Raw genomic sequence first — 230,686 nt, 5'->3', positions numbered from 1 at the left:
GTAAGCGAAACACCGGAAGAGCCTACGAATCAAGAAGAAGAAGAAGAAGAAGAAGAAGAAGAAGAGACACCAAGTAATGATACGCCTGAGGTTATAGAAGAGGAAGAGCCGGATACTCCTATTTCAACGGAAAATCAATCCCCTATTGCTGTAGTAGATGCATCACCTTCTTCAGGTACAGCTCCACTCAAAGTAAATTTCACAGGGAATAATTCCAGTGACGATGAAGAAGTTAAAAATTACGGATGGAACTTTGGGGACGGTTCATCTTCTAATGAAGCTAACCCTTCACACACCTTTGAGAAAGCCGGGACCTTTAAAGTTGTACTTACAGTACAAGATGCACAAGGAAAAATTGATACAGAAGAAACCACAATTACGGTAAAAACCAAAGAAAACAATGCTCCTACTGCTGTCGCTAAAGCTTCGGTAACTTCTGGCGAAGCCCCATTGAAAGTTACTTTTGATGGAAAAGAATCCTCCGATGATATTGGAGTAACTAATTACCTATGGGATTTTAAAGACGGCGACAAGGGAAGCTCGTCCTCTACTTCCCATACGTTTACAAAAGCGGGTACTTATGAGGTAGTGTTGACCGTTAAGGATAAGGATGGATTAGAGAATACAGATACCGTTACTATAACTGTTACCGAAAAAGAAAATAAAGCACCTACTGCCAAAGCTTCCGCAAACACCACAGAAGGAGAGGCTCCTCTGGATATTCAGTTTAAGGGAAGTAACTCTACCGATGACACTGCCGTAAAAAATTATTTTTGGGATTTTAAAGATGGAAGTACATCTACAAGCTCAAACCCTTCCCATTCTTTTACGAAAAAGGGAACTTATAATGTGACACTTACCGTTACTGACGAAGATGGTTTAAAAGATTCCAAAACCATTACAATTACGATTACTGAAATAGAAAACGAAGCCCCGGTGGCTGTAGCCTCCGGTTCCCCATTAACTGGCTACGCCCCCTTAAATGTGCAGTTCAGTTCAAATAACTCAACTGACGATAAAGAGGTAACCGGTTATTTTTGGGATTTCAAGGACGGGTCTACAACCACCAACAAAAATCCATCCCATAGTTTTTCCGAACCAGGCACGTATAAAGTTGAATTATCCGTAAAAGATAAAGAGGGACTTACGCATTTAACGACCGTTGAGGTTAAAGTAAACGAGAGACCTGTAGACAATAGTGGTGGAAATACCGGGGGTGGCGATACAGGTAGTGGGGGTAGTACAGGTGGAGGAAGCACTGGAGGCGGAAGTTCGAGCGGAGGAAGCTCGGGCAATTATCCATCCAATGCAGTGTATGCATCAAGCTTCGGTTTTAAATCCGGTGACGCAACAGCTGCTTTTGAAGCAGCCCTGAATTCTGGCAATTCTTATGTGGTAATTGATAAGCAAAGTAGTGACTGGATAATAAAGCCAACCCGATTTTTTGATTTAACCAATATGACCATTGTATTTGAAGCAGGTGTTACATTACGCGCAAAATCGGGAGCATTTACATCATCAAGTGCTATACTTTTTGAACTTTATAGGCCTAAAAATGTAATTATTGAAGGTAATGGCGCTACCTTTAAAATGAACAAATCAGAATACAACAGTGGTGAATCCCGTCATGCATTGTCAATAAGGCAAGGTAATAATATTACTATTAAAGATTTAACCTTTCGTGATAGTGGCGGTGACGGTATTTATATTGCAGGAGGGAACAGTCTAAATTATTCTAAGGATATAACTATTGACAATGTAATTTGTGATAATAACCGGAGACAAGGAATGTCCATCATTAGTGCACAAAATGTTTATGTTAAAAACTCTACATTTAAAAATACCAGCGGTGCCGATCCTGAATCCGGTGTAGATTTGGAGCCCAATAATTCCGATGAACGATTAGTAAATATAAATTTTTCCAATTGTACATTTTCTAAAAATGATAGTTTTGGTGTCCTAGTGTCCACTGGTAAACTTAATAGTTCCTCCACTCCCATTAGCGTAACTGTTAAAAATTCAGAATTCTCTTATAATGGCGACTCTCCATCAAGTGGCATTGTTAATTCCGAAATAAGATTAAGTCAAGGTATTACCACAAATCCGGTGAAAGGAGAAGTACGATTTGAAAATATATATTTTAATGGAAGTAACAATAGGATTATAATGTACAGAAATGCTGCAGACGCTTATAACGTAATTTTTAAAAATTGTACGGCTAAAAATGTAGCAAAACAAGAAAACAGAGGTGTAATTGAATTACAAGCGTTATCAATTGAAAATACAATAGGAGGAATTACTTTCGACAATTTTAAATTAGAATATACCAATAACGTTCCCTTTTTGCGCATTGAAGCTCCAAGTTCAGGTACTACATTAAAAAATGTCTCAGGAAATTTTATTATTGATGAACCTTACAACAATCCCATTATATACTCCGGAGGATACAAAAAGAGTAAGAATGTTAATGTTAATATAAATTACCAACATATAAACTAATAATAAGCTCTTAGAGAAAATATACTAATTGTTGTTCTTATCTCGCATGCGCATACCACTATCGATCTTATCTATCACCCTAAAATTAACATTCCTGTTATATTGAGGGTCATAGTTTATATATTTGATAATTGTCTTATCTCCTGTTGAATTATTGAGAATTATAGTCCCCGTTATGTCCTTTACATTTTTAAGAGTGTTTAATTTAGACCCTCTTACCAAAAACAAAGGCAAATCTGTAGAATAAGATATATATAGATTGTCAAAAATAAAACCGCCTAGGTCATACGTATTTGTTCGATAATCAGGAACTTCTAAATAAATTGGAGGAAAGCTACCGTCCTTTGATATGTCTTGAGCTACACAATTTTTAAAAATAACTTTATAGGCATCTGGAGTCTTTCTGGTATATAGAAGCCCCCAATCAGAATCTCTTATTAAGCAATTCTCAAAAGTTACTAATCCGCCTACAGGAGAGTATTTATTCGCGCCTATAGTAATCTCAGATGCTACATACCTATTTTCTTTATGATGGTTTCTTTGTATAACACAATTATAAAATGTAATTGAAATGGGTTCTGAATCTGATTGTAATTTATTCAGAGCTAGTAAAATACCAGAATGCCCATTATTACTAAAAACACAATCTTTAAATGCAATTTCGGACAACACGTCATTTTTAGAATTAGGCTCAAAATCAACTCCCGCCTCCGGCAAAGTACCCTTTGTCTTTTCGAAAATGGAATTGGAGACTATTAATTTCTTTGCACTAATTACTGACATTCCTTGCCTTTTGTTATTTGTACTTCGAACCTTTTCTATAGATATACTTTCAGAATATTTCTTTTTTTTAGAACCTGCTATGTAAATACCATCCCCCCCGGAATCTTTTATATGAATTCCGCTCAATGACATATTTGTACAACCAATAAAACTAAAACCATGCCGCCACTCACCGGTCAAATACTCTGATTTATTCATGCAGAAAACATTTTCATCCCCTATTATTTTAATGTTTTTACAATCAACAAATTTAAAAAAAGCGTCTCCCTTTTTTAAAAACGAGCCTGGCATTGCATAAACTTCAACCCCTTTTTCTAAAATAACAACTTTATTGGCTGCATTCTCTATACGATTTGGACCAAAGAACCAAGGAGACCCCTTAATATCAATTATTAAGGTGTCTTTATCAGACTTGAAAAATAAGTTTAACGCACCAGAAGAACTCTCTTTATTTAAATCCGAGAATTTGAGTACCTGTCCAACACCACTTGTTGTAATAAAAATAAAAACCCACAGATAACATTTTATAGAATAATTAGGCAAAATCATTTACATTTTTAGTATTAAACAGAAAATTTATTAGAGTAAGTCACTATATATTTCCCTCCAAAACAAACACTAAGTAAATCTTGCAAAAAAAAAACGTGATTCCCTATTTACAGCCCATTATTTAACAATCTATAGTGTAAATACGCATTTCATCGATTAAATATTGCTATTAGAATGTTATTGGTCGAAAAATAAAATCTTCTTGCAACATAATAATTTACATAAAGTTATTGATATGGACAGTACGATACTGTTTATTTGAATTATTAACCTAGTATTAATTAACCCAAGCTAATTAATACTTTCTGAGCGAGATAGCCCAAATCTCAAAACGACCTACTTATGAAAAAGCTCGCATTTACTAGCGGTATAGTATTTTTATGCTCATTCTCTACACTTTTTACATCGTGTAGTAAAGATTTGGATCTACTGGCAGAATCAGTAGTTGTTGATAATTCATACTCTATTTATAATAATCAACTACTGGTTAACGATTTATATTTGGTAAGCACAAATGAACCAATGGTCCTAGATGTACTTTCGAATGATTCATTAATAAAAGAAGACGAGGCAAACATCACAAAAACATCGGAACCTAAAAATGGTACTGTTACTATAAATGATGATAAAACACTAACTTATATACCTAACACGAACGTTACATTAACCCAAAATGAACAAGATAGTACTTCAAGCTCTGATAGCAAAAATCAAGAATCAGTCGTGCTAGATACAGAGAATACTAGCGAAGATATATCGAAAAATCAAAAAGTAGAAAAAGAAACATTAAGTGATAGTTTCAGCTATACCGTTGAAACTGTAGACAGTGAAGGGAATAAAAAAACAGATGAAGCCATTGTAGAAATTGTATATAATCATGGAGAACTAAAAGCTTTTCCGGGAGCAGAGGGCTTTGGCAAATACGCTAAAGGTGGACGTGGTGGAAAAGTAATCTATGTAACAAATTTGAACGATAGCGGTAATGGTAGTCTACGAGAAGCGATAGAACAATCTGGACCTCGCACGGTTGTTTTTTCGGTCAGCGGATATATCACAATTAATTCGTCTCTAACTATATCTAATGACAATATTACTATAGCAGGGCAAACTGCACCGGGTGACGGAATTACCGTAAGGGTTAACCCAATTAAAGATATGGCTTGTCTAAGGATAAAAGCTGATGATGTAATAATTAGAGGTATGCGCTTTAGACCAGGACCAACAGCTTCTAAAGCTGTCAATGGTGATGCTATGTTAATGACTAGTGGCGAAAGAATAATGATTGATCATTGTTCATTTTCGTGGGCTACAGATGAAATTTTGAATCCGTATGGCACTTCAGAAATAACTTTTCAAAATTGCATATTTTCCGAAGCTTTAATGTATGCAACTCATGCGTATACTACAGACCCCAGCAGCTCGGGTTACTATAGACCGCACAGTATGGGAATGCTAGTTGGCCAGAATTCAAATATGATTACCATATACAACTCAATTTTTGCGCATAATAATCAAAGAAATCCCCTAATTGGTGGAAGTATATCAACTGGAACAGATTTTGAACTGGTAAACAATGTTTACTATAACTGGGGAGACTTTGGCACGTCAATTAGTCCTGATCATTCTTCCTATATTAATTTGATTAATAATTTACATATAGAGGGTCCAAACTCTAGAACTAATCGATATCCAATATTATTAAATGAAGAAGTCAATGTCTTTGCCAAAGGCAATATAAATAAATTCAGACCCAGTAATGACATGCCTGAAATTAATGCATTAGGAGTTAGATCCGCCCCATTCAGCAATAGAGTTGATGCTAAAATTCTTGTAACAGAACCTTTCGACTATCCTCTTGGACAAACCGATTTGTTGGAGCCGGACGTAATACTTACATCTGTAACTGATATGGCCGGTGCATTTACTAAAGATGGTGTTGACCTAAGAATTGTTGAAGACATAAAAAACAAAACAGGAAAACTGATTAATTCTCCAACAGAAGTTGGCGGTTACCCACAACTTAAAGGAGGAACCCCTTATTTAGATACAGATGAAGACGGCTTATCTAATGAATGGGAGATAAAACATAACTTGGACCCTTACAACCCAGAGGATGGAAATGAAGACTATAACCAGGATGGATATACCAATCTAGAAGATTTTCTACACTCCATGACAATAAAGTAAATATTATTTCATTACTATGTATAACTGCTGATGTAATAGAATAAATGCCTAAATTGACATCTTAGTACAAAATTATATTTTGTATTTTCGGCCATTCTTTTGCAAAAAGCTAAAGTCATCTTGTGTGATAATTATGTAAATTGAAGTAGGAATATTGACAAGATAGACTTTAAAATATGGTAGTAAGTAATAATTCTTTATTTATAGTTTCTTGAAGAAGATGTTTTCCTATTTAAAAGGTTTAGCTAGTCAACCTTTGTTTGCAAACCTTATGTCTGTTGGTTTAATGACCTTGGTCGTCAAGGGGTTTGGGTTTTATAAAGATACAATTGTTGCATCAACTTTTGGCTTGTCATCAGTACTATTAGATACTTTTTTCATAGCCATACTAATTCCAAATTTTGTACAGAATGTTTTTGTTGGAGCACTTAAAAATCTTTTCATACCTAACTATCTCGTTGAATTAAAAACTTCTAATCACAAGGGAGAATTTCAGTCAGTTAGTTTTCTGATAATAACAGCTATAGTCATAATACTAACATTAATTTGTATAATATTTGCGGAATTTTATCTTGAACAGGTGTTTACTGGTCACGAGGCCAGTTATTATGAGCTAATCCGTAATCAATTATATATTATACTACCGTGTTTACTCTTCTGGGGCTATAGTTCTTTGTTTGGAGGTTTATTAGAAATTAACGAAAAATTTATCGTATCCTCTTTAACTCCAGTTCTTACCACGATTGTCACTATTATATGTTTATTATATTTTAGAGAGCAACTTGGGGATATGGTAATGGCCTATGGAATGTTCTTGGGTACAATTGTGAGTTTTGGTTATCTTTTATACTTCACTAATCGCTCAAATGCAATATTTTTAAAAAAACCTAAATTAAACGAAAACATTGTAATAATGTTAAAACAACTTCCTGCAAAAATCACTTCTGGTTTTCTTACGGGAATAAATTCTTTTGTAGACAAATTTTTTGCAGCCCAACTTGTAGTTGGTTCAATAACTGCAATTAATTATGGGTTAAAGATTCCAGCCTTTGTTGTGGGTATCCTGATTATAGCTTTAGGTAATGTTTTGCTGCCACATTTCTCAAAATTAATAGCTACTGATTTGGGTAAAGCTTACAATCAATTATTTAAAATTTTAAGAATTGTTTTCATTGGCTCCTTAATAGTGTCAGTAATTTCTATTTTTCTATCAAATCAAATAGTTTCCCTACTTTTTGAACGAAATGAATTTACTGCTTCAGACACTATTATTGTTGCTGATATTCAAAAAATAATGCTCATGTACATACCCTTTTATCTTTGTACGTTAGTTATGGTAAAGTTTTTGACCAGTATCAATCAAAATAGTTTCATGGCCTGGACTTCATTGTGGAATCTTCTATTGAATTTAGTTTTGGATTATATTCTTGTAGAAGAATATAAGGTTTATGGGCTAGTGATGAGTACAACCATTGTGTATATTATTAGTAGTTTCTTTTATTTTACTTATACTTTTAAACAATATAAAAAGTTTAAATTAAGCCTTTAAAACCAAACCCGTTATGAAATTAGATTTTATTATAAGTAATATGTCGGGTGGCGGTGCGCAGAGAGTAATGGCTATTCTTGTTAATCATTTTATCACTATTAATTTTGATGTTAGATTAATAACTTTATATGAGAGTGAAGACTTATATTCTCTTAACCCCAGTATTAAAAGAATTAGATTAATACCTTCTTCTTCAGTCAAAAACAAAAAAATCGGAGCATTTTTAAGCCTGTACAAGTTTTATAAACATCAAGATTCAAAACCTAGCGTTATAATTTCATTTATAACCTTAACTAATCTAATTAGCATTTTAATAGCTCGCATATTTAAGATTAAAATCATTGCATCAGAACATAATAGTCATCTGCAGGTCCAGAGCCCTAAGTATTTAACAAAATTTACTTGGCAATATATATACAGATTTGCAGATTATATCACTGTATTAACTAGTTATGATATCAAATTTTACGAAGACAGAGGAGTTAATGTTGTCATAATGCCCAACCCCTGTACTTTCAAACCTATTAATACAAATAATCATTCTAGAAAAAAAACTATCTTGGCAGTAGGCAGTCTAAATAGATTTCATCATAAAGGATTTGACAACCTACTAAATCTGTTACCTCCTGTGCTCTCTAAGAATTCTGAATGGGACTTAAAGATAATTGGGGAAGGAGATAAGGGACTTAAATATTTAACTAATCTGGCACAGAAAAATAAAATTACACATAAAGTTGAATTTACAGGTTTTAAGAACAATGTTAACGAGTATATGCACTCAGCATCAGTATTTGTATTATCATCGCGTTTTGAAGGACTTCCTATGGTTCTATTAGAAGCCATGTCTCAAGGAATGGCCTGTGTAGCCTATGACTGCAAAACAGGCCCTTCGGATATTATCAAGAATGAGTACAACGGAATTCTTGTTAAAGATCAGAATGAGCATGATATGCAAGAAAAGTTGAACAGTATTATCCAAGACGTAGATAAAAGGACGTCTCTGTCCAATAATGCCATACTTAGCTTGGAAAAATTCTCCGTAGAAGCTGTTGCTGATAGGTGGAAAAAGTTATTCAATTCACTATAATATGAGAGCTGCCATAATCCTTTGCTTTTATTTTCCATTAGTTACGAACCTTCTTAACGTTCAAGCTTTTATCTCAAACTTTTTATCAGCTACTATTGCGCAAATATTTGCTTATGGTAATTTGATGTTGTTAATTATTGGCGTACTAATTATAATAAGACAGACCAAACCTTTCACACCACTTATAAAGCTTTGGTTCGCCTTCTATATTTTTTACTATTCTATAGCATTATTTGCTAACGTGCTCTTGGACACTACACCGCCAATATTAAAAACCTTAGTACCTGTAGTTTACTTCGTTTCATTCTCCTTTCTCCTTAGCATTCCTAGTCAAATTAAAAAAGTTAGCAAAATATTAGCCATTTCATTTTTTGTAAGTTCGGTATTTATAATACTTTTTAATTATTTCAACTTTTCACTAGACCACGATGGGGTCTATGAGTATAAACTGGAACGTGCCGGAGGTCTTTATGGTGATGCTAATAATGCATGCATTGTAGCTATACTTGCATTTATTTTTATTAAAAGTATTATTACAACAAAAACTAATGGGCAAGTAATATTAAAAGTTATAGCATTATTTATTACAAGCTACGCTGTAATAATAACGTTTTCAAAAACTGGCTTCGTAGTTTTCTTATTAATTTTGAGTCTTTTGTACCGTCATTTGTTTACCGTGCAGCGCTTATTATTATCAATCATATTTATACCATTGTTCTTATATGCTGCCATTACTTGGGCTATTTCTTCAGATAATTTATCTAGAATTCAAAAAGAACGGGTTGAAAGTATTGTAAATATAATTACATTAAATACGGATAAGGTTGGTTTATCAGACAGGGATATTCTTTTTAAAAACATGCTGTCTTTTATCCAAGAGAATCCATACATTGGTAATGGAATAAATTTTTCTAATATTATACGTGGGCATAACACAATATTTGGTGTATGGGCAGATGCTGGTATTTTGGTCTTTTTATTGTTCTTATTTCTTATATTTTCTTTCTTTAAAAAAGCAATATTCTCTGAAAATAGTTTAAAATATTTTGGGGTAGCTATTTTGACGACATTAACAATTTTTATGATGACATTACAAACGATTATAAACCAGGGGTATTTAATGGTTCTATTTTCATTACTTAGTTTTATATTTTACAAAACTAAGGGGGATATAAAGAATATCATGTATAATTAATCATTGGGATTTTTTTTAAAATTTCCAATATTATTGTATGATTACCGTTATCGAGTCTTTCATACCATCTAAGAACATTTGCTCTTAAATTAGTTAAATGGAATAGTTCACGAATAATCTTAGTTATTTAAGTTAATGACAATGATACCAAAAGTAATCAAGTCGAAAAACGATCTGAAACAATTTATCCGTCAAGATCAAATTGCTCGAGGAATAAAGACAAATACTCTTGCACAAAAGCTAAAACAATTTATATATACTGATCCAACTTGGAAATTTCAGAAAAAACTCCGTCAGGTTGAATATTACCACAACAAACGAAAAAATCTTTTTCAATGGATATATTATTACTATTTGGAATATAGATATAAAAAACTTTCGATAGCTTTAGGGTTTACAATTCCCAAAAATATTTTCGGTCCTGGTTTGTCAATACCGCATTATGGGTTAATTATAATTAATAGTCGAACGAAAATCGGAAAAAATTGCAGGATTCATTCAGGAGTTAATATCGGAGCATCTGGAGGGGTGCCTAACGCACCAGTAATTGGTGATAATGTTTATATAGGGCCAGGGGCCAAGATATATGGTGATATTCAGATTCCAAACAATACGGTTATAGCCGCTAATGCCTGTGTTAATAAATCATTTTATGAAGAAAATACAATATTAGGAGGCATACCTGCTAAAAAGTTGAAAACAATTGATATTACATCTATACTTAAACACATATAAATTTGCGCATAAAAGTAATCTTTATAATTCCATCATTGCGTTCAGGTGGTGCGGAGAGAGTAATGTCTTTTTTAGCTCAGAATCTGAACAAAGAACAATTTAACCCTATTTTATTAGTTGTCGGGCATAACGAAAATGTTGCTTATGACGTAAAAGATACGAATGTCTTTTTTTTAAAAAAAGATAAAGTCAGTAATGCCATACCTAAAATAATAAGATTTTTTTATGACCAAAAGCCGCAAATAGTAATAAGTGCTATAGCCCATTTAAATATGGCAATGGCCCTAATTTCACCTTTATTTCCAAATACCAAATTTGTGGGCCGAGAAACTATCGTGGCCAGTAAATCTACAAAACAAAAATCCAGAAGTTTAGTTTCTACCATATTATTTAAACTAAAGCCCAAATTATTAGATTGTATTGTTTGTCAATCAAAAGACATGAGGGAAGACCTGCTCAATAATTATAATTACCCAGCGCACAAATTGCACATTATTAATAATCCAGTGACCAGCAAGTTTAGATTAAAAGATTCATTCAATAATAATTCAAAATTTGAACTAATAACTGTAGGAAGACTGACAAAGCAAAAAGGATATTCAAGAATATTAATTGCTTTATCTAAAATAAATGTAGACTTCCATTACACTATTATAGGTAACGGTCCTCTATACGAAGTGGTAATGAATGATATACACAAATACAAATTGGCCGATAAGGTAAAACATATACCTTATACTAATAAGGTAGAGACTTTTTTATCCAAAAGTGATTTATTCTTATCTGGCTCGTACGTTGAAGGTTTTCCAAATGCAATACTGGAAAGTTGCGCTGTTGGAACGCCCGTGTTAGCTTTTGCAGCTGAAGGAGGTATTGACGAAATTATAAAGCCTGGTATAAATGGAGAAATCGCCTTTAATGATAAAGACTTTCTCGAAAAACTTAAATTTTGCATAGCTAAAAAATGGGAGCCTTCAGTTATTCGTGAATCTGTCACAAAACTATATTCAGAAGATATAATCTTATTTAAGTACCAAGAACTATTTCTGAAACTTAAAAATAGCTAGCTCAAATCAACGTTAGGCAATCCAATTCAACATTAGATGTATACCATGAAAGTAATTGATCCATTATTCAAAATATATTCCAAATCCAGATTTTTTCGCAGCTTTACGAACTTCCTTCTTAATGCCGGCCGATATGTCATTCCAGAAGCAACAGTGTTAAAATTTCGTTTTAAAAAGATGTTAGGCTATTCTCTAAATCTTGACTTACCGAAAACTTATAACGAGAAAATACAATGGTTAAAATTAAATGATAGAAGTGAATTACACGTAACTTGTGCGGATAAATTTGCTGTCAGAGAACACATTGAAAAGAAAATAGGATTGAATTATCTCATTCCTCTAATCAATCAAACAAAAAAGGTTGAAGAAATAAATCCTGAAACTTTACCAGACTATCCCGTGATAATTAAAACTACTCATGATAGTGGTGGTGTTTTGATAGTCAGAGATAAACATAAAATTGACTGGACTGATGCTCGGAAAAAATTAACTTCTTTATTGAATTATAAGTATGCAAACATTAAAAGTGAATGGCAGTATGAGAAAATAGAACCAAGACTTGTTGTAGAAAAACTATTAATCAGTGAAGATGGGAAAATTCCATCTGATTATAAATTTCATTGTTTCAATGGTAAAGTCGGTTTTATACAGGTCGATGTCGATAGGGAAACAAATCATAAAAAAAATCTTTATGATATCGACTGGAATCTAATTCCTTGCGAATTTAATTATCCTATTGGCCCCCCTGTAGCTAGACCAACTACGTTAGGTGAGATGATTGAAGTAGCACAAATTCTTTCTAAAGATTTTTTATTCGTTCGGGTCGACCTTTATTCTGTTAAAAATAAGGTTTATTTTGGTGAACTAACGTTCCATCCGGCATCGGGCTTTGGGAAATTTATTCCTGAAGTTTGGGATTTGAATTTTGGCCAAATGCTTAAATTACCCGTTCGTAGTAAATAACGCATTTATAATCTAGTGAAAACTGTATTTAATTAAGCTCTGAAACTAACTCAAAAACATACTTGGCTATTTGTACTCCCTACAGACAGCATACAAGGCTCCGAACATATTGTTAAAAGTATGGCCCTCTACCTTTCACAGAAGGACCAGTCGTGCAGGGTGATTATACTATCAAAAAAAACAAATAAAGGTTGGGCAGAAATGGAGAAAAGGTATGACATTGTCTACCTTCCTTTCAGTTCGTACGCTATAGGGATACTCTGGCTCCTACCCTACCTGTTGATTAAAAACTATAGAGATGTTTCTTATACCTTCTCATCGCAGACTATTATAAACGGTTCTCTAGGATTGGCCAAAAGATTAGGAGTTTTGAAAGCCAAAGTTATTTTAAGGGAGTCCAATTCTATATTTCAACTTTTAACCGGGTATAAACTAAAAGTATATTCTCTTTTTTATACGCTGGGCTACAAGGGTTCTTCATTGGTCATTACGCAAACCGACTACATGAAAAGGCAGCTTGTGGAAGCACTCCCAACTCTTACCAAGAATCTTAACATCAAAACTATTTCGAACCCTTTTAATTTTGATGATATAAACTCCAGAACTGGAAGTATTGCAAAAGAGTTTGATAATAAAAAATTTATTGTCGCTGCCGGAAGGTTGGCCCCTGCAAAAGGTTTTGACATACTCATAGACGCCTTTAGAGAGATAGCAATGGTGTATAGCGATTTAAAATTAATTATTCTTGGAGAGGGTGCGGAAAGAGATAATCTTAATAAAAAAATTGAAGAGTTAGGGTTGAAGGAAAAGGTTCATATGCCGGGTTACGTACAAAACGTATATGTATACTTTAAAAAAGCCGAAGTTTGTGTGTTATCATCTCGTATTGAAGGGTTTCCAAACGTTCTATTACAGATGATGTCTCAGAATACTGCTATAGTTGCAACTTTAAGTGCTGGCGGAATTGAAGATATTCCCAACATCCAAACATGCCCCACAGAAGACATGGAAAAACTAAAAAATAGTATTATAAACGCACTTGAAAGTGATACCACAGCCAATAAACCTATATTTGATTCGTTTTTAAAGTCAAGAACACAGTCTTCATTCTATACGCAAATAATGGAATCTGTTCATTAATTAATTCCTTATACAGGATTTTATGAATTTCAATAAAAACATACTCATCCTCTGCTCCGCTTCCTTTTCTTTAAGCAATTTTAGAGGAGATCTTATAAAGCACCTATTAACTAAAGGCTTTAAGGTATACTGTGGCGGACCAGACTTTGACGATAACACATTAAAAAAGGTTCGCGAATTGGGTGGTATTCCGGTACCGTTCAACTTACAAAGAACCGGGTTAAACCCGCTAAGCGATTATAATACCATTAAGGAACTGAAAACCATAATGGTAACACATAAAATAGACGTACTTTTTCCGTACACCATTAAACCCGTTATCTATGGATCATTTGCTGCCAAGAAACTTGGCATTCCCGTAATTTCCCTAATTACAGGTCTCGGATTTACTTTTAGCAGGGTAACCACGAAGGCTAAAGTTTTGCAATCCGTAACAGAGTTTCTATATAGAAAAGCCTTAAAATCCAACAAAGCCGTTATTTTTCAAAATTCGGACGATCTTGAACTTTTCAAAAATCATAAAATTGTTGCACGAAACCAATCTTTACATGTAGTTAACGGTTCCGGGATCAACCTAGACAAATTTCCCTTTAAACCAAGAAGGCATTCCGCAAGTAGTGCTGTTAAGTTTGTACTTGTAGCCAGGTTAATGAAGGAAAAAGGGGTTGAACTTCTTATGAACGGGGCACGAGAATTAAAACCCCATTATCCTAATTCAGAATTTCATATTATTGGCGAACCTCCTGAAAACAGTAGTTCTGCGGTCTCACAAAAAGAACTTGAAGAACTAGACAGAAATGGGACCATAGTATATCATGGTAAATCCATCAATGTAGCAAAATCTATTTCTGAATTAGACATTTTTGTATTGCCTACTTACTATAGAGAGGGCGTACCCCGCTCTATCCTAGAGGCTTTATCAAGTGGTATGCCCATCATCACCACCATGCAGCCTGGTTGTAAAGAAACTGTTGTTGAGGGCAAAAATGGTTTTTTAATTGCGCCCAAAGAAGAAAAACCGCTTGTTGACGCTATGAAATACTTTTTGGACAACCCAGGGCAAATTGAAATTATGGGTCAAGAAAGCAGAAAATTAGCTGAAAATAAATTTGATGTGAATCTAATTAACAGCCATATTTTTAATATTATTGAAAAACAGCTATAAAAGCTCTAACGGTATTAAAAAAAGTTCTGGTCTTCTGCTTAGCATGAAAGAAAAATCCGAATATCCCCCTACAACCATAAAAACCGTAATTGGTCTATCTGGATCAATGAAAAAGAAAATATTATAGTTAATTTGCCGTAGGAATATTTAACCAGTATGTACAAACATTTTATAAAACGGGTTTTGGACTTTTTTATAGCGCTATTCGGTTTAATGGTAGCCGGTCCAATAATCGTATTTGTCATAGTGTTCTTAGCCGTCTCCAATCAAGGAGACGTTTTCTTTGTTCAAAAAAGACCGGGAAAAAACGAGAAGATTTTTAAAATCTTTAAATTCAAGACTATGAACGACAAAAAAGACGAAAATGGCAACCTTCTTCCTGATGAAGTAAGACTGACACCTATTGGCAGGTTCATTAGAAAAACTTCTCTTGATGAATTACCCCAGTTACTTAATGTTCTAAAAGGTGAAATGAGCCTTATAGGCCCAAGACCATTATTGGTATCCTACCTCCCCCTGTATAATGACATGCAAAAAAAAAGGCATTTAGTAAGACCGGGTATTACCGGTTGGGCCCAAGTAAATGGAAGAAACGCGATTTCTTGGGACAAAAAATTTGAATATGATGTTTGGTACGTTGAAAACCGCTCGTTTTGGTTAGATTTAAAAATTCTTTTTCTAACTATCCAAAAGGTTATCAAGAGTGATGGCATTAGTTCAGATTCAAGCGCAACTATGGAAGTTTTTACAGGAAACAGTAAAGTATGAAGTTAAGTATAATCATCCCCTGCTACAACATGGAACTCTATCTGCCCGAATGTGTAGATAGCCTATTGAAGCAAAGCCTGCTCCCTGAAGAGTATGAAATCATTATTGTAAATGATGAGTCCAAGGACAAAACGCTTGAAATTGCCATGGACTATGCCAAAAGAAATGACCATATAAAGGTCATAGACAAAAAAAATGCTGGGGTTGGGGCCGCTCGTAATTCAGGTTACGACATGGCACAGGGCGAATATATTTATTTTTTGGACCCAGATGATTATGTAGCGGAAAACACTTTGCCAGTGCTGTTAAAATTAGCTTCAGATCATAGTTTGGATATCCTTACATTTAGAACAAAGTCTGTTGTAGAAAAAAAGTATCCCGTTTCCGAAAACTTGGGTAGTAAATTAAACGATCTTACTATTGAAGATGGTATATCTTATTTGGCCCATAGGAAACACCAAAATGAAATCTGGTGGTACCTCATAAAAAGAGAGTTCATAAAAAATACGGGGATCCGTTTTATTGAAGGTAAATGGATGGAAGATGCCATACTCACTGCCGAGCTGTTCTGCCAAGCCAAAAGAATGGCACATACCAATTTAGACGTACATAGATACCGAATTTTACCAACTTCGGCAATGCGCAATAAGAGCCCGGAACATTACAATAAAGTAATTTATGACAACGCCAATGCCGCTCATGTATTTGATAAGTTAATAGCAACTGTTCCCAAGGAGCATGAAAATGCCCAAGCATGCATTAAACGGTTAAAGACCAGACAGCAATCGTTTGTTTTTTTCCTTATGGTTCGTTTAATGAAGTCGGATATATCAGTTTCGGAGATTCCGGCCATGTTATCGGATTTTGAAAAAATAGATGCTTACCCATTAAAAAAATTCATAGGAGAAGATTATCACGGAATAGGCTATTCTTGCTTGGTTTTCGTATTTAATAGAAAACCTTTGATTAATCCATTCATAAAGATGTTCCGATCTTTTTATACCATAACACAATGAACGTTCTCATATCTTCTGCAGGCAGACGCGTTTCTCTTGTCAGAGCTTTTCAAAAGGAACTTAAAAAAATATACCCTAGTGCAAAGGTATTTGCTTCAGATGCCGATCCAACTTTATCCGGAGCCTGCCAAATAGCCGACGGTTATTTTAAAGTACCTTTTGTTACACATCCTGACTATTTTGATGTTCTCATAAAAGAATGTAGAGATAGGAATATTAAGTTATTGATTCCAACGATAGATACAGAATTACTACCGCTGTCTCAGAATAGGCTTCTTTTAGAAAAAAATGGGGTTACTCCTGTAGTGGCTTCATCTGATTTTGTAGGCAAATGCAGGGATAAAAGACAAATTCATAAGTTTTTTGAGGAACATAATGTTGCGGTAGCCAAAGAGTTTTCAAAAGATAATTATGAACTACCCTTATTCATTAAGCCAATAGACGGTAGTCGTAGTGTAGACACTTATCTTATAAAGGAGGAAAAAGATTTGACCTCCTATCATTTTGAAAATGATAAGCTCATGTTCTTGGAGTACCTTGACCATGACTTTTATGATGAATTCACCTGCGATTTATATTATGGAAAAGATAACAAACTAAAATGTGTAGTTCCTCGCAAACGGATTGAAGTTAGAGATGGTGAAGTTTACAAAGCTTTGACCGTTAAGAATCTCTTGGTTGATTACATTAAGAAGAATTTAGCCCATGTTAATGGTGCTGTTGGATGTCTTACAGCTCAATTTTTTGTTCATAATACAGAAGATAAGGTGAGGGCTATAGAAATTAACCCTAGATTTGGTGGTGGCTACCCCCTATCCTATTTATCAGGAGCCAATTATCCAAAATGGATTATTGAGGAATTTACTCAAGGCAAACATATTGAGGAAAACTTTGATTGTTGGGAAAATGATTTGCTTATGATACGATACGATGATGAAATTCTAGTTCATGGATATAAAGGTTGATGAAAAAACAGTTATCGTTTTTGATTTAGACGATACACTCTATAATGAAATTGACTTCCTTAGGTCGGCCTATTGTGCAATTGCCCAAGAATTGGGTTCCAAAGAATGGAAGCCTCTATTTGCACAAATGTTCTCTATGTACAGAAATAAAGAAAACGTATTTGAACATTTAGCAACTACTTATAATATCAAAAAGGAAGCTCTCATAAACCTTTACCGGAATCACAATCCTACTATACAACCATTTTCAGGGGTTCTTCCTTTACTACAATCAATTAAGGATAAGGGAGGAAAATTGGCTATAATTACGGATGGGCGCAGCAAAACCCAAAGAGCGAAGCTTTTAGCGTTAGGTATTGAAACTTACTTTGATAAAATAGTTATTTCTGAAGAGTTGGGCTCGGAAAAACCTGATAAAAACAACTACTTAGAAATAGAAAAAACCTTTGCAAATCATAATTACTGCTATGTAGCGGACAATGTAAGGAAAGATTTTATAGCTCCCAATCATCTAGGATGGAATAGTATAGGACTGATTGACAATGGCTTAAACATTCATAATGATGGCTATCGCTATTTTACCGAAACCCATCTTCCTAAAGTTTTTATAGAGAAAATTGGAGATATCGCCGTAACATAAAGCAATTATCACCTTATTTTTTGAATAAAAGTTAACTATCCTATTTTTTTGAAAATCCTCCTTAAAGCAGTAATTTTATAATACTATTTTACTCATCTTTACACCATGCGAAAATAGGTTTACATTAGACAATTTATAACTGAGTATCAATTAAATACAATCAAATGGCTTCAAGAAAAAGTTATTTGCTAACCAACACCACATCAGTAATCAAAATTTTGCTTTACGGTTAAATTCTATTGAGAAATCTCAACAATGAAATCCAACACTAACCTGAGGTTTAAGATTACTTCTACCTCAAGCATTTAACCTGCATTAATGATTGAAATTGTAACCGAAAGGAATGAATGGAACGATCTCATGAAAATGGTCGACCACTGTGACTTTTACCATACCTACCACTATCATTACCTTTCAAAAAACGAAGACGAGACACCTATTCTAATTCACTATGAAGAAGATGGGGCCAGTATTATTATACCTTTAATGCTAAGAGATATTGAAGGGACATGCTATAAAGATGTAACTTCTGTCTATGGTTATGCCGGACCACTCTGCAGTACCAAGAGCCTTAACTTTGAAAATACCACGTTCAAAATTGAATTACAGAAGCTTTTTATTGAGCAAAAAATAGTTTCCGTTTTTTCTAGACTTCATCCTTATATAGACCATCAAGAAGAGATTCTTGCCAATATTGGAGATATTTCAAGTCCTGGAGAAGTGGTCTATATAGACCTTACCCTTCCCTTGGATATACAGCGCCAACAATACAGTAGTCGCTTAAAGACTTACATCAACAAAAGCAGAAAAGTATGTTCTGTCAGAAAAGGTACTTCCGAGGAGGATATTCGGACTTTTATGGATATCTATTACGAAAACATGCGTAGGGTAAATGCGGATGAAAGTTATTTTTTCAATGACCGTTATTTTTATCAGCTCATGTTAAGTTCATTCTTTAAAACAGAACTTTTACTATGTGTTATAGATGAAACCCAAGAAGTTATAGGTGGCGCCATGTTTATTAAGACCGATGAGATTGTTCAATATCATTTATCCGGCTATAAGGAAGAGTATGTTAACCTTAATGCTATTAAGCTGATTATTGATACTATGCGTATTGATGCTACTGAGGAAAACTACAAATTTTTTAATCTTGGCGGTGGAAAAGGTGTTAAAAGTGATTCTTTATTCGCTTTTAAATCCACTTTTTCCAAAAATCACAGACCGGCTAAATTTTGGAAATGGATTGTAAATCCTAAAGTCTACAAAGACTTGGTTAAAAAGCGGGAAGAGCAGCTATGCGACAGCACAAATGATGGTGAAAGCAATTTTTTTCCAGCATATCGCCAAATGCCCAAATCTAATTAATCTTAATCTGTTTTGATAAAAAATAATCCCTTTCTCTCAGATACCTACGTTTCCGTTTGGTCTAAACACTTTAACCAAAATAAGAAACCACTGAGCTTTGATTGCTTTAAGAATATTGGTTTTTATGGCTCAAGCTACTTGCCTTTATATATTAATTCTGGAAAAACCCTAACTAAGGGTATGGATTACAGCATAGGAAGTACAGATGGTAAGGGTTATAAAAATAAGGTCTTTCTCATTTATGATGTTCCCGCATATTTTAATAATGATATAAGCGTTCCAGCTGACTCAAAACTCAAGTTTCAAAGCTCAAAGCAATATCCTGGTTTTGCAATAAATTTAGAAGAGTACAGCAACTTCAACGAGTATATGCTTGCTACTTTCAGTAAGAGTAGCAGATACAAATTGAATAAATACAAAAAGCGCTTTGAAGCCTGTTTTGATATTACTTATAAAATGTACTTTGGTGAAATCACTAAAGATGAGTATGATGCGGTTTTTGTTTCATTTAAAGAATTACTTACAAAACGCTTTAACGATAAACAAATAACAAATAATAACCTCAATCCTGAAGAATGGCAGTTTTATTATGATGTTGCTTATCCCTTAATTCTGGAAAACAAGGCTTCTTTGTTCGTTATTTATGACGAAAATGCTCCCATTGGAGTTACCTTAAACTACCATTCCGATACCGTACTTTTTGATGCCATTACCGTTTTTGATATTGACTATGCCAAATTCCATTTAGGCTCGGTCACTATCATGAAACTAATTGAATATTGCCTAACTGAAAAAATTAAGATTTTTGATTTCTCAAAAGGATATTTTGATTATAAAACTAGATGGTCCAACAAAACATACGATTTTGAATACCATATTTTTTATGACTCCTCATCCATATTAGCTAAAACATTGGCTCGGGGATTAAAATCCTTTTTTGATTTAAAACAGAAGTTGCGTGAGAAAAATGTAAACGAAAGATTGCATAGACTAACTTATAAGCTTAAGAGCGCGAAAACAGAAGTGTCAACAATGCAGACCGCGTTCAAATTTGAGGCTATTTCTGAAGAGCCGCACCAAAATGATTTAACCGAAATTGATTTAAACGCTGCGGAAAACCATATACTAAAATCATTGGCTTTTGAGTTCTTATATCTTAATGATGAATGTTCAAAAGACTTAAAAGTATATAGAGACAATGCAAAACAGTATTACTTTATAGGCCAAGCAAAAAAAGCAAAGGCAATACCAGTTCAACCATTGTAACTATTGAACAAAAATGATATTAACACAATAAACATTAAATAACAGTGCTGTTTAATTCGCTTGATTTTTTGATTTTTCTTCCAGTGGTCTTTGCACTGTACTGGTTTGTGTTCAAAAAGAGCCTGAAAATTCAAAATTTATTGGTAATTGTAGCCAGTTATGTCTTTTATGGCTGGTGGGATTGGCGTTTTCTTATTTTAATATTTCTTAGCACCGTTCTAGATTTTTTCGTTGGCCAACAAATTTTCAAATATCAGGACAACAAGCAAAAAGCCAAATATTGGTTATGGGTAAGTGTAGCTTTTAACCTAGGACTATTAGGCTTTTTTAAGTATTTCAACTTCTTTGTTGACTCCTTTATAGAGTCTGTAAATGCACTAGGGTATAGTATTAAAAGTGTTTGGACACTCCGTATTATTCTACCTGTAGGGATATCTTTTTACACTTTCCAAACCATGTCCTACTCGTTTGATATTTACTATAAAAAACTGAAACCTACTACCAATTTCGTTTCTTTTGCCGCCTTTGTAGCTTTCTTTCCTCAACTTGTGGCAGGACCAATTGAAAGGGCGTCAAATTTATTGAACCAAATTAATACACGCCGGGTTTTTAGCTACGAACAAGCTACTAGTGGTCTTAAATTAATTCTATGGGGGTTCTTTAAAAAGCTAGTCATAGCCGATTCTCTCGCTCCTATAGTAGACGACATTTTTACCAATTACCCAGATTACCCAGCCTCTACTCTTATCCTTGGGGTGTCGCTTTTTAGTTTTCAGGTATATGGTGATTTTAGCGGTTATACAGATATTGCTATTGGCACCGCAAAACTTTTTGGTGTAGAACTAATGTCTAACTTCAAGTTTCCAAACTTCTCTAGGAACATTGCGGAATACTGGCAAAGATGGCACATTTCATTAAGTACATGGTTCAGGCATTACCTGTACATTCCCATGGGAGGTTCACGGGTAAGCAAACTAAAATCATTACGGAACATTGCGGTTATTTTCCTGGTAAGTGGCCTTTGGCATGGTGCAAATTGGACATTTGTTTTTTGGGGCGGTATTCATGCTCTACTCTACATTCCCGTATTTTTAATGGGAAGAAATCGGGTGTACGCAGATAATGTTATTGCAGAACGTACCTGGTTACCTAGTATTACGGAAATAGGCCAAGTACTTTTAACTTTCTTTCTGGTTACTTTTTCCAGAATATTTTTTAGGTCCCCTTCCCTATCCTCCTCTTTTGATTTCATAAAGCAGATAGGCAATAACTTTCGCTACGAACCCTATATGCACCCTATGGGCTATAGAATGCTGGACTTTTATGTATTGATTGCCCTTTTCACTATTTATGAATATCTGATAAGAAAGGATGAGAGGTCCCCATTTAAATTCAGTTCGCCAGTTGTCCGGTTTTTATTGTATACCCTGGTAGTTTTGAGTATATTATTATTCTATGATGATGGCGTAAACCGTTCGTTTATCTACTTTCAATTTTAGTTGGGATGAAAAAATTTGTTCTAAAAACTATAGTATATATTCTATTGATTCTTCTTGTATTGGAAGTAATTGTTAGGGTATTCCATTTATATACTGAAGACCCACCCCGTTTTATAGACGAATACGGCGTTGAAAAGCGAGTACCTGACCATGACGGCTATGCTGTTACTGGAAATAGAAATCAAAATTTCTCGAAATTCCACATTAATAAAGCCGGTTTTAATTCCTTTAGGGAATTTACCCCATCTACGGATACATATGAAATGGCACTAATTGGAGACTCTTTTATTGAGGGTTTTCATCAAGATTTCACCAACTCTATAGGTAAACAAATAGAAAACCAGACTAATGGCGTACAAGTTTATGAGTATGGATATGCGGGTTATGATTTTGCCAATCAAATGCATCTTGTGTATGCCTATCAAGATGATTTTAAACTTATAGATCAAATTGTTCTATACTTGAATTACGATAACGATTTGGGCCGCGCAGAATATGAGCCAAACAAAGACCGAATAAAAATGTTGTCCTCTACATTATTTAAAATAAGGGACAACATTAAGCTATTGGCCTACGGAAGCAAAATTGGGATTGTAGAACCGCTAAAAAAACTCGCACAACGCGGTGTAGCTTTTAATGAAACCGAAAAAGGGTATCAAACCAACGAGCTAAAAGACAGTGAAGAAGCAAAATTAAAACAAGATCAAGAACGGATTGCCAATTTCAAAAATCTTATAAAACTATATGGTTTTGACAAAAGTAAAACCAGCTTACTTTTGGACAGTAGAAAAACCAGCGAGCGTTTTCTAGCATTTTGTCGTGATAATGACATATGTTATATTGATTTCTCTATTAGTTTTGAAAACTCACAGAAACCCACTACTCTTATCTATGACCATCACTGGAACTCACATGGAAGAGCCTTAATTGCAAAAGAGTTAGCTAACTATCTAGAGAAAGCTAAATCATCCAAGCCTTTACCAAATACGGCAGAGTAAGCATCTGCTAATCACACATGAATTCATTAAACTTTTTCTTTAGCGTATACACAAAAGAGTCCTTGCCCTCTTATTACAAAAGCTTACTGAACCGCTATACACAAGAACTAGTTTTCACCAATTCTAAAGAAGAAAAATTTCAACTGCCAGCTACATCTTTTGTTGTGGAGGATATTCCTAGTTATTTTACGGTAAAAAAAGATGTACTTCCTAAAGAAATAGGGTGTTTTAGTATAAAGCAGTATCCCGGTTTCCTCATTAATTTTGAAAACGTAAAATCGCTCCCGGACTACCTTAATGAGAGGTTCGGAAAAACCAGTCGTTATAAACTACGTCGGGAACAAAAGAAACTGGAACAGTGTTTTGACATTAGGTATCAAATGTATTTTGGTGCTATTGAAAAACCGGAATACGATTTTTTAATGGACGAGTTTTACCGCCTATTGGAGCTACGTTCATTAGAAAAAGGAATCAAAGACAATATTAACCTAGCTACGCAAGACTTTTACAGAGCACATGTTTACCAAATGATCTTAGACAAAAAGGCTTCGTTCTATGTTATCTATAACGGAAAAATGCCAATTGATATTTGTCTTAACTTTCACATGAAAGACGTAATCTTTCAATATATAAGAACCTATGACATTGATTATTCAAAATTCAATACAGGGTATACGGACTTAATGAAACAAATAGAATGGTGTATCTCTAACAAAATAAAACTTATAACTTTTTCCAAAGGCGATTTCTATTGGAAAAGACGTTGGTGCAATACTGTTTACGATTACCAATATGAAATTTTCTTTTTAAAAAAATCATTGATAGGAAGATTAAAAGCTACATCATACTATTTATTGAAAGCCCTGAAGCAATATGTACGCGAAAAAGGATTGATTGAAAAATACCACAATTACCAATCCAAAAGAAAAAACTCTCAGGAATTAAATAGTGAATTGCCCAAAATTAAACACACCAATATACCTTTTCATACGGAAATCAAGAATATTGAATCCATAAATTTTAAGAGTAGCAAATTCGATTTTTTAAGAAGGAATATTTACGATTTTCTTTATGAAAGCGACGAAAAAGAGTCGGAAATTAACGTTTACTCAATTTTAGACCAATCTGATTCTTACTTGGTTATAGGAAAAAACAGCAAAACGGTGCTCTCCAATACTGCATTTTCATCATCTTTTTAAAACAAATTAGAGAAAAAACCGGCTTTTTAAAACCGGTTCTGCCGTTCATCGAATATTTTCTTAATATTTTCTTAAAAAACGTCCAGACACTACACTTCGTCGTATATATTCGCAGTTAAACCCCGTAAACGAGAACATCGTGGCTGAATTAAATAAAAGTTCCCAAAAGTCGACCCTAAAAGTTTGGTTCGCAGAATTGAAAGAAGATATTATTCTTTCTATTTATCATAGATCCCCAATAATTTTTCTTCTATTTATCCGTTAGATCTGTCAATTAGAAGTTAATTAAATTATTTTAACTGATCCCCCTTGATAGACCTGAAGCGTAGAATTTCGCGGTTTCCAAATCGGGAAGTTCTTTTTACAGACTTCTTTGATACACTAGTTCATCGTACTGTACACCCCAACTATGCTTTACGCTTATGGGGCAAATTTATGGTCCGGGAGCTTGGTATGAAACTTTCTTCCGAAAAACTCTTTACAATACGTAACGAATCATTATTGTACCTCGGGAAAAAGCAACACCGGTCTACACTGGAGATAAAATACAAAGAGGTTATTGAAGAAGTCTACAGAAGACTTATCAATTCAGAGAATCTACATGATGTTCCATTCGCTAGATTCAAAAACCTATTTGAAAACGCAGATTATATTGCGGAAATATCCGTTCAGTTTAAAAATGACGAGCTTATTGAAATTCTTTCGTATTATAAACAGAAAGGATATAAAATATATTTACTATCAGACTTTTACCTTTCCAAAAGGGTAATTTTAAGAATACTAGAGCATCATAAAATTGCAGACCTCTTTGATGCTGTATTTATATCAAGTACCGTAGGACTTAGTAAAGAAAAAGGTGGATTATACCCATATGTACTTGATAAGACCAATACAGAAGCTAAATCTGTATTGATGATTGGAGACAATAAAAAAAGTGATGATATAAACGCCTCCAAATATGCTATTGACTCCTTACATTTAAAACATTTTTCGCATAAATTCAGGAACAAACGTAATCTTTTAGGATCTGATAAAAATGATTTTAGAAAGGCCTGTAACCTTATTAAATCAAGATGTTTAAATAGTGAACATAAGTTTAGTGAATATATAATTCATTTCTATTTCTTTACGGAAAGACTCTATATTAATGCCAGAAGAAATGGGACCAAAGACTTATTTTTCCTCGCCAGAGAAGGTCATTTTCTAAAACAATTGTTTGATTGTTATCAAGAAATGAACTTATTTAAATGTGAAGAAAAGATAAACACACATTACCTAAAGGCTTCTAGACAATCTGCCACCCAACTGGCCTTGCGACCTTTGGAAAACGAAGATTTTGAAGAGCTATTAAGGAAGTTTGGAGATATGTCCTTACAGCATTTTCTTGATTGGTTTCCTTTTTCGGACACTACCAAGAACAACATTACCAAAGACATACCCGCCTCTAAGGACGAGACCATAACGGACTTCTTTAAATCGCCCACTATGGAACTTCTTAGAGAAAACGAAGCTTTTCAAATTGCCTACGAGAAAAATAGAAATTTACAGAAAACTGCATTTTTAACGTATCTAAAATCTTTTGGAGCCAATTATGAAAAAGATGGCCTTGCCCTAGTTGATGTTGGTTGGGGAGGAACCATGCAAGAGAGTATTTACAAGTTCCTAAATAAGAAAACACCGGTAACCGGGTACTACTTAGGTTTAAAGGAAATATATAATATAGAAAAGGACACCAAAAGATTTGGTTTGAATTTCTCCATATATCCTAGCCAAGATTTCTATGATGATATCCTAATGGCAAATGGACAACTTTACGAACAATTGTTAGCTGCACCCCATGGCAGTACATTAGCCTATAAGTTTGCAGAAGAAGGAGAGTCCCCAACCGTTGAATACCATGAACCCAATGAGAAAATGGTTTTCGATAAATTTATTTCTCCTATTCAAGATTACATGTACACAGAATTTAAAAATCTGTTTACAGAACTTCGTCCTATAGATTACTCAGAGCAAGTAACCCAGGAGTATATAACGGATATGGCTTTACGAACTGGTATATTCACCAACAGAAAGAAGCTTAATTTCATAAAACAAATTACTAAGGGGTTCTACCAAAACGTAGGCGAAAATAAAGTTGGTCTAGAATACGACCCCAATCAAATAACTATTTCCAAAATAGGTCTTATCAAAACCTTTATAAAATCGCCTGAAAAGGTCTTTAGATACTTGGTAAAGATAAAACCCTTCTTGTACTACAAAGGCTTCTATTGGCTTTCTTGGCCGGTAAATTTATCCTACTACTATATTAAGTTCAACTTTTGGGCCAAGAGAAAATGGCTTAAGAAAGGCTTAATCTCTTAGTAACTAAAATTTAGCAATTATAAATTCTGATCGTCTGTTTATTTGGTGCTTTTCTTCACTACAATGCGTAGTATCATCACATTCATTCAACAAATTGCTTTCACCATAAGCTTCGGCAGAAAGTCTACTAGCTTCAACGCCCTTCTTCAAAAGATAGGCTTTGGTTCTATCTACCCTTCTTTGGGATAACCAGTCATTATATTTTGATGCACCTCTAGAATCCGTATGGGAAGTAATTTTCAATTCCAATTCCGGATGTTTTTCCAGAATAACCGCTAACCCATCCAATACTTTTTTCGATTTTGCATTTAAGTAGGATGAATTCAAGTCAAAGTAAGCAAAACCTAAATCATTAATTTCTGCTTTTATTTTTGCTTTACGTTGGTTCTCTGCCTCTAATTTGGCCTTTTCTGCAGCAGCCAAACGTGCCTCTTCCTTTTCTTTCGCCAAGCGAGCGGCTATTGCAGCCTGTTCTCTTTCCCGTTGCTCAACGGCAGCAAGAGAATCTTTTTCTTTTTGAAGCTTTTGGGCCAATTCTTCCATTAGGGCCAACTTCTCTTCTCCTTTTTTGGACAATCCCTTTTCTATGCCAAATTGATACACTACTCCGGCAGCATGTTGCAAATGATTGGTGGCCTGATCATTATTGGCCGACCACTTTCCTGATGAACTAAAATCCAGTCCAATTCTATCGGAAAACCAAGTTCTAAAGCCTACAACCGCATTATAAGTTCCCCTTGGCTGATTGTTCGCATCTGTATAGCCAGCACCAACACCCAAGTAGGGGTCAAACCAGCCCGTTTGTCCTATAATTTTATTAAGATCATAAGTTAATCTTGCATCCAGCCCATAGTAGTGAGATTCTTCAAGGTTTGTTTCTCCATCAATAAACTTACCTATCTTATATTTATTATAGCTACCAATAGCCTCTACTCCTATTCCACTTTTAAAATATCTGCCTATGCTTACCCTAGATGGATAAGAAAGTACGTTCCACTGCTCGCCAAATGAAAAGAGCTCGTCAAAAACATCACCAGAATCATCCACAATGTTGTAGCCAATGCCAAACATCCATGAGCTCTTTAAAATACTATCTTTTTTGGTAAGTTGAAGTTCTTCTTGTGCCTGTAGCAAATTGACCGAAGCGCATAGCATAGCCACTATATAATACGTATAGGTTTTCATAGCAATTAGATTTGGGTGTTCTAACTACAAAGTAATGACTATCAAACCAATAAGACTACAATACACTTTGAACGGTAACAAAATTCGATGGTCTGCTGGAATTATAATATTCTTAACAGCCCTTAACGTTACTGTTGTAAGAGGATATTTTTCTGTGTAAGTGGTAATTTGTATACGGAGAACGGTGTAATTATAGAAGTTGATGTATCAACGTTACCGGTAATATTTTCAACTTTTAAAACAAGCTGGTCTTCGGTCTCATTTTCAACGAACAACCTAGGTTGAAAGGAGTTTTCCCTCTTTCCAGCACAATAAATAACCAAAACTTCCTTTGAAAAATCTACTTGAGGGACCGGTAACCCTGGTTTCCTTGTTCTGTTAACCGTTGAATAAAACTTCTGCAACGTTTTCATATCCGTAACTACCAAGAATTCTTCTTGGTCCGAACCGCTATAATTATCACTTTCTATAAGTTGCAATCGGGCTTGGGTTAGGGTTTGTAATTCTCCATCATTCTCTGCCCTCTTCTCCTGCACTTTACAGGTTGAAAACAAGACTAAAAAAATTAAGAGAACGGATTTCATACTAACTATACGATTTATCAAATCTTGCCTTATATGCTTTTTCATAAAGGGCTTCGTACAAAGGTAAAACCTTCATTATATCAAAACGCTCAGCAGAAATAACGGCATTTTTCTTGAACGTTTCCAAAGTTGCATCGTCCTTTAAAATACTTATGGCATTCTTAGCCATATCCACAACATCGCCAACATCACTTAAGAAACCGGTAATTCCATGTTCATTAACCTCTGGTATACCTCCAGCATTACTGGAAATAACAGGTACTTTATTTATCATGGCTTCCAGAGCGGCCAATCCAAAACTCTCCGACTCGGATGGCAATAAAAATAAATCGGAAAAACACAGTATCCGGTCTATCTCATTACTATTCCCTAAAAATATCACCCTATCCGAAATTCCTTTTTCCTCACATAACCTTTCGGCATTTGCTTTTTCAGGACCTTCTCCTACCATTACCAATTTGGCCGGAATTTCTTTCTGTACCCGGTCAAAAATCTCAATTACATCAGGAATACGTTTTACCTTTCTAAAGTTACTGATGTGGGTGATAATCCGTTCATCATCCTCTGCCATCAAAGAACGCTGACAGTCCGTAAAAGATGTGCTGTAATTTGATTTATCAATAAAGTTGGGTACAACCTCTATTTCCTTTTTTATATCAAAAATTTCCATGGTGTTTTGTTTCAGGTTTTCTGAAACCGAAGTAACCACATCCGATTTATTGATGCTAAAGGTAACCGCAGGTTTATAGAACGGATGCTTACCAACCAAAGTAATATCCGTACCATGCAGTGTTGTAATCATAGGTACGTATATGCCTTCTTCCTCCAACATCTTTTTTGCCATGTAACCTGCATACGCATGCGGTATTGCATAGTGCACATGAAGAAGGTCTATCTTATGAAGCTTTATAGTATCTACCAATTTACTTGATAAGGCCAGTTCATAAGGCTGATATTTGAATAGAGGATATTCGGGCACATGAACCTCATGAAAATAAATCTTGTTGCCCAAAAGCCCCAAACGAACCGGTTGCTTATAGGTTACAAAATGAACTTCATGACCTCTATTGGCCAAAGCTATACCCAGTTCTGTGGCTACTACACCGCTGCCCCCAAAAGTAGGGTAACAAACTATTGCTATTTTCATTAGTCAAATTTAGCTAAATCTATAAAGTATGTCGGTATAAGTTGTTCTAAATTTTAAACCTGCCTCTAGATTGCACACGAAACGCGCTGTATATCAATTGAGAAATTGATATACAGTGAAGTACAACATGAAAAAAGATTGATTTAATTTAGAATGGCATCATAGATAACCTGCTGAATCCGGGTTCTTAACCCTGATTTTATCAAAAGTGTATTGGATGAAGACGGGTATGTTCTATTGGATAAGAACACATAAACAATCTCTTCCTCAGGATCGGCCCAAGTGTACGTACCCGTAAAACCACTATGCCCAAAACTTTTCCTTGAAACGCATCCACAAGTAGGTCCGCTATCTTTTAGTTGGGGTTTATCAAAACCTACACCCCGTCTCACATTTTCATCACAAAAATAACAGGTATTGAATTTTTTCACGGTACGGGCGTCCAAGAACCTGGTTCCCCCATACATACCGTTCTGCAAGTACATTTGCATAATCTTAGCTACATCTTCCGCATTGCTAAAAAGGCCTGCATGGCCTCCTACACCGCCTTGCATGGCAGCGCCCATATCATGAACATAGCCCTGAACGGTTTCATAGCGGTAATACTTATCTTCTTCAGATGGAACAATCCTATTTTTTGGAAATTTCTCAAGTGGATTATATGCCGTACTTGTTGCACCTATCGGTTGATACAGAAACTTATCTACTTGCTCATCTAACCGTTTCCCGCCTACTTTTTCTGCATATTTTTTCATGACATAATACCCTACATCACTATATCGGTACCGGTTGGATTTTAAATCTTGACGCCCAATCCTATTATAAATTGAATCGTTATAAGCATCGGTCAAATATAACTTGTCCGTTACCTTATACGAAAAACCATCAGTTGGTTCCGTTCTATAGAACTCCTTTGAGGGCTTTCGGTTTTTATCAAGCGTATCTACATAGAAGGCAATCCATGCCGGAAGGCGCCCATAATGGGACAAAGCTTTTAATACGGTAACATTTTTTAATTCCGTATCTGCGTACTCCGGGATTAAATCTTGAAATGTACTATTAAGTTTAATATCTCCCTCTTCTTCCATTTTCATAATCATAGGAAGTGTTCCTAAAATTTTAGTGATGGATGCCAAGTCATAAATACTCTGAGTGGTAATACTATCCTTGGAATCATAGGTAGGCTTTCCAAAACCTTTATTGTAAACAACCTTCCCTTTGCGGGCAATCAAGACCTGAGCCCCGGGAAACATTAACGAATCAATTCCATGCCCTACCAAAGTATCTACTTGGGCCAGTTTAGCGGCATCAAAACCTACTCTTTCCGGGTAACTGTATCCTAACCGTAACAGAGACTTTAACTTCACCTGAGTATTAACAGGAAAATCTTGGTTTGCTGTAACAGGAAGCTTTCCATCCGTAGGAATAGCACCAAAAATCGCTTGAGCGGCCTTACGCTGTGCCAATTCACTATTTTGATAGGCGACCAACACCGCGTCTATACTTTTGAAAGAAGGTACATCTAAGAGCGCATAGGGCTTAGCAAATACAGATAGAATGAGGTTGGAAGTCCTTTCCTCGGCTATCTCCTTCAACCATTGCAGTTCTTTTTTTGAAAATTTATAGGCTTTCCACGGACTTTCATTGCTCTTATGATGACCAATAATCACCAAGTTGTAATCTTTAAGTTTGTTCTTTAGCGTGCCAATATCGCTCGCATTTACCTGAGTAACCTTAGCATACTTGTTCAGTTCTTCAACAAATGGGTCGCTATCCGCATCGCCAAACTTTACATAAGCAATCTTTTTATTCTCCAATTGCTTTATGCCCATTAGGTAAAAGTTGTTCTTTACAACAGTAAGTGCCTTTTCAATAGCCTCTTCATAGACCAAATCATCCGTTCTAGAATTTAAATCCTCATATAAATTCTCTAATTGAATGGGTTTGTAGTCGTTGAGTCCCACTTTGTATTTGGCCATTAGAATTTTCTTTACCGAACTAGCCAATCTTTCTTCGGAAATTTTCCCTTTATTATATGCTTTTGTTAGTTTTTCTTTAGCCTTTGCCACCTCTGTAGGCATTAATAGAATGTCATTCCCGGCCATAAACGCAGCTACTTCAGCATCACCGTCCTTACCGTGGTTGGTTACGCCTTTCATGTTAAGGGCATCGGTAAAAACCAGACCCTCAAAGCACATTTCTTCTTTGAGCAAACCTGAAATAATTTGTTCCGACAGCGAAGAAGGAAGCTCTTTTTTCAGTTCCAAGGCCGGAACTTCTAAATGTGCTACCATTACACTACTTAGGCCCTCATCTATCAACCTTCTAAACGGATATAATTCTACACTATCCAAACGTTCTCTTGTAAAATTGATGATAGGAAGAGCTTTATGTGAATCCGTGGCCGTATCTCCATGCCCCGGAAAGTGCTTTCCACTAGAAAGTACCCCTGCACTTTCCATACCTTTCATAAAGGCAATACCTTTTTCGGCTACATTTTCTCGATCTTCACCAAAAGAACGGTTACCTATTATTGGGTTTTGTGGGTTTGTGTTGATATCTACATCAGGAGCAAAATTAATATGGACACCTAAGCGCTTGGCATGTTGCCCTATTCGCTCACCTACCTTATAAACAATGGTGTTATCCGTAATAGCCCCTAAGGTCATGTTCCAAGGAAAAGCGTAGGTAGAATCCAACCGCATGGCCAAACCCCATTCCGCATCCATACCAACCATAAGGGGTACCTTTGCTACAGATTGAAATTCATTGGTAAGTTTTGCCTGTCTAATTGGACCTCCGGTGGAAAATATAACCCCTCCTATTTGCTGTTCCTTAATGAGGCTTTTTATCTTGTCCGTACTGGATTTTGCCTGGTCCGAAGCTACCATAACCATAAAAAGTTGCCCCAGCTTTTGATCCAAGGTCATTTCATTGTATCGCGCATCTACCCAATTGCTCTGCGCCAAACTATCTTTGGTTACCAAAGGATGTTGCTGGGCACTGACACTCAGAAATACGAAAAAAAGAAAGGAAAAAACAGGAAAAAACCGCATTATAAAATAGATCTATGGCAATAACTAAAAACTAAAAGGAATATTGCATTTCATCCGATATATATAATGAAATCAATACCTCAGAAAATAAAAAAATAGTATTACTACATAAAACGGGAATGCCAACTTTCCGATGCCGGCACCTCCCAATGTTCCTGATATTCCTCTTTGTTGGTAACTAGATTATTGAAAACAATGGTGTTTTTTGAGACGGCTTTTTGCTTTGCCATCTTTTTAAAATCCACAAGAGGCTTGTAGGCAATATGCTCTCCTTGCTTATAGGAAACATTCATCTTATCCAACAGCTCAACATTGTATTTTTTTTCTAAATGTTGAATAAAATGTACAGATGCATCAATAGAACAACCTGATGCCGCTGTAGCACTCTGATCCAAAGCCAATACTATAAATCTCCTATATTTAATTTCGTATCCGGCCTTTAATTGACTGCCATGAGCCGTCCACTCGGTAATGAACGCATCCAACTCTTTCTGAATTTCTTCTAGTTCTGTTTCGGTAAAGCTGCGGCTACCTTGATAAATCCAAATGCGTGAAGCATTGGGTAATGTATTAAATTCTACTAGCATTTTAGTGTTCTAAATTTGGGGTTCTTATTGGGGCATTTATAAGTCTTCGGCAGAAGCCATAAGCTCTGCTATATCCATTACTGCAATGGCTCCTTCTTTCTCTTTATTCTTTACACCATCCGTCATCATAGTATTGCAAAACGGGCACCCGGCGGCAATAATTTCCGGCTGTGTTTCCAATGCCTGTTCGGTTCGCTCTATATTAACGTCCTTATTGCCTTTTTCCGGCTCCTTGAACATTTGGGCACCACCGGCACCACAACATAGTCCTTTTTCCTTACAGCTTTTCATTTCTATAAGCTCTGCATCCAATTTACGGATCAAATCCCGGGGAGCTTCATAAACATTGTTGGCCCTACCTAAATAGCACGGATCATGATAGGTTATACGCTTACCTTTAAATTTTCCACCTTCCAAAGTAATTCTTCCATCTTCAAAAAGCTTTTTCAAGAATTGCGTATGATGAACTACCTCGTAATGACCGCCCAAACCGGGGTATTCATTTTTAATGGTGTTAAAACAATGCGGACAGGCCGTAACTATTTTGTTAATCCCATAGGCATTCATCACCTCTATATTGGTGACTGCCTGCATTTGGAACAAAAATTCGTTTCCCGCTCTTTTTGCCGGGTCTCCGGTACAGCTTTCTTCGGTTCCCAAAACGGCAAAAGAAACATTTGCCTTATTCAACAATTGAACAAATGCTTTGGTTATCTTTTTTGCCCTATCATCAAAACTACCTGCGCAGCCAACCCAAAACAAAACTTCGGGTTTTTGACCTGCAGCAAAAAGCTCTGCCATTGTTGGAACTCTTAATTCGTTCGCCATTCTATAAAATTCAAGTTCTATAAATTATTCTAGTGTCCTTAAAAGACTATACCTATTCTTCTTTAGCCCAATTTAATCGGTCCATTTGGTTAAAAGGCCAAGGAGCGCCATTATTCTCTACGTTACCCATCATATTATTGAGGTCCGTAGGAGCGGCAGATTCCTCCATTACCAAGTATTGACGCATATCCATAATTATAGAAAGCGGATCAATGCTTACCGGGCAAGCTTGTACACATGCATTACAAGTAGTACACGCCCAAAGTTCTTCTCGGGTAATATAACCATCCAAAAGTTGCTTCCCGTCATCAACAAATTGGCCTTTATTGGCATCTATATTTTTGCCTACCTCTTCCAACCTGTCTCTGGTGTCCATCATTATCTTTCTAGGAGACAGCTTTTTTCCGGTCTGGTTGGCAGGACATTCATCCGTACAACGGCCACACTCGGTACACGTGTAAGAGTTTAACAGTTGTACCCAACTCAAATCCATAACATCCGAAGCCCCAAATTTAGCCGGTTCGGCAGACTCTTCTTCGGCTGGAGCGGCAAAAGGGTCGGCAGACGGGTCCATCATCAATTTGACTTCTGCGGTTACCGCATCTAAATTCTTAAACTGTCCTTTAGGCTCTGATTTTCCGTAGTATGTATTAGGAAAAGCTAAAAGTATGTGCAAGTGTTTTGAATAGTACAGATAGTTCAAAAAACAAAGTATACCTATAATGTGTAACCACCATGCCGTGCGTTCAACAAGAATTAATGAACTCACGGACATTCCGTCAAAAAGTGGTGCTATAAACTGACTTACTGGAAACATGCCGGCTTCCGTATAGTGTGCAGCACCCATCTGTTGCAACTGGTAATCAGCACCGTTCATGGTCAAAAAAAGCACCATTAGCACTAATTCTATATAAAGAATAAGGTTACCATCTTTTTTAGGCCAACCGGTCATTTCCGGTTTTAAGAATCTTTTAATCCGGACAATATTTCTACGAATCCAGAAAACGGTTACAGCTACAATAACCAAAAAAGCCAATATTTCAAAAGAACCTATTAAAATATCGTAAACTGTACCGAGTGGGGCAAAAAGACGATGTGTTCCTAAAAGACCGTCCAAAATAATTTCTACAACTTCAATATTTATGATAATGAACCCCACATAGACGATAATATGAAGGAAACCCGCAATAGGACGAACGACCATCTTGGTCTGCCCTAAGGCTATCTTGGCCATATTTTTCCATCTCTGCCCTGTATTATCGGACACATCAACATCTTTACCCAGCTTAATATTTCTGGACAAACGTTTTACATTCCTAGCAAAGAAGCCAATACCGGCTACGAGTACGATTAAAAATAAAATATTGGGTAAGTATTCCATTTATTGTTCAGTTTGTTGAGGGTTGGCCGGGTCTTCTTCAGGAAGTTCATATTCCTTTTGCTTTTTACCAAAAACAGAAACATTTACATATCGTTTCGGGTTTAAACGAAAATCCTGTAACAACAAATCTAATTCTCTAGATGCATTGTTTAAATTATTGTACAATTCTTCGTCCTTCATGAGCTTACCTAATGTACCGTCTCCCTTTTCTATATTGGCCATCAGTTTATTTAAATTGCCCATAGTAGACTCAAGATTTGCCAATGTACGTCCTAAGCCTGCGTTATTCAATGAATCGGACAGTTTAGCAAAATTGGATGTCAATGTTTCAAAATTATCCAAAGATTCGTTCAATCTACTCTCATTACTGCTCAAAATTCTGTTAAGCACTTCGGCACTTTTTTGAAAACTAGCTACGGTACTGTTCAATCCGCTTAAAGTTTCCCTTAAATCTCTTTTGGCCTTATCATCCAGAACTTCGTTTACGTTCATAAGCAAACTATCTGCATTCGTAACCGCGCCTTCTACTTTTTGTTGCAGAGGAGTAAGTTGTTTTTGGACCAATTGTGTAAGCCCCAATTGAATTCTACTTGGTAAAGTATCTCCCGTTTTTGCCATGGGAGCACCATCAAAAACAGGTTTTATCTGAATACCCTTACCTCCTATAATACCTGTGTCATAGAGTTCTGCGGTACTATTTTTAGAAAAATCGAAATCGCTCTTAATAAAAAGTTCCACCGATAAATCTCCGCTTTCATCTTTAAATTTCACACCGGTAACGTTCCCCACCACAAAACCATTTATGGTTACCGGAGTCCCTACCTGCAGGCCTCCAACTTCCTTATAAACAGCATTTAAAGTTTTACCATCTTCAAACAATGGCGACGATTTTAAGTAGCTAAAACCTAAGATGAACAACAGTATACCGCCTATAACGATAATTCCTGTTTTGATTTCCCTGGATAGTTTCAAAAGGATCGATTTTGGGTTAATAAGAGACTTTCATAAAGCTGAAGGTCTCTAACAAAATTAGAAATAAAATATGGAAGGTACTTATTTATTGCTGTGAAACCTACTTGAGGCTATCTTTAAAAGGTATACGCTTACCATCTCTATAGGCCACAATATATGATGTTTTATACCCTTTTAAATCGGCATTGGACTTCAACATTTTTGCTTCCTCTAGCGAACTTGTTTTTCCATAAACATACCTAAACAGGTTTTTATAAGGCTCCTTTTCAACCCGGTTCAACCCATTAAAAGAGGAGGGTCGTAACGGAATATTTTTGGCGCTAGCCATAATTTGAACCTTATAAATAACATTAGATTTAGTTTTGGATGGTGTATCCGGTGCCTTCTGTTCTTTAGGCTCCTCTTTAACCGAAACAGCTTTTTCACCACTTTCTTTGGCCTCATCTATAATCTGAACCGCATTCTTTGTTTTTTCTTCTACTGCAACCTCGGTAGTCTTGGCCACAGACGGCTTATCTTCTATTTTCTTTGTTGCCACTTTTTTCTTAACCGGACTTTCCTTTTTAGCTTTCTCTTCTTTTGCTGGTGCCTTAACAACTTCCGGTTCTGGCACATCTGGAATGGTATTGGGTGTGAAATCCGCTATATTGGCCATCGCATTCTTTTTGTAGGTAAGAATAGCTTCTGCAATTGAAGTGGCCATTTCATTCTGACCTCTACTGGAATTGAGATACGCACCTTCTTCTTTATTGGTCAAAAAACCTGTTTCTACCAATACACTTGGCATTACGGTCTGGTGTAAAACAATAAACCCGGCTTGTTTTACCTTTCTATCGGTACGTTTTAATTTATTGGAAAAATTATCTTGGATAGCTTTTGCCAAAGCAATGCTCTGATCCAAAAACTCTTCCTGCATAATGGTAAGACCTATAACCGATTCTGGAGAATTTATATCATAATCCGCATACTTGGCTTTATAATTGTCCTCTAGATAGATAACGGAATTCTCTTTCTTTGCAATCTCAAAATTCTGTTTATTGGCATGCAACCCCAAAACAAAGGTGCCGGCACCGTGTGCATTGGATGTATGGGAATCGCAATGTACGGAAACAAAAAGGTCGGCATTGGCTTTGTTGGCTATTTGCCCTCGTTCATAAAGGTCTACAAATGTATCGTCATCCCTCGTGTAGATTACCTTTATATCCGGATTCTTCTCCAATTCCTTACCCGCCTTCAATACAATATTCAGTGCTATTTTCTTCTCTAAATAGCCGTTTCCAAGGTTGCCGGGATCATGACCACCATGACCTGCATCCAACACCACAACAAACTTATCATTATCGTTATCTTGGGCATTATTTTTGTGAAAAGAAGATAATAATAGTGTTAAAAAAACAATAGGAAATAAAAGAAACCGTCGTACGCGCATGTTCTCACTATGTTTATAAGCCTTCATTATGGTTAAATTTATGGTAACACCCTGTATGGGGAACGAAAAATATATGTAAGTTTGGACTCCGAAAATAAAGCCAAACGGTTACAAAAATAGGATATATAGCCTTGCAATCAAACAAACATCTTTTTCTTTTACTGGCATTGCTATTTGTTGGCACTTTCTCCTCACTTGCACAAGAAGATGGTATTATACCATTACCCATTAAGGCAGAAAAGGATACAATTATTGCGCCACTTTTTCCCGACCCGGCTAAAAAGGACAGTATTTCAGGGGACTCCACCGCTTTAAAAAGAAAAAATGGAAAGGACCCTCTTCTTCTAGATAAAATTAAATACAAGGCCAAGGATTACGTTAAACTTAGCCAAAAGGACCAAAAGATATACCTCTACAACGAAGCGGAAATCTATTATCAAGATACCGAGTTAAAGGCGGGTATCATTATAATGGACTATATAAAGAACGAGGTATATGCCGGCCGGATCAAAGATTCCCTGGGTAACTACACCCAACTCCCCTATTTTAAACAGGGAGACAATGAGGTAAGACCGGATAGTATCCGCTTTAATTTTGACACCCAAAAAGCACTTATCTGGAATTCCAGAACCGAACAACAAGCAGGTCTTGGACAATTGGGAAGTGATGCCATGAAGGTATATGCCGAAATCACAAAAAAAGAAAATGATTCAGTTTACTTTTTACATGAAGGAAAACTCACGACATCAACCGATACGGTAAATCCAGATTATTACATCCGTATTAGAAAGGCGAAGTTTGTCCCTAAAAAGAAGGTTATTGCCGGTTTCAGTAATCTTTACATAGCAGATGTTCCCACGCCCGTGGCATTGCCATTTGCCTATTTCCCCTTAACAGTTGGCCGGTCTGCAGGTTTAATGATGCCTACATTCGGTAACGATCCGGACAGAGGTTACTTTTTACAGAACGGAGGGTATTATGTTCCTTTCTCCGATTATGCGGATATTACCCTTACGGGAGATTTCTATACTAACGGAAGCTATGGTTTTAGAACACAGAGTGTGTATACCAAACGCTATCGCTATCGTGGTAACGTAAACTTTAGGTATGAAAATCTTGTAACCAGCCAAAAAGGGTTTGACGATTACAGCAATAGCAAGGTCTGGAACATTCAAATATCCCACTCCCAGGATACCAAAGCCAGTCCTAATTCACGTTTCTCGGCATCCGTAAACTTAGGAAGTAGTTCTTATTACCAGAACTCTTTAAACCAGGTTAACTTGCCTTTGACACAGAACAATAACCTGTCATCATCTATCTCATATTCAAAGACATTTCCGGCCTATCCGTCCGTAAACATGAGCCTTACGGCCAGCCATTCGCAAAATACGAGTCCTACGGCCCGGGCCAATCCTGATCAAGACAACATACAAATGACATTGCCTACTTTTCAGGCCAGTATGGAACGTATATTTCCATTTGCAAAAAAGGACGGTATAAAAAAAGGCGTAATACAGAATATTAATTTTCAATATGATGTAAACGCTCGTAACTCTCTTACTACCAATGATGAGGATTTTCTAAAAGCGGCCATGTTCGATAATGCCAAAGTGGGTGCCAGACACAGAATCCCCATCAGCACCAACTTTAAAGTTGCCAAATTTTTTAGCGTTACTATGGGTGGTAGCTATGAAGACGTATGGACCCTGGAAACGTTTACCCAGCGGTACGAACTTGGTGAGGACGGCGCCATTGGCTCCGTAGTACGGGATACGATTTCCGGTTTTGACCGCTACAACAAATACAATATGAGTGCCAGCGTTGGAACTACCGTTTACGGTACTTTTAATTTTGGGGAAGACAAAAAAATTCAAGCACTTAGGCATGTTATGAGACCTTCGTTAAGTTACGGCTACTCCCCTTCCTTTGACCAGTTTTATGACGAATACCTCAATAATGATACTGGCGAAGTTGTACAGTACAGCCGTTTTGAGGGTACCTTAAACGGAGCTCCAAGCTTAGGGAAAAGTAATAGTCTTAGTTTTTCTTTGGCCAACACCTTGGAAGCTAAAGTGAGGGACAAGGATTCAACAGCCACCGAACCTAAAAAAGTTCCTATTCTTAGCAATTTTAATATTTCTACCGGATATAATTTTGAATCGGATTCCTTAAAACTAAGCCCACTTAGAATTAACGGTGGAACAAACATTCTAGACAATAAAATGTCCATTAACTTTTCCGCTGGGTTGGACCCCTACGCCATAGACAACAATGGCCGAAGAATAGAAAAGTTTAATATTGATAATGGAGGCAGCCTTTTTAGACTTACCCAGGCCAATCTTAATATTGGGTACTCTATAGACAGTGAAACCTTTTTTGGAAAAAAGGAGGATGAAGAAGAAGAGGACGAAGATGAAGCCGGGGCGTACGATTATGTAGCACAAAGCGGTGGTAGGGATGACGACCTCTTTGGAAGGGCGGATAATTTTGATGACCGCCGTGGTGGGGACGATTACGACAGAGACGAAGATGAAGATATTGACAACCCGCGCTACGGGACAAAAATACCCTGGAATTTCAGGTTAGCTTATTCGGCCAGTTATTTCAATTCGGCCCGCCAGAACGAGTTTAGTAGCCACTCTCTAATGTTTTCAGGAGATATAGAACTTTCTCCCCGCTGGAAGGTTGGTGGCTCCAGTGGTTATGATTTCAAAAATAAAGGCTTCACCTTGACTCAATTGCGTTTTGAACGAGATCTTAAAAGTTTTAGAATGAACTTTAACTGGACTCCATTTGGCCAATACTCCAGATGGTATTTCTTTATCGGTATAAAAAGTTCTATTCTTAGTGATTTGAAATGGGAAAACCGAAGTCAGCGTTAAGAAGCTAAATTCTTCACCGTTTCTTATTTATATTTGCTACCGTTGATGGCTTTGAGCCCAACCTTTTCCTTTTAAACCAAAATACATCATCATGAAAAAAATAATAAACACCACTAACGCCCCGGCCCCAATAGGACCTTACAATCAAGCAATTCTAAGCGGAGATACCCTATACGTTTCGGGACAAATACCCATTGACCCTGCCACAGGAGAGCTTGTTCAAGGAGATATTAAAAGAGAGGCTCGCCAATCTATGGAAAACTTAAAAGCGATACTTACGGAAGCTGATATGACTTTTGAAAACGTGGTGAAGAGTTCTATTTTCCTTACGGACATGAATCAATTTTCAGAAGTAAACGAAGTTTACGGTTCCTATTTTGATAGTGAAACCGCTCCAGCCAGAGAAACCGTTGAAGTAGCCAATTTGCCCAAATTCGTAAATGTTGAAATTTCTGTGATAGCAGTGCGATAAAACAAAACGGCCTTGGTTGTTAACCAAGGCCGTTTTGTTTTCTTTATACAGATTGTTACAAGGTTTCCTTATGGAACTCCATAAGACCTTCAATTGGTCGTTGTCTAATAACACCAACAATCAAATCATTACGTTCCAATACAGTTACCAGCTCATCTCTTAGGTAATGAGCAATACTCCCCACAAAGTTAATTGGCACCTTTGTAGCCAACTCAAACTGCATGATATAGTTGTTTACGAACTGCTGAAAACCTTTATCAATTACTCCTTTGCAATAAGGGTGATTTTTATTCTCAACTAAAAAGCGGGCAAACGTGGCCAAATATGTATTTGGGTTAGGCTGCTTGTACAGGTTTTCCTTTATTACATCAGCATCCAAATCATATTCCTTGGCAAATCTGATTCCTAAATCTTGCGGCATTTTGTGGAAATAGTAATCCCTTATCAACTTTCTTCCAAAAAAGTTACCACTACCATCATCCATAGGGATATAGCCTAACGAAGTTACTTTCTGGAACAACTGATGCCCATCATAATAGCTGCAATTAGAACCCGTTCCCAGAATACAGACTATACCTTGATGACCAATTTTTGTTGTAGAGAAAATAGCTGCGTAGGTATCTTCTTTAACATCGGCCTTTGCATTTGGAAAAAACTCTTTAAAGATTTCCCTAAGGAAACTCTTCATACGCTCCGTTCCACATCCTGCGCCATAGAAATGCAATCTAGAAACCTTATCCCTGTTTTTAGAAAGCTCAAAATTATTGGCCAGTCTATCTTCTATTACTTCTCTTGTTAATACCTCTGGGCTCAACCCTAACGTTTGGGTCAAAAACAACTGATTTCCCTTTTCGTCCAAGGCAATCCAGTCCGATTTTGTGGCCCCACTATCTACAATTAAAATCATAATGTTCTTTTAAAAAAATAATCCTGAAAATAAGCAAATTTTTGCCCACTCTCAGGATTACCATTAGTAATATTCAAAAAAATTACAAACTAGCAACGTGCTGAGCTAAATCTACCATTTTGTTAGAAAAACCAGCTTCGTTATCGTACCAGCAAATTAATTTGAAGAACTTAGAGTTTAATTCAATACCGGCGCCGGCATCAAAAATACTTGTACGTTTATCACTTACGAAATCCTGAGAAACAAGAGCCTCTTCAGTATATCCTAGAACACCTTTCAACTCACCTTCAGAAGCTGCTTTAAAAGCTTTTTTGATTTCTTCGTAAGAAGTTTCCTTTTCAAGACGAACCGTTAAATCTACTACAGAAACATCTGCAGTTGGAACTCTAAAGGCCATACCAGTAAGTTTTCCTTCTAATGCAGGAATAACTTTAGTTACCGCTTTAGCAGCACCAGTAGACGCAGGAATAATATTCAACATAGCACTTCTACCACCTCTCCAGTCTTTTCTAGAAGGACCATCAACAGTCATTTGTGTTGCAGTAGTAGCGTGAACTGTAGTCATCAAAGCCTCTTCAATACCAAAGTTATCGTTCAATACTTTGGCCATAGGAGCTAAACAGTTAGTAGTACAAGATGCATTGGACACAATAGTGTTTGAAGCTTTCACTTCTTTATGGTTAACACCCATTACGAACATTGGCGCATCTTTAGACGGAGCAGAGATAACTACTTTTTTAGCACCACCATCAATATGATATTGTGCAGTTTCCAAAGTTGTAAAAATACCGGTACATTCAGCAACTATTTCAGCACCAACTGCATCCCACTTAATACTTTTAGGATCACGCTCTGCTGTAATTCTTACAGTTTTACCGTTGACGATCAAGTTACCATCTTGAACATCAACAGTACCTTCGAACTTACCGTGTACGGAATCATACTTTAAAAGGTAGGCCAAGTGCTCAACATCCAACAAATCATTGATGGCAACCACATCTACGCCTTCTCTTCTTACAGTTTCTCTAAAGACCAATCTTCCGATACGGCCAAATCCGTTAATTCCTATTTTTAAATCTGACATGTTCTATTGTTTTGAATTTAATTATGTTGTCATTATTTCTGAAACCCTAATAAGCTCCTTATCTATTTTAGTATGACCCTTAATAGCCTTACTGATAGGAGTTAATATAATTTTGTTGTTCTGGATACCCACCATAAAATTGGTCTGGCCTTCCAACAAACTTTCTACCGCCTTTACACCCATTCTACTGGCCAGCACCCTGTCATAACAAGATGGTGCACCACCACGTTGCATGTGTCCTAATACGGATACCCTTACATCATATATAGGTAAATGCTCCTCTACATATTCCTTAAGCTCAAAGACACTTTTTCCTATTTTATCACCTTCGGCAACAACAACGATACTAGAAGATTTTCCGGATTTTTTGCTGCGCTTTAACGATTCTAACAAACGCTCAAGACCACGATTAGCTTCTGGAATAAGAATTTCTTCCGCTCCTGCGCCAACTCCAGTGTTTAAAGCAATATGCCCAACATCCCTACCCATAACTTCTACAAAGAAAAGTCGGTTATGAGAACTGGCTGTATCCCTAATTTTATCGATTACTTCTACTACAGTATTCATAGCCGTATCAAAGCCAACCGTATTGGAAGTACCGAATATGTCATTATCTATTGTTCCGGGAATACCTATTACAGGAAAATGATATTCTTGGTTGAATACCATGGCACCGGTAAAACTACCGTCTCCACCTATAACTACAAATGCATCAATACCTTCTGCCTGCAGTTGCTCATAAGCTTTTTTCCTTCCTTCTGGCGTTCTAAAGTCGTCACAACGTGCAGATTTAAGAATGGTACCACCCTTATTTATAATGTTGTTAACGCTTCTTGCGTCCATTGGCTTAAAATCCCCCTCTATCATGCCCTGATATCCTCTGTAGATACCTACGCAATCTACTTTCATATAGGCACATGTTCTAACAACTGAGCGTATTGCTGCGTTCATGCCGGGGGAATCTCCGCCAGAAGTTAAAACACCTATTTTTTTTATTTCTGAAGCCATTAAAAAAAACTAAGTCGCAAAACTAACAAACTTATTTGAATTCCAACTGTCTTATCCTTCTAATTTAACGTCATGATAACTTAGCTCACATTTTCTTAGTTTTTTCTTTAAATTATAACAAACTTACACTTTAAAACCCCTGTATATTGAGAATGCCGTAAAATGAGGTTTTCCTCCAAACTATAACGTTTTCGAGAATTTTTAGTGATTTCACTGCCGTAAAATAACCCATCTGCAGTTGAAGTTAATGGGCGAAATTTTTCACATAAACGGTTTTATTTTAGCCGTTTATCCTTGGGGTAAAATTTTATTAAACTATCCTTACCCATTACCGAACTAGGGAATTGATCCGGTTTCGGAATTTTCTTTTTTGGTTCTTCCTTCTTTAAAATATTTTTGAAAAGCTCTCTAAAACTATTAAAATCCACCTCATAGGATATACCCACGCCCTGAGTATATCCTAATCTATCAGCCAGATATTCCTGTATTTCATTTTCCCTATTAAAAAACTTGGCACTAAGCGTACCTTCTTCGTTCAGTAGCAACTGAATTTCAAAATTACCGGCCACAACAGTTTCCGTAGTACCCCCAACTGGAACCCCAACTTTTCCATTAAAAAGCAAACGGTCACTTATTTGTGTAGATACCGTAACCCCTATTCTATTTTCGGTTTGATAATCTGCACTCCTGTCCAGAATACCTTGCTCATAGGACAGCCCCAAATTAAATTTATCATTATCACCCAAAACTTGGTTTAAAAGACCTGATGCAGATTGCAACAAATTACCGGTTACCGCTTGCTGGTCTATACCCGTTTGATCATTTACAAATGAACCTTGGGCCAACAAAAACAATGCATTTCTTTCCTCTACCGTGGGATCCTGTAAACGATACTCCAGCTCTGACTGCACTATAGAGTTAGTTCCCGGAAAATCTATATTAAATTCAATATCTGGACTCTCAAGGTCATCTGTTAGCTTAATAACAACCTCGGTTGCTATACGACGGGTATAACCAGGGTTATCCAATAAAGGAGCTGGATTGGCATTTAAAGCATATACAGCTTCAAGGTCCAAAGTAGCTTTTAATGGTTCGCGATCCCACACAATGGTTCCACCAGGTTTCACCTGAAAAGTCTTGTTGATGACCCCTCCAAATTTATAATTGTACTCTCCTTCCACTACAACAAAATCGCCATACATTTCAAAAGCACCCCTAGTATTGATACGGATCAACAAAATCCCTACTCCACTTCCCTTTAAGGAGCTTCCCGTCTTGGTATCGGTTACGATCTCTACCTCGGCATCTGGGGTAACATCTAAATCAAAAGTAAGTTCCAATCCCTGAAATTCATCAAGAACACGTTCTTCCTCTACATGGTTCAACTTGTTTTTTTCAACAAAATTGATAAATGAATAATCTCCAATAGACGCCACATCACTCAACGGAATCTTTAACGAGGTGCCCCTAGCGGTTTTACCTTCAACTTTTATATTCAATGCCTTTGTAGGCCCAAAAATTCTACCCTTACCATCTAAATAACCGGTTCCGTAGTATAAAACCTCCTCTTCAAAATCTGTGTTTAAAATTAAAAGGCGGTCATTCTTTGTATCAACATTTAAATCTAAAAGCCAATTATCAAAAAAGGAATGACTGATCGTGCCATCTAATGTAGCTTTCGTTTTTTTGTCTACATCGGTAATTCTGATCTGGTCAAAATCAAAAGTTTGTTTATCCAGATTCACCCTAGAATTGGCCGCAAAATCATAATCTACGTTTAAATAAGGTATTCCCAGTCCAGCCTTATCCAATGTAAGCGTTCCGCTGAATTCCGGATTATCCACAGGCCCCTGTATACGCGCATTACCACTAACAAAACCTCGGATATGACTAATAATATCCTCTCCCAAGGGTGCAAAGGGCTCTAAATCAAACTTATCCAAACTCACCAATAAATTGGCCTTGGGCATATCTTCTTTGTTATTGATATTACCTACCACGCTGAGTTTTTCAATGCCTTTGTTCGTAATTTGCGAATTTACCGCGAACTCCGTTAAATCTTTGTTCCCAACAATACCCACGGTTAAATCGCCCAAACGCATATCGTTAATGGAAAAATCCTCTACAGCAAGGTTAGAAGATGGCAAGTAGATATTGTCTTTTTGTAGAATATTGAGGGTCCCGTTAACTTCACCCTGCAGCTTTAAACTGTCTATTGCAGGGGTGATTTTATTAAGCGAAACGATTTTAAATTGAAGTTGTAAGTCCTTGTAAGTGGAATCTGCCAACTGCCCTTTAAGCCTAATTTGCTCTTGAGCACTATTGTTCATTACAATCTCCCGAATATCAATACTATCCAACGTACGGTTGATGACTACCTTATTCTTATTGTCGCCATCCTTGTTAAGAATCCATTTGTTCCCCTTAAAATTAACATCTGAAGTTTTAAGACCTATAACGGATTTATTATCCTTATTAAACGTGTGGTAAAAATTGAGATTATAACTATCATTTAGATCACTACCGCCTTTAAATTCCGTTCTAAAGAACAGCGTATCTTTTAAAGTAGTGTTGATTAAATTGAAGTCCTTTACATCATAATAGTTCGTAGAAAGATCGCTTACAGAGATATACGTATTAAATAGCGGGTTCTTGTTATCTATTTTAACATCAATATTATCCGCTTCATTACCGAAAGCAACTATACTAGGCGATTTAAAAGTGAGTTTAAAATCTCCCTCATCTGCTACTATATTTCCTTTTATAAATGTATTAGGGTCAAATTTCACTTCTGGAAAAAAGACATCTACAATTTTATTGTAAATCTTGAAGTTAAAAGCAAGCGTTTGCCCATCCGAAATATTAAAAGGCCTATAATTGGTATAGATGCTACCCAGGGAATTCTGAACCAATCGCCCAAGCTCGGCAACTTTAAAACGCCCTTTCATATACCCGGTTATAATATCCGGTGAATTGATATCTATAACCCTATCACCATTGGCCTCAAAAGTGGAAGACACCTTAAAATCTTCAAAATAATAAGTATCGTTCTTATTCTGAAAAATGGTTTTTGTAAACTTAATGTCGCCCACCAGATTATCCAAAGTGTTTCCGGTGACATCCATATTCACGTTGCCCTTAAATATAGAAATGCTGTCCTTAATGAAATTCAACTTGTTCAAATCTGCATAGTCCACAGACGCAATAAAGTTGAAATCATTTCGGTTTTCACCAAAATCTGCAAGTCCTTTAAAACTGAATTTGACATTCTCATCATTACTCAACAAGGTACCATCAAACAACTGCTCTTTTAGTATTCCCGAAACTTTAAGATTATTATACTCGTAATTATTGAACTCTACGGAGTACACTTCACCTATCACCTCTGTATTCAAGGTTTCCTGCACAAAGCCTTTCCCTTCTACATTAAAATCCAGAGAGGTTTTACCCAGCTTTTTATTCTCGGCAAAATCGCCCAGATCAAAGTCTATTAGCGACACAAAACCTTTATACGTAGCATTATCTATATTATTTATTTCCGAAAGCTCAAGATCGGCATAACTACTACCAATAGCGGTATTCAGATTTACCTTGGCATCTATGGAATTTTCAGTGATAACCGCATCACCACGTATGGTAAACTGTCCCAATTTTTGAAACGAAGACGGTAAGGATTTACCCAAAATATTTGGCATTAGCGCCCGTAACTCATAATAACTAGAAGTTACGTTTTTCATATCTGCACGCATAATGAAAGGCATTTTCCGCACAAATAAATTCTTAAAGTTAAAATCACCCCTAATGCCCGTGTTATCAGATTGCAAGAAAAGCTCGTTGGCGTTCAAATCATTAAGAACACCATTTATTTTAGATGAAAAATTAACCTCCTTGCCTCTCCCGAACTGATCATAAAGCAAATTTATTTCATCAAAAGCCACGGCAGACTCAGTAAACTCCGCAGTAAGATTCACCTTGTTCAGAAAATCGGCAAAATCCTTACGCTCATAATCAAAAACCAAATCGCCCTTTAAATGCGAGCCTACCGTCTGTATCCGCAATGAATCAAAACGCATCTGTTGCTTGGTATATTTAAACTCGGTAGACATTTGTTTTACATCAATACCTCTTTGACTATTAAATGCCATGGTATTTATTTTAGCAGAAACTTCTGGACCTAAAATCTGAAAATCCGTGGCGCCAATATTGAGCTCCTCAAAATCCAACAATAGTTCGTTTTCAAAATTCTCATCTATTAGTTTAAATGTACTGTTCTGAATATCAACATTGGAAGAAGAGAAAAAGAACGGGTCCGTTCCCGGTTTACGTGGTTTTCCGTCATCAAACTTGTCAATGAATACCTCAAGATTAGTATTCCTGTTATCTAAATAGGTTTTTAGCTTAAAATCCAGCTCATCTATTTTAATATCCCCAAATTCCAATTTACCCTTGCTTAAATTACGCATGCTAAGGATGGAAGTAGTGAGCTGGTTTACGTAAAAAAGTGTGTCTTTTTGATAATCTTCAATATACACACCTTCTAAGTTGGTGTCCCATGTAATTAAGGAAATACGGAGCTTATCAATATTTATACTGGTACCAAAGTCCTTGTTAATGGTATCTGTGGCATACTTAGCAAAACTTGTCTGAACAAAAGGCAACGAGAGGATGACCGTACCCAAAATACAGATCAGCACGAGTACCATCATGGTTCTAATCAGTATTTTTCTAAGTTTTTTGATAGGTCTTTATGTTTTACCTTTGCGATGTCAACTTTTATTCCAAACTCGGTGAAAAACGAAACTATTTATATTCTTGCTATTGAATCTTCTTGCGACGACACTTCCGCTGCTGTTTTAAGCAATAAAAAAGTGCTCAGTAATGTAACGGCCACTCAAAAGATTCACGAGGAATACGGCGGTGTTGTACCTGAACTTGCCTCACGGGCTCACCAACAAAACATTGTTCCGGTAGTACACCAAGCTTTGAATAAAGCAAATATCGACAAAAAACTAGTATCTGCCATAGCTTTTACACGCGGCCCCGGATTGATGGGTTCACTTCTTGTTGGAACCTCCTTTGCCAAGTCTCTTTCATTAGGTCTTAATGTGCCCCTAATTGAGGTAAACCACATGCAAGCACACATCTTGGCGCACTTTATTGAAGGCCAACCAGATGGCACTCCGGAGTTTCCGTTTTTAGCCATGACCATTAGTGGCGGACACACGCAAATTGTTCTTGTAAGAGACCATTTTGACATGGAAATACTAGGCGAAACCCTAGATGACGCAGTGGGTGAAGCTTTTGATAAAAGCGCTAAAATTTTAGGTCTGCCCTACCCCGGAGGCCCATTAGTTGATAAATATGCACAAGAGGGAAACCCTAAGGCGTTTCCTTTTCCAAAACCTAAAGTAGACGGCCTTAATTTTAGTTTTAGCGGATTAAAAACGAGCATTCTATATTTCATACAAAGAGAAACGGCCCAAAACCCCAATTTTGTTGAAGAAAATCTAAAGGATATTTGTGCCTCTATCCAAAAAACAATCATTAACATTTTGATGGATAAGCTAAAAAAAGCTGTGGAACAGACCGGTATTACGCAAATTGCCATTGGAGGTGGCGTTAGTGCCAATTCCGGAATAAGAAACGCACTTAAAATGGCCGAAAAAAATAGAGGATGGAAAACCTTTATACCAAAGTTTGAGTATTGTACGGATAACGCAGCAATGATCGGTATTGTAGGTCACCTAAAGTACAAACAAAATGTATTTGCAAAACAGGATGTTTCCGCCAAGGCGCGTTACGTTATTTCCGGTAAGTAAATAACAGTGTTCATTTTTTCTTGTGCCCAAGCACAACCTAAGCCTCTAAAATTGTTTATACATTTGTCCTATGCAATTATTTTACAACCCCGATTTAGACAAGAGCATTACACAGTTTACCTTCTCTCAAGAAGAGAGTAGGCACATTGTTAAAGTATTGCGTAAAAAGGAAGGGGACCTACTACATATTACAAATGGAAAGGGTTATATTTTTAAGTCCGAAATACTTCTTGCAGACCAAAAACGATGCAAAGCGCAAATAGTATCTACACAAAAAAAACACCCAAAAGCACATTGGCTACACATGGTTGTAGCCCCCACTAAAAACAACGACCGTCTGGAATGGTTTCTGGAAAAAGCCACAGAAATAGGTATAAGTGAGATTACCCCCATATTTTGCGATAGGTCGGAGCGAAAAGTCATTAAAAAAGAGCGCTTGGAAAAAGTGATACAATCTGCCATGAAACAAAGCTTGCGCGCTTACCTACCCAAGCTTAACGATGCTATTTCTTATAAAGATTTTATGGCAAAGGAGCTTAACGGACTCTTATTTATTGCACATTGCGAAGAGGAAGAAAAAGTTGATTTAAAACGAAGAGTTGCCCCAGACAAGGATGTTACCATACTCATAGGACCGGAAGGGGATTTTTCGCAAAACGAAATAGACATGGCGTATGAAAAAGGGTTTCTTCCCGTTTCCTTGGGGGAATACCGCCTTCGTACCGAAACGGCCGCGATTGTGGCCTGTACTACCGTGAACATGATTAACAACGGGTAAAAAGAACATCACTAATTGAATAATTCGGTTTTAGCAGCAGCAGTGATATCGTAATCCGTTGTCTCCATTACAACAATAAGACTCAATTTTTCTCCATTTTCAACCACATCCGGGATTGTTATCGTAGCTTTACCATTTGTTTCATGTATTTCAATATTCTTTTCCCCAACTACTATGTTACTGTTTTTTAATGTTCTATTTCGGTTTTCACCACGCTTCACCACTGTAGTTCGTTCATCCAAGACCAATATGGCCCGTAAATTTTTACCCGTAACATCTCCACCTAACTCATAATTGAACGAAACAGAACTACCCCTTCTTTCAACTAGACTCAAGACTACCATATTTTCCGTATCTATCGCTCCATAGTGCTTTATGGTCGCATTCATTTTACCTGAGTTAGACCCTACAAAATGAGCCTTACCATTCACCACTACCTGAGGTGTATAATTACTTCTACTCTTTAATTTGATATTATACTTACGTTGCTTATCCGTATAATCCGATTTACTGAACGGGTCTTTCCAACCAATATAATTCCAATAATCAACATGATATGAAAGTGCGTAAACCGAATTACCATATTCTCTTTTCACCTGTTGCAACAATACATCTGCCGGTGGGCAACTAGAACAACCTTGTGATGTAAAAAGTTCCAAAACCACTATGGGGTCATGCCCCTCAAAAGCTTCAAAAGCCTCTAGTTTTCTGGTCTTTACATCGATATTAAAAGCCATTGTAACACATCCTACCAAAACAATACACATAAGTGCAATTCTTTTCCCCACCATAATTCATACATTTGAGTTATTGTTATTTAGTTCGCCCTAAGATGAAACAACTTACATACTGCATTATAATCTTATCTCTTATGACCACCCACCTTACGGCACAAGAAGTAGCCATTCTTAAGTATAACGGAGGCGGAGATTGGTATGCCAACCCTACAGCTTTACCTAATCTTATTAAGTTCTGCAATGAAAATGTTGGCACTTTAATGAACGAAAAGCCAGAAACCGTAGAAATAAGCAGCAGTACTATTTTCCAGTACCCTTTTCTACATATGACCGGTCACGGCAATGTTGTTTTTTCGGACGAGGAAGCCCAAAATTTAAGAACTTATCTTTTTTCAGGTGGATTTTTACATATTGATGACAACTACGGAATGGCCCCTTATCTGAAAAAAGCACTTGAAAAAGCCTTCCCTAATACCGTTTTGGAAGAATTGGGCAGCGACCATCCTATTTTTAATGAATTTTATAAGTTTCCAGAAGGTTTGCCAAAAATTCACGAACACGACGGTAAACGCCCACAGGCATTAGGTTTGTTTCATGAAAACAGACTTGTACTATTGTTTACCACCGAAAGTGATCTAGGGGATGGCTGGGAAGACCCATCAGTACATAATGACCCCGAAGAAATAAGAACAAAAGCATTACAAATGGGTGCCAATATTGTGCTCTATGCTTTTAAAAACTAACATAGCCACATAAATAGACCAAAAATGACCGCAAGAACCATTAGTCAAGGAATTCTACGCTCAGTAGGGATAATAGTAGGCGTAGTCCTACTCCTTTATTTTCTTTGGAAGATACAGTCCGTAATTGCCTATTTGGCCATAGCCGCCGTCATTGCCCTGATAGGCAGACCAATAGTCCTCTTTTTAAGAAGAAAATTAAAACTACCAAACACCGTGTCCGTTATCATCACAATGATTTTTATGGTAAGCGTGCTGGCAGGTATTATAGCACTTTTCGTTCCCCTGTTGACGGAACAAGGCAAAAACCTCTCGTTGTTGGACATTAACCAGCTAGAACAAAACTTAAATTCACTGCATCAGCAAATTGTGGACTTCATTGGAACCGCGCCTAACGTTGTTGACGAAATTATTGAAGAAACAGATTTTGAAAAAACCATTGTTGATAGTTTAAATGTAGGCTTTATACCCAATTTTCTCAACTCGTTTTTAGACGTACTTAGCACGGCTAGCATTGGACTGTTCTCTGTTTTATTTATTTCTTTTTTCTTCTTAAAAGACAGCAATCTTTTTCAACGTGGAATTTTAGCTTTCGTCAACCAAAATAATGAAGGCAAAACCATAAATTCCATCGATAAAATCAATAATCTTTTATCTAGATATTTTGTAGGTCTGTTACTTCAAATTTTCATCCTGTTCGTAATTTACACCATAACTCTTTTAATCGTAGGCATAGAAAACGCCATTGTAATTGCCTTTCTTTGCGCCTTGTTTAATATCATTCCTTACGTGGGTCCTATCATTGGAGGAGTGATTATGGTTGTGCTTACAATGACCAGCAATTTAGGCATGGATTTTAGCTCCGTAATCCTACCAAAAGCAGGGTATGTTTTAATAGGATTATTGATAGGTCAATTAGTCGATAATTTCTTTTCACAACCCTTGATATTTTCGAATAGCGTAAAGTCGCATCCACTAGAAATTTTCTTGGTAATTATTATTGCCGGTCTGCTCTTTGGAGTAGTAGGAATGATTGTAGCAGTGCCCGGATATACTGCAATAAAGGTCATTTTAAAGGAGTTTTTATCCGAAAACAAGCTAGTTAAATCACTTACAAAAAGTTTATAGTTATAGTTTGAATAAAAATATTTTAAATACTGGTGTACAAGAATTTATAAAAAATAAATTAAACACTGACATCATGTCAGTGTTGCTTAAAAAGCCTATTTTTGAAGAAATTTCCAATCGCGAACTTGCTGAACAACTTGAGTCTAAGAAAAAGTGCGAAAAAAAATTACCTACCTGGTTTTCTTCTGCTAATATTTACTACCCGAACAAACTAAATATTGAGCAAACTTCTTCCGAAGTTACAGCCAAGTACAAAGCGGATTTGGTCAGTGGAAAATCACTTGTAGACGTCACCGGAGGGCTAGGTGTGGACAGTTACTTTTTTAGCCAAAACTTAGACCAAGTTCACCATTGTGAATTAGATGAAAATCTATCTGAAATTGCAACCCATAATTTTAATATTCTAAACATAAATAATGTAATAACCCATGCGGAAAATGGATTGGATTTTTTGGAAAAATTAAAATTCCCTGTAGATTGGGTTTACATAGACCCATCCCGAAGAGGTGATTTAAAGCAGCGCGTTTTCCTATTATCGGATTGCTTGCCCAACGTGGTAGAAAACTTGGATCTGTTATTTTCAAAATCCGAAAATATCCTCATAAAAACAGCTCCACTTTTAGATATTTCCGCAGGAATAAATGAGCTTGATTATATAAAGGAAATTCATGTAATTGCTCTAGATAATGATGTAAAGGAACTATTATGGGTTTTAAAAAAAGGATACCAAGGTAGCATCACAGTTAAAACAACAAATAAAACCGCAAAACAAGACCAAGGCTTCGATTTTGAACTTCCCGCGGAAAAAGATGCTATTTCCGAATTCTCAGAACCTCTCACCTATTTATATGAACCCAATGCGGCTATTCTCAAGTCAGGCGCATTCAAAATCATTGGCCAAGCAACACAACTAAAGAAACTCCATACTAACACCCATTTATACACCTCTGATAGCCTGATTGGTTTCCCAGGACGAAGATTTAAAATTGAAAGCATTTTTCCCTACAATAAATCGGCTTTGAAAAAAGCGGATATAAAGAATGCAAACATAACCACACGGAACTTTCCTGAAAGCGTAGCTACCATTAGAAAGAAGATGAAAATTAAAGATGGCGGTCAGATTTATCTGTTTCTCACCAAAAACCTACTCGAAAACGTTGTAGTTCTACGCTGCAAAAAGGTTTAATTTTAACATTTTTGTTTGTTTATTCGCTTTATTTGTAATATTTTTCTTTCAATATTTGGTTAATTTTTAAAACATATGAAGCATGGGTGCCAAATGTAAATATTTCATAAATGACACTATATCAGCACTAAACAAAATTTCAAAAGCTCTAAATATTTAGTAATTGCAACATTTGTGTTATTGAAATAGGGTGAATTCGCCAAAAATAACTTGCGCCCTATTTTTAACATATCCATATTATCATTACATTTATTTTTTGTTTTTCTTAACTTAAGGCTAGGAAAATAAGAATTTAATAAACTAACAAACAACACTCACATTATGAACCAAAAACGAAGTTACAATTCGTTAAAGCCCAAGGGGAAAATCTCAACTCTTGGAATTGGGCTTTTCTCGATGATGATTTGCGCTGGGTCACAAATCACCTATGCAAAATCAACCAATGACCCTAAACTTGAGGTCAAGGACATTTTTCAAACAACCATATCCGGTACTGTTTTAGACAGTGGAGGAATTCCTCTTCCGGGTGCAAACGTGGTAGTTAAAGGAACTACGAACGGAACACAAACCGATTTTGACGGTAATTTTACTTTAGAGGTAGAAAGCGACGCAACTCTAGTAATAAGTTATTTAGGGTTTGTTACTAAGGAAGTAGCTGTTGATGGACAGTCTACGGTGAATGTAACGCTGGCTGAAGATGCCGCAGCATTAGATGAGGTTATAGTAACTGGTTACCAAACCGAAACAAAACGTGAAACAACCGCTGCCGTTTCTATAGTTAAAGCAGAAGAGTTGGCCGCTATTCCATCTGGAAATGTTGAACAGCAACTACAAGGTAGAGTCGCTGGTGTTACCGTTATTACTAATGGACAACCGGGAACTACTAGCCAGATTAGAATTCGTGGTTTTGGCGCTTTTGGAGGTAATGAGCCTCTCTATGTTGTAGATGGATTACCCGTAAACAACACTGAATTCTTAAACCCTGACGACATTGAGACAACAACTGTTCTAAAAGATGCTGCTGCAGCTTCCATATATGGAGCAAGAGCGGCGAACGGCGTTGTTGTTTACACTACCAAGCAAGGTAAACGTGGGAAAAGAAAAACAGAAATGACGGTTAACATTTCCAGTGGTGTAACCGACCCCAATGTTGGAGGTGCACTAGAAATATTAAGTCCACAAGATCAAGCAAGGTATACGCACATTGCGTATGAGAATGATGCTTCCGTAAGTGGCGACCCTGTTGATTACAGACACCCACAATATGGTTCTAATGCAACTCCTACCCTGCCCGATTATCTTTACGCAGATGGAGTAAGCGGTGCATCTGCTAGCCAGGTTAACCTAGCTCAGATTCAGCAGAATTATGAAAATGATCCTGACAATACGTTTTTAATCAAGCCAAATTTAGCAGGTACCAACTGGTATAAAGAAATTACTAGAATTGCTCCTATTAGTAGGTTTTCTGTAGGGTTTGATGGCGGTACGGATAACGGACGTTTTTATACAGGTATATCGGGACAAAACCAATCAGGTATTTTACTTGAGAATGAATTTGTACGGTATACGGCCCGTTTCAATTCTGAATGGGATATAGCGCCATGGTTAAGCATAGGTGAAAATTTCCAAGTTACTTACCGTTCCGTAACGGGAGGTTTTGGCGGTCAAGGTGGTATTGGTGGTGCAGATGATGAGTCTGTGATTCTTTCAGCAATTCGTATGCCCTCAATAATTCCAGTTTATGACGAGTTTGGAAGCTTTGCTAGTACAAAAGCCGCTGGGTTTGGTAATGCACGTAACCCTGTTCGGGTTCTAAAAAATGATGATGGTGATGACAAAGCCTATGGTATTGGAGGAACAGGAAACATCTATGTCCTATTAAAACCCATTGACGGTCTCACTATAAGGTCAAGCCTTGGCGGAACCTATTCGAATTCCTATTACAACACATATTCCTATAAATATTTAGGAGACTCTGAACCTCAAGCAAGTAATGGATATAGTGAAGGAAGTAACTACTTCTTTAATTGGACCTTTACCAATACAGCAAGCTATGATAAATTATTTGGAGACCACCGTGTTAAAGCTCTGGCTGGTATTGAAGCGCTTAATACGGGTAAAGGAAGATCCATTAATGGGTCTGGTATAAATCCATTCTCTACCGATCTTGATTTTCAAAGTTTAAGTGTTGTTCAAAGCCCTGTAGTAAATAGTAATCAATTTAAAGGCGTAAACTTTTATTCTTTGTTTGGTAAGTTGGATTATAATTACAATGAAAAATATTATATCACTGGTGTTCTTCGTCGTGATGGATCTTCTCGTTTTGGAGAAAACAACCGTTATGGCGTTTTCCCTGCGGTATCCGGGGCATGGAGGGTGATTGCAGAATCATTCATGCAAAACCAAGATGTTGTAAGCGACTTGAAGTTCAGAGCCGGTTGGGGACAGATGGGTAACTCCAATAACGTTGATCCAAACAACCAGTATTCACTTTATGCTTCAGATAGAACCAGTACATTTTATCAAACTAATGGACAAGCATCTGGTACTGATGAGGGTTTTGCCGCTAGTAGAATTGGGAATCCTGATGCAAAATGGGAAACCAGTACTACATTAAATGTTGGTTTTGACGCCAGTTTTTTCAATAATAGACTGGAGTTTATTTTTGATTGGTGGAAGAAAGATACAGAAGACCTTCTTTATCAATTACCATTACCAGGTGTTACTGGAAATTACGCATCTGCACCATCAGTAAACATAGCCAACATGTCCAATAGAGGTGTTGACTTTGAAATTATAGGTAGAGGTAACTTTACAGATGATTTTTCTTTTGAAGCAAGAGTAACCGGAGCTTTCTTGAAGAATGAAATAGAGGCACTAGCTCCAGGAATTGATTTTTTCGATGGACCTTCCGTTAGAGATATCGTTGCTACAAGAAATGCAGTAGGTCATTCACTTTCCTCTTTTTATGGTTACAATGTAACCGGATATTTTAACAGCCAAGCTGAACTTGATGCAAGTGTAGATGTTGTGCGTGATGACGCCGGTGTTCCTATTCTAAATCAAAATGGTGAGACTACAGTCGCTTTGGACGCTGACGGCGAGCCTCTTCCTGCTCAAGATGGACAAGGTTTAGGTCGTTTTAAATACGAAGATGTAAACGGAGATGGTAGAATAACTGCAGATGACCGTAAATTTTTGGGTAGTCCTGTACCTGATTTCACTGGTGGTTTAACTCTTAATTTTAAATACAAGAAACTAGAGTTTGAAACCTACTGGTACACATCTATTGGTAATGAAATCTGGAACCAAACCAAATGGTATACTGATTTTTATGGCGTATTTGAAGGTTCTGCAAAAGGACCAGCTGCTTTTAATTCATGGACTCCAGAGTTAGGTAATAACGCTCAGGTACCAAGATGGGAAAGTGCTTCTAATTTCAGTACTAACACTGTGGGTAACTCCTGGTATGTAGAAGATGGTAGCTATCTTAGACTACAAAGACTCTCTTTCTCTTACGATTTTAGAGGTCTACTTACAGATAAATTGGGATTAACAAAATTAAATATTGGACTTTCTGCCAATAATATTTGGACTTATACTAACTACAGCGGTATTGATCCAGGTGTTGGCGGTGGTGCCGATACTAACTTCGGTATTGACATAGGTAACTACCCAGTTGGCCCTCAGTACATGATTAATTTTGAAATTGGAATTTAAATCGTTCGCAATAAAGATTGCAATGGTTATCTATTACAAATAGTATTTAAAAAAATAAGATGAAAACAAATAAGAATTCAAAAAAGCTGACTATAATTATGGTCGCACTGCTCACCTTAGGCGTGTCCTGTAGTGATGAGTTTTTGGAAATAGCCCCTACAGGTTCCTTAGCTGATGCTCAAGTAAGTACAAGCGAAGGAATTGACGGTCTTTTAATTGGTGCATATTCTATGATTAATGGAAACCTAGGTGGTAATCGTGGATCGACACCTAATCACTGGCTAGTGGGGTCAGTATTGGGCGGTGATGCAAATAAAGGTACCGACCCTGGAGATGGTGCTTCGTTAGCTACGTTCCAAAGGTTTCAAGCAGATGCCACTTTTTCGGAAGTAAACGGCTTATGGACGGCACGTTACGAAGGTATTAGTAGATGTAATACCGTACTGCGTACAGTTTCTGCGAATAGCGAATCACTCCCTGCCGAAAAAGTAAGTAGCGTTAGTGCACAAGCTAGAATGTTACGCGGTCACTTTTATTTTGACCTAAAGAAGAACTTTAATAATATTGTTGTTTTTGATGAAACTGTAGAACCCACAGAAGTAGTTTTAATTCCTAATGATGGTGATGCTTGGGCAATGATTGAAGCAGATTTTCAATATGCTTACGATAACCTTCCCGAGACTACTAGTGCCGGTAGAGTAAACAAATGGGCTGCAGCGGCATACATGGGTAAGGCTAAATTGTATCAAAAGAAATATGCCGAAGCTAAGACATGGTTTGATGATGTAATTGACAATGGTGTGGCTTGGAATGGTGAAAAATATGCCTTGCTTGATGATTATGCCAAAGTGTTTAATGCTGAGTACGACAATCATGTTGAAGCCATTATGGATGTTGAATCCTCTAATGAAACAGGAAGTGTAAGAAATGCAAACTGGTTTGATGATTTAAACTATCCTTACTTAACCGGTAGTGAAGGTCCTGGAGATTGCTGTGGATTTTTTCAACCAAGCTTTGAATTAGCCAATTCATTTAGAACTAGCCCAGACGGCCTTCCTTTATTGGATAAATCATATAATGACCCTGCAAATGCGGTAAAAAATGATATGGGTATTGCTTCGGCAGATGATTTTACTCCAGATGCTGGTCCATTAGATCCAAGAATCGACTTTTCTATCGGCAGAAGAGATATTCCTTATTTAGGATGGAAACCCCACCCTGGACAAGCTTGGATAAGGGTTCAAGCCTATGGAGGACCATATTCTCCCAAGAAATTTGTCTATTATGCAAATCAGGAAGGTACACTTACCGATGCTAGTTCTTGGACCCGTGGATATGCAACTATGAACTACCCAATTATACGTTTTGCAGATGTGTTGCTAATGGCAGCAGAGGCAGAAATAGAGGCAGGTACACTTGAGAGAGCTAGAACCTTAGTAAATATGGTTCGGGCGAGAGCTGCAAACTCTGAATTTTGGATTAAAAATGAAGACGGAACAGATGCCGCCAATTACGTAATTGAAGAATATCCTGCTGCTCAATTTGCCACAAAAGAATCTGCAACAGAAGCAGTACGTTTTGAAAGAAAGATTGAACTATCAGGTGAAGGTCATCGTTTCTTTGATTTAGTTCGTTGGGGAGTTGCGGCTGATGAGATTAATGACTACCTTAACTATGAGGTGCAATTTCTACAGTCAGCTTATTCCGGAGCCAGATTTACTGCAGGCAAAGATGAATATAGAGCTATTCCTCAAACACAATTAGATTTACAACCAGGCGTGTTAAAACAAAATCCTGGGTACTAATACTTAAGTTACATACTAATAAAAGCTGCTCTTACGAGCAGCTTTTTTTGCTTATTTTAGAACCTTCTTACATATTTGCAACGTACCATATCCTATGTGTCAAATGAAATCAAATAATTCTTTCCAAGGAACATTTACGCTTCTCTTATCTATTGTATTAATAGTATTTACAAGTTGTTCCAAAAAAACACCTACAACAAGATTTGTAAACGTACACCCAAGCAAATCCAACCTGGTATTTAGCAATACCCTTGTTGAAAATGATTCTATAAACATCATGGACAACGAATTTGTTTATAACGGGGCTGGAGTTGCACTAGGAGACTTAAACTGTGATGGTCTTGATGATATTTTCTTTGCGGGAAACCAAGTTGAAAACAAATTGTTCCTTAATAAGGGAAACCTCAAATTTGAAGATGTAACCAAAGCTTCCAATATAACAAAAAACGATTCACTAGAGTGGTCATCGGGGGTATCTATAGTCGACATAAATGCAGATGGCAAACTAGACATATACGTATGTAATACATTCAGAAAAAAAGATAACAGAAGAAAGAACTTACTATATATCAATACAGGGAATTCAAAAGACGGCATTCCTTCATTTAAAGAAATAGCAGAAGAATATGGTCTTGCAGACGATACTTACTCATCTCATGCCCAGTTTTTTGATTATGACAATGATGGAGACCTTGACCTATTTATTGGAGTAAACAGGATTGAAGGTATTGACCCCAGTGATTTTAGACCTATTGAAGATGATGGCTCTTCTATGAGTAAAGACCGCCTCTATGAAAACATATGGGATTCTACCCTTAATAAGCAACGCTATAGAGATATTTCTGAACAAGCTGGCATTAAATTTCACGGATATAGTCACAGTACTTTAATCCATGATTTTAACGGAGATAATTGGCCGGATATTTATGTAGCAAACGATTTTCTAAGTAGTGACCTTATATATATTAACAATCAGAACGGCACATTCAGTAATAAAGCACGGGAAATATTCAAGCATTTTAGCTTCTCTTCCATGGGTAGTGATGCGGCTGACATCAATAACAATGGAAATCTTGAATTTTTCACTACGGAAATGCAGCCCTATTACAACAAAAGAAAAAAATTATTTCAAGGCCCCAGCAATTATCAAAAAGAGATATTCATAAAAAAATATGACTACGAAAAACAATATGCCCGCAACACACTCCAAACTCAGTTAGGAAATAACCCAAAAACAGGTTTACCCATATACGGTGATGTTTCCATGCTTACGGAAACCAAAGAAACGGACTGGAGCTGGGCCCCTCTTTTTGGTGATTATGATAATGATGGGCTACAAGACCTCTTTATCACCAACGGATTCCCTAAAGATGTTACTGATCGAGATTTTGGTGATTTTAGGATTGCCGCCAGCAAACTTCTGAATAAGGAAAAACTGATAGCTGCAATACCTGAAATTAAGATTCCTAATTTCATGTTCAAAAACAATGGAGATTTCAAATTTGTAAATAGTACCGAAAATTGGGGTTTAAACCTACCTACATACTCTAGCGGTGCGGCTTACGGTGATCTTGATAATGATGGAGATTTGGATTTAGTGGTCAACAATATCAATGACAACGCAATGCTCCTTGAAAACAAATCTAATGAGTTTAATGAACCTCAGCATTTTATCCGAATAAAATTGAGCGGAAAGAAAAACAATCCTAATGCCATAGGTTCTTATGTGGAAATTTTTTCGAATTCCATGCACCAAAAGAAATCTTTGTTATCGGGACGAGGATATTTATCACAACCGGAATTCACGCTCCATTTTGGCCTAGGAAATAATAAAAAAATAGACAGTCTGATTATAAATTGGCCAGACGGGCAACAACAAGTGGTTAAAACCAATGCCATAGATTCAGTTCTCGCTATCTCATATAGTCCTAAAGCAGGATCATTCTCCACTTTAAATACGAAAAAATCGAGGCCGATTTTCAAGAATGCTGCCAAAATGTATGACTTAGAGCATTTTTCTGAAGATTACGATTTTATTGATTTCAATTTTCAAAGTACGCTTCCTCATAAATTTTCTCAATATGGCCCTTCTCTCGCAGTTGGGGATATAAATGGCGATGGTTTAGACGATATGTTTGTTGCTTCTAGTAGAGGTTTTAAAGAAAAGTGGTTTGTTCAAAAACCCGACCAAACCTTTGAACAAAACGAAGTAGCCTATAAAACTTCAGAAAAACTAGAAGAGGAAGATGCTGGAACATTACTTTTTGACGCAGACAATGATGGAGATTTAGACTTGTTCATTGCACGTGGTTGCGGCCAATACCCTAGCGGTCATGAATATTATCAAGATATTTTAATGGTCAATGATGGAAAAGGAAATTTTACTCAATCCAATATAGACCTTCCTGTAATGAAAACGAACTCATCTGCAGTTAAAGCTGCCGATTTTGATCGTGATGGAGATTTAGACCTTTTCATAGGAAGTAGGGTTTTGCCTTTCTCCTACCCTAAAACAGATCGCTCATATATTCTAAGAAATGATAGCACTAAAGACCGGATTAAATTTACCGATGTCACTACCCTTGTTTCCAAAAATCTAGAATACCCCGGTTTAATTAGCGATGCCATTTGGACCGATTTTAACGGAGACTTTTGGCCAGACCTTATTATAGCCGGAGAATGGGCCCAGTTACGCTTTTTCAAAAACGAAAATGGTAAGCTATTAGAAGTTACAGAGAACACAGGCTTATCTAAATATTCTGGGTGGTGGAATAGTATATCTTCCTCAGATTTGGACAATGACGGAGACATAGATTACATTGTTGGAAATGTTGGCGAGAATATAAATTTTAAAGGTTCGCTAGAAGAACCTGTGCGCATATACGCTAAAGACCTTGATCAAAATGGTTCCATAGACCCCCTTATATCCTTTTATTTAAGAGACAGTATTGGTGTTAAAAAGGAATATTTATACCATCCTTGGCAGGATGTAACAAAGCAATATGTTGGTATTAGAAAAATGTTCAATTCTTATGGGGAATTTGGGGAATCGACCCTACCTGAAATGTTCTCTAACGGACTTTTAGATGATGCCAAAGTAGATTCTTTGACTTATATGAAAAGTTCATGGATAGAGAATTTAGGAAACGGACAATTTAAAATGCGACAATTGCCCGTGGAGGCTCAATTTGCTCCAGTTTATGGTATTCTGCCACAAGACTTTAATGAAGATGGCCTAACGGATATTCTATTAATTGGTAATGATTACGGCATGGAAGTGCAACAAGGGCCAGCTGATGCATTCGCCGGTCTCGCCCTAAAAAATATAGGGAACGGCAAATTTACTACCGTTTCACTAAATGAGAGTGGCTTTTTTGTGCCGGGAGACGGTAAAGCTATTGTTAGTTTGCGTACAGGGGATTCTAAGAAATTAATTGTAACCTCACAAAATAACGACTCCTTGAAAGCTTTTGAATATTCCGGACAAACCAGAATAAAATTAATGGCCGTGCAACCCGATGAAATAAAAGCATTAATTAAGCTTAAGAATAATACTAAGCAAATGCATGAGTTCTTTTGGGGCAATTCGTTTCAATCGCAATCAGGTCGTTTTGTAGAGATTCCTGCAAACTTTGTGGAGGTTCAATTCTATACTAATAACGGAAACCTAACTAGAACAATTAAACCGTAAAGGATCATTCTATCAGTCTATTTTTAAGAACTAATATATCCCAAGGATTTTCTTTGTAAATCTTGGACAAATCCGCAGGCACGGAGTTAAAGTTAAAAGTGGAACAGCTTAAAGCTATATCAATATCTCCATCCTGGTCAAAATCACCTGAATCCATTAAAAACCATCGCCCTTGAAAATCATTTTCTATAACCTGAGTTTGAAAGACAAAATTGTTTGTATCGATATTATTCAAATACACAAATGATTTTTGTGACTCTCCTTCGTAATCAGGAAAGGTAGACACTATTCCAAAATCTATATCTCCGTCTTTATCAAAGTCTGCACTTACACTTCTAGTAGCACCGTACAATGGATAGAAAAATTCTTCTTTAAAGTTATTGGCTCCGTCATTTAAATGAATACGCAGACCATGATAAGGTTTCAATACCTGAGTTCTATCTGCGTTGTCCCCGTGTAAGGTTACAATATCTTGGTCCCCATCATCATCAAAATCAAGCATTTCAAACCAGCTACTTCCATACAGAGGACTAAACCGAATTACTTGTTCGGTTTTAAATTCCAAATTTTCAGTTTGATAAAGAATGGTAACACCCTCATTACCTTGTGCTGTCAGCACAACAATATCTGCTTTGGTGTCTTGGTTCATGTCTTTGACCACCGCTCTTATTGCACCTGGTTGCCCTAGTAAGATTTTCTTTTCTAAAGAACCGTTATCAGATTTCACAACTAATGATAAACTACCCGTTAAGTTACCATACTCACAAACTAAAATTTCATCTACCCCATCATTGTTAAAATCAAATACTGTAGTATGTACCGGTCTATGAAAATCTAAAGGTATAGGTTGAACAGATTTATCTTTTATAGTAAAAATTCTTCCGTTTGCAATTTCTGAAGGACTCAGAGAACCTATAGAAGTGGCGTACTTTACATGATCCGTTTCAGTAAAGTCAGAAATAGGACCAATTCCATTAAGGATTTTTTTGAGAGTCTTAGTATCCTCCCGATACTCATAGATTCTACCTCTCAAGTCGGCAATATTTAGCTTGCTCTTTTCCGTATCAAATTGGGTAAATACGATAGAGCTTCCATGTACGCTATCTATATCCACCGGTACCAATTCAAAGCCATTGAGCTTTTTAGCTTGTTTTTGGGAATTGTTTAGAATAAGACTGTCTGGAGCGGTAGATACTATATATTCTTTGAGAAGTTGCCAATCAGCTTCCGAAATTTGGGGTTCAACACTATAAACGCCTGAATTTAAAATAGCATGCTGTTCTTCAAAGGAAAAACCGCTTAACGGATCAAATCCTGTATTTTTAATCCCCATTCTTGCTCCCATTTCGGGCAACACCTTGTCTTTCCATAAACTTTTTGGCAAATGCTCAATATTGGGCAACTCATGACAAGCGGCACATTGCATTTTATACAAATGCACTCCTTTTTCATGCTTATTTTCCGAACAAGAAAATACAAACGGAAGTAGGACTACTAAAATTATTAAAACTCTCATTTTGTTTAATTACTTCCTTTAAATTGCTTGAAATAGAAGTCCTTGTTCTATTTTAATATTCCCCCTTGTGCTTATAGTCGCCAAAACGATATTTTACAGTTCGTTTAATAGGGGTTTGCATACCATTTGTTCTTTCTAACCAATCATAAATGGCAATTGACATAGATTTTACTATTTCCTGTTTATCCGGGTCCGCTATTAAATTATACATTTCATCAGGGTCGTTCTCTAGGTCATAGAGCTCATTTCTATCCCAAATTCCCTGATACTTCATATACTTATATTTGTCAGTTCGCATGCCAAATACGGTTGGAGTCATAGGAAAGTCATACTCCCAAAAATATTCATAGAAGACCTCCTCACGAACCTTTGCCCCTGGCTCTCCTGTAAGTGCCGGGATAAAAGATACTCCAGGCATATTTTCTGGTTTCTCTATTCCCGCTTCCGCTAAAATTGTTGGTCCAATATCTATATTTTGCACCATAGCCTTAGGTTTTAGGCCTCCTTTAAACAGTTCCGGACAACGTACCAGCAAAGGCACTTTAACCGATTCTTCATAAAAATGCCGTTTATCAATAAGCCCATGCTCTCCCCAACTAAATCCGTTATCGCCCATATAAATAACAAGGGTAGATTCATCAAGCCCTTCATCCTTTAAGTATTGCATAACAGAACCTACACTCTCATCTACCCCTAAAAGTGTTTCGCAATAATCCACAACCATTTCATTTATATCCCTATTCTCATGGTACATATAGTCTACGCCATGCCAACTTACTCTTTGGTCAGCTACCCATTGCGGCCATTTTAAATCTTTATAAGCTCCGGTCTTGGTCTGCTCATAAGTTGCCGGTAAATCTATTTTATTTCCTTTATATCGCCCTTTATGCCTTCTAGCCGGTTGAAACCCAGCATGAACTGCTTTGTGAGATAAATACAGGAAAAACGGTTTCTTTTTATCTCTCTTCTCCATCCAATCAATGGCATGTTCGGTCAACAGATCTGTTATATAAGTCGAATCTTTATAAGCTACCCTCTTTCCATTGATATTTAACGTAGGGTTATAATAAACCCCTTGTCCCGGGAAACTTTCCCAGTGGGTAAAGCCTGGTTGAGGAGAGTCTCCATGATCGCCCATATGCCATTTACCAAAGAAGCTAGTTTGATACCCCGCTTTCTGAAGGTATTGAGGAAAATATGTCAGATTTCCAGGATCTGGAGCTTGGTTATCCACAATGGTATGTGAGTGGGAAAACTGTCCCGTTAAAATTGAAGCCCTACTTGGAGAACACAGAGATGTTGTAACAAAGGCGTTGGACAAATAAGCTCCATCTTCCGCAAGTTTATCCATGTTCGGGGTTTCTAACCAAGGAACTTTACCCGTAAAACCCATATAATCATAGCGATGGTCATCCGTTAAAATAAAAACAACATTTCGAGGTTTCTTCTTGGTTTTCTTTTCAGCCTCCGTATTTGCAAATAGAACCGACATCTTAAAAACCATTAGAAACATTATTCCGTAAAACAACCTCGTCTTGCCCATATCAATAGTATTAAATTATCGTTTTAAGAAAATTATTAATCATCTACCCTATTAAAAAAAATGTTTTTGACTACAAAATGTAACTTATTGCCGCTCCTGCTCCATAAACCATTTATACAGCTCATCATTATCATAGGCTGGCACCCAAGAATCATGGCCTACACCAGGGTACCTTGTAAATTTTACATCATACCCCATACTCTTTAATTTAGAAACCATAGTCTCCGATTCCGATATGGGAATGGATTGGTCCTCTTCTCCATGGAAGACCCACATGGGCATTTTTTTGTCTATCCAAGAAGCATATGGTAGCGGTGTCATACCACACACAACAGCCATTGCCGCAAATTTTTCGGGATACTGCACTGCCATTTCCCAGGCGGCTCCTCCACCCCTACTGAGCCCGGTTAAATAGATTCTTTTTTTATCTACACGATTGTTCTCCACTATCGTGTCCAATAATTGCATTACCGATCGCGTATTCCACCACATTTTCTTTTCTGGATTCTGAGGGGCCAAAATTAAGAACGGGAATTTTTTGCCTCTCTTTATCAATTTAGGAGGGCCGTTTCTTTTTACATAAACCAAACTATCTCCAGATTCGCCACCACCATGAAGAAACAATAACAACGGAAACTTTTCCTCGGGTTTTTCCTCATACCCTTCAGGATAATAGAGGTAGTAACTATAATTTTCTTTGATGACGGTTTCTTGTTCGGCATCTATTAATTTGTATTTTGATTGTGCAGCACAACTCTGAAAAGCAAAACAGAGCAAAATAATATATAATTTCTGAGGCATTTACGTATTTTTTTCCGCGCGTAGTTGTAACGGAATTTATCCGGTTAAAATACGATTTTAAAAACAGTACAAAAAAGAAACGGACACCTAAAAAGGTGTCCGTTTCTTAATTTATTATATAATTAAGATTTATCTATAGAGGGTGAAATGCCCTACATACCGTATATCTCTGTCATCATTTTGATTTACTACATACCAGTAATCTCCGGTTGGCAGCTCTTTACCTTCATAGAGTCCGTCCCACTTGCTAACTTGATCAAGTTCGGCAACAACCCTACCATAACGATCATAGATAATGACTTCAATATTAGGGAAGAACTCACGGTTGCCCGGTGCCCAGAAATCGTTTTCATTATCCCCATTAGGTGTAAAGAAATTTGGTATCTCTAACATTCCGGTAAACTCAAACGGAATCACCGCTACGGCCTCACATCCATTCTGATCTACCACACGAATTTCCACTTCGCCACTTTCTGTGGTTGTATACAGGCCTTCACTACCGTAAGACACTCCATCAAAGAAGAACTCATACCCTCCAAAACCTCCTTCGGCTGTTGCCGTAATCTCGTTAGGACCGGTCTTTTCGGCAAAAAGTGTTAATGGGTCGTATGCATCTATAGTAAACTCTACAAAATTGGTACATCCGTTTTCATGGTAAATATAAGCTGTATAGTCTCCTGCAGGCAAATCTCCCCAAGAACGCTCCGTGGTAGCCAATGCTGTTATAGCATCAGTTGGGTCAATAGGGTTCAATGCGAACAACAGTTCAGGAATTAAACTCTCTTCTTGCATCTGTACGGAAGCCGTACTGTTAGGGAAAATACCCTCACAACCGTATTGAACTACGGGAGACGCCGTTAAATCAACTCCTATTTCAATAGGTATAAATACATTTGTACTACATCCATTGGCATCTTGCACGAAAGCGATATAACCTTCTCCTCCTATTAGATTATCAAAGTATAAATCATCATTTCTTAGGAAAACCTCCGTTCCGTCCGAATTTGGACCTACCAAACGAGTTTCATAGTATTCAACTGATGTTACCGGATCTACAAAAGGAGTACCTCCCGTAACCGTTAACCTTGCGGTACCATCTTCAAAACCTATACAGGTCTCAGGCGTTGTACTAAAGTCCGCAATTTCCAGTTCCGTAGGCTCATCCACCACAATTTCAAAAGTTTGCGGACAACCTTCCGCATCCTGCACCAATACAGTATAGGACGGATTACTAGGTGTGTTTGCAGGTAAATCTGTAAATGTATAAACCGTTGGGTTATCCGAATCACTAAAGAACTCGCTCAAATTAGGTTCTATGGCAAATTGAACCAAGCCAACCGTAGGGCTGGTAACATTCATAGTTATTGTACCATCCGTTTCACCATAACAAGTTGTGGGCGTTGAACTATATGCTATAGTTACAGGCTCGGCCGGAGCAATAGAAAATGGCCCTTGTACCACTCCACAATTGGCTCTACTGATTACTGAAATCCAATAGTCACCGGCATCCAAGTTCTCGAACGTTCCAAAATCCTGCATTGTTCTATTTTGGTACGTTGGCAATGTTTCCGCTACAAACGCATCAGTACCTGGGTCTGAATTATAAATTCTGAACTCATAAATACCAGTACCACCATTAGCCACAGCTTCAATTCTACCATCTACCTCATAAGCACATGACACATCAAACGTTGGAGATGTTGGGTCAAGGGTAAGAGGTTCTGCGGCGGTAATTGTAATACCATTGGTCTTACGGGCCAAACAAGAGCTTAGACCACCCACCTTTCGAACTTCAAAACGATATGAGCTTCCTATTACACCTGGTATTCCTGTTTTTACCGGAAGTCCGTTTGCATCTAATTCATCTATAGGCAACCAAGGTCCTCCAGAATTGTTTACGCTATATTCATAGGTTCCACCTTGTGGATTGTTCACACGTATCATCATAGTTGCACTGTTACCACAGGCCGGCACCGAAGTCTGAATTAACGCAGGATTAATTGGTGGTGGTGGACTTACCTCTATAGGTGCAGAAACCACTCCACAATTTAGGGTGGACACTACCTCAACGGCATACCATCCTCCAGGGATTACCCCTGTTGTACCCGTAAACTCAGGATCACTTTGAAAACCGGTCATAGAAACTACATCCGTATTATTATTGCTTCCTAAATGCAACAATCTGTATTGGTACCCTGCACCTGGTACCCCACCAACAGCTCCCGGTGTTGTTGTACCTGGCTCTACTGCAACAATTACAGCATCGTTTCCTGTAGGACATTCCAATTCTCTTGTAATTATAGCTTCTACCTCAATTTGCGGAACAGCGATCAGTTCCAATTCCCTGCTATGGGTACAGCCTTCTATATCTCTTACGGTTACTCGGTAATTTCCACTAGAAAGGCCTGTGAACGTGTCATTGGTTCCATTAGCAGCAAAAGTTGCATACGCCGGATTTGAATGTGGAGCAAAACCGCTACCCACCGTACTTTCATATTCCAACATATACTCATAAGGTGATGCATCCCAACCTCCTTGGGTCGTAGCTACTATTTCACCTAAATCATCACTACAACCTACGCGACCTATCTCATCCAAAGATGTTATGGCCAATACAACACTAGGTGTGCTCAGAACAGTAGCGTTACTGAATACATTACAGCCACTTACTGTTTTTCCCTGTTCGCGTATTACCACACGATGGTTACCTCCTTCGATCCCAGTAATAACAGCAGGATTACCATCTACAGCTGTATCTATAGTTCCCGTTGAATTACCTGCTACCGGGGTTCCAAATGCACCTCCTGAGAATCCTGGGTCAGAAGATTCATAAACCCAATACTCGTACACTCCTGTAAATCCGCTAACATTAATTGTCAGCTCTCCGTCAGTAGCCCCAAAACAACCTACTGCTTGTGATTCCGTAATTGAAACTGTTGGAAGTACAGGTTCTGCCACATTATAGGCCGCAATAGGATAGGTACAACCACCTACGTCGTTAATTTGTAAACGATATTCCCCTGCAACCATTGGAAGGTCAAACTCCACAAAGCTACCACTAGGTTGAGATACGCTTGCTACTGGCGAAACAGAGAAACCTTGGTCTTCAATTATGAAATTGGTACTTCCTGTTACATCAATTCGGATACGCTCAGGATTTTCACAATCCATTGGTCTTATTTGAGTAATGGTTGCCGTTACAGTATTTGGCGCTAAAACCGTAACCGAATCGCTATATTCACATCCGTTTGCATCTCTTGCATAAACAGTTATTACTTGGTCCGACCCTGTATCTACTATTTCAAAATCCGGACTGGACTGATAACTATCCGCTAAATTGATTTTATAGCCATAAGGTGCCCCGTTACCTACATTACCACCAACTATACTAGCACTTACTATAGTTGTACTATATTGATTGGATGCAGGGTTACAAACAAGGGTTCCCGATGTTACATCGATTTCAAAAAGAGGCGGTTCATTAATAACTACTTCTTCTCTATCAAAACAATTTCTGTCCGTTACTACTTCTATTACATAGGTTCCTGGTGTTAAACCAGAGAAAGAACCTGAAATATTTGTATTGGTACGACCTGAAGTATCCAGACCCGAAGGCATTGCAGCCAGCGTACTGGAATATAAGTTGTATTCCTGAATACCGTCTACATCAGTACCCGCAATTAACGAAGCTGAAATGCTACCGTCATTGGCCCCATTACAACTTACATCAGACTCACCTGTTTCATCAATATCAGGACTGGTAGGAGCTGATCTTATGATGTTATCAACGATAACCGTACAATTATTACCTGTACCATCAACAACCTGATTGTCTGTAACCTCGACCTGATAGTCTCCCGGGGGTATATTCGGAAAAATACCATCATTATCAAAATCCGTAATATCAAGAGCTGGACCGGAAATCGGCATACCTGTCAATCGATACGTAAAATCACCACTACCGCCATCGGCAGTTATAGTTACAACACCATCCTCTTCCTCACAGTTCGGTTCCGTACTAAAATTGCCAGATGCGGAAAGTACTTGAAATACCTCGGCAATACCATTTACGCTACATCCATTTGCATCAATGATTTCAAACGGATAGTTACCCACACTATTGACCGTAAAGGTCGCAGTGGTTGGTGTGCCTGCAGACCCTGAGTTAGCTACGGTTTGACTTATACCGTTTAAGGTAAACGTTGGCGTATCAAAATCTCCGGGCAAACTAAGTTCTATATTAAATCCAGAGGCAGCTGTAGTAACTACATCACAGGCATTGTTCACCACAGGTGGAGTTAGTGGTAAATCAGGGTTCAACTGTATAACCGCCGCAGAAATCCTATAAGCACAATCATTAGCGTCCTTTACCCATATATCATAATCAATACCAGGAGCCAATGCACCGGGCAAGGCAACTGTAGAAGCATCGCTAAAATCATCTGAAGGATCACTTGGTGTTGCGGTTCCGTCATTATCCACTGGAGTACCCGCCGGTACATAAGCGTAGAGATATGGACTTCCTGTGGCATAAGGCGTACCTCCACTACCCCTAACCGTTAATTGACCTAGGGCATTACAGTTTGCGTTTTCGTTACTAATAATATCAACTCGTGGAGCCAACAAAATAGCTTCACCTTCATCTCCATAGGAACAATCACCAGCGTCTTCAACAGCCACTCCATATCTTCCACCAGGAACAGAAATAGCGGATGCCATAGTGGTTAATGAGGTACCTGAATCCGTATAAACAACTTCGCCAGTATCAAGATTGGTAATAACCACGTCAAACGGAGCAGTACCTGAAGTAATGTTGTAATTTACCCCAACATCACCGTTTCTACAAGTAGCATTATCTACCACTATATTAACATTGCCTCCTGGGCCATCCGGTAAAGTAATTACCTCTTCATAGGTACAACCAGTTCCCAAATCACGCACCTCAACCGAATAGGATACTCCCCATAACAAATTGTTGAAACAGTGGTTTGCAGGCGGATTACTTGGTGTCGTCCATCCCACTAAAGGATCCGGATCCGCCAAGCGTATCTCATAACTACCCGATCCATTTACGATATCAACACAAACTGTAGTTCCTCCTGGGCTACAAGTTGCTGGTGGCGGTGGATAGTTAGGAATAATGTCCAAACTTAAAGTACCTATAGTAAACGCTTCAATATCCCTACATCCTCTAGAGTCCAAAACAATTAACTGATAATTACCAGGAACAAGACTAGGATCCGTTACTGCTAAAGGAAAGTCAGAATCCGATACGTTGTTTTGTGTGTAGAAAGGGTTTCCAAAATTATCTTCAATTATAACAGTATAGTTCTCTACACCGGCAGTAGGTAAACCTATAGTTACCCCTCCAGAAAGTGCTCCGGGCGAACCTGGTGAACAAGTAGCATCAATTGGTGTTGCCGTGACATCCGGAGACGGACGACCATCAGCAGCTACAGTTATAGGAACTACGGCCGTGACACAATTTCTGGCATCTTTAACCACATACTCGTAATTACCGGCAGTTAACCCTGAATATATAGTTTGATCCGAAAAAACATAGTTTAAGGTTGGATCAGGGTTACTAGGGTTAGCTGTTAGATTACCTGCGGGTGCAAAGACCACTTCAAATGGAGGAATACCGGATGATACCGTTGGTATAATCTCTACAAAACCACTGTTAGCGTCACCACAACTGGGGCCCTCTATTCTATGCGTGGCAGCAATATTTGTAGGTTCCTCAAAAGTTATAATTTCCGAAGTATTCGTACATCCATTAGAGTCTGTAACCGTTACTTGATAATCTCCATGATCTCCAAAAGGAACTGTATAGTTAAAATTCCCAGAAGGCAACTGTACCCCATTATGCCCTGCAACAGGTGCAAATGGATTAGGACTTACATCTCTATACTCAATAGTATAGGATGTGGCTCCCAAATTAGAAATATCACCACCAGATATATTAATTTCCATTTCTCCATCGCCACCACATGGTATTTCGCTGGCTATATCTAGACTTACTTGAACCTGCGGAGGTATCCTAATTGAAGATGTAGAAGCAATACAACCGTTACCATCTACTACCTCAATAGTATAATTACCAGGAACCAAGCCTGTAAACGTATGCGTACCCGCTGTACCTGGAGTTATTAACGCTCCTCCATTAATTCTATACTGGTGCGTACCAATCAAAGCGGAACCTGCCGTTGAGGATACTGTAATTTCAGCATTATTTGTAGGCGAATAACAATAATCCGCTGAATCAAATGTAATTGCGGGTGCATCTACACTGGTAAGTGTAAACGTTGTTGAAGTCCTACAGCCCTCAGAATCTATAACGGTTAAGGTATAAGTTCCCTCCTCTGTTAAATTACCGAACGTTCGCCCCGTTTTAGGACCTTGTGTTCTTCCATCGGAAGGCGGCCATTCCAATTCATAGCGATATCCGCCAAATCCACCTGTGGCATCTGCACGAACTCTACCCACATTGTTATTCTGGCAGCTCATATCAGTTACTGTTGGAGTAATACTCAGTGGTGTTGCCGCTTCTTCTATATCAAAAGAGCTAGTAGAAGTACAGTTCGTATCATTGTCCGTTACCGTAATTTCATAGGTACCTGCACCTAAACCAGAAATGGGGATTTCCAAATCAGTACTTGTCCCTGTGGAAATTACCGCTGCGGTAGGAGCAGTTCTATTTACCGTATAATCGTAATCCGTAGCAAAACCGTCTATTAAAAATGCACCATTACCATCCGTTGCACTAGGGCAAACACGTCTATCGCCACCGGATTTTACACGAGCTCTAATAGTACTGAACCCACCTGTAGTATAACTCGCCGTATAGGTACAGCCACTTGCGTCCGTTATTTCAAATTGATAGGATGTATCTAAATCCAAACCTGGAAAAACATTACTAGCCTGTGCAGGCGGTAATGTGGTTGCCGGGATAGATGAAATAATTTCATATTGTGTAACCGTATAAGTTGCCGGTAACACATCTACCGTAACCCTACTCGTTCCTGTAGCACAATCAAGGTTATCTTGAGCAAAGGTAATTGATCCCGGAGGAGTTGGCTCCGTAATGTCAATTGGTGATAATGCCTGAAAACACCCTGCATCATCTTTTATATAAGGTATATAATTTCCTGGTGTTAAACCTGTAAAAGTTGTTCCTGATTGGTAGTTAACATTGTCTATACTATATTCATAACCTGTACCGGAACCTCCGCTTGCTGGCGCAAACTCAATTATCCCTCCTCCGTTAACACATGTATAATCTTGCGTCATAGAAACAGAACCACTAAGCCCACCTGCAGATGTAACCGTAACAGCCGGTAATGACAATACACAAGTAAATGCTCCTTGTGAATACTGAACTTCAACTATACTATAAGTTCCATCGGCTACGGGTATTGTAGAAGAACTTGTAAAGGGGTCCCCTGCATTGTTAGTAGCTCTAAATTCCAGGTTAAATCCTCTGGGATCGGTTACGTTAAAATCTACTTTTCCACCTCCATTGGTACATGTCCCAACAATATCGGATGCTGTAACATCTGGTGGGTCTAATTCTGCCACATATTCAGATTTTTCCGCAGTACACCCTTGATCGTCAGTAATATAAAAAGTATAAGTACCGGGACTGGTTACCGTATATGCACTTGTTCCTGTAAATGTCCCTCCTGAATCACCTCCATCACTAACAGTATAGCTATACGTACCTGAACCTCCAGAGGGGGTTACATCTATATCTACACTAGAAATTGTAGAACAGCCAAAACTCATTCCGTTAGTATCAGTAATTACTGTTATTGGACTTAAGCCTGTACCTACTGTAATAGGATTTCCACTTGTATCCGTATATTGGATTGGGGCAGGTATTCCATTTGGAATATCTTCCTTACAATCATTGGTCTCTACTTTAACTGCATATGTACCTTCACTTACCGCTCCAAAAGTATAGGTGTTGCTAGATATAGTTGATGTAAATTCTATCTCTGCTCCACTATCATCCAATAAGGTATACACATATGGTCCGGGAACTTCAGGGTTTACGGTAACATCAATAGAACCTGTTTCTCCACTACAAACTGGATTAGTAAAGGTTACATCTATTTCTATATCTACTTGTCTAATTTCAATAACATCATATAGATACTCACAAACCTCACCTGGAATGTTCAATCTAGCTTGTACAGTATAAAGTCCTGGGTCTAAGTTCGAAAATATAGAAGATGACTGGTAAGGACCAAAACCGCTAGACCCTTCTTGAATTCTAAACTGATAACTATTTGGAAGCCCGGTAATTTCTATCCTACCTGGATTATTACAAACAAAATCTTTCTTTTGGTAGGTCTGCGTTATAGTACTTTTCTTGACCTTGAAAAAGTACTGCTGCCCATCTGCAACAACACGAAATTCCGCACCTGTAGTGGCCGGAATAGTACTTGCATCTAAATTAAATGTTGGTCCCGAATGGACTTCTGAATAACATGATATGTTTGTATCCGGACAATCTTGGTTTATATTAGGACTACAACTACCCCCCAAAACTTGCCAAGAGACCGTACTATAGGACCCCGATAGGGAAACAACCCTGTCATCAGAATCTCCACAGAGATTAAATCGTGCTACGGTAAAACCATTGGCGGTACACCCAACTTCGTTATCGGCACCTTGAATGATTGTTGAGAACATTGGCGCGGCAGCTGCTGTCTTGGCCGTTGTACTATTCTTTAGTGACTCAGCTGAAATTGACTTGGCCATAGAGGTGGCCTCGCTTTTTTCGGAAACCACTTCTTTTACGGCAGAGGCTACTTCAGCATAAATGTTGAAAACCTTCTTACCGGCAATAGCAGAAGTACAGACTACTGAAAAGGTCGTTAACAGTAGAGCGTATAGAATACGCTGTGTTTTTTTTGGGAGCATAGGTTAAGTCATTTAAGAAAGAAAATGAGCGATTTGGGGTGCATCACTTTCTCTCGGGTAATTCTTTTAAACTTATAAATTCTCGTTACCTTTAACCGTAACGGGATACCTTAATAATATCATTTAACGTAAAATTATGCGAAATAGTGTACTATCTATAGCCATTGCCGCCATAACGCTTAGTTATTCTTGCGCACAAGACTCTGAAAACAAAGTGAATACCCCCAATAACACACCCTACACCGCAGAGCTAATGATCGATGAACTGCAAACTCCATGGGGTATGGTATTTTTAGCAGAAAATGAACTCTTGATAACTGAAAAATCCGGTGAAATTATCCACTTTAAAAATGGAACAAAAACAGCAATAAAAAATGTTCCCGAAGTTTACGTTAGAGGACAAGGGGGGCTTTTGGATATTGAACTACATCCCGATTATAAAAACACAGGCTGGATCTATCTTTCCTATGCTTCCGAAGAAGGTGATGAAAAAGGTGGTCATACTGCCTTGATCCGGTGTAAACTAAATAACAACTCCTTAACTAACAAAGAGTTACTGTACAAGGCTTCTCCCAATACAACTAAGGGTCAACATTTTGGATCCCGCATTGAGTTTGACAATGATGGTTACCTCTATTTGTCCATAGGTGAACGCGGCGCAAGAGATGTGAACCCACAGGATATTACACGGGATGGAGGTAAAATATACCGATTTCATGATGACGGTCAAATACCAACAGACAATCCGTTTACAGGAAAGGAAGAGGCAAAAACTGCAATATACAGCTACGGACACCGAAACCCACAAGGACTGGCAAAACATCCGGAAACTGGAGAAATTTGGGAAAACGAACATGGCCCGCGAGGGGGCGATGAAATCAATATTATCAAGGCCGGTGCCAACTACGGGTGGCCGCTTGTAACTTATGGCATAAACTATAGCGGTACATCCATTACAGATAAAACCGAAATGGAGGGTATGACCCAACCTATTCATTACTGGGTACCTAGTATTGCTCCTAGCGGTATGGCTTTTGTAACAACGGATAAGTACAAAGATTGGAAAGGTAGTATATTGGTAGGTTCTTTAAAGTTTCAGTATATGGAGCGTCTTCTAATCGATGGAACCAAAGTTATAGGTCGTGAAAAACTATTGACGGATTTAGGACGAGTGAGAGACATAAAGGAAGGACCAGACGGGTTAATTTATGTGGCCGTTGAAGGAAAAGGAATCTATAAACTAGTACCTAAAGCGTAAACGTAAATCGCTTCCAAAACCGTGAAAAATTCTCAAGAATGAAAACCTTTAGTTGCTTCCTCTATTTTTTGATTTTCATAGGGTATTTTACTCAAGCCCAAGGAACAGCACTCTCGGAGAGTATGTTACGGGGTAGCGAAATCTATGCAGACTTTTGTGTTACATGTCATTTAGAAGAAGGTGAAGGCATTGCCAATACCTTTCCACCATTGGCAAAATCCGATTATCTAGCCCAAAACCGACAAGCAAGTATCCGAGGTGTTAAATTTGGGCAACAGGGTGAAATGACCGTAAACGGAGTGAACTACAATAACATCATGCCCCCAATGGGCCTTGACGATGAAGAAATTGCGGATGTTATGAACTATATTCTAAATTCCTGGGGCAACACCTCCAAAGAAATCGTTACTGTAAAGGAAGTTGAAGCTATTGAAAAATAATTTTAAGCCCCCGCATCAATGGCCGCTTTTACAGACCCGTGTTTTTTAAGCAATTCTTCGGCCTTATCATAATCAATTCCTAAACCTTCCGAAACATAACGTGCCCCACGGTCTACCAATTTGCTATTGCTCAACTGCATGTTCACCATTTTGTTTCCTTTCACCCTACCAATCTTAATCATTAGGGCGGTGGAAATCATATTAAGTGCCAGTTTTTGCGAGGTTCCACTTTTCATTCGGGTGCTTCCGGTTAGGAATTCAGGGCCTACGTTCAATTCTATAGGAATATCCGATGCCACGGCCAATGGAGAACCCGGGTTATTTGTTATTCCAGCGGTAAGAAGTCCGTTTTTCTTTGCTTCGTCTATACCCCCCAGAACATAAGGAGTAGTTCCAGAGGCCGCAATCCCCACTACTACGTCATTATCCGTAATATTATGCTCCTTCATGTCTTTCCAAGCCTGTATTCCGTCATCCTCGGCATTCTCTACAGCTTTTCGTATTGCAACATCCCCACCGGCAATTAAACCTATTACCCTAGTGTGCGGCATTCCAAAAGTGGGTGGTATTTCGGAAGCATCCAAAATTCCTAATCTACCACTAGTTCCCGCACCAATATAAAATAGGCGCCCTCCTTTTTCAAAACGCTCTGCCAGAGCATCTACCAATTTGGTTATCTGTGGAATAACGGCTGCAACGGCATCCGCCACCTTTTGGTCTTCTTCATTTATCTTTTGAAGAAGAGTGGTGGTATCCATCTGCTCTAAGTTATCGTGGTTTGATGGTTTTTCGGTTATTTTGGTATACTCCATACTACTTACAGAATTCTAATATCGTGATTTCTAAATGAGTTCAAAAGGTCATTCTCTGGGTCTAACTCGGTTACTAACGTATTAATTGCATTTATATCGCAAGTTTTATACCTATGTTGGGAATTCAATTTTTCAGAGATAGACAAAAGTACCGTTTTTTTTGAGCATTTTATCACCGCTTTTTTCACTTGTACAATATCCCAATCAAATTCAGTTAGTCCATAATGCGAATCCACATAACCGGTTCCTATAAAACTGAAATCTACTTTTATCTCGGCCAAATTATGAATAGCATTAGCCCCAATAGCTGTTTGCGACTCCCCAGAAACCTGACCGCCTACCAATATAACGGTAACCTTAGGTTTGGTAAGAAGTTCCATAGCCACGGGAAGACTGTGGGTAAAGCAAGTTAACTCAATTCCTGTTGGTATTAAATGTGCCAGCTCTAAACAAGTGGTACCGCCATCCAAAAAAATAACGCCTCCTTCTTTTATAAGCGCCAGAGCTTTTTCGGCAATAATCATCTTCTCTTTCTGCTTATAAATATTACTATTTCTTGTATTGTTCGTAGTAAAACCCAAGGAAATAGCCCCACCATGTACGCGGCGTAGCTTGTTTTCAGCATCCAACTCCTTAACATCACGTCTTACAGTATCTATAGAAACATCAAGGGTTTCGGCAATATCCGTCAACAAAATTCTATTATGGAGATCTACTTCCCTTAGAATGGTCTGTTGCCGTTCTTCTTTTAACATGGCACTTTATATTAGATTCATCGGCAAAGATAGCAAAATATAAGAATTGCCGTTTTATACTACCTTAAAGTTAAATAATCATTAAAAATGCATAAAACAGCAACTTAAAAAAGCAAAAAACAGCAAATAGAATTTCTTTTGCCTATATTTGCATGATTCAAACTACACACAACAAACACAAAAGAGCTACTTGCATGAAAACAATTTTAGAAAAAAATGGTGCCAACATAAGGTATAGACCTGTTGGCCAATTTGAAGAAACTCGTTTTGAAAAAATTCACAATGTAATTTTTGCAGATTCTAACCAAGCATCTATTAAAGTTGCGGAAGAAATAGCCGCTCTCATTAGAAAAAAGCAAGAAGCCAACAAGAATTGTGTTTTGGGCCTTGCCACAGGTTCATCGCCTATTAAGGTTTATGAAGAGCTTGTACGAATGCACAAAGAAGAAGGCCTTAGTTTCAACAACGTAATCACCTTTAACCTAGACGAATACCTTCCCATGGAAAAAGAGAACCGTCAAAGTTACTGGTATTTCATGCATGAACATCTCTTTAATCATGTAGACATTGCTCCCGAAAACATTCATATTCCGGATGGCACCGTTTCCCAGGAAGAGGTTATTGAATACTGCATTGCCTACGATGACAAAATAAAGAAGAACGGCGGACTAGACTTTCAGCTTTTAGGTATAGGACGAACCGGACATATTGGATTTAACGAACCAGGATCACATTACAACTCGGGCACCCGTGTCATAACCCTAGACCACATTACACTTGTAGATGCAGGCCCCGCATTCTTGGGGATTGACAATGTTCCTAGAAAAGCCATAACCATGGGCATTGCCACGGTTATGAGTGCCAAACGAATTGTACTTTTAGGATGGGGGGAAAACAAAGCCAGCATTATTAAAAAAACGGTTGAGGGCGAAGTTTCATCCCAGGTACCGGCCACCTATTTGCAGAACCATAAAAACTGTACGTTTGTTTTGGATACAGGAGCGGGCAGCCAGCTTACAAGGAACAAAACGCCATGGTTGGTAGACGAATCTTTGGATTGGACGGAAAGCTTAACTTCCAAAGCTATTGTTTGGCTTTGCAACGAGACCAAAAAATCTATCCTAAGCTTAACGGATAAAGATTACAATGACAATGGTATGTCCGGCTTGCTGGCCATGAAAGATTCGTACGATCTTAACATTCAAATGTTCAATAAATTACAGCATACTATTACAGGTTGGCCCGGTGGAAAACCGAATGCGGATGATTCCAGCAGACCGGAGCGCGCAGAACCTGCTAAGAAACGAGTTATTATTTTTAGCCCACATCCGGACGATGATGTAATTTCAATGGGCGGTACTTTTGATAGGTTGATAGAGCAAGGCCATGACGTTCACGTAGTATACCAAACTTCAGGAAACATAGCTGTATCGGATACGGATGCCCTCAGATACGCCGAAATTTCAAAACGTATTGCACCATCGGACGAGGCCCAAAAAATTATCGATTCAATAAAAGAGAAAAAAGACAGCAGTTTTGATTCTCTTGAAGTACGAAAACTCAAAGGGAATATTAGAAGAGGAGAGTCCTATGCGGCGGTACGATACTTAGGTTTAGACGATGCCAACGTTCATTTTCTAGACCTTCCGTTCTACGAAACCGGAACCATCAAAAAGAACAACCTTTCCGAGACGGACATACAAATTATGATGGACGTTATTTCTGAAATAAAACCACACCAGATTTTTGCTGCTGGTGATTTGGCCGATCCTCATGGAACACATAAAGTATGTCTTGACGCCGTTTTTGAATCTCTTAGACGCTTAAAATCGGAATCTTTCATGAAAGATTGTTGGTTATGGCTTTACAGAGGTGCTTGGCATGAATGGGATGTTGATGAAATTGAAATGGCGGTGCCCATGAGCCCAAGCCAGGTGCTTAAAAAAAGATATGCCATTTTCTGCCATCAGTCCCAAAAAGATGGGGTAATGTTTCAAGGTGATGACTCCCGCGAATTTTGGATGCGCGCCGAAGAACGTAACAAAAATACCGCAGAAAGATATCGCGCACTAGGGCTGTCGCACTATGCCGCCATGGAAGCATTTGTTCGTTACAAGTTCTAATTTCACAAACCCTAAAGACCTGCTACTACAGCCTAGCAGGTCTTTTTTTTATTGGAATTCGTCAATTTTAATCACTAAAAACAAATTCTGGGAATGGTTTTTATGAAAAACATGACAGTTCTACACATAGGCTTTCCAAAATACCCCTAAAAAACAGTAGCTTTAAACCACTGTAAAGTTTTAAGCTACACATTTCATTTCATGATAGAAAAAGATAAAGGAGCATGGGTCTGGGTACCCATTCTATATTTCACCCAAGGATTGCCGTACGTTTTGGTCGTAAGCGTATCCGTCATAATGTACAAACAATTGGGCGTAAGTAATGAAGATATAGGTCTTTACACTAGCCTTCTCTACTTACCTTGGGTCTTAAAACCACTTTGGAGCCCGTTTGTTGACCTTAAAAGCACCAAACGAAAATGGTTCTTGGCCATGCAATTAGTAATAGCTTTGGCACTTTTTGGAGTAGCCCTTACAATTCCTACTAGCCTTTTCCTGACCACTACCCTAGCCTGTTTTTGGATGGCCGCGTTTGCTTCCGCTACCAATGATATTGCTTCGGATGGATATTATATGCTAGGTCTTACCGAGAAAAAACAATCCTTTTTTGTGGGTATGCGCAGTACATTTTACAGACTTGCCATGGTTACGGGAGAAGGACTTATTGTAGTCATGGCCGGATTCTTGGAAAATAAATACGGAGACAATACCAAAGCTTGGAGTGTTACCATGACCGCTGCGGCGTTCCTTATGTTAATACTTACGGTATCCAACTTTTTTGCGGCTCCAAAATATGAATCTGCGCAAACGGCAATTAAAGATAAACCTAAAGGCTTTTTTGAGGTGTTCGCTTCTTTCTTTAAGAAACCTGGAATAGGTATTGCCTTAGCTTTTATTCTTACCTACCGCCTTGGAGAGTCGCAATTGGTTAAAATGGCCGCACCTTTCTTATTGGATAGCCCGGATAAAGGAGGTTTAGGCTATTCAACGGAACAATTGGGAACTATATTTGGTACAGCAGGAGTAATTTTTCTTTCTATTGGAGGTATTTTAGGTGGTATTTTAATTTCAAAAGATGGACTCAAGAAATGGATGCTCCCTATGGTCATTTCACTAAACCTGCCCAACGTGCTTTATGCCGTTTTGGCCATGACCAAAACCACCAGTGTATATGCCGTAACGGCTACGGTTGTGTTGGAAAAATTCGGGTATGGGTTTGGGTTTGCCGCATTCTTAATGTACCTCATCTACATTTCCGAAGGCAAGTCAAAAACCTCTCACTATGCTATTGCCACGGGCTTTATGGCCCTAGGTATGATGCTTCCAGGCATGATAAGCGGTTTTATGCAACAGTGGTTAGGATATGGCGGATTCTTCATCTGGGTGGTCATTGCCGCTCTTCCCGCCCTATTTCTAGTGAACTTTATTAAATACCCGGCAGATTTCGGGAAAAAATCTACCAAATCAGATGCTTAAGATTTTACCGTACACCCAAATTACCAAAACACTAAGTTTAGCCGAAAAAGTAGGGCAATTATTTATGCCTGCGGCTTTTATAAACGATACCGAAGAGGAAATCCAACGGTTAGAAAAGCTTATAGAAGAACAACATATTGGGTCCTTGTGCTTTTTCAACAGTAGGGCAAGCGCAGCTACCAATTTTGAAGGAAAGAAGAAAATAGTTTCCAACGAAAAGAGTTTTGAAACTTTACGAAATCTTATTGCCCGTTACCAAAAAGCAGCTAAATACCCTTTATTAATTGCTATTGATGCCGAATGGGGATTGGCCATGCGTATTGAAAACACACCGCGATACCCATACGCCATTACCCTGGGAGCAATTCCAAATGCGTCCGAAACGTTGATTTATGAAGTGGGAAAAAACATTGCAAAAGATTGCAAGGCTGCCGGAATACACTGGAATTTATCTCCATGCATTGATGTTAACAACAACCCGAACAATCCGGTTATTGGCTATCGTTCTTTTGGGGAGGATAAAATTCAAGTCACCCAGAAAGCCTTGGCATATATAAACGGTACGCGCTCCGAAGGTGTACTAACCAGCATCAAGCATTTTCCCGGTCATGGAGATACGGCAACGGACTCGCATCTTGGCCTTCCCATAATCAGCAAAACAAAACAAGAGCTTACGGATAATGAATTGTACCCCTTCCGGGAATTAGTTTTAAAAGGAGTTGATTCAGTCATGGCCGGACATTTATCAGTTCCTGCTTTGGCCAATGGTGCAAGTACCCCTTCAAGTCTATCCAAAGATATGATTCAGGGAGTTTTAAGAACGGAAATGGGATACGACGGAGTTGTAATTTCAGATGCTTTAAATATGCATGCCGTGTCCAAAAACTACCCTACAAAAGGAGAACTGGAGTGGTTGGCCTTTGATGCCGGAAACGATGTACTTTGCTTTGCAGAGCACATTAATGAAGGTAAGGCCGCTATTTTAAAGAATGCATCCGAAACTCAAATAGAGGAAAGTTTCGGTCGTATTTGGAAACTTAAGGAAAAAGCATTTTCCATAGGGAATCCTGATTCGCATTTGACAAATCCTGACACACTGAACCAAAAAATAGCGGAACAGAGCATCACACTATATAAGGGAAATCAAGTTGATTTAACGGAATTCGCTAAGAACAAATTCTCCGGATTAGAAATAGCATTGAACACTGATAATCATTTTTTTAAGTCGATTTTAAAAAACAAAAAGTTTAGCATTTCAACGAATGAAACCGAACTTGACAAAAGCGATGAAAATATACTTTTGGCCCTTTTTCCTCCTCAAGTAAAACCTACCAATAATTTTGGCTTTACTGCCGAAGAACTAGCCTCCATAAACAGCGTTATCAGAACCAAAAACGTAATTCTTTATGTCTTTGGAAACCCCTACATACTCAACCATATAAACGTAGAAAACGCAAAAGCCGTAATTATTGTTTATCAACACTTAAAGTCGTTTCAAAACGTTGCAGCAAATCATTTTTTAGGTAATTTAGAAGCTCATGGCAAACTTCCAATAACCATTTGAAAACTATGACTACATATAAAATTCTTGGCTTAATGTCCGGCACCTCGTTAGACGGACTAGACCTTGCATATTGCACCATTTGGCAAGAAGGACATACTTGGCAATTTGGTATAAAAAAAACCAAAAGCGTTTCATATTCAAAGGAGATACAAACGCGGTTAAAAAATTCCATAGAACTATCTGCGGAAGAACTTCTAAAACTCAATAACAGCTATGGCACTTGGCTAGGCGAGCAATGCGACCTGTTCATTAATGATAATGGACTGGAAGTAGATTACATTGCCAGCCACGGACACACCACACACCACCGGCCAGAAAACGGATTCACATATCAGGTGGGTAGCGGTCAGCATTTGGCCAATGCCAGCAAACAAAAAGTTATATGTGATTTTAGAACAAATGACGTAGCTCTGGGCGGCCAAGGCGCTCCACTTGTTCCTATTGGCGACCGTTTATTTTTCAATAAATACGACTTCTGCCTAAATTTAGGTGGTATTAGTAATATTTCGTTCGAACACAACGGTAAGCGTATAGCCTATGACATAGGTTTGGCCAATATGATTTTGAACCATATTACCCGTAAAAACGATTTGGATTACGATGCGGGAGGAAATCTGGCAAAAAACGGCAAAATCAATATAGAGATGCTAGAACAGCTTAACGCTCTAGAATTTTACAAACTTCCATTTCCTAAATCCATAGGGTATGAATGGTTTGTAGAAAAAGTTGTTCCAATCGTTGAAAGTACCGAAGACCTTATGGAGAATCTACTCTGTACCGGAATCCACCATGTATGCGAGCAAGTGGCCATTCAGGTAAAGGCCAACAAGAAAAAAACGGCTAACACGCTATTTGTTACCGGTGGTGGCGCATTAAACGATTTTCTAATAGAGACCCTCCAAGAAAAATTAGGTAATTCCACCAAAGTAGTTGTTCCGTCAAAACAACTCATAGAATTCAAAGAAGCCTTGGTATTTGCTTTAATGGGGGTTCTTAGAATTGAAAAAAAGACAAACGTTCTTAGTTCCGTAACTGGCGCACAAAGAGACTCGTCTTCAGGGGTACTGTTCTTACCAAGTTAAGTCCTCATGCCCTTAGTAGAAGAAAATTCGCTATTTTCAACATCATAACCAAAACTCCAAAAATGTCTAAAAAACAAGAGCACGCCACCGCATACTGGAAAGAGAACTTAAAATACCTTTTTATCTTACTGGCTATTTGGTTCGGGGTTTCTTATGGGGCCGGTATCTTGTTCAAGGACGCCTTAAACACTATAAAAATTGGAGGGTTTGAATTGGGTTTTTGGTTTGCACAACAAGGATCCATTTATGTTTTTGTCATTCTAATCTTTGTTTATGTCAGGCTAATGAACAAACTGGATAAAAAGTACGGATTTAACGAATAACCCAGCCAAAACCAACCCGTTATGAGTGTTCAAACCTGGACGTACCTTTTAGTAGGAATTACATTTGCTCTTTATATTGGCATTGCCATTTGGTCTCGTGCCGGGTCAACCAAGGATTTTTATGTAGCAGGCGGTGGTGTTTCCCCCTTGGCTAACGGTATGGCCACTGCAGCGGACTGGATGTCTGCCGCATCGTTTATTTCCATGGCGGGAATCATTTCATTTGCGGGTTATGACGGCTCTGTTTATTTAATGGGATGGACAGGTGGCTATGTGCTCTTGGCCTTACTTCTGGCACCCTATCTACGTAAATTCGGAAAATTTACCGTTCCTGATTTTATTGGGGATCGGTATTATTCAAAAACCGCAAGGATTGTTGCCGTTATTTGTGCCTTAATCGTATCGTTTACCTATGTAGCTGGTCAAATGCGGGGTGTTGGCGTGGTTTTCTCCCGTTTTTTAGAGGTTGATATAAATACGGGTGTCATCATTGGTATGGTCATAGTTCTTTTTTATGCCGTATTAGGCGGAATGAAAGGGATTACCTATACTCAGGTGGCCCAATTCTGCGTGTTGATTTTTGCGTTTATGGTACCCGCAATTTTTATATCCATTCAAATGACCGGAAACCCCATTCCCCAATTGGGTATGGGCTCCAAACTGAACGATGGTTCTGGAATGTACTTATTGGATAAGCTAAACGGACTCTCCACTGAACTAGGTTTTGCCGCTTATACAGAAGGAAAAAAATCAACTATAGATATATTCATGATTACCCTTGCACTCATGGTGGGTACTGCTGGTCTACCTCATGTTATTGTACGTTTCTTTACTGTAAAACGGGTAAAAGATGCAAGAAAGTCGGCTGGGTTGGCATTACTATTAATTGCCATTCTTTATACCGCAGCACCCGCTGTAGCCGTATTTGCACGTACGAACATGATTAATACGGTTAGCAATCAAGAATACGCAAAGATGCCCGAATGGTTTAAAAACTGGGAAACCACGGGGCTACTGAATTATAGCGACAAAAACGGAGATGGAAAAATTCAATATGTAGCGAACGGTGCACAAAACGAGCTTATAGTAGATCCGGACATAATGGTGCTTGCCAACCCAGAGATTGCGGACCTCCCCGCTTGGGTAATAGCCTTGGTAGCCGCCGGTGGGCTTGCAGCGGCCCTATCTACGGCAGCAGGCCTGCTTTTAGTCATTTCCGCCTCCGTGTCCCATGATTTAATCAAAAAAATATTCGTTCCAAATATTTCCGAAAAAGGAGAGCTTTGGGCAGCGAGAGGTGCTGCAACCGTAGCCGTTGTAATAGCCGGTTATTTTGGGGTAAATCCCCCGGGGTTTGTTGCGGCAGTAGTGGCGCTGGCTTTTGGTCTGGCCGCCGCATCTTTCTTTCCAGCTATTATATTGGGCATTTTTTATAAAAAGATGAACAAAGAAGGAGCCATTGCGGGTATGGTCATTGGCATCTCGCTAATGCTTTTTTATATGTTGAAATTCAAATTTGGAATTTTTGACGGTGGAAAAGAAGCTGTTCCCGCCTTAGAAAAGGATTGGTGGTTTGGAATTTCACCGGAAGGTTTTGGTAGTGTAGCTATGGTAGTGAATTTTATCGTTTCAATAATCATTATGAAATTCACACCGGAACCTCCTGAAAATGTTCAACAAATCGTAGAAAACATTCGTATTCCCAGTGGTGCCGGAGAGGCCATAAATCATTAATATTTTATGTAATTTTAAGATCCCGATGCATTTTTCACCCCTTCAATCAAGAACCGCCATTCTTTAGGGTATTCGCATCAAAATAATATCAATTAAAACAATCAAGGCAAAATGAGTAATTACCACATTAAACATCTAGAAGAATATTATCAGGTCTATAGAAAATCCGTTAGAAACCCCGAAGGTTTTTGGGAGGAAATAGCGGAAGAGCATTTTGTGTGGCGAAAGAAATGGGATAATGTTTTAAGTTGGGATTTTTCAAAACCCGAAATAAAGTGGTTTGAAGGGGCTAAGCTTAACATTACTGAAAATTGCCTAGATAGACATTTGCCCACCCGTGGAGAGAAAACAGCTATTATATTCGAACCCAACGACCCTAATGAAGAGGCCCAACATATTACTTTTAGGGATTTACACGAAAGAGTTTGCCGCATGGCCAACGTTCTAAAGGACCATGGTATAAAAAAAGGAGATAGAGTTTGTATCTATCTTCCCATGATTCCAGAATTAGCCGTTTCCCTTCTGGCTTGCGCCCGAATTGGAGCTATCCACTCCGTTGTTTTTGCAGGTTTTTCCTCCAATGCACTCGCTACGCGTATTAATGATAGCGACTGTAAAATAGTCCTTACTTCAGATGGTTCGTACCGAGGTTCAAAATCAATTGACCTTAAAGGTATTGTAGACAAGGCCCTTGAAGAATGTCCGGGTGTTAAAGATGTATTAGTGGCCAAGCGCATCAATAGCGATATTCATATGGAAAAAGGTCGTGATAAATGGCTACAACCATTACTGGACGAGGCTTATGCGGACTGTGTAGCTGAAATTATGGATGCCGAAGACCCATTGTTCATTCTATACACCTCTGGCTCTACAGGGAGACCTAAAGGAATGGTTCATACCACAGGAGGCTATATGGTGTATACCGCCTATACGTTCAAAAACGTTTTTCAGTATAAAGAAGAAGATGTGTACTGGTGTACTGCCGATATTGGTTGGATCACCGGACATTCCTATATTGTGTACGGCCCACTGGCCAACGGCGCTACTACCGTTATGTTCGAAGGTGTTCCTTCATACCCGGATTATGGTAGATTTTGGGAAGTTGTTGAAAAACACAAAGTGAATCAATTCTATACGGCTCCTACAGCAATTAGGGCTTTGGCCAAAGAGAATTTAGAATTTATTGAAAAACATGACCTTTCCTCTTTAAAAGTATTGGGTTCCGTTGGAGAACCTATTAATGAGGAAGCTTGGCATTGGTACAACAACAACGTTGGGAAAACCAATAGCCCTATTGTAGACACTTGGTGGCAGACCGAAACAGGTGGTATTATGATAACCCCAATTCCATACGTTACCCCTACTACCCCTACCTACGCTACTTTACCTTTTATCGGTATCCAACCCGCATTAATGGATGAAGAAGGAAAGGAACTTAAAGGTAACCAGGTTTCAGGGCGATTATGCGTTAAATTTCCATGGCCTTCTATTGCAAGGACCATTTGGGGCAATCACGAGCGCTATAGGGACACCTATTTTTCAGCGTATAAGGATATGTATTTTACAGGTGATGGCGCACTTAGGGATGCTGTAGGCTATTATAGGATTACGGGGCGCGTAGACGATGTAATAATTGTTTCGGGCCACAACCTGGGTACAGCGCCCATTGAAGATTCCATAAACGAACATCCTGCAGTTGCAGAAAGTGCAATTGTTGGTTTCCCTCATGACGTAAAGGGCAATGCGCTATATGGTTATGTTATTCTAAAGGAATTTGGTGAAACAAGGGACCGTGACAACCTGCGAAAGGAAATTAACCAGCAGATTACAGAACATATAGGACCTATTGCCAAACTGGATAAGATTCAGTTTGTTTCTGGACTTCCCAAAACACGTAGCGGGAAAATTATGCGTCGTATCTTGCGAAAAATCGCCTCAAAAGACACTTCTAATTTAGGTGATACCAGTACATTACTGAACCCAGAAGTAGTTGAAGAAATAATAGAGAACGCCCTTTAATTAGAGTGTGGACATTATAGACAACCGGCAGAAGTGAATTAGAAGATTCACCTTTTGCCGGTTTTTTAATTTTCCTTTACAAAGTCATACAACTTATGCCGTGGCAACAATTCTCCTTTTCGTAACCAAAAGAATAGCCCCTAAAGAAAGGAGTCCGCATACCGCAAGACCGGCAAACATAGGCCACACGGTATCTTGCACAAAACCTCCTATATAATTTGCTATGGGCACGGAAAGTAGTGTTGAAATAAAACCGTTAATAGCTGCCCCAATACCCGCAATATGACCTATGGGCTCCATAGCTATGGACCTAAAATTCCCCCATAAAAATCCCAAACATAAAAATTGAACGAATAAGAAAGCTACCAAAACAGGCACGCTCGGATTAGGTTTTCCCCAAAACACCACCACATAGGTTAGAGCAATGATACAAAATGCACTCATGGCGGCAAGAGCCAAACGACGCATGCCAAAACGAATTACCAATGTACCGTTCAAAAATGTGGAAAGCCCTACAGAACAGGCAAGGCCTGCAAAAATGTACGGAAAGTTCTCTACCATTCCATATTGATCTTCAAACACATGTTGCGATGAACTCAAATACACCAAGAACGCTCCTGTTACAAACCCGGAAGCAAATGTAAACGCAACGGTTTCCTTATGCTTTACAAACTCTTTTGTTCCACTAACAAAAACGGACATGGAAAAGGGTATTTTAAATTGAGGTTTTAATGTTTCGGGCTGTCGTTTCCAAAACCAAATAGCCACTACTAGGCCAAAGAACAGTTGAATATAAAATATATACTCCCAACCAAAAGCATCCATAATCCACTTACCAATAGCTGGCGCCACAACAGGGACCAAAATAAAAAAGGCAGTAACGAAAGACATTATTTTTGCCATATAATCTCCCTTATAAGTATCCCTTATAATAGAAATAGCAATAGTTCTAGGTGCAGATAGTCCAATACCTTGTAGTATGCGCCCCACAATCATAATTTCCAATGTGGGCGCTAAAACACAAATTACACTTGCCACCGCAAAAACGGCAAAACCAATATACACTACAGGTTTTCTGCCATAGCTATCGGATAAAGGTCCAAAAAACAATTGCCCTACTCCAAGACCCAAAAAAATCATGGTAATCAACAACTGATTTTCCAATGGATCCAAGCTATTTATAGTTATGCCTATGTGCGATAACGCGGGCAATAAAGCATCAATTGCCAAGGCCACGATAGACATTAAGGAAGCCATTAAGGCTATAAATTCAAAATTGGGTTTCACATTATCATTCTGCATGGTGCAAAAGTACGTATTCGACTAGGAAAGGACATTACCAAAAGTTCCTTTTAAGTATAAACCTATAATTGGTTCACAAATATGTATTTTTGACAAAAAATTGAAGAGCATGCTGATAATAGGAATAGCCGGAGGTACCGGTTGTGGAAAAACAACAGTAGTAAACCAAATTATAGACTCGTTACCGGAGGGTGAAGTTGGGGTAATCTCCCAAGATTCTTATTATAACGACCTTTCAGAATTGTCTTTGGAAGAGCGAAGAAAAACCAATTTTGACCACCCCCAATCTATTGATTTCAGCCTGCTGGAAGAGCACCTAAAATTATTAAAGTCAGGACATTCCATAAAACAGCCCGTATACTCATTTCTTGAGTGTAACCGTACAGACAAGACCGTTCCCGTGCACCCTACCAAAGTATTGATCGTAGAGGGCATTCTTATTTTAACCAACTCCCTACTCCGTAAAATGATGGATATTAAAATATTTGTCCATGCCGATTCTGATGAAAGACTGATCAGGAGATTAAAACGAGATGTAAACGAACGGGGATGGAATTTAGATGAAACGCTAGACAAATATCAATCTAATATTAAACCCATGCATCTTCAATTTATAGAGCCTAGCAAAGAATATGCAGATATTATTATACCCAACAATAAATATAACACAGTTGCAGTTGATATTGTACGAACAATTATCAACGAGAAACTAACTTAGAAAAATGGGATTCAAAGATTTACGAAAGAAAAAATGGTTTGGTATACTCACCAATATGTATGTATTGGTGCTGACCGTTTTTGTGATATGGATGTTGTTTTTTGACACCAACTCCCTACTCATTCATTTAGAACTAAAAAAGGAAATTGAAAAACTTGAAAAACAACAAGAGTTTTTAAAGGATGAAATTGCCAACGATAAAAAAATCCTAGAAAAATTATCCGACCCAGAGGAACTGGAAAAATTTGCAAGAGAGCAATATTTCCTCAAAAAAAAGAATGAAGAAATTTATCTTATTGAATACGAAGACAGTTTAAAAATTAAAGAAAAATAAGCAGGTTTTACATCCGTATTGCACTTCCGTAATTTCCATTGTTAATAACAAATTCGGTTTTTAGAATTAGATTCTATTTGTGCTTGACCACCCTACAAAGCTCAAAAAATGTTTTTCTCGCATCATGAACTAAAAATTCACACAAAACATCGTAATTAATTTAACTTCAAATACTTACATGTTTTATGATTTTAGCCTACTGGTTTCACTTAAATCACTTATTAGGAATATCATATTTACTCTGGCGTAAAATTAGCCGTAAAAAGGAGTGCTTTAGAAACCCTAAATTTCAAAAAAAGACACTTTCAGTTAACGAACTTTAACGCAAAAGGCCACACTTATTCACTTTGTGTTAACAAAATGGTTTCAATAGCATTGTAAATAATCGTATTTTTACCCCCTAACTCAGACTGATAATGGGCAAGATTATTGCTATTGCGAATCAAAAAGGAGGAGTGGGTAAAACCACAACAACAGTTAATTTAGCAGCTTCCTTAGGTGTTTTGGAAAAGAAGGTATTGCTAATAGATGCAGACCCCCAGGCAAATGCCACATCGGGATTGGGCATTGATGTAGAGAGTGTTGAATATGGCACTTACCAACTACTTGAGCATACCAAAACGGCCAAGGAGGCTATTATAACTACAGATTCCCCTAATTTAGATTTAATTCCCGCACATATTGACTTGGTTGCCATTGAGATTGAATTGGTAGACAAGGATCAACGGGAATACATGATGAAAAGAGCAATATCCGAACTTAGGGACAGCTACGATTATATCTTGATCGATTGTGCTCCTTCCCTAGGCCTACTTACGTTGAACGCTCTTACTGCGGCAGACTCCGTTATAATTCCTATACAATGCGAGTATTTTGCACTAGAGGGACTTGGCAAGCTTTTGAATACTATAAAAAGCGTTCAAAAGATACACAATGCCAATTTGGATATTGAAGGCATGTTGTTGACCATGTACGATTCACGTTTACGACTGTCTAACCAAGTAGTAGAGGAAGTACGTAAACATTTTGCAGATATGGTTTTTGATACTATAATTCAGCGTAACGTACGGTTAAGCGAAGCTCCTAGTTACGGAGAAAGCATTATAAAATATGATGCAAGCAGTAAGGGAGCTACAAATTACCTAAACTTGGCCCATGAAGTAGTCAAGAAAAACAAAGAGATAGCTTAATGGCGAAAGCAACAAAAAAACAAGCACTAGGCCGCGGACTCTCCGCTCTATTAAAAGATCCTGAAAACGATATTCAATCCGCAGCGGACAAGAATGCGGATAAAGTAGTTGGCAATATTGTAGAGCTAGATATTGAGTCTATTGAAATGAACCCGTTTCAACCACGTTCTAATTTCAATGACGAGGCCTTGAACGAACTTGCTATTTCTATAGGTCAATTAGGTGTTATACAACCTATTACGGTTCGTAAATTAGATTTCAACAAATATCAGTTAGTTTCCGGGGAAAGAAGGTGCCGTGCATCAAAATTAGCAGGGCTTACCACCATTCCGGCCTATATACGTATTGCCGATGACCAAGAATCATTGGAGATGGCTTTGGTTGAAAATATTCAACGCCAAGATTTAGACCCTATTGAAATTGCACTTTCGTACCAAAGGTTATTGGATGAAATTCAGCTGACCCAAGAAAAATTAAGTGATCGCGTAGGAAAGAAACGCTCTACCATAACTAACTATTTACGTCTTTTAAGGTTAGATCCTATTATACAAACCGGTATTAGGGACGGGTTTTTAAGCATGGGCCACGGTCGTGCCTTGGTAAACATAGAAAAGAAGGGCGATCAGATAGATTTATACGAAAAAATTATAAGTCAGAACCTTTCTGTTCGTGATACCGAACGTGCCGTAAAAGCGTATCATGAAGGTGACGCTCCCGAAAAACCGGCAAAAAAAGTTTCAAAAACCCCTGAATTTGTTCAAGGAAACATTAAACCGTTTACGGATCATCTTTCGGTAAAAGTAGATATTTCCGCAACCGAAAAAGGAAACGGTAAAATAACAATTCCCTTTCATTCTCAAGAGGAGTTTAAACGAATTAAAAAATTGATTCTAGGTGAGTAAATCCCTGCTAGCCCTTGTTTTTATTTCACTTTTTACGTTAACCGTTACCGCTCAAGAGGAAACGGCAAAAAATAAAGAGGTAGACTCGCTTCAAACAGATTTGGCAGAAGAGGGTATCATTGTGGTGGACACACTTAAAAAGGAAAGGGTAAAAATCAATCCGCTTGCCCCGAGTAAAGCGGCTTTTTTATCCGCAGTAATCCCTGGGCTAGGTCAAGTTTACAACAAACGTTACTGGAAAGTTCCTATTGTATATGGAGCTATTGGAGCTGCCGTTTATGGTTATACTTGGAACAACAATAATTACCAGCGTGTGCGAACCGCTTTTAAAAGACGAAAAGCCGGCTTTACAGATGATGAATTTTACGACCCGAACAATACGGGTAGCGGACCGCTCTTAGGGCTTGACGATTTACAGAACGAACAAGAAAATTTTCAGCGAGACCGTGATTTGTTATTGCTTGTTTCCATAGCACTTTATGCCTTAAATATTGTAGATGCCAATGTTGATGCGCACTTAAAGCAGTTCAATATAGATGATGACTTGAGCTTTGACATGGAACCTTTTTTAGATTTAGACCCTGTGACCAATAACCCCAACTACGGGATGGCACTGATAATAAAATTTTAACGCAAGTAACTATTATCTAATCAATTACAAATAGTTACCGAAACAATTATACAAATTGAAAATAGCACTATTCGGATACGGTAAAATGGGCAAGATGATTGAAAAAATCGCCCTGGAAAGAAATCACACCATTGTAGCAAAAGTGGATGTTGATACAGTAGATATTGATTTTTCGGAAATGGATGTTGCCATTGATTTTAGTATGCCCAGTGCGGCTTACGGTAATCTTACCAAGTGTTTTGAAAACGGCGTTCCGGTAATATCGGGCACTACAGGATGGTTGGACAAGTATGATGATGCCGTAGCAATATGCAAAAAAAATAAAGGTGCTTTTATATACGCTTCTAACTTTAGTCTAGGGGTAAACGTGTTCTTTGAGCTCAATGAATACCTTGCTAAAATGATGAAGAATTTAGACCAGTACAACGTGTCCATGGAAGAAATTCACCATACCCAGAAGTTGGACGAACCCAGCGGTACTGCCATTACCCTTGCAGAAGGCATCATTAAGAACACCAACTACAGTGCGTGGAAACTTGAAAACGCTCCGGCAGGTGAAATACCTATCGTGTCAAAAAGAATTGGAACAACACCAGGTACACATAGTATAGATTACAGTAGTAAAGTAGATTCCATAGAAATTAAGCATACTGCACATAACAGGGAAGGTTTTGCCCTTGGCGCTGTAATTGCAGCTGAATGGATTGTGGGGAAAACCGGTATTTTCTCTATGAAAGATGTGTTAAACCTTGGTTAATACATACAATATTTAAACAAGAATTAAGCTTACTTGCAATAGACGTCTTGAAATTCAATAATTTATAGATTTTTAGAGCAGCACTTAAAAATAAAAATACAAATGGACGCAACACAGTGGTTACTTTTTATTCTGGTCATTCAGATTATCCATTTTGCAGGAACCTGGAAATTATATGTAAAAGCAGGTAGAAAAGCTTGGGAAGCGGCCATCCCGGTGTACAACGCTATTGTATTGATGCAAATCATCAATCGCCCTAAATGGTGGACCATACTATTGTTCATCCCAATCATCAACCTTCTCATGTTTCCTATTGTATGGATCGAAACCATACGTAGCTTTGGACGAAATAGCACCGCAGACACCTGGCTGGTATTGCTTACTTTAGGGTTTTACATCTACTATGTAAATTATGCTTTAGATGTTAAATACATTAAAGACCGAAGTCTTCAACCTAAAACAGCAACCGGCGAATGGGTCAGTTCAATTGCTTTTGCAATTATTGCGGCCACTTTGGTTCACACCTATTTCATTCAACCTTACGTAATTCCAACACCTTCTTTAGAGCGTACATTACGTGTTGGCGATCTGTTGTTCGTAAGCAAATTTCACTACGGAGCCAGAACCCCAATGACCACGGTTGCAGCTCCCATGGTACATGATACCTTACCCATACTTGGTGTAAAGTCGTATTTAAACAAACCTCAGTTGCCCTATTTCAGAATTCCTGGCTTTACAAAAGTAGACCGAAACGATATTGTCGTATTCAGTTGGCCCGCAGATACGGTTCGCCAATTCTTTAAAAAAGAAAAAGGGGTTATTAAACCTATTGACAAAAAATCCAATTATGTTAAGCGTTGTGTAGGAATTCCCGGAGATTCATTGGCGGTCATAGATGGCTATGTGTACATTAACGGAAAACAGTTACAACTATCGGACCGTGCCAAACCTCAATATGATTATGCACTATACTCCAGTAAAGGAGTTTCTTCTACATTATTGGAAAAAGTAGGTGCAACGGGCTGGAGCAGAAAGTACATTATCAACTCATTAAACCAACAGCAGCTTAACGGTATTCAGAAATACGTTAAAGGCTATAGACAACGTAATGATGGTAAATTAGAAGTCTACACCAACGAAGGCGGTATTCCTGTTTCCGTGGCCCGAAAAAATGCTATTTCATTGGCCGAAGAAACGGGTCTTGAACGCATTGTTCCGCTAACGGATGAAATGGTGGCACAACTCAAGAATGAAGCCTCCCTAGACTCCATTGTACGGATTGTAGAGAAAAAAGGAGTGCCAGGCGGAAACATCTTCCCTCAAAGTCCGGATTACCCATGGAATTACGATCAAATGGGACCTATATACATTCCTCAAAAAGGAGCTACGGTACCCTTAAACCTAAAAGTACTTCCACTTTATAAAAAGATTATTAGAGAATACGAAGGAAACACCATTAGCGTTTCGGGCAATCAAATAAAAATTAATGATCAAGTAGCGGATTCGTATACATTTAAACAAGATTACTATTGGATGATGGGTGATAACCGAGATCACTCCGAAGACAGTAGAGCTTGGGGCTACGTTCCGGAAAACCATATTGTGGGCACACCTATATTCATATGGTTAAGTGTTGATAATTTTAATGATGGTATCTTCAGTTGGAAACCAAGATGGGACCGTATTTTTACTACAGTAAATGGTGAAGGAGAGCCCGTTTCTTACTTTAAGTATTTCCTAATTGCACTGGTAGCATACTTTGTAGGAAGTTGGTTGTGGAACAAAAAGAAAGCTAAAGGTTAATTTAAATCTATAGCCAAAATTATTACACATGATTTCTTTCGAAAATGCTTACGACCAAGTATTACAGCACACGTTTAATCTAGGTGATGAAACAGTGTCTCTATTAGAAAGTACAGGAAGGGTTCTTAGTGAGGATATTAGAGCCGATAGGGATTTTCCTCCGTTCAACCGTTCTACAAAGGATGGAATCGCCATTGCTTTTTCGGCTATAGAGAAAGGGGTTACCCGTTTTAAAATTGAAGGCGTGTTAAGCGCAGGAATGCCCCAACAAACGCTATCCAAAGACACCAATTGTTTTGAAATAATGACAGGTGCCGTTCTTCCCGAACAAGCCGATACCATTATCATGTACGAAGAAACAGAAACCGAAGATGATTACGTTTCTATTTCAAAGACCCCGAACAAGGGTCAAAACATACATCGCCAAGGCACAGATGAAAAAGAAGGTGCCATTTTATTAAAGAAAGGAACAGAGATTACCGCTGCTGTAATTGGTGTACTAGCTTCCGTAGGAAAAAATAAAGTTACAGTAAAAAAGCTTCCTAAAATTTGCGTGGTCTCTACGGGAAACGAACTTGTAGAGGTAGAAGATAAACCATTGCCCCATCAGATAAGGAAATCCAATTCACTATCTTTATTCGCCGCACTTGAAAGGGTAAAAATCACCCCTACCCTTTTACACTTGGCAGACAACCAGGCCATAATAGAAAAAGAGCTTGAAAAGGCCATAAATAATTTTGATGTTTTAATGCTGAGCGGCGGAGTATCAAAAGGGAAGTTTGATTTTATTCCCGATGCCATGGATAAACTTGGTATAACAAAGGTTTTTCATCGGGTTGCCCAACGCCCAGGCAAGCCTTTCTGGTTTGGAGTCCAAAAGGAAAAGCAGAAAGTTATATTCTCATTTCCCGGAAACCCCGTTTCCACTTTTGCCAATTATCATGTGTACTTTTTACCTTGGTTAAAAAAATGCCTTGGTTTGAAAGTAGAAAAAAAGCAGATTATTTTAGAGGAAGCTATCCAACCTCACCCTTCTCTAACACTATTTGTACAAGTTACCACACAATACAAAAAAGGCAAGCTCATGGCCAAAACAGTTAAAGGAAACGGTTCTGGCGATTTGGTTAGTTTGGCTCTTGCAGATGGGTTTATTCGCGTTCCCCCGGGCACTGATGAAATGACCCAGGAAACGGTTTTCGATTACATAGAAACTACTTAGCTTCAACCTTATTTCACTATTTACCTTGATATTTACCTTCATAACGCTTCCAAAGTTCCGTTTGGTGAGTTTCTAATGAAATCTCCCTGCCATCTATAAAAGCATGCGTTAGCCGGTTTCCACTCATATCCAAAGCATCGCCTTCAGAAACAATAAGCGTAGCACTTTTACCCGCTTCCAAAAAACCGTACATATCATCTATACCAAGAATTTTAGCCGTGTTCCCGGTAATCAATTCCAATGCTTTTTCTTTTTCCATCCCTTGGGATACCGTTTGGCCCGCATAAAATGGAAGATTCCTGATTTGAAAATTAGATGCCGTACTGTTTTGAAGACCTACCAATAAACCTGCGTCTACCAAAAGTTTTGGCAGCTTGTACGGTAAATCATAATCATCCTCATCAAAAATAGGTAAATTGTGCGTAGCACCTACCAATACCGGAACTTCATTTGTTTTTAAAAAGGAAGCTACCTTATGAGCATGGGTGCCACCTACAAGAACCACCTCTTTGATTCCTGCCTCTTTCACATTGGTTATAGCATCAATAATTTCCTTTTCGCCATTGGCATAAACAAACAACTTCTGTTTACCCGTATACAAACCGGACATAGCACTTAAAACAGGATTTTTTATTGCTGACCCAGAATCGTAAACCGCTGCATTTTTAAGAAAATCCATAGTTTCCTTAACCTCATCCCCATATTTTTTATTGGCTTGGTAACCACGGCCTTCACCTTCCCACCATTTTCCTTTGCGAAAAGTAGTTGGCCAGTGTAGGTGAATTGCATCATCTTCTTTGACAACCGCATCTTCCCAGTTCCAAGCATCAAACTGAACCACCGATGAAGTACCTGAAATACGCCCTCCTATTGGCGCAATCTGTCCTAAAAGCACGCCATTGGGGCGCATGCTCTCAACCACTTTAGATTCTGCATTATACGCTATTAAACTTCTAACATGCGGAATCATCTCTCCAATCTCATCTTGATCTTTTGAAGCCCGGACAGCATCTACCTCTATTAAGCCCAAAGACGTACTAGGTGCTATAAAACCAGGATACACATGCTTGCCCTGCCCTTTTATCTTCATGCCCTTTCTTGCGATTTTAGTCATGGCACTTCCCACAAAAGTGAGTTTACCGTCCTCAAACATAATCAGGGCATTCTCTATCACCTCACCATTGCCCAAATGTGCCGTAGCACCCTCTATTGAGTATGCGGTTACTTGTTTAGGTGCCGGTGTCTGTTGGCCGTTGGTCTGTACGGTCATCATTAAAAACGCTATCCATAAACAGACTTGAAACTTATATTTTTTATTTGACATCATATTTTTTATAAAAAGTCCTTATTATTTTAATGTAAGTATTCCGAAAGGGTGTCGCAATGCATCATTTGCTTTTTACTTTGTTTGGGTTCTTGCGTCTTTTTCCCTTTCTCTTTTTCAAGTAACATCAAATTGATAAGTTCATTTCTTTCTTTGGCAACCTTTGCTCTTAACTGCATATCTTTTTCCAAATCAAAATAGATAGTTCCGTCAATCATTGTTTTTTCTGCTTTCGCATAAATAGATAAGGGATTATCGCTCCATAAAACCAAATCAGCATCTTTACCTTCTTTGATACTTCCGGTTCGGTCATTTAAGTGTAATAATTTTGCGGGATTGATGGTAACCATATTCCATGCTTCTTGCTCCGTCATACCACCATATTTCATGGTTTTTGCCGCTTCTTGATTCAATCTTCTAATCATTTCTGCATCATCACTATTTATAGCTACTGTTACTCCTTGATTGTGCATAATTGCGGCATTATAAGGGATGGCATCGTTAACTTCAAACTTATAGGCCCACCAATCACTAAAGGTACCGCCCCCGGCACCATGCGCTTTCATTTTATCGGCCACTTTATAGCCCTCAAGAATATGTGTGAACGTATTTACCCTAAAACCAAATTTTTCGGCCACCTTCATCATCATATTAATTTCGCTCTGAACATAACTATGACAACTAATGAAGCGTTCCCCGTTTATTATTTCCAATAAAGTTTCCATTTCTTCGTCATACCGAAAAGCTTCTCCGCTTTTTTTCTTTACCCCATATTCTTTTGCTCTTTGAAAATAATTCTCAAAAACCTGCTCAACTCCCATACGGGTTTGAGGAAAACGATTGAAACTGCCCCAATTACTTTGCTTTACATTTTCACCTAATGCAAACTTTATGAACTTTGGAGAGTTATCATAAACCATATTTTCTGCACTCTCTCCCCATTTTAACTTTAGTATAGCCGAACGCCCCCCAATTGGATTTGCCGAACCATGTAAGAGTTGCAAAGAGGTTACTCCACCTGCCAAGGCTAGATAGATTCCTTTATCCTCATTGTCTACAACGTCTTCCATTTTTACTTCGGCAGAAGAGTTCTGTCCTGACTCATTTACCGCCAAAGCAGCTATATGACTATGTTCATCAATTATTCCGGCCGTTAAATGTTTACCCGTGGCATCTATGGTTTTAACTCCTCCTGCAGAAAGGTTTTGCCCCACTTTTGCAATTTTTCCATTCTTTACAAGTACATCGGTATTCTTTAAAGTACCTGACGCTTCACTGGTCCAGACAGTAGCATTCTTAAAAAGAACGTTTTCTTGTTTAGGGATTGCCTCATACCCATATCCTACATTGGGGTATGTTACCGCCACGGTTTTAGAAGGTTGCTTTTTATCTTCTTTTAGCCTCTCTGAAAAAGGAACCGTCTTTAAAGCAGAAAAAGTAGTTTCGTCCCCAGATGGGAGTACCGCTTTACCAATTATAGACTTGTTATCAGCTTTTACAAAAGCAATCATTCTATAACTTCCGGTTTTCTTTTTATCTGAAAATGATAGTTCCAACCAATTATCCGCGTAAGTCAATTTAGATTTTAAAGTGACGGTATCTTTCTTAACTACGAGTTTTGGTTTTTCTACCGTACCTTTTATCGAAACTTTGAATTTTTGGTTACCAACAGACAGGTCATATTCGCCTCTAACATCAACCAAAGACATATCTGAAATTACATTCTTGGTACCTTGAACCCAATTTTCATATAAAACAGTGTTCTTGTCAAAAACATCTCCGGAAGTGATTAAAAAGTTGGCGTAGCTCCCCTTGGTTAACGCCCCTATTTGTTCTGATTTTCCTAAAATCTGAGCTGGAATAGTGGTTAACGCCTTCAAAGCCGTGGTTTTATCCAAACCATAATCAATAGCTTTCAATACCTTATCCTTAAAATCAACCGGGGATTTTAAGCCGTGTAACGTAAAGGAAAAAGACACTCCATTCTCTGCCAATACCTTTGGATTAGAAGGAGCCTGGTTCCAGTTTCTCATGTCTTCCAAAGTGATATAAGCAGCCGCATATGGGTCAGACACATCATAGGCATCCGGAAAATTCAAGGGTAAAATCAATTTTGCATTAGACGCCTTAATATCGGACACGCGTTCGTACTCATTTCCTCCCCCAAAAATAACGTATTGTATACCAAAAGCATCTCCTATACCATCCGCCCTGATAATATTACCCTTATCACCTGCATCAAAAATCTGAACAAGATTTTTGTTGCGTGCCAAGGCCTCCAAAGATCTGTCCTTGGTATCTACCTTTCCTTGTGCGTACCAATTCTCATCATTGTACATCTGCCGTAGTAAAGCCATTGACCCCATTAATGAACTTGGGTATGATTGGCTTTTGGCTATGCTTTTTGTAAAAGAAAAATACTGTGCCGATCGGTCATCTATAATACGGTCTGCATTATTCCCTTTACCGTTAAGAGCTACCAAAATACCAGTACCACGGGCAATACCATCTTGAATATGCGAATTAACCACACCAAAACCTACCTTGCGCAAGGTCTCCGCAACAGTATCATCATATTCAAATTTAGCGATGGCATCATTCTCTGGCATGATGTGATCGTTCCAGTAAAAACCAGATCGAGATGGCTCATATTCTGCCGACCTTCCTTGTTCCTTTAACTTCTCTGGTTTTTGCACACCAAAACTTGAAAACAAATCTATAAAAGAAGGGTACACAGACTTCCCGGAAATATCTATAACGACCGTATTTTTAGGGAGCGTTACACTTTTCCCAACTTCCACTACCCTTCCGTTTTGGACCAATAGTGTACCGGACTCCACTACTTGAGTTGGAGTAATATAGATTTTGGCATTGGTAAAAGCAGTATAATTTGTGTTTTTGGTCTTTACACCTTCATTGGCAGGAAAGTAATCTTGTGCCAAGGCTACGAATCCGTAACAGACCATAGCTGTGGTAACTAATAATTTTTTTATCATTTTTTAGATTCAAATGTCTATCTCTAAAAGTAAGGAATGAGATTTGAATCAAAAAATAATATAACAATTACAAGGTCAATCCTTATAAAATCACATTTTTTCTTAATTAATATTCAGAAATGCACGTTAAACCAAAAGTAAAAATGTAAAAATTGTATTGTTCACTATTTTGCTAGATGGGGTATTTCTCATGATAACCCACCATTAATTGTACTATTTTACTATAGCTCTTTATACCGTCTTTCTGTTGATTGGCCTTTAAAAAGGTATTGAAGACCGACTTAAAAATGGGTTCAAAAGGATTTACATATTCCAAATTGTGCTCGTACAGCTCCCTATAATTTTCTTGTACCCCAACATTCACTTTAGCATACAGTTCATCAAACTTCTCCTTGTCCGTGCGGCGTATAGCACTTAAACAATGACTAAGGGCATAAGCCGATGCCGAATACTGAAAGTAAGGATCATCATTCTTCACCGTTACCAAGTAACCAATAAAATTGGTTTCATTTTCTTTGGAGTACCCCACTTGATGTCCAACTTCATGACCGCTTACTACGGGAAAACGAAATTCAGGGGTTAGTGCATTTACTTGAGCCTCATTGGTAAAAGGGTTTAAGTACCCACCAATTCCCATATAACTTGCCAAGGTACTGAACATAGATTTTTTAAGGCTACGGTGGTCATATTCCAAAAATGGAAGTTCTTCCTGTAACTGCTCGTACCCATTCACCGTTTTATCAAAAATCTCATTGCGGGTATATGGCACCTGTACTCTTTTTGTACTATCCGATGTCAAATTAAATTGAAGTTGATTTGTCTTTACTATCAACCCTTCGGCCAAATCAATAACCTCATGCGTTTGTATACTATCGCGAATGGCAAAATTCTCGGCAATGGGTTTTCGGTAATAGTTTAACCCCCAAACCAAATTGAAAGTGAAATAAAAAACAGAAAGCACTACTACCACGTTTCTTAAAAACTGAAATGGAAACTTTCTAATCTTTAATCGGTTTGCATAAAGATACCGGATTCCCAAAACTATAAGTAACACATACAGAATTTCACCCACCGAAAAAGGAACCCATCCAAACAGAATTCTAAAAAACTGACTGATTACGGGATAAATACCGTTACTGTAGTACGTCTCTACAATCTCCGGTTTGCCCCCTAACCACGCCACCAAAAGAATTTGAGGAAGCAAACTCAAGGCAATCCCGTTTCTTAATTTATTTTTCAAAAGCTTATGTTTAATGCAAAACCATCATACTGAAACGCTTAAAAAAATGAACAGCATCCGTATGACATACATAAAGCCAAAATTAACCAAATATCGTCCATACCAATTTTTGACTCCGTATTTTTGCAAAAATATAACATCACATGAACGAAGCTATAAGAGAATTAGAACCTAAGGAGGTTTGGAACAAGTTTGCGGACTTAAATGCCGTACCCCGCCCATCAAAAAAAGAGGAACGTGTTATACAATTCATGTTAGATTTTGGCAAATCCCTTAATCTGGAAACCTTTAAGGACGCGGTTGGCAATGTTATTATAAGAAAGCCAGCTAGCAAGGGAATGGAAGATAGGGTTACCGTTACCCTACAATCGCACTTGGATATTGTACACCAGAAAAATAATGACACCGTCTTTGATTTTGACGAACAAGGTATTGAGATGTTTATTCAGGAAGACTGGGTAAAAGCCCGTGGAACTACCCTTGGTGCGGACAATGGCATGGGCGTTGCAGCAATTATGGCTTTGTTACAAAGTTCAAACATTGCTCACCCTCCATTGGAAGCTCTTTTTACAATTGATGAAGAAACCGGAATGACCGGCGCTATGGGTCTTGAAGGTGGTGTTTTACAAGGTGAAATACTTCTAAACCTAGACACCGAAGAAGATGATGAACTGGATATTGGATGTGCCGGTGGAATAGATATTACCGCAACCAGAAAGTATAATGAAAAATCTGTACCGCGTGCCACCGTAGGTTATGAAATTGCCGTAAACGGATTAAACGGAGGCCATAGTGGCATTGAAATACACAAGGGACTGGGGAATGCCAATAAAATAATGAACCGTCTCCTTTACGGCGCATCCAACTCTTTCATGCTGCGTATTGCAGAAATTGATGGAGGCAGCCTTAGAAATGCCATTCCTAGAGAAAGTGTGGCCAAAATTGTTATCCTTAAATCACAAAGTGAAGAATTTGAGAAGACCGTCAAAGAATTTGAACAGGTTATACAGAAAGAACTGAACACCTTAGAACCCAATCTAAAAGTATCTTTTAAATCCATAAAATTGCCAAAGACCGTCATGGGTCTGGGAGCACAAGAACGTTTATTACAAGGGCTGTATGCCGCTCACAACGGCGTTTACGCAATGAGCGCTACTATACCCGGTTTGGTAGAAACCTCAAACAATGTGGCCCGGGTTCTTGTTAAAGAAGGAAAAGCTAAAATAGGGTGTTTAACACGTTCTTCCGTAGATTCCGCCAAGATGGATTTGGCACATGCATTAAAATCCACTTTTGAACTTGCGCGTTTTGATGTTGAATTTAGTGGTACTTACCCAGGATGGACACCCAATGCCAATTCTAAAATTCTAAAGGTAGCAGAGGAAAAATATAAATCGCTTTTTGGCGAACAACCCAAAGTAGCCGCGTGCCATGCCGGATTGGAATGTGGTATTCTAGGCCAGAATTACCCTGAAATGGATATGATAAGTTTTGGGCCTACCATATTGGGAGCGCACTCTCCAGATGAGCGCGTGAGCATATCTTCTACCCAGAAATTCTGGAAATTCCTATTGAACATTTTAGAAGACATTCCAAAAAAATAGTTTCAAACAAAAAGGGTTTGCCAAATGGCAAACCCTTTTCTATATTGTTCAATTACTACTAAACTTTCTGTAAAGTAGCCTCTTCTTCCACTTTAGGATTTGGACCATATTGGTTATCTCCGGCCTCACTATCCGTACAGGCCAAGATTAAACTGTAAATAGGTACGAGTAGAAACCAACCACTCTTTCCAACATCGTGCATTCTTCTTACACCTACAGCTATACCTGGTATTAAAACACCTAGTGAATATATAACCGATAAGAACAAAAGTGCCGGAACATCAATTACAATTGCTAAAATTTGTAACCCGTAAGCAATTAAAATATTGAATAAAAAGAACATCCAATACTCTTTTCTTCTTGCACGACCTTCAAAGCCAGCGTAGTTTTGTAATACTTTTAAATACCAATTCATAGGTTTAAGATTTAGGGGTTATTACTATTTATGAATTGTACAAACGGGCATCCTTACCTTGTATTATGATTTTTTAGATGAACTGCACCTAAAACGGAAAAAAATAGATTAACTGTAGAGCCTAGCCCAACTTTTCATTGGTTTTTCAGCATCTTGTCCAAAATAAAAAACTCACAAAAAAACCCGCATAAAGCGGGTTTTGTACATTGTTGAAAGACTCTTATTCCGCCTCTCCAGTAATTTCAAGATCAAATACCAAATCTGCACTAGGTGGTATTGGCCCCGTACCTTGTGGTCCGTAGCCCAAATGCGAAGGAATAAAAATACGTGCCTTATCCCCAATTTTCATATTTAAAAGTCCTTCCTTAAAACCTGCTATTAAACTAGCATCAGGACTGTACTCCATTGGTATTGGCTCATAGCCACCTCCTTGCTTCCTACGAGCGTCAAACTTATTGTATTTAGTTGCTACGTCTTCGTAATTACTATCGAACAAGGTTCCATCTTCCAAGAATCCGGCGTAATATACAAGTACTTGACCACCTACAGTAGGTTTTGGCCCTTCCCCTTCTTTCAAGGTCAATATCTTAAGACCACTAGGTAATTCTTCGGCCTTTGCCTTTTGTTCCTCAAGAGCAGCTTTAAAGTCGCTCTTCATTTTTTCAAATACAGCAATCTTCGCTTCTTCTTCAGCAAAATAATCGGTCATGACCTGAACGGCATCAAATTTTTTGGCCATTTTGCCATTACGTACAATCTCAACGCTGTTCATCACCACGTCTTCAATTGGCCTGTCTTTTGTCATTGGGTCTTGAGATGTTTCTGTGTTGGCAATAGAATCTACCACATCCAAACCTTCAACTACATGACCAAACACAGTGTGTCTTCCGTTTAAAAACGGAGTCTCTTTATGTGTAATGAAAAATTGGCTCCCGTTGGTTGCCGCTCCCGAATTGGCCATAGAAAGAATCCCCTTTCTGTCATGTACTAAAGAATCGTTAAACTCATCCTTAAACTTATATCCTGGATTACCTCGCCCAGTACCTGTTGGGTCTCCTCCTTGAATCATGAAATCCTTAATGACCCTATGAAAGATAAGGCTGTCATAATATTTCTTACCTTTTAAACTATCGGTAACAAAAGGGCTTTTACCCTCCGCCAATGTAATAAAATTTGCTACGGTAATTGGTGTTTTTTCATATTCCAGTTTCACAATAATATCGCCTTTACTGGTATGAATATCCGCAAAAACGCCATCTCCCAACTCGGCATACTGACTTTTACAACTAGATAGCAAAACCACTAGGGTTATTAAGTAATAGATTTTTTTCATGTTTTTAATCCTTTGTTTATATTTTACTTTTATTGATTATTTGCAAGTTCTACTCTACTAACTCATTCTGTTTTTGAATTTTAAAAACGGATAAGGTAACCTTAAACGGTACATTAATTCCAATTTTGTCATTATCGCCATGGTAGCCGTACCCCAAAGAAGACGGAAACAAAAAGGTTGCCGTTTCTCCTTCTTTTAACATCTTAACACTGTTTCTTAGACCTGGAAAAAGATCTTGCTTATCAACTTTATAGGTAAGGGTACCTATATCGTCCATGCTATAAATAGTGTCATTTTTTAAGCTGACTACGTTATAGCTCATTACCACTACATCATCTGGCTGGGCGGTATAGTCCGTTTCTTCATTTTTAACGTCATAATAGAACCAAGACCCGCTTGCCGTATGCGTATACTCGTGCAATGTATCGTTAGCCATCACTTCTTGCATTGACTTCTCTTCCTTGGCCAAAAGTTCTTTGCTGCGTTTCACGGATTGCTTAAAAAAGCTTCCTGTCTTTACCTCAACAGGTCTTCTTGCTTCGGGGCCTCCACAGCCCACTACTATAATTAAAAAAATAAGACTTAATATTCTCATGCTTGTAATTGCTCTTGATAATTCTCTAAAAGCGATTCAAAATAAAGAGCCGTTTCTTTAAGCGACCTATCGCTTTTTCCACCTGCAGCATTATCATGACCACCACCTTCAAAATGGGCCCTTGCAAATTCGTTTACCGAAAATTCTCCAATAGACCTGAAGGAAATTTTTATGATACCTTCATCTTTATTCTCTATAAAAATAACCGCAAATATAATACCTTCTAAAGTAAGTCCGTAATTTACAAAGCCTTCCGTATCTCCTTTCTGATACTCATGGGCATCTAGTTCTTCTTGACTTAACGTAATATATGCCGTTCTGTACTTATCAAGAATAACCATATTCTTTAAAGCGCAGCCCAAAAGATGTAATCTTCCCGGGGTGTTCGTATCAAAAACCCTGTGATGTATTTCCGTGTTTTCCGCACCCTTATCAATTAAATCTGCAACTACACGGTGGGTTCTACCGGTAGTAGACCTGAATTTAAACGAGCCGGTATCAGTCATTATTCCTGTGTAAAGACAGTCTGCCATTTCTGAGGTAATCTTATCTACATCACCTAAAAACTCAATGAAATTATAAACCATTTCACAAGTAGAAGTCATAGTTACATCAGAATACATAATCTGGGCATAATCAGATGGGGCCTGGTGGTGATCGATCATCACAAAAGGCACTGTTAGGCCCTCCAATACGGATTGCATCTGCCCTATTCTTCCCAAATGATTAAAATCTAAAGTAAAAATCACCGTAGCTTCGGCAATTTTTTCCTTGGCCTGGCTATTCTGTTTTTCAAAATTTAAAATATTTTCATTGCCCGGCATCCATTTCAAAAACTTAGGATAATCATTGGGTGCAACAACAACGGCCTCTTGCCCCCTATTTACAAGGTAATGACATAAAGCCAAGGTTGAACCAATGGCATCACCATCCGGATTTTTATGTGGTACGATTACGATTTTTTGCGGTTGGGAAAGTAGTTGCTGAACCGCTTTTATAGACTCCAAATTCATGCGCGCAAATATACAATTTAATAACATAGCCTTTGAAGGCAAAGTCTTATTTTTGCTGTTAGTTTTTGAAACGATTCTATGTTGAATAAATGTGTCGCCATTAGCGCCCTGTTTGCCTTTATGGCTTGCAAGACTGTAAAACAGGACGAGCAGCCTATTAAAAAGGAAATATATACCTCTACTTTTGATTCTGATTTTACCTTGGCCTTTGGCTCCTGTAATAAGCAAAACGAAACCAATTTACTTTGGGACGATGTTTTAAAAACGCAGCCCGACCTATGGGTCTGGGGAGGAGATAACATTTATGCGGATACGGATAACATGAAACGACTACGCTCCATGTACGCCCAACAAAACGCAGTTAAAGGATATCAACAACTAAAAAAGACGGTACCCGTTATTGGCACTTGGGACGATCATGATTATGGACTGAACGATGGAGGCGTTGAGTTCGAAAAAAAGAAAGAGAGCCAACAGGAGTTCCTTGATTTTCTAGGAGTGGACCAAAATGATCCGCGAAGAACCCAAAAAGGTGTTTATACGGCACACACCTATAATACGCCAAAGGGAAGCATTAAAGTACTGGTATTGGATACACGATATTTTAGAACAGCTTTAACCCCAGATCCTGTAACTAAAAAACGAACTAAACCAAATGCCTATGGCGAGGGCACCATTCTTGGGGAAACCCAATGGAACTGGCTCTCTACAGAACTTAACAACTCTGCGGCAGACTTTAATATACTAGTAAGTAGTATTCAAATACTATCCAATGAACACGGCTTTGAGACTTGGGGCAACTTTCCTCATGAAGTAGACAGACTTAAAAAGCTTATTGTAGATTCTAATGCAAAAGGTGTTATGGTACTCTCCGGAGATCGCCATATTTCAGAGTTTTCAAAAACGGACGTATCCGGACTGACCTATCCTTTAATAGATTTTACAAGTAGCGGACTTACACATTCCTATACGGCTTACAATGGTGAAACCAACCCGTTTAGGGTGGGTGAAGTGGTTTTTACTCAAAGTTTTGGACTAATTAAATTCAATTTTAAAACTAAAGAAGCGCAGATGCAAATTCTGGGTGACGACTTAAATCTTTTAGGAGAGTTACATCAAACCTATTAAAAGTTGCCGATTATTGAATAAAGCGTATTTTTGCAAAAAATTTTTACAATGACAACGAACAGAACATTTACGATGATCAAACCCGATGCGGTTGAAAACGGACACATTGGTGCCATCTTGGAAAAAATAACTTCCGCTGGCTTTAAGATCGTCGCCATGAAATATACACAACTTAGCACAAGAGATGCTCAAGAGTTCTACGCCGTTCATAGCGAGCGTCCGTTTTACGGAGAATTGGTAGAGTTCATGAGCCGTGGTCCTATTGTTGCCGCTATTTTGGAAAAGGACAATGCCGTTGAGGATTTTCGTGCATTGATTGGTGCAACCAACCCGGCCGAAGCTGCCGAAGGTACTATTAGAAAGTTATTTGCTACCGATATTGCAGAAAACGCAGTACATGGTTCGGATAGCGATGAAAATGCAGCTATTGAAGGTGCCTTTCATTTTGCAGGAAGAGAGATCTTCTAAAAACCGTATAACTTTATAGAAAACCTGTAAGTATCAATCCTTTGAAGCTTACAGGTTTTTATCTTAGAACCAGTTTCTTTACCAAGTTTTTACCCAAATCTTCATTGAGCATCTTTACAATTTTAGATTTGCCCAAGCTAAGTTCTTCACGAAGCACGGAAGAGGACAACGCCACAAAAAGTGTATCGCCTCTAAGCTCTATATCCGTAGTATAATTGTTAACGCCATTACCCATTAGATTGCGCCAAGCTTCGCGGGCATCTACTTTATCCATGCCCTTTTCCAGCCTATTCTCTTTTATGAATTCCTGAAGCGCTTCGCTCATATTCATATTTTCGTTTCTTCGCTTTGCCATCTTATTGGATTGAAATAGGTTCAAATCTTTTATAATCGTACTGTATCCCTTCTTGGTTCTTTACGGAAAAAGTAGCATCGTCCAAATCTACCAACGTCTCGGACCACTCACTTAACTCGGTCTTGTAATCAATTGAAAAATTGTTCTCATTTTGGGTGATGACAAATGCTTCCGCATCATCAGAAGTTTCATAGGTTCCATCTAGTTTGGGTTGCATTTTTTTACGATATCCCTTTTTTCCGTCCGTAGAAATATAATCTACATTGGTATTCACCTTATATTCTTTAACGGTACCATCAGGCAAGGTTACCCTTGTTATTTCCCAATACCCGTCCAACAGGTTTAAATCATCCTTTGACACACCTGAAGAGCACCCTAGAAACAAGCCTAAAAATCCTATTAAAATTATCTTTTTCATCATCGTTTTCTAAAAATCGGATTAATTATAATTTGAACAATTTATACGTTTGGTGAATCTGCTTTACGACTTCTTCGGTACGTTCCGCATGCGTATCACTAATAAAGATCTGTCCAAAATTTTCATTGTTCACCAAAGCTACGATATGTGACACCCTATGTTCGTCTAATTTATCAAAAATATCATCTAACAATAAAATAGGCGTTGTTTTTGAACGGGCTTTTATAAATTGAAATTGAGCAAATTTTAGAGCAATCAAAAAAGATTTCTGCTGACCCTGGCTACCAAATTTCTTAATAGGATGCCCTGAAATTTCAAAGCCTAAATCGTCTTTGTGTACCCCAACGGATGTATACTGCAAGGCTTTATCCTTTTCAACGGATTTTTCCAAAAGTGCCAATAAACCTTCATTGAGCAACTTACTTTCATAACTTAAGGACACCTCTTCATGACCTCCGGATATAGCTATATACTGTTCTTTAAAAATAGGGATGAATGCCTCTAAAAATGCCACTCGCTTATCAAAAATTCGAGTTCCATAATCTTCTAACTGTTCATTATAAACCGCCAACGTATCCTTATTAAAAGTATGGTTGGCCGCAAAATATTTTAAAAGCGAGTTACGCTGGGCCAAAACCTTGTTATACTTTAAAAGGTCTTGTAAATATTCCTTATCGGATTGAGAAATAACCCCGTCTATGAATTTTCTTCTGGTATCACTTCCTTCTATAATAAGATCTCTGTCTGCTGGTGAAATAATGACCAAAGGCAATAGACCAATATGGTCCGACAGGCGATCATATGCCTTCCCGTTTCGTTTAATTACCTTTTTTGCCCCCCGTTTTAAACTACAAACTATTTTCTCTTCCCGCTCATTTTTTTCAAACTCTCCTTCTATTACAAAAAAATCCTCATCATGTTTAATGTTCTGGGTAGAAACCGGGTTAAAGTAACTCTTCCCAAAGGAAAGATGGTACACCGCATCCAGCACATTAGTTTTTCCTACTCCGTTAGGACCAACCATGCAATTGATTTTTTTATCGAGTTCAATATCCATTGAATCGAAGTTTTTATAATTAATCAGGGATAATTTCTTTAAAAACATGTGCAATAATTCCAGATTTGACGGTACTTGATATACAAACCTCAAAAATAACGAATAAATACCCTTTCGGTTTTGGATAAAACCTTTATTTTTGCGCCACCAATAAAATTAGAAAATGGCAACATATAAGAAGCGTGGTTTTAAACCAAAAGATAAAGCGGAAGAGCAAGAAGTTACAGAGCAAGAAAGCGCAACTGCAGAAGTCTTTAGTACACTAGATGAAAGTGCCTCCAAAACCGAAGCTTGGGTTGCTGACAACCAGAATTATATATTAGGTATCATTGGTGTTATAGCCGTTGGTGTTCTTGGATATTTGGCGTATGCCCAATTTGTAGAGAAACCCAAAGAAACTAACGCTGCCAATGAAATGTACTACCCTCAGCAATATTTTGACCAAGCCCTTAACAGCCCAACAGCTAAGGATTCTTTATACACCCTTGCATTGAACGGCGCGGAAGGAAAATACGGTTTTCTTGATATCATAGATGAATACAGCGGAACAAAAGCGGCCAACTTGGCAAACTACTCTGCAGGTATGGCGTATTTGAACATGCAAAAGTACCAAGAGGCTATTTCGCATCTAGAGGACTTTAGTTCAGAAGACGATATTCTTGGTGCATTGGCAAAAGGTGGTCTTGGTGATGCGTTCATGCAACTAGGTCAGCCAGAAGATGCCTTAGGTTACTATGACAAAGCTATTGCTCACAGCAACAACAACTATACAACTCCTAAATTCTTGTACAAAGCGGGTGTTACGGCTCTAGAATTGAACCAGAACGATAAAGCCCTTAAGTACTTCCAGAGAATTAAAGATGAGTATTCATCTTCTGATGAAGCACGTACTGTTGATGCTTTTATAGGAATGGCTAAAACCAACAATTAATGGCTACGGCAAACAAAAACTTATCAGTTTACGATAAAACTAAAATCCCAAACGCGAAAAATCTTCGGTTTGGGATTGTTGTTTCTGAATGGAATACAGAAATTACCGAAGGGCTATACGCTGGTGCCGTTGAAGCCCTTTTGGATTGTGGAGCCTCAGAAGCCAACATTTTACGCTGGGATGTGCCGGGTAGTTTTGAGCTGACTTTTGGATGCAAAAAAATGGCCACTACCCAAGAAGTAGATGCCGTTATTGCTATTGGAAGTGTTATTCAAGGTGAAACCAAACATTTTGATTTTGTTTGCAGCGCTACAGCTCAAGGCATTAAAGACCTTAACGTACAACTGGATACACCTGTGATATTCTGTGTGTTGACGGATAACAACATCCAACAATCACGAGAGCGCAGTGGAGGCAAGCATGGCAACAAAGGTACAGAGGCCGCTATTGCTGCTATTCAGATGGCCAGCTTGGGAAAATAATTACCTAGAACCAAGCCTCTACAAATTTTCATTGTCCTTTTTCTTTGCAAAAAGTCTGTCCTGTCCACAATGGCAAAACAGATAATTACCTTATATCCTTATGGATTAGGTAACATTTTACCCCCGAAAATGCTGTATCTCATGCGCTGTTAACAAATTTTGGCAGCGGTAACACGGCATATTTTTTGATTTTAAGTAACTTTGAGGTTCATGGGAATGCTAAGTAAATTCACACGCTTAAAGCGGAGCAAGAAATTTGAATACACCCCTCGTTATTATGACGACAAGGGTAAAGGCAGTCCGTTTAAAATTGAACCAAAATTTGACCAATACCGAAGTACATTAAATCCCGCCAGAGGTTTAAAGGGAAAGGTTGGTAGTGCCATGTCCGATATAAAGCGTCAAGGCGATACCAATCTAAAAATACGCATGGCAGTTATTTTGGCCATTCTCGTACTGATTGTACTTTATATTATCGATTTTGACCTCTCTATATTCTTCCCTAACTAATGGCAGATATCATAAAACTCTTACCGGACCATGTTGCGAACCAGATTGCAGCGGGTGAAGTGGTTCAACGTCCTGCTTCAGTCGTAAAGGAATTATTGGAAAACGCAATAGATGCCGGGGCTACCTCTATAAAATTAATTATAAAAGACGGCGGAAAAATCCTTATCCAAGTTGTAGATGACGGAATGGGCATGAGTGCTACGGATGCTAGATTAAGTTTTGAGCGGCACGCCACTTCTAAAATACAAAAGGCAGAAGATCTCTTTAATTTGAACACCAAAGGGTTCCGTGGTGAAGCCTTAGCTTCAATTGCAGCAATTGCCCATGTTGAGATGCAAACCAAGCCCGAGAGCGAGGAACTGGGCACCCATCTAAAAATTGAGGGCAGTAAAATTATATTTCAGGAAGCCAGCGTTACACCCAAGGGTACGTCTATGGCCGTAAAGAACCTGTTTTTTAACATCCCTGCCAGACGTAACTTTTTAAAAAGTAATCAGGTAGAGTTAAGACATATTACAGATGAGTTTCATCGTGTTGCCTTGGCACACCCTAGTATTGCCTTTCATTTTTATAATAACGGAAGTGAAATATTTAACCTTCCTTCGGACAATTACCGCAAGCGTATTGTCAATATTTTTGGTACACGAACCAATCAAAAGTTGGTTCCCGTTGAAGAAGAAACGCCCATTGTAAAGATAAGTGGTTTTATAACCAAGCCCGAATTCTCCAAAAAGAGCCGTGGGGAGCAATTTTTCTTTATCAATAACAGGTTTATCAAGAGTCCTTATTTACACCACGCAGTGGTAGCGGCTTTTGAAGGACTCATAAAATCAGATTGTCATCCTGGCTATTTTCTCTACCTAGAGGTTGATCCGGGCTCAATAGATATAAATATTCATCCCACTAAAACAGAAGTTAAGTTTGATGATGAACATAGCCTGTACGCTATTTTAAGGTCTACGGTAAAGCATAGCTTAGGTCAGTTTAACGTTGCCCCTGCGCTAGATTTTGAACACGACCCAAATTTACAGACACCTTATGAATTCAAGGATAAGTCTGTAGTACAGCCTAAAGTTACGGTAGACGCAGGGTTTAACCCTTTTCAGGAAACAAAAAATACAGCTTCGCCTGCTCCATCGCGTAGCTATCAAAAACCAAATACCCAAAGCTGGGAAAGCTTGTATGTTGGTTTAGAATCAAAAATGGGTACGGATGAAAACCTTGGTAGCATCAGTTTTGAATCTGACACAATTACCGGTTCTATTTTTGAGGGCGAAAAAGAAACAGCAGAAACAGTTACTACCACCTTTCAAATTAGAAGAAAATATATTGTAACCACTATAAAATCCGGTATGGTGGTAATTGACCAAAGTCGGGCGCACCAAAGAGTCCTTTACGAAAAATTCTTAAAGAACAGCACTGTAAAACAAGCGGTTAGCCAACAACTATTGTTCCCTTTGACGCTTTCCTTTTCACATACCGAAATTAGTGCGCTTAAAGAAATTGAAGATATTTTAACGTCTATTGGATTCATTTTTGAAAAAATAGAAGATGAAACTATTACCGTCACAGGTGTTCCTCTTCTGGTGGCCGAAAGTGAAGTTGGCATGATATTGGACCAGCTTATTTCAGATTACCAACAAGAAATAACGGAAGAGAGTTTCTCCCATACGGACATACTGTCTAAAACATTGGCAAAAACATTGGCGGTCAAGACTGGGGAGATGCTGGACAACGCCTCCCAAATTGCCCTTGTAAACGATTTGTTCGCCTGTAAGGAAGCAATGGTTAGTCCGTTTAATAAACCGGTATACATCACCATTACCGAAAATGACATTGATAAAAAATTTATTTAGATGGGAAGATTGACCGAAGCTATAAAACACCTGCTCATAATAAACATTCTGTTTTTTGTGGCAACTTCTCTTTATGGTGATCAGATGTACCAGTGGTTTTCGTTGTGGTTTCCAAAAAACGAGAACTTTGCCATCTACCAGATCGTAACACATATGTTCATGCACGGTGGCTTTATGCACATTGCTTTTAACATGTACGCTTTATGGGCTTTTGGAACGCCATTGGAACAAATGTGGGGACGCAATAAGTTTCTTTTCTTCTATTTTTCCGCTGGTCTGGGTTCTGCTTTGATTCATACAGGGGTGAACTACTACTACTTTAACGAGGGAATGCAAGCTTTGGTGAATAGCGGCATGACCGAGAGTAGTGTTATGGAGATTATATCATCTGGCCAGTACAGCCCGGATTGGTACAATATTGCATCAAAAAGTACCATAGATAATTTTCTATCAGCTTATAACACACCCGCAGTAGGAGCTTCTGGAGCCATTTATGGTGTTTTAGTAGCCTTTGGGATGATGTTCCCAAATAGTGAGCTTTTCTTGATGTTCATTCCTGTACCGGTCAAAGCCAAATATTTTATACCTATTTTAATAGGATTGGATTTATTTTCCGGAGTAACCGGGTATAGTCTTTTTGGCCAAGGCATTGCCCATTTCGCCCATATTGGGGGCGCTTTGTTCGGTTTTTTGATGATGTGGTACTGGAAGAAGAATCAGTTTAACAACAACCGCTGGAACTAAGATGACAAACGGAGATTTAAAATATCAATATTCACGGTTGAGCGTTTCCGAAAAGCTCATAGCCATTAACGTTATCGTTTTTATCGTTATGGGGCTTATTACAGCGCTAATTAGCCCTAGCGTTGAAAACTGGTTTGCCCTGCCCAAGGATTTTTTCGACTTTTTAATGCAGCCGTGGTCCATTATCACTTACTCTTTTTTACACGGTGGCATTTTTCATATTCTCTGGAACATGTATGTATTGTACGTGTCCGGCCGTATTCTACTAAACCTTTTTGACGGTAGACGCTTCTTAAACATCTACTTTTTAGGGGTTATTCTAGGCGGCCTTTTATTTCTTTTGAGTTATAACATCTTCCCGACGCTAATAAGCGTTAATGCTTCTCTTATTGGTGCTTCCGCGGGAGTAATGGCGGTACTTATATTTGTTTGCACCTACATTCCCAATCAAGAAGTACGTCTTTTTGTTTTTAACGTAAAGCTTTGGCAAATTGGTTTGTTTGTTGTGTTAATGGATCTAGTTCAAATTCCTATGGGCGGGAACATTGGAGGAAGAATTGCCCATTTGGGTGGTGCCTTTTTAGGATATATGTATGCCCGACAACTTTATAATGGCAGAGATATTGGTGAGGGTTTTGCCGGCTTAATTGATGGTATAGCCAATCTTTTCAAAAAAAGTGAAAAGAAAGCACCTATGAAAACCGTTTATAAAAACAAGCAAAAAACAGCTACCAAACAAGCCAACCACGATAAGCAAACCCATCAAAAAAAGATTGATGCCATTTTGGATAAAATCAGCAAATCCGGATACGAAAGTCTTTCAAAAGCGGAGAAAGATTTTCTATTCAAGGCTGGAAAGGAAGACTAGCGTATGAAGGGACTTTCATTCTTTAATAAAATTGTTTTCTTTTTTAATATCATTTTTGCCTTTGTGCTCTTACTGGCATGTGCTGTCCCTTACCTATCCCTAGAGCTTTTTCCTTTTTTATCCATTTTAAGCTTGGGCGTACCTGTATTGGTAGTAGTTAACACTCTCTTTTTCTTGTACTGGTTGTTAGGCCTTAAAAAACAGGCTTTCACTTCTTTGTTCGTTCTTATTTTTGGGTACTTTGCTTTGGGTACTTTTATAAAATTATCATCGGAATCCACTGATTTTAAAGAAGACGAGTTAAAGGTGATGACCTATAACGTACGCAGATTCAATAGTAACAGAGATATAGACAATGACAGTATACCACAAGAGATAGAGAAATTAATTAAACAGGAAAACCCAGATATAATTTCCTTCCAAGAAGTAGGGTATGATATGGAAGCAAATTATTTAAACTACCCCTACCATTTTCTTAAAAGGATACCTACAGGAGATAAAATACATATGGGTATATTTTCTAAGTATCCGATTGTTAAGGCCGAAATCATAAACTTCCCCAATAGCATAAATAATGGTTCCTATGCCGATATTCTCTATAAAGGCGACACCCTAAGGATTTATAATTTACACATGCAATCCTTAGGAATTACTCCAGGTACAGGAGTTTTGCGCTCACAATCTTCCGAGAGATTATACCGTAGAGTAACCAATGCCTTTAAAAGGCAACAGCAACAAGCACAAATCATAGCGGAACATAAAGCAAAGAGTCCTTATAGAACCTTGGTCTGCGGCGACTTTAACAACACTCAATTCTCGTCGGTGTATCATACTATCATAGGTGAAATGCAGGATACGTTTATTGAAAAAGGGGCTGGTTATGGCCGTACGTATAACTTTTTAATGATTCCTATTCGTATTGATTTTATTATGGCCGATTCCAGTTTTGAAGTTACGGGCCATAAAAACTTTGACGAAAAATTCTCGGACCATTTTCCGGTTATGGCTTCATTTCGATTGAAATAGGAAAAAACAATCCGTGGCATCCGCTAAAATGTGTATCAACAAGGCCAATCCAAAAATTCGGGTCTTTTTAAAACAAAAAAGCAAAAAATAGGCTGCTATGGCCCAATAACTATGGAGTGGATGAAACCCTATACTACAGCGGTCCGGAGAAAAAATGGGGGTTGCCAGCAAGTGGTCTATATCTATAACAATACCGGCCAATAAAATAAGAATAGCCTTTAAACGGTATTCCTTATAAAAGTACCACCCAATAAAAATAGGCACCAAAAAATGAATGCCGTAATGCATGATGAATCTAAGCATCTATAAAACTTAGTTTTTGACTCTTTAAGTAACTTAGCGCGTTGGTACCCTCATTAAAAAGTAAATCCAATATGCTAGTGTTTTTGGAAAACTCATTTCTATCGGAAAAAACCTGATTGTACTCTTCCTGTTCAAAATTCAGCTTGTTTTTAGCATTTACTAAAAACCTCCCGTCAACTAGGTTTTGCGGACTATCTTCATAAATTACGGTCCTTTCTGTTGGCATATCCATCTGTAAACAATTACAAATGGTTTCTATGGTCAATAAATTATAATCCAACAAATACTCGTATTGACGCTCATAAAGCGGAGCTATTTCATCTTCATAGAACTCAAAAAAAGGCGATGTTCTATACGCCGTTTTAAGGGTCCTCCAATGCTGTCGTTGCCATTCATAAGTGTTGTCCAACATTACTTCACTATATTTCTGCCTGCCCTGATCCTTACCCCTGTGTTTAATAGGTATACTTAGCATATGCCTTCCCCTATCATTACAAATGTAGGCGCGGTTTCTATACGTCTGTTTTTGGAAATTATCCTGTACCTCCCAACAAATCCCATGCTGGGCAATAACAGAAAAAGTAGCTATATCCGGAACATAGGCCGGGTTTAAAAGAATTTTCAATATGACTAATTTAAAGAACTATTTTGTTTAAAATACCTGCGGAATATATTTGAGCAAAATACGAACCCCTACAACAAAAACCAACAAGGCCGTAACCCTTTTGATGCCTTTAGGGGTAAATCGCTTTAAGCTCAGACGAATTCCCAACTGCCCTCCTATCAAAACCGATACTACAAGTGCCAAGGTCTCTTTCCACGGGAGCTCTAACATTCCACCTTGAACGAGACCTGCCAAGCCCGAAATTGAATTCACCAATATAAAAAAACTGGCCAAAGCCGCTATTTTAATGGATTTATCCCATTTTAGGTGATTTAGGATAGGTGCTAAAAATATGCCACCCCCAATACCTACTAAGCCTGACAATAGGCCAATACTACCACCCAATACATAGGTCATGAATTTAGGGTATTGTACTGTTTTCTCGGTAGTATCGTGTTTTACAAAAGTTTGAGAGGCCAAGAAAATAGAGGAAGTTACCAAAGAAAAACCCAACAAGAGGAAAAAAATATGTTCCTCTAATCTAAACGAAGCGCCAAGAAATGCTAGCGGTATACTGGCCAAAACAAAAGGCAAAAAGTCTTTAAATTTAGCATGGCCATTTTTAAAATATAAATAAGTACTACCCGAAACTACTACCAAATTACATATTAAAGCAATCGAACGTATGGCAAAAAAGCCCCCTAAAAAGAGTGTTAACAACGCCAAATAGCTAGAGCCGCCTCCAAAGCCCACTGAAGAATACAGGGTAGCAACAATAAAGAATCCCAGACACAAGAGCACCAAGTTCTCAGTACTTAAGAGCATGTTTTGAAATTTGGTTCATCCCTCCTTCAACATTAATCAGATTGGCATTGGCATGAATACCCTGCAGTTTTGTTACTGCCTTTCTACTCCTTACCCCAGACTGGCAGACCACATAGACCTTAGTGTCATATGCAATTTCATCATGACGTTCATCCAATTCGGAAAGTGGGATGTTTTTGGCAAAAGATAAATGGTTTCTACTAAATTCCTTGGGTGTCCTTACGTCTATAAGTTGCACCTCTTTTTCTTCTATGATTTTTTGAAAAGCATCTGGAGTAATAGAATTCATTGGCACTTCGCAATTAAACTTATAACTCTCTTGCAGCGCATTTATCTTCTGATTTTCAGGATTTGCCGCAAAACGGATTTTCTGGAACGTACTGGACAATCCATCAAAAAGTAGCAGCCTTCCTGTAAGCACCTGCCCAATTTCCGTTATCACCTTAACAGTTTCCAAGGCTTGAAAATTGCCGATAATTCCCGGTACAATTCCCAAAACCCCGTTCTCATCACAATTAGGCACTTCATCGGGCTTTGGCATTTCTGGAAAAAGACAACGGTAGGTTGGCCCTCCTTCAAAATTAAACACACTCACCTGACCTTCAAAGCTATGTAATGCCCCATATACAAATGGTTTATTCAGGATTACACAAGCATCGTTCACTAAATAGCGGGTTGGAAAATTATCTGAAGCATCTACCACTACATCATAATCCGTTATGATTTCAAGTGCATTATCACGAGTTAGAAAGGTTTCGTAAGAAATAATATGGGTCTCAGAGTTCTGATCTTTCAGTTTTTGAACGGCTGTTGCTACCTTAGGCTTTTTTACATCGCTTTCAGAATAGAGCACTTGTCTGTGTAGGTTTGAAAGAGAAACCACATCATTATCTACAATCCCCAAAGTTCCTACCCCCATCGCATTGAGATAGGTCAACACAGGAACCCCTAGTCCGCCAGCTCCTACCACCAGCACCTTGGCCGACTGTAATTTGAGCTGGGCCTCCATTCCAAATTCCTTTAAAATTGTTTGTCGGTCGTAGCGTTCTGCGTTCATTCTACTGCTAATTTCACGATGGCTTCCTTATATTCTTCCTCAGAATTGGCATTCAAAAGGACATTCGGGTCAGAAGGGAAAACCAATTTCACATCACTATTGATCAAATATTTTCTAGGACAGGTTCCGTTACCACTTTCCAAATAGGCCAAACTCTCCTTAAAGGCCGCTGGCTCCCAAATAGCACATAACGGCTCGGGCAACGGGTCTTCTTTTTGAGCAAAGGAACTCGCCACTTTATTAGGGTCACGGGCCGCAATCAATTCCTGTAACGCCTTTAAATCCATTAAAGGAAGGTCACAAGCCAAAACCAACCAAGCCACATCCGGATGCTGTAAATGGGCCGAAAGGAGTCCGTTGTAAGGCCCTTTGTACTTATTCTCATCAACGATTACCGCTACATCATCTGCAATCTCATCTTGCTGCTCCGGCCGGATGCTTAAAAACGTCTTATCACAGACCCTTCCCAAAAGATTATAAAGATAATCGCGCTGCGGCATGCCATGATAAGGTATTAAACCTTTGTCTTTTCCCATTCGGGTGCTTTTTCCACCAGCAAGCACCAAACCGTATATTTTAGGACCTATAATCATTTTTTCCTCCTGTTTTTTCTTTCAATTGAATAGCGCTAATTTGTATGTCATGAGAAAGCGCCTTACACATATCATAAATGGTGAGCGCACTAACCGAAACTCCGGTCAACGCCTCCATCTCAACCCCTGTTTTTTCGGTACATTTTACGGTGCACGTAATCTCTAAAGCCTGATTTTTGGGCAAAATATCTATCTGTACTTTTGAAAGGTTGATTTGATGGCAAAGCGGAATCAATTCCGATGTTTTCTTTACCGCCTGAATACCCGCAATTACCGCCGTTTGAATTATGCTACCTTTTTTACCTAGAAAATCTTGAGCCGCCAAAGTTTCAAACACCGCTTTGGGAAACTCAACGCGCCCCGAAGCTACAGCAGTTCTTGCCGTTACCTTTTTTTCGGATACGTCTACCATGGCTGCGTTACCCGAAGCATCTATATGTGAAAGTTTTTTTTCCATGAATCTAGCCCCCTATTGAGGTCATTGAATTAGAGAATACACCTTTGTACTTCTGTTGCGCCTCAAAGCCCGTTTTTGAACGGCTTCCTATGGCCTTTAAAATACTTTCCTTTATTTTTTCTTCAGAATCCTTAACTCTCAAAATAGCCCGCAGGTTCATACTGGGCTGTGCGTAAAGACAGGTAATTACATCTCCCGTAGCGGAAATTCGTAAACGGTTACAGGTACCACAAAATGTTCTGCTAAAAGAAGGAATAACCCCAAAAGTACCTTTGAACCCAGGTATTTTATAATTGATGGAGGTTGATGTTTTAGGCGATTCCAACTCGTAATAATCGGGATGGGCTTCTTTAATGTACCCAAGAATCCGCTTGTAATCCCATGCAATGCTCTCAAAAGTCTTGCTTCCTCCGTTAAAGGGCATCTCTTCAAGAAAACGCACGGACACATCATAATGCTTGGTAAGCTCTAGCATGGGTAAAATATCTTCCGTATTCTGACCATCCAAGGCAATAAAATTAATCCGAACATTAAAACCTTCCGTAATTAACCGAATAATATTGTTATGGACTATATCATACTGATTGCGACGTGTGATTTTTTCAAAAGTCTCACGGTTAATGGCATCCATACTTACGTTAATGTTCTTGATGCCCAATTCCTTCAGCTCATCAATATAAGGACCTATTAACGTAGCGTTAGTGGTAATAGATATATCGTTAAGACCTTCTAGTTGCGCCATATGACGCATAAGCACCATTAAATCCTTACGTACAAATGGCTCCCCGCCGGTAATCCTAATTTTATCTACGCCTTGGGACACCAAAATTTCACTCAATCGCGAAAGCTCATCTATGGTAAAAAGCTTATCGTTTTTAGCAAAATTGATTCCCTCTGCCGGCATGCAATAGTTACAGCGCAAATTGCAACGGTCCGTTACCGCCAAACGGACGTAATTTATAGTTCTATTATGATTGTCTACCAGCATACATTTATCATTCTCCGTGTAAATGAAAAATAAGGATTGTTCCTAATTTTTCGGTATCGTTCTTTTTAGTTCCTATGGATGTGCCGAAACCCAAACCGTTTTATTCTTAAAAATTTCCTTTTTCCAGATGGGCACACGCTCTTTTAAAGTGTCTATTAAATAACGACAGGCCTCAAAACAAGCATCGCGGTGTGCAGAGGATGCCCCTACCACCACAACTGGCTCTTCAACTGCCTTTTTTCCAACGGCATGACGGATAACCACTTTGTTCAACTTCCACTTTTCAGTGGCCTCAGTCGCTATTTTCTCCATCTCTTTGAGGGCCATGTTTTTATAAGTCTCAAATTCCAGACCTGTAACCTCTTCGTTATTGGTAAACTCCCTTACGGCACCTACAAAGACGCAAATACCCCCGCTATTGGGATGCGAAAGCTCTGTATAGACCTTTCCAGGATCAATTATATCTACAATTTCTATAACCATATATCAAAATCAACCACCACTTACCGGTGGTATTATAGCAATTTCATCTCCTTGATTCAGACTTTCACTATCTTCCGCATACTCGCTGTTTACGGCTACCGCTAAAGAAGAAAGCTTCCCGAAATCCGGGAAGCTGTTCTTTAATTTCTGTTTCAATTCCAAAACAGATTTAGGTACCTCGTCACCTTCCGCAAAACGGAAAGATGACTTACCTACTATATCTTTGGCAATGCCGAATAACAATACCTCCATATCCAAATAAAATTTAAAGATACAAGGTACTTAAAAAAATAAGAAATTTTAGGGATTTAAGATGACTTTTGCATTTTCGGGAACGGCATAAAATGCATCAGGTTTTGATGCTTCCTCCAATGAAATATTGCTAAACTGGGCCGTATTCCTAACTTCCCCAATAGTCCTTCCCTCATTGGTGTACCATGAAATTGACTTTGGCAATTTTACCCCATTAAAGGTACCCCAATCATTATAACGAATAAAGCTCAACTTATCCGATTTTTCATTGGTTCCAAAAGTAAATGTATACCCTAACCATGCCATTTCATAGGTTGCCGGGTCGTAATACAAGAAATAATCATCTTTAGAAGAAGCGCCTACCCCATCATTATAGCTTATATGAATTCCCGGGTACTTTTTACCCTCATACTCCAAATCTTCCGCCTCTCCATAGTTTATACCCGAATCTGCTAAAACAAAGGGCATTGCGTAAAAATAGAACATAAGGTTGTGGTACATATTAGCGTTACCCTTGTAGGCCTTCTGCTCATCTAGTAACCAAGCATCTTTTCCGTCAAATCCTATAGTTGAAGGCGGAATTTCAATTTTATCTTTTCTTGAATATAAATCCACCGTGTGCTTCTCATTAGCATCTGGCTTAACCAATTCAAAACTGAGTGTTCGTTTGTTTTTCCACTCGGCCAATCCCCCGTGGGCATCAAAAACTTTGTTTAATGCTTCAGGGTAGTTATTTTCCTTAACTGGCATTTCTGTTTTCGTTGCCTGTTCAGCCGGTTTGCTTTCCTTTGGAGCTTCTTTACAGTTGGTTAGGCCCAATACCAATAAAATTGAAAAAAATCGTTTCATGTGATTGTTTTTAGTGTTAGGTGCATAGGTCGCAGAATTCCTCTTTTATTTACATTTGCCGTATGCATAAAATTAAGCAAATCTCTAGCGCCCAAAATTCGTTAGTAAAAAAAATCCTGCTCCTAAAAGAGAAATCCAGGGAACGTAAGAAATCCGGGCTTTTTATAATAGAGGGATTTCGAGAAATTCAATTGGCGCTAAAAGGAGGGTATGAAATTGAAACCGTACTTTATCAAGCGGAAGTAATTGACACGAACGAAACTACGGCTCTTTTTGAAAAATCTTTATTAACGCCCGAATACATTGAAATTACAAAGGATGTCTACCAAAAATTAGCATATAGACAGACCACCGAAGGTATTTTAGCCATTGCCAAAAGTAAAACCACTTTGTTGAACGATTTGCAACTCCAAAATAAGAATCCGCTTATACTTGTGGCCGAAGCTCCTGAAAAACCCGGAAATATTGGTGCACTCTTACGTACCGCAGATGCCGCCAACTTGGATGCCGTTATTATTGCCAACCCAAGAACGGACCTCTATAACCCTAATATTATTCGCTCTAGCGTGGGCTGCGTATTTACCAACAAAATAGCCATGGGCAGCACTACCGAAGTAATCGATTTTTTAAAAAAACAGGACATTGCCATTTATTGTGCCGCACTATCCGCTTCTGAAAACTATATCAAAACCAATTTTAAACCTGGCTCTGCCATTGTTGTAGGAACAGAAGCAGACGGACTCTCCCAAGAATGGCTAAAGAGTTCTAAACAGAACATTATTATACCTATGCAAGGTGAGATAGATTCCATGAATGTATCCGTATCCGCAGCTATTCTTATCTTTGAAGCCAAAAGACAGCGAGATTTTCAATAAAAAGCCGTTGTTCTTCTATCAGGCCAACTTCATTTTTAAAAAACGATAACACATGAGTATTCTGTTTTACACTATTGTAACCATTCTTGTACTGCAGTTTATCATTGAAACCGTTCTGGATTACCTGAACGCCAAACGCTACAATGACCCCGTTCCCGATGAGCTCAGTGATGTTTTTGACGAAACCGAATACAAGAAATCACAAGCCTACAAAAAGACCAATTACCGTTTTGGACTGCTAACCTCTAGCTTTTCATTTCTCTTGACTTTAGGTTTTTTAATTTTTGGAGGATTTGAATGGGTTGATCAGATGGTACGAACGGTTACCGAACAACCCATACCAATGGCACTTATGTTCTTTGGTATTATCATGATAGGAAGCGATATAATCACCTTGCCCTTTTCCTATTATTCCACTTTTGTAATAGAGGAAAAATTTGGGTTCAATAAAACCACAAAGGGTACCTTCTTTATGGATAAAATAAAAGGATGGTTGATGATCGCCATTGTAGGTGGACTTATCATGTCATTGATTATTTGGTTCTTTCAATTAGCGGGCTCCTATTTTTGGGTGTACGCTTGGGCGCTTGTAGCCGTGTTTACAATTTTCATGAACCTGTTCTACAGCAAACTGATTGTTCCTATGTTCAATAAGCAAACCCCTCTGGAAAATGGTAGTTTAAAAACCAAAATAGAGGCATTTGCAAAAAACGTAGGCTTTGAACTCAATAATATATTTGTAATAGATGGTTCCAAACGCTCTACAAAGGCCAATGCTTATTTCTCCGGCTTCGGGAAAGAAAAAAGGGTTACACTGTACGACACCTTGATCAACGATTTGGATGAAGAGGAAATCGTAGCCGTCTTGGCACATGAAGTAGGACATTACAAGAAAAAGCACATTATCTTTAATCTTATCGCTTCTTTGGCGTTAACGGGTGTTACGCTATTTGTGCTATCATTGTTCATCAATAATCCGGCGGTATCCATAGCTATTGGCGTGTCTCAACCCAGTTTTCATGCAGCCTTGATCGGTTTTGCTATTCTATACAGTCCCATTTCGGAAATTACAGGTTTGATCATGAACCACTTTTCCCGAAAATTTGAATATCAGGCAGATGATTACGCCAAAGATACCTATGCCGCATTACCACTCATCACCTCATTAAAGAAATTATCCAAAAACAGTTTAAGCAACCTTACGCCCCATCCTGCTTTCGTTTTTATGCACTATTCCCATCCTACTCTTTTGGACAGGATCCAGAATCTAAAACGGTAACTTCAATAGCCTTATTTAAAATTTAAGACACTTTGACCATAGCCCAAAAAGAGGAATAATTTTTGTTGTACGACTGCCAAGATTGTTCTATTTTTATTTGAATATGACGCAGGAAGCTATAGAAAAGGAAAATAAAGAGATTGCGAAGCAATACAAAGAATTGCTACGTATAAGCTATCAACACCTATCGGATGATGATAAAACGCTTATACGCTCTGCATTTGAAATTGCCGTAGACGCTCATAAAAACCAACGGAGAAAATCCGGCGAAGCCTATATATTCCACCCTATAGCGGTGGCAAAAATAGTAGCTTCGGAAATTGGTCTTGATGCTACATCCATAGCATCTGCCCTACTACATGACGTGGTTGAGGACACGGAATACACACTGGATGACATTGAACGGATGTTTGGTGAAACCGTTGCCCGTATCGTAGACGGTCTTACCAAAATTGCGCACCTAAAAAAGGATATGAGCACCTCACAACAGGCCGAAAACTTTCGGAAGATGTTGCTCACCCTTCATGACGATGTTCGTGTAATTATCATTAAAATCGCAGATCGCTACCATAACATGCTTACTATGGATGCCATGCCCGAGCATAAGCAGGTACAAATGGCTTCCGAAACTTTGTATATCTACGCCCCTTTAGCACACCGTATTGGGCTTTATAATATAAAAACAGACCTGGAAGACCTCAGTTTAAAGTATACCGAACCTAATGTTTATAACGGTATTAAGGGTAAGATCGAGGAATCCAAAGAAGACCAACAGGCTTATATAGATGCTTTTTCGGGAGTTATAGATAAGTCTTTAAAAGAAGAGGGACTTAACTATTACATTAAGGGTAGGATGAAATCCATTTTCTCCATTAGGCGAAAGATGAAAGCCCAGAATGTTTCTTTTGAGGAGATATATGACAAATTTGCCATTCGTATTATTTATAAATCGGATCGGCAGAACGAAAAATTCCTGGCCTGGAAAATCTACTCCATCGTAACCGATCACTTTACCCCCAACCCTGTGCGCCTTCGGGATTGGATTTCTTCGCCTAAATCTACCGGATATGAAGCCCTACATATTACCGTAATGGGGCCAAAAGGACGTTGGGTAGAAGTTCAGATCCGTAGTGAACGTATGCATGAAATTGCAGAAAAAGGGTATGCCGCACATTTTAAATATAAGCATGGCGACCAGAAAGAACAGGGTATTGAAGTTTGGCTCAACCGTTTACAAGAAGCGCTTGAGAACGCCAACACCAATGCGGTAGACTTTGTTGAGGAATTTAAACTGAACCTGTATGCCAAGGAAATCTTCGTCTTTACACCTAAGGGCGAACTAAAATCATTACCCAAAGGGGCTACCCCATTGGATTTTGCCTTTAATATCCATACAGAAGTGGGGATGCGAACGCGAGGATCAAAAGTAAACGGAAAGCTTGTTCCACTGAACACCACGCTTCATAGCGGTGACCAAGTAGAAATAATTACCTCAGAACAGGCAAAACCCAACCAAAACTGGTTGGACTACGCTACAACGGCTAGAGCAAGGGCCAAAATAAAATCTTCTTTACGGGAAGAGAAAAAATCGGTTGCTGAAGAAGGCAAAGAAATTCTCCGGAGAAAATTAAAATCCCAGAAAGTTACGCTTAATGAAGATTCCATCAATAAAATGGTAACTTTCTTTAAGCTAAAAACTAGTCTGGATCTTTTTTACCGGGTAGGCATTGGGTCTATAGACAACCAAATGCTCAAAGACTTTTCGTCTTCCTACTCCAACGCCTTTATAAGTTTCTTCAAAAACAAAATGAGAAGGAACCCCAATCCGTTGGAAGTCCAAAAAGAAGAGATTACCTCCAAATACGATGTTCTTGTATTTGGTAAAGAAGAAGAGAAACTGGAGTACAAACTTTCGCAATGTTGTAATCCCATTCCCGGGGATGAAGTATTTGGTTTCGTAAGTGTAAACGAAGGTATTAAAGTGCATAAAAAGAACTGCCCCAATGCCATACAATTACAGTCTAACTACGCATACCGCATCATTAGTGCCAAATGGATAGACTCCAGCCAAGAAGAATTCCTATCTGAAATACGCCTTACGGGAATTGACAACTTAGGTTTGGTAAGTGAGATTACCGAGGTTATATCGGACAATATGCACGTAAACATCCGTAACCTTAACTTTAGTACAGATGGCGGTACATTTAAGGGCACCATTACCGTAGTTGTTAAAAATAATGGTATTCTAAAAAAATTGATGGCAAATCTGAAGAAAATTAACGGAATAGATAAAGTCACAAGAATTTAGAATCGTAATTAAAATATAACCGTACCTTTGCGGATTGACGAATATAACCCTAGTTATGGCAGCCAACAAAAATCAAGAAATCGTAAAAAACGTTTTCACCACTTTTTTAGAAGAAAATGGGCATAGAAAAACACCCGAACGCTATGCCATACTTCAAGAAATTTATGATAGCGAAGATCATTTTGACATTGAATCGCTGTACATAAACATGAAGAACAAGAACTACAGGGTAAGTCGTGCTACACTCTATAACACTATAGAACTTTTATTGGAGTGTAAACTGGTTCGCAAACATCAATTTGGCAAAAACCAGGCACAATACGAGAAATCATATTTTGATCGCCAACATGATCATGTTATTTTAACCGATACCGGTGAGGTAATGGAATTTTGTGATCCTCGTATTCAATCTATAAAGAAAACCATTGAGGAAGTTTTTGATATCAAAATCAATACACACTCCCTTTATTTTTATGGTACTCGAAATAAAAACGAAAACACGAACAGCTAACCAAAATTTTAAATGGCAGTAGATTTATTGTTAGGATTACAGTGGGGAGACGAAGGAAAAGGAAAAATTGTTGATGTACTTACAACAGATTATGACATCATCGCTAGATTTCAAGGAGGCCCAAACGCAGGGCATACATTGGAGTTTGATGGCATAAAACACGTATTGCACACCATACCTTCGGGAATTTTTCACAAAAATGCCTTAAATATTGTTGGTAACGGGGTAGTTATAGACCCGGTAATCTTCAAAAAAGAATTAGACGCATTAAAAAAGTTCAATTTAGACATAAAGTCCAAATTGTTCATCTCAAGAAAAGCGCACCTAATATTGCCTACGCACCGCTTGTTGGATGCGGCTTCGGAAGCATCCAAGGGAAAAGCAAAAATTGGTTCTACCCTAAAGGGAATAGGCCCAACTTATATGGACAAGACAGGCCGTAACGGTATGCGTATCGGTGATCTTGAAATGTCCGATTGGAAAGAAAAATACCGCAATCTGGCCAACAAGCACGAAGCCATGATCGCTTATTACAATGTAGATATACAGTATGATTTGGCAGAATTGGAAAAAGACTTCTTTGAGTCTGTTGCCGAATTGAAAGAGCTGACTTTTATTGACAGTGAGGAATATCTTTACCAAGCTCAAAAAAGCGGAAAGAAAATATTGGCAGAAGGCGCACAAGGTTCTTTATTGGATATTGACTTTGGAACTTATCCTTTTGTAACATCCAGCAATACCACGGCTGCAGGTGCCTGTACCGGTCTTGGAGTTGCTCCAAACCAAATTGGCGATGTAAAAGGTATTTTTAAAGCCTATACGACCCGAGTTGGTAGCGGCCCTTTTCCTACTGAACTTTTTGATGAGGACGGTGAGACCATGGCCCGCGTGGGTAATGAATTTGGCGCTACCACTGGCCGCCCTAGAAGATGTGGTTGGTTAGACCTTGTTGCTTTAAAATATGCTGTGATCATTAACGGTGTTACCGAATTGATGATGATGAAAGCCGATGTTTTAAGTGGATTTGATACCATAAAAGTATGTACCGCCTACAATTACAAAGGAGAGAAAATAGAGCACCTTCCGTTTAATATCGAAGCAGAGAACGTAACGCCCGTTTACTCGGAAATGAAAGGTTGGAAAGAAGACCTTACAAAAATGAGCAGTGCCGATCAGTTACCTGCATCGTTGCAGGAATACATCAGTTTCTTGGAAAAAGAACTTGAAGTGCCTATTAAAATAGTTTCCGTAGGGCCTGACCGTACGCAGACTATACACAGATAACCAAAGGTTATAGAAGAGCTTCGGAATATACAATTTTCGATATGTAGTTTAGGATAGTGTGGATACTTACAGATTTCAGTGCGTTCTGTAAACCTCCTAAATCTATCCTAAACTATATTGCTTCCTTTAAAAAAAACCTACTTTTGGGCAAAATTCAGATAGCATTGAACCTACTCCGCATTTTTTTGTTCTTCCTTGGCGCAACTCTTATAGGCCATGCACAAGAGGAAAAGACTTCCTCTAAGGATACCACACAGAGTAAACAGATCAATATTGTTTACGGTGCCAACTTCACTAAAAACGAAGCCCAATTTCCCGGTGCCTCTATCTTTAGCAAGGATGACAAACAAGTACAATTTGAACACCAAGGAGCAGACCTCTGGTGCGATATTGCCATATATTACCAAAAAGAAAACCGTTTACGTGCTCTGGGCAATGTGCGCTTGCAACAAGGGGATTCCCTAGAAATGACCAGTGGTAAAATTAATTATGACGGAGAAACCAAATTGGCCAAAGCCTTTGAAAGCGTTCTTTTAGAGACTGACCAGAAGAGTAGCAAAGTAACACTTAGGACAGATACATTATATCTAGACCGTGAGAAACAAGAAGCTTACTACAACAGTTTCGGAACCATTGTAGATTCAACCAACACGCTTACCAGTGAAATTGGTCGCTATTTCATGGAATTGGATAAGTATCAGTTTCTAGACAGTGTACATATAGACAACCCACAGTATATTGTGGATTCCGAGCAACTGGACTACTATACTACCTCCAAGAACGCATACATGTACGGCCCTTCTACCATAACCGGAGAAACTTATAAAATCTATTGCGAACGCGGCTTTTACGACACTAAAATTGAAAGTGGCTACGGGATAAAAAACACCCGTATAGACTACAATAACCGTATTATTGAAGGGGACAGTGTTTATTTTGATAAAGCCACAGAATTTGCCTCTGCCACGAATAATATTATAGTAACGGATACGGTAAACAACGGAATTATCCGTGCGCACTATGCCGAGGTCTTTAAAGCGAAGGATTCCGTATTTGCCACAAAACGGGCTGTTTCAATTAGTCTTGTGGAGCAGGATTCACTCTATATGCATGGGGATACCTTAATGATTACCGGAAAACCCGAAAACAGGATACTACGTGCCTTTAGAAACGCAAAATTCTACAAAACCGATTTAAGCGGAAAATGTGATTCCATTCATTCTTCGGAAAAAACAGGAATTACCCAATTAATACGAAATCCGGTTTTATGGAACGGCGATAATCAAATGACGGGAGACAGCATTCATCTGATATCCAACTTGGAAACAGAAAAATTAGACTCGCTCAAAGTATTGGAAAATGCTTTTATTATTTCGTTGGATAGTATAAGTATGACCGGCTACAACCAAGCCAAAGGCAAAGACCTATTTGGTAAATTTGTAGACAACGAGCTTAAATACATAGACTTGGTAAAGAATACCGAAGTTATTTACTACATGTACAATGATGATGAAGAGCTTATAGGTATAGACAAGACCATTTGCAGCAAGATAAATATTGTAATGGCCAATAACGATGTGGAAGACCTTACGTTTTTCATAGAGCCTGATGGCGATATTTTTCCAGAAACGGAACTTCCCGTTGAAAGCAGGAAACTAAAAGGTTTCATTTGGCGTGGTGATGAACGTATAGTAACAAAAGATGATATTTTTGATGAAGATGACAACAACGTTGTCCTCCCCATCATAAGAGGTATAGAAAATCCTATAGATATTGATGCTGAAGAGGCGGAACGTTCCGGTAATTCCAATGACCCGGTAAACAATATTCCCCCGGCCAACAACAAAGCTCCGGCCCCTACCCTTAGGCCTAAGGTCAAAAAAGTGACTTCCAGTTCCGTACAATGAAACAAGATTTTTTAAAATATCAGGCGCAAACCTCTCCACATCCGTTGGTTTTAGAGGTTTCGCACGCTAAGGGCAGTTATATTTATGACACCAAGGGCAACGCTCATTTAGATTTTGTTGCAGGGGTTTCGGCATGTAGTCTTGGCCATTGTCACCCTAAAGTAGTGACCGCCATTCAGGAACAAACGGAAACCTATATGCATGTTATGGTATATGGGGAGTATGTTCAGCAACCTGCCGTAGCCTACACAAAATTACTGGCATCGCTTTTACCGGATTCTTTGGAGACCACGTATATGGTCAACAGCGGAACAGAAGCCGTTGAGGGCGCCATAAAGCTGGCAAGAAGAGCTACGGGAAGAAGCCAATTACTGGCTGCGCGGCACGCCTACCATGGCAATACCATGGGCAGTTTAAGCCTAATGGGCTATGAAGAACGAAAAAGTGCCTTTAGGCCGCTTCTACCGGATGTAGGTTTTATTGAATTCAATAACGAGGACGATTTAAAAAAAATAACCAGAAAAACGGCCGGGGTCATTTTAGAGACCATACAAGGAGGTGCCGGTTTTATTGAGCCTAAAAACGGGTATTTAAAAAAAGTGCGTCAGCGCTGTAACGAAACGGGCACTTTGCTGATATTAGATGAGATTCAACCTGGTTTTGGCCGTACGGGAAAACTGTTCGCTTTTGAGCATTATGACTGTGTTCCCGATATTTTGGTTATCGGAAAAGGAATGGCTTCCGGACTTCCCGTAGGTGCATTTACCGCATCCCAAAAACTCATGGCTACCCTACAGGACAGCCCGAAACTAGGCCATATTACCACTTTTGGTGGAAATCCGGTCATTGCAGCGGCCTGCTTGGCCACGCTTAAAGAAATTACGGAAACGCAACTTATCTCTCAAACCCTTATAAAAGAAGCCCTTGTTAGAAAACTGCTTCAACACCGACTAATTAAAGAAATTAGGGGAAAAGGGCTTATGCTGGCTTTGATTCTGGAAAATGCCGAAATAGCCAACCATTTGGTACTAACCTGTGCCAAGAAAGGTTTAATTCTATTTTGGTTACTTTTTGAGCCCAAAGCGGTTCGGATTTCTCCGCCTTTAACCATTTCAACAGACGAGATTGAAAGCGGTTGTGGCATAATCCTTGAAGTTTTAGAAGGTTATAAGCAATAACCTGTTAACTAATTTGTTAATAATATAGGTGTAATCACGTTTAAAAGTGCCATTCAAAAGGCTACTTTTAATAACATAGTTTAACCAAAACGTTCCTATGGCGTTAGAATCCAACGAAAGGCCCAATAGGCCGATTGCCAAGTTTGAATCGATGCTTAAAACCGACGACATCTATTTCTTTGATGCCGAAGATTTTGAAGACATCATACATCACTATTTGAACAACGGCAAAATAGCGCTAGCGAAAAAAGCAATTAAAATTGGTCTGCAACAGCACCCAGATTCTATTGAACTGAAGTTGTTGAATATTGAGGTATTGGTTTTTGAAAACCAACTGGATATTGCGGAGCAGTATCTGGACGAACTTCAAATATTAGACGCTACCAATGAGGAAATCTTTATTCAGCGCGCTAACATATATTCTAAAAAAGACAATCACGAAGCGGCGGTAGCCCTGCTTAACCAAGCCTTGGATTTAGCAGAAAACAGCTTTGATATTCATTCCCTACTAGGAATGGAGTACCTCTTTATGGACGATTTTAAACTGGCCAAAGAGAGTTTCATGCGCTGCGTCTCTTTTGATGAACAGGACTACTCCTCACTTTACAATGTTATTTATTGTTTTGAATTTTTGGAAGATCATGATGGTGCCATTGTGTACTTGAACGATTATCTAGAGCGCAACCCTTATTGCGAGGTAGCATGGCATCAGCTTGGAAAGCAGTATATGTATAAAAAAATGTATACTGAGGCCCTTGCGGCATTCGACTTTGCCATTATATCCGATGACACTTTTATTGGTGCATATTTTGAGAAAGGGAAAGTGCTTGAAAAACTGGGTAAATACAATGAGGCCATTGAGAATTATGAGACTACCATTAAAATGGAGGACCCAACTTCGCATGCATATCTAAGAATAGGTAAATGTCATGAGCGGTTGCAGAATGACGATATGGCCAAGTATTATTACTACCATACCGTTCATGAAGACCCGTTATTGGACAAAGGTTGGTTGGCCATCACCGATTTCTATTATAGAAGGGAAAACTATACAAAAGCCCTTTATTACGTAAACAAGGCTTTGAATATTGATGGCGAAAATCCATTATACTGGAAAAAGTGCGCCTACATTAATGCTGCGCTTAAGAAGTATGATCAGGCAGATTTTGCCTTTAAACAAGCTGTAGACCTAGGCAATTACGAACTAAAGACATGGCTTAACTGGGCAGATGTTGTCCTTAACAATGAAGACGCTACCAGCGCATTACAGATTTTGGCCCAAGGACAGGAATTCTATCCGGACAATGCAGAACTTAAATACAAAGCGGCCGGTTTTCATTTAGCTAATAACGATATTATTAACGGTCGTATTTGCTTGATGGACGCATTAAAAATAGATATTCAAAAATTACCGCTATTCTTTGAGGAATTTCCTCAGTATACCAAATCCGAGTGGGTTTTAAAAGCTGTAGAAAAAGCCGAAAAATCTTCAAAATAAACAATTAATTACCAAGCCCTTATAATTTTTCTAGTTTAAAATTATAAGGGCTTGGTCCATTTTTTCCTACGTTCAAATTTTAAAAGCTATTTTTGCTTTTCAACGAACAAACCACATGGAAAAAAGAAACTTTTTAGACTATACTTTCATTACCTTAAAAGGTATGGCCATGGGCGCCGCCGATGTTGTACCAGGAGTCTCAGGAGGCACAATTGCCTTTATTTCCGGAATCTACGAAGAACTTATCACCTCTATTAACAATGTAGACCTTTCTCTTTTTAAGGAGCTTAAGGAAAACGGACTAAAAGCCGCTTGGAACAAACTGAACGGAAATTTTCTATTGGCCCTTTTTGCCGGGATTGCCATAAGCGTTCTGTCTCTGGCAAAACTGGTAAGCTGGTTGTTGGAAAATAAGCCAATCCTTATCTGGTCTTTCTTTTTTGGACTGGTTATAGCAAGTATCCTACTCGTAGGGAAAGAGGTTCAAAAATGGAACGCAAAAACGATTATTGCTCTAATTTTAGGAGCTGCCGTGGCCTATTACATTACTATTTTACCCCCTTCGGAAAGTGCGGATAGCCTTCCCTATCTTTTTCTTTCAGGGGCTTTAGCCATTTGTGCCATGATTCTTCCAGGTATTTCCGGAGCTTTTATTTTGGTTCTGTTAGGATCGTATAAAACCATTATTGATGCCGTTCATAATCTGGATTTTAAGATCATTGGTACTGTAGGTGTTGGGGCTATATTCGGTCTTTTGAGTTTTGCCAAGCTTTTAAAGTGGATGTTCAATAATCAAAAGAACCTTACCTTAGCCTTACTGACCGGTTTTATAGTGGGGTCGCTTAACAAAATATGGCCTTGGAAAAGAGTACTGGATACCAAAACCATTGGCGAAAAAATCATTACCATAGACGAAAATGTAAGTCCGTTTAATTTTGATGGCGACAATCAACTTATGATTGCCGTTGTAGCGGCATTGGCCGGTTTCTTGGTAATTTTCATCCTTGAAAGAACCGCTTCTAAAAAATAAGTTCCCTTTTCATGTACAATACCAGAACATTTCTTGACAAATTCTTTTTGGTCATAAAAGGTCTGTGCATGGGTGCCGCTAATAAAGTACCCGGTGTATCAGGAGGTATTGTTGCATTTGTGGGTGGTTTTTACGAAGAGTTTATTTACTCGCTTCAAAAAATAAACCGCAAAGCATTCAAGCTATTACTAAACGGTAGGTTCAAGAGCTTCTTCAGGTATATTAACGGTACGTTTCTCTCCCTTTTGATTTTTGGAATGCTGGTCAGCTATTTTAGTGTTTCCAAACTCTTGGATTATTTCTTGGAGCAAAAAGAACTCTTTGTCTGGGCCGCATTCTTTGGTATGATTTTAGGTTCCATCTATTACATTTCAAAGGACTTTGAACACTGGAACAAAAAAACCATAACGGCCGGCATTATTGGTCTTATTGTAGGTATATCCATAAGTTTTTTAAATCCCGCCAAAGAGAACGACAATCTGTTTTTTATTTTCGTTTGCGGTATTATTAGTGTATCCGGTATGACGTTACCGGGTCTTTCCGGCTCCTTTATACTTATTCTTTTGGGCAATTACGTGTTGTTATTGGTAGATTCCGTTAATGCCCTCTACGATACTTTTGCAGAAGTTTTACAAGGCGATTACAGTTTTACCAGCAATAAGGAACGCTTGGACACTTTAATCATTTTGGCCGTGTTTACGGCCGGTTCAGCAACGGGCTTGGTTAGCCTTTCCCATCTTCTGACCTATGTTCTTAAGAACTACAAACACATTACCACGGCAGTTATCATAGGCTTTATAACTGGGTCTCTGGGCGTGGTTTGGCCATGGAAACGCACTATTTTTAAAACCGATGCCTCAGGAGAATTGGTTTTGGATAGCAATGGAAAAGAGATTATAAGCAACTATGAACGTTTCTTTCCCGATCTGACTACTTCGGAAACCTGGTGGGCCTTATTTTTTGTAATCTTTGGTATTGCCATTTTATTGGTATTGGACTGGTACGGAAAGACGCGTAAGAATACGGAGTTAACACAACAAGCATAAACTATTTTACACTTTAGCCTAAATATTAAAGATGAAAAAAGTACGATTCGGACTAGTAGGTAAAGACATTTCATATTCATTCTCCAGAGGGTACTTCACCCAAAAATTTGCGGATTTAGGTTTGGAGGACCATTCGTACGAAAACTTCGATTTTCAGGCTATTGAAGAAATTCAGGACGTATTGGACAACAACTCGGATATTAAGGGAATGAACGTTACCATTCCGTACAAGCAGGAGGTAATGCCTTTCCTCACAGAGCTAGACCCCGAAGCCGAAAAAATAGGAGCCGTAAACACCATACAGTTCTCTAAAAACGGGCTAAAAGGATTCAATACGGACGCCTATGGGTTTAAAAATGCCATGGCGCCTTTCCTTAAACCGCACCATAACAAAGCGCTTATTTTAGGTACAGGCGGCGCTTCTAAAGCTGTGGCCTATGTTTTGGGTGAACTTGGTATTTCCTATGTTTTCGTTTCAAGAAATCCGGGAAAGAACAAAATAAGTTACAACCAAGTAACCGAAGAGGTATTAAAGGAACACACCATTCTTATAAATTGTACGCCATTGGGAACACACCCCAATATTGAACAGCAGCCTGCCCTACCCTATGAATTTATAACTGACCAGCATTTTCTGTTCGACCTGATTTACAACCCGGAAAAAACGGCTTTTCTAGCCGCCGGAGAGGCCAAAGGCGCCCAAATTTCCAATGGCTTGCGCATGCTGGAACTTCAAGCGGACCGTTCTTGGGAGATTTGGCAAGAAAGTTAATCCGTCTTTGCCCCCATCACCTTAAACGTAACTACCTAAGACCAAGCATCTTTCGGCTGCCCTGCCATTTTCTGGGCCTGAAGAAATATTTCTATCGCACTCAAAAGCTAAAATACCCCCATACCTTTTGATGTTAGATTGGTTGTTAGTATCTTACCCTTGCATTTTGCAAAATCAATATCTCAGAAACGATGGAAGATAAGGAACGGGAACTACAACATAACGTAGGGGAAGAAAACAAAGAAGAAATTACCAAAACTACGGAGCCTACCGCAAATACGGAAGCCTCTGAAGTGGTAGATATTCCTGAAAAAGAACCATCCGGATCACCAGAGGAAAAAGATGCTCCAACAGAGCCAGCAACTACGGAAGCCGCCGAAACCGAAAAAACAGAAGCGGCCCCTTCAAAATCTACTGATGAGGAGGAAGTTGCTACAACTGCCGAAACTAAAGATACCTCTTCCAAAGATGATGATGCCGTACTGGAAGAAATAGATGAGAACAATGCCGAAGATGCCGAGGATACGGACAATCAAGAGCGGCATACCATTCCGCTTTTGGACTATCACTCCATGTCCATGGAAAATTTAGTGGGAGAGCTTCAGAAATTAGTCCGTAACGAAAAAGTACAGGCCATTAAAAAGCATGTAGACGGAATCAAGTCAGAATTCGACCTGAAATTTCTAGAATTTATAGAAGGTAAAAAGGAAGATTTTATAAACGGTGGTGGTAACGAAATAGATTTTAGATACAATTCCGTAACCAAAAGGCAGTTTAACGAGGTGTATTCGGATTACCGTGAAAAGCGGAACCAGTACTACAAATCCCTCGAAAAAAATCTAAAAGAGAACCTTAACAAGCGTCTTGAAATCATTGAAGAACTTAAAAGTTTGGTCAATGTAGATGAGGATATGAACACCACCTACAAGGCGTTCAAAGAACTTCAGGAAAACTGGCGCAATGCAGGTCCTATTCCAAGAACGGAATACAACAATGTATGGCGCACCTACCAGCACCATATTGAGATTTTCTATGATTTCCTTCATCTAAACCGCGAGTTGCGCGACCTTGATTTTAAGCACAACCTAGAAGAAAAGGAAAAACTGGTGGCCCAAGCAGAACTGTTGGCCAAAGAACCGGATTTAACCATTGCTTTTAGGGATTTACAGACGTTACATAAAATCTGGAAGGAAGATATTGGGCCCGTTGGCCAAGAACACCGCGAGGAAATCTGGGAACGGTTCAGCAATGCCACTAAGGTTTTACACCAAAGAAGACAGGACCACTACAAGGAATTGGATGCCCAATACGAAAAAAACCTTGTTGCCAAAAACGAAATTATAGCGGCCATCCAAGCAATGTCCGCCAACGTGGCCACCAGTCACAAGGCACTACAGCAACAGATTAAAAAACTAGAAGAGCTTAGAAATGCCTTTTTTGCTGCCGGAAAAGTACCTAGAAATCAAAATGAAAAAACCTGGGACGCCTTTAAAACTGCGGTTCGCAATTTTAACCGAAGCAAGAACGCCTATTATAAGAACCTCAAAAAAGAACAACAAGAGAACCTTGATAAAAAACGGGCACTACTTGACCGTGCCGTTGCCTTAAAGGATAGTGAGGAATGGGATAGCACCACGCCGGAAATGAAGCGCATCCAGAATGATTGGAAGCAAATTGGACATGTACCTAGAAAATACTCGGACAAGATCTGGAAAGAGTTCAAAACGGCCTGTAACCATTATTTTGACCGTTTGCACGCTTTAAAGAACGAAGGCCTTAAGGAAGAACAAGAGAACTTTGAAAAAAAGAGTGCCTGTTTGGAACGGCTATCGGCTTTTGAGCTTTCAGGTAAAAGGGAAGACGATTTAAAAACAATCAAAGAGTTTATTGCCGAATGGAAATCCTATGGAAGGGTTCCTTTCAAAAAGAAAAACATTGACCAGAAGTTTAATAAAATCTTGGACGGAATTTTCAAGAAATTAGATATTGACCGTCAAGAATCGGAGTTGCTTAAATACGGTAATAAAATTCAGCAATTGGCAGATGCGGATAATGAGCGCGCCATACAGAATGAACGTAGTTTTATCCGTAAAAAGATAGAGGAAAGCAAAGCCGAGATACGTCAACTGGAAACCAACCTACAGTTTTTCTCCAATGCCTCAGAGGACAACCCGTTGGTGCGCGATGTGGTAAAACGCGTAGAAGCCCATAAAGAAACGCTTGAAACCTGGAAAGCTAAGTTAAAAAAGCTCAACATTTTAAAGCATGATTTAAACAAGGCCAACGAGGAAGAGGAAGCAGCAAGCGGCGAGGAAGAATAGTTTCTTTTTTTACTGACATTTTTATACCCTCAAGCTTCGTATGGACTTTGGGACAAAATTCTGTGCGGGATTATTTTAAATAAGACGGCGAGAAAATTTTGTAAAAACGGGCTTGGATTCCTCTCTGTTTAAGATGGTATATACGCTATATTTTGAAACTAGAAAGAATGAAGAACAACAACCTATTGAAACCAAAATTTTTAGTTTTTACACTATTTTCCCTTTTAAGTTTTACCTCATTTTCGGCCCAGGCCATAAACCAAGATCCGCCTAACATTATTATTTTTCTGGTAGACGATATGGGACTCATGGATACTTCGGTTCCGTTTCTAACGGATGCCAGCGGTAACCTAAAGAGTTATCCGCTCAATGACTTTTACCGCACGCCAGAGATGGAAAAATTGGCGAGTCAAGGTATTCGTTTTACCAATTTTTATGCCCATTCCGTATGTTCACCAACGCGAACCTCAATTATAACGGGTCAAAACTCGGCCCGACACCGGGTTACCACATGGATAAAATCCGAAGAGGACAATCGTACAGAATATGGCCCAACGGATTGGAATTGGAAAGGAATTACCAAAGAATGGGTTACCCTTCCTAAAATCCTACAGCAGGCCGGCTACAAAACAATCCATGTAGGGAAGGCCCATTTTGGGCCATTTCATAGCGAAGGGGAGAATCCGCTTCATTTGGGTTTTGATGTCAATATAGCCGGTAGCTCCATTGGGCAACCGGGCAGCTATTTGGGTACAGAAGCTTTTGGGCATACCGGAGGGAATAAAAAAAGGGCCGTACCGGGCTTGGAAAAATACCACGGTAAGGATATTTTTCTTACCGAAGCCTTGACCCTAGAGGCCAATTTGGCCATATCCAAAGCCAAAGAAGAAGGCAAGCCGTTTTTCCTGAACATGGCCCATTACGCGGTACATGCCCCGTTTTACTCGGACCCCCGTTTTGCTAAGAACTATGCAAATTCGGACAAATCGGAGAAAGCGCAGGCCTATGCCACCTTGATAGAGGGAATTGACAAATCCTTGGGCGATATTGTACAACATGTAAAGGATTTAGGGTTGGGCGAAAATACGCTTATCCTATTCTTAGGCGACAATGGCTCGGATGCCCCCCTACCAATTGAAAACGATTATAGCAGTTCCGCTCCCCTAAAAGGAAAAAAAGGAAATCATTGGGAAGGCGGTATGCGGGTTCCGTTTATAGCATCATGGGTTACTCCTAACAAAGATGCGGCATCCCAAGAGAAATTACCCATTGCCCAAAATGCCGTTCAGCAACAGATAGGTACGGTTTTGGATATTTTTTCAACCCTCTGCCATGTGGCGGAAACAAACGTTCCTGAAAATTATGTAACGGACGGGTTCGATTTAAAAGAACAGTTGAACGGACGAAAAAACAACCAGCGTAACGAAGTTTTCCTTAATCATTTTCCGCATAGCCACCGCTCCAACTATTTTTCCAGTATGGTTGATGGCAACTGGAAGATCGTGTACCATTATCAGGTAGAAGAATCACCCCGCTATGAGCTGTTCAACCTAGCGGAAGACCCTTTTGAAACCCATAATTTATCAAAAGAAAACCCTGAACAACTTCAACAGATGGTAACCACTCTATCTAGCGAGCTAAAGAGCAAAAACGCACTCTATCCGGAAAAAGGGCAGCACACTTTAGAGGTGATAGCTCCCCAATAATGTTAAAATACATTGTTTTACCATTAGCCTAGAATAGCCCAAAAAAGAGGTGTAATTCCTTAACCGAAACCGCTAAATTCATTAATTTTGCCCTGCAAAATAACACTTGATGTGTAGCCTTGACACCTAGGTAAAGATTACTCTTTCCTCTTTGCCCTTATGACTGACTCCACACACTCTGTTCTAGGTCATTATAAAAATGAAAAGTACGTTTTACAAAAAATTATCTCTTTGGTATCGAAAATTTCAAATTAGCAAATCGCCTCAAATGAATTTGGTCTGGGGGTTCTTTTTATATACCCTTGTGGGATTTATTCTGCTCTCCATTCCCCTATTCCACAAGACCGATATTTCTTTTTTGGACAATTTATTCATCGCCACTTCCGCAATTTCTACTACGGGACTTGTCACGCTGAGCATATTTGACTCCTACAACTTTATGGGCCAGTTCATTATCATGGTCCTTATACAAATAGGCGGTATTGGTTATATGACCTTAACCACCTATTATCTAATGTTTACCACCAAAAAAATAACGCACTGGCATAACAAATTAATAGGAACGGAATTTACATTGCCAGATACCATACAAATCAAGGATTTTATAAAAAGTGTAATTGTCTTTACCCTATTTATGGAAACTATAGGAGCCGTTCTTTTCTACTTTGCATTTACAGATACAGGTATGGGAAGTTTAAAGGCTATATGGTTTTCTATCTTTCATAGTATATCATCCTTTTGTACCGCAGGGTTCGCACTGTTCAATGATGGTTTTGAGAGTTTCCATGATAATACCTTTATAAATACAATTGTTGCCTTATTGGCCATTGCCGGGTCCTTAGGCTTTATTGTAATTACGGATTTATGGTACCGCATTACCGGAAAATCCAAAGAAATTTCATTTACGACCAAAATTATCGTGTACGGGTTCACGCTCCTTCTATTTCTTGGGACCACCCTTATTTTTACCACGGAATCAGAAGCACATTTGGGGCCTAACCATACACTTATGACCTCTTTCTTTCAGGCCATGTCTGCGATGACAACGGTTGGTTTCAACACCACTGCCATTGGAGACCTCTCTTTGCCTATTTTATTGTTCATTACCTTTCTCATGTATATTGGTGCATCACCTTCCGGTACCGCGGGCGGAATGAAAATTACAACCCTCACCGCTATGCTCTCCATTCTAAAAAGTAGGCTTTTGGGCCAGGAAAAGATTACGTTCTTAAATAGGTTGATACCCTTTGAAAGAATTTATGTGGCCACCTCTACATTTATGCTCTATACGAGCTTGATTTTTTTGTTTTCTTTTCTGTTGTCCTACAGCGAAGACTTTTCTTTTGAGCGTATCCTTTTTGAAGTCGCTTCGGCATTGGGCACTGTGGGATTGAGTACAGGTATAACAGGTGAACTCTCCCAAGTGGGCAAGCTATTGCTAATTGCCCTTATGTTTATCGGTCGCGTTGGTGTACTTACTTTTGGCTTTGCATTGCTCCGTCAGAAAAGGGAGGAATCCAAAAAAATAAGACCCGATGATTTAGCTGTCTAGAAGTTAACCCTCTAAAGAGCCTAACAACCTACAAATCCTTAGGATTTACGCCTATGGAGTTGAACAATTTGGCTTTCGCCGAAAAGAACTTGTTCTGTACCGCATTCCTTTTCAGTTCGGCATCTATGAGTTTGCTTTCCCGGGAGTTGACCAAAAACAAGGAACTCTCCCCAAACCCGAACTTTCGTTCTTCAGCAGCTACTAGGGTATTGTAGTTGAGCACCACATCATCCATTAAAACGTTTTGTTTCTCAAAGGATTCCAGTTCACGGTAGAGACCTACAATTTTGTTCTTGATCCGTATTTCGGCATCGTCAAGTTCAAATTGGGCATTCTGTAATTTCATCTTTGCCAACTTTAAATCGCCCCGTTCCTTTCTTAGAAAAAGTGGCAGACTAAAGGCCACACCACCTTTGTAGGCTTCGGTAGTAAGACTGGAAAGGTATTCCGGTTTTTCCGTTAGAAAATTATACTGCAACTCAATTTTAGGCAATAGTTTATTGGCCTTCAGTCGCTTTTCTACGGTGAGGCCGTCAATTTTATACGACAAGGATTTAAGCTTAGGGTGGTTGGCTATGGAAAAACTATCCAAGGGCATTCCCATAATTTCCAAAGTAGTATCTATGGCTCCCGCCAAATTAGCTTCGGGAATTACGTTGGGCTGCAGTTCTACCGGCATATTATCGCCCATCCACAGAAAATTGGACAATTCCAGTGCACTTTTCATAAAACGTACCTTGGCCTGCTCCAAATTCAGCTCACGGTCTTGCATGGTAATTTTGGCCTCCACGGTATCTATGGCGGCCACTTCTCCCGCCAGGGCACTCTTTTTCACCCCTTCAAAACGCATTTCGGCATTTGCCAGAAAATCAGTGTACACTTGTTTGTCTTGATAGGCATGCAACCAATTAAAATAGGCCAAGGATGCTTCAAAAAGTACCTCGTTCACTTGCAGGTCACGCTCTACCAAAGAACGCTCCTTAAAAATTTTGGCTTGCTTTAACGTGGCCATACGCTCATTAATCCAAAGCCCCTGCCCTACGGACATGGAAACCCCGGCACTGTAGAGTCCGTCATCCGGAACGGTTTGATCAGGATTCAGGTACACCCCTTCGTTCTGCTCAAAATTTCCTTTTAGCTCAACCCCGTACCAAGTAGGAATCTTGAACGTGGCGTTCAGGCGGTCATAATATTCCGTACCCTTAAACTCTTTTCGGTCATAATCTACCTCAATTTTGGGGTCGAATCCCCCACGGGAACTCATTAATTGGGCCTGCCCCATTCCTATATTCAGTTGGGCCTGTTTAGCTATAGGGTGGTACTTTTTTACGTACCCCAAGTATTCGTAAAAACCCAATACCACCTCCCCGGGCTGTTGTGCCTGTGCAACAAAACAGCAAACCCAAAAGAAGCAAAACCATATGTTCCTCATCATTTTTCCTTTTTTGCGGTGGATTGTTCAGGCTGATAATAATTAGGTGGGAATCCGTTTATCTGGCGCCATAGTTCGTACCAAATAGGCACATCTTCTAAAAGTGCAATGGTACTGGCTCCGGAACCTACCCTCATTTCTTTGGGCCACTCCTGCTCTTCCGGGTCCGGTGCGATCAATACCCTATATTTTCCGTTGGGATCAATAAACGTTTCCACGGCCACAATGGTTCCTCCAAAAGTACCGTAAGAGGCGTTGGGCCACCCGCTAAAAACAATAGCCGGCCAACCATCAAACTGTATGCGGACTTTCTCGCCCACGTGTACCAAAGGCAAGTCCATGGGACTTACAAAGGTCTCCACCGCCATTTCAAAATCGGACGGCATAATACCCACCAAACGATCGCCTTCTTTAAAGTTCTGACCAATACCGCCCTGTACGGCCTTGTTGATGTATCCGCTCTGGGGTGCGGTTATATAGTACATGCCCGTGCGTATTTCATAATTGGCGTACTGGTTCTCTAGTTTGCTTACCTGCGCCTCGGAATCAAACTGACTGGACTGTGCCGTGTACATATCGCTCTGCGCCTTTGAAATTTTGTCCGTGTACTCTACTTGTACACGATTTACTTCCATTTCGGCATTCAGGACCTCGTTTTTGGCGGCCAGTAATTTGTTCTCTTGAGAAATTAGCTTGGCCTGGGTTTCTTGCAGCTTCAATCGTTTCGCCTCCACATCGGTCATAGATTTTAGGCCTTCTTGCTGCAACTGCTCAATACGGTTGTACTGCCGCTCCGCAATCTGCAGGTTGGTATGGGCAGCCTCCAAGTCTATACTATCGCTCTTTACCTTTAACTTGGATTGTAGCAACTTGTTCTTTGCCTGCTCCAGTTTTAGGCCACGCTCATTGTTCAAAGCGGCAATCTGGTTGTTCAATGCGTTTACTTTACCTTGGTAGGACTCTACGGACCTGCTTTTGGCCTGGATCTGTTGTCCGGTGCGTTCTACCAAACGGGGGTCAAAATACTCGTTCTTAACTTCGGAGATATGTAAAATGGTATCGCCCTTCTCTACGTAATCGCCCTCTTGCACGTACCATTTTTCAATACGTCCCGGAATGGGCGATTGTATGCTCTGCGGGCGGTGCTCCGGACTTAAAGTAGTTAGGTTACCCGTACCACGTACACTCTGCGTCCACGGAATAAAAAGCAGGATAAACCCAAAAAGTGCGGAACCCAACAAAAACCGGTTCAGGTGCTTGTAGTGCCTTTGGTGGAACACCCGGTCCGTAGACTTATAGCCCGTTAGGTGTACCGTTTTATTAAGGGGGTTTTTAGAAATATTAAGCATAGTTTCTTATGTTATGGCTATAATTCGGCCTTGGTCCATGGTTATGATTTGTTTGCAGGTCTCCATCCACCTCAAGTCTTGGCTTACAACTACCAGTGCCCAAGGGTTGGCAGGATCGCCCAGGAAATTCATAAGGCGCTCGGATTCCACTTGATCAAATTGGTTGAGCGGATCGTTCAGCAAGAGCAGTTTTGGTCTGCGTACCACACTACGCGCCAGTACAATTTTTCGTGCCACGGTATATGGTATTTGCTGCCCTTCCGGATAGATAATGGTGTTTAGCCCGTCCGGTTGTTCCTTTACGAACTGCAACAGCCCCACATTTTCCATGGCCCAATGCAGGTCTTTGTGGGAAATGGTACTATCGCCATAGGTAATGTTCTCTAGAATGGTACCCTCAAACGGACTCTCCTCTGTCATGGACTGGCCTAAGAAAGACCGGTAATGGTTAGGGTTGATTCCGCTTAGCGAAAAATCGTTCGCATAGATATTCCCTTCCGTAGGTTCTATGATACCCGCGATCAATCGTAATAAGGTAGACTTACCCGAGCCGTTGGAACCAATAATCTGGTACCTAGATCCCGGTTCTATTTTTAAAGAAATATCGTGTAAAATTTCATGCTCTTTGGTACCAAAGGAAACCCTGTCCAGTTCTACCGTTAGGCTGCCTTCTTCGGTTAATGGACGCTCTCCGTCCTGTTTTTCCAGATCGCGGTCTACCACCTGCCCCATTTTCTCCAAGGAGGTCAACAGGTCATAAAAAGTCTCCAGCCCACGTATCAGTTTTTCCACGGAGGTAATTACCAAAAGAATAATGATTTCCGCGGCCACAAACTGCCCAATGTTCATTTCTTGGTTCAGTACCAACAGTCCCCCAATAACTAGTAGTCCCGCTGTTACCAACACCTTAAAACCGATCATTTGTATAAACTGAATTACCAACACCCTAAAATGGCTCTCACGCGCCTGTAGGTAGTCTTCCACCAGCATATCATTCTTATCTACGGCAAGACTGGTTCTCCCGGAAAGTTTAAAACTCACCAATGAACGCGCCACCTCTTGGATCCAATGCGCCACTTTATATTTGCGCTTAGACTCGTCCAAACTGGTATCCATACCCTTTTGCACCGTAAAGCGGAAGACCACATAGATCAATAACAGCAAAAGCATGCCGTAGATGATAAAAAACGGATGGTAGAAAGATAACAGCAACAGGCCAAAAACAATCTGTAACAGCGCCGCCGGAAAGTCCAATAAGAGTTTGGATAGCCCCTTTTGCACGTTTAGCGTATCAAAAAAACGGTTGGCCAACTCGGGCGGATAGTAATTGCGCAGCTCGCTCATCTTTATTTTTGGAAAGCGATAGGTAAACTCAAAAGACGCTCGCGTAAATATCTTCTGCTGCATATTCTCAATAATACGGATTTGCATTAATTGCAAAATACCGGCAAAGGCCACACCACCGGTAACCAAAATAACCAGAACGATCCATGAGGTGCTGATTTCCGCACCCTGTATTAAGTTAATGATAGACTGTATACCCAACGGAAGCGAAAGGTTTACCAAACCGGCAAAAATGGCGTAATAAAAAATCTGTAACACATCTCTTTTATCCAGTTTTAGCAGGCCCATAAGGCGCTGCCAGGCCGTTAATACATTTTTAACCATTTGGTTTTTTGTTTAAAGAATTAAATACCAGTTCTGTAAAGTATTGGGTTGGGTCTCCTTTTTCATGGCAATCCGTTAGGGAAGGAAAATGGTCCTTTAAAAAATATTGGTGCAAAGAACCTTCCAAGACCGTACTGGCCAAACTACTAGAATATGGGTACGAGGCATCTACCTCTTTGATCATGGTACTAAGGCGGTCTACCAATCTTTTATAGATTACAAAATAGCCCTCCTTGTTATTGGTATCTACCTCTTTGGTCAAGTAGGATTTGGAATACTCGTTAATAACAATGTGGGTCAAAAGCACCTCGTTAATGTGCGAGATATTGCTATCTACCTCCGTAGGTTGGGTAACGATCGCCAAGGCCGTTTTTAATTTCTCCCGGGCATCTTTCATGCTATTGGTAGAGAAAACCAATTTATACTCTAGCCAGCTCCAATACCAAGAGGTGAGGTACAACAACATTTTGTGCTTGTTCTCAAAATAGCGGTAAATAGAACTCTCGTTGCTACTGATCCTCTGGCCCAACTTTCTAAAGGTAAAGGCATCAAAACCAATTTCATGGATGAGCAGAATACTTTCCTCCACAATGCGCTTGCCCAAAGTGGTAGACTGCGGGTCTTTAATGTATAGCTTGTCATTAACCCCTATGTGAATTGATTGTAAAAGACGTTCCATGGTTAAAATAATAGTTACGCTAGCAAATATAATAGTATTACTATCATAAATTAAAAGTTTAACTTTTATTTTAGATGCTATTACTATTATTTACAGCTGAAGTACTGCTATTTTATGGGGATGAAAAAAAAGGGATTGTTTTTTTACGAATTCCTAAATGGTGCCTTACATCTATGAATTATGATGTTTGGTCGAAAAACGCCACAAAAAAAGCAATTGTAAAACGGACACTTACTTGTATCTCAACTTAATTCTTGATATTTAAAGTTCTGTAGGAAAGTGATGTTTGGCTTTGAGCGAAAATGATGCTATGGGTTGTAACACAAGTTCTCGATTAGCTTTTGACTATTTTTTTTGTGATTACACTTTTCCGTAAGATTATAACATTTAAAACGGAGATATTTGTAGCATACCGCTTAACCAACCTTATGTTCACAAAAACAGGAATGGGCATATAATGGCAAACATACTAATGAACCTTAAAAAGTAATTTATTTAACCCCAAACCTGATGGTTATATGGAATTTGCCTTATATCCATTAGTTGTGCGTCATTTAACCGAATATGAAAAAATATCTATACTATCCAAATTTAGAACCACCTAACACCGAATGGCTCAAGTTTTCTCTGCTATATCTCGAGAAATTTGAAAGTATAGTTCCGTACAATCGTCAACATTTGATTTCGGACAATTATAGACAGATTTCAAATGAAACAGATTTAGTTGAACTTTATCCACCAACATATCAACAAGGAGAAAGAGCTTCGGAAAAAGCGATATGGCAAGCGGAAAAAATTTTAGAAAGACCTTATAGAGCAAGTGGTAGATTTAACAGAATAAACCTGTACAGAGATTGGAGAGATAGAGCAAATTGGAACTATCAAATATTCTCTGAAAAATTTTCTTATCAGTTTGGGCAGTTTTGCGTAGCAAATAGAATTGGACAACAAAACGTAGACGGATTATTATTGCCTAAAGAATTGGCCTTTATGTTTATGACACATTTGGCTCAAGAAATTTCATATGAAAGAGATGGTTCAATAATAACTGACAATCGTGAATTTGATAATTACACGAACTATTCGAGAGTATTTCGTCCTTCAGTCCGGAAAAGACACGAATTCATTAAAGGAATACTGAATTTACAAGTTCCAACCAATATTTCAGAAATAAGCTTTGATAAATTAATTGAATTTAGAAATAAAAACAGAGACCGAATTTCAGAATTTAATAGACAAATTGAACTTGTTGAAGATTCTATTGGCAACGGACTAACTGAACAAAGTTTCATTGATAGCTTTAATAATGCTAATGAAGAATTAATGGAACAAATTTTATTACTTGGCACAAGGGCTTCAATGATACCACTTGCAACTTATATGCTAATAAGCGACCCAAATGCGTTGAGTGAAGAGTATGCAAGAAATATTCTAACTTCTCTTGGAATTGGATTAGGTGGATATTTTGCGGTTAAGAAATCTTTGATTAATACTCAGAGTAAAAGAAGTTGTAAAAAGTATTTGACTAACGTATCATTATTAAAATAAAAAAACGAACGCACAACATTGTATAAAAATAATAGCGGTTTAATCGCTAAAACGAAATGAAATTTATAAATCAAACGACAGTAACAAACCGAAAAGTAAGTGCATAAAAATCCGCTACTATTCTTATACGTTACCGTTGTAAGTAATTTAAAAACAAACTAAATGAATAGAAAAATTAAACTCTTGACCTTATTAATTGTAACTGTTTTGTCGACAAATATTTTGAAAGCACAAACAACGACTGAAGAAATAACGACAGAATTTTTTAAAACATATGAAAAGTCGCCTCAAAAAGCAGTTGATTATGTTTTCGGGACAAATAAGTGGATGATGGACCGAAATAAAGACGGAATTGAAAATGTCAAAACTCAATTGACAAGCTTTCTCGGATTAGTCGGAGATTATTATGGTTACGAAAAGATTACGGAAAAAAGCGTTGGAGAAAGTTATAAACTTGTTAGTTATATGATAAAATATGACAGACAACCTGTTCGATTTACATTCGTTTTTTACAAGCCAAAAGATAAATGGCAAGTTCAGAATTTCCAATATGACGATAATTTAGATGATGAACTGGAGGAATCTGGAAAAGTATATCGACTGAAAAAAAATTGGAAATAAAAACTACTTACAACAATGGTAACCGTTACACAACTGTTTTTTTCAATTGAACCCTATAATTTTCATAATCTTTTAGAAAAATTATCACTGAAAATCAGATAATTACAAATTTACGTAAAACTAAAAATGAATAATCTTATGAAATTACAGCTTGTGCAACAGGCACAATGGCTATAAGTAATTGCTCGTTCTCGCCTACTTCTGAAAATCCTCGCGGATTTTCAGTTTGGTACGTACTTGCAAAGTTTCGCGCTAAACCACGCAACTACTCATAGCCGAGACCGTTGTAGTGCATTTTGAAAAAAATCGAGTACATGAAAGAAACAGCAGAATTATGGAAAAAATATAACATCTCATCTGAGTTATTAAAACAGCGATTGGGAAGAACTTCAAATTTACTTGGTGAATATGCAGAATATTTAGTAAGTGAATATCTGAAAGGAGAACTTTTAACTGCTTCTAATGCTAGTGCAGATATTCAAACACCAAATGGAGATTTCTATCAAGTTAAATCCAGAAAAATTTCAAGTAATTTAACTACTCAATTAAGCATTATTCGCTCTTGGAATTTTGACTATCTCGCTGTTATTCTTTTTAATAAAAAAGGTTCTGTGATAAAAGGACTAATATGTTCAAAGTCAATTTCGGAGAAATATGGAACTTATAACGAGCATCAAAACGGTTGGGTAATCTCCACAACAAACAGTTTTTTAAATGACAAAACGCATATTGATATTACAAACCAATTGAGAGAATTAAACAATGAAAAACCAATTGAATTGGAAAAATCATTACCAAGTTCCAACTCAATTAGAAAATCTGATAAAACCGAATACTCAACATTTAATCAAAAGGAACGAGAAATAGACAAAGTGGATAGAAAACTTCCAAAATGGTTTAAGAATCCGGATTTTATATGTTCTCGGATTTTAATAATTTTCTTGGAATTAGAAAAAAAGTATGGTTCTGTAAAGTATGATTTACTCGCTGACTATTGTTCGGGAATGAAAACATTTAAATCGAATTTTGCTCAAATGAAAAATTTTGGAGAAAAGAATCACGGAAAAGTGTTTGAACAAAATGGTTCGATAATTACACTTTGGAATCCAATTAAAGAAAAAGTGATTTTGGAATTTGATAAACATTATGAATTAATAAAAACGCACTACATCACAGTTGGCAATAATGTGGATAAACTCAGGAACTATCAATAAATGAAAGTACTTTTAGATACTAACATAATTATTCACAGAGAAGCTAACAGAGTTGTTGAACACGATATTGGTCAATTATTTAATTGGATTGATAAGCTACATTACGAAAAATACATTCATCCAATCACAATATCTGAAATCGATTCCTATCAAAATAAACAAGTAGTTGAGACTTTTTCAATAAAATTAGATAGTTATAATCGAATTAAGCATCAACTTCCTTTTTCGGAAACTGTTCAAAGTGTTAGTGCTGAATTTGATATAAATGACAATGATATTAATGACACTCATCTTTTAAACGAAATCTATGAAGGCAGAATAGATCTGTTAATTACGCAGGACAAAAAAATACATACTAAAGCCGCAAGGCTCGGGCTTTCTGAAAAAGTATTTAAAATTCAGTCATTTCTCGAAAAAGTCACATCTGAAAACCCAGATTTAGTTCAATACAACGTCCTAGCGGTTAAAAAAGCTGACTTTGCGGAAGTAGATATTAATGACAATTTTTTTGATAGCTTCCGACAAGATTATAATGAATTTGACAATTGGTTTAAATCTAAATTTGACAAAGTTTGTTATGTATGCTACAGCGACAATAACTTAACTGCATTTCTCTATATAAAAGTTGAAGAAAAAACGGAAAATTATTCTGAAATAAAACCAATATTTGACAAGAAGAAAAGACTGAAAATTGGAACTCTAAAAGTCATTAGTAACGGATATAAAATTGGAGAAAGATTCTTAAAAATTGTATTTGATAATGCTATTCAATATAAAGTTGACGAAATATATGTAACTGTATTTGATAAAAGACCAGAGCAAGGACAGCTAATAGATATGCTTAAAGGTTGGGGATTCATAGAACACGGAATTAAATCTACAAAAAATGGGGATGAAATTGTTTTAATAAGACCTTTTGGGAAATCACAACCAATTCGAATTAATAACCCAAAACTTTCTTTTCCATTCTTTTCGAGGGACACAAGAAAATATATAATCAAAATAGAACCTCAATATCATACGGAATTATTTCCCGACAGTATTAATACTAGAGAAGACGAGACAAAATATACAGAAAACGAACCACATCGGAATAGAATTGGAAAAGTATATATATCACACTCTAAAGACAGGCATCTTCAACCAGGAGATATTATTATTGTTTACAGAATGGGAGATACAAAGCCTAAAAAATATTCAAGTACTGTAACATCAATTTGTATTGTTGAGGAAGTAATCGACGGATTTGCATCTTTTGATGAATTTTATAAAGCTTGTTTTAGAAGAACAATGATTAAAAAGAAGGATTTACAGAAAGACTGGTGGAATAAATACCCCAAATACAGACCTTTTGTTATAAAGTTTCTTTACGCTCACTCTTTTCCGACACCAAAGCCAACGCTTAATGATTTGAACAGAATTGGTGTAATTCCTGACATTATGAATATGCCACGTGGATTTATAGAATTAAATACCAATCAATTTAACAAATTAGTTAATTTTGCTTACAACCGAAAATAAGATATGAAAGTCGTTTTATCAATTAAACCAGAATTTGCCTTTAAGATTTTTGATGGGTCTAAAAAATTTGAATTTAGAAAAGCCATTTTTAAAAATAATAATGTAAAATCTATAATAGTTTATGCATCATCGCCTGTTCAAAAAGTAATTGGCGAATTTGAAATCGGTAAAATCTTCAATAATGACCTTGAAACGCTTTGGAACTTGACAAAAGAACATTCGGGAATTACAGAAGATTTTTTTTATGAATATTTTTCGGAGAGAGAAAAAGGGTTTGCCATTCAAGTTAAGAACAAGAAAAAATACAAAAAACCAAAATGTTTGAAAGCGGATTTTAATTTACATCCACCGCAATCATTTGCTTACGTGAAATAACACACTATTTTGAAAAAAGAACTGAGTCAAAAAACAACTGTATTTTTCAATTGAACCCTATAATTTTCATAGTGTACCCCAAGAACCACTAACTACATTTCATTCCTTGGACCTTCAAACACCACATATGAGCCTTTTAGAATTTCTTTTAGGCAAAAATACAATGACTACATAGGGTATAATCAAATTTTACATTCCCTCTTCGCCTTCAATTCAAAAAAATGTAGTAATTTTTTACCCGCTAAGGTCTTACGTAAGGCCTACTCCCCAAAACATGTTTCCCCTTTTTATGGTATAGGTGCAAAATTTGAGCTAAAATAGTACACGTAAGAGTGTACCTTAGCTTCGGGTGGTTCTACTCCCACGGGTTACGCCCCACCCCAATGATATCCGGCAGTTCAAAAAAAAACCGTTATGAAAAATTATGTGAAATTTTTATTGGTACTCCTGCTCGCAAGTTGTGGCAACCCTACAACGGTGGCCCCAAAATTGGCGGAAGTAGACCAGAACACGCTTGCCAAACATATAGAACGCTTGGCATCAGATGAATTTTTAGGCAGAAAGCCCTTTACGGAGGGAGAGGTAAAAACGGTAAACTACCTAAAGGACGAGTTTGAAAAGTTGGGTGTTTACCCCGGAAACGGAGATAGCTATTTTCAAGAAGTGCCCATGGTAGAAATTACGGGCACGCCTTCCGAAAAAATGGTCATTTCCGGTAAAGAGGGCAGTTTTAACCTAGATGTACTAAAAGATTTTGTGGCCACCACCAGCAAGGTTACCCCAAATGTTAGCTTGGACAATTCCGAACTTGTTTTTGCGGGTTACGGTATTGTAGCCCCAGAATACGACTGGAACGATTATGAAGGTATTGACTGGAAGGGCAAAACGGCCGTGGTCCTGATCAATGATCCCGGTTTCCAGTCCGGAGATTCTACCTTGTTCAAAGGCAATGAAATGACCTATTACGGGCGTTGGACGTATAAATACGAAGAAGCGGCACGGCAGGGCGCCAAAGGCCTTATCATCATTCACGATACGGAACCTGCCTCCTATGGTTGGAACGTTGTGGAGTCCGGTTGGAGCGGTTCCAAGTTGATCATAGAAAGTGAGCAGCCCCTTTTGGATGTGGAGTCATGGATCAGTGGGCCAAGTGCCGAGCTGTTGTTTGATGCTTCGGTCATGAAGGGCGAAGATTATAAAACACTGGCCAGAAGTAGGGTCTTTAAGCCTATTTCGTTAGACCTGGACGTGTCGGTGGCCATTCAGAATAAAATAAAAAAGGACGTTTCTAAGAATGTAATCGGGCTTATTCCCGGAACGGACCTAAAGGACGAGGTTATTATCTACTCCGCCCATTGGGACCATTTTGGGGTAGGCAAGGCCATTGATGGCGACTCCATTTATAACGGTGCCGTAGACAATGCTTCCGGTACCGCGGGTCTTTTGGCCTTGGCCGAAGCGTTCAAAAAAACGGACACCACCAGACGCTCCATTGCCTTTATTGCGGTTACCGGAGAAGAGCAAGGTTTGCTGGGTTCTGCCTATTATTCTGAAAATCCCATTTATGACCCCAAAAAAACCGTGGCCAATATTAATATTGACGCGCTATCTAGCCCCGGAAAAATGAAAGACCTGACCATTACCGGTTTTGGGCAGTCCGAAATGGATGAATACGCCGAAGCGGCCGCCCTAAAACAGGACCGCTACATTATTCCAGACCCTGATGCGGAAAAAGGGTATTTCTTTAGATCGGACCATTTCAATTTTGCCAAAATTGGTATTCCGGCCTTATACGCCAGTGGTTCCCATGAAGGTTTAGATATGAGTATTGAGGAGATCAAAGAACTGAAAGCGGACTACCTTACACATACCTATCACCAACCTTCGGACGAATACGATCCCGAAACCACCGAACTGAGCGGTGTACGGTTTGACCTGCAGTTATTTTACGATGTAGGATTGCGACTGGCCAATGAGGATTATTTTCCCAAATGGTACGATGGAAGCGAATTTAAAGCAGCCCGGAAGTAACAACGATTCCGCTCCAGACTTTAAATGGTCTGTATACGCTTGAACAAAAATTCCTTATGCGATTTGCTTAACGGAATTACCTTTCTACTGATTTCCAGATGGCCGTCCGCAATGACGTCCAATTTAGAAATATTGACCACATAGGAACGATGCACACGCATAAAAGTGGCATTGGGCAAGCGCTCCAACATGTTTTTTAGGGTACAGCTCAAGACCAGATTTCCGGTTTTGGTCACTACCGTGCAATAGTTTCGGTCTGCCTCAATATACAAGATATCCTCTAAGAGCAATTTTTCCATTTTACCGTTGTGACGAATAAATACGCGATCGCCCAGCACTTCCATATCCGTCAAAGGGTCCGTGACTGTTTCTTCCTTCTCCACCAGTTGGTCCGCCACCAATTCTATGGTGCGCTGCAGGTTCAATTTATTGAAAGGTTTGGTAATATAGGCCTTGGGCCTGGTTTCCTTGGCTTGGGCAAACGTAGCTTCGTCCGCATTGGCGGTAAGATAGATTACGGGAATATCCTTAAACTGTTGAATGGCCTTTGCGGTCTGAATTCCGTTTAGATTTCCCTTTAGGTTAATATCCAACAACAAAATATCCGGCGCGTTCTCCTTGGCGTGGGTTACGGCCTCTTCTCCCCTAGTAACGATACCCGTAACCTCGTACCCCAGATTGCCCAGTTGTAACGAGATGTTGGCGGCAATGATCATATCATCCTCTACAATAAGTATACGGGTTCCTTTTTTCATTATCAAGCGGCTTTATGTAGTTGAAATTGAATGGATACCGCAGTTCCCTGACTAACGTTGAGTACCATTTTACCATCTAATTGTTTGGTAAGCAAATCTACCAACTGCGTACCGAATCCGGTGCCTTGGGAAACCCCTTCTCCCCAATTCCCGATACCGTCATCCATAACATCTAATTGTAGCATTTGCTGTTCCTCTCTTAGACTTATTTTTATTTTTCCTTTTCGCCCGTTGGGGAAAGCATATTTTAAAGAATTGGTAAAGAGTTCGTTTACGATAAGCCCAATGGGAATGGCCATATCCACATCTAGCTCCATAGGTTCCATAACCACCTCCAAAGACACGGTTTCATTGGCGCCAAAGGCATCTACGATATATTCGCCCAACTGTTGAAAATACCCTTTCATTTCTACCGCGGCCAAGTTCTTACCGGTGTACAGTTTTTGATGGATCATACCCATGCTTTGCACCCTATGCTGACTTTCGCGCATGGCTTTAAGTACATCTTCATCATTTATACGTGCCGCCTGAAGGGATAACAGACTGGAAACCGTCTCTAGATTATTCTTGACCCTATGGTGAATTTCCTTGAGTAAAAACTCCTTTTCCTCATTCCGCTTCTGTAATATTTTGTTGACCTTAAACTTATTCTGAATGGCCTTGTAGGACAGTATTAAAAGAAGCAGCAACAAAGCCAAGATAACCACGGTAAGTTTTTGTGTGGTCTTTTGTTTGGAAATAAGGGCTTCTTGGGATTGGATCCTATCTTCTTTACCGGCCACATCAAACTCCGTTCGTAATTGCGAGGTTCTTTTGTCCGCCTCGGCGGTAAAAACATCGGCCTTGTATTTATCGTAGCGGGCAAAGGCCGCATAGGCCTCTTTGTATTGGTGATTGCCCGCATGGGCCTTGCCCAAAGCTTCATACGCCTGACTCAAGAAAAAAGCATCGCCAAAATCTTCCGTAGCAATAGTGATAGACTTTTTTAGACACTCAACCGCTTTGGCATATTCACCCTCCAGATTTTTTAGTTTGCCAATGGCCAACCAACTTCGCATGAGAAGAAAATTATTCTCCAGTAATTCTGCATACTTTATGGCGTTGACGCCTGCTTCTTCGGCCTTTTCAAATTCGTTTAAATACGAGTAGGTATCCACCAGGAGCATATACACATCACTCAGATTATTATAAAAACCATAACGCTCCCCCACAACAATAGCATGCTGAAAATAGTTGAGCGCCTGCTCATAGTCCGCCAACGCCAGATAATTATTGGCTACCACAAAGAGGGTAAAATCATAATCCAGATCGTTTATACCCCGTTCTTCATAAAGTGCCAACGATTTTAGACCGTACTCCAGCCCTGTTTTAAATTTGGACTGTTTCCAGAACAGATTACTTAGATCACTGTAAGCCATGGCAATGGCTCTTTTGTCGTTCAATTTTTCACCCAACCGCAGGCATTCCAAGGCATAATCTGCCGCTTTGCCCAGTTTTCCGCGTCTTTCGTACACATACCCTAATTGGGTGTTAAGATGGGGCAAGTCTTTTTCCAGCACTTTGCAACGTGCGCTTTCCAGTACTTTTTCGGCAGAGTCTAATTTTTCCATACGAAGCAAAATAGCAGCTTCCGTAATCTGAAAACGGCCTTCCCAGACACTATCTTTTCCGGTTTTGGTGAGCTGTAGACCTTCCTTGGTAAACTGCAAAGCCTTGTTCAAGTTCCGGGTATGCCAATAATAGGCCAGGTCATTGAGAATGGAAAACTTAAGGGTATCCGGTCTTGCGGATGGGTAGGCTCTTTCTAGGGTATCTAGGTAGGAGGCTCCAAAATTATCGGTTTCTACAAATACCTTTTTGTAAGAAAAATTGCCGTTGGACTCTATAATTTGGGCGCAAACAATACTGCAATTCAAAATAGAAAAGGCCCAGAAAGCAACAACTTTTGGTAGAATGGTTCTCATGGTTTGGCGTGCTACTCACCGAGGGAAATGAGAATGATTAAATATACGATAAAACTTGTTAGAATCCCTTTGATAAATAGAAATGAACGTTGGGACAATAATTTTAGGGTTTCGTCCGCATTGGAGAACGCCCTATGCTGAAATTATATAGTTTCATCACGAATTGAAGTGTTAAGTACCCCAAGTTCATTTATTAATTTTTATAAGACAGGTATGCATGAAGCGCATTGGACTCTTACTAACACTCTTTACGATGGTAGTGTTGTCCTGCAAAAACAATAACCAACTTCAAGCTACTACATATTCCGCACAGGAAGACCTTATACGAACCAACTTTAACAACTTCATAGAAGCATCATGGAACGCAAAAAACATGGATAGTTTAAAATCTATTGTAACAGAGAACTACACCCGTATTCAAAACGGGATTAAAGTAGTTCATAACCAAAGTGAAATGCAGGCCCTTATGAACGTTTATTTTATGGGTTTCCCGGATGCAAAAATGACCATAGACACAGTAGTAGTGAAAGACCGAAAACTTTTTACCCACTGGACCTTGAACGGAACCAATACCGGTGTTTTTAGCGGAACACCTGCTACAGGAAAAAAAATAGAACTGAAAGGTTGTGTTACCGCTTCTTTCAGCAAAAAAGGAAAGCTCATGCAAGAAGAGGTGTACTATAATGAACTAGAACTACTCCAACAACTGGGGTATACTTTGGTACCACCTGTTTTGGAATAGAAGAAGACTAAAATCCAAAAAATTAAATAGAATACGCCAAACTTTTATAAATATAAACAACCAATTAATTCGTACATATGTAATAAAACATTCCGATGAAATCTTAAAAGAGGTATCGGAACTAACAAAGAAGTAATCTCAATTAATACATTCCAAACCAGACAGGACAAACCATTGCGGAGTTTCGGGGGAAGCCAAAGTGGAGTCCTGTCGGTTTATTTATAGCTCAACTATAAACAAACAGATAGGTTATCTTATTCAAGGGAATTAAAAAGACAATGCTCTCAACGGTCTGTGGTAAACCTGTGAATTAGCTAAAATGTATTGTCCCGATAGCCTGTCTGTTTTATTGACTTCTATCTTGCTAAAAGCCAAAGTCTTATTGGTACGCCCAATAGCACCCACTCCGGATTCATCTTCAAAAAATTGGGACTTCCTTTCCATCACATATAAAAGTGTTCTAAATCAAAAACAGCCCAAAGTCCTATTAAAAATAGTTCATAAGCTCCCATTTATTATAAAAATCAATGAGGAGCACTTTCTAATTTTATATTCGCTCTTCATTGCTTAAATTTAGGAGTCTTAAAACTACGACACTTAACTAACTCAACTTATATCTATGAAAAATCTTATCTATTTTTCGCTTTTGGCCTTTCTAACCTTTAGCCTATCCTTAGGTTGTAAGGACGAACCTAAGGTTAAGGAAAATTCCAGCCCGGAAATATCGGATGTATATCAAGAAAAGCACCGGCCACAATTCCATTTCACCCCAGAAGCCAAATGGATGAACGATCCCAACGGAATGTTCTACTACAAGGGCAAATACCACCTTTTTTATCAGTATTACCCAGATAGTACCGTGTGGGGACCAATGCATTGGGGCCATGCCGAATCTAAGGATATGGTTCATTGGGAACACTTGCCCATTGCATTGTACCCAGATTCTTTAGGTCTTATTTTTTCCGGGGGTGCCGTGGTGGACCTGAACAATACTTCGGGCTTCGGTACCAAAGAGAATCCTCCTATCGTTGCTACATTTACGCATCATAATATGGCGGGAGAAAAAGCGAAAACTAACGATTTTCAGACCCAAAGTATAGCATATAGCCTAGATGAAGGCACAAAATGGACCAAATACGAGCAAAATCCCGTAATTCCGAATACGGAGAAAATTAAGGATTTTAGGGACCCAAAAGTGGTTTGGCACGAGAAATCGCAAAAATGGATTCTAGCCTTGGCCGCCTACGATAAGGTTAAATTCTATGCATCGCCAAACCTTATTGATTGGAGTTTCCTTTCCGACTTTGGTATTGAAGGTGATACTCGATTGTGGGAATGTCCCGATCTGTTTCCTATAAAGGTTAAAGGCACCGATGAAGAAAAATGGGCGCTTATCGTAAGCATCCAAAAGGACGCTCCCAATGGCGGAACCGCCACATCTTATTTTATAGGGGATTTTGATGGCAAAGATTTTAAAAGTGATATAAAAGACCAGAAATGGTTGGATTGGGGTGCGGACAATTATGCCTTTGTAACCTGGAACAATATACCGGAAAACGACGGGAGAATACTGGGCATAGGTTGGATGTCCAATTGGCAATACGCCCAAATCGTACCCACGGAAAAATGGAGAAGTGCTATGACGCTTCCACGAGAACTACAACTGGTAAAAAACAATACGGACTATAGTCTTTTGAGCATTCCGGCCCAAGAAACGCAGCTTTTGCGAAAGGATTCCGTTTCTTTAGACTCTTTTAAAGTAGAAGGTACACATGCATTGGAAGGCTCATTTTCCTCCTCGCAATTTGAAATTGTGATGGATATTGACTTAAAGGAAACTACTGCTCAATCCTTTGGAATTGAACTAAAAAACGGACTTGGAGAAAATCTGATAATCACTTTTGATAGGGCCGAAGAAAAACTATATGTAGATCGGACCAACTCCAGTACCACCAAGTTTTCCGAAGATTTCTTCAGTAAAAAACATTCCGCGCCGTATAGCCTTAAAGACGATACCTTAAAAATACAGCTCTTTGTTGACGTTTCGTCCCTAGAATTATTTCTTAATGACGGAGAACTGAATTTTACCGATATTTTCTTTCCTACAGAAAAGTTTGATACCGTTTCCTTGTTCGCCAATGACGGAAACTTGAACGTTACCAACACGAACCTGTATTCCCTTAACGGAATTTGGAATGTTGAGGAGAAATAGCCCCACAATTATAAGGGGGTAACCTTTTAGAAATAGGTCGTAAACTCTGTTTTAGTGTTGCATTTGGATACAATAATCATAGATTTTGCTACACTTACCCTATGAACTGTACTGAACTTTGTGCAAACAAAATTTAGCGACTATGAAAAAGACTAAAATCGCATTAGTAACCGGTGGAAGCCGTGGGCTGGGTAAGGATATGGCCATCAATATTTCAAAAAAAGGGATAGATGTTATCATCACCTATCACACCAATGAACAGGCTGCCAATGAGGTGGTTTCCGAAATTGAAAAGAATGGTCAAAAGGCTAAAGCCTTTCAATTGGATACGAGCAACACCAAAGAGTTTGGAAGATTTTTCAATCGGTTATCCGCTTATCTAACTGACGAATACGGCAATCCAAATTTCGATTTTCTTATAAACAATGCTGGTACCGGATTATATAACCCTATCACTGATACGACTGAGGAACAGTTTGATGAGCAAATGAACATTCACTTTAAAGGTGTGTATTTCTTGACCCAAAAGGCCTTATTATTTATAAATGACGGAGGGCGTATCATTAACATATCATCAGGTTTGACCCGGTTTTCATTTCCTGGTGCATCGGCATATGCCTGTATGAAGGGAGCCGTTGAAGTATTCACTCGCTATCTGGCCAAGGAATTAGGACCAAGAAAAATTACAGCTAACATTGTTGCCCCAGGTGCCATTGCTACCGATTTTGGGGGCGGTACGAACAGGGATGATAATGAAAAAAGACAAACCATTGCCAATATTACCGCCTTAGGTAAAGTTGGAGAACCTGAAGATATTGGTGGAGTTGTGGCTTTCCTCTGTACGGAAGATGCCCGTTGGATCAACGGCCAACGTTTAGAGGTCTCCGGGGGTATGCTGCTTTAATAATTACGTAACAATGAAAACCAACGTTCGGAAAATAGAAACCATTAGTGAATTTCATAAAATAAGAGGGCTGTCTAGCCCTCATCACCCTTTGGTGAGTTTAATTGATTACGGGCTAACCAAAATTCTTCCAGAACACATTGGAGAGCAATGGCTCTTTAATTTCTATTCCATAGGCATAAAAAGAAATGTTGGTCCGTTACGATACGGACAAAAGGAATATGATTTTGATAATGGTATACTATCCTTTATTGCGCCAGGGCAGCTATTGCGTGTGGAGCCCAACAACAAGAAAAATTTGAATCCATCCGGATGGCTACTCCTTATACATCAAGATTATATCTGGAATACGTCTCTCGCTAAAACTATAAAACAATATGATTTTTTCGACTATGCGATAAACGAGGCGCTTTTTATGTCCGAAAAAGAGGAAAGCCTACTGGAAGGTATTATGCAAAACATTAAACGGGAGATCGAAGATAATATCGATAATTTCAGCCAAAATATTATTATAGCACAAATAGAACTGTTACTTAGCTATTCCGAAAGGTTCTATGAGCGCCAATTCATTACCAGAAAGAAAAACAACCATGAAGTTCTAGTGCGATTGGAAGAAGTTCTAAACCACTATATTGACGATAACACGTTACGCGAAAAGGGCCTACCCACAGTTCAAAACGTAGCCTCTACATTACATCTCTCCCCTAATTACCTTAGCGGACTTCTTAAAAACCTGACAGGTTTAAATACCCAACAACATATTCATGAAAAACTCATTGCAAAGGCTAAGGAAAAATTATCCTCAACAGACCTATCCGTGAGTGAAATTGCCTACGAACTGGGGTTTGAGCATTCGCAATCCTTTAGCAAACTGTTCAAGGCCAAGACAAATCTTTCACCTTCAAAATTTAGGATTTCATTTAATTGATAGAAATACTATTGTCCTAGTTCGTAAATTTGAATCGAGAATTACCTCTATTCACCACGCTCGCCAAAAGGCCCTTCAATGACAATTGACGAAATAATAAACAGGATTTACCCGCTGCCACAAGATTCTAGAGAATCCCTTAAAAAGCACATTACGGAAGTGGCCTATCCCAAAGGGCACATTCTTTTAAAGGCCGAAAAAATTGAAACGAGTATTTATTTTATAAAAAAAGGAATTGTCCGGGCCTTTTCCAACTTGGCGGACCAGGAGGTTACTTTTTGGTTTGGTGCTGAAGGTGATACCATTATCTCCATGAAAAGTTATGTTGCCCTTGAAAAAGGCTATGAAGACATTGAACTCTTAGAAAATTGCGAGCTCTATGAACTGAAAACACAGGATTTGCAGAAGCTCTATGATCAAGACATCCATATTGCAAACTGGGGCCGGAAATTTGCCGAACAAGAACTAATTAAAACGGAAGAACGACTCATATTTCTTCAGTTTAAAAATGCTACGGAAAGGTATGCTTCGCTCCTAAAAAATTCCCCGGACCTTATTAAACGGGTACAATTGGGGCATATAGCTTCTTATTTAGGCATCACGCAAGTGAGCTTAAGCAGAATACGGGCAGAAATAAAATAGCCTTTCTTTTTTATCATTTGTAAAATGATTCCTCAGTTCAATCCCCGACTTTTACATAAAAAAGAAATGAACTGGATTCTCCTAGTTATAGCCGGCCTTTTTGAAGTAGCTTTTGCTTTTTGCTTAGGAAAGGCTAAAGAAGCATCAGGTAATGAAATGTATCTATGGTATTTGGGTTTCATAATCACCCTTGCCCTAAGTATGGGGCTTTTGGTGAAAGTTACCCAACATTTACCCATTGGGACCGCCTATGCGGTTTGGACAGGGATTGGAGCCGTGGGCACCGTGTTAATGGGTATTTTGGTCTTTAAGGAACCAGCATCCCTGCTTCGTATATTTTTCCTCACTACTTTAATCGGTTCTATTATTGGCCTAAAAGTGGTTTCTCATTAATGAATGAGAAAGGTTAGCTTGCTATTTAAAAATTGATTTTATCTATTTTTACTTTTTAGCCGAACCATGCAAGACAATACCACCGTAGAAACCCATAAAGTTCCTCCTCTTTCCGGTCCCTTAAGGCTTCAAGAGTATGGGGTGGGTATTTTCAGTTCCGTGCCTACGAAATCCGCTTTAAAAAAAGTACTTAAAAAAAAGTTCGTTACGGTTAACGGGATAATAGCTTCTACGGGCACCTATATTAAAGGAGGTGAAAACATTACCTTGAAGGTAACGACCGAAACTTCCCAAGGAAAAAAACTCATTTTTGACCTAAAAGTTATTTATGAGGATGACTATCTGGCCCTAATTCATAAACCGGGCGGCATTCTGGTAAGTGGCAACGGTTTTAAGACCATTGCCCATGCTTTGCCTCAGAACCTTCAACCAAGCGCATTGCCAGATACTACTAAACCGCAACCTGTACACCGGTTGGATTATGCTACAACCGGAGTGTTATTGACAGGAAAGACAGGAAGTGCCATTCGTAAGCTCAACCAACTTTTTGAGGATAAAAAAATCAAGAAGACCTACTATGCGGTAACCATTGGAACAATTCCTCCGCACGGAAAAATCACTACTCCCATAGATGATAAGTTTGCCGAAAGTCATTTTGAGATTGTCCAATCCGTTGCGTCCGAAAAATATGGAACCCTAAATCTAGTGAAACTAGACCCCAAAACCGGAAGACGCCATCAGCTACGGAAACATCTGGCTTCCCTAGGCAACCCTATTCTTGGAGACCAAACTTATGGCAAAGAAGGCTTTATTTTAAAGGGAAAAGGACTTTACCTTCATGCATATTCCCTAGAATTCATTCACCCATTTACGGATGAGAAAATCCGTATAACGGATGATTTACCGGAACGGTTTACGAAAATATTCGGTACGCTTTAGATTGGAATTGCATACGAATCAAGCAAAAATTTCCCAATCTTTAAAAACTGGCTCATAGCCCTGTTTCTTTATCATTTCCCGGATTTCCGCCGTAGAGCGTTCATCGGAAATTTCAAATTGCTCCAAAGATTCCGGTTCTGCAGTATAACCTCCCGGATTGGTCTTTGACTCCGCGCTGATAGACGTAATTCCCAATTTTATAATGTTATTTCGGAAGGTTTCACTTTCCCGTGTAGACATGGATAGCTCCACATCTTCATCTAGCAATCGGTAAGCACAAATTAACTGAACCAAATCCGCATCCGTCATTTCAACCTTTGGCTGTACATCGCCCTGGTGTGGTCTCAGCCTTGGAAACGATATACTGTACTTCGTTTTCCAATAGGTCTTTTGCAGGTATTTTAAGTGCAAGGCCGTATAAAAACTGTCAACACGCCAGTCTTCCAATCCAAACAAGGCTCCCAACCCTATTTTATGAATGCCCGCTTTTCCTAAACGGTCCGGGGTATCCAATCGGTAATTAAAATTCGATTTTTTTCCTTTGGGGTGATGCACTTTGTAAGTGGCTTCATGATACGTTTCTTGATATACCAAAACGGCATACAGTCCCGCAGCTATCAACTCCTCATACTCCTCTTGGTCCATAGGTTGGACCTCCATACTGATATTGGAGAAATGTGCCTTTATCAATTCAATGGCATGTTTGATATACGCCACACCTACTTTTCTATTGGCTTCGCCCGTTACCAGTAAAATATGGTCATAGCCCAGTTCTTTTATATGCGCTACCTCTTTTAATATTTCGGCATCGCTAAGGGTTTTACGGGGAATTTTATTGGTCATACTAAACCCGCAATAGGTGCAAATGTTCTGGCATTCATTGGACAGATACATGGGCAGATACATCTGTATGGTGTTCCCAAAACGCTTTTTGGTCAGCTGATGGCTGCGCTGTGCCATTTCTTCTAAAAAAGGCTTGGCCGCTGGAGAAATCAATGTTTTAAAATCGTCCAAAGAAATACGTTCCTTTTTAAGAACTGCAGCTACCTCCGCTTCGGTTACGGCATAAATTTCATGCTCTAGGGTATCCCAATCGTATTCCTCAAATGTATTTCTAAAAGCCATAAGGTCTATTTTAGTTTAAAAAGGACGTTAACGGACTACTCGCTTCCGCCACTTCTTTTACTGGTGCCAATTTTGCTCGGTAGGCCATTCTCCCTGCTTCAACGGCCATTTTAAAGGCAATGGCCATATCAACCGGACTAGGAGATACTGCAATGGCCGTATTGACCAAAACCGCATCTGCACCCAATTCCATGGCATAAGCCGCATGTGACGGGGCACCAATACCAGCATCTACAATTACCGGCACATTGCTCTGTTCAGTAATAATTTTCAGGAAATCATCGGTTTTTAATCCTTTGTTGCTTCCTATGGGCGCACCCAAAGGCATTACACATTGTACGCCAACCTCTTCCAATCGCTTGCACAAAACAGGATCAGCGTGAATGTAAGGCATCACTACAAATCCCAATTTCACCAATTCTTCGGCCGCCTTTAGAGTTTCTATGGGGTCTGGCAAAAGGTACCTTGGGTCTGGGTGAATTTCTAACTTCATCCAATTCGTTTCCAAAGCCTCTCGTGCCAATTGTGCTGCAAAAACCGCTTCTTTGGCCGTTCTTACTCCTGATGTATTTGGCAATAGGTTGATATGGTCCGCATTAAGGCTTTTCAACATATCATCCGATTTGTTTTCAACCTCTACCCTTTTGAGGGCAACGGTAACCAGTTCACTTTCCGAAGCTAGGACAGCTTCCCTCATTTTTTCCGAACTGGAGAATTTACCCGTACCGGTAAACAAGCGTGAAGAAAAAGTTTTATCCGCTATGTGAAGTGCATCTGTCATATTTAAAAGTTTGTTTCCCTGTTCCAAAGTTGTTCGTTCGTAGAAGGTGCTTTCAAAAGGTGGTGAAAAGCGTTTATTTTATTAAAATCCTTAGTTATTTCGCCAGAAGCCGCTATACCGTACACTCCGGTTTTTAAAATCTCCGGTACGTCTTCTATAGTAATACCGCCAATAGCAATAATGGGCATGTCCGATTTAAGTTCCTCTACAATGGCTTGATACCCCAAAAGCGGTATAATCGGACTCAAGTTTTCTTTAGTTGTCGTGAACCGAAAAGGTCCTAAACCAATATAGTCAACTCCCTTTTTCACCAAAGCCAAGCAATCATCTAAGGTATTTGCCGTTCCTCCAATGATGTAATAATCTCCCAAAAGCTTGCGGGCAACCGCGGAGTCGGCATCTGTTTTACCAAGATGCACACCATCTGCCTTTACTTCTTTGGCAATTTGATAATGGTCATTAATAATCAATCGCGTTTGAAAATGTGCAGTAATCTCCCTGGCTTTCTCGGCGGTCTTTAACACCACGCTTTTCTTTACGTTCTTTAAACGCAATTGCACTAGTTCCGCACCAGATGTACAGGCCTTCTGAATATGCTCCAGATGGTCTTCCGGTGTTTTTCCTTGTGAGATATAATGCAACTTTGGTATGTTCATAATCATGTGTTTCTATAAAATTCTTGCATCGCTTTAAAGTCCTCAATGGGCGTTTTGCTGTTCCAGATTCCTCCCAAAACTCCGATTCCTTGAAAACCTAATTTTTGAATTTCATCCAAATTGTTTTTGGTTACGCCACCCATACCGATTACTTTTTTATCGATATGATTTACATCAAACCCCCTGCCTTTATATCCTTTCTTTGAAATGGATGAAAATACAGGGCTCAATAAATGGTAATCAAAATTAAAATTACAGTCTTGCAACTCATTAGGTTCATGAAAGGAGGAACTTATCGTTTTGATTTTGGCGCTTTCGACTCCCAAGGATGCTAAATAATTATTCATTAGGGTTCTGACCTCCTTCTCCTTCAACTCGTTACCTATCAGTACATCCCTTCTTTTCTGCTCTTGAAAGTGGATTCCCTTTAAATTAAAATCCACTATCAATTCATGATACAGGTGTACTACCACGCGGTCATGGAATTTTGAATCTATTTTTTCAAGATATGCTGAATGTCCCTCGTAGTCCTTATCAGGTTTACGTAGGTGATAATACTTCAATCCTTCTTGAAACAACTTGTTCAGTAGTTCAAGTTCGTTGGGCATATTGGTTTCCGGGGCAATCAGAACAATCATGGACTATAATTTACAAGTACACTTCCGAGCCTTTGTCCTTAAATTCTTTGGACTTTTCTTCCATCCCTTTTTGAATGACCTCATTGTCTACAATATCGTTTGCCGCGGCAAAATCACGTACTTCCTGAGATATCTTCATAGAGCAGAATTTGGGTCCGCACATAGAACAGAAATGTGCAATCTTGGCACCATCCGCAGGTAAGGTCTCATCGTGATATTCGCGAGCCAATTCCGGGTCTAACCCCAAATTGAACTGATCTTCCCAACGGAATTCAAATCGAGCTTTGCTCAATGCATTATCCCTATGTTGTGCACCAGGATGCCCTTTTGCCAAATCTGCCGCATGAGCTGCCAATTTATAGGTCACTACCCCTGTTCTTACATCATCTTTATTAGGTAAGCCCAAATGTTCTTTAGGCGTAACATAACACAACATAGCACAACCGAACCAACCGATCATAGCCGCGCCGATACCGGAAGTAATATGATCGTAACCTGGAGCTATATCCGTAGTTAAAGGCCCTAAAGTATAAAACGGAGCTTCATCACAAACTTCAATTTGCTTTTCCATGTTCTCTTTGATCATGTGCATGGGCACGTGGCCTGGACCTTCAATAAAACATTGAACTTCGTGTTTCCTGGCAATCTGCGTTAGCTCGCCCAAAGTTGCCAATTCGGCAAACTGAGCTTCATCATTGGCATCCGCTACTGAACCCGGACGTAGACCATCCCCTAAAGAAAAAGCTACATCGTACTGCTTCAGAATCTCACAGATATCCTCAAAATGCGTATATAAGAAACTTTCTTTATGATGCGCTAAACACCATTTAGCCATGATAGAACCGCCGCGAGAAACAATACCCGTAACCCGTTTGGCCGTCAAGGGCACATAGCGTAAAAGAACGCCTGCATGAATGGTAAAATAGTCAACTCCCTGCTCGGCCTGTTCAATTAGGGTATCCCTAAAAATTTCCCAAGTAAGGTCTTCTGCTACACCATTCACTTTTTCTAAAGCCTGATAAATTGGTACCGTTCCCACGGGAACCGGAGAATTACGAATGATCCATTCACGCGTTTCATGAATGTTTTGACCGGTTGAAAGGTCCATTATATTATCCGCTCCCCACCGACAGGCCCAAACCGCCTTTTCCACCTCTTCCTCAATAGAAGATGTAGTAGCCGAGTTACCGATATTCGCATTAATCTTTACCAAGAAATTACGACCCAAAATCATAGGTTCCGCTTCTGGGTGATTTATGTTGGACGGAATTACCGCACGCCCACGAGCAACTTCTTCACGTACGAATTCAGGAGTAATCTTCTCCGGAATAGCCGCTCCAAAATGTTCGCCTTTGTGCTGCTTTACAATCTCGGTCATTTCATCAATTCGCTGATTTTCACGAATGGCGATGTATTCCATTTCAGGAGTAATTATACCCTGCTTTGCGTAATGCAATTGCGTAACGTTTTTCCCTTTTTTGGCTCGTAACGGCTTTTTTAAGAGCGAAAAACGCATGTGATCCAAACTACTATCGTTCAAACGTTCATTGCAATACTCCGAAGAATAACTATCTAGCTGCTCTACATCTCCTCTACCTAAAATCCACTGCTCCTTAATTCTTTCAATTCCACTATGTACATCAATCTTTTTTTCGGGATCCGTATAAGGCCCTGACGTATCATACACTGTAACCGGTTCATTGGGTGTTAACTTTCCGGTTAAAGAGTCCTTAGTGTCGCTTAATGTAATTTCTCGCATTGCAACTTTAATCTCTGGGTGGATTTTTCCACTTACATAGATTTTTTTTGAATTCGGAAAAGGTTGTCTTGTAATGTGGTCTTGTTTTGGGGCAGTGTCTTTACTTTTCATATTTAGTGGCTATGTGCGCTAAGCTATTGCTCGTTGCAGGTTTAACTATATTGCTTTAACTCCGGATTATACTTTAAAAATTCATCAACCACCTTGCGCGGCCTGAATAACGAGAACCGTATCATTGTCTTGCAGAAAACGGGTTTGCCAATTGGTACGTGGTACAACTTGGTCGTTAATGGCCACAGCAACGCCGTTTCCGGAAGAATCTATTTGTTGTAAAAATTGATGGATAGTAGTTTCGGCACCAAGCTGCAACTGCTTTTGGTTCATGTTTATCGTTATCATACAGAATAATTTTATGCTGTAACGATAGAGGCCCGTACGTCTTTGAAAAGAAAGTGCTCCGCTAGAAAACATCGGACACTTTAATGAAAAGTGTTGTAAACATCTATTTCAAAATGTTTTTCAACTTTTCCCTTCGTCGGTACTAACCGCATCAGGTTCAAAGGGTATGTCTCAGTCCCAATAAATAGGAACACCCCTAAAGTTTACATTTACAAATGTATAGAATGAAGATTAAAAAAAAGAATTTTAGTTGAGTCAAATTAGTTAAAACAAAAAAAGGGAAAAAGCTATGCTCTTTCCCTTTCTTCCCTTCAAATATATATTTTACTTTATTCTACCACTATGAACTCCGATCGTCTGTTCATTTGGTGCTGCTCCTTGGAACAAGGCACCCCATTGCTACAATCATTTGTTAGCTGCGTCTCGCCAAAACCTTCAAAGGAGATACGATCTTGGGCAATGCCCTGCCCAACTAGGTACTCTGCAGTAGACTTGGCCCGGTTGGCAGACAATTGCATGTTGTAATTATCGTTCGCGCGGGAGTCCGTATGTGATCGCACCTGTACCTTTACGTTCGGGTATTCGTTCAAATACGCCAAAACTTTGTCTATACTGATGCGGGCATCATCACGTATGAAGTGTTTATCAAAATCAAAATAAATCGGTTCAATGTTAAGATACTTTGCCAGGTCCGTACCAACGGGTGCCGATTTATCCGCTTGCGCCAATACAACTTCTATTCCGGTTGCATCCTGCGCGTTCACCGTGGCAAACATCTTGTCGCCCTCATCATAATCCGTTTTAGTGGCTACAATTTTGTAGTTCCCATCCGTACAATCGCCCTCCATGGCAAACGCACCGTTGGCATCCGTTTCCGAACTGGCAATTAGGTTCTTCTTACTATCATATACTTTAATGGATGCATTGGCAAGCAAAGCTCCCGTCTTTTTATCCTTGACCGTGCCCGTAATATTGGTATGACAAGTAAAATCTAAAGGCTCCGTTTCTATGAAACCATAAATATCGTCATTGCCCACTCCTCCTTCGCGATTAGAGGCGAAGTATCCTTTTTTCGTTTCTTCGTTTACTATATATGAAAAATCATCCTCTTCCCCATTCAACGGTCTTCCTACGTTAATGACCCTGCCACTATCGTTCTTTAGATCTGTAGCAAATACATCAAGACCGCCCAGACCGGGATGCCCGTCCGAAGAAAAATAGAGAATATCGGATTCGGTTATAAAGGGAAAAGTCTCCCTAGCTTCCGTATTGATTTGCGGGCCCATATTCTGCGGAGCTCCAAAAGTACCGTCCTTGTTAATCTCTACCGAGAATATATCCGATTCCCCGGCCGTTCCCGGCATATCGGATGCGAAATACAATTTGGTCTCGTCCTTGTTCAACGTTGGGTGAGCCACGGAGTAACCATCCCCGTTAAAAGGAAGTTCTACGATATTATCCCATTCGCCGTCTACCAAGTTGGCCCTGTATATTTTTAACCTGCTTATCCCTTCCTCATCTCTGGAAAATTTTCCGTTGTCCGAATTGTTACGGGTAAAGTACATGGTCTGTCCATCTTTAGTAAAGGCCGTAGAGGATTCGTGTGTTTTCTTGTTCAGTTTTCGGTCTAACTTTTCCAATGACGTAAAGTTTCCTTGCCCGTCTCCTGTTGCTTTGTACAGGTTTAGAAAGGCGCCATTGTTCCATCTGTGGATGTTTTTGGATATCCGCCCACTGTCCCTTGCCGTAGAAAAGACCAAATCTTTTCCATAGAAAGAGGGCGCAAAATCGGACACCTTGGAGTTCAGTGCCAAATTTTTTAGTTCGTACCTTCCCGAGCGTTCTTCTATTTGGTCTAAGTAATCCAAGTTATTGCCGAAGGCCAGCGCCCGTTGGTCACTGGACCTTGCCTTCTTGAACTTGTTCATCCAAATGTCCGATGCGTCATACTTTTCCAACGACTTTAATGTTTGGGCGTAGCGGTACATGTATTCGGGGTCGATATCCGTTACTCCCAACTGGAACAGTTGACCGTACCAATTGGCAGCTTCCTCATAGTTCGCGTTTAAATAGTTCGCGTTCCCCAAGTTTTTGAAAATCTCTTCTTCCGTATACCCATCCTCTACTAAAACCTCATAGGACTGTATGGCCGAGGCATAGGAATAGTTGGTAAATTTCGTGTCCGCCTTTTTTATCTTTTTCTCTTGTGCCTGAGAAACCATTGTCATTACCGCCAGGCCACAGAATATATATCTTGCTTTTTTCATGTCTTATCTATTAAAAGAATCTTGGGGTAATCACTCGTTTGTAACGGTTCAGGAATTCGTATCTAAGAAAGATTTCAAAGGAACCATCGTTAAATCTGGTCGCTCCTAAATCCGTAATCTCCCGGTCATAGGCCAGACCCAACATTAACTGATCATTCAGTTGAAACCCGAACAGTGCACTTAGAGCTGCATCCCATCTATAGGCTAGCCCCAATGAAAACTTATCGTTCATCAAGAAATTAGCACTAAGATCTACTTGTAAGGGAGCTCCTTTTACCGCCTTGACCAATGCCGCAGGTTTGAACTTTAACCTTTGGTTTACATCAAACACATAACCCGTAATGAAATAGAAATTCATACGCTCCTCTGCAAGAAACGAACTGGCATCTGTATTGGAGCCGTCAAAATGTTCCGTTTGCAAAAAGTTAGGAACCGATAGACCCGCGTAAAAATGGTCTGTATGGTAATATACCCCTGCTCCTATATTGGGCGAGAACTTGTTGTCTATATTAGGAAGGTTACTCTCCGCACCGTAGTTCCTTAACTTAGAGAAATCTACGTTTAGAAGATGCCCACCTGCCTTTAATCCAAAGGACAGTTTACCCTCGCGAGAGGTATTAACGGTATAGGAAAATGCCGCATCTACATACGTATCCTGATTGGTTCCGTTACCGATCTCATCGTTCACGATCGATAGGCCCAACCCCACTTTGCCAGAAACCGGCGTATGGAAGTTGAGGGTCTGCGTTGTGGGAGCCCCATCTAAGCCTACCCACTGCGAGCGATGAAGTGCGGCAATACTGAACACCCCACGTGAACCTGCATAGGCCGGGTTTACTGATATGGTGTTATACATGTACTGCGTGTACTGTGCATCCTGCTGACTAAATACCGAGGCCAGACCGGCAAATATGAAGAGGATCGTTGTTACTACTTTTTTCATGGTTATTTCGTTTTTTGGGGAATTTATCTGTTGATATATAGGTAGCCTGCTTTGCTTAAATTATCACCTTTGTTTTCATATTTAATAATATAGAAATACACTCCTACAGGTAATTGAGAATCAGTTTGAATTGTTACTCTTCCATTAGATATACCTCTAAAAGAATTAGCTCCATTGTCATAACCTGACATCTCATACACGATAATACCCCAACGGTTATAAATCTGTACGGTATTATTTGGATAGGATTCTATATTATCAATTATAAATGTATCATTGGTTCCATCATTATCCGGTGTTATGATCTCATTGGTAACAGAAACACCTGTTTCTACTAACTCCGGATCACAACCTGCTTCCAATGTAGGTACGCCGTTTAATGAGTCACACGGGTTAAGAGGGTCTGTTCCATCCACTATTTCCTGACCATCTACAATAGTATCGCCATCCGTATCCGCAACATCTGGATCTGTACCTATAGCTTCTTCCTGAGCAGTGGTTAGACCGTCTCCATCACAATCAGATATAAGATAATCCCCTTCTTGTTGTAAGGTAATACTATTTTCTATGTAATCACAAGGGTCTTCCGGATTGGTATTATCTTCTAGCTCTTGACCATTGATTACACCATCTCCATCACAATCTGCAACTAGGTAATCACCTGAGAAATCCAAGGTAACGTTCTCTATTACATAATCACATGGGTCATTCTTATCCGTGCCGTCTGCTTCCTCCTGAGTGTCAAGGACTCCGTCTCCATCACTATCGCCAATTTCCCTGAAATTAACTTCAGGAGTTGTAGCATCGTCATCGTTATCCGTACCATCTGCACCTGTATCCAAATCATTGTTTACATCTAAACCTGGGGTATCGTCAAAACCGTCATCTAATCCGTCCGAATCAGAATCAACACCTGTAAAGGTACCTTGACCAGCTTCATCAATATCCAAGACACCATCATCTTCAGAATCAAGATCTAAATAATCTGGAGTTCCGTCACCATCCGTATCTTCTGGAACCAATCCACCTGGGTAGTTGGTATCCAAGCCTACTTCATCAAAAGCATCGGCAGGAACAACATACGCCAAGGTAGGTTGCGCTTCTACGTTATCTGGAATACCATCATCATCTGCATCAATATCCAAAAAGTTAGCTTCACCTGTACCATCTGTATTTGGTGGTACTGTTCCTTCTGAACTATCGGCTTGACCGTCAGTATTTGCATCTGCAAAACCAGCATCATCAGCGTCAATTACACCATCACCATTTGTGTCAAGTGCGCCGTTACCGGCTTCCACTACATCTGTAATACCGTCATTATCGGCATCGATATCAAAATGGTTCGGGATTCCGTCACCGTCAAAATCGAACGCTGGCTCCGTTGTTCCGTTAATATCTCCGATTGCAGGATTACTTGGGTCATCATCAGAATGGTTTGGAACACCATCATTATCATCATCTGCACTTGGGTCGATTCCGTTGGCTTCATCCAAATCCGAAATGCCATCGTTATCATCATCAAGATCGAATGTATCAGGAATACCATCACGATCAAAATCTAAGATATCCCTAAAATCTACTTGCGTTAAATCAGCATCATCTTCGTTATCCGTACCAATGGCACCTGTATCCAAATCATTGTTTACATCTAAACCAGGAGTATCATCGTAGGCATCGTTAAGACCGTCTCCGTCGGCATCCGCTAATGGATCAGTCATTGTGCCTTGACCTGCTTCTAAAGCATCACTTACGCCATCTGCATCTGAATCCGAATCAATATAATCAGGAGTACCATCCATATCTGTATCTGCTGGCTCTATACCACTTGGATAATTCGTATCCAATCCGGTCGCATCAAAAGCATCTGCTGGAACTATGTATGCATCGGTTGGTTGTGCTTCTACGTTATCCGGAATACCATCATCATCTGCATCAATATCCAAGAAGTTAGCTTCACCTGTACTATCTGTATTTGGTGGTGTTGTTCCTTCCGAACTATCCGCTTGACCGTTATCGTCCGTATCGGCAAAACCAGTGTCATTACTATCTATTACCCCATCGTTGTTCGTATCCAAGTCGCCGTTACCAGCTTCCACTACATCTACGATACCATCATTATCGGCATCAATATCAAAGTGGTTCGGGATTCCGTCACCATCAAAATCGAACGCTGGCTCCGTTGTTCCGTTTACATCTCCGATTGCAGGATTACTTGGATCATCATCAGAATGGTTGGGAACACCATCGTTATCATCATCTGCACTTGGGTCGATTCCGTTGGCTTCATCCAAATCTGAGATACCATCATTATCATCATCCAAATCTACCGTATCTGGAATACCATCTTGGTCTGTATCTAGCATTGATCTGAAATCTACCTCGGCCATATCTGCATCGTCTTCGTTATCCGTGCCGTCTGCTCCAGTATCCAAGTCATTATTTACATCTAAACCAGGAGTATCATCAAAAGCATCATTAAGACCGTCTCCGTCGGCATCTGCTAATGGATCTGCTATTGTACCCTGACCTGCTTCCAACACATCGTCAATACCATCAGCATCTGAATCCAAATCGATGTAATCAGGCGTACCATCATTATCAGTATCTTCTGGTACTAGACCACCTGGATAATTGGTATCCAATCCTGTTAAGTCAAACACATCTGCAGGAACTATATAAGCCGCTGTTGGTTGTGCCTCTACGTTATCTGGAATACCATCATCATCTGCATCAATATCCAAGAAGTTAGCTTCACCCGTACCATCTGTATTTGGTGGCGTTGTTCCTTCCGATCTATCGGCTTGACCGTTATCGTCCGTATCCGCAAAACCGGTATCATTATTGTCGATTACTCCGTCATTGTTCGTATCAAGGTCGCCATTCCCAGCTTCCACTACATCTACGATACCATCATTATCGGCATCTATATCAAAGTGGTTCGGTATGCCGTCTCCATCAAAATCAAATGCTGGTTCCGTTGTTCCGTTAACATCTCCGATTGCAGGATTACTTGAATCATCATCCGAATGGTTAGGAACACCATCGTTGTCATCATCGGCACTTGGGTCGATTCCGTTGGCCTCATCTACATCTGAGATACCGTCATTATCATCATCCAAATCTGCTGTATCCGGAATACCATCTTGGTCATGGTCTAATACTGATCTAAAATCTACCTCGGCCATGTCTGCATCATCCACATTATCCGTGCCGTCTGCACCAGTATCCAAGTCATTGTTTACATCGTTGCCAGGAGTATCGTCATAAGCATCGTTAAGACCATCCCCATCTGCATCTGCCAAAGGATCCGTTAAGATACCTTGACCTGCTTCGAGCATATCGGAAATACCATCATTTTCAGAATCCAAGTCTAAATAATCTGGCGTTAAATCACCATCTGTATCTTCAGGAACCAGGCCTGTTGGATAATTGGTGTCTACACCGTCTCTATTGAAAGCATCCGCTGGAGCCACATAACCAATTGTAGGTTGTGCTTCTACGTTATCCGGAATACCATCATCATCCGCATCGATATCCAAGAAATTTGCATTTCCAGCCGTATCCGTATTTGGTAAGGGTAATGGGGCTGCTGCCGTATCGTCATCTAGACCATCATCATTAGCATCTGTGAAGCCATCAACACGACCATCATTATCCGTATCGGTTCCTCCTGCCTCAACAATATCAAGAATTCCATCATTATCAGAATCTAGATCAAACGGGTTTGGTATACCGTCTCCATCAAAATCACAGGATTGCGTCAAAGAAATACCATCAATTCCAAAATCGTTTCCAATACCTCCGCCTGTATTATTATCTATAGCGAAAGTCATACTTGTTTCCGTAGCCGTAAAAATCAATGAAACTACTTTCCATTCCCCATCATTAGGAATATCTCCTGAATTAAACTGATCCACCACAGTACCTCCACTGTTAAGCACTAACATTGAAACGTTTGGTGCAATTGGTGTGTTTCCTAAGAATTGTTCCGTACCGTTATCTGCATATCCAGGGTTGAACAAGTTTATAATTGCCGTCTTGAATTCATAGGTTTCACCTACTACCAAACCTGTTATTGTCTGTTCATAGAAACGACCTGCTGTACCATCTGCGTTAAAAAGTGCAAAGTATCCCAACTCGCCCGGAGCATCAGTAGTATAATCTTCTATATCTAACCAAAAGTTAGGAATAGGTTCACCTGCTACATATGAAAGACCTACGGAGTTCGTGACCAATGCATAGTTACCATCAGAAGGTCTAGGTGCATCATTCCCATACGTGGTTGTAATGCCCGCTGGCATCGGTTTCGTGTAGGTATCGTAATTGTCCGGGTTACCCGCACCATCACCGGCTCCATTAAAGTACGTGTCGTTAGCAGTATCCGCTACTCCAAAGTCACCATCGGGAATTAAGGAAACACTTCCCATTCCACTACATTCCTCTAAATCAGGAATTCCGTCATTGTCATCATCCAAATCAACAATATCCATAATACCATCTTGGTCACGATCTAGGATAGACCTGAAATCAACCTCAGCTGGATCTACGTCATCTTCGTTATCCGTACCGTCAGCACCCGTATCCAAATCATTGTTTACATCTAAACCAGGCGTATCATCAAAAGCATCGTTCAATCCGTCTCCGTCTGTATCCGCCGTAGCATTTGTAATTGCTCCCTGACCAGCCTCCACAACATCTGAAGTTCCATCATCATCTGAATCAAAATCTATATAATCCGGAGTTAAATCCCCATCTGTATCCTCTGGTCTTAAACCGTTAGGGTAGTTTGTATCTACACCATTGAAATCAAAAGCATCAGCTGGAGCAACATAACCTGATGTAGGCTGTGCCTCCACATTATCTGGAATACCATCATCATCTGCATCTATATCCAAGAAATCTGCATTGCCCGTAGTATCTGTAGTTAAAGGAATTGTTCCCTCGGAACTATCTGCTTGTCCATCTGTATTTAAATCTGCAAAACCGGTATCGTTAGTGTCAATAACACCATCATTGTTGGTATCTAAAGCATCATTACCTGCTTCGTACACATCAAAAATTCCGTCATTATCTGCATCGATATCGAAGTGGTTAGGAATACCGTCACCATCAAAATCAAATGCTGGCTCTATAGTTCCGTTTACATCACCCACTGCTGGGTTAGCTGGATCATCATCTAGATAATTTACGATACCATCGTTATCATCATCGGCACTCGGATCCATTCCGTTCGATTCATCTAAGTCTGAAATTCCATTATTGTCATCATCTAGATCAGCGATGTCTATTATACCATCTTGGTCACGGTCTAGGATAGACCTGAAATCTACCTCGTCATTATCCAAATCATCCTCGTTATCCGTACCGTCTGCACCTGTATCCAAATCATTGTTTACATCAGTACCGGGCGTATCATCAAAGGCATCGTTTAATCCATCATTATCCGCATCTGCCAATGGATCGGTCATTGCACCTTGACCTGCTTCAATGAGATCCGGAGTACCATCACCGTCAGAATCCGAATCCAAATAATCAGGAATTAAATCATTATCGGTATCCACTGGTGTAATGCCATTAGGATAGTTGGTATCTAGACCAACAGTATCAAAAGCATCAGCAGGAACTGTATAAGCACTAGTTAATTGTGCTTCTACATTATCTGGAATACCATCATCATCTGCATCAATATCTATGTAGTTTGCACCACCTGTTGTATCTGTATTTAATGGCGCAGTACCTTCTGTATCGTCCGCTTGACCATTGTCATTTGCATCTAGGAATACATCATCAGTACTGTCTATAGCACCATCATTATTGGTGTCTAAAGCGCCTGTTCCATTTTCAACTACATCTAGAATACCGTCATTATCTGCATCTATATCTAAGTGGTTAGGATTAGCATCACCATCAAAATTATCTATTGGTAAAGCTGTACCTGGACCATCTGTAGCAGTTGGAGTTGTATTATCATCTGTATCTACAATATCTGAAAGTCCGTCACCATCTGCATCGGCAATGGGACCTGTACCGATAACACCATCGTTATCCGGATCAGAACCACCAGCTTCCGTTACATCTGGAATACCATCATTATCTGAATCTGTATCTATTCGATCATCAAATCCGTCACCGTCGGTATCTGGATTTTCTAAAGGCGTACCAGGAGTAGTTGCATCAACTGGATCAACGCTATCTGCTAAACCATCACGGTCTGTATCTGTTGCGAAAGTGTCAATAACACCATCATTGTCCGTATCTGGACCACCGGCTTCCGTTACATCTGCAATACCATCATTATCTGAATCCAAGTCTACTCTATCCTTAATACCATCACCATCTGAATCCTCATCTGGTAAAGGAGTCGTTGCAATTTCATCTGCAAGACCATCATTATTAGTATCGACCATAGAAGTTGGGTCGCCAGCAATTGGGTAGTCTATATGACCATCACCATCTGTATCTGTACCACCAGCCTCTATAGAATCTGGAATACCGTCGTTATCTGAATCTAAATCAATACTATCTTGAATACCATCACCATCTGTATCTCCTGTTTCATCGGTATCTAAAATTCCGTCATTATCATCATCAATATCAACCGTATCCATAATACCATCATTATCAGAATCTAATATGGATCTAAAATCAACCTCTGCAGTGTCTAAATCATCTACATTATCCGTAGCGATTGCACCTGTATCTAGGTCATTGTTTACATCATAACCAGCAGTTGTATCATCAAAAGCATCGTTTAAGCCATCTGCATCTGCATCGGCTAAAGGATCTACCATTGTACCTTGACCAGCTTCATCAACATCACTAACACCATCGGCATCAGAATCCGCATCTAAATAATCAGGAATTAAATCACCGTCCGTATCCACAGGGGTTAAACCTACAGGATAATTGGTATCTAATCCGTTAGCTGCTTCAGCATCAGCAGGAGCAATATAACCCGCTGTAGTCTGTGCTTCTACGTTATCTGGAATACCATCATCATCCGCATCAATGTCCAAATAATCTGGACCGCCTGCAGTATCTGAATTAGGAATTGGAAGTGGAGATGCTGCCGTAGCGTCATCCCAACCGTCTGTTGTAACGGTATCATCAAAACCATCTACAACACCATCACCATTAACATCTAGTCCACCAGCTTCTGTAGTATCCGTAATACCATCATTATCAGAATCTATATCTAAGTGATTAGGAACACTGTCTCCATCAAAATTGTCTATTGGTAATGGAGTACCTGGACCATCGTCTAGTGTACCTGTTGTATTATCATTTGGATCTACTAAATCTGAAAGTCCGTCTCCATCTGTATCTGTAATTGGACCTGTACCGATTCTACCATCGTTATCCGGGTCAGAACCGCCAGCTTCAATAACATCTGGAATACCATCATTTTCAGAATCTAAATCTATTCTATCGTCTAAACCGTCATTGTCCGTATCCGGATTTGGAATTGGTGTACCTGGAGTAGTAGGACCAACTGGGTCAACACTATCCGCAAGTCCGTCATTATCAGTATCGGTCATAAACGTATCAATGATACCGTCACTGTCACCATCTATACCACCAGCTTCGGTAGTATCCGTTATTCCATCATTATCAGAATCTAAATCTAATCTATCTAGAATCCCGTCATTATCAGAATCTTCATCTGGCAAAGGAGTTGTGTCAACACTATCGGCAACACCGTTACCATCAGCATCCACAAAACCATCTACCGCACCATCACCATCAGCGTCTTCGCCTCCAGCTTCTAAAGTATCTGTAATACCATCGTTATCGGCATCTAAATCTAGGTAATCCGGATTGCCATCACCGTCAGTATCAATTGGGTCTATACCATCAGTATCTGCACCAATTGCCGGGATACCTGTTAAAGGATCAATAGCTCCTGGTGTATTAAAGCCACTTGTAGTTTGTGCTTCAACTGTATCTAGAATACCGTCATTATCACTATCCAAATCGTAGGCGTTTATTATTCCGTCTCCATCAAAATCACCGCTTTCATCAGTAGCCCCATCTCCATCTGTATCAAAAACATTTGATGTAGAGTTTACTTGAACACAACCATTTTGCGGAGTACAGGGCGCACTACCTTCTGGACCGTCCGTAGTATCATTATCTACTACATCTGCAAGACCATCATTATCTACATCTGTAATAATATCTATGACACCATCACCATCCGCATCTATATTACCAGAACCGGTCTCAACAAGGTCAGTAATACCATCATTATCAGAGTCTAGGTCTAACTGATTTGGAATACCATCGCCATCAGTATCAAAATTGATACATACACCATTGGCATTTAATCCGCCACAAGTTGGGAAATCCGTATCATAGTAATTTGGAGTACCATCGCCGTCTAAATCATCATCTGGATCAGGTAAGCCCATTGTTGCACAATCCCATCCGTTTACACCATCAAAATTAGCTGTACAGAAATCAGGATCTTCGTAATCTAAAATTCCGTCACCATCTGCATCTCCATTATACACTTCAATAACATCAGGGATACCGTCATTATCATCATCTAAATCTAAAGGCGCACCTGAAGCCACAGAAACCTCAACCAAGATAGCCTCACATTGACAGTTGGTGCTAGAAGGTAAAAATTCTACTATATAATTAGTACCAGTACAAGCGGCACCAGAAGTAGTAAACACAATTTCATCTGTTATTGTTGATGTACTTGGGATTGCTTCGGATACCGTACCTGTAGCTATAGCGGCACCATCAATATCACCATTTACATCTGCGCAGTATACACTGTACGCATAACCAGCGTCCGCATCTACAAGAGCCGTGTTCTCAATATCAAGAGATAAATGGTATTCGTAGTTATTACTCGTATCTACTGAAAAGAAACTATCGTTAGCCGTGCCGACCAAAATTGGTTTTTCCAATGGCATTACCTCATAGGAAGAACCTGTAGCTACTTGAAAATCCGCACAGTTAGTAGTAGAGCAAGTTATACCGCTTACTGTAACATAGTTTACTATCTGAACTTCTGCCGAATCATCACAAATACCCTCGTTAGTGGTTATAAAATCAAAGTCGAAATTTATTGTAGAACCAGCAGTTACACCGGCCGGATATTGTAAAATGAGTTCTTCATGGTCTCCTACAGTTGCTACACTTACAAATGAAGCACCGTCTGCACTTGAAAAAGATGATGGTACATATTCAATGCCTGATCTTAAGGTTACTTTTCCAAAATCAGAACTCCCCGTTGTGCCACCTGTTATTGTAGTTACTACACTAATTTCATCAGTAATACCACAACCTTGAATTGGTGCTCCAAAACCAGGTAAGTTAATATTACTTATGGCATTGTAAGGAGCTACAGCTCCTAGTGCCTGTATAGAATTTGATACAACTCTTGAACCGTTACCTGCGGCGAGATCACCACATGGTTCTTCCCCATACACCTTAAAAGTAAATTCTGAATTTGAAATGAAATCACACTCCAATTGAATTTCAAGATCAACATGTGCCGTTCTTTCATCTATTGAATTTTCCGCTGGATTACCCGCAATACCATTTAAGGCAAGGATATTGGTATGCTCCAACAAATTTACCTTGGCAATACCATTTTCTATAATAACCGTTACCGCTTGAGTATCTGCAGGATCAAGCGAACCCTTGGGGTAAGTAACATCTGTACTAACTATAGTTATACCACCGTCCCCGCCCGGAATAGCAAACTGCAACGACGGATTAATTAAATCCCCTAATTGAGCGCTAATAACATCAACTCCTATATTAAATGGTGTACACAGAGCTTGTGCCGTGCTAGGTTGGTCAGTAATGGCCACTTGAACCTGTGAACCTTTAGGTTCTAATGTTATAGATGTAGAGTTCTGGTAACAAGTTGCACCAACTGCCTGAAAATCTGAAACGGTTACACTAGTATCGGGATACCCAGGATAACCAGAACAATCCCAACCATGTTCCACTAGGACAGTTTGATCTTGGCAATCATCAAAGTCAGCTTTAAAACGTATAGATTTTGTAGATCCGGCCGCAATAGACCCTACCTCTATCCATGTTTTATCACCAGATTGATAGAAATTTACCGGAGTTTCAACCCCTGCGGCTACTGAGAATGCACCTGTTATATTAAGACCCTCTGGAGAGGTAACCTGCAACCAGTTATAATCCACATCATCTGGACTTTTGTTATCTATATTAGTATCAAAATCTACAGTATAGGCATCACCATTAACTGTAGGTAATGGAGATTGAATTTGAAAGCTAGGTTGCGTATAGCTAAACGTATTGGTATAGGAGAAACTTGAAGGTACCGGCGTTGCATAAGCAAAATCATCATAATTGACCGTAAAATCATACTGCGCAGACGCAGGTGACTCACAAGTACCCATAAATTCTACATATAATCTTGGTATAATTGTTCCACTTTGATCTCTATTTCTAAAATTAGGACCAGGCGTAATAACTATTTGATTTCCTGTTTCTGTGGCTATAAATTCGCCAGTAGTTGTTGAATATGCCCCTTGAAATTGTATTGATGTAACATTTCCCGTAAATCTAGCTCCTTCTGGGATATCTATAACAGTAGATTTCCATAACGTTAAAGGTCTATACTCATCAGCATGCATATCGGCCGGGGCCATATTTTTAACCATATTATATATGATACCATTTGTTGGTGTACAACCATCAGTTGCATGAGCAAGGTTGGCACCGTATATTCTAGGTCTTGAATAATATGCCCTGTCTCCCCAAGTGTCACAACCTACTCTATTAGGTCCAGTATTTGCCGGGTAATCAGTAAAAGCAAAGAATTCACCTCTTAAATTTGTAAGTTCAAAATAGGCTATATCTTGAAAATCTTTACTGAACTCAAAAGTCAATTCAAGTTCCACAATATCCCTATCAGTTGCATCGCCTTCAAACAAATAAGCCGCACTTATTAAGTCTTTTTCATCACTTAAATCAAAACTAAGCATATGCTCAGTTGAATTATTGGTAGTTAAGACGGGTGCATTAGTAAGGCTACGTGAATTAGACGTTCCTGCGCTATTATCATTGATGGTAATTTTAGAATCAACTAAAGTTATAATACCAGGACCACCTGCAGCAGCACTAGCTGTATCATATGTTAAATCGAAATATAGGTTATCTAATGAAATATTATTTATTGATGCCGTAGTGGTAATCTTCATTTGATCACCAGCTAAATATTTCTTGATACCATCTGTATTATCATCTAAGACAACCTTAGTGGTCATACTATTATCCGTCCAACCAGCAGTAAGCCTTCTGGCTTTAAAACCTTCGATTGCAGGACCCACACAGCCACCAGGGCAATGTGTGTATATATTTACAGTACCGCAATGAATATCTTGAGACCAACAAACACCAGCTGAACTCGTTGCCGTATAATTAGTTGTATACGGTATAGATTGTATACCATTGGGGCCACATGTAAAAGTCATAGGAAAATCTACCCATTCTTTAAATCTTCCTGCGTACATGTCCGTAGTTGTATACGTTACTTCGTTACCACTTTGCGTAAAACCAGCCGGTAAAGGTGTTTGTAACGCCATACCTGTAGGCACAGTAAGTGTTATACTCCATTCTGAAGAGGCATCATTAGAAAACATAGCGGTACCGTCTATAGTAGGTAAACCTGCTCCACCTGCATAAAATGCCGGGGCGATACTCACAACAAAATCTTCATTGTTTACAATATCCGTAGGTGCTTCAACTTCTGTAACATCTTGGTAATCTCTAATAATATTGAAATACCCAATATCAATACGTTCTGGAATACGGTCGCTCTTACATTGATCTTTAAAATAGGTATCTATATAAGTATGTTCCCAACCCATATAATCAAACCTTGCAACACCACAATTATCTTTAGGTGTTACCGTAAAGTCAAAAGATAGTTCTGTAGCTTCGCCTGGTGGTAAGTCATCATAATAGCCGTCATTATCCAAATCATCAAAACCTCCCGGTCCATCTGGATCAGAATTGAAAAAGTTTGGCGGTATAGAAACTGAAGTACCATTATCCCCTCTAGTTGGATAAATAGTACTTGGTCTATCTTCTGGTGTAAAAGAAATACCCGAAGCAAATCTAAAATTAGAAACACTTCTTGTGTCAAAATAGGTAAAATCCCAAAGAGGATTAGTAGCAGCAGTAGTAACTGGTGATGTATTATGTCCACTACCAATATTAATACCCAAGTCTAATGCCATAGAACCTACAGCTGTATTTGTATTTTCTATTCTAATAGTGTAGGTAACCGCGCCACATAAATCTGGTGTAGTAGATCCAACTTTTGAAATAGCTATATCAGGTACATTAGCGCCAAAGTTTAACGAACCGGTTTGCTGTTCTGCAGCTTGGCAAATCTCACCCGGATTACAACCCCAATACGTATTATGGATAATTGCGGTATCCAAACAATCATCAACTCTAAAAGCTTCTTCAAAAATAATAACCTCTCCATTGTCAAAGCAATTGTCATTATTACCCACAGCACCTGCGAAAGGTGCTGCATTTAAATCTATTAAATAGGTCAAAACCTGCCCGTTAATTGATGAAGGGGTTAACTCCGTACCTGCATAAGACAATGTATATTCATCATCTACATCTACTCCCAAATCAACATAGTATGTGAATGTTTCCGTACATCCGTTACCACCTTGGGCGAGTGTGATATTTCTAGTATAGGTTTCACCAACATTGGCATCAACAGTTGGTATTGCCGAAATATTTAAAGAAGCGGCCATTAAGGGATAAGAAGATATAGTTTCTAATGTATCTGAGTCTGAATTGGCACCACCTGCATCCTGAAAGTTAATCGTATGCGCGTCTTTAAACAGCCCGCCAGAATTTGAATGAACTACTGCGGCGCAATTAGCACTACGCTCAAAAGTAAAAATTACTTCATCGCCAACATCCCAATTTGCGTTACTTGGTCGCAAAATGGTAAAAACAGGATCAGAAGGCGTACCGCCTTCTCCTATAGAATATTGATTTGCAACTATGGGGTCCCCAGATGAATTTACCTGAGAAGTTATACTTGCTGTACCTGAGACATACTCTACGCCAGGAGGCAAATCAAAAGTGATGCTAAAATCGTTACAGCTCCCATTTTCTCCTCTTATAAATACTTCTTCAAGAGAATTATTGACTCCCCCACAGGTAGCTAGACTTTGAGGCGTGAGGTTTACCGTGTATCGATTACTACTGATTTGAGCATCTACATTAATAGCATAGAATAGCGCAACTATCAATGTAAAGACGCAACTTTTGATTGAAAAATTCATAACGTGGCGGTTAGTGTAAATATATATGGTCTACTATAAAAGTAAGTAAAAGACTACATATGTAAAGTTAATATTATCAAATATATTTGCAAACCTTAGCTTATGCCATTAATTGTTGTCTAGTAAGGGCACACTGTATGTCAAATAGCACATTTTGTATATGACACTATTTTCAAAAACGCACTTCATCGATAAAGCCTTTATTTACGGTATTTTAAAGAGTATCATTTTTCAACATACAAATCAAAATTTAACTACAACGTTGTAGTGAGCTTCTATGTTTTCTTGTTTTCACCTTAAAAAAACTCTAAAACTACAATGACCAAAAAGCACGTGACCAAGTGTATAACACAGGCAGGAAAGAGAATCTGCAATTTATTTTTTTGTAAGAATTAATACCTGAATAACCCAACTTCTGCTCTAGTCTGTTTTAAAATAATTTTGATACATTTGGTTTTCTTAGGCTCACCCTTGTTTTACCGCATCTATGAATTCAGTATACCCTTGTGTTCTAACTATTGCCGGAAGTGATTCAGGTGGTTGTGCAGGCATTCAGGCAGATATAAAAAGTATTAGTGCCAATGGCGCTTTTGCTGCTTCGGTCATTACGGCTACTACAGCTCAAAACACCCGTGGTGTTTTTGATATTCATGCAATACCCGTCTCCCACATACGCAAACAGCTAATTGTAGTTTTGGAGGATATTGAGTTTGGAGCAATAAAAATTGGTATGCTACACTCTGCTGAGGTCATTGAAACGGTAAAAAAAACACTAAAAGAATATTCTGTAAAGAACATTGTTCTAGACCCGGTAATGGTGGCTACATCCGGAGATAGACTTCTAAACAAAGCCGCATTGGATAGCCTAAAGTCTTTTTTGGGCGATGCTTATCTCATTACCCCTAATATTCCTGAAGCAGAAATCCTCATTGATAAAAAAATTGATTTTAACAGTGTTGCCGAAGCTGCAAAAGAAATTGGTAACACCTTTAAAACCTCGGTTTTGCTAAAAGGAGGGCATCTGGAAGGTTCTGACCAAATGACCGATACCTTGTTCTTGTACGATACACAGAAAACAGTGTTCGTTTCCAATAAACGCATACATACCAAAAATACACATGGTACGGGATGCACCTTATCTTCGGCTATTGCCGCACAATTAAGTTTGGGACACGACCTTGAAGAAGCGGTAAAAAAAGCCTGTTCTTATTTAAACAAAGCCATTTTACAGGGTAAAGACAGGGTTTTGGGTATGGGGCATGGTCCCGTTCAACATTTTCCTGAATAAAATTTCAATATTTTTTTGACACATATCGATATTTTTCGATATTTGTATATATGGATATTAAAGAAGCTGTTGAAATAAGTAAATGTTTATCTAACAACACCCGAATGCAGATAATGGAGTGGCTCAGGGAACCTGAAAAGAACTTTCCGCCACATGTAAGCATAAAGCATTTTAATGATGGGGTTTGTGCCTCCTATATATTTGAGAAATCAAAGCTGTCGCAATCAACCATATCCAATTATTTAACCAGCATGGAAAAATGTGGCTTATTGATTATGACACGTCATGGAAAATGGTCCTATTTTAAAAGAAACGAAGCTATAATTACCGAATTTGCAAAATTTTTGCTCTAATTTTTTAACCTATCAAATCGACATATATAGATATTACTATTTAAAATGAAATTGTTAATCGATATTTTCGGATGGACGGGCTCGGGGCTCATCATCTTGGCCTACGCCATCACAATGATGGAAAACAAAAAGTTTCTAGGCTATAGTAAGTACTTAAACCTACTTGGAGGATTATTAATTGCAACCAACTGTTATTATTACAGTGCCATTCCTCCATTTGTATCTAATATGTTGTGGAGTATCATTGCCACCCTAACTATTTACAAAACCAGAAAAAAAAGACCAAAACAGAACAATAGAAAACGTTTAACCTAAAAATAAGAAACTATGAAAATCTTGATTATTGGAGGACACGGAACTATAGGAAAAAAAGTAGTGGCGCATTTTTCAAAAAAAAATAAAGTAGTCATTGCCGGTAGAACGTCCGGTGATTTTCTTGTGGATATTAAAGATAGTTCCTCTATTGTTAAAATGTTTGAGCAAGCTGGCAAATTTGATGCTATAATCTGTATTGCAGGCGAAGCAAAATGGGACAATTTTGACCGTCTTACGGAAGATGATTTTCATATAGGACTGAACAGTAAATTAATGGGGCAGGTCAACTTGGTTCGCATAGGCCAAAAGTTTCTTGCACCACAAGGTTCCATAACCCTTTCCACAGGTATTTTGGCAGATGACCCCGTGGCCATGACCACTAGTGCCGCCATGGTAAACGGAGCTATCCATAGCTTTGTACAAGCTGTAGCATTAGAAATAGAAAACGGTGTAAGGGTAAATGCCGTTTCTTCCGGCATGGTAGAAGATGCCTATGAAAAATATAAGGATTATTTTCCTGGGCACAACCCTATTCCTATGAATAAAGTAATAAACGGGTATGTAAGAAGTGTTGATGGAAAAGGCAATGGCGAAATTATTCGCATTTACGATTAAAGCCGGTTTATTTTCCAGGACTTAGCTATTTGGTCTATATAGGGGCCTAATTATGCTAAAATTGGTCTAGATTAAACATTTGTGGTAGTATTAAGAATGTCCGTTGCTTATCAACGGACATTTTTTTTAGAATTTGCCACCGTATTACTAGACCGGACCATATGAAAACTAAAATCACTTCAATTCTAACGTTGACACTTTTTTCTTGTGTCCTATTATCTCTTTCAGCTCAAGAATCCAAGGTAGAATGGACCAACCCATTTCCGAAAAATGAACTCGGCTCTAGCTACACTATCACTCCAAATGAGCTGCCCTCCAATCAAAAATTATTCGAAATAAAAAAGAACAAAATAGAAGTACTCTATACCTGGAAAGGAGAAAAAGCCCCTTTTGGCATGATCACCACTACCAAAGAATACAGTCACTTTAATTTGGAACTAGAATATAAGTGGGGAGAGCGCAAATTTGCCCCTCGCCTAGAAGCCAAACGGGATGCCGGAATCGTATTCCACGTACAAGGCGAAAAAGTAATTTGGCCTACCTGTCTGGAATGTCAGATTCAGGAAGGAGACACAGGGGACCTCTGGGTCATTAAAGGACCAAAAGTAACATGGTATCAAAAGGACGGCTCTGAAAAACTATTGGATTCCAGCGGAAAAAAAACCTATATAGAAGGTGATAAATATGGTAATTACGAAGTTGATGGTTGGAACAAAGTTCGCGTAGAGGTAAGAGGCTCAAAAAGTGCCAAATTCTATGAAAACGGACAATTGGTCAATGAACTAAAAGACTTCTTAAATGCCAACGGAAGGCCTTTAGAAAAAGGAAACATTGCCCTTCAGGCCGAAGGCTCCGAGATTACCTACAGAAATATAAAAATCCAAGAACTTAAATAAACCAGCATACTTATATTATTTAAATGAAAAACAAGATTACCTTTTTTTTGATATTGTCCTTTATGGGCACATGCTACGCCCAAGACAAATTTGGTCCCGATTGGGAAAATTTAAAACAACACAAAGCTGCTCCCGGATGGTTTGCAGATGCTAAGTTAGGAGTCTATTTTCATTGGGGCGTTTATAACGTTCCCGCCAATGGAAATGAATGGTACGGCCGTTTTATGTACGAAAACGACAGGAGAAAGACATGGGGAAAAGATGTTTATGACTACCATACCACAACCTACGGGCGAGATGTAGATTATCACGACTTTATACCGCAATGGAAAGCCGAAAAATTCTCAGCAAAACGCTGGGTGGATATGTTTGAAAACATGGGCGCAAAATTCATAGGAACCATTGCGGAACACCATGATGGTTTTTCGCTTTGGGAAAGTGAAGTCAATCCTTGGAACTCCTTTGACAAGGGACCTAAAATTGATGTAGTTAAGCAAATTGGTGACGAAGTAAAAAAGCGAAATTTAAAATTCATGACCACGTTTCATCATGGTTTTCACATGCACTTTTATCCTAAAAAAGAGAATAGCTTTCTTCGTCCGGTAAGTACACACTCGGTAACCTATACTAATCCGGAAGTCCCTCAAGAAGATGAGTATCGTATTCTTTACGGAAATACCACGTACGAAGAAGAATGTGATATATGGTTGGGAAAACTAAATGAAGTAATCAATGCTTATTCCCCTGATTATATTTGGATGGATTTTGCCCAAGGTTATATTCAAGAGGACTACCGCAAGCAATTTTTGGCCAACTATTTCAATAAGGCACAAGAGCAGAATAAAGAAGTAGTGGTAAACACCAAAGGCTCATTTTTCCCAACGGATCTAGCTGTTGTAAACTTAGAAAGAGCTACAGTCATGGATATTGCCCCTGAAGTTTGGGTAACAGATTTTCAATTGGGCAGCTCGTGGGGGTATAATAAAGACAAACGTACCGCTTTAGACCCTAAAAAAGCCATTCGGATATTGGCTGAAGTGGTGAGTAAAAACGGAGTAATGATTTTAGCTGCAGCTCCTATGGCAGAAGGGATTATTCCGGAAGAACAGGCCAAATCCATGGAAGGTATTGGGGCTTGGTTAAATCTATACGGTGAAAGTATTTACAATACACGCCCCTTTGTTGCCTACGGCCAAGGTCCTACCAAAATGAAACGGAACCCGGAAGATGAGTGGAATGATTATGGAGCCATTAAAGCCGGTTTATACGATTTAAATTCTGCAGATATTCGTTACACCAAAAAAGGCAAAACCGTTTACGCCATTCAATTAGGATGGCCCGGTGAGAAAGCCAACACCGTTCTTGACGTTTTTGGGAACAAGGCCAAGGATATGGAAATCCAATCGGTTTCTGTATTAGGCAGTAATCAAAAAATAAAGTGGAAAAAAACAGCGGAAGGCCTATTGGTTACCGCTCCAAGAAAAATGCCGGCAGAAGCTGATGCTGCACTTGTTTACAAAATAACATTGAAATAGAAAAGGAAAGGATATTACCATGAGCAAAAAAATCATTTACACATTGGCCATAGGTCTCATGACTGCTTTAACGGGTATGGCACAAAATCAAAAACCGAACATCATAGTGGTCCTAACGGATGATCAAGGCTGGGCAGATGTTGGCTTTAACGGAGCTACGGACATACCCACTCCAAATTTGGACAAATTGGCTTCTCAAGGCGTTATTTTTGACAACGGTTATGTATCACATCCGTATTGTAGTCCATCTAGAGCCGGATTACTAACCCGGCGCTATCAGGCTCGTTTTGGGCATGATTGTAATATGCCTTACGATTCCGAGAACGATGATACGGTAGGAACTCCGCTTTCGGAAAAAATGATTCCCGAAGCCCTAAAGGAACATGGGTATCGCACCAGTGCAATTGGTAAATGGCATTTGGGGGACCACCCTAGCCTACACCCCACTCATCAAGGATTTGACCATTGGTTTGGTTTTGCAGGTGGTGGAATGAACTACTGGGGAATTCCTGACGGTCCTATCAAGACTATTGTTAGAAACGGAAAACCGGTACCACAAAATGAATTGCGTTACCTTACCGATGATTTTACGGATGAGGCCATAGACTTTATCACCAAGAAAGATGACAAGCCGTTTTTTATGTATCTGGCCTACAATGCACCGCACGCACCGGACCAAGCTACCAAACAATATCTTGAACATACCAAACATATTGAATACGGTGGGCGAAGTGTCTACGCGGCCATGGTAAACGCTGTTGATGCAAACGTTGGTAGAATAGATTCTACACTTGTTGCCAACGGCATGAAAGAGAACACTATTTTAGTATTTTTAAGTGATAATGGAGGTCGTACGGAACATGCAGATAATCGTCCGTACCGTGGTCATAAGGGCATGTTGTTCGAAGGTGGTATTAAAGTCCCTTTCTTCATCACATGGCCCAAAAAACTAAAAGCCGGACAGCACTATAAAAAGCCCATTAGCTCATTAGACCTTTTCCCAACATTTTTGGAAGCAGCCGGAGGTAACGTAAAAAAGGAGACCCAATTAGACGGCACCACATTGTTGCCCTATATTTTAGAGGGAAAGACCGGTTTGCCACATGAACAGTTGTTCTGGCGTTCCGTAGGTGGTTTTGAGTATGCTGTTAGAGTTGGTGATTACAAACTTTACAAAAGTGCTTATAAAAGTAAAACCCTACTTTTCAACCTAAAGAACGACCCTTGGGAACGAACGGATATAGCGGCCGATAATCCCCAAAAAGTGGCCGAATTAGAACAGGCATATACGGCTTGGGACGCAAAGAACCTAGAACCGGGATGGATAGACCCACATGCAAAAAATGTAATCAAAGAAGAAAAAGCTTTTGAGGCTTTTAGAAAAAAAGCTGAAGGTCCAACTGGTAAATAAATCATAAACGGAAGCATTAATATAATTTCAACAGACAAAATGAAACATTCTAATCGGTTTAAATATTGGCTTATTGTTTTGGCCATTTACACCTACGCAACGGTTCAGGTTACGGCCCAAGAGCAACCCAATTTCATCTTCATATTAACGGATGACCAACAGTACGGTCTTATGGGCTGCACGGGAAATACTATAGTGCAGACTCCCAATTTGGACCAATTGGCAAAAGATGGGGTTTTATTTACCAACGCCCATATTACCAGCGCTATCTGTACTCCTAGTAGAGCTAGTATTTTAACCAGTCAATTTGAACGTAAGCATGGCGTGAATTTTAATTCCGGCACCAGTATGTCTAAAGAAGGTTGGGCCAACACCTACCCTATGGTCATGCGAGAAAACGGGTATTACACCGGCTGGGTAGGAAAGAACCATGTTCCTGTTGGCGAAGGTGGTTATGATAGTGGCCTTATGGAAAAAAGCTTTGACTACTGGTACGCAGGACACGGCCACTTGGGCTTTTACCCTAAAGACCGCCATAAGATTTTTAAAGATGCTAAATATGATACCCAAGTAGAAGTTGTTGGCGAAGGTGTGCAGGACTTTTTATCCAACGAGCAAAAATTGGGCGGTGCTATAAAATTCCTAGACCAGAGACCAACGGAAAAACCTTTTATGCTTTCCGTTTGCTTTAATCTACCCCATGGTGCCGGTACCGGATCTATGCAAATGAGAGATTCGGACGATGAGATTTATAAGACGCTATATCGAGACCAGAATATTCCATTACCGGAAAATTATGTTGCAAAAAAGGATATAAAAACACCTAAACTTCCTGCCGAAATCCATCATGCCGGAGACCGCCAAACAGGCTATGACTATGTAGATACTCCAGAAGGTTTCAAAGAGCGATATATTAGACAAATGGAAGCTATGACCGGTATAGACAGACTCATAGGCCAGCTCAGGAAAACATTAAAAAATCAAAAATTAGATAAGAATACCGTTATTGTTTTCACTTCTGACCATGGTCTTTTTATGGGGCAATTCGGTCTTGGCGGAAAGGCCTTGTGCTATGAGGAAACCACCCACGTGCCCATGATTATCTTTGACCCCAATACGAAGAAATCAAAACGAGGTAAAACTTCCGATGCTTTGGTACAGAGCATAGATATTGCTCCTACCATGATGACCATGGCCGGTATTACCGTTCCAAGCACTTATCAAGGTAAAAATCTAACCGGACTTTTAGCTGGTGAAGAACAGGCCGTACGCCCGTACCTTTACACTGAAAATTTATGGTCTACCCAATTCGGAAATCCTAGGTGTGAATCGGTTCAAGACCAAGAATGGAAGTATATCCGTTACTACAAAAACGAGAACTTTTCGGCTTTAAAGAAAATCGCAACGGCCAAAGCGATGGGCATCAACATGAGTTCCATGCTTTATAAGGTACATGATCCCGATATTGCCGTATACCGCGATTATGCCGAAGGGCCTTTACAAGGAGAACCTGCGGTTTACGAAGAGCTTTTCAACTTAAAAAAAGACCCCAAGGAAACGACCAACCTAGCCAATGACGCTTCTTTAGCCGATAAGCTCAACGCCATGCGAAAGGTCTGGAAAAAAGAGATAACCAAGGCCCGAGGCACCGGTTTTCCCAAGGTGGTCAGATACACCGCCGAGAGCGAAGCCGAGAGAAATGTAATCATAGAACCCAAATAAAAGGTAATTTTATAGGTAAAACGCTTTTTAACCTAATCCCCCCGATTGAAACGAAGAAACGATGAAAAGTTACATGTATGCCGTTTTGATATGCCTTTGCGCCATAGGTCGGTTGAATTCCCAACATGCCGGCATAAAAAGTGAAAAATGGGGAGAGGCCCAAGGTAAAGAAGTGCTACTATATACCCTGACGAACGAAAACGGTATGGTGGTCAAAATCACCGATTTTGGTGGGACGATAACCGCCATACGCGTTGCGGATAAAGAAGGGATTTTTGAAGATGTGGTACTCGGTTTTGACAATTTAGAACAGTACAAAGCCGAGCACCCTTGTTTTGGAGCCACGATTGGACGCGTGGCGAACCGCATACGAAACGCCAGATTCGAAATTGACGGAACCTCTTACGAGCTGACGCAAAACAGCAATGGCCATTGCCTGCACGGCGGCAATGAATTTGATCGTGTAGTTTGGGCATCGAAGATCGTAGTAAATGATCAAGGACCTTCTGTTCAGCTACACCACCTCTCAAAAGATGGAACCATGGGGTTTCCGGGAACCTTGGATAGTTATGTAACCTATACCTTAACCAATGACAACAGGCTTATAGCACATTATGAGGCTACTACGGACAAAGCTACGCATGTGAACATGACGCAACACAGCTATTTTAATCTTAATGGTATGAAAGATAAAATCTACGACCATATCATTACTATAGATGCGGACACCTATACTGAAATTGACGAAGAAATTATTCCCACTGGAAAATTGGCTCCCGTAAAAGGTACAGATTGGGATTTAACAACACCCACTCTACTAGGTGAGAACATTCATAAATTGGATTTTAACGGATATCATTACAACTATGTTTTTAACAAGGCCGTTGGAGAGTTAAAAAAGGTAATAGAAGTTTGGGAACCCAAATCCGGCAGAACAATGACTATTTCTACCACCCAACCCGGTGTTCAATTTTATTCAGGGAACGGAATTGGAGATACCTTTACAGGGAAAAATCATATAAAATATGCAGATCACATGGCATTCTGTTTGGAAACACAACATTTTCCGGACACGCCCAATCATGCTAATTTCCCCTCTACCTTACTTCTACCGGGAGAAAAATATGATGAAACCGCTATATTTCACTTTGGCATAAAAGACTGATTTTTGGTTGCTCAATAGAACAAAAAACAATCATAGGCTTCTTTAATATACTGCAAAAGGATGATTTAATATTCCTAACGGACGTACTCCTTATTTCAATAGAACACTACCGAAGGTTTCTTGACCTTTTCCTCTTGTAGTTTGCATAGGTTTATCTGTAACAGATTGCGAATCACCCTCGTACCAATGTACTTTAACCCAAAAAAACCGCCCCCATGTTTCCATGAAGAGCGGTTTTAACTAAATAATCAAAACACTACTAACAATCTTGATCAAGGTCTATTATCATCTACTTGAATTATATAATCGTCATAATAAACATCACTTATTCCTCCTGGTACGGGTTGAATTCTTACCGTTCCGTTTGAGGTGGCATCTGCGGTAAAAGTAAACTCTACCAACTGCCAAGTTCCCAATACATCTTCCGCACCGTTCCAAGAATCATCAATTTGCTGATTTCCAAAATAATGCTTAGCAAAAGCAGTGGTGGTGGTACTGCCCAAATACCTTTTAAATTTCACCCTGTATACAACACCCGCTTCAAATGGAAAAGTACCACTGGTAACTGTATTAGGTTTGTTCCCGTCAGGAGCGGACAAGTGCATGACATTTCCTGTGGGTTCTACCGTAGAAACAACATCAGGCGTTGGTGCCGCAACAATTTCTGCAGCTCCGGTTCCATTAGAACCTGTGTTTAACCAATCCGTATCTATTGCATTCTCAAAACTACCTACATCACCTATAACATTGTCTTCGTTTGCTACAACCATATCAGGACCAAAGTCTACTAATTCCCCAGCTCCAATAGAACGAATATCGCCCGGGCCTGTATAGGAAACCGTAATCTCATCATCTCTATACAATTCTTCGCCAAGTATCATTTTTAAAACGGCTGCATTGGCAGGGTCTACCTCAACAGAAGTAACAGTTGAAGCAACACCGTTTAGCATAACCGAGAAGCCCATAGTGGCATCTGCAGAAGCCGTAATGGAAGTAAGATCTAACTCTTGGTCAAAGGCCACTAAAATAGCATCCTCCTCAGTTGTTTTTTGAATCATTCCTACCCTATTCACGGGAACGGGTACATACACTTGAACGGCCACATCGGCAAACGCTTCCAAAACGCGTTCATCTACGGATTTAAGCGTAGCGCTACCACCATCATAAGAAACCGTAACTGTATTAGCTGTATCAGCACCCTCTAATGGAGTGTCCAAGGTAAGTACAAGTACAGAGGCATCTGCAGGACGCCGTACTACAGAAGCAACAGATCTAGCCGCACCATTTACTTCAACTTCAAAGTTGGCGGAAACATCTTCCGTAAGAGGTACCAATTTTGAACTTAAAGGCACTTCAATAGTATTATCTGCCAATTCTATTACATCACCGGACTGCTCTAATTTTTCGTCCAATGCGATAACGTTAAAAACTACCGGTATTTCATAGGTCTCATCATCTGCCTTAACAGTTTCGGTCCTATCTCTTTTTGAGACCAAACGGCCTTTAAACTTACCTATACGCTTGTTAAAAGTTAACGTATCAATAGTCTTCTCTTCGTTTACATTTATAATATTCTCCTCATCCTCTTCATTCTCCTCTATGGTGTGAATGGTCCAAACTGTAGTTGTTGGTCTGGAAGTATTGTTTTGGCGACTTAAATCTTCAAAAATAAGTTGCTCACCAAACTTAATATCGATTTCTGCTTGATTTTTAAAATCGATAGTATTCCCTTCCAAATCCCTTATCTCCATATCTGCCACGATAGTATCGTAAACATCAACAATAATGGTATAATCCAGAACCCAGGCCGAACCCTTTTGCACGGTTCTTAAAGTATCTATAATAACCGAGTTAGTTTCCGTATCCCAACCTGTGGGCAAAGCAAACTCCGTATATTCTTCATATTCGTTGTGCAACTTCACAGGAGTTAGAGAGTCTCCTTTGGTAAACAATACATGTACCGTTCGTTCATCAGAAACCTTACCCGCACCCTCAATGACATAGGATTCAAAACTATCTGCACTTGTAGGTAAAGGCCCCTCTAGAAAAAAGGTTCCTTCCGGTATGGTCCATTCGTGTTTGGTAGTACCATTGGACAAGTCCATGAACGATCCGTAGTTATTGATATCTATATCTTTTACCACAGCCGTACCCCAAGTTGTGGTAAATGCAGCATCAACAAAACTATTGGGTGCTACATATTCATCATCATCTTCACAGCCAACAATAATTAGCAGTAAAAAAAGAAACCTAATACTATATTTTATATCTCTCATTTTATTCTATTTAGGTTTGATTTTATTGAACGAACTCGTCCCAGTTAAGGTTAGAGTCTATTTCACTTTGTGGCATTGGCAAATAAGAATGTAAACTTTCGTTAAACTTCTCCGCACCCACTTGGCAATCTTGAACTTCAGGCGGTTGGTTAAAAACCTTTTTTGCCTCGTAGGTAGTTGGCTCTTCTCCGGATCTAGTTAAATAGCATTTAAACCTTGTTCCATGTTTACCGTTCAGATTCTTCTCAAAATGCCAATAGTCATATCTTTTTGAAGCTAGGTTTACCAATTGCTCCTTAAATTTGCCCCACCGTCTTAAATCCGTAGCGCGATCGCCCTCCAAGGACAATTCCAACGGTCTTTCCGTAAAACGTAAATGTTCCATTAAATTCTGAAGGGTAACAGGTTGTTCCCCGTTAGAACTATCAAAATCAATATCATCCATATAGGTGGTCTCCAGATTGTTAAACTCTGCACCAGCTTCGGAAGACTTACCCAATAATACCAAGTGGGAACGTTTTCTAACCCTGTTGATATATCTTAAAGCTTCGGACAGATTACCGGATTCTATCATACATTCCGCATACATTAAATACACATCCGCCAGGCGAATAACAGGAATATTAATTCCGGAACGATTGTTCATTAAGGTAGACCTATCTTCTCCTGCACCACCGCCAATAGTGTTCCAGTGCAAGAACTTCTTGAACATATTTACACGGTTTCTAGCAAACGGGGCTACCCCTGCAGCATTACCATATTCTCCACATACGGCGCCGTACATTGGGGAATCCGGGTCATCTACTTGGCCCATACAATCTCCCATTCTTTTACTGTACAATCGCATTCTGTCTTCCGTTCCAATTATTTCGCCATTTTCGTTGTACACATCTGCTCCAACGTTGATGTTCGCTGGATCGGCCGGATCAAGTTTATCCTCACGGTATTTCATGACCAACCAAGAACTAGGTTGAATATTGGCATTGTAAACGATATAAGTAATGTTCTGCGCCAAGGATTCCTCTCCTGTAGTTTCCAGATTAACATTTGTGGTAAAGTTTATTTCAAAAATAGATTCCGAATTAAATTCAGCTATACCCGTTACCGTTGTAGCAATATCCTCGGTTAATGCATAATTGTAATTTTCAATTACATTCTTAAAATATACTTCGGCATTTTGAAAATCATTTTCGGCCAAATAACTTTTACCCATTAGGGCCTCGCAAGCTCCGGCAGTAATACGGCCTAGATTGTTACTCCCCAATGACTCCCAATCCGAGTAGGTTTTGGGTAGGTTATCTATACCGTACTGTAAATCATCTCTGTAAAAGGCCTGAACCGCATCCGAAGAAGACAACGCCTTTTGAAATTCTTCAAAATCCTTGGGTACGGAACTTACCAATGGCACATTACCATTGTTAAAACTGGTATTGAGAACGTAGTAAAAATAGCCCCTTAAAGCACGTGCCTGAGCATATACTTCCAACCCCTTCTCTTCAGCGGCCTCGGTTTTATAACCTTCTGCCAGTCGTTCATAATTCTCTATTACCTGATTAGCCCTAAAAATACCCAGGTATAATGCATTCCACTTATTCTCTACATATTTTGTATTTGCCGTAAAGTCTTGAAAATACATCTCATCGGGTCTGGTAGCCTGTCTGAATCCACTAGGTACTGCCAAATCCGTACGTACGGATTCATTCTGAATACCCAATATATCATTATTCTTTAGAGCACTATAAACGGAATTCAACCCTTGATCAAGTTGCGTATTGTTTTTCCAAAAACTCTTGGTAGTAAGCGAGTTTGGATTGGTTTGATCCAAAAAATCGTCGCTACATGCCTGTGAAATTACCACAAGCGCACACAAGGCCATAGCCCTCTTAAAGAGGCTATTTGTTGTTCTAAATTTTGTTCTATATATCTTTTTCATCTTTTCTTGTGTTAGAATTGTAATTGTAGACCCACTTTGTACTGTGACGTTACCGGATACGTACCTTGGTCAATACCCCTACTACTAAAACCGTTATTACCCACTTCAGGATCAAATCCGGAATAGTTGGTGATTGTAAGTGCGTTTTGCGCCTGAACGTAAATTCTAAGCTTAGCAATCTTCATTTTATCCGTTAGTTTTGATGGTATGGAATACCCCAGGCTAACATTCCTAAGCCTTATGAAAGAACCATCCTCTAGGAAATAATCCGAAGCATCCCTATAGGAATTGGTACGTGGAGAACCGTCATAATATGGAATATCCGATGTGGGGTTGGTGGTAGTCCATGAATAATAAATATCTGCATGGGTTCCCGATTGATACGCATAGGCCTTACTACCGTTCATTACTTCAGCACCTTGTGAACCGTACCAGTTCATAGAGAAGTCTACACCTTTATAGTTAGCCCCAAAATTGAAGCCCATATTAAAGTCTTCGGAACCACTGCCCTTGTACACCTTATCATCTTGGTCTATTTTACCATCGCCTGCATCAGGAACACCGTCTCCATCTGTATCTACGGTTGGTTGATCAACATATCTTAACTGGCCTAAAGTGGCTGCTGGGTCTATTTCACGATATTCTTCTAGTTCTTCTTCCGTTTTTATGATACCGTCCGTTTCCCGTAAAAAGAAAGCGGCCGCCTCATAACCTTCCCGAATAACACTTACCAATTCCCGAGGGCCTCTTTGCGAGATATAACTGTTATCTAAGAATATAATAGGATTGTTAGGACTGGTCTTGGTAACCATATTTACGTTTTTGGCATAAGTAATACCTACGTTCCAACTAAATCCTTTTTTACCGTAGTGATTGAATTTCAACGCCATTTCATGACCTGTATTTCTCATATCACCAATATTAAGAATACTGCTTCTGTTTGAGCCAAAAACACCGGTTGACGGAGGATTGACAACCCCGAACAACAAATCTTTCTTTTCACTTACGTAGACATCATTGGAAAAGGTAAGCTTGCCATTAAAAAAGGCTAGATCAACCCCTAAGTTGCGTTCTTTGGATGTTTCCCATTTTACATTTTCATTGGCATACCTTTCTTGGGTAGTTCCCAAGGCGGGTGTCTCCGTAGTTGAATCTAAACTAGGGTCTACATCTGCACTCCCAAACACGTAATCCTGCCCTAAATCAACAACAGCCTGATTACTGTACGATGCAAACCTATCGTTACCAGTGGTTCCATATCCAACCCTGATCTTAAACGAATTAACCGTTTCTTTAATAGGTTCCCAAAAAGCTTCATCGGAAACGTTCCATCCAAAAGAGGCGCTAGGAAACCATCCCCATCTGTTCTGTGGGCTAAATTGAGACGAACCGTCCCTTCTTATACTTCCACTAAAAATATACTTTCCATCATAGTTATATTGTAACCTACCCAAGTAACCAATGAGGGTTCTTGTATAGTCCCTTCCGCCGGAAGTAATCAAATCTCCTGTTGTATATCCATCAAAAACAGTAACCGCAGCATCTGCATTATCTCTTTTCTCTGCCCGGAAGTATTCATTTTCCGTACGTTCCATAGAGTTTACCAACAAAACGTTTACATCATGTTTTCCAAACGTTTTATGGTAGTTCACCATCCCCTCAAAAGTTAACTTGTTATTATCCGTAACAGCGGTCTGAATCAAAGAAATATCCCAAGGATTAGGTGGTATTAAATCTCCGGCAGTATTAAAAACGTCCAACCTTGGTATAATACGCACCCCTTTCTCATGAGAAAAATTGGCCCCGCCCCTAGCAGTAAATTTTAATGATGGAGTTGCATCAAAATCTATCTGAATGTTGGCTCCGTTACTAGTCCCATCCCTCACCTCTTTGGTATTAAGGTTTCTGGCAACACCACCCAAATTTTGAATGGGGCCTATTCCGCCCGGTTCGTCTACATCATCTTCAGTAACATCGGTTAATTCGGTTTGACCAAGTTCTATATCCGGTTGATATGGCTTATATTCCAGAATTTTGTTGAACACGCCATAATTGGGCAATGTTTTTTCGTCTCTTTTAAAAGTCAATCCTGTTGCTATCTTCCAGTTCCCTTTTACAAATTGGGTATTGGACCTGATATTGAATCGGCTATAATCAGAATTGATCATAATACCCGCTTGATCATAAAAACTAGCATTAAAGTTATACGTAAGACCGGCTTTACCACCAGACACGTTAACCGAGTGATTTTGAATAGGCGCCAAATCGTTTAAAATTAAATCATCTAGTTGCGTATCATTCGTAAACCAAGATCGGTTTCTATGAATTTCTGCATTTACACCTCCCTGCGCCTTACCACTTGAGAGTGCCCCTCTAAGCATTTCCATATACGTAATTTGATAGGAAGACATAAGTGGCGTTCCCGAGGTAATATCCTGTACCCCGTATTCGGAATTCACACGAATATCCATCTTACCTACCTTACCTTGTTTTGTTGTAATTAGGATAACACCACCTGCACCACGTGTACCATAGATTGATGCCGAAGCAGCATCCTTAAGTACATCTATAGATTCTATTTCGCTAATACTTAATTGTGGATCACTATTATATGGTATACCATCAACTACGTAAAGGGGACCGTTTTGCCCATCTAAAAGCGAGCTAAAACCTCTAATAAGAATATTGGCTTCCTCACCTGGTTGTCCTGAACTGGCCGTAATATTTACACCGGCAATCTGCCCTTGTAGCGCCGTACCGATATCTGCGGTAGTTGTTTTGGCCAATTCTTCTGATTTTACCTGCACTACCGCGCCGGTAAGTTCTTTTTTTCGTTGGGTACCGTACCCTACCACAATAACCTCGTCCAGTTCAGAGGCGTCTTCCTCTAAACTAACGTTTACCGTGCTTTTACCGTTCACGGCAATCTCCCTAGTTGCAAAGCCTATATAACTAAAGACAAGTACATCCGTAGGTTTGGCGTTAATAGTATACAGACCGTCAAAATCTGTAACGGCACCCGTTTGGGTTCCTTTCACCACCACACTTACCCCAGGTAATGGTGCGCCATCTGCCGAGACCGTTCCAGAAACAGGTTGCTCTTGGGCATGAGCAAAACCAAGACACAACCCCAACATAAGCGTCATGAGCTTATGCCTGGATTTTCTAATTAATAGTAGTTTGTTTTTCATACATTCTCATTGTTAAAGTTTAGTTAAACAAATGTTCCTTTTTTATTTCAATGAGATAATCACAGATGATTTGATCCTTGAATCATATGATTAATGACCAAATAACATTGTGCCGTATATGGTTAATCAGCAATATTTTATGAAGTAAAGAATGGAGCGGCAAAAACAATCAAAAAACGTCTAATTAGTGAACCCTGCACTTCTACAGATTCTTTATGAAAAATCCTAAAACGTTAATATTTTGTTAGCAAAAAGACCGTGTATACCGGGGTTTTGTACTGTACCCAAATAATCGGATATAAAGGGTTATAGCACATACATTAGAAAAAAACGAATCTTGGAAGTCTCTTTAAAAACTTGCGACATTTGGCCAGAAAACACGTTAAATTAATCATATGGCTTACGGTCAAAACCATATACTCTACACCAAATCTTAGTTTTACCTTAAATTGTTATCTTAATTAAGAACAGCTTTTGGAAAGTTGGTTTTTTTAGATTGATGATAAGGTCTAAGTAAAATTCAGACTTTTACATATGCTCGTTTTCCTTCATTTTTAGATTTGGTATAACCTGTCAAAAATGGATAAATTACCCGTTATCTTAGTTGATTGAAGCGGACCCTAATTACTAATTCAATTTATTGAATGATTACATTAATACATAAAATAAAAACGACCTGCGTATTTGTACTCCTTTTGCTCTGTTATGTAACCAGTGCTTTTGGTCAAAAACAAATTGCATTTCAACACATATCAACAAAAGATGGCCTATCGCAAAGCGATGTCAATACAATCTACCAAGACAAATTTGGTTTCATGTGGTTCGGTACACATGATGGTCTTAATAAATATGACGGTTATGAGTTTACAGTTTATAACTTAGATAACAATAGGCCTGATAGCATTAGCAGTAACTTGATTTTTGACATTGTTGCAGATGATGAAGGTAACCTGTGGATTGGAACAACCGGGAGCGGCGTTAATTTTTTTAATGTTACTACTGGAAAATTCACACAATATCTACACGATAAAAACAACCCTAAAAGTTTATCAAGCAACCATATTACCAAGGTATTTCTAGATAGTAAAAATCGTTTATGGGTAGGTACCCGAAATGGTTTGGACCGTTTAGACCTTAACTCGCAATCAGAGGAAATAGAATTTGAACACTTTAATTCAGAAATAGCTTCCTCTATATCAAAGTATAGTGGATTATCCGTTAGTACAATTCACGAGGATCACAAAGGAGGCCTTCTGGTAGGGGGGAAAAACGGATTGTACAAACTCAAAAAGGATGATAGAGGTAGAGATTTTTTTGATAATATTACGGAAGACATAGGCCTACCCAAAACTACTATTAAGCACATTACCCAAGACGCCAATGACCGTCTTTTTATAGCCACTTCCAGAGGGTTGTACTGCCAAACAAATACAGACAAACAACCTTTTAAACAATTTAGACAAGGAGCCTTTAATAATATTTTATTAGACCAGGACAACCATATCTGGGCGGGTTCCGATATTGGCCTGTCTTACTTTGAAAACTTCACTGATGATAGCGTACCCACATTTTTAAAACGTTTTGAGTACGACTCTAAAGACCCAACAAGTTTGAGCAAAAATATCGTAAAATCCCTATTCATGGATAATACCGGTATTATTTGGATAGGCACAAATGGTGGTGGCATCAATACATTTGACCCAAAGAGAAAGCAGTTTCAACATGTTAGAAACACCTCTGACCCCCAAAGTCTGAGTTATGACAAAATCAGGTCTATGTTTGAGGACAGTAACGGCACTTTATGGATTGGTACGGAAGGCGGTGGACTAAATATGCTGGAACAAGAACACGACAAAGGTTCCTACAATCACTTTAAACATTTTGGTTCCATATCAAAAATATTTGCTATTGATGAAACGCTAATTGGTGGCAAGAAAACATTGCTGATCGGGTCAGAGGGGTTTCCGGGACTCTTTTTTTTAGACCTCACTAAACCAGGTGATCTTTCCAAAGACAACTTATACAAAACCGATTTAAAGTATGGGGTTTTTAGTTTACTGGCGGATAGCAATGAAAATATATGGGTAGGCACCTATAATTCCGGGGTACACCGCTGGATAAAAACGGATACCGTAGGGCATTTTAGAAAGCAGAATTTTGGGTATTACCCCGGAAAATCCAACGCTATATCTAGTGACATTATCCGGAACATACTTGAAGACCGCAATGGTAATATCTGGTTCGCAACCGGAGACGGCCTTTGTATGCTTACCGAGAAAGAGCGTTATAAAAAACGTCCAAAATTTAAAGTTTACAAACACAAGTCTGAACAAGCCAATTCTATAAGCCATAATTATATTCTTTCCCTTTTTGAAAGTAGTACAGGAGACCTTTGGATAGGCACTTTTGGCGGAGGGCTCAACAAACTTATTCCTGGAACGGATGAACAGCCCCCTACTTTTAAACACTATACTACAAAAGATGGCCTGCCCAACAATGTCATAAAGGGTATTCTTGAGGACAGTAAACAAAATTTGTGGCTATCCACCAACAAGGGTTTATCCCGTTTTGACACAGAAAAGGAAACCTTTATAAATTACAATTCAAGTGATGGCCTTCAAAACAATGAATTTCAAGAACTTGCCTGTGTAAAAAGGGCGGATGGCGAAATGCTTTTTGGAGGAATCAATGGTTTTAACGCGTTCTACCCAGAGGAGATAAAAGAAAATAAATACCCGGCAAAAACGGTTATAACAGATTTGCTTATTTCCAATAAATCAGTAGAAATTGGTGAAAAAGTAAACGGTCAGGTAATCCTTAACAAGAATATAAGTAAGAGCCAAGAAATAGAATTAAGTTACGGTAATAACAACTTTTCGTTTGAATTTGCCGCGCTACATTATGCGGCACCTTTAAAAAATAAATTCGCGTACAAACTTAAAGGTTTTGATAAAGATTGGACAGAAACCTCCGCAAAAAAACGGTACGCAACCTATACCAACCTAAAACCGGGCGATTATATTTTTAAGGTAAAAGCTTCTAATAATGACGGTATTTGGAATCCAACACCTACCCTATTGAAAATTCATATTATTCCACCTTGGTGGCTTACCAATACAGCTTATATAGTTTATGGCCTCATGGTTCTAGGACTTTTATGGCTTTTCTGGAGATATACCTTTATCCGTACCTCTAAAAAGCACCAATTAGAGCTGGAGTCCGTAGAACGGGAACGCTCGGCAGAACTCCACCGAATGAAACTGGAGTTCTTCACCAATATTTCCCATGAGTTCAGAACGCCTTTAACCCTTATTAAAGGACCCTTGGAATATGTTCAGAACAATTTAGTTTCATTAGATCAAAAATCGTTAAAGGAACAACTTGGTCTTATGCAAAAAAACACCAATTACCTCATGAGGTTGGTTACCCAGCTACTGGATTTTAGAAAAATAACCCAAGGTAAAATGAGGTTGGTCATGAGGCATAGTGATATTGTTGCATTTTTACAAGAAGTTGCTGAGCCCTTTCAATTCTTGGCCCATAAACAGTCCATTGATTTTGAGTTGGAAACCACAAGTAAAACTTTGATTACTTGGTTTGATCACGAAGCACTGGAAAAAATCATGAACAACCTGCTTTCAAACGCTTTCAAGTTTACAGAAGCCGGTCAGAAAATAAAAATAAAAATTTCGGAGGATGAAGTGGCCGAAAGAAAGGAAATTGTCATTCAGGTTAAAGATTCCGGTATAGGTATCCCTAAGTCTAAAATCTCAAAAATATTCGAACGGTTCAACTCCGTTAAAAATGGCGAAAAAAATGACAAGATAAATCCGGAAGGCATAGGAATTGGCCTTTCTTTTACCAAAAACCTAGTAGAATTACATCAGGGAACAATAGAAGTCTACAGCAAACCGGATAAAGGCACCAAGTTTATTGTTCGCCTGCCAAAAGACAAGGAAGCCTATACCAATATTGAGGAAATAAGCTGCAAAGATGTCTCGGACAACGATTTTCTGGTTAGGTCTTCAGAAACCGAATCTTTTGCCATTGGTTTAAACGACGACCTTATTGACGAGGGTATTTCCAAAACACGCTCCAAGCTTCCCGTTTTATTAGTGGTAGATGACAACCCTGATATTAGAACGTTCATAAGCAAGGTTTTAGGAAAGCTCTACACAGTGTACCAAGCCGAAAACGGTAAAAAGGGTCTGGAAATAGCTAAAAAAATAATGCCCAATATTGTTATATGCGATATTGTTATGCCCATAATGGATGGTATTGAGTTCTCTAGAACCATGAAAAGCCAACCGGAAACCAGCCATATACCCATTATCATCCTAACCGCTAAATCCTCTCAGGAAAGCGAACTGGAAAGTTTGGAATTGGGAGTGGACGAATATTTACGGAAACCCTTTGATTTTGAACTGCTCAAGCTAAAACTATCCAATATCATAAAACGGCGCGAACATTTAAGAAAACGTTTTAACCGCAAAATAACGGTACAACCCAGTGAAGTGGTAGTAACCTCAATGGATGAAATATTTCTTAGCCAAGCTATTGAAATCGTGGAAAAACACATGATGAATACCGATTTTAATGTTGAAATGCTCGTGAAGGAAATGGGCCTTAGCCGCAGTACACTGTATCTTAAGTTTAAAGAGATAACCGGGCTTTCTTCCAGCGAATTCATCAGAAACGTTCGTCTTAAGCGTGCGGTACAGCTGTTTGACCAAAGTAACTTCTCCGTAAAGGAAATTATGTACAAAACAGGTTTCAGTACGGCCTCCTACTTCTCCAAATGTTTTAAAAAGCAATTTGGAGTGGTACCAAGTGAGTATGTTCGTCAAATCAATAAAAAAAATGAGGCTACAGATGCGTCCTAATATCCGTGTAAATACTATAAATTCATCCTAAAGAATTCGGCCAATGTAATTTTAATAAGATTCAATCCTTATTTTCACCCTGACCAAATAAACGAAGTACAAACAAATCATTTTTAAAACTTAATCCTTTGAAAAATTTAACACTTGCCCTCATCTCAGTGCTACTGTTCTCTTGTAAAGCTGAGAAAAAAGAGGTTACACCATCAAAACCTAACGTAGTTTTCATATTTGCCGATGATATGACCTATTCGGCCATAAATGCATTAGGGAACAAAGAAATTCAAACTCCCAATCTAGATAAATTGGTACATAAGGGCACTACGTTTACCCACGCCTTTAACATGGGAGGTTGGAACGGTGCCATATGCGCAGCATCTAGAGCCATGATCATTTCCGGACGTAAGCTTTGGGAAGTAAACGAGTTCCGCGAAAATTGGAGTAACGGTAAGGAGTTTGACAAAACTTGGGGTAAACTCATGGAAGGCGCAGGATATGACACCTATATGACAGGAAAATGGCACGTAGATGCCAAAGCCCAAAACGTTTTTCAAAATGTAGTTCACGTTCGCCCAGGTATGCCAGGCGATGCATGGGCCACGGAAAATACCGGTGCCAAATTCAAAACCTTAAAAGAAGAAGGCAAAAAACCGGAAGATATTATGCCTATAGGTTATAACAGACCTCAAAATGAAAATGATACACTTTGGACCCCTACAGATATGAAGTACGGTGGTTTCTGGCAGGGTGGTAAACACTGGAGCGAAGTACTTAAAGATGATGCCCTTGGGTTCATAGACCAGACCAAAACGAGCGAGAAGCCCTTTTTCATGTATCTGGCCTTTAACGCCCCACATGACCCTAGGCAGGCACCACAAGAGTTTGTAGACCTATACCCTATAGAAAACATAAGCGTTCCTAAAAGTTTTCTTCCCCTCTACCCTTATAAAGATGGAATGGGCAATGGCCCAAGTCTCAGAGATGAAGCACTAGCTCCTTTTCCCAGAACTGAATATGCCGTAAAAAAACATACCCAAGAGTATTATGCGCTTATTTCTCATTTGGATTTTCAAATAGGGCAGATTCTAGATGGATTAGAGAAAACTGGTAAAATGGATAACACCTATATCATTTTTACGGCGGATCACGGTTTGGCAATGGGCAAACACGGCCTTCTTGGAAAGCAAAGTCAGTTTGACCATAGCGTTCGTGCTCCGTTTATGATCGTTGGGCCTAAAATTCCTGAAAACCAAAAAGTTGATGCTGATATCTATTTACAAGATGCCATGGCAACAAGCTTAGAATTGGCCAGCATTGAAAAACCCGAATATGTATTCTTTAACAGTGTTTTAGACCTTGTAGACGGAGAACGTAAAGAAAGTCATTATGATGCTATCTATAATGGTTACATAGACTTACAGCGTATGATACGTAAAGATGGCTATAAACTGATCGTATATCCTAAAATGGACGTTGTATTGCTTTACGACTTAACAGCTGATCCAGAAGAAATGAACGATTTGGCAGGCAAGCCTGAATTCAAAGAGAAAGTAGATACTATGTTTTCCGAGTTAATGCAATTACAAAAAGATATGGAAGACCCTCTAGATATTAGTGCTGTACTAAAGAACTACAGATCTGAAAAATAAATTTTAAATTCACTTTGTACTAAGCAAAGTTGGCCCGTTCATTACAATGAACGGGCCTTTTTTTATGGCTACCGATCAAAGGTAAACTACTAAAAAGCAATACTCCTTAACCTATAAGAAAGCACTTAGAGGCATAAAAAAAGTGCATCGACTATGAACAATCGATGCACTCAAAACTAACACAAAAAAAACAATCTTAAAGTAAAGCTTAATCTTAAATAGATATCTCTAACACGTGGGCATATTCACCCGATTTTTTACCTAAATCCTTAATGGTAAGTGCTTCCTTAGTTTGCTCAAAATCTATTTTAGCATCACTACCCAATAGCTTCACCGCTTTGATATCCAAACCTTCGGCGTAGGTATTTGCACTTCCTAAAGACTCTATATCAATCTTACCGTTCTTTGGCCAAGCCAACATAATGGCGTACAACTTATCCCCTTTTTGGGTAAACCTAATGTCTTGACCCGTAAACTCTTTGTTTTTCCCTTCGGAATGATGTCCCTTTTTAACCTCTGTTGGACCTTCTCCAAAAGTTTTCCAATATCTGGTATCATAGATAGCAGCACCGTTAACAGCAAGCCAATCACCAATTTGTAATAGAATCTCTTTTTGGTCATCAGGAATAGTACCATCTGCTTTAGGGCCAACGTTCAACAATAAGTTTCCGTTTTTAGAAACAATATCCACTAAATCGTCTATCAGTTGGTTAGGCGTTTTAGAATCCCAATTCGTAACATGTGACCAAGAATTTTTACCTATTGAAGTATCGGTCTGCCAAGGCAGTTTTCTAATACCTGGAAGTTTCCCTCTTTCCAAATCATAGATAACCGTGCCTTCCGGAAAGGCTTCATGACCAAAATTCTTGTCATTGATCAAAACTTCTTTTCCCCACTCACGACCTTTATTGTAATAGTAAGCTGCCAATTTAGGCCTTAAGTCCGCAAAATCATCAATATCTACATAGAAATCAAAATAAAGGATATCAGGTTGGTACGTATCTACCAAATCAATTGTTCTATTCCACCAGCGCTCCTTAAATTTTTCGGAAACCGGTTCTTTTAAATCTTTTCCTTTGCTAGAGTATAAATCGGCATACTCCGGGTCAACCGTATCAAACTTATCCTTCTTATTATAAAAAGACCAGTTAAAGGCAAAGTGGGAAGAAGCGCCCATTTTCAAACCCTGTTCGCGGCCTTCTTTAAAAAGTTCACCTAAAACATCCCTTTTCGGGCCCATATCAAATGAGTTCCAACGGGTTGTATTTGACTTGTACATAGCAAAACCATCATGGTGATCCGCTACCGGAACTACATATCTAGCACCTGATTTTTTGAAAAGGTCTATCCATTCCTTAGCATCAAATTTTTCAGCCTTGAACATGGGGATAAAATCTTTGTAGCCAAATTCTTTTTGGTCTCCCCACGTCTTTTTATGGTGTGTATATGCTGCATTAGGCCCTTTCTTTCCTGGTTTTAGGGTCGCGGAAAAAGTTGCGGTATCCATATACATCCGTCTTGGGTACCATTCGGAACCAAAAGCAGGAACCGTATAGGCGCCCCAATGGATAAAAATCCCGAATTTATCATCGCTGAACCATTTTGGGTCTTTATAATTTTTCTTGATAGACTCCCAATTAGGCTGAAAGACTTTAACGGTATCGGTAGTACTGAGCTGCGCCGTATCATTTTGATTTTTTTTGTCCGAACTGCCACAGGAAGCAATACAGACAATGGTGACTGAAAGTGCCGCTAGGTGTTTTAAATTCATAATCTGGTTGTTATTGACGATACCATTTTGTTTCGCCCTATTTGAGGTAGCTAAATTCTAATTTTATCGCTCATCCCCGAGCCACGAATGTGCTAAAGGGTACAACAAATGAACATTTCACTAAAGTCAACTTAGAGAATTTACAAGCTCATATTAGGTTTAAGGCCCGCAAAAAACTTGACAATATATTGACAACACCCAATCTTCTAAAAATCTTGGAAGTTGTACTGTAATGTCTTAACATGTAGACGCGCCCAGCAAACCCTAACCAAAAAAACCATCTGTTCTATTTTTTCATCAGTCCGTGGTCTTTTCCCTAGAAATTATTTTCGACTTTCACCACAATAAAATATTAACGTGAAAATGATGTTGAGAACAAGCTTACTATTTACCCTTTTATTACAATTCTGTTTCTCCTTTGGCCAATTAAGTCCCCATGCCACAAATGGCGATGTTTCTTTTAATAGCAACTGGCTTTTTCAAAAGGGAGACCCCTCCGGAGCGGAAAAATCTACATTTAAAGATGCGCAGTGGCGTAAACTTAATTTGCCCCATGATTGGGCCATTGAAGGTCCTTTTGACAAAAAATACAATGCTCGTACAGGAGGTTTACCCGTACATGGTACGGCATGGTACCGCAAACATTTTACCATAGACAAAAAATATGCGGCTCAGCAAATAGCTGTCTTGTTTGATGGTGTCATGAACAATAGTAAAGTCTATATAAACGGAACCTATATTGGCGAGCGCCCTTTTGGTTATATGGGTTTTGAATTGGATTTAACCCCTTACATTAAGTTTGGGGAGGATAACGTCATTGCCGTAAGGGTTGCCCCGGAAGATTTAGCATCCCGCTGGTACTCCGGAGCAGGTATCTATAGAAACACTTATTTAAAAATAAATAACCCGGTCCACATTCCACTTTGGGGCACCTATATTACAACCCCAGAAGTGTCTAATGAAAAGGCGACTGTAAAAATTGAAACCACGGTAAAGAATGCCAATGGTAAAAAAGCTTCGGTTACTTTAGAAACAAAAATAATTGACGGGCTAAATAACGTGGTAGCCTCAAGTAGTCAAAAAATCAAGCTAGAAAAATCTTCGACGAAAGTTGTTATAGATGAAATAGTAGTGAACAACCCCAACCGATGGGGAATTGAGAACCCTTTTTTATATGATGTTGTCACTCAAGTAAAAAAAGCGAATACGGTTATAGATGAGTACCATAGTACTTTAGGGATAAGAAGTATTTCTTTTGATGCTAAAAAAGGATTTCTATTGAATGAAAAACCTGTGGAATTCAATGGCGTATGCATGCACCATGACCTTGGGCCTTTGGGTGCAGCGGTAAATTACAGAGCTACGGAGCGCCAAATGCAAATTATGCAAAGTATGGGCGTAAATGCCTTGCGTACGAGCCACAATCCACCATCGCCAGAAATGCTCGAGATATGTGATAAACTGGGTATTGTTGTCCTTGACGAAGCTTTTGACGAGTGGAAAATTCCAAAAGTCATTAACGGCTATAATAAGTTTTTTGACGAATGGCACGAGCGTGATTTAAGGGATATGATCAAAAGAGACCGTAACCACCCTTCCGTAGTTATGTGGAGTATAGGTAACGAAATTATTGAACAACGTGAAAAGGACGGTTGGAAAGTGGCTAAAATGTTGAGCGATATCTGTCACGATGAAGATCACACCAGACCAACTACAGCAGGTTTTAACAACTACCCGGGAGCGTTCAAAAATAAATTAGCGTACCAGATAGATATTGTAGGCCTAAACTATAAGCCTTTTGATTATGTCGAAGTTATACGGGAAAATCCGGATATGATCGTTTACGGTTCCGAAACCTCATCGCAGACCAGTAGCCGAGGTTCGTACCACTTACCTATTACCTATGAACACCAAAAAGAAACACACCAAGTCTCTAGTTATGATGTAACGGTTGGTCCACCATGGGCCTACCCTCCCGATGTTGAGTTTGATGTTCAGGCAGAAAACCCTACCTTTTTAGGTGAATTTATGTGGACAGGCTTTGACTATCTTGGTGAACCTACGCCTTACGGTGGGCGCGATAATTCTACAGATGGATATTGGAACGCAGATTGGCCTGTACACGCCTCCTATTTTGCTCCCGTAGATTTATGCGGATTTCCAAAAGACAGATATTACCTCTACCAAAGCCAGTGGACTACAGAGCCTATGGTTCATGTATTGCCACACTGGAATTGGGAAGAAAAAGAAGGAGAAGAAATTCCCGTATTTGCCTATACCAATTGTGATGAAGTAGAATTGATCGTAAACGGAAAATCTTTGGGCAGAAAGGTAAAAGGAGTTGATACCACTGATATTCCGGCTGAATTCCGTGGGTTTGAAAAAGGTATGTACACTTCAAAATATAGATTAAGCTGGAAGGTTCCTTTCCAACCGGGAAGCTTACGAGTAATTGGTTATAAAGATGGAAAAGCGGTAGCCGAAAAGATAATCAATACTGCTAAAAAAGCATCTAAAATACGCTTAACGGCAGACCGTACAGAAATAACTGCAGACGAAAAAGACCTTTCTTTTATTGAAGTTGATATTACGGATGCTGATGGAAACCTTGTTCCTTTAGCGGACAACCAAGTACAGTTTACTGTAGAAGGCCCCGGAATCCTTGCTGCAGTGGGCAATGGAAACTCGGCATCACTAGAATCGTTTCAAGACACTAAAATAAAAGCGTTTAACGGAAAATGTCTTTTAATAATAAAATCTACCGAAGCCGCTGGCAACATAACAGTTTCAGCTACTTCTAACGGATTGGAAACTTCTAAAACCATAATCATATCAAAATAATCAAATGAAAATATCACAATTACTCTGTTGTGCCTTTTGCCTGTTATTTGTCACACAAGCAATGGCTACAGATTTTAATGTGCTGGATTATGGCGCTAAAGCAGACGGTATTACACTAGATACAAAGGCTGTACAAAGTGCTATAGATGCTTGCACCAAAAATGGAGGTGGAAGGGTTTTGATTCCTGCAGGAAAAACCGTTGTAACGGGTACCATTTACCTAAAGGATTTTGTTACCCTTCATGTTGAAAATGGAGCAACGCTTCTTGGCAGCCCTAATTATGAGGATTATGCTACTGATACCCATAAAAATATGTACAAGAACGAACCGCATATGGACCGTTGCTTGATTTTTGCCAAAGATGCACGTTCCATTGCCATTGAAGGTTATGGCACTATTGACGGAAACGGGCACAAAGAAAATTTCACGAAGCAAAAAGGTGGTAGGCCAATGATGATCAGGTTTGTGAACGTAAAGGACATCCATCTTAATGATATTACCTTGATCAATCCTGCGGCATGGACTTCAGCTTGGCTCTATTGTGATAATATCTCTGTAAGCGGGATTAACATCATAAGTCGCGTAAATAATAACGGAGATGGGTTGGATTTTGACGGATGCACAAATGTGCGCGTAAACAATAGTAATTTTGATAATAGTGACGATAGTATTTGCCTGCAAGCCTCAAGACCGGACAAACCGTGCAAGAACATAACGGTAAGTAATTGCCACTTTAGCACCAAATGGGGCGGAATGCGTATTGGCCTCTTATCCCGTGGAAATATTGAATCGGTTACCGTTACCAACTGTACTTTTAAGGATATTCAAGATTCGGGACTTAAGATTCAGCAATGTGAAGGTGGCGAAATGAAGAACATGGTCTTCAGTAACTTGGTAATGGAAAACGTACCTCGTCCTATTTTCATGACATTCGCACAACAAATTGCTTCCGTAGATACGCCTAAAGGACAGTTAGAACCACTAAAAAGCATGCACAACTTTAGCTTTAGCAATATTGTGGTAGACAATTCCAAGCTTGATAAAAACTCAGCCTTCTTTTTAACCGGGTTTCCAGGGCATCAAATTGAAGACGTAACCATTAAGAATGTTCAATTTGTAGTTTCTGGTGGAGGAACGGCTGAAGACGCCCAGAAAACAGAGATAAAAGAATACACTCAAGAAGTGCTTAAGGGCTGGTGGCCAGAATTCAGTTTAGTAGGTACCCTACCCGCTTCCGGACTTTATGCAAGACACATTAATGGCTTGGTGGTGGATAATTTCAGTATTAAGATTATAAATGAGGACAAAAGGGCACCTGTTGTTCTTAAAAACGTGACAAACAGTCAAATAAACAGGGTTTTCCTAAACCGGAAAATCATCACAAAAGACCAAATCCAAAGTAACTAAAATGAAAGCCAAACTACATTATACAAGCCTCTTAATTACCTTTATTCTGTTGGTAAGTTGCTCTTCAAAATCAGACCGTTACAACGTTGTTGATTATGGCGCCATAGGAGATGGCAAAACCATAAATACCAAAAACATTCAGGAGGCTATAGATGCCTGTAATCTTGCTGGTGGAGGTACGGTAACTATAGAAGGGGGCGATTACGTTTCAGGTACGCTTCTTTTAAAGGACAACGTGACCCTGCATGTAGCTGAAGATGCAAAATTGATCGGAAGTTCAAATCCGTTGGATTATCAAAGTATTGATACGTTTCAAGATGCCACTGGGCAACAACGTGGTAATTGTCTTATTGGTGCAAAAAACGCCAAAAACATTGCCGTAACCGGAAAAGGAACTATTGATGGGAACGGAGAAGCTTTTCTATCGAAAAATATAAAGGCGAAAATTAAGGAATTGAACATTACTGAAACTAAAGGTTTTGGTACAAATAGACCTTTTCTTCTGCGGTTCGTAAACTCTTCTCAGATAAGGGTGCAGGATATTCATTTACGACAGCCGGCCGCATGGACGTGTCATTTCTATCAATCCAATGATATTTTGGTGGAGAACGTTTCTATTTACAGTCACGCCCACAAGAACAATGATGGAATTGATTTGGATTCCAGCTACGATGCAGTTATTAAAAATTGCGACATCAACACAGGAGATGATGCCATTTGCATTAAAACTACGAGTCCAAAACCTACCTATAACGTACAAGTTAGCGATTGTAAGCTCAGAAGCGACTGGGGTTCGATCAAGTTCGGCACGGAGTCTATGGGTGATATGTACAATATTGATATTAAAAACTGCCAGATTTATGATACCAAAGGTGGCGGTATAAAGATCTTAAGTGTAGACGGGGCCAACATTCACGATGTAACTATAGACGGTATTCAGATGTATCGAGTAGATATGCCTATTTTCATTCGCCTAGGGGAACGTCTCCGCACCTACCGCAATGCCGAAAAACAAGAGGTTGGTTCTATTACCGATGTACTCATCAAAAATGTAAAAGGCAGTGCACGAGCCCTGGATAGTTCTAGGGTAAATCCGCCTTCAGGCATATTAATTACGGGAACCCCAAATCATAAAGTGGGTAAAATAACTTTAGAAAATATAAAACTGGAGCTTCCTGGAGGAGGAACTGCACAGCACACTACCGCCAAGGTTGAAGAAGATATAGACCGCTATCCTGAGTTCAGCTTTTTTAATGTTCTTCCGGCCTATGGGATTTATGGAAGGCACATAGATAGCTTACATACGGACGGTATTGTGTTTTCCTTGAACGGTGACGATAAGAGAGAATCTCAAATTTTAGTGGATACCCATTCAAATAAATCAGAATAACATTATGAATTTTAGAAATCGATTTTCCCATTACATTTTAATCGCTTTCTGTATACTGTTAGGTCTTCCCGCAAGCGCTCAAAAAAGCAAAACCAAAAAGAAAGACCGGCCCAATGTACTCGTTATTTACACAGATGATCACCGCTTTTCCGGGGTACATGCTTTGGGTGGCATGCAGGTAGAAACACCAAATATGGACGCTTTGGTTGCTGATGGCATTTCATTTTCCAATGGATATTTGATGGGTGCTTTTTCCGGTGCTACTTGCGTTCCAAGTAGGGCCATGTTATTAACAGGCAGAAATGTATTTGAATTACAAGGACAAGGACACACTATTCCACCCGAACACAAAACCATAGGCGAAGCCTTACAGGCCCAAAACTACAACACCCATATTGTGGGCAAATGGCACCAAGACAATAATGCTTTGGCTCGCTCTTTTGATTCAGGAGACCGTATAATGTCCAGAGGTATTTATTTGGTAGATCACTTTCGTATGCCTTCCTGGGACTGGAAAAAAGATGGTGATTATAAAAAGGAAGACGGGTATATATTAGTGTATGACAAGGACGGAAAAGTGGTTCGTAGATCGGTAACCAAAGAAGATAAAAGAGGCCCTTCTGCCACAGAAAAAGATGGTCCACATACGTCCGAAATCTATGCAGAAAGTGCTTCGGAGTATATTAAGGATTACAAAAAGAAGAACCCTTTCTTCATGTATTTAGCGTTTCATGCACCTCATGACCCAAGACAGGCGCCACAGAAATATAAAGACATGTACCCCATTGAGGATATTATCCTTCCCCCATCCTATATGGAACAACATCCTTTTGATAATGGACATATGTTTTTAAGGGATGAAGAATTGGCCGTATGGCCCCGAACACCCGAAGTGGCCAAAGAACAACTTTCTGATTACTACGCTATTATTACGCATTTAGATGCTCAAATAGGTAAAGTCATTGCGTCACTAAAAGAAAGCGGCGCTTATGAAAATACGTTAATCGTTTTTGCTGGAGATAGTGGTCTGGCAGTTGGCAATCATGGTTTAATGGGAAAACAGAATATATATGATGAAGACGGGGTTCATATTCCATTTGTTTTTTCGGGCAATCTCATAAAAGACAAGGGCAGTAAAAGAGAGGCGTTAGCTTATAATTTTGATATTTTCCCAACGATACTGGATTTCATTGGTGTTGATGCACCTAGTTCTGTTACCGGTAAAAGTCTATTACCGGTTATCAATAAAGAAAAGAGCAGCGTTAGGGATTACACTTACCACGCTTACAGGCAATTCCAAAGAGCCTATAGAAAAGGGGATTATAAACTCATTGAATACGTACGTGCCAACAATTATGATAAAAAGAGCGGGGAAACCGTAAAAGGATCCCGTGTTACCCAATTGTTCAATATAAAAAACGACCCTTGGGAGGTGTATGATCTTTCCTTCTTTCCCCAATATGCCGATCAAGTAAAGACCATGCGCAAGGAAATGAAAGAAAAAGCGAAAGAATTGGGTGATACTAAAGAAAATATTGAAGGAGAGAAATACGGATTTTGGGAATTTTATTAAATCCGGAACACTTAAGAACAAATTCAAAACTGAGCATGAAAATTATAAATCATAAAATCTTATGGGTTGTGCTAGGGTGCCTAATGATGTCCGCTTTAGGAGTAGCTCAGGACAAACCCAATATCATTCTTTTATATGCCGATGATATTAGCGCTCGGGAACTTCCCATTTACGGTTCTACAGTTTGGAGTCCACCAAAGGGAGGTAACAGTTCGGACATGCAATACAGGGCCAAGACGCCCGTATTGAATCAACTAGCGGAAGAAGGTTTATACGTAAAGACCGCTTGGGCAGCCACAGTTTGCGGACCAAGTAGAGCCATGATGATGACAGGCAGATACGCGCATTTGCATAAATGGTGGCATAATAGCGATAAAGGTAAGGCTCCAAACGGCAAAGGCGTTTGGAACCTATATGACAGTTCGCCCCACTCAATTGCCCATGTGGCCAAAGCGGGTGGTTATGCTACCTTTTGGGCCGGAAAAACACAAATGGATATAGAAGGATTTCAGTTTGATGAAGGGTGTTTTACCCCTGGTGAAGGTTCTTATAACAAAGCTATACACACCACGGACTTCCGTTTGGAAACTAGAAAAATAAACGGAAAGAAGAAGATTTTTAATGCCGATACCAATAAAGAAATCCACAAAAAAAGCTACGTACAGTCCGGTTGGTATTGGAAACCCCATGTTCAACTTATGAACTATCCGGGTACCAACAAAAAATTGGTTTGGTGGCCCAACACTAAAAATTCAAAGAAAGAATTTGGATTGAACACTTTTGGCCCAGATGTAGAACTGGATTTTATTTTTGATTTCATGGAAAGGAAGCTAGAAGAAAAAGAACCTTTCTTTGTGTACCATACCAGTCACTTAGGTCATGACGCTTGGGACTTCCTGAACCCTGACTCCGGAAACAAATGGCCCGGAACCCCAAAAATTTCTTGGAACGGAAAGGCATATTCACGCACACCACCTAACGTTACCGGCGACAATGGAATTTATAACACCCATGCCACGGTTACAGATAGCGGTATTCACCATCATATAAACTATTTAGATTATCAGGTATGGCAATATATGAACAAGTTAAAGGAACTTGGTATTGAGAACAACACCATTTTTATCTTCTGTGCGGATAATGGCACCAGTGGTTATGGAAAATCCAGTCCAATTTCGCAAAAAGGTACCCACGTGCCGTTTATCATTTACGCTCCGGGCATGAAGCTTACCAAAAAAGGGATGCAGGATGTACTCGTAAACATGTCAGACATGCTTCCTACCATTGCAGATATTGCCAATGTAGAAATTCCCGATAGTTATGAAATTAATGGCGAAAGTTTAATGCCTTTCTTGACTACGGATAAACCAACGCATAGAGATTGGATATATGGCTATCACAAAGAAACCCAAATAGTAAGAGGAAATCTTGTACTAAAAGATGGCAACGATGTGTGGTACGACGTAAGCAAAACACCAAATGACCTTATTAGCTTTCCTAAAATCAAGGATTGGAGCCAAGTCTCACCAGCCCATAGAGCGGAACGTGACCAACTATTGCAAACCATTCCCCAGTTTAATTTGCATGAAACAGCCCATGACGCTCCTGAAAACGGCATAGGAAAAATTGAACCACTAAAAAAATCAAAATAAGGGTGAGCATCTAGCTTTCACTCTTAAAAAATAACACAAACGAAATAAAATGATTTTTAAACAGACCATTGCATTTTTTTTACTTGTAAGCGGCAGTTTATTTGCTCAAGAAATACCCAAAACCAAAGAAGAAACTCGCCAAGGACCACCAAAACCTCCTATGGGCAAACGCTGGGTTTTAAATCCGGATTTTTCAGATGAATTTAATGGTACAGAGTTGGACACCACAAAATGGTATGACCACCACCCTACTTGGATAGGTAGGCCACCCGGTCTTTTTATGGCCTCACAGGTTTCCGTAGGAGACGGTTTTCTTAAAATGACGAGTAAAAAGCTTGAGAAGGATACTATAGTTCATGCCTACGGTAGAGATATAACTTTTAATGTTGGTGGGGCCGCTGTGGTTTCAAAAAAATCTACAAAATTCGGGTATTATGAATGCCGCGTAAAGGCCGCAGCTACTACCATGTCCACAACATTCTGGTTTTCTAGCAGCAACAATTTTAAAGGACCTAACGATTGTGACAAATACGGTTTGGAGTGGGATATTCATGAATCTATTGGTCGTGAAGGTGATTTTAATGGAAGTTACTTTGCCAGTGGTATGCACTCCAATTCACATTTCTGGTATACGGACTGTGATGGTGAAAAACATGACTACCGAGCCCCGCAAGTAAAATTTGAAGATGAAAGACTTACCTCCCAAGATTTTAATATCTACGGGGGCTGGTGGCAAAATGAAAGTACGGCCAGCTACTACTACAATGACCGGGCACCCAAACACCAGAAGTTTTATGACAAGGTAAAAGATAAGCCTTTTGATCAACCTATGTACATGCGTTTAGTGAGTGAAACCTACCCTTTTCCGTGGATAGAAATTCCCACTGCCCAAGAATTGAACGACCCAAGCAAAAACGCAGTGTACTATGATTGGGTCAGAGCCTATAAACTAGTAGATGCCAATGATTCCAACTCCCAAGAAAGAAACAACCTAAAACTTTACAACGAAAACATATCATTTGATAGCCCCATTATTGCCCAAAAACAATCTACTTCTATAGAGATACCCCTTACCTATAAAGCTAATCAAGACCGTGAAATAGAACTAAAATTGTTTGATAACGATGGCGAAAAAGTAGCGGAATCCAAGTTTATCGCTTACGCTGGATATGCCAATATTACGGCTGTGGTCCACACAGAAGGTAAACTATCTACCGAAGCACCTTATAAGCTAACGGCCAACATTGCCCCTATAAATGGTGATAACAAAAGTATTCTAGACCAAAATACCCTGTACATCAACTTGATGAAATAAATAGACTTCCGTTTTCAAAACCAAAGTGATATGAGCAAAAACTCCTTATGTAAGATAGTGCCTCTCTCCTTCCTTTTCCTAGGAATGTCTATATATGCACAAACACCGGAAAAAGGAGCTACTTTTTTCAAACGCCTAAAAACGGAAACAGTAACATCCGATCCTGCCGTGGTCTGGCAACAATTTGGTCCGGGAATGAGTGGCAACAACAAATGTGCTTTTTGGCACCCTATAGACCCAAATGCACTTTATATAAGTCCTAACATGGGCAATTCTTATGTTTCTTTTGACAAGGGAAAAACGTACAATACCATGTTGAATGGTGATGAATCCGGTTACAGGGAAGGACAACGAGGCCCTATGCAACTTTTTAGTGTAGATTTCTCACGCCAAAACCCGGACTTTGGTTTTTGTAGCGATGACAAAAATAAAGGGATTTTTATTACCAACGACCAAGGCCGGTCTTGGAAAAATTTAAATCATCCCGCTTTTCAAGGCAAATACGTTTCCTGTGTTACCGTAGACCCCAAGGACGACAATATTTGGTACGCCGGCGGTGGTGAAATGAGACATTTAGGTAGAATGTTGTTCCCCAATAGCAAACCCCATGGGTCCAAAGAACACGAACCAAGTTTAAACAAACTTTGGAAAAGTACGGACAAAGGCAAAAACTGGGTAGTATTGAACAAAGGGCTACACCCAAAAACCCAATTTGAAACCTTATTGGTAGACCCAAAAGACTCTAACATTATCTACGCCAGTACCAATTATGGTTTTTATAAAAGTACGGATGCAGGAAACACCTGGGCCAAAAAAAACAAGGGTTTTGATTATGATGTAATGCGGGCCATGAGCCATCACTACAATGAAAAAAATGATGTGCTGACCCTTTACGTTATCTGTAACCCCATGTGGAAAACAGATGGTAAAACATTGACCAATGATAAAGGTGGAATTTTCAAGAGTGTTGACCGTGGCGAAAGTTGGGAGAAACTTGAAGGTAATTTGCCTTTGGATATGCGGCAATTTCAAAAGAATGCAGATATCAAAAAGAGCTATGTACACTGTGCCGCTTATGTTTTTGATATGAAAGACAGCGAATTCAGGGAGAAGTACCCTCAAATGCCTTCGGCCATTACCATTCGTTTCAACACCATTGCGGTAGACCCGAATGATGCAGATAATATTTACCTCAACAATGAATATTCCAATGCTTCCCGGAACAACTTTAAACCCGGTCAGATTTGGCGCAGTAAAGACGGAGGCAAAAATTGGCACATTGCCCTGCGCAACGGAAAAGCTTGGAAAACTACCTCTAAGGACTATGCATATTGGAAAAAAAGAGGCAACCCTATGGAAACCAACATCTCACTTCGTTACCTAAAAGATTGGGTAGATAGGGATTTCTATGAACGTAAAGGGTCCAATTTTGTCAGGTGGAATGCAGACGGTACCGTGCTTCACACCCAAATGGCAAAAATATCGCTTATGAGCTATGACAAAGGGGAAACATGGGTAGATATTGATGATAAGTATACCACCCCCGGAACGGAGAGTTATGTAGGAGCGGGAAACAGTAATTTGCCCGGACATGGTTTCTACCAACATCTGGATATAAAAAATAAGGTATTCTGCATGGCGGGCGAAAACAGTTTGTGGGTAACCAATGATGAAGGGCCTAAGGTTCGTCCTGGAGCCCAAGGTGCAGAATCCCATAATTTTCTGGACCATGAAACATCACTAAGCTGGTACGCCATACATCCCAAGGACACGCTTATTCATTATGCCTTGTTCTTTAGGCAGGCTGCAAAAGGTAAATTATTAAAATCCGTTGATAATGGAAAAACATGGAAAGAACATGGTATTGCCATTCCAAAATGGGAGATAAAGGCACATAGTGGAGACCAAAGCGTACATCAAAATCACCTTATCATAGACCCTGAAAACCCGGACAACATGTACTTTGTAGTCCCTAAAAATTCTATTGATATGGAATGGGTAGGTAATTCCGTAACCGGATTTGGGGTACATAAAAGCCACGACGGAGGAAAAACATGGCAAGAGGCCAATACAGGTTTACCCACTTCACGTGACGCCACAAAAATTGCGTTCTCCCCAAAGGATCCCAACACCCTATATGTTACCGTACAGAATAAAAACGGAGGTCTTTTTAAATCTGTTAACAACGGAGCATCTTGGACAAAAGTTTCATCTACCGAAAAGATATCCGGTAACCAAGGTATAAACGATATTCATTTTTCCCGAGACGGAAAGGCCTACATTACTGCAGGAACCAAAAAAGGTAAATCCAATGCCGGAGGGGTTTGGGTGAGCAATGATAATTTGCGTACCTGGAAACGTATTTTTGATTATCCTTGGACTAACCGTATTGAAACGGCCTATTATAACCCAAATACCATTTTGGTATCTACTCTAGGGAATGTTTCCATCGGCACAAAAAATGCTGGCACCTACCTTTCGCAAGACGCTGGGAAAACTTGGGCTAAAATTAATCTGGGCAATGGTCAAAGCGATCGCATAAACGATATTGCCATAGACAACTATACACCGGGTAAATTCTATACATCAACACGTGGTAGCGGGTGGTATGTTACACAACATCCCAAACCCAACAAGACCATTAAGCTATAATCATTTTATAAACATATTATTCAACCAGAAACACCAGAACAGTAGTATGAAACAGTATATTTTACTAGCATTAAGTTTGAGCACTTTTGCAATGGCCCAAGCCCAAGAAAAGGCATTTCCATATGAGTTGCCAGAAGAGAAACCCAACAGACCTTTGAGTGCCGCTTTAGAACGGAACTATGATAACTACTTAGGGGCTCGTCCCGAATCCAACGAATTGTACACCCAATTTAAATATACAGAACTTAAAGGTTTTGATTATCATGGTAATGATGGCACCATATCACGAAGAGACCCCTCAAAGGTAATTTTTGAAAATGGTAAATATTACATTTGGTACACCCACCGAGAAACCCCTGTGGCCCCGGTAGGGATTCCAAGGGTAGAGGAATCCAATGACACTATTCCCTCTGCAGATTGGGATTTGGCGGATATATTCTACGCTACCTCCAAAGATGGATTTACTTGGGAAGAGCAAGGTGTTGCCGTTCCTAGACCTCCCAAACCTCAAGTAGGATGGCGTTCCGTTACCACTACGGATATCTTAAAGTGGAAAGGCAAATACTATTTATATTATCAAGCGTTTTCTGAAGCTCCGGGAAAAAGTGGTGGAGACAATTGCCCCGTTGCCGTATCTTATGCCAATTCTCCTGATGGTCCTTGGACTCCTTTAAACAAAGAAGTTATACCTAACGGAGCTCCTGGTTCTTGGGACCAATTTTCCATTCATGACCCCTACCCTATAGTTCATAACGGAAAAATATATCTGTATTATAAATCCGATTTTGGTAAAACGAAAACCAAAGGTAATGTGCGTATGCATGGGCTTGCCATAGCAGATGACCCTTTAGGTCCTTTTGAAAAACACCCACTGAACCCGGTAATGAGTTCAGGACATGAGACAACCCTATTTCCTTTCAAAAAAGGGGTAGCCGCTTTTGCAATTAGAGACGGTAACGAAATGAACACCATACAATATGCGGAAGATTGGGTGAATTTTGAGATTGCCGCCATGGTAGAAATGATGCCAGATGCCGGTGGTCCTTTTATTGCTGATGCCTTTACAGATACCAAATATGGTCGTGGAATTACTTGGGGGATTTCACATTTTGCCAACCCTACGCGCGACTGGAAAAAGAATCATGTGGTTCTAGTTCGTTTTGATTGCGACCTAAGTTTAGATGTTGATGATCAACAAATGAAACGGCACCACAATACTCCAAAGTTCGAGTATTTGTTAGAGCATGGACTCAATGCCAAACAGCGAGAACGTGCCATGAACGCTACTAAAAAGCTGAAGGAAAACTAGAACTATAAATCGGCTAAAAAATGAGAAAGTAACCAAGCTCGTTTTCAATAGGGGAATCGTATTACCACGCTCAAAATATTGAAAACGGGCAAGGCTATTCAACACATACACAACGCTTTCACTTTAAATAACAAACCAACATAAAACCCTAGTAATCAATCTAAAATAGACATTATGACTTGAGCATATGCTCACAGACCAACCCACCACCAACACTATACCAAATGAAAACTAGTACCTTTCAACTTTTAGCTGTATACTTTTTACTCTTTCACATGGGGCTTAGGGCTCAGGAGAATATATTAGTGCCACAACAGGCCAATGAATATGTACGAATCTATATGCCTGATGGCGATTATTTTTTCGCACCTGACACACCTAACCTAAAAGAAGGAAAATGGTATAATGAATGGGTTCCTAACGACCACACCTTTGTAAAAGGTAATGATGGCAAGTGGCATATCTTTGGAATAACCCATCCATTGGTAGAAACAATCCCACTCAATAAAGGCATACATGAAGGCGAGCATGGTTCTTTTCATGCCGTATCAGAAGCAACAGATTTTAAAGAGACAGTAAAGGAGCACCACTATAATGACCTCCCTAAAATATTGACCCCAAAAGATCGCCCAGGAGAAATAGCTGCCAACCATGCACCTTACATTATAAAAAAAGATGGTTTATTTCAGATGGTTTACGGCCATAGCCCAATGCGCATGGCAGTTTCCGAAAATCTATATGATTGGGAACCAAAAGGAGAACTCTTCTCGGACCCGGATGGTGCCCGCGACCCTAATTTGCTTTTATACAATGGCACATATTACCTGACCTACTGTTCCATCAAAAGTGTCCGTATGGCGACTTCTAAGGATTTGATACACTGGAGCGAGCCCAAAACCATCCTCAAGACGAATCAATTCGACCCTGAATCTCCCAGTCTATTGTTTCATGACAATTGCTTTTACCTCTTTGTCTGTGCTTGGGAAGGCGGATGGGACGGTAAGGATATTCAAGGCGCCTATACCCACAAAGCCTACGTCTACCAGTCGAATGACCTGACCGATTTTGGGGTTGACCAAGAAAAGGAAATTACCGTGTTAAAGGCACATGCCCCCGAGATTTTTCAGGGCGAAGATGGGCAATGGTATATATCAAGTGTTGAATGGCCTTACAGAGGGGTGAGTATCGATAAATTGGAATGGATTAAAAAATAACAGAACTATAAATAGTTACAAATTAGAGCATTGAACTATGAAAAAAACGACTTTATTTCTAGTATTGGGATGTCTTACTACAGCACTTCAAGCCCAGACCAAAGACTTTTTTCAACAGATCAAAACGGAGAAAGTAGCATCGGACCCTTCCATTGAATGGAAGAATTTCGGTCCGGGAATGTCGGGCTATTGCGAAGAATTCTGGAACCACCCCACCGATGCCAATGTGATGTTCATGGGGCCCGATATGCATGTGAGTTACGGAACATGGGACAACGGAAAATCTTGGCATTCGCTAAAAGATCACGATGGATTGGGCCACGATATGAAACGGGTCCTGGATATTGAATTCTCCCTGCAAAACCCCGACTACGGTATGGCCATCGATTGGAACGGTTGGGTCTTTGAAACCCTTGACCGGGGCCGAAGCTGGAAAAAGACCACGGAATTGGGCGGAAGCCATAAAGACGTGAACATAGACCCCAACGACCCCAAATCATTTGAAAAAGGCTGGTATTACGAACAAGAGGGAACGCGCTTGAGCGAACTGGCCGTAGACCCGACCGACGACAATATCTGGTATGCGGGCGCAGGTGATTTTTGGAACGTAAAGAGCAACCACAGATCGGCCGCCAACCCCAACGGCATTTTCTTCAAATACGCAGCCTATGGCTGTATCTATAAGTCTACCGATAAAGGCCGAACATGGAAAAAAATAACTAAGGGCCTTCACGAAAAGACCGATGTGGGAAAAATTATTGTAAACCCGAAGAACAATCGACACATCCTTATGGCTACCAACTTCGGATTGATGCGCAGCACCGATGGCGGACTTTCTTGGAAAAAAGACGGTAAGGGACTCCCCAACAACCTTCCCCGTGACCTGACCTCCTACTACGACCCAAGAACCAATGAATTTGTTCTGTATTTGGTAGACCAAACAGTTTATGAAGACAAAGGAAATACGGTAAGCGCAAAAGGAGGCGTGTTTAAAAGTACCGACGGCGGTAAGAGCTGGAAAGACATTACCGGTAATCTCTATTTTGATATGACCGCCCTCCACTCCAATGCCGAAGTAGACCGTTTCCATAAAACCATGGGATACTGGTTCGGAACCTCAAAGTCGGAA

At 39.2% G+C, this 230,686-nt stretch carries 167 protein-coding genes and 1 riboswitch (2 of these 168 cut by a window edge); of the genes, 105 read left to right on the top strand and 62 right to left on the bottom strand.

Annotation, left to right across the window (positions count from 1 at the left end; genetic code table 11):
* Window positions 1–2,499, top strand: partial view of a PKD domain-containing protein gene (locus Q4597_RS11215; protein ID WP_303406282.1) — the 3' portion only. 798 nt of this gene lie to the left of the window's left edge; only the last 2,499 of its 3,297 coding nucleotides appear in the window; the start codon falls outside the window, past its left edge; it ends in the stop codon at window positions 2,497–2,499.
* 24 nt (window positions 2,500–2,523) lie between these two features.
* Here the strand turns inward: Q4597_RS11215 and Q4597_RS11210 are convergent, their stop codons facing one another.
* Window positions 2,524–3,831: a right-handed parallel beta-helix repeat-containing protein gene (locus Q4597_RS11210; protein WP_303406281.1), complete on the bottom strand. Its 1,308-nt coding sequence runs from the start codon at window positions 3,829–3,831 to the stop codon at window positions 2,524–2,526.
* A 342-nt stretch (window positions 3,832–4,173) separates the two neighbouring features.
* Here Q4597_RS11210 and Q4597_RS11205 point away from each other — a divergent pair, with 342 nt between their 5' ends.
* From Q4597_RS11205 to Q4597_RS11115, 19 genes are all read left to right on the top strand, one after another.
* A complete protein-coding gene (locus Q4597_RS11205; protein ID WP_303406280.1) occupies window positions 4,174–6,018 on the top strand; it encodes an Ig-like domain-containing protein in 1,845 nt (614 codons plus the stop codon).
* 220 nt (window positions 6,019–6,238) lie between these two features.
* Window positions 6,239–7,567, top strand: coding sequence for a murein biosynthesis integral membrane protein MurJ (gene murJ / locus Q4597_RS11200; RefSeq protein ID WP_303406362.1), 1,329 nt, complete (start codon window positions 6,239–6,241; stop codon window positions 7,565–7,567).
* 13 nt (window positions 7,568–7,580) lie between these two features.
* Complete coding sequence (locus Q4597_RS19760) at window positions 7,581–8,654, top strand: glycosyltransferase family 4 protein (RefSeq protein ID WP_368506680.1); 1,074 nt, start codon at window positions 7,581–7,583, stop codon at window positions 8,652–8,654.
* A 1-nt stretch (window position 8,655) separates the two neighbouring features.
* Window positions 8,656–9,849, top strand: coding sequence for an O-antigen ligase family protein (locus Q4597_RS11190; RefSeq protein ID WP_303406279.1), 1,194 nt, complete (start codon window positions 8,656–8,658; stop codon window positions 9,847–9,849).
* 141 nt (window positions 9,850–9,990) lie between these two features.
* Complete coding sequence (locus Q4597_RS11185) at window positions 9,991–10,584, top strand: serine O-acetyltransferase (protein ID WP_303406278.1); 594 nt, start codon at window positions 9,991–9,993, stop codon at window positions 10,582–10,584.
* 2 nt (window positions 10,585–10,586) lie between these two features.
* Window positions 10,587–11,651 (top strand): glycosyltransferase, encoded by a 1,065-nt coding sequence (locus tag Q4597_RS11180; RefSeq protein ID WP_303406277.1) that lies wholly within the window; start codon window positions 10,587–10,589, stop codon window positions 11,649–11,651.
* A 45-nt stretch (window positions 11,652–11,696) separates the two neighbouring features.
* On the top strand, window positions 11,697–12,614 hold the full coding sequence (locus tag Q4597_RS11175) for an ATP-grasp fold amidoligase family protein (protein WP_303406276.1): 918 nt from the start codon (window positions 11,697–11,699) through the stop codon (window positions 12,612–12,614).
* Between the two features lie 201 nt (window positions 12,615–12,815).
* Complete coding sequence (locus Q4597_RS11170; protein ID WP_303406275.1) at window positions 12,816–13,754, top strand: glycosyltransferase; 939 nt, start codon at window positions 12,816–12,818, stop codon at window positions 13,752–13,754.
* A 22-nt stretch (window positions 13,755–13,776) separates the two neighbouring features.
* Entirely contained in the window at window positions 13,777–14,919 is a 1,143-nt protein-coding gene (locus tag Q4597_RS11165; RefSeq protein WP_303406274.1) for a glycosyltransferase family 4 protein, read from the top strand.
* Between the two features lie 156 nt (window positions 14,920–15,075).
* Window positions 15,076–15,687, top strand: a complete 612-nt coding sequence (locus tag Q4597_RS11160; RefSeq protein ID WP_303406273.1) for a sugar transferase — start codon at window positions 15,076–15,078, stop codon at window positions 15,685–15,687.
* Complete coding sequence (locus tag Q4597_RS11155) at window positions 15,684–16,703, top strand: glycosyltransferase (RefSeq protein ID WP_303406272.1); 1,020 nt, start codon at window positions 15,684–15,686, stop codon at window positions 16,701–16,703. Before Q4597_RS11160 ends, Q4597_RS11155 begins: the two co-directional genes overlap by 4 nt.
* Window positions 16,700–17,668 (top strand): ATP-grasp domain-containing protein, encoded by a 969-nt coding sequence (locus Q4597_RS11150; RefSeq protein WP_303406271.1) that lies wholly within the window; start codon window positions 16,700–16,702, stop codon window positions 17,666–17,668. The genes Q4597_RS11155 and Q4597_RS11150 overlap by 4 nt, the downstream gene beginning before the upstream one ends.
* Window positions 17,652–18,308 carry an HAD family hydrolase gene (locus tag Q4597_RS11145; protein ID WP_303406270.1) on the top strand — a complete coding sequence of 219 codons (657 nt, stop codon included), beginning with the start codon at window positions 17,652–17,654 and terminating at the stop codon, window positions 18,306–18,308. The genes Q4597_RS11150 and Q4597_RS11145 overlap by 17 nt, the downstream gene beginning before the upstream one ends.
* 318 nt (window positions 18,309–18,626) lie before the next feature.
* On the top strand, window positions 18,627–19,676 hold the full coding sequence (locus Q4597_RS11140) for a peptidoglycan bridge formation glycyltransferase FemA/FemB family protein (RefSeq protein ID WP_303406269.1): 1,050 nt from the start codon (window positions 18,627–18,629) through the stop codon (window positions 19,674–19,676).
* Window positions 19,677–19,856: 180 nt separating this feature from the next.
* Window positions 19,857–20,942, top strand: a complete 1,086-nt coding sequence (locus Q4597_RS11135) for a GNAT family N-acetyltransferase (protein WP_303406268.1) — start codon at window positions 19,857–19,859, stop codon at window positions 20,940–20,942.
* A 68-nt stretch (window positions 20,943–21,010) separates the two neighbouring features.
* Window positions 21,011–22,441, top strand: a complete 1,431-nt coding sequence (locus Q4597_RS11130; RefSeq protein ID WP_368506679.1) for an MBOAT family protein — start codon at window positions 21,011–21,013, stop codon at window positions 22,439–22,441.
* 5 nt (window positions 22,442–22,446) lie between these two features.
* Window positions 22,447–23,439 (top strand): hypothetical protein, encoded by a 993-nt coding sequence (locus Q4597_RS11125; protein ID WP_303406266.1) that lies wholly within the window; start codon window positions 22,447–22,449, stop codon window positions 23,437–23,439.
* Window positions 23,440–23,456: 17 nt separating this feature from the next.
* Window positions 23,457–24,638, top strand: coding sequence for a GNAT family N-acetyltransferase (locus Q4597_RS11120; protein WP_303406265.1), 1,182 nt, complete (start codon window positions 23,457–23,459; stop codon window positions 24,636–24,638).
* Window positions 24,639–24,947: 309 nt separating this feature from the next.
* Window positions 24,948–26,999 carry an HAD family hydrolase gene (locus Q4597_RS11115; RefSeq protein WP_303406264.1) on the top strand — a complete coding sequence of 684 codons (2,052 nt, stop codon included), beginning with the start codon at window positions 24,948–24,950 and terminating at the stop codon, window positions 26,997–26,999.
* Between the two features lie 3 nt (window positions 27,000–27,002).
* Here Q4597_RS11115 and Q4597_RS11110 read toward each other — a convergent pair whose 3' ends face one another.
* The 9 genes from Q4597_RS11110 to Q4597_RS11070 all read right to left on the bottom strand — a co-directional run bounded on the left by Q4597_RS11110 (window position 27,003) and on the right by Q4597_RS11070 (window position 38,195).
* Window positions 27,003–28,184: an OmpA family protein gene (locus Q4597_RS11110; protein ID WP_303406263.1), complete on the bottom strand. Its 1,182-nt coding sequence runs from the start codon at window positions 28,182–28,184 to the stop codon at window positions 27,003–27,005.
* A 128-nt stretch (window positions 28,185–28,312) separates the two neighbouring features.
* Window positions 28,313–28,768, bottom strand: a complete 456-nt coding sequence (locus tag Q4597_RS11105; protein WP_303406262.1) for a hypothetical protein — start codon at window positions 28,766–28,768, stop codon at window positions 28,313–28,315.
* Between the two features lies 1 nt (window position 28,769).
* On the bottom strand, window positions 28,770–29,915 hold the full coding sequence (gene bshA / locus Q4597_RS11100; protein ID WP_303406261.1) for an N-acetyl-alpha-D-glucosaminyl L-malate synthase BshA: 1,146 nt from the start codon (window positions 29,913–29,915) through the stop codon (window positions 28,770–28,772).
* Between the two features lie 143 nt (window positions 29,916–30,058).
* On the bottom strand, window positions 30,059–32,971 hold the full coding sequence (locus Q4597_RS11095) for a glycoside hydrolase family 3 N-terminal domain-containing protein (RefSeq protein WP_303406260.1): 2,913 nt from the start codon (window positions 32,969–32,971) through the stop codon (window positions 30,059–30,061).
* 104 nt (window positions 32,972–33,075) lie between these two features.
* Window positions 33,076–33,558, bottom strand: a complete 483-nt coding sequence (locus Q4597_RS11090; RefSeq protein WP_215439951.1) for an ABC transporter ATPase — start codon at window positions 33,556–33,558, stop codon at window positions 33,076–33,078.
* Window positions 33,559–33,594: 36 nt separating this feature from the next.
* Complete coding sequence (locus tag Q4597_RS11085) at window positions 33,595–34,386, bottom strand: (Fe-S)-binding protein (RefSeq protein WP_303406259.1); 792 nt, start codon at window positions 34,384–34,386, stop codon at window positions 33,595–33,597.
* Window positions 34,387–34,438: 52 nt separating this feature from the next.
* The gene (locus Q4597_RS11080; RefSeq protein WP_215914270.1) at window positions 34,439–35,767 is read right to left on the bottom strand and encodes a (Fe-S)-binding protein; all 1,329 of its coding nucleotides are present in this window, start codon (window positions 35,765–35,767) and stop codon (window positions 34,439–34,441) included.
* Window positions 35,768–36,739, bottom strand: coding sequence for an MlaD family protein (locus Q4597_RS11075; RefSeq protein WP_215914269.1), 972 nt, complete (start codon window positions 36,737–36,739; stop codon window positions 35,768–35,770).
* 100 nt (window positions 36,740–36,839) lie between these two features.
* Window positions 36,840–38,195 (bottom strand): N-acetylmuramoyl-L-alanine amidase, encoded by a 1,356-nt coding sequence (locus tag Q4597_RS11070; protein ID WP_303406258.1) that lies wholly within the window; start codon window positions 38,193–38,195, stop codon window positions 36,840–36,842.
* Window positions 38,196–38,299: 104 nt separating this feature from the next.
* Between Q4597_RS11070 and Q4597_RS11065 the strand changes: the two genes are divergently transcribed.
* Window positions 38,300–41,050, top strand: coding sequence for a putative LPS assembly protein LptD (locus Q4597_RS11065; RefSeq protein WP_303406257.1), 2,751 nt, complete (start codon window positions 38,300–38,302; stop codon window positions 41,048–41,050).
* 91 nt (window positions 41,051–41,141) lie between these two features.
* Complete coding sequence (locus Q4597_RS11060; protein ID WP_303406256.1) at window positions 41,142–41,522, top strand: RidA family protein; 381 nt, start codon at window positions 41,142–41,144, stop codon at window positions 41,520–41,522.
* A gap of 55 nt (window positions 41,523–41,577) precedes the next feature.
* Here the strand turns inward: Q4597_RS11060 and Q4597_RS11055 are convergent, their stop codons facing one another.
* The 4 genes from Q4597_RS11055 to Q4597_RS11040 all read right to left on the bottom strand — a co-directional run bounded on the left by Q4597_RS11055 (window position 41,578) and on the right by Q4597_RS11040 (window position 49,227).
* A complete protein-coding gene (locus Q4597_RS11055) occupies window positions 41,578–42,429 on the bottom strand; it encodes an N-acetylglucosamine kinase (RefSeq protein WP_303406255.1) in 852 nt (283 codons plus the stop codon).
* 82 nt (window positions 42,430–42,511) lie between these two features.
* Complete coding sequence (gap, locus tag Q4597_RS11050; RefSeq protein WP_215439938.1) at window positions 42,512–43,513, bottom strand: type I glyceraldehyde-3-phosphate dehydrogenase; 1,002 nt, start codon at window positions 43,511–43,513, stop codon at window positions 42,512–42,514.
* A 21-nt stretch (window positions 43,514–43,534) separates the two neighbouring features.
* Window positions 43,535–44,521, bottom strand: coding sequence for a 6-phosphofructokinase (gene pfkA, locus Q4597_RS11045; protein ID WP_215914265.1), 987 nt, complete (start codon window positions 44,519–44,521; stop codon window positions 43,535–43,537).
* Between the two features lie 275 nt (window positions 44,522–44,796).
* On the bottom strand, window positions 44,797–49,227 hold the full coding sequence (locus Q4597_RS11040; protein WP_303406254.1) for a translocation/assembly module TamB domain-containing protein: 4,431 nt from the start codon (window positions 49,225–49,227) through the stop codon (window positions 44,797–44,799).
* A gap of 81 nt (window positions 49,228–49,308) precedes the next feature.
* Between Q4597_RS11040 and tsaD the strand changes: the two genes are divergently transcribed.
* Together tsaD and Q4597_RS11030 are read left to right on the top strand one after the other, a co-directional pair.
* Window positions 49,309–50,340, top strand: a complete 1,032-nt coding sequence (gene tsaD, locus Q4597_RS11035) for a tRNA (adenosine(37)-N6)-threonylcarbamoyltransferase complex transferase subunit TsaD (RefSeq protein WP_303406253.1) — start codon at window positions 49,309–49,311, stop codon at window positions 50,338–50,340.
* A 70-nt stretch (window positions 50,341–50,410) separates the two neighbouring features.
* Window positions 50,411–51,118 (top strand): 16S rRNA (uracil(1498)-N(3))-methyltransferase, encoded by a 708-nt coding sequence (locus Q4597_RS11030; RefSeq protein ID WP_303406252.1) that lies wholly within the window; start codon window positions 50,411–50,413, stop codon window positions 51,116–51,118.
* A gap of 11 nt (window positions 51,119–51,129) precedes the next feature.
* Here the strand turns inward: Q4597_RS11030 and Q4597_RS11025 are convergent, their stop codons facing one another.
* Complete coding sequence (locus Q4597_RS11025; protein WP_215914262.1) at window positions 51,130–51,909, bottom strand: thioredoxin family protein; 780 nt, start codon at window positions 51,907–51,909, stop codon at window positions 51,130–51,132.
* A 41-nt stretch (window positions 51,910–51,950) separates the two neighbouring features.
* Here Q4597_RS11025 and Q4597_RS11020 point away from each other — a divergent pair, with 41 nt between their 5' ends.
* The 6 genes from Q4597_RS11020 to Q4597_RS10995 all read left to right on the top strand — a co-directional run bounded on the left by Q4597_RS11020 (window position 51,951) and on the right by Q4597_RS10995 (window position 64,125).
* A complete protein-coding gene (locus Q4597_RS11020) occupies window positions 51,951–52,598 on the top strand; it encodes a DUF4159 domain-containing protein (RefSeq protein ID WP_303406251.1) in 648 nt (215 codons plus the stop codon).
* A 24-nt stretch (window positions 52,599–52,622) separates the two neighbouring features.
* A complete protein-coding gene (locus tag Q4597_RS11015) occupies window positions 52,623–53,723 on the top strand; it encodes an AI-2E family transporter (RefSeq protein WP_303406250.1) in 1,101 nt (366 codons plus the stop codon).
* Window positions 53,724–53,796: 73 nt separating this feature from the next.
* The gene (locus Q4597_RS11010) at window positions 53,797–54,909 is read left to right on the top strand and encodes a THUMP-like domain-containing protein (protein ID WP_368506678.1); all 1,113 of its coding nucleotides are present in this window, start codon (window positions 53,797–53,799) and stop codon (window positions 54,907–54,909) included.
* Between the two features lie 321 nt (window positions 54,910–55,230).
* Window positions 55,231–58,629 carry a TonB-dependent receptor gene (locus tag Q4597_RS11005; protein WP_303406248.1) on the top strand — a complete coding sequence of 1,133 codons (3,399 nt, stop codon included), beginning with the start codon at window positions 55,231–55,233 and terminating at the stop codon, window positions 58,627–58,629.
* Window positions 58,630–58,688: 59 nt separating this feature from the next.
* Window positions 58,689–60,434, top strand: a complete 1,746-nt coding sequence (locus Q4597_RS11000; RefSeq protein WP_303406247.1) for a RagB/SusD family nutrient uptake outer membrane protein — start codon at window positions 58,689–58,691, stop codon at window positions 60,432–60,434.
* Window positions 60,435–60,711: 277 nt separating this feature from the next.
* Window positions 60,712–64,125: a VCBS repeat-containing protein gene (locus Q4597_RS10995; protein ID WP_303406246.1), complete on the top strand. Its 3,414-nt coding sequence runs from the start codon at window positions 60,712–60,714 to the stop codon at window positions 64,123–64,125.
* A gap of 4 nt (window positions 64,126–64,129) precedes the next feature.
* On the opposite strand, the gene Q4597_RS10990 is transcribed toward Q4597_RS10995, so the two are convergent.
* The 4 genes from Q4597_RS10990 to Q4597_RS10975 form a co-directional block, all read right to left on the bottom strand.
* Window positions 64,130–65,641 carry a VCBS repeat-containing protein gene (locus Q4597_RS10990; protein WP_303406245.1) on the bottom strand — a complete coding sequence of 504 codons (1,512 nt, stop codon included), beginning with the start codon at window positions 65,639–65,641 and terminating at the stop codon, window positions 64,130–64,132.
* Window positions 65,642–65,693: 52 nt separating this feature from the next.
* Window positions 65,694–67,184, bottom strand: coding sequence for a sulfatase (locus Q4597_RS10985; RefSeq protein ID WP_303406244.1), 1,491 nt, complete (start codon window positions 67,182–67,184; stop codon window positions 65,694–65,696).
* 84 nt (window positions 67,185–67,268) lie between these two features.
* Complete coding sequence (locus Q4597_RS10980; protein WP_303406243.1) at window positions 67,269–67,985, bottom strand: dienelactone hydrolase family protein; 717 nt, start codon at window positions 67,983–67,985, stop codon at window positions 67,269–67,271.
* Between the two features lie 129 nt (window positions 67,986–68,114).
* Window positions 68,115–76,913 carry a T9SS type B sorting domain-containing protein gene (locus tag Q4597_RS10975; protein ID WP_303406242.1) on the bottom strand — a complete coding sequence of 2,933 codons (8,799 nt, stop codon included), beginning with the start codon at window positions 76,911–76,913 and terminating at the stop codon, window positions 68,115–68,117.
* Window positions 76,914–77,049: 136 nt separating this feature from the next.
* Here Q4597_RS10975 and Q4597_RS10970 point away from each other — a divergent pair, with 136 nt between their 5' ends.
* Both Q4597_RS10970 and Q4597_RS10965 read left to right on the top strand, forming a co-directional pair.
* Entirely contained in the window at window positions 77,050–78,171 is a 1,122-nt protein-coding gene (locus tag Q4597_RS10970) for a PQQ-dependent sugar dehydrogenase (RefSeq protein ID WP_303406241.1), read from the top strand.
* Between the two features lie 38 nt (window positions 78,172–78,209).
* On the top strand, window positions 78,210–78,611 hold the full coding sequence (locus tag Q4597_RS10965) for a cytochrome c (RefSeq protein WP_303406240.1): 402 nt from the start codon (window positions 78,210–78,212) through the stop codon (window positions 78,609–78,611).
* A 2-nt stretch (window positions 78,612–78,613) separates the two neighbouring features.
* Here the strand turns inward: Q4597_RS10965 and murQ are convergent, their stop codons facing one another.
* Together murQ and Q4597_RS10955 are read right to left on the bottom strand one after the other, a co-directional pair.
* Entirely contained in the window at window positions 78,614–79,423 is an 810-nt protein-coding gene (murQ, locus tag Q4597_RS10960; protein ID WP_215914251.1) for an N-acetylmuramic acid 6-phosphate etherase, read from the bottom strand.
* 5 nt (window positions 79,424–79,428) lie between these two features.
* Entirely contained in the window at window positions 79,429–80,178 is a 750-nt protein-coding gene (locus Q4597_RS10955) for a DeoR/GlpR family DNA-binding transcription regulator (protein ID WP_303406239.1), read from the bottom strand.
* A gap of 194 nt (window positions 80,179–80,372) precedes the next feature.
* Here Q4597_RS10955 and nagB point away from each other — a divergent pair, with 194 nt between their 5' ends.
* The 7 genes from nagB (at window position 80,373) to acs (ending at window position 90,499) form a co-directional block, all read left to right on the top strand.
* On the top strand, window positions 80,373–82,301 hold the full coding sequence (gene nagB / locus Q4597_RS10950) for a glucosamine-6-phosphate deaminase (RefSeq protein ID WP_303406238.1): 1,929 nt from the start codon (window positions 80,373–80,375) through the stop codon (window positions 82,299–82,301).
* A gap of 201 nt (window positions 82,302–82,502) precedes the next feature.
* On the top strand, window positions 82,503–83,777 hold the full coding sequence (locus Q4597_RS10945; RefSeq protein ID WP_303406237.1) for an MFS transporter: 1,275 nt from the start codon (window positions 82,503–82,505) through the stop codon (window positions 83,775–83,777).
* The gene (locus Q4597_RS10940; protein WP_303406236.1) at window positions 83,770–85,341 is read left to right on the top strand and encodes a glycoside hydrolase family 3 protein; all 1,572 of its coding nucleotides are present in this window, start codon (window positions 83,770–83,772) and stop codon (window positions 85,339–85,341) included. Before Q4597_RS10945 ends, Q4597_RS10940 begins: the two co-directional genes overlap by 8 nt.
* A gap of 5 nt (window positions 85,342–85,346) precedes the next feature.
* Entirely contained in the window at window positions 85,347–86,423 is a 1,077-nt protein-coding gene (locus Q4597_RS10935; RefSeq protein WP_303406235.1) for an anhydro-N-acetylmuramic acid kinase, read from the top strand.
* Window positions 86,424–86,485: 62 nt separating this feature from the next.
* Window positions 86,486–86,746, top strand: coding sequence for a DUF4212 domain-containing protein (locus tag Q4597_RS10930; protein ID WP_215439897.1), 261 nt, complete (start codon window positions 86,486–86,488; stop codon window positions 86,744–86,746).
* 21 nt (window positions 86,747–86,767) lie between these two features.
* Window positions 86,768–88,480: a sodium:solute symporter family protein gene (locus Q4597_RS10925; RefSeq protein WP_303406234.1), complete on the top strand. Its 1,713-nt coding sequence runs from the start codon at window positions 86,768–86,770 to the stop codon at window positions 88,478–88,480.
* 111 nt (window positions 88,481–88,591) lie between these two features.
* Window positions 88,592–90,499, top strand: a complete 1,908-nt coding sequence (gene acs / locus Q4597_RS10920; RefSeq protein ID WP_303406233.1) for an acetate--CoA ligase — start codon at window positions 88,592–88,594, stop codon at window positions 90,497–90,499.
* 93 nt (window positions 90,500–90,592) lie between these two features.
* On the opposite strand, the gene Q4597_RS10915 is transcribed toward acs, so the two are convergent.
* Window positions 90,593–91,801 (bottom strand): multidrug effflux MFS transporter, encoded by a 1,209-nt coding sequence (locus tag Q4597_RS10915; protein WP_303406232.1) that lies wholly within the window; start codon window positions 91,799–91,801, stop codon window positions 90,593–90,595.
* Window positions 91,802–91,910: 109 nt separating this feature from the next.
* On the opposite strand from Q4597_RS10915, the gene udk reads away from it, so the two are divergent.
* The 8 genes from udk (at window position 91,911) to Q4597_RS10875 (ending at window position 99,355) form a co-directional block, all read left to right on the top strand.
* Complete coding sequence (udk, locus tag Q4597_RS10910) at window positions 91,911–92,519, top strand: uridine kinase (protein ID WP_215439890.1); 609 nt, start codon at window positions 91,911–91,913, stop codon at window positions 92,517–92,519.
* A gap of 4 nt (window positions 92,520–92,523) precedes the next feature.
* Window positions 92,524–92,853, top strand: coding sequence for a septum formation initiator family protein (locus Q4597_RS10905; RefSeq protein ID WP_215439888.1), 330 nt, complete (start codon window positions 92,524–92,526; stop codon window positions 92,851–92,853).
* A gap of 416 nt (window positions 92,854–93,269) precedes the next feature.
* Complete coding sequence (locus Q4597_RS10900; RefSeq protein ID WP_215439886.1) at window positions 93,270–94,043, top strand: ParA family protein; 774 nt, start codon at window positions 93,270–93,272, stop codon at window positions 94,041–94,043.
* Window positions 94,043–94,945 (top strand): ParB/RepB/Spo0J family partition protein, encoded by a 903-nt coding sequence (locus Q4597_RS10895; RefSeq protein WP_289039778.1) that lies wholly within the window; start codon window positions 94,043–94,045, stop codon window positions 94,943–94,945. Before Q4597_RS10900 ends, Q4597_RS10895 begins: the two co-directional genes overlap by 1 nt.
* Complete coding sequence (locus tag Q4597_RS10890; RefSeq protein ID WP_215439882.1) at window positions 94,938–95,576, top strand: DUF5683 domain-containing protein; 639 nt, start codon at window positions 94,938–94,940, stop codon at window positions 95,574–95,576. The genes Q4597_RS10895 and Q4597_RS10890 overlap by 8 nt, the downstream gene beginning before the upstream one ends.
* A gap of 55 nt (window positions 95,577–95,631) precedes the next feature.
* Window positions 95,632–96,333, top strand: a complete 702-nt coding sequence (gene dapB / locus Q4597_RS10885) for a 4-hydroxy-tetrahydrodipicolinate reductase (protein ID WP_303406231.1) — start codon at window positions 95,632–95,634, stop codon at window positions 96,331–96,333.
* Window positions 96,334–96,435: 102 nt separating this feature from the next.
* Entirely contained in the window at window positions 96,436–98,136 is a 1,701-nt protein-coding gene (gene lepB, locus Q4597_RS10880) for a signal peptidase I (RefSeq protein WP_289039781.1), read from the top strand.
* A 28-nt stretch (window positions 98,137–98,164) separates the two neighbouring features.
* Window positions 98,165–99,355 (top strand): molybdopterin molybdotransferase MoeA, encoded by a 1,191-nt coding sequence (locus tag Q4597_RS10875; RefSeq protein WP_303406230.1) that lies wholly within the window; start codon window positions 98,165–98,167, stop codon window positions 99,353–99,355.
* A gap of 16 nt (window positions 99,356–99,371) precedes the next feature.
* Here Q4597_RS10875 and Q4597_RS10870 read toward each other — a convergent pair whose 3' ends face one another.
* The 3 genes from Q4597_RS10870 to Q4597_RS10860 all read right to left on the bottom strand — a co-directional run bounded on the left by Q4597_RS10870 (window position 99,372) and on the right by Q4597_RS10860 (window position 104,915).
* Complete coding sequence (locus tag Q4597_RS10870) at window positions 99,372–100,682, bottom strand: amidohydrolase (RefSeq protein ID WP_408065835.1); 1,311 nt, start codon at window positions 100,680–100,682, stop codon at window positions 99,372–99,374.
* A 26-nt stretch (window positions 100,683–100,708) separates the two neighbouring features.
* Entirely contained in the window at window positions 100,709–103,675 is a 2,967-nt protein-coding gene (locus tag Q4597_RS10865) for an amidohydrolase family protein (protein WP_303406229.1), read from the bottom strand.
* 172 nt (window positions 103,676–103,847) lie between these two features.
* The gene (locus Q4597_RS10860) at window positions 103,848–104,915 is read right to left on the bottom strand and encodes a DUF3810 domain-containing protein (RefSeq protein WP_303406228.1); all 1,068 of its coding nucleotides are present in this window, start codon (window positions 104,913–104,915) and stop codon (window positions 103,848–103,850) included.
* A gap of 143 nt (window positions 104,916–105,058) precedes the next feature.
* Between Q4597_RS10860 and Q4597_RS10855 the strand changes: the two genes are divergently transcribed.
* Window positions 105,059–106,519: an aminoacyl-histidine dipeptidase gene (locus tag Q4597_RS10855; RefSeq protein WP_303406227.1), complete on the top strand. Its 1,461-nt coding sequence runs from the start codon at window positions 105,059–105,061 to the stop codon at window positions 106,517–106,519.
* A 58-nt stretch (window positions 106,520–106,577) separates the two neighbouring features.
* On the opposite strand, the gene Q4597_RS10850 is transcribed toward Q4597_RS10855, so the two are convergent.
* The 4 genes from Q4597_RS10850 to Q4597_RS10835 all read right to left on the bottom strand — a co-directional run bounded on the left by Q4597_RS10850 (window position 106,578) and on the right by Q4597_RS10835 (window position 109,875).
* The gene (locus Q4597_RS10850; RefSeq protein WP_303406226.1) at window positions 106,578–106,934 is read right to left on the bottom strand and encodes a DUF805 domain-containing protein; all 357 of its coding nucleotides are present in this window, start codon (window positions 106,932–106,934) and stop codon (window positions 106,578–106,580) included.
* Window positions 106,935–107,154: 220 nt separating this feature from the next.
* Window positions 107,155–108,267 (bottom strand): peptidylprolyl isomerase, encoded by a 1,113-nt coding sequence (locus tag Q4597_RS10845; RefSeq protein WP_303406225.1) that lies wholly within the window; start codon window positions 108,265–108,267, stop codon window positions 107,155–107,157.
* Window positions 108,268–108,316: 49 nt separating this feature from the next.
* Window positions 108,317–108,862 carry a gliding motility-associated peptidyl-prolyl isomerase GldI gene (gene gldI / locus Q4597_RS10840; protein ID WP_303406224.1) on the bottom strand — a complete coding sequence of 182 codons (546 nt, stop codon included), beginning with the start codon at window positions 108,860–108,862 and terminating at the stop codon, window positions 108,317–108,319.
* Complete coding sequence (locus Q4597_RS10835) at window positions 108,859–109,875, bottom strand: bifunctional oligoribonuclease/PAP phosphatase NrnA (protein ID WP_215914232.1); 1,017 nt, start codon at window positions 109,873–109,875, stop codon at window positions 108,859–108,861. Before Q4597_RS10835 ends, gldI begins: the two co-directional genes overlap by 4 nt.
* Before the next feature lie 78 nt (window positions 109,876–109,953).
* On the opposite strand from Q4597_RS10835, the gene Q4597_RS10830 reads away from it, so the two are divergent.
* Both Q4597_RS10830 and Q4597_RS10825 read left to right on the top strand, forming a co-directional pair.
* Window positions 109,954–111,003, top strand: coding sequence for an alkaline phosphatase D family protein (locus tag Q4597_RS10830; RefSeq protein WP_303406223.1), 1,050 nt, complete (start codon window positions 109,954–109,956; stop codon window positions 111,001–111,003).
* A 48-nt stretch (window positions 111,004–111,051) separates the two neighbouring features.
* The gene (locus Q4597_RS10825) at window positions 111,052–111,471 is read left to right on the top strand and encodes a nucleoside-diphosphate kinase (protein ID WP_289039788.1); all 420 of its coding nucleotides are present in this window, start codon (window positions 111,052–111,054) and stop codon (window positions 111,469–111,471) included.
* Window positions 111,472–111,529: 58 nt separating this feature from the next.
* Here Q4597_RS10825 and Q4597_RS10820 read toward each other — a convergent pair whose 3' ends face one another.
* The 3 genes from Q4597_RS10820 to recF are packed head-to-tail and all read right to left on the bottom strand — an operon-like array spanning window position 111,530 to window position 113,349.
* Complete coding sequence (locus tag Q4597_RS10820; RefSeq protein ID WP_215439858.1) at window positions 111,530–111,826, bottom strand: DUF721 domain-containing protein; 297 nt, start codon at window positions 111,824–111,826, stop codon at window positions 111,530–111,532.
* A gap of 1 nt (window position 111,827) precedes the next feature.
* Window positions 111,828–112,247, bottom strand: a complete 420-nt coding sequence (locus Q4597_RS10815; protein WP_303406222.1) for a hypothetical protein — start codon at window positions 112,245–112,247, stop codon at window positions 111,828–111,830.
* A gap of 22 nt (window positions 112,248–112,269) precedes the next feature.
* On the bottom strand, window positions 112,270–113,349 hold the full coding sequence (recF, locus tag Q4597_RS10810) for a DNA replication/repair protein RecF (RefSeq protein WP_303406221.1): 1,080 nt from the start codon (window positions 113,347–113,349) through the stop codon (window positions 112,270–112,272).
* A 115-nt stretch (window positions 113,350–113,464) separates the two neighbouring features.
* On the opposite strand from recF, the gene Q4597_RS10805 reads away from it, so the two are divergent.
* The 7 genes from Q4597_RS10805 to Q4597_RS10775 all read left to right on the top strand — a co-directional run bounded on the left by Q4597_RS10805 (window position 113,465) and on the right by Q4597_RS10775 (window position 119,718).
* Window positions 113,465–114,232, top strand: coding sequence for a tetratricopeptide repeat protein (locus Q4597_RS10805; RefSeq protein ID WP_215439852.1), 768 nt, complete (start codon window positions 113,465–113,467; stop codon window positions 114,230–114,232).
* The gene (ribH, locus tag Q4597_RS10800) at window positions 114,232–114,714 is read left to right on the top strand and encodes a 6,7-dimethyl-8-ribityllumazine synthase (RefSeq protein WP_303406220.1); all 483 of its coding nucleotides are present in this window, start codon (window positions 114,232–114,234) and stop codon (window positions 114,712–114,714) included. The genes Q4597_RS10805 and ribH overlap by 1 nt, the downstream gene beginning before the upstream one ends.
* 210 nt (window positions 114,715–114,924) lie before the next feature.
* Window positions 114,925–115,224 carry a riboflavin synthase subunit beta gene (locus tag Q4597_RS10795; protein ID WP_303406219.1) on the top strand — a complete coding sequence of 100 codons (300 nt, stop codon included), beginning with the start codon at window positions 114,925–114,927 and terminating at the stop codon, window positions 115,222–115,224.
* Entirely contained in the window at window positions 115,224–117,080 is a 1,857-nt protein-coding gene (gene mutL / locus Q4597_RS10790; protein WP_215439846.1) for a DNA mismatch repair endonuclease MutL, read from the top strand. The genes Q4597_RS10795 and mutL overlap by 1 nt, the downstream gene beginning before the upstream one ends.
* Complete coding sequence (locus Q4597_RS10785; protein WP_303406218.1) at window positions 117,081–117,824, top strand: rhomboid family intramembrane serine protease; 744 nt, start codon at window positions 117,081–117,083, stop codon at window positions 117,822–117,824.
* Window position 117,825: 1 nt separating this feature from the next.
* Window positions 117,826–118,692, top strand: a complete 867-nt coding sequence (locus Q4597_RS10780) for a rhomboid family intramembrane serine protease (protein ID WP_303406217.1) — start codon at window positions 117,826–117,828, stop codon at window positions 118,690–118,692.
* A 3-nt stretch (window positions 118,693–118,695) separates the two neighbouring features.
* Window positions 118,696–119,718, top strand: coding sequence for an endonuclease/exonuclease/phosphatase family protein (locus tag Q4597_RS10775; RefSeq protein ID WP_303406216.1), 1,023 nt, complete (start codon window positions 118,696–118,698; stop codon window positions 119,716–119,718).
* Here the strand turns inward: Q4597_RS10775 and Q4597_RS10770 are convergent.
* The 10 genes from Q4597_RS10770 to Q4597_RS10725 all read right to left on the bottom strand — a co-directional run bounded on the left by Q4597_RS10770 (window position 119,701) and on the right by Q4597_RS10725 (window position 126,129).
* Window positions 119,701–120,021, bottom strand: coding sequence for a DUF6122 family protein (locus Q4597_RS10770; RefSeq protein WP_215439838.1), 321 nt, complete (start codon window positions 120,019–120,021; stop codon window positions 119,701–119,703). The genes Q4597_RS10775 and Q4597_RS10770 overlap by 18 nt on opposite strands.
* Entirely contained in the window at window positions 120,014–120,646 is a 633-nt protein-coding gene (locus Q4597_RS10765) for a WbqC family protein (RefSeq protein WP_303406215.1), read from the bottom strand. The genes Q4597_RS10770 and Q4597_RS10765 overlap by 8 nt, the downstream gene beginning before the upstream one ends.
* 27 nt (window positions 120,647–120,673) lie before the next feature.
* Window positions 120,674–121,450: a sulfite exporter TauE/SafE family protein gene (locus Q4597_RS10760; RefSeq protein ID WP_289039796.1), complete on the bottom strand. Its 777-nt coding sequence runs from the start codon at window positions 121,448–121,450 to the stop codon at window positions 120,674–120,676.
* Entirely contained in the window at window positions 121,434–122,507 is a 1,074-nt protein-coding gene (gene moeB, locus Q4597_RS10755) for a HesA/MoeB/ThiF family protein (protein WP_303406214.1), read from the bottom strand. The genes Q4597_RS10760 and moeB overlap by 17 nt, the downstream gene beginning before the upstream one ends.
* Window positions 122,504–123,100, bottom strand: coding sequence for an NTP transferase domain-containing protein (locus Q4597_RS10750; RefSeq protein WP_215439830.1), 597 nt, complete (start codon window positions 123,098–123,100; stop codon window positions 122,504–122,506). Before Q4597_RS10750 ends, moeB begins: the two co-directional genes overlap by 4 nt.
* Window positions 123,084–123,557: a cyclic pyranopterin monophosphate synthase MoaC gene (gene moaC / locus Q4597_RS10745; protein ID WP_289039799.1), complete on the bottom strand. Its 474-nt coding sequence runs from the start codon at window positions 123,555–123,557 to the stop codon at window positions 123,084–123,086. The genes Q4597_RS10750 and moaC overlap by 17 nt, the downstream gene beginning before the upstream one ends.
* A gap of 4 nt (window positions 123,558–123,561) precedes the next feature.
* Complete coding sequence (gene moaA / locus Q4597_RS10740) at window positions 123,562–124,545, bottom strand: GTP 3',8-cyclase MoaA (protein WP_303406213.1); 984 nt, start codon at window positions 124,543–124,545, stop codon at window positions 123,562–123,564.
* Between the two features lie 72 nt (window positions 124,546–124,617).
* Entirely contained in the window at window positions 124,618–125,028 is a 411-nt protein-coding gene (locus Q4597_RS10735; RefSeq protein ID WP_215914216.1) for a molybdenum cofactor biosynthesis protein MoaE, read from the bottom strand.
* Between the two features lie 9 nt (window positions 125,029–125,037).
* The gene (locus Q4597_RS10730) at window positions 125,038–125,280 is read right to left on the bottom strand and encodes a MoaD/ThiS family protein (protein WP_215439822.1); all 243 of its coding nucleotides are present in this window, start codon (window positions 125,278–125,280) and stop codon (window positions 125,038–125,040) included.
* Window positions 125,281–125,328: 48 nt separating this feature from the next.
* Complete coding sequence (locus Q4597_RS10725) at window positions 125,329–126,129, bottom strand: DUF6503 family protein (RefSeq protein WP_303406212.1); 801 nt, start codon at window positions 126,127–126,129, stop codon at window positions 125,329–125,331.
* Window positions 126,130–126,191: 62 nt separating this feature from the next.
* On the opposite strand from Q4597_RS10725, the gene Q4597_RS10720 reads away from it, so the two are divergent.
* From Q4597_RS10720 to Q4597_RS10655, 14 genes are all read left to right on the top strand, one after another.
* Window positions 126,192–127,004, top strand: coding sequence for an RNA methyltransferase (locus tag Q4597_RS10720; RefSeq protein ID WP_303406211.1), 813 nt, complete (start codon window positions 126,192–126,194; stop codon window positions 127,002–127,004).
* A 52-nt stretch (window positions 127,005–127,056) separates the two neighbouring features.
* Window positions 127,057–128,283 carry a M48 family metallopeptidase gene (locus Q4597_RS10715; protein ID WP_303406210.1) on the top strand — a complete coding sequence of 409 codons (1,227 nt, stop codon included), beginning with the start codon at window positions 127,057–127,059 and terminating at the stop codon, window positions 128,281–128,283.
* Window positions 128,284–128,386: 103 nt separating this feature from the next.
* Window positions 128,387–130,591, top strand: a complete 2,205-nt coding sequence (locus Q4597_RS10710; protein WP_215439814.1) for a bifunctional (p)ppGpp synthetase/guanosine-3',5'-bis(diphosphate) 3'-pyrophosphohydrolase — start codon at window positions 128,387–128,389, stop codon at window positions 130,589–130,591.
* A gap of 55 nt (window positions 130,592–130,646) precedes the next feature.
* Window positions 130,647–131,102, top strand: coding sequence for a Fur family transcriptional regulator (locus Q4597_RS10705; RefSeq protein ID WP_215439813.1), 456 nt, complete (start codon window positions 130,647–130,649; stop codon window positions 131,100–131,102).
* A gap of 12 nt (window positions 131,103–131,114) precedes the next feature.
* The gene (locus tag Q4597_RS10700; RefSeq protein WP_215914210.1) at window positions 131,115–132,386 is read left to right on the top strand and encodes an adenylosuccinate synthase; all 1,272 of its coding nucleotides are present in this window, start codon (window positions 131,115–131,117) and stop codon (window positions 132,384–132,386) included.
* A 143-nt stretch (window positions 132,387–132,529) separates the two neighbouring features.
* Window positions 132,530–134,293: an OstA-like protein gene (locus Q4597_RS10695; protein WP_246560556.1), complete on the top strand. Its 1,764-nt coding sequence runs from the start codon at window positions 132,530–132,532 to the stop codon at window positions 134,291–134,293.
* Window positions 134,290–135,471: an aspartate aminotransferase family protein gene (locus tag Q4597_RS10690; protein ID WP_303406209.1), complete on the top strand. Its 1,182-nt coding sequence runs from the start codon at window positions 134,290–134,292 to the stop codon at window positions 135,469–135,471. Before Q4597_RS10695 ends, Q4597_RS10690 begins: the two co-directional genes overlap by 4 nt.
* Window positions 135,472–135,568: 97 nt before the next feature.
* Window positions 135,569–136,969, top strand: a complete 1,401-nt coding sequence (locus tag Q4597_RS10685; protein WP_215439808.1) for a lipopolysaccharide assembly protein LapB — start codon at window positions 135,569–135,571, stop codon at window positions 136,967–136,969.
* Between the two features lie 115 nt (window positions 136,970–137,084).
* Window positions 137,085–137,999 carry a DUF368 domain-containing protein gene (locus tag Q4597_RS10680; RefSeq protein WP_303406208.1) on the top strand — a complete coding sequence of 305 codons (915 nt, stop codon included), beginning with the start codon at window positions 137,085–137,087 and terminating at the stop codon, window positions 137,997–137,999.
* Window positions 138,000–138,010: 11 nt separating this feature from the next.
* Window positions 138,011–139,045: a DUF368 domain-containing protein gene (locus Q4597_RS10675; RefSeq protein ID WP_303406207.1), complete on the top strand. Its 1,035-nt coding sequence runs from the start codon at window positions 138,011–138,013 to the stop codon at window positions 139,043–139,045.
* A gap of 31 nt (window positions 139,046–139,076) precedes the next feature.
* Window positions 139,077–139,817, top strand: coding sequence for a shikimate dehydrogenase (locus Q4597_RS10670; RefSeq protein ID WP_303406206.1), 741 nt, complete (start codon window positions 139,077–139,079; stop codon window positions 139,815–139,817).
* Window positions 139,818–140,008: 191 nt separating this feature from the next.
* Window positions 140,009–142,138 (top strand): DUF349 domain-containing protein, encoded by a 2,130-nt coding sequence (locus Q4597_RS10665; RefSeq protein WP_303406205.1) that lies wholly within the window; start codon window positions 140,009–140,011, stop codon window positions 142,136–142,138.
* Between the two features lie 167 nt (window positions 142,139–142,305).
* Window positions 142,306–143,844, top strand: a complete 1,539-nt coding sequence (locus tag Q4597_RS10660) for a sulfatase (RefSeq protein WP_303406204.1) — start codon at window positions 142,306–142,308, stop codon at window positions 143,842–143,844.
* A gap of 199 nt (window positions 143,845–144,043) precedes the next feature.
* The gene (locus Q4597_RS10655; RefSeq protein ID WP_215439799.1) at window positions 144,044–145,396 is read left to right on the top strand and encodes a TrkH family potassium uptake protein; all 1,353 of its coding nucleotides are present in this window, start codon (window positions 144,044–144,046) and stop codon (window positions 145,394–145,396) included.
* A 28-nt stretch (window positions 145,397–145,424) separates the two neighbouring features.
* Here Q4597_RS10655 and Q4597_RS10650 read toward each other — a convergent pair whose 3' ends face one another.
* From Q4597_RS10650 to Q4597_RS10635, 4 genes are read right to left on the bottom strand one after another with little or no spacing between them, the layout of a single operon-like run.
* The gene (locus tag Q4597_RS10650) at window positions 145,425–146,831 is read right to left on the bottom strand and encodes a TolC family protein (RefSeq protein WP_303406203.1); all 1,407 of its coding nucleotides are present in this window, start codon (window positions 146,829–146,831) and stop codon (window positions 145,425–145,427) included.
* Window positions 146,828–148,177: an HlyD family secretion protein gene (locus tag Q4597_RS10645; RefSeq protein WP_303406202.1), complete on the bottom strand. Its 1,350-nt coding sequence runs from the start codon at window positions 148,175–148,177 to the stop codon at window positions 146,828–146,830. Before Q4597_RS10645 ends, Q4597_RS10650 begins: the two co-directional genes overlap by 4 nt.
* 6 nt (window positions 148,178–148,183) lie before the next feature.
* On the bottom strand, window positions 148,184–149,845 hold the full coding sequence (locus Q4597_RS10640) for a peptidase domain-containing ABC transporter (protein WP_303406201.1): 1,662 nt from the start codon (window positions 149,843–149,845) through the stop codon (window positions 148,184–148,186).
* Complete coding sequence (locus Q4597_RS10635) at window positions 149,838–150,524, bottom strand: TetR/AcrR family transcriptional regulator (RefSeq protein WP_303406200.1); 687 nt, start codon at window positions 150,522–150,524, stop codon at window positions 149,838–149,840. Before Q4597_RS10635 ends, Q4597_RS10640 begins: the two co-directional genes overlap by 8 nt.
* Window positions 150,525–151,088: 564 nt before the next feature.
* On the opposite strand from Q4597_RS10635, the gene Q4597_RS10630 reads away from it, so the two are divergent.
* From Q4597_RS10630 to Q4597_RS10605, 6 genes are all read left to right on the top strand, one after another.
* Window positions 151,089–152,072, top strand: coding sequence for a hypothetical protein (locus Q4597_RS10630; RefSeq protein WP_303406199.1), 984 nt, complete (start codon window positions 151,089–151,091; stop codon window positions 152,070–152,072).
* Window positions 152,073–152,234: 162 nt separating this feature from the next.
* On the top strand, window positions 152,235–152,693 hold the full coding sequence (locus Q4597_RS10625) for a hypothetical protein (protein WP_303406198.1): 459 nt from the start codon (window positions 152,235–152,237) through the stop codon (window positions 152,691–152,693).
* 314 nt (window positions 152,694–153,007) lie between these two features.
* A complete protein-coding gene (locus tag Q4597_RS10620) occupies window positions 153,008–153,907 on the top strand; it encodes a hypothetical protein (protein WP_303406197.1) in 900 nt (299 codons plus the stop codon).
* The gene (locus Q4597_RS10615) at window positions 153,908–155,428 is read left to right on the top strand and encodes a PIN domain-containing protein (protein ID WP_303406196.1); all 1,521 of its coding nucleotides are present in this window, start codon (window positions 153,908–153,910) and stop codon (window positions 155,426–155,428) included.
* 3 nt (window positions 155,429–155,431) lie between these two features.
* Window positions 155,432–155,803 carry a hypothetical protein gene (locus tag Q4597_RS10610; RefSeq protein WP_303406195.1) on the top strand — a complete coding sequence of 124 codons (372 nt, stop codon included), beginning with the start codon at window positions 155,432–155,434 and terminating at the stop codon, window positions 155,801–155,803.
* A gap of 414 nt (window positions 155,804–156,217) precedes the next feature.
* Complete coding sequence (locus Q4597_RS10605; RefSeq protein ID WP_303406194.1) at window positions 156,218–157,834, top strand: M28 family metallopeptidase; 1,617 nt, start codon at window positions 156,218–156,220, stop codon at window positions 157,832–157,834.
* Window positions 157,835–157,854: 20 nt separating this feature from the next.
* On the opposite strand, the gene Q4597_RS10600 is transcribed toward Q4597_RS10605, so the two are convergent.
* Together Q4597_RS10600 and Q4597_RS10595 are read right to left on the bottom strand one after the other, a co-directional pair.
* Window positions 157,855–158,589: a LytTR family DNA-binding domain-containing protein gene (locus Q4597_RS10600; protein ID WP_303406193.1), complete on the bottom strand. Its 735-nt coding sequence runs from the start codon at window positions 158,587–158,589 to the stop codon at window positions 157,855–157,857.
* A gap of 2 nt (window positions 158,590–158,591) precedes the next feature.
* The gene (locus tag Q4597_RS10595) at window positions 158,592–160,553 is read right to left on the bottom strand and encodes a histidine kinase dimerization/phosphoacceptor domain -containing protein (RefSeq protein ID WP_303406192.1); all 1,962 of its coding nucleotides are present in this window, start codon (window positions 160,551–160,553) and stop codon (window positions 158,592–158,594) included.
* Between the two features lie 217 nt (window positions 160,554–160,770).
* Between Q4597_RS10595 and Q4597_RS10590 the strand changes: the two genes are divergently transcribed.
* Window positions 160,771–161,295, top strand: a complete 525-nt coding sequence (locus Q4597_RS10590) for an ester cyclase (protein ID WP_303406191.1) — start codon at window positions 160,771–160,773, stop codon at window positions 161,293–161,295.
* Between the two features lie 267 nt (window positions 161,296–161,562).
* On the opposite strand, the gene Q4597_RS10585 is transcribed toward Q4597_RS10590, so the two are convergent.
* Window positions 161,563–161,742, bottom strand: coding sequence for a hypothetical protein (locus Q4597_RS10585; protein WP_303406190.1), 180 nt, complete (start codon window positions 161,740–161,742; stop codon window positions 161,563–161,565).
* 172 nt (window positions 161,743–161,914) lie between these two features.
* Here Q4597_RS10585 and Q4597_RS10580 point away from each other — a divergent pair, with 172 nt between their 5' ends.
* The 6 genes from Q4597_RS10580 (at window position 161,915) to Q4597_RS10555 (ending at window position 167,313) form a co-directional block, all read left to right on the top strand.
* Complete coding sequence (locus tag Q4597_RS10580) at window positions 161,915–163,507, top strand: glycoside hydrolase family 32 protein (RefSeq protein WP_303406189.1); 1,593 nt, start codon at window positions 161,915–161,917, stop codon at window positions 163,505–163,507.
* Between the two features lie 142 nt (window positions 163,508–163,649).
* Complete coding sequence (locus tag Q4597_RS10575) at window positions 163,650–164,411, top strand: SDR family oxidoreductase (protein WP_303406188.1); 762 nt, start codon at window positions 163,650–163,652, stop codon at window positions 164,409–164,411.
* Between the two features lie 13 nt (window positions 164,412–164,424).
* A complete protein-coding gene (locus Q4597_RS10570; RefSeq protein ID WP_303406187.1) occupies window positions 164,425–165,339 on the top strand; it encodes an AraC family transcriptional regulator in 915 nt (304 codons plus the stop codon).
* Between the two features lie 78 nt (window positions 165,340–165,417).
* The gene (locus Q4597_RS10565; protein ID WP_289062372.1) at window positions 165,418–165,981 is read left to right on the top strand and encodes a Crp/Fnr family transcriptional regulator; all 564 of its coding nucleotides are present in this window, start codon (window positions 165,418–165,420) and stop codon (window positions 165,979–165,981) included.
* A gap of 66 nt (window positions 165,982–166,047) precedes the next feature.
* Window positions 166,048–166,374 carry a multidrug efflux SMR transporter gene (locus Q4597_RS10560; protein ID WP_215914189.1) on the top strand — a complete coding sequence of 109 codons (327 nt, stop codon included), beginning with the start codon at window positions 166,048–166,050 and terminating at the stop codon, window positions 166,372–166,374.
* 66 nt (window positions 166,375–166,440) lie between these two features.
* On the top strand, window positions 166,441–167,313 hold the full coding sequence (locus Q4597_RS10555) for an RluA family pseudouridine synthase (protein WP_303406186.1): 873 nt from the start codon (window positions 166,441–166,443) through the stop codon (window positions 167,311–167,313).
* A gap of 18 nt (window positions 167,314–167,331) precedes the next feature.
* On the opposite strand, the gene thiH is transcribed toward Q4597_RS10555, so the two are convergent.
* From thiH to Q4597_RS10510, 9 genes are all read right to left on the bottom strand, one after another.
* Window positions 167,332–168,438 (bottom strand): 2-iminoacetate synthase ThiH, encoded by a 1,107-nt coding sequence (gene thiH, locus Q4597_RS10550; RefSeq protein WP_303406185.1) that lies wholly within the window; start codon window positions 168,436–168,438, stop codon window positions 167,332–167,334.
* 10 nt (window positions 168,439–168,448) lie between these two features.
* Window positions 168,449–169,219, bottom strand: a complete 771-nt coding sequence (locus Q4597_RS10545) for a thiazole synthase (protein ID WP_303406184.1) — start codon at window positions 169,217–169,219, stop codon at window positions 168,449–168,451.
* Between the two features lie 2 nt (window positions 169,220–169,221).
* Entirely contained in the window at window positions 169,222–169,875 is a 654-nt protein-coding gene (gene thiE / locus Q4597_RS10540) for a thiamine phosphate synthase (protein ID WP_303406183.1), read from the bottom strand.
* A 2-nt stretch (window positions 169,876–169,877) separates the two neighbouring features.
* Window positions 169,878–170,513, bottom strand: a complete 636-nt coding sequence (locus tag Q4597_RS10535) for a thiamine phosphate synthase (RefSeq protein ID WP_303406182.1) — start codon at window positions 170,511–170,513, stop codon at window positions 169,878–169,880.
* 10 nt (window positions 170,514–170,523) lie between these two features.
* Window positions 170,524–172,383 (bottom strand): phosphomethylpyrimidine synthase ThiC, encoded by a 1,860-nt coding sequence (gene thiC / locus Q4597_RS10530; RefSeq protein WP_303406181.1) that lies wholly within the window; start codon window positions 172,381–172,383, stop codon window positions 170,524–170,526.
* 84 nt (window positions 172,384–172,467) lie between these two features.
* On the bottom strand, window positions 172,468–172,671 hold the full coding sequence (gene thiS, locus Q4597_RS10525; RefSeq protein ID WP_215914182.1) for a sulfur carrier protein ThiS: 204 nt from the start codon (window positions 172,669–172,671) through the stop codon (window positions 172,468–172,470).
* A 111-nt stretch (window positions 172,672–172,782) separates the two neighbouring features.
* Window positions 172,783–172,879: riboswitch (TPP riboswitch) on the bottom strand.
* 121 nt (window positions 172,880–173,000) lie between these two features.
* Window positions 173,001–174,938, bottom strand: a complete 1,938-nt coding sequence (locus Q4597_RS10520; RefSeq protein ID WP_303406180.1) for an OmpA family protein — start codon at window positions 174,936–174,938, stop codon at window positions 173,001–173,003.
* Window positions 174,939–174,948: 10 nt separating this feature from the next.
* Window positions 174,949–175,881 carry a type IX secretion system membrane protein PorP/SprF gene (locus tag Q4597_RS10515; RefSeq protein ID WP_215914180.1) on the bottom strand — a complete coding sequence of 311 codons (933 nt, stop codon included), beginning with the start codon at window positions 175,879–175,881 and terminating at the stop codon, window positions 174,949–174,951.
* Between the two features lie 23 nt (window positions 175,882–175,904).
* The gene (locus tag Q4597_RS10510; protein WP_303406179.1) at window positions 175,905–189,203 is read right to left on the bottom strand and encodes a gliding motility-associated C-terminal domain-containing protein; all 13,299 of its coding nucleotides are present in this window, start codon (window positions 189,201–189,203) and stop codon (window positions 175,905–175,907) included.
* 487 nt (window positions 189,204–189,690) lie between these two features.
* Between Q4597_RS10510 and thiD the strand changes: the two genes are divergently transcribed.
* The 9 genes from thiD (at window position 189,691) to Q4597_RS10465 (ending at window position 198,503) form a co-directional block, all read left to right on the top strand.
* Window positions 189,691–190,491, top strand: a complete 801-nt coding sequence (gene thiD, locus Q4597_RS10505) for a bifunctional hydroxymethylpyrimidine kinase/phosphomethylpyrimidine kinase (protein WP_303406178.1) — start codon at window positions 189,691–189,693, stop codon at window positions 190,489–190,491.
* Window positions 190,492–190,541: 50 nt separating this feature from the next.
* Complete coding sequence (locus tag Q4597_RS10500; protein ID WP_215439742.1) at window positions 190,542–190,844, top strand: helix-turn-helix transcriptional regulator; 303 nt, start codon at window positions 190,542–190,544, stop codon at window positions 190,842–190,844.
* A 45-nt stretch (window positions 190,845–190,889) separates the two neighbouring features.
* The gene (locus Q4597_RS10495; RefSeq protein ID WP_215914178.1) at window positions 190,890–191,159 is read left to right on the top strand and encodes a hypothetical protein; all 270 of its coding nucleotides are present in this window, start codon (window positions 190,890–190,892) and stop codon (window positions 191,157–191,159) included.
* Window positions 191,160–191,171: 12 nt separating this feature from the next.
* Window positions 191,172–191,774 (top strand): short chain dehydrogenase, encoded by a 603-nt coding sequence (locus Q4597_RS10490; protein WP_303406177.1) that lies wholly within the window; start codon window positions 191,172–191,174, stop codon window positions 191,772–191,774.
* Window positions 191,775–191,935: 161 nt separating this feature from the next.
* On the top strand, window positions 191,936–192,670 hold the full coding sequence (locus Q4597_RS10485; RefSeq protein ID WP_303406176.1) for a DUF1080 domain-containing protein: 735 nt from the start codon (window positions 191,936–191,938) through the stop codon (window positions 192,668–192,670).
* A gap of 23 nt (window positions 192,671–192,693) precedes the next feature.
* A complete protein-coding gene (locus tag Q4597_RS10480; protein ID WP_303406175.1) occupies window positions 192,694–194,205 on the top strand; it encodes an alpha-L-fucosidase in 1,512 nt (503 codons plus the stop codon).
* A 19-nt stretch (window positions 194,206–194,224) separates the two neighbouring features.
* Window positions 194,225–195,616 carry a sulfatase-like hydrolase/transferase gene (locus Q4597_RS10475; RefSeq protein WP_303406174.1) on the top strand — a complete coding sequence of 464 codons (1,392 nt, stop codon included), beginning with the start codon at window positions 194,225–194,227 and terminating at the stop codon, window positions 195,614–195,616.
* 39 nt (window positions 195,617–195,655) lie between these two features.
* On the top strand, window positions 195,656–197,338 hold the full coding sequence (locus tag Q4597_RS10470; protein ID WP_303406173.1) for a sulfatase-like hydrolase/transferase: 1,683 nt from the start codon (window positions 195,656–195,658) through the stop codon (window positions 197,336–197,338).
* A gap of 61 nt (window positions 197,339–197,399) precedes the next feature.
* Window positions 197,400–198,503 (top strand): aldose epimerase family protein, encoded by a 1,104-nt coding sequence (locus Q4597_RS10465; protein ID WP_303406172.1) that lies wholly within the window; start codon window positions 197,400–197,402, stop codon window positions 198,501–198,503.
* Window positions 198,504–198,775: 272 nt separating this feature from the next.
* Here the strand turns inward: Q4597_RS10465 and Q4597_RS10460 are convergent, their stop codons facing one another.
* The 3 genes from Q4597_RS10460 to Q4597_RS10450 are packed head-to-tail and all read right to left on the bottom strand — an operon-like array spanning window position 198,776 to window position 205,903.
* On the bottom strand, window positions 198,776–200,779 hold the full coding sequence (locus tag Q4597_RS10460; RefSeq protein WP_303406171.1) for a SwmB domain-containing protein: 2,004 nt from the start codon (window positions 200,777–200,779) through the stop codon (window positions 198,776–198,778).
* A 22-nt stretch (window positions 200,780–200,801) separates the two neighbouring features.
* Complete coding sequence (locus Q4597_RS10455) at window positions 200,802–202,712, bottom strand: RagB/SusD family nutrient uptake outer membrane protein (protein WP_303406170.1); 1,911 nt, start codon at window positions 202,710–202,712, stop codon at window positions 200,802–200,804.
* A gap of 11 nt (window positions 202,713–202,723) precedes the next feature.
* On the bottom strand, window positions 202,724–205,903 hold the full coding sequence (locus Q4597_RS10450) for a TonB-dependent receptor (RefSeq protein ID WP_215914169.1): 3,180 nt from the start codon (window positions 205,901–205,903) through the stop codon (window positions 202,724–202,726).
* A 644-nt stretch (window positions 205,904–206,547) separates the two neighbouring features.
* Between Q4597_RS10450 and Q4597_RS10445 the strand changes: the two genes are divergently transcribed.
* Together Q4597_RS10445 and Q4597_RS10440 are read left to right on the top strand one after the other, a co-directional pair.
* On the top strand, window positions 206,548–210,786 hold the full coding sequence (locus tag Q4597_RS10445; RefSeq protein ID WP_303406169.1) for a two-component regulator propeller domain-containing protein: 4,239 nt from the start codon (window positions 206,548–206,550) through the stop codon (window positions 210,784–210,786).
* 128 nt (window positions 210,787–210,914) lie between these two features.
* Window positions 210,915–212,432 carry a sulfatase-like hydrolase/transferase gene (locus tag Q4597_RS10440; protein WP_303406168.1) on the top strand — a complete coding sequence of 506 codons (1,518 nt, stop codon included), beginning with the start codon at window positions 210,915–210,917 and terminating at the stop codon, window positions 212,430–212,432.
* A gap of 214 nt (window positions 212,433–212,646) precedes the next feature.
* On the opposite strand, the gene Q4597_RS10435 is transcribed toward Q4597_RS10440, so the two are convergent.
* Entirely contained in the window at window positions 212,647–214,203 is a 1,557-nt protein-coding gene (locus tag Q4597_RS10435) for an alpha-L-fucosidase (protein WP_303406167.1), read from the bottom strand.
* A gap of 363 nt (window positions 214,204–214,566) precedes the next feature.
* Between Q4597_RS10435 and galB the strand changes: the two genes are divergently transcribed.
* The 10 genes from galB to Q4597_RS10385 form a co-directional block, all read left to right on the top strand.
* The gene (gene galB, locus Q4597_RS10430) at window positions 214,567–217,044 is read left to right on the top strand and encodes a beta-galactosidase GalB (protein ID WP_303406166.1); all 2,478 of its coding nucleotides are present in this window, start codon (window positions 214,567–214,569) and stop codon (window positions 217,042–217,044) included.
* Window positions 217,045–217,048: 4 nt separating this feature from the next.
* The gene (locus Q4597_RS10425) at window positions 217,049–218,452 is read left to right on the top strand and encodes a glycoside hydrolase family 28 protein (RefSeq protein WP_303406165.1); all 1,404 of its coding nucleotides are present in this window, start codon (window positions 217,049–217,051) and stop codon (window positions 218,450–218,452) included.
* Between the two features lies 1 nt (window position 218,453).
* On the top strand, window positions 218,454–219,842 hold the full coding sequence (locus Q4597_RS10420) for a glycoside hydrolase family 28 protein (RefSeq protein ID WP_303406164.1): 1,389 nt from the start codon (window positions 218,454–218,456) through the stop codon (window positions 219,840–219,842).
* A gap of 4 nt (window positions 219,843–219,846) precedes the next feature.
* Window positions 219,847–221,415: a sulfatase-like hydrolase/transferase gene (locus Q4597_RS10415; RefSeq protein WP_303406163.1), complete on the top strand. Its 1,569-nt coding sequence runs from the start codon at window positions 219,847–219,849 to the stop codon at window positions 221,413–221,415.
* Between the two features lie 35 nt (window positions 221,416–221,450).
* The gene (locus Q4597_RS10410) at window positions 221,451–223,067 is read left to right on the top strand and encodes a sulfatase-like hydrolase/transferase (protein WP_303406162.1); all 1,617 of its coding nucleotides are present in this window, start codon (window positions 221,451–221,453) and stop codon (window positions 223,065–223,067) included.
* Window positions 223,068–223,116: 49 nt separating this feature from the next.
* Window positions 223,117–224,382: a family 16 glycosylhydrolase gene (locus Q4597_RS10405; protein WP_303406161.1), complete on the top strand. Its 1,266-nt coding sequence runs from the start codon at window positions 223,117–223,119 to the stop codon at window positions 224,380–224,382.
* A 30-nt stretch (window positions 224,383–224,412) separates the two neighbouring features.
* Window positions 224,413–227,034, top strand: a complete 2,622-nt coding sequence (locus Q4597_RS10400; RefSeq protein ID WP_303406160.1) for a VPS10 domain-containing protein — start codon at window positions 224,413–224,415, stop codon at window positions 227,032–227,034.
* A gap of 46 nt (window positions 227,035–227,080) precedes the next feature.
* Entirely contained in the window at window positions 227,081–228,343 is a 1,263-nt protein-coding gene (locus Q4597_RS10395; RefSeq protein ID WP_303406159.1) for a family 43 glycosylhydrolase, read from the top strand.
* A gap of 224 nt (window positions 228,344–228,567) precedes the next feature.
* Entirely contained in the window at window positions 228,568–229,557 is a 990-nt protein-coding gene (locus tag Q4597_RS10390) for a family 43 glycosylhydrolase (protein WP_303406158.1), read from the top strand.
* A gap of 37 nt (window positions 229,558–229,594) precedes the next feature.
* Window positions 229,595–230,686: the 5' portion of a VPS10 domain-containing protein gene (locus tag Q4597_RS10385; protein WP_303406157.1), read on the top strand. It continues 1,563 nt past the right edge of the window; only the first 1,092 of its 2,655 coding nucleotides appear in the window; its start codon is at window positions 229,595–229,597; the stop codon falls past the right edge of the window.

Origin of the sequence: Zobellia sp. 1_MG-2023, from assembly GCF_030549125.1 — a bacterium.
In the GTDB taxonomy this organism is placed as follows: Bacteria; Bacteroidota; Bacteroidia; order Flavobacteriales; family Flavobacteriaceae; genus Zobellia; species Zobellia russellii.
Note: the sequence above shows the minus strand (reverse complement) of the source record. Positions and strands in the feature narration are given on the sequence as shown.

Bases quoted from the DNA above. Each gene is read 5' to 3' on its own strand.
- Q4597_RS10980 (WP_303406243.1), bottom strand. From the start codon at position 67,985: ATGCCTCAGAAATTATATATTATTTTGCTCTGTTTTGCTTTTCAGAGT.
- Q4597_RS11110 (WP_303406263.1), bottom strand. From the start codon at position 28,184: ATGAAAACCTATACGTATTATATAGTGGCTATGCTATGCGCTTCGGTC.
- Q4597_RS10825 (WP_289039788.1), top strand. From the start codon at position 111,052: ATGACAACGAACAGAACATTTACGATGATCAAACCCGATGCGGTTGAA.
- galB (WP_303406166.1), top strand. From the start codon at position 214,567: ATGATGTTGAGAACAAGCTTACTATTTACCCTTTTATTACAATTCTGT.
- thiE (WP_303406183.1), bottom strand. From the start codon at position 169,875: ATGAACATACCAAAGTTGCATTATATCTCACAAGGAAAAACACCGGAA.
- Q4597_RS10815 (WP_303406222.1), bottom strand. From the start codon at position 112,247: ATGATGAAAAAGATAATTTTAATAGGATTTTTAGGCTTGTTTCTAGGG.
- Q4597_RS10490 (WP_303406177.1), top strand. From the start codon at position 191,172: ATGAAAATCTTGATTATTGGAGGACACGGAACTATAGGAAAAAAAGTA.
- Q4597_RS10660 (WP_303406204.1), top strand. From the start codon at position 142,306: ATGAAGAACAACAACCTATTGAAACCAAAATTTTTAGTTTTTACACTA.
- Q4597_RS11025 (WP_215914262.1), bottom strand. From the start codon at position 51,909: ATGGTGGGGAAAAGAATTGCACTTATGTGTATTGTTTTGGTAGGATGT.
- Q4597_RS11140 (WP_303406269.1), top strand. From the start codon at position 18,627: ATGATTGAAATTGTAACCGAAAGGAATGAATGGAACGATCTCATGAAA.
- Q4597_RS10680 (WP_303406208.1), top strand. From the start codon at position 137,085: ATGGAAAAAAGAAACTTTTTAGACTATACTTTCATTACCTTAAAAGGT.
- Q4597_RS10775 (WP_303406216.1), top strand. From the start codon at position 118,696: ATGAAGGGACTTTCATTCTTTAATAAAATTGTTTTCTTTTTTAATATC.
- Q4597_RS11005 (WP_303406248.1), top strand. From the start codon at position 55,231: ATGAACCAAAAACGAAGTTACAATTCGTTAAAGCCCAAGGGGAAAATC.
- Q4597_RS10415 (WP_303406163.1), top strand. From the start codon at position 219,847: ATGAATTTTAGAAATCGATTTTCCCATTACATTTTAATCGCTTTCTGT.
- Q4597_RS11010 (WP_368506678.1), top strand. From the start codon at position 53,797: ATGTCAGTGTTGCTTAAAAAGCCTATTTTTGAAGAAATTTCCAATCGC.
- thiH (WP_303406185.1), bottom strand. From the start codon at position 168,438: ATGGCTTTTAGAAATACATTTGAGGAATACGATTGGGATACCCTAGAG.
- Q4597_RS10670 (WP_303406206.1), top strand. From the start codon at position 139,077: ATGAAAAAAGTACGATTCGGACTAGTAGGTAAAGACATTTCATATTCA.
- Q4597_RS10850 (WP_303406226.1), bottom strand. From the start codon at position 106,934: ATGAATTGGTATTTAAAAGTATTACAAAACTACGCTGGCTTTGAAGGT.
- Q4597_RS10450 (WP_215914169.1), bottom strand. From the start codon at position 205,903: ATGAAAAACAAACTACTATTAATTAGAAAATCCAGGCATAAGCTCATG.
- udk (WP_215439890.1), top strand. From the start codon at position 91,911: ATGCTGATAATAGGAATAGCCGGAGGTACCGGTTGTGGAAAAACAACA.
- Q4597_RS11070 (WP_303406258.1), bottom strand. From the start codon at position 38,195: ATGAAGGCTTATAAACATAGTGAGAACATGCGCGTACGACGGTTTCTT.
- Q4597_RS10500 (WP_215439742.1), top strand. From the start codon at position 190,542: ATGGATATTAAAGAAGCTGTTGAAATAAGTAAATGTTTATCTAACAAC.
- Q4597_RS10535 (WP_303406182.1), bottom strand. From the start codon at position 170,513: ATGATTGTTCTGATTGCCCCGGAAACCAATATGCCCAACGAACTTGAA.
- Q4597_RS10545 (WP_303406184.1), bottom strand. From the start codon at position 169,219: ATGACAGATGCACTTCACATAGCGGATAAAACTTTTTCTTCACGCTTG.
- Q4597_RS10930 (WP_215439897.1), top strand. From the start codon at position 86,486: ATGTCTAAAAAACAAGAGCACGCCACCGCATACTGGAAAGAGAACTTA.
- Q4597_RS10715 (WP_303406210.1), top strand. From the start codon at position 127,057: ATGAGTATTCTGTTTTACACTATTGTAACCATTCTTGTACTGCAGTTT.
- Q4597_RS10870 (WP_408065835.1), bottom strand. From the start codon at position 100,682: ATGATGTCAAATAAAAAATATAAGTTTCAAGTCTGTTTATGGATAGCG.
- Q4597_RS11125 (WP_303406266.1), top strand. From the start codon at position 22,447: ATGAAAAAATTTGTTCTAAAAACTATAGTATATATTCTATTGATTCTT.
- Q4597_RS10570 (WP_303406187.1), top strand. From the start codon at position 164,425: ATGAAAACCAACGTTCGGAAAATAGAAACCATTAGTGAATTTCATAAA.
- Q4597_RS11000 (WP_303406247.1), top strand. From the start codon at position 58,689: ATGAAAACAAATAAGAATTCAAAAAAGCTGACTATAATTATGGTCGCA.
- Q4597_RS10630 (WP_303406199.1), top strand. From the start codon at position 151,089: ATGAAAAAATATCTATACTATCCAAATTTAGAACCACCTAACACCGAA.
- Q4597_RS10595 (WP_303406192.1), bottom strand. From the start codon at position 160,553: ATGAGAACCATTCTACCAAAAGTTGTTGCTTTCTGGGCCTTTTCTATT.
- Q4597_RS10685 (WP_215439808.1), top strand. From the start codon at position 135,569: ATGGCGTTAGAATCCAACGAAAGGCCCAATAGGCCGATTGCCAAGTTT.
- bshA (WP_303406261.1), bottom strand. From the start codon at position 29,915: ATGAAAATAGCAATAGTTTGTTACCCTACTTTTGGGGGCAGCGGTGTA.
- Q4597_RS10555 (WP_303406186.1), top strand. From the start codon at position 166,441: ATGCAAGACAATACCACCGTAGAAACCCATAAAGTTCCTCCTCTTTCC.
- murQ (WP_215914251.1), bottom strand. From the start codon at position 79,423: ATGGAGTATACCAAAATAACCGAAAAACCATCAAACCACGATAACTTA.
- Q4597_RS11105 (WP_303406262.1), bottom strand. From the start codon at position 28,768: ATGAAATCCGTTCTCTTAATTTTTTTAGTCTTGTTTTCAACCTGTAAA.
- thiS (WP_215914182.1), bottom strand. From the start codon at position 172,671: ATGATAACGATAAACATGAACCAAAAGCAGTTGCAGCTTGGTGCCGAA.
- Q4597_RS10995 (WP_303406246.1), top strand. From the start codon at position 60,712: ATGGACAACGAATTTGTTTATAACGGGGCTGGAGTTGCACTAGGAGAC.
- Q4597_RS10470 (WP_303406173.1), top strand. From the start codon at position 195,656: ATGAAACATTCTAATCGGTTTAAATATTGGCTTATTGTTTTGGCCATT.
- Q4597_RS10750 (WP_215439830.1), bottom strand. From the start codon at position 123,100: ATGATTATAGGTCCTAAAATATACGGTTTGGTGCTTGCTGGTGGAAAA.
- Q4597_RS10720 (WP_303406211.1), top strand. From the start codon at position 126,192: ATGCATAAAATTAAGCAAATCTCTAGCGCCCAAAATTCGTTAGTAAAA.
- Q4597_RS10935 (WP_303406235.1), top strand. From the start codon at position 85,347: ATGACTACATATAAAATTCTTGGCTTAATGTCCGGCACCTCGTTAGAC.
- Q4597_RS10985 (WP_303406244.1), bottom strand. From the start codon at position 67,184: ATGGGCAAGACGAGGTTGTTTTACGGAATAATGTTTCTAATGGTTTTT.
- Q4597_RS10855 (WP_303406227.1), top strand. From the start codon at position 105,059: ATGAACGAAGCTATAAGAGAATTAGAACCTAAGGAGGTTTGGAACAAG.
- Q4597_RS10955 (WP_303406239.1), bottom strand. From the start codon at position 80,178: ATGTTAAAAGAAGAACGGCAACAGACCATTCTAAGGGAAGTAGATCTC.
- Q4597_RS10830 (WP_303406223.1), top strand. From the start codon at position 109,954: ATGTTGAATAAATGTGTCGCCATTAGCGCCCTGTTTGCCTTTATGGCT.
- Q4597_RS10410 (WP_303406162.1), top strand. From the start codon at position 221,451: ATGAAAATTATAAATCATAAAATCTTATGGGTTGTGCTAGGGTGCCTA.
- Q4597_RS10710 (WP_215439814.1), top strand. From the start codon at position 128,387: ATGACGCAGGAAGCTATAGAAAAGGAAAATAAAGAGATTGCGAAGCAA.
- Q4597_RS10915 (WP_303406232.1), bottom strand. From the start codon at position 91,801: ATGCAGAATGATAATGTGAAACCCAATTTTGAATTTATAGCCTTAATG.
- Q4597_RS10970 (WP_303406241.1), top strand. From the start codon at position 77,050: ATGCGAAATAGTGTACTATCTATAGCCATTGCCGCCATAACGCTTAGT.
- Q4597_RS10835 (WP_215914232.1), bottom strand. From the start codon at position 109,875: ATGAATTTGGAGTCTATAAAAGCGGTTCAGCAACTACTTTCCCAACCG.
- Q4597_RS10805 (WP_215439852.1), top strand. From the start codon at position 113,465: ATGGCAACATATAAGAAGCGTGGTTTTAAACCAAAAGATAAAGCGGAA.
- Q4597_RS10640 (WP_303406201.1), bottom strand. From the start codon at position 149,845: ATGGTTAAAAATGTATTAACGGCCTGGCAGCGCCTTATGGGCCTGCTA.
- Q4597_RS11085 (WP_303406259.1), bottom strand. From the start codon at position 34,386: ATGGCGAACGAATTAAGAGTTCCAACAATGGCAGAGCTTTTTGCTGCA.
- Q4597_RS11210 (WP_303406281.1), bottom strand. From the start codon at position 3,831: ATGATTTTGCCTAATTATTCTATAAAATGTTATCTGTGGGTTTTTATT.
- Q4597_RS10580 (WP_303406189.1), top strand. From the start codon at position 161,915: ATGAAAAATCTTATCTATTTTTCGCTTTTGGCCTTTCTAACCTTTAGC.
- Q4597_RS10705 (WP_215439813.1), top strand. From the start codon at position 130,647: ATGGCAGCCAACAAAAATCAAGAAATCGTAAAAAACGTTTTCACCACT.
- Q4597_RS10605 (WP_303406194.1), top strand. From the start codon at position 156,218: ATGAAAAATTATGTGAAATTTTTATTGGTACTCCTGCTCGCAAGTTGT.
- mutL (WP_215439846.1), top strand. From the start codon at position 115,224: ATGGCAGATATCATAAAACTCTTACCGGACCATGTTGCGAACCAGATT.
- Q4597_RS10475 (WP_303406174.1), top strand. From the start codon at position 194,225: ATGAGCAAAAAAATCATTTACACATTGGCCATAGGTCTCATGACTGCT.
- recF (WP_303406221.1), bottom strand. From the start codon at position 113,349: ATGTTTTTAAAGAAATTATCCCTGATTAATTATAAAAACTTCGATTCA.
- Q4597_RS10520 (WP_303406180.1), bottom strand. From the start codon at position 174,938: ATGAAAAAAGCAAGATATATATTCTGTGGCCTGGCGGTAATGACAATG.
- Q4597_RS10560 (WP_215914189.1), top strand. From the start codon at position 166,048: ATGAACTGGATTCTCCTAGTTATAGCCGGCCTTTTTGAAGTAGCTTTT.
- Q4597_RS10495 (WP_215914178.1), top strand. From the start codon at position 190,890: ATGAAATTGTTAATCGATATTTTCGGATGGACGGGCTCGGGGCTCATC.
- nagB (WP_303406238.1), top strand. From the start codon at position 80,373: ATGAAAACAATTTTAGAAAAAAATGGTGCCAACATAAGGTATAGACCT.
- Q4597_RS10735 (WP_215914216.1), bottom strand. From the start codon at position 125,028: ATGGTTATAGAAATTGTAGATATAATTGATCCTGGAAAGGTCTATACA.
- pfkA (WP_215914265.1), bottom strand. From the start codon at position 44,521: ATGGCTTCAGAAATAAAAAAAATAGGTGTTTTAACTTCTGGCGGAGAT.
- Q4597_RS10785 (WP_303406218.1), top strand. From the start codon at position 117,081: ATGGGAAGATTGACCGAAGCTATAAAACACCTGCTCATAATAAACATT.
- Q4597_RS11160 (WP_303406273.1), top strand. From the start codon at position 15,076: ATGTACAAACATTTTATAAAACGGGTTTTGGACTTTTTTATAGCGCTA.
- Q4597_RS10845 (WP_303406225.1), bottom strand. From the start codon at position 108,267: ATGAAAAAAATCTATTACTTAATAACCCTAGTGGTTTTGCTATCTAGT.
- Q4597_RS11145 (WP_303406270.1), top strand. From the start codon at position 17,652: ATGGATATAAAGGTTGATGAAAAAACAGTTATCGTTTTTGATTTAGAC.
- Q4597_RS10465 (WP_303406172.1), top strand. From the start codon at position 197,400: ATGAAAAGTTACATGTATGCCGTTTTGATATGCCTTTGCGCCATAGGT.
- Q4597_RS10620 (WP_303406197.1), top strand. From the start codon at position 153,008: ATGAAAGAAACAGCAGAATTATGGAAAAAATATAACATCTCATCTGAG.
- Q4597_RS10625 (WP_303406198.1), top strand. From the start codon at position 152,235: ATGAATAGAAAAATTAAACTCTTGACCTTATTAATTGTAACTGTTTTG.
- Q4597_RS10515 (WP_215914180.1), bottom strand. From the start codon at position 175,881: ATGAAAAAAGTAGTAACAACGATCCTCTTCATATTTGCCGGTCTGGCC.
- lepB (WP_289039781.1), top strand. From the start codon at position 96,436: ATGGACGCAACACAGTGGTTACTTTTTATTCTGGTCATTCAGATTATC.
- Q4597_RS10425 (WP_303406165.1), top strand. From the start codon at position 217,049: ATGAAAATATCACAATTACTCTGTTGTGCCTTTTGCCTGTTATTTGTC.
- Q4597_RS10665 (WP_303406205.1), top strand. From the start codon at position 140,009: ATGGAAGATAAGGAACGGGAACTACAACATAACGTAGGGGAAGAAAAC.
- Q4597_RS10435 (WP_303406167.1), bottom strand. From the start codon at position 214,203: ATGAATTTAAAACACCTAGCGGCACTTTCAGTCACCATTGTCTGTATT.
- Q4597_RS10485 (WP_303406176.1), top strand. From the start codon at position 191,936: ATGAAAACTAAAATCACTTCAATTCTAACGTTGACACTTTTTTCTTGT.
- murJ (WP_303406362.1), top strand. From the start codon at position 6,239: ATGTTTTCCTATTTAAAAGGTTTAGCTAGTCAACCTTTGTTTGCAAAC.
- moaA (WP_303406213.1), bottom strand. From the start codon at position 124,545: ATGCTGGTAGACAATCATAATAGAACTATAAATTACGTCCGTTTGGCG.
- Q4597_RS10925 (WP_303406234.1), top strand. From the start codon at position 86,768: ATGAGTGTTCAAACCTGGACGTACCTTTTAGTAGGAATTACATTTGCT.
- Q4597_RS10590 (WP_303406191.1), top strand. From the start codon at position 160,771: ATGAAGCGCATTGGACTCTTACTAACACTCTTTACGATGGTAGTGTTG.
- Q4597_RS10675 (WP_303406207.1), top strand. From the start codon at position 138,011: ATGTACAATACCAGAACATTTCTTGACAAATTCTTTTTGGTCATAAAA.
- Q4597_RS11040 (WP_303406254.1), bottom strand. From the start codon at position 49,227: ATGATGGTACTCGTGCTGATCTGTATTTTGGGTACGGTCATCCTCTCG.
- Q4597_RS10780 (WP_303406217.1), top strand. From the start codon at position 117,826: ATGACAAACGGAGATTTAAAATATCAATATTCACGGTTGAGCGTTTCC.
- Q4597_RS10645 (WP_303406202.1), bottom strand. From the start codon at position 148,177: ATGCTTAATATTTCTAAAAACCCCCTTAATAAAACGGTACACCTAACG.
- Q4597_RS10460 (WP_303406171.1), bottom strand. From the start codon at position 200,779: ATGAGAGATATAAAATATAGTATTAGGTTTCTTTTTTTACTGCTAATT.
- Q4597_RS10820 (WP_215439858.1), bottom strand. From the start codon at position 111,826: ATGGCAAAGCGAAGAAACGAAAATATGAATATGAGCGAAGCGCTTCAG.
- Q4597_RS11095 (WP_303406260.1), bottom strand. From the start codon at position 32,971: ATGCGGTTTTTTCCTGTTTTTTCCTTTCTTTTTTTCGTATTTCTGAGT.
- Q4597_RS10900 (WP_215439886.1), top strand. From the start codon at position 93,270: ATGGGCAAGATTATTGCTATTGCGAATCAAAAAGGAGGAGTGGGTAAA.
- Q4597_RS10635 (WP_303406200.1), bottom strand. From the start codon at position 150,524: ATGGAACGTCTTTTACAATCAATTCACATAGGGGTTAATGACAAGCTA.
- Q4597_RS10990 (WP_303406245.1), bottom strand. From the start codon at position 65,641: ATGAGAGTTTTAATAATTTTAGTAGTCCTACTTCCGTTTGTATTTTCT.
- Q4597_RS11030 (WP_303406252.1), top strand. From the start codon at position 50,411: ATGCAATTATTTTACAACCCCGATTTAGACAAGAGCATTACACAGTTT.
- Q4597_RS10725 (WP_303406212.1), bottom strand. From the start codon at position 126,129: ATGAAACGATTTTTTTCAATTTTATTGGTATTGGGCCTAACCAACTGT.
- Q4597_RS11020 (WP_303406251.1), top strand. From the start codon at position 51,951: ATGAAACAACTTACATACTGCATTATAATCTTATCTCTTATGACCACC.
- Q4597_RS11090 (WP_215439951.1), bottom strand. From the start codon at position 33,558: ATGCTAGTAGAATTTAATACATTACCCAATGCTTCACGCATTTGGATT.
- Q4597_RS10905 (WP_215439888.1), top strand. From the start codon at position 92,524: ATGGGATTCAAAGATTTACGAAAGAAAAAATGGTTTGGTATACTCACC.
- Q4597_RS10700 (WP_215914210.1), top strand. From the start codon at position 131,115: ATGGCAGTAGATTTATTGTTAGGATTACAGTGGGGAGACGAAGGAAAA.
- Q4597_RS11165 (WP_303406274.1), top strand. From the start codon at position 13,777: ATGAATTTCAATAAAAACATACTCATCCTCTGCTCCGCTTCCTTTTCT.
- Q4597_RS10965 (WP_303406240.1), top strand. From the start codon at position 78,210: ATGAAAACCTTTAGTTGCTTCCTCTATTTTTTGATTTTCATAGGGTAT.
- Q4597_RS11060 (WP_303406256.1), top strand. From the start codon at position 41,142: ATGAAAAAAATAATAAACACCACTAACGCCCCGGCCCCAATAGGACCT.
- Q4597_RS10610 (WP_303406195.1), top strand. From the start codon at position 155,432: ATGAAAGTCGTTTTATCAATTAAACCAGAATTTGCCTTTAAGATTTTT.
- Q4597_RS10400 (WP_303406160.1), top strand. From the start codon at position 224,413: ATGAGCAAAAACTCCTTATGTAAGATAGTGCCTCTCTCCTTCCTTTTC.
- Q4597_RS10455 (WP_303406170.1), bottom strand. From the start codon at position 202,712: ATGAAAAAGATATATAGAACAAAATTTAGAACAACAAATAGCCTCTTT.
- Q4597_RS10655 (WP_215439799.1), top strand. From the start codon at position 144,044: ATGAAAAGTACGTTTTACAAAAAATTATCTCTTTGGTATCGAAAATTT.
- acs (WP_303406233.1), top strand. From the start codon at position 88,592: ATGAGTAATTACCACATTAAACATCTAGAAGAATATTATCAGGTCTAT.
- Q4597_RS10615 (WP_303406196.1), top strand. From the start codon at position 153,908: ATGAAAGTACTTTTAGATACTAACATAATTATTCACAGAGAAGCTAAC.
- Q4597_RS10600 (WP_303406193.1), bottom strand. From the start codon at position 158,589: ATGAAAAAAGGAACCCGTATACTTATTGTAGAGGATGATATGATCATT.
- Q4597_RS10405 (WP_303406161.1), top strand. From the start codon at position 223,117: ATGATTTTTAAACAGACCATTGCATTTTTTTTACTTGTAAGCGGCAGT.
- Q4597_RS10480 (WP_303406175.1), top strand. From the start codon at position 192,694: ATGAAAAACAAGATTACCTTTTTTTTGATATTGTCCTTTATGGGCACA.
- Q4597_RS10730 (WP_215439822.1), bottom strand. From the start codon at position 125,280: ATGGAGGTATTGTTATTCGGCATTGCCAAAGATATAGTAGGTAAGTCA.
- Q4597_RS10650 (WP_303406203.1), bottom strand. From the start codon at position 146,831: ATGATGAGGAACATATGGTTTTGCTTCTTTTGGGTTTGCTGTTTTGTT.
- moeB (WP_303406214.1), bottom strand. From the start codon at position 122,507: ATGAACGCAGAACGCTACGACCGACAAACAATTTTAAAGGAATTTGGA.
- Q4597_RS10390 (WP_303406158.1), top strand. From the start codon at position 228,568: ATGAAAACTAGTACCTTTCAACTTTTAGCTGTATACTTTTTACTCTTT.
- Q4597_RS11055 (WP_303406255.1), bottom strand. From the start codon at position 42,429: ATGATTTTAATTGTAGATAGTGGGGCCACAAAATCGGACTGGATTGCC.
- Q4597_RS10940 (WP_303406236.1), top strand. From the start codon at position 83,770: ATGCTTAAGATTTTACCGTACACCCAAATTACCAAAACACTAAGTTTA.
- Q4597_RS10510 (WP_303406179.1), bottom strand. From the start codon at position 189,203: ATGAATTTTTCAATCAAAAGTTGCGTCTTTACATTGATAGTTGCGCTA.
- thiC (WP_303406181.1), bottom strand. From the start codon at position 172,383: ATGAAAAGTAAAGACACTGCCCCAAAACAAGACCACATTACAAGACAA.
- Q4597_RS11170 (WP_303406275.1), top strand. From the start codon at position 12,816: ATGGAGAAAAGGTATGACATTGTCTACCTTCCTTTCAGTTCGTACGCT.
- Q4597_RS19760 (WP_368506680.1), top strand. From the start codon at position 7,581: ATGAAATTAGATTTTATTATAAGTAATATGTCGGGTGGCGGTGCGCAG.
- Q4597_RS11205 (WP_303406280.1), top strand. From the start codon at position 4,174: ATGAAAAAGCTCGCATTTACTAGCGGTATAGTATTTTTATGCTCATTC.
- Q4597_RS10395 (WP_303406159.1), top strand. From the start codon at position 227,081: ATGAAACAGTATATTTTACTAGCATTAAGTTTGAGCACTTTTGCAATG.
- Q4597_RS10420 (WP_303406164.1), top strand. From the start codon at position 218,454: ATGAAAGCCAAACTACATTATACAAGCCTCTTAATTACCTTTATTCTG.
- Q4597_RS10975 (WP_303406242.1), bottom strand. From the start codon at position 76,913: ATGCTCCCAAAAAAAACACAGCGTATTCTATACGCTCTACTGTTAACG.
- moaC (WP_289039799.1), bottom strand. From the start codon at position 123,557: ATGGAAAAAAAACTTTCACATATAGATGCTTCGGGTAACGCAGCCATG.
- ribH (WP_303406220.1), top strand. From the start codon at position 114,232: ATGGCTACGGCAAACAAAAACTTATCAGTTTACGATAAAACTAAAATC.
- Q4597_RS10770 (WP_215439838.1), bottom strand. From the start codon at position 120,021: ATGCTTAGATTCATCATGCATTACGGCATTCATTTTTTGGTGCCTATT.
- Q4597_RS10875 (WP_303406230.1), top strand. From the start codon at position 98,165: ATGATTTCTTTCGAAAATGCTTACGACCAAGTATTACAGCACACGTTT.
- Q4597_RS11175 (WP_303406276.1), top strand. From the start codon at position 11,697: ATGAAAGTAATTGATCCATTATTCAAAATATATTCCAAATCCAGATTT.
- gap (WP_215439938.1), bottom strand. From the start codon at position 43,513: ATGTCAGATTTAAAAATAGGAATTAACGGATTTGGCCGTATCGGAAGA.
- Q4597_RS10895 (WP_289039778.1), top strand. From the start codon at position 94,043: ATGGCGAAAGCAACAAAAAAACAAGCACTAGGCCGCGGACTCTCCGCT.
- Q4597_RS11120 (WP_303406265.1), top strand. From the start codon at position 23,457: ATGAATTCATTAAACTTTTTCTTTAGCGTATACACAAAAGAGTCCTTG.
- Q4597_RS11135 (WP_303406268.1), top strand. From the start codon at position 19,857: ATGGATTACAGCATAGGAAGTACAGATGGTAAGGGTTATAAAAATAAG.
- Q4597_RS10445 (WP_303406169.1), top strand. From the start codon at position 206,548: ATGATTACATTAATACATAAAATAAAAACGACCTGCGTATTTGTACTC.
- thiD (WP_303406178.1), top strand. From the start codon at position 189,691: ATGAATTCAGTATACCCTTGTGTTCTAACTATTGCCGGAAGTGATTCA.
- Q4597_RS11190 (WP_303406279.1), top strand. From the start codon at position 8,656: ATGAGAGCTGCCATAATCCTTTGCTTTTATTTTCCATTAGTTACGAAC.
- Q4597_RS11015 (WP_303406250.1), top strand. From the start codon at position 52,623: ATGACCGCAAGAACCATTAGTCAAGGAATTCTACGCTCAGTAGGGATA.
- Q4597_RS10690 (WP_303406209.1), top strand. From the start codon at position 134,290: ATGAAACAAGATTTTTTAAAATATCAGGCGCAAACCTCTCCACATCCG.
- Q4597_RS11080 (WP_215914270.1), bottom strand. From the start codon at position 35,767: ATGGAATACTTACCCAATATTTTATTTTTAATCGTACTCGTAGCCGGT.
- Q4597_RS10565 (WP_289062372.1), top strand. From the start codon at position 165,418: ATGACAATTGACGAAATAATAAACAGGATTTACCCGCTGCCACAAGAT.
- Q4597_RS11150 (WP_303406271.1), top strand. From the start codon at position 16,700: ATGAACGTTCTCATATCTTCTGCAGGCAGACGCGTTTCTCTTGTCAGA.
- gldI (WP_303406224.1), bottom strand. From the start codon at position 108,862: ATGAGAATATTAAGTCTTATTTTTTTAATTATAGTAGTGGGCTGTGGA.
- Q4597_RS10865 (WP_303406229.1), bottom strand. From the start codon at position 103,675: ATGATAAAAAAATTATTAGTTACCACAGCTATGGTCTGTTACGGATTC.
- Q4597_RS11155 (WP_303406272.1), top strand. From the start codon at position 15,684: ATGAAGTTAAGTATAATCATCCCCTGCTACAACATGGAACTCTATCTG.
- Q4597_RS10575 (WP_303406188.1), top strand. From the start codon at position 163,650: ATGAAAAAGACTAAAATCGCATTAGTAACCGGTGGAAGCCGTGGGCTG.
- Q4597_RS10760 (WP_289039796.1), bottom strand. From the start codon at position 121,450: ATGCTCTTAAGTACTGAGAACTTGGTGCTCTTGTGTCTGGGATTCTTT.
- Q4597_RS10795 (WP_303406219.1), top strand. From the start codon at position 114,925: ATGGGAATGCTAAGTAAATTCACACGCTTAAAGCGGAGCAAGAAATTT.
- Q4597_RS11185 (WP_303406278.1), top strand. From the start codon at position 9,991: ATGATACCAAAAGTAATCAAGTCGAAAAACGATCTGAAACAATTTATC.
- Q4597_RS10945 (WP_303406237.1), top strand. From the start codon at position 82,503: ATGATAGAAAAAGATAAAGGAGCATGGGTCTGGGTACCCATTCTATAT.